This window comes from Leptospira broomii serovar Hurstbridge str. 5399 (genome assembly GCF_000243715.2).
Lineage (GTDB): Bacteria > Spirochaetota > Leptospiria > Leptospirales > Leptospiraceae > Leptospira_B > Leptospira_B broomii.
In genome coordinates this window covers 978,005-1,208,690 of sequence record NZ_AHMO02000008.1, presented here as the reverse complement: position 1 = coordinate 1,208,690, position 230,686 = coordinate 978,005, and the positions used below count along the sequence as shown (strand labels likewise).

At 43.2% G+C, this 230,686-nt stretch carries 214 protein-coding genes, 2 tRNA genes, 1 rRNA gene and 1 riboswitch (1 of these 218 only partly in view); of the genes, 126 read left to right on the top strand and 91 right to left on the bottom strand.

Translation table 11 applies throughout. The features are described from left to right. The 4 genes in view from LEP1GSC050_RS11225 to LEP1GSC050_RS11210 are tightly spaced (at most 1 nt apart) and all read left to right on the top strand, a layout consistent with a single transcriptional unit that may run on beyond the window. A protein-coding gene (locus LEP1GSC050_RS11225) for an alpha-2-macroglobulin family protein (protein ID WP_010571308.1) crosses the window boundary here: on the top strand, positions 1–4,228 show its 3' portion. Its footprint begins 380 nt before the window's first position; 4,228 of the gene's 4,608 nt are visible here — the last part of the coding sequence; its start codon lies beyond the left edge, outside the window; its stop codon occupies positions 4,226–4,228. After that, positions 4,209–4,889 carry a YfaP family protein gene (locus LEP1GSC050_RS11220; protein ID WP_010571307.1) on the top strand — a complete coding sequence of 227 codons (681 nt, stop codon included), beginning with the start codon at positions 4,209–4,211 and terminating at the stop codon, positions 4,887–4,889. Before LEP1GSC050_RS11225 ends, LEP1GSC050_RS11220 begins: the two co-directional genes overlap by 20 nt. Before the next feature lies 1 nt (position 4,890). Further along, entirely contained in the window at positions 4,891–6,036 is a 1,146-nt protein-coding gene (locus tag LEP1GSC050_RS11215; RefSeq protein ID WP_010571306.1) for a penicillin-binding transpeptidase domain-containing protein, read from the top strand. Continuing rightward, complete coding sequence (locus LEP1GSC050_RS11210; protein WP_010571305.1) at positions 6,033–7,850, top strand: hypothetical protein; 1,818 nt, start codon at positions 6,033–6,035, stop codon at positions 7,848–7,850. The genes LEP1GSC050_RS11215 and LEP1GSC050_RS11210 overlap by 4 nt, the downstream gene beginning before the upstream one ends. A gap of 21 nt (positions 7,851–7,871) precedes the next feature. Here LEP1GSC050_RS11210 and LEP1GSC050_RS11205 read toward each other — a convergent pair whose 3' ends face one another. From LEP1GSC050_RS11205 to murA, 4 genes are read right to left on the bottom strand one after another with little or no spacing between them, the layout of a single operon-like run. Beyond that, positions 7,872–8,618 carry a hypothetical protein gene (locus tag LEP1GSC050_RS11205; RefSeq protein WP_010571304.1) on the bottom strand — a complete coding sequence of 249 codons (747 nt, stop codon included), beginning with the start codon at positions 8,616–8,618 and terminating at the stop codon, positions 7,872–7,874. Further along, positions 8,615–9,787, bottom strand: a complete 1,173-nt coding sequence (locus LEP1GSC050_RS11200; protein WP_010571303.1) for a SpoIID/LytB domain-containing protein — start codon at positions 9,785–9,787, stop codon at positions 8,615–8,617. The genes LEP1GSC050_RS11205 and LEP1GSC050_RS11200 overlap by 4 nt, the downstream gene beginning before the upstream one ends. Positions 9,788–9,793: 6 nt before the next feature. Then, a complete protein-coding gene (locus tag LEP1GSC050_RS11195) occupies positions 9,794–10,483 on the bottom strand; it encodes a 4Fe-4S dicluster domain-containing protein (RefSeq protein WP_020987472.1) in 690 nt (229 codons plus the stop codon). Further along, a complete protein-coding gene (gene murA / locus LEP1GSC050_RS11190; protein ID WP_010571301.1) occupies positions 10,480–11,778 on the bottom strand; it encodes a UDP-N-acetylglucosamine 1-carboxyvinyltransferase in 1,299 nt (432 codons plus the stop codon). The genes LEP1GSC050_RS11195 and murA overlap by 4 nt, the downstream gene beginning before the upstream one ends. Positions 11,779–11,958: 180 nt before the next feature. Between murA and LEP1GSC050_RS11180 the strand changes: the two genes are divergently transcribed. After that, complete coding sequence (locus LEP1GSC050_RS11180) at positions 11,959–13,731, top strand: apolipoprotein N-acyltransferase (RefSeq protein ID WP_010571299.1); 1,773 nt, start codon at positions 11,959–11,961, stop codon at positions 13,729–13,731. An 85-nt stretch (positions 13,732–13,816) separates the two neighbouring features. On the opposite strand, the gene LEP1GSC050_RS11175 is transcribed toward LEP1GSC050_RS11180, so the two are convergent. Further along, on the bottom strand, positions 13,817–14,941 hold the full coding sequence (locus tag LEP1GSC050_RS11175; protein ID WP_010571298.1) for a hypothetical protein: 1,125 nt from the start codon (positions 14,939–14,941) through the stop codon (positions 13,817–13,819). A gap of 102 nt (positions 14,942–15,043) precedes the next feature. Further along, positions 15,044–15,478: an LIC_13246 family protein gene (locus tag LEP1GSC050_RS11170; protein WP_010571297.1), complete on the bottom strand. Its 435-nt coding sequence runs from the start codon at positions 15,476–15,478 to the stop codon at positions 15,044–15,046. Positions 15,479–15,820: 342 nt separating this feature from the next. On the opposite strand from LEP1GSC050_RS11170, the gene LEP1GSC050_RS11160 reads away from it, so the two are divergent. The 6 genes from LEP1GSC050_RS11160 (at position 15,821) to LEP1GSC050_RS11135 (ending at position 19,650) form a co-directional block, all read left to right on the top strand. After that, positions 15,821–16,372 carry an RNA polymerase sigma factor gene (locus LEP1GSC050_RS11160; RefSeq protein WP_010571295.1) on the top strand — a complete coding sequence of 184 codons (552 nt, stop codon included), beginning with the start codon at positions 15,821–15,823 and terminating at the stop codon, positions 16,370–16,372. 13 nt (positions 16,373–16,385) lie between these two features. Further along, complete coding sequence (locus tag LEP1GSC050_RS11155; RefSeq protein WP_010571294.1) at positions 16,386–16,694, top strand: hypothetical protein; 309 nt, start codon at positions 16,386–16,388, stop codon at positions 16,692–16,694. Between the two features lie 102 nt (positions 16,695–16,796). Then, positions 16,797–17,114 (top strand): 4Fe-4S dicluster domain-containing protein, encoded by a 318-nt coding sequence (locus tag LEP1GSC050_RS11150; protein WP_010571293.1) that lies wholly within the window; start codon positions 16,797–16,799, stop codon positions 17,112–17,114. Positions 17,115–17,158: 44 nt separating this feature from the next. Continuing rightward, positions 17,159–17,734 carry a hypothetical protein gene (locus tag LEP1GSC050_RS11145; protein WP_010571292.1) on the top strand — a complete coding sequence of 192 codons (576 nt, stop codon included), beginning with the start codon at positions 17,159–17,161 and terminating at the stop codon, positions 17,732–17,734. A gap of 63 nt (positions 17,735–17,797) precedes the next feature. After that, the gene (locus LEP1GSC050_RS11140) at positions 17,798–18,994 is read left to right on the top strand and encodes an NADP-dependent isocitrate dehydrogenase (protein ID WP_010571291.1); all 1,197 of its coding nucleotides are present in this window, start codon (positions 17,798–17,800) and stop codon (positions 18,992–18,994) included. A gap of 23 nt (positions 18,995–19,017) precedes the next feature. Next, complete coding sequence (locus tag LEP1GSC050_RS11135) at positions 19,018–19,650, top strand: hypothetical protein (RefSeq protein ID WP_010571290.1); 633 nt, start codon at positions 19,018–19,020, stop codon at positions 19,648–19,650. Here LEP1GSC050_RS11135 and LEP1GSC050_RS11130 read toward each other — a convergent pair. Both LEP1GSC050_RS11130 and mazG read right to left on the bottom strand, forming a co-directional pair. Beyond that, on the bottom strand, positions 19,647–20,456 hold the full coding sequence (locus LEP1GSC050_RS11130; RefSeq protein WP_040911301.1) for a response regulator: 810 nt from the start codon (positions 20,454–20,456) through the stop codon (positions 19,647–19,649). The two genes, LEP1GSC050_RS11135 and LEP1GSC050_RS11130, sit on opposite strands and share 4 nt — an antisense overlap. Before the next feature lie 129 nt (positions 20,457–20,585). Next, positions 20,586–21,794, bottom strand: a complete 1,209-nt coding sequence (mazG, locus tag LEP1GSC050_RS11125) for a nucleoside triphosphate pyrophosphohydrolase (protein ID WP_010571288.1) — start codon at positions 21,792–21,794, stop codon at positions 20,586–20,588. Positions 21,795–21,916: 122 nt separating this feature from the next. Between mazG and LEP1GSC050_RS11120 the strand changes: the two genes are divergently transcribed. After that, positions 21,917–22,435 (top strand): DUF6580 family putative transport protein, encoded by a 519-nt coding sequence (locus LEP1GSC050_RS11120; protein WP_010571287.1) that lies wholly within the window; start codon positions 21,917–21,919, stop codon positions 22,433–22,435. Positions 22,436–22,495: 60 nt separating this feature from the next. Here the strand turns inward: LEP1GSC050_RS11120 and LEP1GSC050_RS11115 are convergent, their stop codons facing one another. After that, positions 22,496–23,764, bottom strand: a complete 1,269-nt coding sequence (locus LEP1GSC050_RS11115; protein WP_010571286.1) for an LA_2444/LA_4059 family outer membrane protein — start codon at positions 23,762–23,764, stop codon at positions 22,496–22,498. Between the two features lie 133 nt (positions 23,765–23,897). Here LEP1GSC050_RS11115 and LEP1GSC050_RS11110 point away from each other — a divergent pair, with 133 nt between their 5' ends. Beyond that, positions 23,898–24,827 carry a cation diffusion facilitator family transporter gene (locus LEP1GSC050_RS11110; RefSeq protein ID WP_010571285.1) on the top strand — a complete coding sequence of 310 codons (930 nt, stop codon included), beginning with the start codon at positions 23,898–23,900 and terminating at the stop codon, positions 24,825–24,827. Positions 24,828–24,869: 42 nt separating this feature from the next. Next, positions 24,870–25,424, top strand: coding sequence for an LOG family protein (locus tag LEP1GSC050_RS11105; protein WP_010571284.1), 555 nt, complete (start codon positions 24,870–24,872; stop codon positions 25,422–25,424). On the opposite strand, the gene LEP1GSC050_RS11100 is transcribed toward LEP1GSC050_RS11105, so the two are convergent. The 5 genes from LEP1GSC050_RS11100 to LEP1GSC050_RS11080 form a co-directional block, all read right to left on the bottom strand. Then, the gene (locus LEP1GSC050_RS11100; protein ID WP_020987391.1) at positions 25,421–26,521 is read right to left on the bottom strand and encodes an ankyrin repeat domain-containing protein; all 1,101 of its coding nucleotides are present in this window, start codon (positions 26,519–26,521) and stop codon (positions 25,421–25,423) included. The genes LEP1GSC050_RS11105 and LEP1GSC050_RS11100 overlap by 4 nt on opposite strands. Then, entirely contained in the window at positions 26,491–27,504 is a 1,014-nt protein-coding gene (locus tag LEP1GSC050_RS11095) for an AEC family transporter (RefSeq protein ID WP_010571283.1), read from the bottom strand. The genes LEP1GSC050_RS11100 and LEP1GSC050_RS11095 overlap by 31 nt, the downstream gene beginning before the upstream one ends. Before the next feature lie 35 nt (positions 27,505–27,539). Further along, complete coding sequence (locus LEP1GSC050_RS11090) at positions 27,540–28,727, bottom strand: M23 family metallopeptidase (RefSeq protein WP_010571282.1); 1,188 nt, start codon at positions 28,725–28,727, stop codon at positions 27,540–27,542. Positions 28,728–28,970: 243 nt separating this feature from the next. Beyond that, a tRNA-Thr gene (locus tag LEP1GSC050_RS11085) sits at positions 28,971–29,042 on the bottom strand. A gap of 63 nt (positions 29,043–29,105) precedes the next feature. Further along, positions 29,106–29,747 carry a DUF2889 domain-containing protein gene (locus tag LEP1GSC050_RS11080; protein ID WP_040911634.1) on the bottom strand — a complete coding sequence of 214 codons (642 nt, stop codon included), beginning with the start codon at positions 29,745–29,747 and terminating at the stop codon, positions 29,106–29,108. A gap of 121 nt (positions 29,748–29,868) precedes the next feature. Here LEP1GSC050_RS11080 and LEP1GSC050_RS11075 point away from each other — a divergent pair, with 121 nt between their 5' ends. Beyond that, the gene (locus tag LEP1GSC050_RS11075) at positions 29,869–30,666 is read left to right on the top strand and encodes an SDR family oxidoreductase (protein WP_040911299.1); all 798 of its coding nucleotides are present in this window, start codon (positions 29,869–29,871) and stop codon (positions 30,664–30,666) included. A gap of 48 nt (positions 30,667–30,714) precedes the next feature. Here the strand turns inward: LEP1GSC050_RS11075 and LEP1GSC050_RS11070 are convergent, their stop codons facing one another. After that, a complete protein-coding gene (locus tag LEP1GSC050_RS11070; protein WP_010571279.1) occupies positions 30,715–32,067 on the bottom strand; it encodes a formylglycine-generating enzyme family protein in 1,353 nt (450 codons plus the stop codon). A 68-nt stretch (positions 32,068–32,135) separates the two neighbouring features. After that, positions 32,136–34,655, bottom strand: coding sequence for a hybrid sensor histidine kinase/response regulator (locus LEP1GSC050_RS11065; RefSeq protein WP_232225701.1), 2,520 nt, complete (start codon positions 34,653–34,655; stop codon positions 32,136–32,138). A gap of 278 nt (positions 34,656–34,933) precedes the next feature. Between LEP1GSC050_RS11065 and LEP1GSC050_RS11060 the strand changes: the two genes are divergently transcribed. The 5 genes from LEP1GSC050_RS11060 (at position 34,934) to LEP1GSC050_RS11040 (ending at position 42,868) form a co-directional block, all read left to right on the top strand. Next, positions 34,934–35,638: a 7-carboxy-7-deazaguanine synthase QueE gene (locus tag LEP1GSC050_RS11060; protein ID WP_010571277.1), complete on the top strand. Its 705-nt coding sequence runs from the start codon at positions 34,934–34,936 to the stop codon at positions 35,636–35,638. A 2-nt stretch (positions 35,639–35,640) separates the two neighbouring features. Beyond that, the gene (locus LEP1GSC050_RS11055; protein ID WP_040911631.1) at positions 35,641–38,478 is read left to right on the top strand and encodes a DEAD/DEAH box helicase; all 2,838 of its coding nucleotides are present in this window, start codon (positions 35,641–35,643) and stop codon (positions 38,476–38,478) included. Between the two features lie 125 nt (positions 38,479–38,603). Then, positions 38,604–41,009, top strand: coding sequence for a phenylalanine--tRNA ligase subunit beta (gene pheT, locus LEP1GSC050_RS11050; protein ID WP_010571275.1), 2,406 nt, complete (start codon positions 38,604–38,606; stop codon positions 41,007–41,009). 7 nt (positions 41,010–41,016) lie between these two features. Beyond that, entirely contained in the window at positions 41,017–41,574 is a 558-nt protein-coding gene (locus tag LEP1GSC050_RS11045) for a gamma carbonic anhydrase family protein (protein ID WP_010571274.1), read from the top strand. A 166-nt stretch (positions 41,575–41,740) separates the two neighbouring features. Next, positions 41,741–42,868 carry a bacteriohemerythrin gene (locus LEP1GSC050_RS11040; protein WP_010571273.1) on the top strand — a complete coding sequence of 376 codons (1,128 nt, stop codon included), beginning with the start codon at positions 41,741–41,743 and terminating at the stop codon, positions 42,866–42,868. On the opposite strand, the gene LEP1GSC050_RS11035 is transcribed toward LEP1GSC050_RS11040, so the two are convergent. The 5 genes from LEP1GSC050_RS11035 to LEP1GSC050_RS11015 all read right to left on the bottom strand — a co-directional run bounded on the left by LEP1GSC050_RS11035 (position 42,865) and on the right by LEP1GSC050_RS11015 (position 46,652). After that, entirely contained in the window at positions 42,865–43,509 is a 645-nt protein-coding gene (locus tag LEP1GSC050_RS11035) for an LIC_13215 family putative lipoprotein (RefSeq protein WP_010571272.1), read from the bottom strand. The genes LEP1GSC050_RS11040 and LEP1GSC050_RS11035 overlap by 4 nt on opposite strands. A gap of 70 nt (positions 43,510–43,579) precedes the next feature. Then, complete coding sequence (locus tag LEP1GSC050_RS11030; RefSeq protein WP_010571271.1) at positions 43,580–43,978, bottom strand: hypothetical protein; 399 nt, start codon at positions 43,976–43,978, stop codon at positions 43,580–43,582. Between the two features lie 135 nt (positions 43,979–44,113). Beyond that, a complete protein-coding gene (locus LEP1GSC050_RS11025) occupies positions 44,114–44,368 on the bottom strand; it encodes a hypothetical protein (protein WP_010571270.1) in 255 nt (84 codons plus the stop codon). A 395-nt stretch (positions 44,369–44,763) separates the two neighbouring features. Then, positions 44,764–45,363 (bottom strand): cytochrome C oxidase subunit IV family protein, encoded by a 600-nt coding sequence (locus LEP1GSC050_RS11020; protein ID WP_010571269.1) that lies wholly within the window; start codon positions 45,361–45,363, stop codon positions 44,764–44,766. Between the two features lie 98 nt (positions 45,364–45,461). Further along, complete coding sequence (locus LEP1GSC050_RS11015; protein WP_020987669.1) at positions 45,462–46,652, bottom strand: hypothetical protein; 1,191 nt, start codon at positions 46,650–46,652, stop codon at positions 45,462–45,464. 86 nt (positions 46,653–46,738) lie between these two features. Between LEP1GSC050_RS11015 and LEP1GSC050_RS11010 the strand changes: the two genes are divergently transcribed. The 3 genes from LEP1GSC050_RS11010 (at position 46,739) to LEP1GSC050_RS11000 (ending at position 49,251) form a co-directional block, all read left to right on the top strand. Beyond that, a complete protein-coding gene (locus LEP1GSC050_RS11010) occupies positions 46,739–47,533 on the top strand; it encodes an LIC13212 family protein (RefSeq protein WP_010571267.1) in 795 nt (264 codons plus the stop codon). A gap of 236 nt (positions 47,534–47,769) precedes the next feature. Further along, on the top strand, positions 47,770–48,648 hold the full coding sequence (locus LEP1GSC050_RS11005; protein ID WP_010571266.1) for an ankyrin repeat domain-containing protein: 879 nt from the start codon (positions 47,770–47,772) through the stop codon (positions 48,646–48,648). 54 nt (positions 48,649–48,702) lie between these two features. Continuing rightward, positions 48,703–49,251, top strand: coding sequence for a hypothetical protein (locus LEP1GSC050_RS11000; RefSeq protein ID WP_010571265.1), 549 nt, complete (start codon positions 48,703–48,705; stop codon positions 49,249–49,251). A 91-nt stretch (positions 49,252–49,342) separates the two neighbouring features. On the opposite strand, the gene LEP1GSC050_RS10995 is transcribed toward LEP1GSC050_RS11000, so the two are convergent. Next, a complete protein-coding gene (locus LEP1GSC050_RS10995) occupies positions 49,343–49,564 on the bottom strand; it encodes a hypothetical protein (RefSeq protein WP_040911625.1) in 222 nt (73 codons plus the stop codon). An 85-nt stretch (positions 49,565–49,649) separates the two neighbouring features. Continuing rightward, on the bottom strand, positions 49,650–50,999 hold the full coding sequence (locus tag LEP1GSC050_RS10990) for an MFS transporter (RefSeq protein WP_020987231.1): 1,350 nt from the start codon (positions 50,997–50,999) through the stop codon (positions 49,650–49,652). Positions 51,000–51,160: 161 nt separating this feature from the next. Between LEP1GSC050_RS10990 and LEP1GSC050_RS10985 the strand changes: the two genes are divergently transcribed. Genes LEP1GSC050_RS10985 through LEP1GSC050_RS10975 form a run of 3 tightly spaced genes read left to right on the top strand, consistent with a single transcriptional unit; the run spans position 51,161 to position 52,694 of the window. Continuing rightward, positions 51,161–51,388: a (2Fe-2S)-binding protein gene (locus LEP1GSC050_RS10985; RefSeq protein ID WP_010571262.1), complete on the top strand. Its 228-nt coding sequence runs from the start codon at positions 51,161–51,163 to the stop codon at positions 51,386–51,388. Continuing rightward, on the top strand, positions 51,385–52,038 hold the full coding sequence (locus LEP1GSC050_RS10980; protein ID WP_010571261.1) for a RibD family protein: 654 nt from the start codon (positions 51,385–51,387) through the stop codon (positions 52,036–52,038). Before LEP1GSC050_RS10985 ends, LEP1GSC050_RS10980 begins: the two co-directional genes overlap by 4 nt. Then, on the top strand, positions 52,038–52,694 hold the full coding sequence (locus LEP1GSC050_RS10975; protein WP_010571260.1) for a biosynthetic peptidoglycan transglycosylase: 657 nt from the start codon (positions 52,038–52,040) through the stop codon (positions 52,692–52,694). Before LEP1GSC050_RS10980 ends, LEP1GSC050_RS10975 begins: the two co-directional genes overlap by 1 nt. Here the strand turns inward: LEP1GSC050_RS10975 and LEP1GSC050_RS10970 are convergent. Further along, positions 52,691–53,086 (bottom strand): c-type cytochrome, encoded by a 396-nt coding sequence (locus LEP1GSC050_RS10970; RefSeq protein WP_010571259.1) that lies wholly within the window; start codon positions 53,084–53,086, stop codon positions 52,691–52,693. The two genes, LEP1GSC050_RS10975 and LEP1GSC050_RS10970, sit on opposite strands and share 4 nt — an antisense overlap. A 126-nt stretch (positions 53,087–53,212) precedes the next feature. Here LEP1GSC050_RS10970 and rrf point away from each other — a divergent pair. Then, positions 53,213–53,329, top strand: a 5S ribosomal RNA gene (rrf, locus tag LEP1GSC050_RS10965). Positions 53,330–53,954: 625 nt separating this feature from the next. Further along, positions 53,955–54,425 carry a hypothetical protein gene (locus LEP1GSC050_RS10960; protein WP_010571258.1) on the top strand — a complete coding sequence of 157 codons (471 nt, stop codon included), beginning with the start codon at positions 53,955–53,957 and terminating at the stop codon, positions 54,423–54,425. 95 nt (positions 54,426–54,520) lie between these two features. On the opposite strand, the gene gcvP is transcribed toward LEP1GSC050_RS10960, so the two are convergent. Genes gcvP through gcvT form a run of 3 tightly spaced genes read right to left on the bottom strand, consistent with a single transcriptional unit; the run spans position 54,521 to position 58,944 of the window. Beyond that, the gene (gene gcvP, locus LEP1GSC050_RS10955) at positions 54,521–57,412 is read right to left on the bottom strand and encodes an aminomethyl-transferring glycine dehydrogenase (RefSeq protein ID WP_010571257.1); all 2,892 of its coding nucleotides are present in this window, start codon (positions 57,410–57,412) and stop codon (positions 54,521–54,523) included. A gap of 8 nt (positions 57,413–57,420) precedes the next feature. Next, on the bottom strand, positions 57,421–57,813 hold the full coding sequence (gene gcvH / locus LEP1GSC050_RS10950) for a glycine cleavage system protein GcvH (protein WP_010571256.1): 393 nt from the start codon (positions 57,811–57,813) through the stop codon (positions 57,421–57,423). 15 nt (positions 57,814–57,828) lie between these two features. Beyond that, complete coding sequence (gcvT, locus tag LEP1GSC050_RS10945; protein ID WP_040911296.1) at positions 57,829–58,944, bottom strand: glycine cleavage system aminomethyltransferase GcvT; 1,116 nt, start codon at positions 58,942–58,944, stop codon at positions 57,829–57,831. 657 nt (positions 58,945–59,601) lie between these two features. On the opposite strand from gcvT, the gene LEP1GSC050_RS10940 reads away from it, so the two are divergent. The 17 genes from LEP1GSC050_RS10940 (at position 59,602) to LEP1GSC050_RS10860 (ending at position 74,834) form a co-directional block, all read left to right on the top strand. Beyond that, positions 59,602–60,159, top strand: a complete 558-nt coding sequence (locus LEP1GSC050_RS10940) for a phage neck terminator protein (protein ID WP_010571254.1) — start codon at positions 59,602–59,604, stop codon at positions 60,157–60,159. Positions 60,160–60,162: 3 nt separating this feature from the next. Then, a complete protein-coding gene (locus LEP1GSC050_RS10935) occupies positions 60,163–61,191 on the top strand; it encodes a DUF3383 family protein (RefSeq protein WP_010571253.1) in 1,029 nt (342 codons plus the stop codon). 11 nt (positions 61,192–61,202) lie between these two features. Then, positions 61,203–61,625, top strand: a complete 423-nt coding sequence (locus tag LEP1GSC050_RS10930; RefSeq protein WP_010571252.1) for a phage structural protein — start codon at positions 61,203–61,205, stop codon at positions 61,623–61,625. Positions 61,626–61,639: 14 nt separating this feature from the next. Next, positions 61,640–62,050 carry a hypothetical protein gene (locus LEP1GSC050_RS10925; RefSeq protein WP_010571251.1) on the top strand — a complete coding sequence of 137 codons (411 nt, stop codon included), beginning with the start codon at positions 61,640–61,642 and terminating at the stop codon, positions 62,048–62,050. Between the two features lie 34 nt (positions 62,051–62,084). After that, positions 62,085–62,216 carry a hypothetical protein gene (locus tag LEP1GSC050_RS21215; protein WP_020987458.1) on the top strand — a complete coding sequence of 44 codons (132 nt, stop codon included), beginning with the start codon at positions 62,085–62,087 and terminating at the stop codon, positions 62,214–62,216. 4 nt (positions 62,217–62,220) lie between these two features. Then, complete coding sequence (locus LEP1GSC050_RS10920) at positions 62,221–63,969, top strand: LIC12611 family phage tail protein (protein WP_020987326.1); 1,749 nt, start codon at positions 62,221–62,223, stop codon at positions 63,967–63,969. A gap of 1 nt (position 63,970) precedes the next feature. Continuing rightward, a complete protein-coding gene (locus LEP1GSC050_RS10915) occupies positions 63,971–64,543 on the top strand; it encodes a phage baseplate protein (protein ID WP_010571248.1) in 573 nt (190 codons plus the stop codon). Between the two features lie 6 nt (positions 64,544–64,549). Then, the gene (locus LEP1GSC050_RS10910; RefSeq protein WP_010571247.1) at positions 64,550–64,891 is read left to right on the top strand and encodes a phage baseplate plug family protein; all 342 of its coding nucleotides are present in this window, start codon (positions 64,550–64,552) and stop codon (positions 64,889–64,891) included. Continuing rightward, entirely contained in the window at positions 64,888–65,682 is a 795-nt protein-coding gene (locus LEP1GSC050_RS10905) for a phage protein (RefSeq protein WP_010571246.1), read from the top strand. The genes LEP1GSC050_RS10910 and LEP1GSC050_RS10905 overlap by 4 nt, the downstream gene beginning before the upstream one ends. Next, entirely contained in the window at positions 65,679–66,305 is a 627-nt protein-coding gene (locus LEP1GSC050_RS10900; RefSeq protein ID WP_010571245.1) for a Gp138 family membrane-puncturing spike protein, read from the top strand. The genes LEP1GSC050_RS10905 and LEP1GSC050_RS10900 overlap by 4 nt, the downstream gene beginning before the upstream one ends. After that, positions 66,302–66,661, top strand: a complete 360-nt coding sequence (locus tag LEP1GSC050_RS10895; RefSeq protein ID WP_010571244.1) for a hypothetical protein — start codon at positions 66,302–66,304, stop codon at positions 66,659–66,661. The genes LEP1GSC050_RS10900 and LEP1GSC050_RS10895 overlap by 4 nt, the downstream gene beginning before the upstream one ends. After that, positions 66,658–67,857, top strand: coding sequence for a baseplate J/gp47 family protein (locus LEP1GSC050_RS10890; RefSeq protein ID WP_010571243.1), 1,200 nt, complete (start codon positions 66,658–66,660; stop codon positions 67,855–67,857). Before LEP1GSC050_RS10895 ends, LEP1GSC050_RS10890 begins: the two co-directional genes overlap by 4 nt. Further along, entirely contained in the window at positions 67,854–68,804 is a 951-nt protein-coding gene (locus LEP1GSC050_RS10885) for a hypothetical protein (protein WP_010571242.1), read from the top strand. The genes LEP1GSC050_RS10890 and LEP1GSC050_RS10885 overlap by 4 nt, the downstream gene beginning before the upstream one ends. Further along, complete coding sequence (locus tag LEP1GSC050_RS10880) at positions 68,804–69,778, top strand: tail fiber protein (protein ID WP_010571241.1); 975 nt, start codon at positions 68,804–68,806, stop codon at positions 69,776–69,778. The genes LEP1GSC050_RS10885 and LEP1GSC050_RS10880 overlap by 1 nt, the downstream gene beginning before the upstream one ends. A gap of 173 nt (positions 69,779–69,951) precedes the next feature. Beyond that, the gene (locus tag LEP1GSC050_RS10875; RefSeq protein ID WP_010571240.1) at positions 69,952–70,827 is read left to right on the top strand and encodes a tail fiber protein; all 876 of its coding nucleotides are present in this window, start codon (positions 69,952–69,954) and stop codon (positions 70,825–70,827) included. 912 nt (positions 70,828–71,739) lie between these two features. Next, on the top strand, positions 71,740–73,773 hold the full coding sequence (locus LEP1GSC050_RS10870; protein ID WP_010571239.1) for a neutral/alkaline non-lysosomal ceramidase N-terminal domain-containing protein: 2,034 nt from the start codon (positions 71,740–71,742) through the stop codon (positions 73,771–73,773). A 626-nt stretch (positions 73,774–74,399) separates the two neighbouring features. After that, positions 74,400–74,834: a GlcG/HbpS family heme-binding protein gene (locus LEP1GSC050_RS10860; protein WP_198012846.1), complete on the top strand. Its 435-nt coding sequence runs from the start codon at positions 74,400–74,402 to the stop codon at positions 74,832–74,834. Positions 74,835–74,850: 16 nt separating this feature from the next. On the opposite strand, the gene LEP1GSC050_RS10855 is transcribed toward LEP1GSC050_RS10860, so the two are convergent. After that, positions 74,851–75,477: a TetR/AcrR family transcriptional regulator gene (locus LEP1GSC050_RS10855; RefSeq protein WP_010415757.1), complete on the bottom strand. Its 627-nt coding sequence runs from the start codon at positions 75,475–75,477 to the stop codon at positions 74,851–74,853. A gap of 157 nt (positions 75,478–75,634) precedes the next feature. Between LEP1GSC050_RS10855 and LEP1GSC050_RS10850 the strand changes: the two genes are divergently transcribed. The 6 genes from LEP1GSC050_RS10850 (at position 75,635) to LEP1GSC050_RS10825 (ending at position 82,315) form a co-directional block, all read left to right on the top strand. Further along, a complete protein-coding gene (locus tag LEP1GSC050_RS10850; RefSeq protein WP_020987211.1) occupies positions 75,635–76,876 on the top strand; it encodes an NADH:flavin oxidoreductase/NADH oxidase family protein in 1,242 nt (413 codons plus the stop codon). A 283-nt stretch (positions 76,877–77,159) separates the two neighbouring features. After that, the gene (locus LEP1GSC050_RS10845) at positions 77,160–78,386 is read left to right on the top strand and encodes a hypothetical protein (RefSeq protein ID WP_010571235.1); all 1,227 of its coding nucleotides are present in this window, start codon (positions 77,160–77,162) and stop codon (positions 78,384–78,386) included. A 145-nt stretch (positions 78,387–78,531) separates the two neighbouring features. Then, positions 78,532–79,320 (top strand): dienelactone hydrolase family protein, encoded by a 789-nt coding sequence (locus LEP1GSC050_RS10840; protein WP_010571234.1) that lies wholly within the window; start codon positions 78,532–78,534, stop codon positions 79,318–79,320. A 224-nt stretch (positions 79,321–79,544) separates the two neighbouring features. Further along, the gene (locus LEP1GSC050_RS10835; RefSeq protein WP_010571233.1) at positions 79,545–80,573 is read left to right on the top strand and encodes a synaptic vesicle VAT-1 family membrane protein; all 1,029 of its coding nucleotides are present in this window, start codon (positions 79,545–79,547) and stop codon (positions 80,571–80,573) included. A 7-nt stretch (positions 80,574–80,580) separates the two neighbouring features. Next, on the top strand, positions 80,581–81,531 hold the full coding sequence (locus LEP1GSC050_RS10830) for a polyprenyl synthetase family protein (protein ID WP_010571232.1): 951 nt from the start codon (positions 80,581–80,583) through the stop codon (positions 81,529–81,531). After that, positions 81,512–82,315 (top strand): TlyA family RNA methyltransferase, encoded by an 804-nt coding sequence (locus LEP1GSC050_RS10825; RefSeq protein ID WP_040911292.1) that lies wholly within the window; start codon positions 81,512–81,514, stop codon positions 82,313–82,315. The genes LEP1GSC050_RS10830 and LEP1GSC050_RS10825 overlap by 20 nt, the downstream gene beginning before the upstream one ends. Here LEP1GSC050_RS10825 and LEP1GSC050_RS10820 read toward each other — a convergent pair. From LEP1GSC050_RS10820 to fcpA, 3 genes are all read right to left on the bottom strand, one after another. Then, positions 82,312–83,889, bottom strand: a complete 1,578-nt coding sequence (locus tag LEP1GSC050_RS10820) for a flavin-containing monooxygenase (protein ID WP_010571230.1) — start codon at positions 83,887–83,889, stop codon at positions 82,312–82,314. The two genes, LEP1GSC050_RS10825 and LEP1GSC050_RS10820, sit on opposite strands and share 4 nt — an antisense overlap. 742 nt (positions 83,890–84,631) lie before the next feature. Further along, positions 84,632–84,766, bottom strand: coding sequence for a hypothetical protein (locus tag LEP1GSC050_RS21210; RefSeq protein ID WP_020987577.1), 135 nt, complete (start codon positions 84,764–84,766; stop codon positions 84,632–84,634). Between the two features lie 137 nt (positions 84,767–84,903). Then, positions 84,904–85,827 (bottom strand): flagellar coiling protein FcpA, encoded by a 924-nt coding sequence (fcpA, locus tag LEP1GSC050_RS10815; protein WP_020987698.1) that lies wholly within the window; start codon positions 85,825–85,827, stop codon positions 84,904–84,906. 368 nt (positions 85,828–86,195) lie between these two features. Between fcpA and zapE the strand changes: the two genes are divergently transcribed. The 4 genes from zapE (at position 86,196) to LEP1GSC050_RS10790 (ending at position 89,540) form a co-directional block, all read left to right on the top strand. After that, a complete protein-coding gene (gene zapE, locus LEP1GSC050_RS10805; RefSeq protein WP_040911288.1) occupies positions 86,196–87,050 on the top strand; it encodes an AFG1/ZapE family ATPase in 855 nt (284 codons plus the stop codon). After that, complete coding sequence (folK, locus tag LEP1GSC050_RS10800) at positions 87,050–87,499, top strand: 2-amino-4-hydroxy-6-hydroxymethyldihydropteridine diphosphokinase (RefSeq protein ID WP_010571226.1); 450 nt, start codon at positions 87,050–87,052, stop codon at positions 87,497–87,499. Before zapE ends, folK begins: the two co-directional genes overlap by 1 nt. Next, positions 87,496–88,296 carry a 3-methyl-2-oxobutanoate hydroxymethyltransferase gene (panB, locus tag LEP1GSC050_RS10795; protein ID WP_010571225.1) on the top strand — a complete coding sequence of 267 codons (801 nt, stop codon included), beginning with the start codon at positions 87,496–87,498 and terminating at the stop codon, positions 88,294–88,296. The genes folK and panB overlap by 4 nt, the downstream gene beginning before the upstream one ends. A gap of 101 nt (positions 88,297–88,397) precedes the next feature. Further along, positions 88,398–89,540, top strand: coding sequence for an N-acetylneuraminate synthase family protein (locus LEP1GSC050_RS10790; RefSeq protein ID WP_010415725.1), 1,143 nt, complete (start codon positions 88,398–88,400; stop codon positions 89,538–89,540). Positions 89,541–89,729: 189 nt separating this feature from the next. Here the strand turns inward: LEP1GSC050_RS10790 and LEP1GSC050_RS10785 are convergent, their stop codons facing one another. Next, positions 89,730–90,077: an Hpt domain-containing protein gene (locus tag LEP1GSC050_RS10785; RefSeq protein WP_010571224.1), complete on the bottom strand. Its 348-nt coding sequence runs from the start codon at positions 90,075–90,077 to the stop codon at positions 89,730–89,732. Between the two features lie 168 nt (positions 90,078–90,245). Between LEP1GSC050_RS10785 and lpxA the strand changes: the two genes are divergently transcribed. Next, a complete protein-coding gene (gene lpxA, locus LEP1GSC050_RS10780) occupies positions 90,246–91,025 on the top strand; it encodes an acyl-ACP--UDP-N-acetylglucosamine O-acyltransferase (protein ID WP_010571223.1) in 780 nt (259 codons plus the stop codon). Continuing rightward, the gene (gene galE / locus LEP1GSC050_RS10775; protein WP_010571222.1) at positions 91,022–92,005 is read left to right on the top strand and encodes a UDP-glucose 4-epimerase GalE; all 984 of its coding nucleotides are present in this window, start codon (positions 91,022–91,024) and stop codon (positions 92,003–92,005) included. The genes lpxA and galE overlap by 4 nt, the downstream gene beginning before the upstream one ends. On the opposite strand, the gene LEP1GSC050_RS10770 is transcribed toward galE, so the two are convergent. The 3 genes from LEP1GSC050_RS10770 to LEP1GSC050_RS10760 all read right to left on the bottom strand — a co-directional run bounded on the left by LEP1GSC050_RS10770 (position 91,989) and on the right by LEP1GSC050_RS10760 (position 95,982). After that, positions 91,989–93,572: an aldehyde dehydrogenase family protein gene (locus tag LEP1GSC050_RS10770; protein WP_010571221.1), complete on the bottom strand. Its 1,584-nt coding sequence runs from the start codon at positions 93,570–93,572 to the stop codon at positions 91,989–91,991. The genes galE and LEP1GSC050_RS10770 overlap by 17 nt on opposite strands. After that, entirely contained in the window at positions 93,569–94,948 is a 1,380-nt protein-coding gene (locus LEP1GSC050_RS10765; RefSeq protein WP_010571220.1) for a proline dehydrogenase family protein, read from the bottom strand. The genes LEP1GSC050_RS10770 and LEP1GSC050_RS10765 overlap by 4 nt, the downstream gene beginning before the upstream one ends. Before the next feature lie 242 nt (positions 94,949–95,190). Then, on the bottom strand, positions 95,191–95,982 hold the full coding sequence (locus LEP1GSC050_RS10760) for a M15 family metallopeptidase (RefSeq protein WP_010571219.1): 792 nt from the start codon (positions 95,980–95,982) through the stop codon (positions 95,191–95,193). A gap of 168 nt (positions 95,983–96,150) precedes the next feature. On the opposite strand from LEP1GSC050_RS10760, the gene LEP1GSC050_RS10755 reads away from it, so the two are divergent. Next, a complete protein-coding gene (locus tag LEP1GSC050_RS10755; RefSeq protein WP_010571218.1) occupies positions 96,151–96,495 on the top strand; it encodes a TIGR04452 family lipoprotein in 345 nt (114 codons plus the stop codon). Positions 96,496–96,552: 57 nt separating this feature from the next. Here LEP1GSC050_RS10755 and recG read toward each other — a convergent pair whose 3' ends face one another. The 5 genes from recG to LEP1GSC050_RS10730 form a co-directional block, all read right to left on the bottom strand. After that, the gene (gene recG / locus LEP1GSC050_RS10750; protein WP_010571217.1) at positions 96,553–98,673 is read right to left on the bottom strand and encodes an ATP-dependent DNA helicase RecG; all 2,121 of its coding nucleotides are present in this window, start codon (positions 98,671–98,673) and stop codon (positions 96,553–96,555) included. Further along, positions 98,654–99,055 carry a hypothetical protein gene (locus LEP1GSC050_RS10745; RefSeq protein WP_010571216.1) on the bottom strand — a complete coding sequence of 134 codons (402 nt, stop codon included), beginning with the start codon at positions 99,053–99,055 and terminating at the stop codon, positions 98,654–98,656. The genes recG and LEP1GSC050_RS10745 overlap by 20 nt, the downstream gene beginning before the upstream one ends. Next, positions 99,052–99,729, bottom strand: a complete 678-nt coding sequence (locus LEP1GSC050_RS10740) for a hypothetical protein (RefSeq protein WP_010571215.1) — start codon at positions 99,727–99,729, stop codon at positions 99,052–99,054. Before LEP1GSC050_RS10740 ends, LEP1GSC050_RS10745 begins: the two co-directional genes overlap by 4 nt. A 4-nt stretch (positions 99,730–99,733) precedes the next feature. Continuing rightward, positions 99,734–100,732, bottom strand: coding sequence for a metallophosphoesterase family protein (locus LEP1GSC050_RS10735; protein ID WP_010571214.1), 999 nt, complete (start codon positions 100,730–100,732; stop codon positions 99,734–99,736). Positions 100,733–100,908: 176 nt separating this feature from the next. Then, on the bottom strand, positions 100,909–101,601 hold the full coding sequence (locus LEP1GSC050_RS10730) for a hypothetical protein (protein WP_010415703.1): 693 nt from the start codon (positions 101,599–101,601) through the stop codon (positions 100,909–100,911). 175 nt (positions 101,602–101,776) lie between these two features. Between LEP1GSC050_RS10730 and LEP1GSC050_RS10725 the strand changes: the two genes are divergently transcribed. The 5 genes from LEP1GSC050_RS10725 (at position 101,777) to LEP1GSC050_RS10705 (ending at position 108,259) form a co-directional block, all read left to right on the top strand. Continuing rightward, on the top strand, positions 101,777–102,778 hold the full coding sequence (locus LEP1GSC050_RS10725) for an NAD(P)H-dependent glycerol-3-phosphate dehydrogenase (protein ID WP_020987514.1): 1,002 nt from the start codon (positions 101,777–101,779) through the stop codon (positions 102,776–102,778). Between the two features lie 251 nt (positions 102,779–103,029). Then, positions 103,030–105,447: a tetratricopeptide repeat protein gene (locus tag LEP1GSC050_RS10720; RefSeq protein ID WP_232225697.1), complete on the top strand. Its 2,418-nt coding sequence runs from the start codon at positions 103,030–103,032 to the stop codon at positions 105,445–105,447. Positions 105,448–105,671: 224 nt separating this feature from the next. Then, entirely contained in the window at positions 105,672–107,000 is a 1,329-nt protein-coding gene (locus LEP1GSC050_RS10715) for a hemolysin family protein (RefSeq protein ID WP_010571212.1), read from the top strand. Positions 107,001–107,036: 36 nt separating this feature from the next. Next, positions 107,037–107,573 (top strand): phosphopantothenoylcysteine decarboxylase, encoded by a 537-nt coding sequence (locus tag LEP1GSC050_RS10710; RefSeq protein ID WP_010571211.1) that lies wholly within the window; start codon positions 107,037–107,039, stop codon positions 107,571–107,573. Positions 107,574–107,596: 23 nt separating this feature from the next. Then, complete coding sequence (locus tag LEP1GSC050_RS10705) at positions 107,597–108,259, top strand: phosphopantothenoylcysteine decarboxylase domain-containing protein (protein ID WP_010571210.1); 663 nt, start codon at positions 107,597–107,599, stop codon at positions 108,257–108,259. Here the strand turns inward: LEP1GSC050_RS10705 and LEP1GSC050_RS21205 are convergent. Then, positions 108,256–108,381 (bottom strand): hypothetical protein, encoded by a 126-nt coding sequence (locus tag LEP1GSC050_RS21205; RefSeq protein WP_016550745.1) that lies wholly within the window; start codon positions 108,379–108,381, stop codon positions 108,256–108,258. The genes LEP1GSC050_RS10705 and LEP1GSC050_RS21205 overlap by 4 nt on opposite strands. A 110-nt stretch (positions 108,382–108,491) precedes the next feature. Between LEP1GSC050_RS21205 and murB the strand changes: the two genes are divergently transcribed. From murB to LEP1GSC050_RS10675, 5 genes are all read left to right on the top strand, one after another. Further along, positions 108,492–109,442, top strand: a complete 951-nt coding sequence (murB, locus tag LEP1GSC050_RS10700) for a UDP-N-acetylmuramate dehydrogenase (protein ID WP_010571209.1) — start codon at positions 108,492–108,494, stop codon at positions 109,440–109,442. A gap of 19 nt (positions 109,443–109,461) precedes the next feature. After that, on the top strand, positions 109,462–110,040 hold the full coding sequence (locus tag LEP1GSC050_RS10695; protein WP_010571208.1) for a TetR/AcrR family transcriptional regulator: 579 nt from the start codon (positions 109,462–109,464) through the stop codon (positions 110,038–110,040). 42 nt (positions 110,041–110,082) lie between these two features. After that, the gene (locus tag LEP1GSC050_RS10690; RefSeq protein WP_020987219.1) at positions 110,083–110,823 is read left to right on the top strand and encodes a GNAT family N-acetyltransferase; all 741 of its coding nucleotides are present in this window, start codon (positions 110,083–110,085) and stop codon (positions 110,821–110,823) included. Positions 110,824–111,095: 272 nt separating this feature from the next. Next, a complete protein-coding gene (locus LEP1GSC050_RS10685) occupies positions 111,096–111,893 on the top strand; it encodes an SDR family NAD(P)-dependent oxidoreductase (RefSeq protein WP_010571206.1) in 798 nt (265 codons plus the stop codon). A 468-nt stretch (positions 111,894–112,361) separates the two neighbouring features. After that, positions 112,362–113,084 (top strand): TetR/AcrR family transcriptional regulator, encoded by a 723-nt coding sequence (locus LEP1GSC050_RS10675; protein WP_010571204.1) that lies wholly within the window; start codon positions 112,362–112,364, stop codon positions 113,082–113,084. Positions 113,085–113,094: 10 nt separating this feature from the next. Here LEP1GSC050_RS10675 and LEP1GSC050_RS10670 read toward each other — a convergent pair whose 3' ends face one another. From LEP1GSC050_RS10670 to gpmI, 5 genes are all read right to left on the bottom strand, one after another. Next, positions 113,095–113,997: a haloalkane dehalogenase gene (locus LEP1GSC050_RS10670; protein WP_010571203.1), complete on the bottom strand. Its 903-nt coding sequence runs from the start codon at positions 113,995–113,997 to the stop codon at positions 113,095–113,097. Between the two features lie 141 nt (positions 113,998–114,138). Further along, positions 114,139–114,489 carry a DUF3147 family protein gene (locus LEP1GSC050_RS10665; protein ID WP_040911282.1) on the bottom strand — a complete coding sequence of 117 codons (351 nt, stop codon included), beginning with the start codon at positions 114,487–114,489 and terminating at the stop codon, positions 114,139–114,141. A 111-nt stretch (positions 114,490–114,600) separates the two neighbouring features. Then, positions 114,601–115,479 carry a sterol desaturase family protein gene (locus LEP1GSC050_RS10660; RefSeq protein ID WP_010571201.1) on the bottom strand — a complete coding sequence of 293 codons (879 nt, stop codon included), beginning with the start codon at positions 115,477–115,479 and terminating at the stop codon, positions 114,601–114,603. 68 nt (positions 115,480–115,547) lie between these two features. Then, a complete protein-coding gene (locus LEP1GSC050_RS10655; protein ID WP_010571200.1) occupies positions 115,548–116,072 on the bottom strand; it encodes a PadR family transcriptional regulator in 525 nt (174 codons plus the stop codon). A gap of 83 nt (positions 116,073–116,155) precedes the next feature. Continuing rightward, positions 116,156–117,796 (bottom strand): 2,3-bisphosphoglycerate-independent phosphoglycerate mutase, encoded by a 1,641-nt coding sequence (gene gpmI / locus LEP1GSC050_RS10650; protein ID WP_010571199.1) that lies wholly within the window; start codon positions 117,794–117,796, stop codon positions 116,156–116,158. A 243-nt stretch (positions 117,797–118,039) separates the two neighbouring features. Here gpmI and LEP1GSC050_RS10645 point away from each other — a divergent pair, with 243 nt between their 5' ends. Next, positions 118,040–120,076 carry a hypothetical protein gene (locus LEP1GSC050_RS10645; RefSeq protein ID WP_010571198.1) on the top strand — a complete coding sequence of 679 codons (2,037 nt, stop codon included), beginning with the start codon at positions 118,040–118,042 and terminating at the stop codon, positions 120,074–120,076. A gap of 889 nt (positions 120,077–120,965) precedes the next feature. Next, on the top strand, positions 120,966–121,994 hold the full coding sequence (locus LEP1GSC050_RS10635; RefSeq protein ID WP_040911615.1) for a DUF1554 domain-containing protein: 1,029 nt from the start codon (positions 120,966–120,968) through the stop codon (positions 121,992–121,994). 19 nt (positions 121,995–122,013) lie between these two features. Here the strand turns inward: LEP1GSC050_RS10635 and LEP1GSC050_RS10630 are convergent, their stop codons facing one another. Together LEP1GSC050_RS10630 and LEP1GSC050_RS10625 are read right to left on the bottom strand one after the other, a co-directional pair. Continuing rightward, a complete protein-coding gene (locus LEP1GSC050_RS10630) occupies positions 122,014–122,475 on the bottom strand; it encodes an AgmX/PglI C-terminal domain-containing protein (protein ID WP_010571195.1) in 462 nt (153 codons plus the stop codon). Positions 122,476–122,477: 2 nt separating this feature from the next. Beyond that, on the bottom strand, positions 122,478–124,124 hold the full coding sequence (locus tag LEP1GSC050_RS10625; protein ID WP_020987466.1) for an FG-GAP repeat protein: 1,647 nt from the start codon (positions 124,122–124,124) through the stop codon (positions 122,478–122,480). 248 nt (positions 124,125–124,372) lie between these two features. Between LEP1GSC050_RS10625 and chrA the strand changes: the two genes are divergently transcribed. Beyond that, positions 124,373–125,575, top strand: coding sequence for a chromate efflux transporter (gene chrA / locus LEP1GSC050_RS10620; RefSeq protein ID WP_010571193.1), 1,203 nt, complete (start codon positions 124,373–124,375; stop codon positions 125,573–125,575). Between the two features lie 78 nt (positions 125,576–125,653). Here chrA and LEP1GSC050_RS10615 read toward each other — a convergent pair whose 3' ends face one another. From LEP1GSC050_RS10615 to LEP1GSC050_RS10600, 4 genes are all read right to left on the bottom strand, one after another. Beyond that, positions 125,654–126,355, bottom strand: coding sequence for a universal stress protein (locus LEP1GSC050_RS10615; RefSeq protein ID WP_010571192.1), 702 nt, complete (start codon positions 126,353–126,355; stop codon positions 125,654–125,656). Positions 126,356–126,365: 10 nt separating this feature from the next. Beyond that, complete coding sequence (locus LEP1GSC050_RS10610; RefSeq protein ID WP_010571191.1) at positions 126,366–128,531, bottom strand: cation:proton antiporter; 2,166 nt, start codon at positions 128,529–128,531, stop codon at positions 126,366–126,368. Between the two features lie 125 nt (positions 128,532–128,656). Then, positions 128,657–128,786: riboswitch (cyclic di-AMP (ydaO/yuaA leader) on the bottom strand. 109 nt (positions 128,787–128,895) lie between these two features. Next, positions 128,896–129,207 (bottom strand): pyrimidine/purine nucleoside phosphorylase, encoded by a 312-nt coding sequence (gene ppnP, locus LEP1GSC050_RS10605; protein ID WP_010571190.1) that lies wholly within the window; start codon positions 129,205–129,207, stop codon positions 128,896–128,898. Positions 129,208–129,278: 71 nt separating this feature from the next. Beyond that, entirely contained in the window at positions 129,279–130,982 is a 1,704-nt protein-coding gene (locus LEP1GSC050_RS10600) for a methyl-accepting chemotaxis protein (RefSeq protein ID WP_010571189.1), read from the bottom strand. A gap of 422 nt (positions 130,983–131,404) precedes the next feature. Here LEP1GSC050_RS10600 and hrcA point away from each other — a divergent pair, with 422 nt between their 5' ends. The 6 genes from hrcA (at position 131,405) to LEP1GSC050_RS10570 (ending at position 137,768) form a co-directional block, all read left to right on the top strand. Further along, complete coding sequence (gene hrcA / locus LEP1GSC050_RS10595) at positions 131,405–132,433, top strand: heat-inducible transcriptional repressor HrcA (RefSeq protein WP_010571188.1); 1,029 nt, start codon at positions 131,405–131,407, stop codon at positions 132,431–132,433. Between the two features lie 127 nt (positions 132,434–132,560). Continuing rightward, positions 132,561–133,127 (top strand): nucleotide exchange factor GrpE, encoded by a 567-nt coding sequence (gene grpE, locus LEP1GSC050_RS10590; RefSeq protein WP_010571187.1) that lies wholly within the window; start codon positions 132,561–132,563, stop codon positions 133,125–133,127. A 35-nt stretch (positions 133,128–133,162) separates the two neighbouring features. Further along, positions 133,163–135,091, top strand: a complete 1,929-nt coding sequence (gene dnaK / locus LEP1GSC050_RS10585; RefSeq protein WP_010571186.1) for a molecular chaperone DnaK — start codon at positions 133,163–133,165, stop codon at positions 135,089–135,091. 7 nt (positions 135,092–135,098) lie between these two features. Next, entirely contained in the window at positions 135,099–136,217 is a 1,119-nt protein-coding gene (gene dnaJ / locus LEP1GSC050_RS10580) for a molecular chaperone DnaJ (RefSeq protein ID WP_010571185.1), read from the top strand. A 27-nt stretch (positions 136,218–136,244) separates the two neighbouring features. After that, a complete protein-coding gene (locus LEP1GSC050_RS10575) occupies positions 136,245–137,204 on the top strand; it encodes a Gfo/Idh/MocA family protein (RefSeq protein ID WP_010571184.1) in 960 nt (319 codons plus the stop codon). A 9-nt stretch (positions 137,205–137,213) separates the two neighbouring features. Further along, entirely contained in the window at positions 137,214–137,768 is a 555-nt protein-coding gene (locus LEP1GSC050_RS10570; protein WP_010415632.1) for a YqgE/AlgH family protein, read from the top strand. On the opposite strand, the gene LEP1GSC050_RS10565 is transcribed toward LEP1GSC050_RS10570, so the two are convergent. Next, positions 137,760–138,158, bottom strand: coding sequence for a GNAT family N-acetyltransferase (locus LEP1GSC050_RS10565; protein ID WP_010571183.1), 399 nt, complete (start codon positions 138,156–138,158; stop codon positions 137,760–137,762). The genes LEP1GSC050_RS10570 and LEP1GSC050_RS10565 overlap by 9 nt on opposite strands. A gap of 128 nt (positions 138,159–138,286) precedes the next feature. Between LEP1GSC050_RS10565 and LEP1GSC050_RS10560 the strand changes: the two genes are divergently transcribed. Together LEP1GSC050_RS10560 and LEP1GSC050_RS20975 are read left to right on the top strand one after the other, a co-directional pair. Then, on the top strand, positions 138,287–138,781 hold the full coding sequence (locus tag LEP1GSC050_RS10560; RefSeq protein ID WP_010571182.1) for a DUF2721 domain-containing protein: 495 nt from the start codon (positions 138,287–138,289) through the stop codon (positions 138,779–138,781). A gap of 99 nt (positions 138,782–138,880) precedes the next feature. Continuing rightward, positions 138,881–139,150, top strand: coding sequence for a hypothetical protein (locus LEP1GSC050_RS20975; protein ID WP_408605403.1), 270 nt, complete (start codon positions 138,881–138,883; stop codon positions 139,148–139,150). 359 nt (positions 139,151–139,509) lie between these two features. On the opposite strand, the gene LEP1GSC050_RS10550 is transcribed toward LEP1GSC050_RS20975, so the two are convergent. Next, the gene (locus LEP1GSC050_RS10550) at positions 139,510–142,050 is read right to left on the bottom strand and encodes an ABC transporter permease (protein ID WP_010571181.1); all 2,541 of its coding nucleotides are present in this window, start codon (positions 142,048–142,050) and stop codon (positions 139,510–139,512) included. Next, the gene (locus LEP1GSC050_RS10545) at positions 142,047–142,784 is read right to left on the bottom strand and encodes an ABC transporter ATP-binding protein (protein WP_010571180.1); all 738 of its coding nucleotides are present in this window, start codon (positions 142,782–142,784) and stop codon (positions 142,047–142,049) included. Before LEP1GSC050_RS10545 ends, LEP1GSC050_RS10550 begins: the two co-directional genes overlap by 4 nt. A gap of 302 nt (positions 142,785–143,086) precedes the next feature. Here LEP1GSC050_RS10545 and LEP1GSC050_RS20635 point away from each other — a divergent pair, with 302 nt between their 5' ends. The 3 genes from LEP1GSC050_RS20635 to LEP1GSC050_RS20405 all read left to right on the top strand — a co-directional run bounded on the left by LEP1GSC050_RS20635 (position 143,087) and on the right by LEP1GSC050_RS20405 (position 147,532). Next, positions 143,087–143,275: a hypothetical protein gene (locus tag LEP1GSC050_RS20635; protein ID WP_016550503.1), complete on the top strand. Its 189-nt coding sequence runs from the start codon at positions 143,087–143,089 to the stop codon at positions 143,273–143,275. Positions 143,276–143,515: 240 nt separating this feature from the next. Beyond that, positions 143,516–146,167 (top strand): leucine--tRNA ligase, encoded by a 2,652-nt coding sequence (gene leuS, locus LEP1GSC050_RS10540; protein ID WP_010571179.1) that lies wholly within the window; start codon positions 143,516–143,518, stop codon positions 146,165–146,167. A gap of 57 nt (positions 146,168–146,224) precedes the next feature. Next, positions 146,225–147,532: an adenylate/guanylate cyclase domain-containing protein gene (locus LEP1GSC050_RS20405; protein ID WP_010571178.1), complete on the top strand. Its 1,308-nt coding sequence runs from the start codon at positions 146,225–146,227 to the stop codon at positions 147,530–147,532. 57 nt (positions 147,533–147,589) lie between these two features. On the opposite strand, the gene LEP1GSC050_RS10530 is transcribed toward LEP1GSC050_RS20405, so the two are convergent. From LEP1GSC050_RS10530 to LEP1GSC050_RS10505, 6 genes are all read right to left on the bottom strand, one after another. Then, positions 147,590–147,769 (bottom strand): YegP family protein, encoded by a 180-nt coding sequence (locus LEP1GSC050_RS10530; protein WP_010415616.1) that lies wholly within the window; start codon positions 147,767–147,769, stop codon positions 147,590–147,592. 232 nt (positions 147,770–148,001) lie between these two features. Continuing rightward, positions 148,002–149,087, bottom strand: a complete 1,086-nt coding sequence (locus LEP1GSC050_RS10525) for an LIC10486 family protein (protein ID WP_010571177.1) — start codon at positions 149,085–149,087, stop codon at positions 148,002–148,004. 21 nt (positions 149,088–149,108) lie between these two features. Next, a complete protein-coding gene (locus LEP1GSC050_RS10520) occupies positions 149,109–149,858 on the bottom strand; it encodes a hypothetical protein (RefSeq protein WP_010571176.1) in 750 nt (249 codons plus the stop codon). Positions 149,859–149,957: 99 nt separating this feature from the next. Next, positions 149,958–151,310 carry a threonine synthase gene (gene thrC / locus LEP1GSC050_RS10515; RefSeq protein WP_010571175.1) on the bottom strand — a complete coding sequence of 451 codons (1,353 nt, stop codon included), beginning with the start codon at positions 151,308–151,310 and terminating at the stop codon, positions 149,958–149,960. A 3-nt stretch (positions 151,311–151,313) separates the two neighbouring features. Beyond that, positions 151,314–152,318, bottom strand: coding sequence for an SPFH domain-containing protein (locus LEP1GSC050_RS10510; protein ID WP_020987468.1), 1,005 nt, complete (start codon positions 152,316–152,318; stop codon positions 151,314–151,316). Between the two features lie 63 nt (positions 152,319–152,381). After that, positions 152,382–152,921, bottom strand: a complete 540-nt coding sequence (locus tag LEP1GSC050_RS10505) for an LIMLP_15305 family protein (protein WP_010571173.1) — start codon at positions 152,919–152,921, stop codon at positions 152,382–152,384. A 260-nt stretch (positions 152,922–153,181) separates the two neighbouring features. Between LEP1GSC050_RS10505 and lepB the strand changes: the two genes are divergently transcribed. The 3 genes from lepB to LEP1GSC050_RS10490 all read left to right on the top strand — a co-directional run bounded on the left by lepB (position 153,182) and on the right by LEP1GSC050_RS10490 (position 158,046). Then, on the top strand, positions 153,182–153,778 hold the full coding sequence (gene lepB / locus LEP1GSC050_RS10500) for a signal peptidase I (protein WP_010571172.1): 597 nt from the start codon (positions 153,182–153,184) through the stop codon (positions 153,776–153,778). Positions 153,779–154,360: 582 nt separating this feature from the next. After that, on the top strand, positions 154,361–156,166 hold the full coding sequence (locus LEP1GSC050_RS10495; protein WP_010571171.1) for a penicillin-binding protein: 1,806 nt from the start codon (positions 154,361–154,363) through the stop codon (positions 156,164–156,166). After that, complete coding sequence (locus LEP1GSC050_RS10490; RefSeq protein ID WP_010571170.1) at positions 156,163–158,046, top strand: motility associated factor glycosyltransferase family protein; 1,884 nt, start codon at positions 156,163–156,165, stop codon at positions 158,044–158,046. Before LEP1GSC050_RS10495 ends, LEP1GSC050_RS10490 begins: the two co-directional genes overlap by 4 nt. Here LEP1GSC050_RS10490 and LEP1GSC050_RS20630 read toward each other — a convergent pair. Further along, complete coding sequence (locus LEP1GSC050_RS20630; RefSeq protein ID WP_020987587.1) at positions 158,018–158,209, bottom strand: YgaP family membrane protein; 192 nt, start codon at positions 158,207–158,209, stop codon at positions 158,018–158,020. The genes LEP1GSC050_RS10490 and LEP1GSC050_RS20630 overlap by 29 nt on opposite strands. A 264-nt stretch (positions 158,210–158,473) precedes the next feature. Here LEP1GSC050_RS20630 and LEP1GSC050_RS10485 point away from each other — a divergent pair, with 264 nt between their 5' ends. Next, the gene (locus LEP1GSC050_RS10485) at positions 158,474–158,851 is read left to right on the top strand and encodes a phasin-related domain-containing protein (RefSeq protein ID WP_010571168.1); all 378 of its coding nucleotides are present in this window, start codon (positions 158,474–158,476) and stop codon (positions 158,849–158,851) included. Between the two features lie 87 nt (positions 158,852–158,938). Here LEP1GSC050_RS10485 and LEP1GSC050_RS10480 read toward each other — a convergent pair whose 3' ends face one another. Next, positions 158,939–160,162, bottom strand: coding sequence for an aminotransferase-like domain-containing protein (locus LEP1GSC050_RS10480; protein ID WP_010571167.1), 1,224 nt, complete (start codon positions 160,160–160,162; stop codon positions 158,939–158,941). 60 nt (positions 160,163–160,222) lie between these two features. Here LEP1GSC050_RS10480 and LEP1GSC050_RS10475 point away from each other — a divergent pair, with 60 nt between their 5' ends. The 6 genes from LEP1GSC050_RS10475 (at position 160,223) to LEP1GSC050_RS10450 (ending at position 165,799) form a co-directional block, all read left to right on the top strand. Beyond that, positions 160,223–161,647, top strand: coding sequence for an aminotransferase-like domain-containing protein (locus LEP1GSC050_RS10475; protein WP_010571166.1), 1,425 nt, complete (start codon positions 160,223–160,225; stop codon positions 161,645–161,647). 84 nt (positions 161,648–161,731) lie between these two features. Next, the gene (locus tag LEP1GSC050_RS10470) at positions 161,732–162,751 is read left to right on the top strand and encodes a DUF2804 domain-containing protein (RefSeq protein ID WP_010571165.1); all 1,020 of its coding nucleotides are present in this window, start codon (positions 161,732–161,734) and stop codon (positions 162,749–162,751) included. A 63-nt stretch (positions 162,752–162,814) separates the two neighbouring features. Next, positions 162,815–163,561 (top strand): PPK2 family polyphosphate kinase, encoded by a 747-nt coding sequence (locus LEP1GSC050_RS10465; RefSeq protein ID WP_010571164.1) that lies wholly within the window; start codon positions 162,815–162,817, stop codon positions 163,559–163,561. Between the two features lie 142 nt (positions 163,562–163,703). After that, on the top strand, positions 163,704–164,087 hold the full coding sequence (locus LEP1GSC050_RS10460) for a phasin-related domain-containing protein (RefSeq protein ID WP_010571163.1): 384 nt from the start codon (positions 163,704–163,706) through the stop codon (positions 164,085–164,087). A 103-nt stretch (positions 164,088–164,190) separates the two neighbouring features. Continuing rightward, positions 164,191–165,030, top strand: coding sequence for a hypothetical protein (locus tag LEP1GSC050_RS10455; RefSeq protein ID WP_010571162.1), 840 nt, complete (start codon positions 164,191–164,193; stop codon positions 165,028–165,030). Between the two features lie 4 nt (positions 165,031–165,034). Next, positions 165,035–165,799: a glycerophosphodiester phosphodiesterase family protein gene (locus tag LEP1GSC050_RS10450; protein WP_010571161.1), complete on the top strand. Its 765-nt coding sequence runs from the start codon at positions 165,035–165,037 to the stop codon at positions 165,797–165,799. On the opposite strand, the gene LEP1GSC050_RS10445 is transcribed toward LEP1GSC050_RS10450, so the two are convergent. Further along, positions 165,792–166,418 (bottom strand): hypothetical protein, encoded by a 627-nt coding sequence (locus LEP1GSC050_RS10445; protein WP_010571160.1) that lies wholly within the window; start codon positions 166,416–166,418, stop codon positions 165,792–165,794. The two genes, LEP1GSC050_RS10450 and LEP1GSC050_RS10445, sit on opposite strands and share 8 nt — an antisense overlap. Positions 166,419–167,124: 706 nt before the next feature. Here LEP1GSC050_RS10445 and LEP1GSC050_RS10440 point away from each other — a divergent pair. The 4 genes from LEP1GSC050_RS10440 to LEP1GSC050_RS10425 all read left to right on the top strand — a co-directional run bounded on the left by LEP1GSC050_RS10440 (position 167,125) and on the right by LEP1GSC050_RS10425 (position 169,980). Next, entirely contained in the window at positions 167,125–167,409 is a 285-nt protein-coding gene (locus LEP1GSC050_RS10440; protein ID WP_010415576.1) for an LIC10235 family protein, read from the top strand. Between the two features lie 64 nt (positions 167,410–167,473). Next, positions 167,474–168,022, top strand: coding sequence for a tetratricopeptide repeat protein (locus LEP1GSC050_RS10435; RefSeq protein WP_010571159.1), 549 nt, complete (start codon positions 167,474–167,476; stop codon positions 168,020–168,022). A gap of 97 nt (positions 168,023–168,119) precedes the next feature. Further along, positions 168,120–169,340, top strand: a complete 1,221-nt coding sequence (locus LEP1GSC050_RS10430; protein ID WP_010571158.1) for a Crp/Fnr family transcriptional regulator — start codon at positions 168,120–168,122, stop codon at positions 169,338–169,340. Positions 169,341–169,353: 13 nt separating this feature from the next. Beyond that, the gene (locus LEP1GSC050_RS10425) at positions 169,354–169,980 is read left to right on the top strand and encodes a DNA-3-methyladenine glycosylase family protein (protein WP_010571157.1); all 627 of its coding nucleotides are present in this window, start codon (positions 169,354–169,356) and stop codon (positions 169,978–169,980) included. 21 nt (positions 169,981–170,001) lie between these two features. Here the strand turns inward: LEP1GSC050_RS10425 and gmd are convergent, their stop codons facing one another. Both gmd and LEP1GSC050_RS10415 read right to left on the bottom strand, forming a co-directional pair. After that, a complete protein-coding gene (gene gmd, locus LEP1GSC050_RS10420) occupies positions 170,002–171,024 on the bottom strand; it encodes a GDP-mannose 4,6-dehydratase (RefSeq protein WP_010571156.1) in 1,023 nt (340 codons plus the stop codon). A gap of 43 nt (positions 171,025–171,067) precedes the next feature. After that, complete coding sequence (locus LEP1GSC050_RS10415) at positions 171,068–172,432, bottom strand: MATE family efflux transporter (protein ID WP_010571155.1); 1,365 nt, start codon at positions 172,430–172,432, stop codon at positions 171,068–171,070. Positions 172,433–172,531: 99 nt separating this feature from the next. Between LEP1GSC050_RS10415 and LEP1GSC050_RS10410 the strand changes: the two genes are divergently transcribed. From LEP1GSC050_RS10410 to LEP1GSC050_RS10395, 3 genes are all read left to right on the top strand, one after another. Beyond that, positions 172,532–173,860, top strand: coding sequence for an amidohydrolase family protein (locus LEP1GSC050_RS10410; RefSeq protein WP_010571154.1), 1,329 nt, complete (start codon positions 172,532–172,534; stop codon positions 173,858–173,860). 15 nt (positions 173,861–173,875) lie between these two features. Next, on the top strand, positions 173,876–174,676 hold the full coding sequence (locus LEP1GSC050_RS10405) for a hypothetical protein (RefSeq protein WP_010571153.1): 801 nt from the start codon (positions 173,876–173,878) through the stop codon (positions 174,674–174,676). A gap of 657 nt (positions 174,677–175,333) precedes the next feature. Then, a complete protein-coding gene (locus LEP1GSC050_RS10395) occupies positions 175,334–176,065 on the top strand; it encodes a DUF4136 domain-containing protein (protein WP_010571151.1) in 732 nt (243 codons plus the stop codon). On the opposite strand, the gene LEP1GSC050_RS10390 is transcribed toward LEP1GSC050_RS10395, so the two are convergent. Further along, positions 176,062–177,051, bottom strand: coding sequence for an aldo/keto reductase (locus LEP1GSC050_RS10390; RefSeq protein WP_232225780.1), 990 nt, complete (start codon positions 177,049–177,051; stop codon positions 176,062–176,064). The genes LEP1GSC050_RS10395 and LEP1GSC050_RS10390 overlap by 4 nt on opposite strands. A 305-nt stretch (positions 177,052–177,356) precedes the next feature. On the opposite strand from LEP1GSC050_RS10390, the gene LEP1GSC050_RS10385 reads away from it, so the two are divergent. After that, complete coding sequence (locus LEP1GSC050_RS10385; RefSeq protein WP_010571149.1) at positions 177,357–178,220, top strand: prohibitin family protein; 864 nt, start codon at positions 177,357–177,359, stop codon at positions 178,218–178,220. Positions 178,221–178,248: 28 nt separating this feature from the next. Then, a complete protein-coding gene (locus tag LEP1GSC050_RS10380) occupies positions 178,249–180,519 on the top strand; it encodes a caspase family protein (RefSeq protein WP_010571148.1) in 2,271 nt (756 codons plus the stop codon). A 10-nt stretch (positions 180,520–180,529) separates the two neighbouring features. Here the strand turns inward: LEP1GSC050_RS10380 and LEP1GSC050_RS10375 are convergent, their stop codons facing one another. After that, on the bottom strand, positions 180,530–182,458 hold the full coding sequence (locus tag LEP1GSC050_RS10375; RefSeq protein ID WP_010571147.1) for a gamma-glutamyltransferase family protein: 1,929 nt from the start codon (positions 182,456–182,458) through the stop codon (positions 180,530–180,532). 333 nt (positions 182,459–182,791) lie between these two features. Here LEP1GSC050_RS10375 and LEP1GSC050_RS10370 point away from each other — a divergent pair, with 333 nt between their 5' ends. Further along, positions 182,792–184,312, top strand: a complete 1,521-nt coding sequence (locus LEP1GSC050_RS10370; RefSeq protein ID WP_010571146.1) for a hypothetical protein — start codon at positions 182,792–182,794, stop codon at positions 184,310–184,312. A gap of 22 nt (positions 184,313–184,334) precedes the next feature. Here LEP1GSC050_RS10370 and LEP1GSC050_RS10365 read toward each other — a convergent pair whose 3' ends face one another. From LEP1GSC050_RS10365 to LEP1GSC050_RS10350, 4 genes are all read right to left on the bottom strand, one after another. Continuing rightward, positions 184,335–185,522, bottom strand: coding sequence for a hypothetical protein (locus LEP1GSC050_RS10365; RefSeq protein ID WP_010571145.1), 1,188 nt, complete (start codon positions 185,520–185,522; stop codon positions 184,335–184,337). Beyond that, the gene (locus LEP1GSC050_RS10360; RefSeq protein WP_010571144.1) at positions 185,506–185,793 is read right to left on the bottom strand and encodes an acylphosphatase; all 288 of its coding nucleotides are present in this window, start codon (positions 185,791–185,793) and stop codon (positions 185,506–185,508) included. Before LEP1GSC050_RS10360 ends, LEP1GSC050_RS10365 begins: the two co-directional genes overlap by 17 nt. A gap of 64 nt (positions 185,794–185,857) precedes the next feature. Next, positions 185,858–186,277 (bottom strand): globin domain-containing protein, encoded by a 420-nt coding sequence (locus LEP1GSC050_RS10355; RefSeq protein WP_010571143.1) that lies wholly within the window; start codon positions 186,275–186,277, stop codon positions 185,858–185,860. Further along, the gene (locus tag LEP1GSC050_RS10350) at positions 186,274–186,759 is read right to left on the bottom strand and encodes an RNA pyrophosphohydrolase (RefSeq protein WP_040911610.1); all 486 of its coding nucleotides are present in this window, start codon (positions 186,757–186,759) and stop codon (positions 186,274–186,276) included. Before LEP1GSC050_RS10350 ends, LEP1GSC050_RS10355 begins: the two co-directional genes overlap by 4 nt. A 265-nt stretch (positions 186,760–187,024) precedes the next feature. On the opposite strand from LEP1GSC050_RS10350, the gene LEP1GSC050_RS10345 reads away from it, so the two are divergent. Further along, the gene (locus LEP1GSC050_RS10345; protein ID WP_010571141.1) at positions 187,025–187,456 is read left to right on the top strand and encodes an SET domain-containing protein-lysine N-methyltransferase; all 432 of its coding nucleotides are present in this window, start codon (positions 187,025–187,027) and stop codon (positions 187,454–187,456) included. A 66-nt stretch (positions 187,457–187,522) separates the two neighbouring features. Here the strand turns inward: LEP1GSC050_RS10345 and LEP1GSC050_RS10340 are convergent, their stop codons facing one another. Beyond that, positions 187,523–188,593: an alpha/beta hydrolase gene (locus LEP1GSC050_RS10340; RefSeq protein WP_010571140.1), complete on the bottom strand. Its 1,071-nt coding sequence runs from the start codon at positions 188,591–188,593 to the stop codon at positions 187,523–187,525. 310 nt (positions 188,594–188,903) lie between these two features. Between LEP1GSC050_RS10340 and LEP1GSC050_RS10335 the strand changes: the two genes are divergently transcribed. The 4 genes from LEP1GSC050_RS10335 to LEP1GSC050_RS10320 all read left to right on the top strand — a co-directional run bounded on the left by LEP1GSC050_RS10335 (position 188,904) and on the right by LEP1GSC050_RS10320 (position 192,164). Then, on the top strand, positions 188,904–189,503 hold the full coding sequence (locus tag LEP1GSC050_RS10335) for a tyrosine-type recombinase/integrase (RefSeq protein WP_010571139.1): 600 nt from the start codon (positions 188,904–188,906) through the stop codon (positions 189,501–189,503). A 146-nt stretch (positions 189,504–189,649) separates the two neighbouring features. Next, complete coding sequence (locus tag LEP1GSC050_RS10330; protein WP_010571138.1) at positions 189,650–189,985, top strand: STAS domain-containing protein; 336 nt, start codon at positions 189,650–189,652, stop codon at positions 189,983–189,985. A gap of 28 nt (positions 189,986–190,013) precedes the next feature. After that, positions 190,014–191,522, top strand: coding sequence for an ArnT family glycosyltransferase (locus LEP1GSC050_RS10325; protein WP_010571137.1), 1,509 nt, complete (start codon positions 190,014–190,016; stop codon positions 191,520–191,522). 3 nt (positions 191,523–191,525) lie between these two features. Continuing rightward, positions 191,526–192,164, top strand: a complete 639-nt coding sequence (locus LEP1GSC050_RS10320; RefSeq protein WP_010571136.1) for an SGNH/GDSL hydrolase family protein — start codon at positions 191,526–191,528, stop codon at positions 192,162–192,164. Positions 192,165–192,178: 14 nt separating this feature from the next. On the opposite strand, the gene LEP1GSC050_RS10315 is transcribed toward LEP1GSC050_RS10320, so the two are convergent. Together LEP1GSC050_RS10315 and LEP1GSC050_RS10310 are read right to left on the bottom strand one after the other, a co-directional pair. Further along, entirely contained in the window at positions 192,179–192,670 is a 492-nt protein-coding gene (locus LEP1GSC050_RS10315; RefSeq protein WP_040911279.1) for an acyl-CoA thioesterase, read from the bottom strand. An 82-nt stretch (positions 192,671–192,752) separates the two neighbouring features. Next, positions 192,753–193,796, bottom strand: coding sequence for an SMP-30/gluconolactonase/LRE family protein (locus LEP1GSC050_RS10310; RefSeq protein WP_040911609.1), 1,044 nt, complete (start codon positions 193,794–193,796; stop codon positions 192,753–192,755). Between the two features lie 118 nt (positions 193,797–193,914). On the opposite strand from LEP1GSC050_RS10310, the gene LEP1GSC050_RS10305 reads away from it, so the two are divergent. Then, entirely contained in the window at positions 193,915–194,172 is a 258-nt protein-coding gene (locus tag LEP1GSC050_RS10305; RefSeq protein ID WP_010415511.1) for an LIMLP_16025 family protein, read from the top strand. Between the two features lie 76 nt (positions 194,173–194,248). Then, positions 194,249–195,067 (top strand): penicillin-binding transpeptidase domain-containing protein, encoded by an 819-nt coding sequence (locus tag LEP1GSC050_RS10300; protein WP_010571133.1) that lies wholly within the window; start codon positions 194,249–194,251, stop codon positions 195,065–195,067. A 353-nt stretch (positions 195,068–195,420) separates the two neighbouring features. On the opposite strand, the gene LEP1GSC050_RS10295 is transcribed toward LEP1GSC050_RS10300, so the two are convergent. Beyond that, positions 195,421–195,492: transfer RNA gene (locus tag LEP1GSC050_RS10295), tRNA-Pro, on the bottom strand. Positions 195,493–195,564: 72 nt separating this feature from the next. After that, entirely contained in the window at positions 195,565–196,047 is a 483-nt protein-coding gene (gene sixA / locus LEP1GSC050_RS10290) for a phosphohistidine phosphatase SixA (RefSeq protein ID WP_010571132.1), read from the bottom strand. A gap of 99 nt (positions 196,048–196,146) precedes the next feature. On the opposite strand from sixA, the gene LEP1GSC050_RS10285 reads away from it, so the two are divergent. The 4 genes from LEP1GSC050_RS10285 (at position 196,147) to rsgA (ending at position 200,867) form a co-directional block, all read left to right on the top strand. Further along, positions 196,147–197,076: an ABC transporter ATP-binding protein gene (locus LEP1GSC050_RS10285; RefSeq protein ID WP_040911608.1), complete on the top strand. Its 930-nt coding sequence runs from the start codon at positions 196,147–196,149 to the stop codon at positions 197,074–197,076. Position 197,077: 1 nt separating this feature from the next. Further along, positions 197,078–197,899, top strand: a complete 822-nt coding sequence (locus LEP1GSC050_RS10280; protein ID WP_020987175.1) for an ABC-2 family transporter protein — start codon at positions 197,078–197,080, stop codon at positions 197,897–197,899. A gap of 89 nt (positions 197,900–197,988) precedes the next feature. Beyond that, a complete protein-coding gene (locus tag LEP1GSC050_RS10275) occupies positions 197,989–199,512 on the top strand; it encodes an HDOD domain-containing protein (RefSeq protein WP_010571129.1) in 1,524 nt (507 codons plus the stop codon). Between the two features lie 233 nt (positions 199,513–199,745). After that, positions 199,746–200,867, top strand: coding sequence for a ribosome small subunit-dependent GTPase A (gene rsgA, locus LEP1GSC050_RS10270; RefSeq protein ID WP_010571128.1), 1,122 nt, complete (start codon positions 199,746–199,748; stop codon positions 200,865–200,867). 11 nt (positions 200,868–200,878) lie between these two features. Here the strand turns inward: rsgA and rsmA are convergent, their stop codons facing one another. From rsmA to LEP1GSC050_RS10230, 8 genes are all read right to left on the bottom strand, one after another. Then, positions 200,879–201,760 (bottom strand): 16S rRNA (adenine(1518)-N(6)/adenine(1519)-N(6))-dimethyltransferase RsmA, encoded by an 882-nt coding sequence (rsmA, locus tag LEP1GSC050_RS10265; RefSeq protein WP_010571127.1) that lies wholly within the window; start codon positions 201,758–201,760, stop codon positions 200,879–200,881. Continuing rightward, positions 201,732–203,642 carry a ComEC/Rec2 family competence protein gene (locus LEP1GSC050_RS10260; RefSeq protein ID WP_010571126.1) on the bottom strand — a complete coding sequence of 637 codons (1,911 nt, stop codon included), beginning with the start codon at positions 203,640–203,642 and terminating at the stop codon, positions 201,732–201,734. The genes rsmA and LEP1GSC050_RS10260 overlap by 29 nt, the downstream gene beginning before the upstream one ends. 81 nt (positions 203,643–203,723) lie before the next feature. Beyond that, complete coding sequence (gene trpS / locus LEP1GSC050_RS10255) at positions 203,724–204,710, bottom strand: tryptophan--tRNA ligase (protein WP_010571125.1); 987 nt, start codon at positions 204,708–204,710, stop codon at positions 203,724–203,726. Next, positions 204,707–206,554 carry a hypothetical protein gene (locus LEP1GSC050_RS10250; protein WP_020987573.1) on the bottom strand — a complete coding sequence of 616 codons (1,848 nt, stop codon included), beginning with the start codon at positions 206,552–206,554 and terminating at the stop codon, positions 204,707–204,709. Before LEP1GSC050_RS10250 ends, trpS begins: the two co-directional genes overlap by 4 nt. Before the next feature lie 3 nt (positions 206,555–206,557). Next, positions 206,558–207,148, bottom strand: coding sequence for a LolA family protein (locus LEP1GSC050_RS10245; protein WP_010571122.1), 591 nt, complete (start codon positions 207,146–207,148; stop codon positions 206,558–206,560). Between the two features lie 32 nt (positions 207,149–207,180). Next, positions 207,181–208,140, bottom strand: coding sequence for an electron transfer flavoprotein subunit alpha/FixB family protein (locus LEP1GSC050_RS10240; RefSeq protein ID WP_010571121.1), 960 nt, complete (start codon positions 208,138–208,140; stop codon positions 207,181–207,183). Between the two features lie 11 nt (positions 208,141–208,151). Next, entirely contained in the window at positions 208,152–208,913 is a 762-nt protein-coding gene (locus LEP1GSC050_RS10235; RefSeq protein WP_010571120.1) for an electron transfer flavoprotein subunit beta/FixA family protein, read from the bottom strand. Between the two features lie 97 nt (positions 208,914–209,010). Then, entirely contained in the window at positions 209,011–209,307 is a 297-nt protein-coding gene (locus LEP1GSC050_RS10230; protein WP_010571119.1) for an LIC10362 family protein, read from the bottom strand. Positions 209,308–209,550: 243 nt separating this feature from the next. On the opposite strand from LEP1GSC050_RS10230, the gene LEP1GSC050_RS10220 reads away from it, so the two are divergent. The 9 genes from LEP1GSC050_RS10220 (at position 209,551) to LEP1GSC050_RS10180 (ending at position 218,866) form a co-directional block, all read left to right on the top strand. Then, positions 209,551–210,735: an acyl-CoA dehydrogenase family protein gene (locus LEP1GSC050_RS10220; protein ID WP_010571117.1), complete on the top strand. Its 1,185-nt coding sequence runs from the start codon at positions 209,551–209,553 to the stop codon at positions 210,733–210,735. A gap of 152 nt (positions 210,736–210,887) precedes the next feature. Then, entirely contained in the window at positions 210,888–211,979 is a 1,092-nt protein-coding gene (locus LEP1GSC050_RS10215) for an LIC_10091 family lipoprotein (protein ID WP_040911276.1), read from the top strand. A gap of 11 nt (positions 211,980–211,990) precedes the next feature. Further along, positions 211,991–213,133, top strand: a complete 1,143-nt coding sequence (locus LEP1GSC050_RS10210; protein WP_010571116.1) for a CapA family protein — start codon at positions 211,991–211,993, stop codon at positions 213,131–213,133. A 205-nt stretch (positions 213,134–213,338) separates the two neighbouring features. Next, positions 213,339–214,175: an aldo/keto reductase gene (locus LEP1GSC050_RS10205; protein WP_232225695.1), complete on the top strand. Its 837-nt coding sequence runs from the start codon at positions 213,339–213,341 to the stop codon at positions 214,173–214,175. 102 nt (positions 214,176–214,277) lie between these two features. After that, on the top strand, positions 214,278–215,174 hold the full coding sequence (locus tag LEP1GSC050_RS10200; RefSeq protein ID WP_040911607.1) for an alpha/beta fold hydrolase: 897 nt from the start codon (positions 214,278–214,280) through the stop codon (positions 215,172–215,174). Positions 215,175–215,364: 190 nt separating this feature from the next. Continuing rightward, on the top strand, positions 215,365–216,186 hold the full coding sequence (locus LEP1GSC050_RS10195) for a hypothetical protein (protein ID WP_010571113.1): 822 nt from the start codon (positions 215,365–215,367) through the stop codon (positions 216,184–216,186). Positions 216,187–216,304: 118 nt separating this feature from the next. Further along, entirely contained in the window at positions 216,305–216,661 is a 357-nt protein-coding gene (locus LEP1GSC050_RS10190) for a PilZ domain-containing protein (RefSeq protein ID WP_010571112.1), read from the top strand. Positions 216,662–216,758: 97 nt separating this feature from the next. After that, positions 216,759–217,538: a GNAT family N-acetyltransferase gene (locus LEP1GSC050_RS10185; protein WP_010571111.1), complete on the top strand. Its 780-nt coding sequence runs from the start codon at positions 216,759–216,761 to the stop codon at positions 217,536–217,538. 233 nt (positions 217,539–217,771) lie between these two features. Then, positions 217,772–218,866, top strand: a complete 1,095-nt coding sequence (locus tag LEP1GSC050_RS10180) for a hypothetical protein (protein WP_010571110.1) — start codon at positions 217,772–217,774, stop codon at positions 218,864–218,866. A 116-nt stretch (positions 218,867–218,982) separates the two neighbouring features. On the opposite strand, the gene LEP1GSC050_RS10175 is transcribed toward LEP1GSC050_RS10180, so the two are convergent. The 3 genes from LEP1GSC050_RS10175 to LEP1GSC050_RS20620 all read right to left on the bottom strand — a co-directional run bounded on the left by LEP1GSC050_RS10175 (position 218,983) and on the right by LEP1GSC050_RS20620 (position 223,997). Then, positions 218,983–222,330 carry an efflux RND transporter permease subunit gene (locus tag LEP1GSC050_RS10175; protein WP_010571109.1) on the bottom strand — a complete coding sequence of 1,116 codons (3,348 nt, stop codon included), beginning with the start codon at positions 222,328–222,330 and terminating at the stop codon, positions 218,983–218,985. Positions 222,331–222,503: 173 nt separating this feature from the next. Then, positions 222,504–223,604, bottom strand: coding sequence for a DegT/DnrJ/EryC1/StrS family aminotransferase (locus LEP1GSC050_RS10170; protein ID WP_010571108.1), 1,101 nt, complete (start codon positions 223,602–223,604; stop codon positions 222,504–222,506). 165 nt (positions 223,605–223,769) lie between these two features. Continuing rightward, the gene (locus LEP1GSC050_RS20620; RefSeq protein ID WP_010571107.1) at positions 223,770–223,997 is read right to left on the bottom strand and encodes a hypothetical protein; all 228 of its coding nucleotides are present in this window, start codon (positions 223,995–223,997) and stop codon (positions 223,770–223,772) included. 162 nt (positions 223,998–224,159) lie between these two features. On the opposite strand from LEP1GSC050_RS20620, the gene LEP1GSC050_RS10160 reads away from it, so the two are divergent. Continuing rightward, the gene (locus LEP1GSC050_RS10160) at positions 224,160–225,188 is read left to right on the top strand and encodes a helix-turn-helix transcriptional regulator (RefSeq protein WP_010571106.1); all 1,029 of its coding nucleotides are present in this window, start codon (positions 224,160–224,162) and stop codon (positions 225,186–225,188) included. A gap of 12 nt (positions 225,189–225,200) precedes the next feature. Here the strand turns inward: LEP1GSC050_RS10160 and LEP1GSC050_RS10155 are convergent, their stop codons facing one another. Continuing rightward, positions 225,201–225,623, bottom strand: a complete 423-nt coding sequence (locus LEP1GSC050_RS10155; RefSeq protein ID WP_010571105.1) for a VOC family protein — start codon at positions 225,621–225,623, stop codon at positions 225,201–225,203. Positions 225,624–226,129: 506 nt separating this feature from the next. Between LEP1GSC050_RS10155 and LEP1GSC050_RS10150 the strand changes: the two genes are divergently transcribed. Beyond that, positions 226,130–226,465: an LIC10421/LIC12816 family protein gene (locus tag LEP1GSC050_RS10150; RefSeq protein ID WP_010571104.1), complete on the top strand. Its 336-nt coding sequence runs from the start codon at positions 226,130–226,132 to the stop codon at positions 226,463–226,465. Between the two features lie 113 nt (positions 226,466–226,578). On the opposite strand, the gene LEP1GSC050_RS10145 is transcribed toward LEP1GSC050_RS10150, so the two are convergent. Continuing rightward, on the bottom strand, positions 226,579–226,836 hold the full coding sequence (locus LEP1GSC050_RS10145) for a hypothetical protein (RefSeq protein WP_010571103.1): 258 nt from the start codon (positions 226,834–226,836) through the stop codon (positions 226,579–226,581). A gap of 101 nt (positions 226,837–226,937) precedes the next feature. Between LEP1GSC050_RS10145 and LEP1GSC050_RS10140 the strand changes: the two genes are divergently transcribed. Next, the gene (locus tag LEP1GSC050_RS10140) at positions 226,938–228,515 is read left to right on the top strand and encodes an LA_3751/LA_3752 family putative glycosyltransferase (RefSeq protein ID WP_010571102.1); all 1,578 of its coding nucleotides are present in this window, start codon (positions 226,938–226,940) and stop codon (positions 228,513–228,515) included. A gap of 23 nt (positions 228,516–228,538) precedes the next feature. Here the strand turns inward: LEP1GSC050_RS10140 and LEP1GSC050_RS10135 are convergent, their stop codons facing one another. Further along, positions 228,539–229,450, bottom strand: coding sequence for an NAD-dependent epimerase/dehydratase family protein (locus LEP1GSC050_RS10135; protein WP_010571101.1), 912 nt, complete (start codon positions 229,448–229,450; stop codon positions 228,539–228,541). A 198-nt stretch (positions 229,451–229,648) separates the two neighbouring features. Between LEP1GSC050_RS10135 and LEP1GSC050_RS10130 the strand changes: the two genes are divergently transcribed. Continuing rightward, a complete protein-coding gene (locus LEP1GSC050_RS10130) occupies positions 229,649–230,602 on the top strand; it encodes a helix-turn-helix transcriptional regulator (protein ID WP_020987263.1) in 954 nt (317 codons plus the stop codon). The last annotated feature ends 84 nt before the right edge of the window (positions 230,603–230,686 follow it).

The window sequence follows — 230,686 nt, the reverse complement described above, 5'->3', positions numbered from 1 at the left end:
ATTCGGCGTGGACTACGAGGCTGCACACGAACAAAAACCGATCGCGATTCCCGCGATCTTAGCCGACCAGGAATTGATTTCGACATTCTCCGTTCCTACTGTTCCTTCGTCTTGGGCATATAGAAGAATTCCTGTTCCAGTTCGCGACAACGGCGTCTATCTTGTGGAAGGAGTATCCGGTTCTAATCTTGCCTACACGATTCTTATAAAGTCCGGAATTAATTTTTTGGTTAAACAATCGGATTCGGAAACCTTACTATTTGTCGGACGTAAGGATACGGGAGAACCGATTCCGAGTGCTGATCTGACTCTTTTTAGTTTGGAAACAGGAGCTCCTTATCAAACGGCTAAAACCGATTCCGACGGGATTTATTTTTATAAAGGCAAAAGTCCCGTCAAGAGTCTAGTACTTGCTTATAAGAACGGAGAATTTGCGGTTTCTGATCCTGAGTTTTATTCTAGTTCTTTTTATGGAGAAGGGGGAGCTAGAGCGTTCCTCTATACGGATAGGCCGGTATATCGGCCCGGCGATAAGGTTTCTTTTAAAGGAATCGTACGAAATTTTACTGCCGATCAATATCGGACTTTGTCCGGACCTGGAACTGTTTCGGTTAGAACGGGGCAAGGTGAAGTACCCATTCCTGTTATTCCGATTTCAGTTTCTACGGATTCCGGGACATTCTCAGGAGAATTTCAGCTTCCGGAATCGGAGAATGTTTTCTTAGGCAATTATTCTTTAATATTACGATTTAAAGATAAATCATTCCAAACGGAATTTTCCGTAGAGGCTTATAAAAAACCGACCTTCCTTGTAACTGTCTCCGTTCCAAAATCCAATTATCTTCAAAAGGAGGAGATCGTAGCAAACGTTAAGGCTCGGTATTACTACGGGCAAGCCTTAACGGGAAAAGACGTTTCGTATCGTGTATTTCGTCGTCCTAAGTTTGATTACTCTCCGGTAGGAAAATTGAATTTTGACTCGTCAGCAGACTACTTGGAGCAGGCAGGTCAAAGTGATCGTCAAGAACTGGTCGCGAATGGAAAAGGAAAACTAGATTCTCAGGGCAGCTATCAGATAACATTTAAACCTGGCAAAATCGAAAACGACTTTACATATTCGATTATCGCTTCGGTTCAATCGGAAGATATGACTTTGGACGGAGCGACGTCCTTTTCCGTCAATCGAAGCGCATTCTTTCTGCGTATAGGTAAAGATAACTCGGTGTACGAACCCGGCAAAGAGGCGAAATTACTGATCAGTTTGATTCCTTTTGATAAATCGCTCGGAGATGAGAATAAAAAATCTGTCGTAGGCGGTAAGAAAATAGAACTTACCCTTTACAATCGGGAGATTCGCTTTTCGTCAGAAGGCGGTCGTACGAAAATTTCCAAACGATCCGTAACGACGTCTCAGTTAGGAATCGCGGAAACGTCGTTTATAATTCCCCAAAGAGGGCAATATGTCATTAGTGCGGAAAGTACGGATGCCAACGGGAATATTACAAAATCGGAAACTTTCTTTTGGGCTTCCTCCGTTTCGGATTCCATAGAAATTCCTTTTAAAGATATTACCTTAAAGCCCGGAAAGGATCTTTATTCAACCGGAGAAACCGCCGAAATTCTAGTGCTGACACCGATCTCGAACGGTCATATAGTTTTAACCGTCGAAGGTAATCGGATTTTCAAAAAAGATGTGATCCGAATGAAAGGAAATGCCTTAAAATATTCGGTGAAAATAACTTCGGATATGAGTCCGAACTTTACATTGTCCGCAGTTCAATTTTCCGGGAACGACGTTTATAAAAGTCAAGTTCGGGTCGCAGCACCCCCCGAGGAAAAATTTCTGAAAGTCGACCTTTCCACGGGAAGCAAGGTTTATCGTCCTGGGGATAAGGCTGAAATTAGAATAAAAACGACCGGCTTAGGCGGCAGAGGAATTCCTGCCGAACTTTCAATCGCAGTAGTAGATGAAGCGATTTATCAGATTAAGGAAGAAAAAACGCCTAATATAGGGACGTTCTTCTATCATCCAAGAAGGAATAACGTTCAAACTTCCCTAGCTTCGGCTTATAAATTTTTCGGATACTCCGAGAGTAAGAGACTTAAATTGGCGCTCGGAAAGAAAGGGGAATCGGGATATTCGTCCATAAAAAACGAAGAACAGACGAGGGATAAATTTAAAGATACAGGTTTCTGGAATTCGAAAGTCCGAACTTCGTCCGATGGCACCGCAATCGTAACGTTTACTCTTCCGGATAATTTGACTTCATGGCGAATCACTGCGATTGCAGTCACTCCCGATACGAAAGTAGGCAGAGGTCAAACCAGCTTTGTTACCCGAAAAGACCTAATGCTTTTGAGCGGGATGCCACGCTATATTTTGAAAGGAGAAACTCAAAAAGTCTCCGCGACTGTCTCGAACCAATCCGGCCGAAAACTTCCGATTAAGGTCTCAGTTAAAACCGACGGGGCAAAAATCGTCGGATCTGCAGAAACCGATATTACTCTTGAGCCGGGCCAAAATCGATCCGTCCAATTTCAGCTCCAGGCATTACAAGATCCTAAAATTAAATCCGCAAAAATCATTCTCACTGCAGTAGGAGGCGGATTTTCGGATTCCTTACGATCCGAAATTCAACTAAAAACATGGGGTCTGCAGAGAGCCGTTTCGGACTCTCTTGGAATGTCGGAGGGAGACGGAACGGGCTTGTTGAAAGTAGAGGCTCCGAAGGAGCTGGCCGATCCGAAATTGGAAGTTCGCGTCAGCCCTGCAGTCTTACCGGCTTTACGACAGTCTTTAGAATATTTGGCCGATTATCCATACGGATGTGTAGAACAGACGATGAGCCGTTTTTACCCTCTATTATCCGTTCAAAAAGCCGGGTTTATCAATGAACGATTGCGTAGAGAATTACCTAAAATGCTGGAAGCAGGTCTGAAGAGAGTAGGCGAACTCCAGAGAACCGACGGCGGATTCGGTTGGTTTGAGGGTATGGAAGAAAGTGATATTCGAATGTCTGCATATGTTTATCGCGGCTTAGCGATTAGCCAAAAGAATGGAGCTAAAATTCAAACGAGCATTCTTTACAGGGCCAAAAAATTTCTCTATACTTCGTTGGACAGCGGCTCTTTGAATTCAAACGTAAAAGCCTATGTTATCGCCTCTCTTAGCGAAGCGGGGAATCTGGAAGATTCGATTGTAGACGGACTCTTAAAATCCGCTGCCCAACTTAATACTTATGGAAAATCGAATCTTGCATTAATCTTAGCTAATAAAGGCAGAAAGGAGGAGGCATCTAGTTGGTATAAGAAAGGAATAGAGGAAAGCGGATTTGCCAAGAAACCTTTCGTGAAATTCACTTCCTATGGACACGAGCCGAATTGGGAATCGGATAAAATCGAAACGATCGCTACTCTTTTGAGGGTCGGCCTTTTACTGGGGGAATCTTCGGAATCAACGGCAAACTTAGCTTCTTCTCTTCTATCTAATCGAGTCGATCTTGCTTGGAATAATTCTAGAGATACGTCCGCAGCCGTTTTGGCTCTTTCCGAATTTATGGCTTCTATTCGGGATTCCGAATCTCCTGCAACATTGGAAATTATTATCAATGGAGCACCTTTGAAAACTATTACCGTTTCCGCAAAGGCCGATGCGACCGAAGCATTCCGAATTTCGATAACTCCCGAGCTTGTTCGTTCCGGGGAAAACAGAATTGAAATTAAAAAGAAAGACGGGCCGGTTCTATATGCGACCGCTTCCTTGTATTTTACGGATCGATCTAAGAAGATCTCATCTTATTCGAATGGGATCAAAGTAAAACGGAATTATCTTAAAGTTACACCCGATTTCAGTGGGAAAGGGATCTCCGTTTCTGAAACGCGAAATTTTCAATCAGGTGATTTAGTTTTAGTGGAGCTAAAGGTCGAGAAGGAAGGAAACGCCGATTCATATTTTTTGGTGGAAGACGTCTTGCTACCGGGATTTTCGTTTTTGCAAAGGGATGCCGAGTATTTTTCCGGAGATAGAAAAATCGAATACCAGGGTAGACAAATTTACGACGATAGGGCCGTCTTTTTTGTGGCCGGTCCTAAGAGGGAGTTCACAGTTCGATATTTTCTTCGAGCCGAAGTTGAGGGAAAATACAAGACCATCCCTGCTAGGGCCTCTTTAATGTACTATCCTGAAGTAATGGGAGCGACTTCCGACGATGAAATTACAATTCGTTAATATAATTATCGTTCCTATTCTCTTGCTTGTCGGCGTTCATTTTCTATCCGCGCAGTCGGTAAATATAGAATCTCCGAACGGAGGTTTTACGACCGAACGAATCCAAAAAATTTCCGGAGTGGTTACAGGAACTTCTGCGGAAAGAGCAACGGTGGTATTGAACGGAATTCCTCAAACAATTCGTTTAACCGGAGGACGATTCTCCTTAAATGCCGTCGTCGCCCCGGGGAACAATTTAGTCGAAGTAAAAGTCGGTAAAGCTTCGGATAAGGTATCTTTTTTTGCCAAAGTGCCTTCCCGAGATATCAAAGTCGTTTTGACCTGGGATACTCAAACCGATGTAGATTTGTGGGTGATCGATCCGACAGGAGAGAAATGCTTTTTTTCCCATGCTTCCACAAAATCCGGGGGTAATTTAGATGTGGATGTAGTGGACGGTTTTGGTCCTGAAACTTTTACGATGTCCAAGGCATTACCCGGAAATTACTCGGTTCAAGTTCAGTATTACGCTGCCTACGACAAACCTGTTACTAGAGTCAACGTCTATGTAGTTCTCTACGAAGGAAAACCTAATGAAAAGAGAATGCAATATCAGTTTGTCATGACTCGTTCTCAGCAGGTCTATCATCTTACCAATTTTGAGATCGAGCCGGAGCCATAAATTGCCAAATTTAGTTCCTTATAACAATAAAAACATCGGGCAAATCGGAACGGTTCTTTGGATTGCACTCCTCATCTTTCCGGGGAAGGATTTTTTCGCTTCGGCAGAGTCTGCACCGCGATCCCCATTTCATTTTTTGAATGAAGATATTCGCAATTTCGAATCCTTGTACGGAACGACATCCGTTTTGATAGCCGAAATGGAAACCGGACGATTAATGTATTTCTATAGACCAGAAATCGCGATCGAGCAAAAATTTCCGCCGGGCTCTTTGATTAAAACTTTTTCCGCGCTCGTTTTATTAAAATACAAAGAACATTTTTCCTTTTTTCCTCAAAGAAAGATTTCTTGCAACGGTCGTTTTTATCCTATAGGAATTTTTGCTCCGAGTAAATTCGATCTTAGAACATTAAATTTACCTAAAGATGATTCCGGAAAGGAATACGTAAGATGTTCGATCGCTAACGGTCATGGAGAAGTCGATCTTGAAACAGGATTAGTGCAATCCTGTAACGTCTATTTCCTCACGAATGCGGCTAAGGATCCCGATTTTCTATATTCTAAGCTTCAAGAAGACTGGGGTTTGGGTGAATCCGCGAAAGCAAGGTTGGAACCGTACTTAGAGTCGTCGGGTAAGCTAGAATCGAATCAGAGTCCGTTACGAAAAATTCTGACCTCGATTGGCGAAGGTGGAATTGCAATCTCTCCTCTTAAAGTTACCCAATTATATTCGGCAGTATGGTCCAAAGGTCCTATCCTATCCCCGTCTTGGAGAAAAGAACAGCCGATCGTAAAAGTTATGGATAATCGATTCGCTTCAAAAGATTTACGTTTAATCGGAACCCTACTTTCGAATGCTTCCGAATCGGGAACGCTGAAAGGCATGCAAGTGGATGGGAAATCCGGTTTGGAAATTATAGGAGCGAAGACGGGCTCGGGAACGAAGTACGCTCATAAATTCGAGACCCACGGGTGGATTACTCTGGCATTTCGATGGAAAGGAAAAGCGTATGTTCTCACTGCCTTTGTGGAAAAAGGTTCGGGTGGAAAGCAGGCTAAGATTCTAGTGCAAGACCTGTTAAATAAAATCGGAAGAAAAGAAATAAGTTCGACTGAACGAAATAAAATCTTTCGGAGGAAAATATGAAGGGTTTTCTAAGTAAATGCGCGTCGATTATTCGAGATTTATTTCAAAAATTTTCTTCCAAGGAAGGGTCGCCCGTGTCTTGGAAGCGAAAAATTTTCAGCGATCCTTTTGTAGGAATTCCTAGCGCGATCGGTGTTTGCTTACTGATATTGGGCACGTATCTGACGATCAAGGGTAGGCATTCTATCGATTCCTCGATCAATGATCCTGCATTCTTGATCTCGAAGGACGCCGATTTGATCCTGGAAATTTTTCGACCGGAAACGTTTATAGAGGAGATTGCCCGAACAAGTTTAGGAAAGCAATTGTCCGAAGATGGAACGTTTCAAAAAATACTAACACTCCCCGAACTCAGAAAAGTAAGTTCCGTGCTTTATCTCCTAGAGGCGAAAACAGGAGTTTTAACCGAGCCTTCGCGGCTGGCCGCTCTTTTTGACGGCCCTTTGGCGGTTGCGCTTTTTCCAAAATCAAATTGGTTACTAGTGGGAAAGGCTAGCTTAAAATCCAAATTGGGAGTCAGTCTACTCACTGCATTTAAAGGTGAGACGATCGTTTCCTCCGAGAAACCTGCTAAGGAAGAAGTAAAAACGAACGAAATACAAGGAGAGGAATCCTCTTACGGTTACGCTGGCGGAGGTCAAGTCACACATTCCGCTGATGATTTTGTCGATCAGTTTGCAGCCGGTTCGGAAACATTCGGAAATATTGAAGCGTTCCGATATGAGTTCGGAAAGGAGAAAGTATATGCCGTGATTTTGGGCGACTTTATTATTCTTACAAATTCGGACGACGTGCTTGATGAATCATTGAGTCTGGCTGGTTCCGCAAAAAACTCTTCGATCGTTAACGCCAGAGGCTTTCTCGCTTTGCGAGAAGAGTCCGGGAAGGCGGACAACAAAATTTTACTTTACCTCGGTCCGAATTCTTTATTCGCACCTTTGACTCGCCCTTTCTTTGAAGATTGCGGCGCGGGTTTATTACTGGGATGGAAAGAGGGACAAAATTTAGCGGGAACCTTGTATCGTATCGGCGGTAATCAATCGGTTTCCAAAGATCGAAAAATCACAAATCTCCGTTTGGGAAAAATTCTTCCAAAAGATGCAAATTTCGTAATATATTCCGATGAACTAAAATCTTCGGATCTATGGTCCTCTCTATTATCGCTCGATGGTGAATGGGAGGACTTCAGTCAGGCTTGGGGATTATTTGCGAAGAAGGCCGATATTCAAGCTTCCGCTTTTTTCGGCGAGTCGCCGGGTGTCGCGATAAGCTTTAACGGCTTTGAGAATCATGAAGGAATGATTTATCCTAGATTCGGAATCGGGCTGCCTGGGACGATTAAAGACGATCGCCTTTTACGGGCTTTCTTTAAGGTTGGAACTCTTTCGAAATCGAATTTTCAAGAAATACCTTTGGAATCGTACTCTATTAAGAACGGCGGATTTTATAATCCGACGACCGCTAAACTAGGAAATTGGACTTTCTTCGCTTCCGATCGAAGAAGTGCAGAAGAGGTAATTTCCTCGTCAAAGGGCAATCGGCCTAACCAAACGGACTTACTTTCCGTTACTGAAACCGAAGAATTGAAGGAATATCCTCACCATCTAACGATCAACGTCCCGGCTATTCTTACTGATTTACGCACCTTCTACGTGTACGGCTCGAAAGACGCTTCGGAATATTCGATTAAAACCGTCGACAAGGATATTCAACCGTTTCTGGACAAGTTTTCCGTATTTGATCGGGTGATTCTCTCTTTCGGGCATGGACCGGAGGAAGGTTCTTGGGGAAAAATGAAAGTGTTAAATCGATAGATTGAGGTCGCTAAGCGAATTCTACGGAGAATAATCTTTCTTATTCATTAGGAATATTGCATATAATTTTTTCCATTTTTCATCGGGGACTTCGATTTCCAACAGTTCTCGGAAGCCTTTTTCGGTTTTCTTTTTTAATAGCCACGCGCCCCATCGATGCGCTTTCTGATAAGCGACTCTTCTTTCCTTTCTAGAGCCCTTTGTTAAGGATCTATTCAGTTCATTTCGAAACGCTATCCATCTTTCCGGAAAAACTATCTTCGATGAATCCGATTGCTCGGCATTTGTAGGGTAAATAGATTCACAATAAGATTCTTCCAACCAATTAGAATCGGTATTCTCACGGCCGTGTAATAAAAAATGGCAGATCTCATGTTTAATCGTCTTTTCTAAAATTCCTCGGCGATCTAATAGATCGGGTTTCTGAAAATAAAGTGTACGACGATCCTGCGAACAATAGCCGGCAGAATACCTTGGTTGTCCCGAATAAGCCTGAAAAATTGCGGGATTATCAGCGATAAAAATAGAAGCTTCTTTAGACCTTCTAATATTTAAACGATCCACTTCCTTACGAAGATTTTCTGTGAATAGTTCCGAAAATTTCAACAACACATTTCTTGCTACGGTAGTATCGATCGAATCGCCGTCGGGTAAGTAGATGTAAGTAAACTCTTCGCTTCTTATTCGGATCGGCTCGGTCAAAATCGGGTAGGAACAAACTAACAAAGTCGATAACAGGATCGCTGATCGAAATCCGCTGTAACTCAAGGAAGGATCTCCATTATTGCCCCTGGATAATAAAAGTTAAGTATTTCGCGAGATGAGGCTCCTTTCATGGCCATTTCTCTCGCTCCGTATTGGCAGAGCCCGAGACCGTGGCCCAATCCTTTCCCATGAAATAAAAATCCGTTCAGGCCCGATTCGATATTAAACGAATTACTCTTAATACGATTCCATCCGAAACGTTTTCCAGCACTGGACAAAAATTCGAACATTTCGATTTTATGATTTCCTAGCTCGTCTTTATAAGCTAGTTCGGAAACTCTACTTTCCATAGAGATTGTTTCCAGCGATCGTAAACCCTTGCTATTCAGTAATTTCTCTAAGTCCGACCGTCGTAAAACGGTTTCCCAACGATAATGTGGAGAGTCCCTACATAGATCATCCGATCCTTTCCAACTATCTCGGCCGGACCTATAATGGCTATTCTTCTTAGAAAAATCTTTCCATAGGACTGCAGGATGCGAGAGGTTACCGCCGCAGGTTGAATGGAAAAAAGCTTCCAGAGGCTTAGCCTCTACGGTCTTCAAAAGAAATTTCTCTTTAGAAGGATTCAAATTAGACGGGAGGCGGGATCCGGAAAAATGTAAACAATGAGTAAGGTCGCAAAGATCGAACGCTTCTCGCCTATGTCTTCCTAAATTTGCGGCAGCGTATGAGCGAATTACGGTTTCGGCAACTAGTTTATATTTAGCTTTCCAGTCCGGATTAATCGAACGGTTTTGTTTTAGATGAATTAATTCTCCGAATTCGGATTCCAACACCGTTTCAATATATGTTTCCATCGGAAGAGTAAGAATAAAATTTAAAATACCGGCATTTGCGAAGATTTCAAAATCGCCTTCGTATTTTCTTTTATTTGAATCGTTCGAGAGAAAGACCTCGTATTTTCCCCCTGATATTCCTAGAAAATCAGTCTTATATCTGTCCTTACCGATGAAGACTATCAATTTTTCGGATTCTGCTTTTATTAACAAATCGGCATTTATGAGCCCTAATTTTTTTTGGCCTATCTCTATTCTGGCGTTTTTTAATGAGATACGCGCGCTCGCCGGGGAACTTTTACCGAGAATTCCAATTCGAAGTCTAGACGGCTGATCTACCGCAAATATCGAACTGAAGCATAAAATCGAGATCGTAAAAGCGATACGAGACATTTCATTTCACTTAATGATGATTGCTTTAGGAAATGTTGGGCAAGCTGATACGCATTGTCCGCAGCCTACGCAATCCGAGGAGAAGGTAGGCTTATTCGACTTAAACTTAACGACGTTGGGAATCGGGCACGATAATGCGCAGGCGTCGCAAGTTTTTTCCTCGGTCCTAGCATTAATGCAATGTTTAAACCAACCGTGGGCTTTTCCGAACTTAGGAGCTTCTTTTTTTTTGTAGGGTAGTAACGCGCCGGTTTCGCAAGCCGCAATGCAAGGGTAATCTTTGCAGAGCATGCATGCATTTAAATTCACATCCATTCTAGGAAGATGCTTTCCTCTTTCGTCATCCATCACAGGAAATAAAACGGAATATGGACAGGCGTAGATGCAATCTCCGCAACCTGTACATTTAGAAAGGAAGCGTTTTGCAGTCTTATCTACGCCCGGAGGATATTGTAAATTTCGAAAGGCTTTAAATCTCTTTTGTTTAGGAGGTCTAGTTTGAGGAAGGGCTTTTTTTTCTTGTTTAGGCGTTAAACCCTTTTTGTTAACCGAAGGAGCGAAATCGAAGGGAGGATCGTCGTTCTTTTTTTGCTCTTGGATAACGTGTTTCCAGGTGTCCGCAATTTCGTCGGCGCTTTCTTCCACCACTGCAATCGCCTTGGAGAGGCTTTTACGGAAGAAGTCCCGGCGATTCATTCTTCCCGAATCCTTTCGATATGAGCCCCCAAAGAACGAAGCCTCGTATCGATTTCTTGAAAGCCTCGATCAACCTGCACAATATTGTGAATATAACTGGTTCCTTCGGCGCATAATGCGGCGATAATCATCGCCATTCCGGCGCGGATGTCAGGACTCGCAACTTTCTGACCGTACAATCTAGAATGTCCTATTACGATCGCCCGGTGTGGATCGCAGAGTATAATTTGTGCTCCCATTGAAATGATATTATCCACGAAGAATAACCTGGATTCGAACATCTTTTCATGAATTAGAACCGTTCCTTTGCATTGGGTAGCCGTAACGAGAGCAACGGAAGTCATATCCGCCGGAAATCCCGGCCATGGAGAATCGTCTATCTTAGGAGTGGCGCCATGATAATCCGGGATAATTTCCATTTGCTGATCCGAAGGAACTAGTATCCCTCCGTCTTGGGGACGAACTTCAATTCCTAACCGAGAATACACCATTCGAATCATTCGAATATCCTCGAGATCTACGTCAGGAATAAAGATTTCTCCTCCGGTAACGGCCGCTAAGCTGATAAAACTACCTACTTCCAAATAGTCGGAGCCGATTCGATGCGGTTCCGTCGGTGCAGTGAGAGAAGTCACTCCTTCGATCGTTAGAATATTTGAACCGATTCCGGAAATCTTCGCACCTGAGGCGTTTAGGAATTTGCATAACTGCTGCACATGAGGTTCGCTGGCGGCATGGCGTATAATAGTCGTTCCGTCTGCCAGTGCAGCCGCCATAACCGCATTCTCGGTAGCCGTGACAGATGCCTCGTCTAAAAGAATATCCGTCCCACGCAATCGATCGGCTTTAATTTCATATCCGTCCGGAAAAACTTCGATAGAAGCGCCTAATGCCTGGAGCGCAAGAAGATGGGTATCCATTCTCCTGCGACCGATTTTATCCCCGCCAGGGCGAGGTAAAAAAACCCGCCCAGTGCTCGCAAGGATCGGTCCCGCGAGAGTAACGGCGCCTCTTAATTTGGAACAAAGTTCGTAAGGAAGATCGGACTTGATATTTCCTTTATTTCGAAATAAGAAAGTTCCTTCTCCTTGATCTTCTATTTCGAGTCCGAGATGTCTAAGGACTTCTAAAAGCATGAGAACGTCGGTTATCAGGGGAATATTCCGGATAGTGACTTCACCCGGGGTCATGCATATTGCACCTAAAATGGGAAGAGCCTCGTTCTTATTCCCTTGCGGGGAGACCGTTCCATGGAGCGGATTTTTACCTATAATTTTAAAATAAGAGGAACTCATTCGACTACCGACTTTTCAGATAGACTGCCGACCTGCCTCGTTCCGGCAAGCATTTACGAAAAAGGTAAGAAGACGAGTAAAAGAAATCGCTTCGTAATGATAGATCGGAACCAAGAATCGATCCGTACGGTCGAAATCGGTTGACGTCAGTCTATTTTTTTCCGAAGAACGTTGGTATCCATGAATTCGTTTTTAAACAACTTTCGAAATTTTCAAAAGACCCGCTGGTTCGATCTTTTTTGTTATCTTTGGACCTCCGTCTTTGCCTTTTTAGCATTTGCCCCTTTCTATCTGAGTCATTTTGTGTGGATCGCTCCTTTCGGGCTTTTTTGGATAGCGCATAAATATGCGGGACGATATAAGCAATTGCTTTTGCACGGAATTCTCTTTGGAGTTTTCTTCTATGTCGTGGCGTTCCATTGGATTTTCCATATGGCACAAGTCTTCGGGAATTTTCCGGCTCCATTAGCCGCTTTAATTTTGATTCTTGCTGGAGTTCTATTCGGTGCGAAATTTCCGATATTCCTGCTGTCGTACGCGTTCTTAACGAAGAAAATCGGAAGGCATAGCGTATGGGTCGTAGGATTTTGCGGATTGGCCGCCGATATGCTCGGACCTCAATTGTTTCCTTGGTATTGGGGAAACCTAGCTGCCGGAAATATTCTTCTCGCGCAAACGGTCGAGATAGGGAGCGTTTACGGATTAAGTTTTCTTGTTTTCGTAATTTCTTACACTCTCTTTGAAACGAATTTATTTCATTTACCTGAAATAATAAGATCCAAGGAAAAAACTTTGCACTTCGCGAAGTTTTGGGCCATTCCACTCGGTCTATTTCTCTTATTTTGGATCGTCGGAACCTCCCTATATTTCAAATGGAAGGATGTGAAACCTAGCAAGACACTCGAAGTATTGGTCGTTCAACCGGATGCACCGATGAGCATTCGAGACGATCGAGGTCGTTCCCCATTGGAAGTTATCGAAGAATTAATGGAACGGATGGATAAACTTGTGGATGATGCGGTTCGCAAGGCCGGAAAAAAACCGGATCTAATCGTTTTACCGGAAGCAGGAATTCCATATTTTTCCGCGAATAAAACTCCGATCACCGAATTGAACAGGATGTATTGGTATAGATTCGAAGCATTGATGATCGCTTTTGCAAACCGATACAAAGCTAACGTATTTTTTAACGAAATAGACGCGAAATATAAAACGGTAAGTTCCGGAAAAGAATACTTACGATATTATAATAATAATGTAATATATGATCCGAACGGAAATCGAAGAGAGGCCTATCAAAAGCAATACCTGGTGCTCTTCGGGGAAACTATGCCTTTCGAGTTTATGTACGAACTCAGTCCTCAAACGGGGAAGTTCGAACCGGGAGAATCATTCAAATTATTGCCTTACTATTCCGGTATCGGAACGCCTCCTGCTCAGCCTGCGCCGATTCACTGGAAAGATACCGAGGAGTTGAATGCAGAGGCTACGAGGCGGTATTACGAATCCACTCGGATGGAATTAAAGGAGACCGGCTTGATTCTTCCTTTGATCTGCTATGAGGTGATCGTTCCTGAATTCGTTCGGAAATTTAGATATTCAGGAAATCCCGAATTTATCGCGAATCTTACGAATGACAAATGGTATGGGACGACGACGGAAAGTGACCAGCATTTCGAATTGGGAAGATTGAGATCGATAGAATGGAGAAGATGGCTAGTCCGATCCACCAATTCAGGCATTTCGGGATTTGTTGATCATATGGGTCGGTTTCTTCCGGGAAAATCGACCGGCTTAATGAAAGCGGAAACTACCTGGGAGCAAGTATCGGTTTTCGATTCTCAACCCGGCTTTTATGTTACGTACGGGAACTTGATTCCTTGGTTGATGCTAATTCTTACGGCAATCTATTACGGAACCTTATTAGTTTCCGCTAGAAAGAAGAATCAGTAAACATCTTTTAAAAAGCTAGGGCGGACCGAGGTTGTCCTAGCCTTTGATTTAATGACCTTCGGGATTTCCTAGAGTCTAAGGAATTTTACGGATTAATTAAGTAATAGGAAAAAATACCATGAAAGCGCTGGTCTTTCGGTAAATGTCCGAAGCCATCCGGTGGAACAGGACAATCAAGTTTAGCTTCCGCCAAATAATAAAGTTGATACGGTTTTGCAAAAAATAGACGTACAAAGAATCTTAATACTGAGGAGATGTTAGATAATACGTTTATTTTCCCCACGGTTTCCTTTCTCCGAACTAAAAGGGAGCAAGAGCCGCTTTCATTCATATAAAATTTTTCCTGTATAGGAAGCAGGTAGTTCGAAAACGGTTCGGTTTCAGATTCCAAGATTTCGGATTTATGCACCTTGGCCGAAAAAAGTAACTTTCCATCGGCATCGACAGAACTTATAGTTCGAATTTCCTTATCCGGAAAAGTTTCATTTCCGATAAAACCGCCGGTGTATAATTTTTCATCCTCACTATTCTGAGCCCGAAATAATTCCCATCTCCGACTGTATTTATATACTTCGTAGTTAGTGAGAAGATGCTCCATCCCGCCTCTTCCGTCTAAAGATATCTTTTCACCGTTCAGGATGATGTATCCCCATGCCGGGACGAAGGAGAAGGCCATATCGGCTTGGACAAATCGATTTTTTTCAGGCAAATTTATTTTCCCCCCGGATAAGGAGACGGCCTTCCACCAACTTGTCTTGTAAGAAAGGAAGAGTTTAGTGTCTCCAGATTGCATACGAATTTCCGGTCCTTCTGCCCCTTTCGTTACCGAGTTATCGCTGATTTCCAGTTCGATGACTCCGGGCTCCGCTTTCAGATCGTCTTTCGAAAACTCTTTTGTGAAAAACCTGGTTCCGTTCTCTTTATCATATACCACCAAACTAATTCCGCTGTTTCGAGTTCCCGGGCCTAGATTACTAACTAAGAATGTAGCAAAAATATAAAGGTGATCGTTCGTAAAAGAGTAATTCCAAGCTTGAAAATACCCCTCCTGGGGATACGGATGATATGCCATTTCTCCCTTGCTAGTCTTTCTAGCTCGTAAAGCTTTATCTTCGCTCTTGATTTCACCGGAAATGAGAAGTCCTAGCATAAGTAAAATAACAGACGTTCTTATATATTTTGGAAAGAAAATTCCGCCGGAGAAAAACATGGGTTCCAATTCCTAATCCTTTTTTCTCCGTAGGCAAGTACTTCTTTCCTGAATCAAGAAAGAAAATTCATGAAAAAGTAAGCGAGATACTTTATAAATAAATCACGCCTGCGACAATTCGATTTCCTCTAATTCCGATTCCGAGATTTGAATGCAGGAATCTTCGTAAATATCGCTGAGACAGCGAATCGAAAATACCGGATGATCCGTGACATTCTGTCCCGATAGTTCTTCTCGTTCTTGCCGAATTCCGTCTATATGAATCCAGGAGTCGAATTCGCTTTTACCTTCGGAAGATATTCGAGCGAAGACTAAGAATTCATATTTACCGAATTTTTTAAAAAAGATTTCCGCGGTATCAGGATCCGATTCCACCAATCGTTTTCTAAACGAAGTCGGGTCGATTTTTTCGGGTCCCTTAATCGAATCATAATAGCGATTTAGGGTTTTTACGATTTTAAGAAAAGCTTCCTTCTCTTTTTCAAGTTTCATCCATTTGATTTCTTGATCGATCGATTCAATTCTTTTGAGTCTCATCAGTTACCTCGTATATCCCGGGTAAAGAGGCCTCGGAGTTGCGCAAAAAAACTTAGAAGAAAAAAGGACCCGATCGGATCTTTCCCGTTCTTAAAGATGTGCGTTGTAAATCGGGATTTTCAAAAAAAAATCGATTCTCGGATTTTCTTATGGAAAAAGAGGCAAGAAAATCCCGCCTAAAACGACTTAAAGCGAGGATCCTTTTGGGAGGGGTTACTATGAATTCTTTAGATAACAGCACATTTGATTTTGGATTTTTTCCATTTTGGATCATTTTCTTACCTTTTTTCGCGAAATAATTAAAAAAAACCAAGGAATTTCCTGAAGAGACAACTATTGTTTATGAGGAAAAAAATCATCTTGGTGTCCGTGGATAAAATTTATCGAAGGGAACGAAATAAGATCCTTGCATGGGTAAGATCGAAAGTTTCCGACCCCGAAGAAGCGGAAGATCTTTTACAAGAATCCTTCCTAATCGCGGTGGCGGAGCTAGATTCGAACGGGTCCATCGAATACCTTCTGGCGTACATATACGCGGTTCTTCGAAATAAAGTCGGAGACTGGTATCGTAAAAAGAAAACCAGAAAGTATCTCGGCCCTCAGCTCGAAAGCGAATTCGATATTGAAAATGCGATCCCCGAGCGAGGGATAGGACCTGAACGGGAATTTTATCAAAAACTGGTTTTAGAAGAATTGTCTCTTGCCATTGAAGACCTTCCCGCCGAGCAAAAATCGGTTTTTATCGCAAATGTTTTAGAAGGAAAAACATTTCGAAAAATCTCCGAAGAAACAGGCATTCCGGAAGGAACGCTTTCCTCCAGAAAAGCGTACGCAAAAGAATTTCTATCCAAACGGTTGAAAGCGCTAAAGTCTCTTTTCCTCGAAGAATTTTAATAAGGAAAAAATTATGAACCATTCATGTTCACAAAGATCTAGGACAGGAAGAATTTTTGCGTGGATACTTTTTATCCCGCTGTTCTTTTTAGCCGCTGCAGCTGTCGTTTGGCAATTATGGAATTGGCTTTTGCCGGATCTATTTGCCTGGAAACAGATTACCTATTGGCAAGCTTTAGGAATATTCGTTTTATCTCATTTACTTTTTAAGGGCGGGCATGGCCTTGGAGGCGGTCGTCACAAAAGGTATTGGAAACATCGGATGAAACGTAGAATGCAACAGACTATGGATAATCAACCTAGAACTCCGAGAGTGGAATAAGATGAAAGAGTCGCACGTCGATTTCTTCGAAATTCCTTACGCAGTTCCCGGCCGACATTTGAGGTAAAATCTTCGTTCAATTTTGCGGAGTCTAAAACAAATATGAAACAGCGGGCGGATAAAGAAAATCACCTCGTCGATAAACGTAAAACCGAGGTTGGAGTTATCCGCCCGGAAGTAAATCTCTCAAAATGCGAAGGGAAACGCGATTGCGCAATTGTGTGTCCTTTTGCAGTGTTCGAGATCCGGCCGATTGATCGACCCGAAAAAGAACGACTCTCTTTTGCAGGGCGAATGAAGACATTTTTTCACGGTCCGAATAAAGCTTACGTCGTTCGTCCGGAAGATTGCCATGCTTGCGGTCTTTGTGTGGCAGCATGTCCGGAAAAGGCGGTTCGTCTCATCCCGCTTCGCGGATAGAGATTGCCAAAAAAGGGAAACTCAAAAAATGTACCCATACCGCCATGGACACGGAATTATTGAGCCTGTTCTGGATCGAAAAGATCAAGCTCAGCCAATATACAATCCAAACTGTCAAGAATCTGACTGACGTTCAGCTTGACCACCCTGACACATTGGGTGAAACCGTCCGTCGCTACCTCAATTCGATGGTAGCGTCCGATTTTCTCTTCAGACTATCCCTTCCAGTTTCTATCGGAATTAGTTCGATTCTTCCTATTCCCCGCCAGCAAGAATCCGAAATCGAAAAGGATTTGGTGCGAGTCAGGGATTTATTCGGTTCTCCGCCTTTGCCACCCGGACTGAAAGATATTATTGTCACTTCTGCGGAAGGTCTATATTTCGATGAATGCAATCCAAGTCTTAAATCCGTTTTTGAACGTTGGAAACGGATTCTTTTAAGGCTGGAAAAAACCATTCATAACGTGTCTCAAAAAGATTCTTTGAAATATCGATATTTCTCCGTCCTTGGAATCGTTTCGTTGCCTGTCGCTATTAATTATTTCGGGACACAGAACCTATACTATCTGCGAAACGGAATCTTAAAAATTAAAGAGAATCCTTCTTTCCCCAAGTCCTAAGGACGGAGAGAATGGACACCAAGCCTAGACTGTAATTTATCTACACAATACAAGGAGAACCCAATGGCTAAGATCAAGGTGAAAACTCCCTTAGTGGAGCTGGACGGGGACGAAATGACCCGCATCATCTGGAAAGAGATCAAGGATCGTTTCATTCATCCCTATCTCGACATCGAACTGGACTATTACGACTTAGGGGTCGAATACAGGGACAAAACGGAAGATAAGGTAACCGTTGATTCAGCCAACGCCATTCTCAAATACGGAGTCGGCGTAAAGTGTGCGACCATCACGCCAAACCAAGATCGTGTAAAAGAATACAATTTAAAGAAAGAATGGAAATCTCCGAACGGAACGATTCGTTCCATTTTAGACGGAACCGTTTTTCGGAAACCGATCATCGTCAATAATATACCCTCCGCAATCAGATCTTGGAAGAAACCGATCGTAGTCGGTAGGCATGCATTCGGAGACTTGTACAAAGATACCGAACTTTATATTCCTGAGGCGGGAAAAGTAGAGATCGTCTTTACCACAAAAGACGGCAAGGAAAAAGAAAGAGTTCTTATCAACGATTTCGACGGTCCCGGCGTCATTATGGGCCAATTTAATTTGGATAAGTCGATCGAAAGCTTTGCTCAGGCTTGTTTCAATTACGCGATTTCCGAAAAAATCAATATATGGTTCGCGACCAAGGATACAATTTCCAAGAAATACCATGCCAGATTTAGAACGATCTTCGATCAAGTATCTCACAAGAGAGCGGACGAACTCAAAAAAGCAGGTATCGAGTATTCTTATTTCTTAATCGACGATGCGGTTGCTCAAATCGTTAAAAACGAAGGCGGGATGCTCTGGGCGCTAATGAACTATGACGGCGACGTAATGTCCGATATGGTTGCGTCCGGTTTCGGATCTTTAGGATTGATGACTTCCGTTCTTGTTTCTCCGGACGGAAAATTCGAGTATGAAGCAGCCCACGGAACCGTTACTCGTCACTACCGTAAATACCAAAAAGGCGAGAGCACTTCCACGAACTCGGTCGCATCCATTTTTGCTTGGACCGGCGCCCTTGAAAAAAGGGGAGAATTAGACGGCACTGCCGACGTAGTCAATTTTGCTAGAAAATTGGAGAAGGCCGTGATAGACACTATCGAAGGCGGAGAAATGACGAAAGATCTTACTCTTCTTGCGACGAGCCCGAATCCGAAAGAATTGGATACTTTCAAGTTTATGGAGGCGATCCAAAAACGCCTTTAGGAATTTTTGGGATCGTTTTTCCCGTGAAACTTAAAAGAAATATCAGAAGGAGTCTGTACGGACTCCTTCTTTTTTTGATCCTAGTTGCATCCTTACCTGCCCAAAAAATTCCGCTTCCAAAAGAACCCACATTACCTACCGAACCCGGTCTCGATGTTCGGGGAGAATCAAAAGGAAATCTTGCGACTTCGAATTCAACCGAAGGGCCCAAGGTGAAGGGTTTCTTTTGCGATGGTAGATCGATCGTGGGAACTTGGAAGTCTGCGCCGAAGGAATTTTCGTTTAAGCACAAAAGGGAAAACGTAGTATATTCAAAAACTTTGAAATACGAAGATGTTTCCCGAATTCTTATCAAAAGCTGGAAACTTTTACCCGGAAAGCCGAACGCTCAAGGCACTCCATTTAGGGTCGAACCTTGGGAAGTTCAATATAGAACAAAGAGCAACGAAACCTTCGAACGCACCGGAGACTTAAAAAAGGAATTCTCCGAAATCAAAATCGAAAACGAATTGGGGGAAGCCACTCTGTACTTCTATTGGATGGATTTGCAATACGAAGATAAAAACTGGTATTCGAAACTTCCCAAGCTCGAAGGAGATATTCGTAAGGAATGTTTTCCGGATGTGTTGGTGGGTTTAGAGTTCCTCTCCTCCTAATTAGGGTTTATAAACTTCATTATTTGATCCGGGTCGTAAGGTTTCGTAAGAATTTTTACGCCCGGAGGTATTTTAGTTCTAGCAAGTTCCGCTTCGTTAGAAGCTGTTACGATTCCCAGGCGTAACTCTGAAAGTCCCGGAATCCCCTGTATCTTTTTACATAGTTGGTCCCCATCCATGTTCGGCATATACATATCCGTTAAAAGAACTCCGTATTGATTCGGATTTTCGGACAGTAAACGAAGGGCATGTTCTCCCGAAATCGCTGTCTGTACTTTGATACCGCGGGATTCCAATAATCTTCTAAAAAGAACTAAATTTAATTCCGAATCATCGACTAATAACGAGATTTTCGGATCAGAGTCTTTCGAAAATTTGAATCGTTCGACCGCATTTTGCCGTTCGGACTTTAAATCTTTTAAAATGATTGCGAGAGTTTCTCTAAAGGAAATTAAATTCGAGTTTTTTTCTAAAAATCCGTTAGCACCTGCATCATGCGCCTTGATTCGATTTGCATCGTTATATTCGGAGGTTACGAAAATAATTCTAGTATCAAAAGATGCAAACGGTTCATCGTTTATTTTTTCCGTACGAATTCTTTTACAGAGGTCGAAGCCGGTCCCGTCTTGAAAATATATACCGAGAGTAATAAGGTCGAATTTTTCGGACCATGCGAACATTGCCGATTCGTTTAAACTTGCCGTTTCAACGACTTGAAATTCCGGATCCGCAAATTCGGATACGATCACTTTGCGTGTAATTCTCCCGGAATCGACGATCAAGATTTTAAATTTGGGCGTTTCCACATTAAAAGGGAAGAAATTTACTCCCGTATATATGATGGACGATCGAAATTCGGATTCTTCAATAAAAAAGATCTAAGTGAATACGAAAAGTTAGCTACGAATGAGGCGAAACGGTTTTAAAAATACCTTTTACTTTAGAATTTCCTTATAAGATTGGATTGCCTTAAGTATGCCTTCGTATATCGATTCAACCTTGGTGTACGAAACTCCTTCTAAATCCTGCCAAATTGGTCGTTCGAAAATTTCTTCTCCCAAATTTAGGTAGAAAATCGGCTGTCCTTTTCTTCCCCAGGGGTCCTGCAATGGGAGCAGAGTTAAGGAACCGAATCCGGAAAAAATAAGTCGATATTCGTCGGATTGATAAGAGAACAGATACGATTTAGGCCAATCGTTTTCGGAAGTTTCCTTCCAAATAAGATACGAGGAAAGTTCCCGAATGGTTAAGAGTGTGGAATTTTTTCTGGATTCAATAGGATCGTCGGATTCGATTTTCAATTCGATTTTAGCTCGATTCCAAATTTCGTCCAACAGCTCGAGAGGCGTTTCGGAAAATTTTTTTCCCTGCTTGGCAAGCTCTTCTTCGATGAAGTTGATCCTACTCTTAAATTTCAAATTCGTTCGGGTTAAAGCCGACTCCGAAGATATGCCAAGTTTTCTCGCGAGATTTACGATGCTAAAAAAGAAGTCGCCCAACTCGTCTTCTATCCGAACTTGATTAGCGGAAATTTCCGGTGCCGCTTTGATTTCCGCAAGAAACTCGTCGAGCTCCTCGCGAAGTTTTTCTTCGACTCCTTTTAGATCGGGCCAATCAAATCCGGCCTTTGCCGCCTTCTTTTGGAGTTTTTCAGCTTTCAGCAAAGATGGAAACGTTTCCGGTACTCCATTAAGAACGGATGATTTCTTATCGACTCTATTATTGCCGTTCTTCCCTCTCGATTGCTTTTCTTTTTCCTTTAGCCTATCCCAATTTGCGACGACTTCATCCGCCGACTCGAATCTAGAATTTTCAGGATCAAAGACATGCGGATGTCTTAAAACGAGTTTTTCGGAAACATCGTTCGCAATGTCCTCGAAAGTAAAGGCTCCTCGCTCCGAAGCGATTTGAGCATGGAGAACGATTTGGAAAAGTAGGTCTCCCAACTCTTCTCTTATGTGTTCATCGTTCTCATTTAGAAGCGCATCTACTACCTCGTGAGATTCCTCTAAAATGTAGGGCACTAAAGTGAGATGAGTTTGCGCTCGATCCCATGGACATCCGTCCGGACTTCTAAGCTTTGCCGTTATGTCGCGGAGATACTCTACAGCATTCGGAAAATCGTTAGGATTCGGGGCTTTCATACTAGTCCAGGCTTTGATAGTTTATTGGAATTCCTACCCTTTTTCCCCATAGAAAAACATTCTTGAATTGGTTGACGGGGCAGTTTCAGGGTTCACTCTATCCTAAAAGCCCGGAAACTATCATGACTCAATCCAGAAATATCGTTGCTGTTGTTCTTCTTGCTTTAGCGGTACTGAGCCGCTTTCTTCCCCATTTACCGAATTTTACTCCTGTTCTGGCCATCTCATTATTTGGTGGAGTATATTTCACGAATCGTTGGGTGGCTCTTCTCTTACCCTTAGGAATTATGATGATTAGCGACGCGGTGATCGGCTTTCACTCATTAGTGCCTGTTGTTTACGGAATGTTTATCCTGTTCGCTATCGCAGGACGTCAGTTACGCGAAAATCTAACGGTGGGAAGATTGGCGATCACCGGTTTGGGTGGATCCGTTTTATTCTTTTTAGTTACCAATTTTTTTGTATGGTTAACGTCGGGAATGTATTCGTTGGATCTTGGCGGACTCGTAACATGTTATATTGCGGCGATTCCTTTTTTCCAAAACTCGCTATTGGGTGATTTGGTTTATATTCCCTTACTCTTCGGCTCGTTTTATTTAATGGAACGTTCCGGGGTTGTTCCTTCCGAGCAAGCAGCTTAAATTTAAAGTCCAATCCGCTTAAAATAAAAAGCCTCCGGAAAACGAAGGCTTTTTATTTTTTTAAAGGAGCAAAGAAGCTCCGAAATAAAATCCATAGAATTTATCGTGCACATCCTTTTGTAGGGCTTGAATCGAGGACGCCTGATCCAATGTTTTGGAAACCTGATTTAGAAACAATCCGTCACCGGGAGCGCCTGGAAAGACCGATGCATTATAATTATAACCGCTGACTCTAGATGTCATTTCGGTATATTGAAACCCGACGGTAAACTTTAGCCATCTCGTTCTCAACAAGGAAATGCCGGCATCGATTTCGTATCCGGTCCTTGAAAGTAGATTATCTTTTACGTTTCCCGTAGGTCCGGTCGTGAGAAGATAGGGATTCCCTCCGATTCCGATGATCGTTCCTTGGCTATTTCGATCATAATGACCTAGCGTTCTAAAATAATCGAATCGAGCGTGAATCATCACGTTCGTTAATAGATTTTTAAAAATTCTGAAACCTGCTTGAGGTCCAAGACCGGTCGATTTTTCCGACATGGAGCCGAATCCGTAATTTCCCGGTATGTTTCCATATTCCTTAGAATAGATGTCAACGTTCCGAACTCCGATCGAAGGACCGATTCTCGCCCCGGTTCCGGTTGGAAAATACCAAGCGAGGTTTAAAGAATAATCCTGACGTTTATATTCGGCAGAGTGAAATTGAATCGCAGGTAAATTGGATGTTGAATGTACTCCGTCAAAAGTAGTATAAGAAGGTTTCATTCTTACGTCTAAATAGTTCACTTCAATTCCGAAGTTTCGGTTTTTATTTAGATAAGAAAGTCGAATCGGGTATGCAGTTCTCGTATTACCTTGCGGGCTCGAGTAAAGAGTCATATTGTTATTTAATAGATTCGGATTCGCTCCTAACCCGTTAGCTGCATTCAAAGCAGTTTGGTATATTCCGGAATAATTGAGTAGCGCACTTGTAGTATTCGAGCCTATATTCTTATTTCGGGCGAGACTTTCCGATTCCCAAGTTGATTGCATCGCGACGGACTGCAATTCAAATGTCGCAGCATCGAACGGTTTGGTTAATTCCCGATCCTGGATGGCATTTCTTGCATCCACAGCTTGTCTACGTTTGTCCACGGCTAACTGCGCCAGTTTTCTTCTTTCTACAGGGTTTTGCGAACGACCAGCTTGGTACTCCAGGTCATCCGCTTCCCGCTCTAATGCATCCGGATCCGGTATTTTATCGTTAGCGCCTTGAGCGTAAATGGGAGCGATTATAAATACCTGAAGTACCATCAGGAAAACGAGAATAGTTCTTAGGATTGGTTTCAAGAATATACCTCTTAGGTTTCGTAATCGGGAAGCGTAAGTTTCCTAGTCGAGGAACTCCAATCCTTTTTTGGGTTTGGAAATTAAAAAAAGAAGGATATATCTTCGTAAAGGAAAAGTGTTGGGAGAGAGCGGTATGAACTTTTCCTCGAATCGAATCAAAATTTTTGCGGGCTTATTATCCCTTTTTACGGCCGGATTTTTAGGCGCGATGAAATTTTGGGTGGGTTATGCACAGGACTCGCTGGCAGTACTTGCATCCGCATTGGATTCGGGACTGGACTTTCTCACATCTTCCGTAAATCTTTATGCCTTGTATCAGGCCGCTAAGCCCGCAGATTCCGATCATCGCTACGGTTATGGAAAGGCGGAGGCGATTGCGGGCCTATTTCAAAGCCTTCTAGTCGCCGCCTCCGGCGGTTGGATTCTCTTCCATGCAGGAGAACATTTTCTGAATTCGAATTCGAAGTCGGAGATTCCGGAAATTTCTTCTTTCTACGTAATGTTTGTTTCTCTCGCGTTAACCGGTGCATTGATTCTCTTTCAAAGATCCGTAGTTCGTAAGACTGGATCGCTTTTAGTCGCAGCGGATAGTCTACATTATGTTTCGGACTTATTGGGAAACCTACTGGTATTGTTCTCCGTTGCGGTAGCGATGAATACCGGCTGGGGCTGGGTAGACCCTTTGGCAGGCGCGCTAGTTTCTTTGTATTTACTCAAGGGGGCCTGGAGTATTTTCCGAAATAGTACGGATATTCTAATGGATCGCGATCTTTCTCACGAATATCGGGATTCGATTTTACGAGTCGTGGAGAGTAGGGCACCACAAGTACTTGGATATCATGATTTGAGAACTCGCTCGGCGGGGGAGCGTCGATTCTTGGAATTCCATTTGGAAATGCCTAAGAATCTAACCCTAGAAGATAGTCATAAAATTTTGGACTCGATTTTAGACGAGTTGAAGGAAGAATTCCCTTATACGGAAGTTCTTATTCATCCTGATCCTGTCGAAGTGAATCAAAGCGGTCGAACCCTATTGGATAAGGAAGCGCCTCGCTTTTATTAATCCGGTTGCCATCTTTTGCAGAATATAAATTCTGTCAGGGTAATGAAGCCTGCCATTTGTGTTTTTTGCGGATCTCGACCCGGTACGGATCCGAAATATCTGCAAGCTGCGGAGTTTGTCGGTCACCTACTCGTTTCGGAAGGTCTTGATTTGGTTTATGGCGGCGCGACCTCGGGCTTAATGGGAACTGTGGCCGATTCGGTTCTAGAAAAAGGCGGAAAAGTTATCGGAGTTCTTCCCGAATTTCTTTCCGGTAAAGAAATCGCTCATAAGAAAATTACGGAATTGATTTTAGTACCGACAATGCATGAGCGCAAATTGCTAATGTACGAGAAATCTGTCGCTTTTATTGCATTACCCGGCGGCATCGGCACGTTAGAAGAACTTGTGGAAGTAACATCTTGGAATCAGCTAGGCGTTCTTTCCAAACCTCTAGGGCTTCTGGACGTGAACGGTTTTTTTCAACCTTTATTGAAACAGCTGGATCATATGGTTCTAGAGGGATTTCTAGATCCTGAAACAAGAGACAGTATCGAGATCCATTCCGACCCCGACGTATTATTAGAAAGAATTTTGAAAAGAATACGTCTTCTTTAAGGTTCACCTTCTTGAGGTTCCAGGAATTGTTTGAACACTTGATGAAGCATCGGGCTTTCGGATTTTTCTACGATAGCTATTGGAGAATTTCCTTCTTTATCTTTGGAATAGGGGGAAGCTCCGTTTTTTACGAGCAGGTCCGCTAAGTCCGCTTTTTCGGCTTGGACAGCTAATAGTAAAGGCGTTCTTCCTTGTGCGTCCCGAATTTCAGCTTCGTATCCATTGCTTAAAATGCGTTCGACGATATCCGTTCTTCCTTCTGCCGCGGCCTTAAAGAATAAATTAACGGTCGCAGTATCGATCGTTTTAAGCGTATGATGAAATTTCATTCGATCGGCTTCCTCTCTGGCCGATTTTCCGCTTAAATTTCTAGCAAGAGGGTCCGCACCCCAACGTATAAGCCTGTCCAAACATTCTACGCTATCGTACAAAGCGGAAAGTAATAGAGGAGTATTTCCGTCTTGGTCCCTGTTTTCGAGCAAGGTATGGACTTCCTGGTTTTCTGAAAATAAGTCCAGTATCTCAAAATCATTATGCAAGGCGGTTAAGTGAAGAATTGTTCGACCTTCGGAATTTTTTTTCTTTGGGTCCGCATTTTTCTTTAAAAGATATTCCGCGATTTCGTAATTTCCTAGATCTACCGCTAATAGAAGCGGCGAGTAACCCTCGCCATTTCTTCCTTCGATATCCGGCATGGAGTCGGGAATTTCAAAAAGCAATTCGACTAATTCCAGTTTACCTGAGCTTACCGCCTTGCTGAGCGGAGTATTACCGTCCATATCTCTGAGTTCGGGATCCGCACCGTACTCCAATACCAGTCTAGCTAAATCCAGTTGTTCGGATTCCAATGCCAACAAAAGAGCCGTTTCCCCGCGGGAACTGGTTTCGTTCGGATCGGATCCATACTCCAATAAAAGTTTGGTTGCTTCTTGATTATCTTCCTTAATAGCCCAGTATAAGAGACCGCATCCATAGGAATCCCTTAGTTCGGGGAACTCCTCGGCATAGCCGTCCCTCGTGGTGGCCTCCTCTAAGAGTGCGCGGAGGGTTCCATTATTGCCCGTTTTCACGGCCCGAAAAAGATCGTTCCAATCCACGCCCATTTCTCCAGGAGGTAATACAATCCCATCGTCGTAACAAAAGAAAGCGGTATTCCGATTCCGACTAAGGAAACAGCTAATCTTGGTTTAAGTCCCCATTCCGCAGCGAGAAGACTTCCGGTTATCATCGGTGCCATGCCTGCTTCCATCACTAGGATTTTGAAATCCCGCAAATAAGTAGGCTGCGCTTGACGGAAGGTAGGATCCGTGAAAAAATAATAGCTACCAAAGCAAAACCATACCATAAACGGACCCAATAAGAGTTTGTATACTAGACCCCAAACTAGAGGAGCCGATGACGCTCCCGAAGGATTTTCGGCATCTGCGAGGTTATAATTAACGTTCCCAACCCGCGGAAGCTGATAACCGACCGAAAAAAGGGCCAAAGGAGTGAGCGTATCTCCAATTCGCGAGATTGCCTGTTCTAACGGTAACGGAAATACCAGGGGGCGACTAGCCAACACGATCAGTAATCCCCAAAACGGCGGGAAGGAAAACAGTCTTTTTATTAGATTTACCGATTCCGATTCTTTCTTCAGGCGTAACATAGCCTTGGTTCCGAAGTAAGTTCCCGGAAGAGAAAGCGCGAGAAATGTTCCCAATTGATTGATCACAACCGCTGTAGGAATTCCGTCTTTTCCGTAATACGCCTCGACTAGCGGTATTCCTAAGAAAGAGGTATTTCCTAACCCCGCAGAAAGATAGAGGCAAGTTTTTGTAGACTCATCCCATTCGAATTTTTTTCCCAGGATGGAAAAGAAGAGTATGGACACTCCGAACAGAAACCAAGGCATTACGGAAAAAATTAGAAAGTTTCCATCTAAAACCGCGTGACGCAATGGGACAAACTCTAAGCAAGGAAGCGAAATCGAAATAATAAAGGCGTTTAGAGATCTGTGGGAGTCGGGTGGAAATCTTCCCCAATGACGCGCTACAAAACCGGCTAAAAAACACGCTCCTATAATTATGAAATTGGACATCGAGCGTTCCTTGTAACAGACTTGAGCCTATAAGGTCAAGGAAGGATTTGAAAGATTCGAGTTCCGATATCAATTTCGTTCATTCGAATTCGAATCGAATATTTTCCTTTTACTGTCTGAGGAGGAAATTCCCAAGAAACTGAAGTTACTCCGGCGGGTATTTTATCGCTGAACGTCAGTGTGGGCTTTTTTTGTCCTGATACGAAAAGCTCCGCTTCGAATACATAGGGTCCGGTTTTATAAATCGGCATCGTTACGTAGAATTTTTTCTTAAGGGAAACTTGATCTAAACAGGATGAATTTGTTTCGGCTACGGGAGCAATTTCACTGAAGCATAACTTATCCAAATCGGTGATCGGAAAACCCGGAAACTTCGGTTCAGTCATTTGCCAGTATGCGTTTTCTTCGGTAAGAAATTCGGCGTCTCCCGATTCGGTTTTAAATAATGTTGGAAACGTTTTTTTTCGTCGATTTTCTTCCGGACGATACACTTCGAAATGTAAGTGAGGCCCGCTAGAATATCCTGTATTTCCTGAAAAGCCGATTTTTGAACCTGCGACGACCCTGTCTCCCGGCTTCACAAGCACACCATCTTTCTTTAAGTGTCCATAGATGGCAACAGTTCCATCCGAGTGCGCGATGATAACCCGGTTAGCTTTGTCTATTAGAGTCGGATCAATTTTACCGACTGAAAATCGGTCCTCCGTCTCTACAACAGTTCCGTCCCTTGCCGCTAAAATTGCAGTTCCTTCCGGCATATAAAAGTCCAGAGAATACATTGCATCTCCACGATGCTCATTGCCGGAATTATAACCCACGGATATCCAGGATTTTCCTTCATAAGGTAAGTGATATACGTAGGAATCGTCATGAATCGCATTCAATTTTCCGAAATAAGAAACGAATTCGACTCTCGGGGTTATCGACAAAGCAGGATCGATTTTGATAAGATCGATCGCTTTTTTCCGTTCTGACCCGTGGAGAACGATCGAAATCGGAGTTTTTGGATCCGTGGAGACGTTCGATCCTGATACTACTAAATAAATCGTAAAAAACGCATCCGACGGAAATCCCTTTGCCTGAAGAAAAATAGAACCGTCAAAAAGACCTGGTTCGACCGTGTAGCACACGTTTTTAGAATCGCAATATTCGATCGTCTCGGCAATTAATGGAGACCACAAGAATAGAGAAAATAATAGGAATGCCAGAATTCCGTTTCGCATAAGAGTCCGAAGAAGTTAGACTAACGAGCTTGGTAGAATTATACTGCGATCGGAGTCAAAACCTTAATTTCCTTCGTTTTGTATCTTTCTTTCGAGTTAGGTGATAATTAACCGAAAATATTTGGGTAATTTATAGAGGTTATGTTTCACTTTCAGTTGTAAACTAATGCGGAGCGGGAATCAAATGAGGGTATATGCGATTGATTTGAAGTTCTTTTTCGATCCGTCTGAAAAAAAGAGGGAAGCCCGCTGCCGGAATTGAACCGGCGACCTTTTCATTACGAGGGAAATGCTCTACCCCTGAGCTAAGCGGGCATAATAGGCGCGAAAAAACAGTCGAATTTTCCGATGGATCGATTTGGTCCAAGAATATCGGTTTTACCCCGATTCTCGATCATTTCGAGAGCCACGGAATTCCTTTACCATCATAGCTGTAATGCTGTCAAGAGGTTTCACCTGCTCTTTGAGTTCCGCAGTCTCATGCTCAGCGGAAAAACTAAAACAGGAATTTCGAACTCCTCTATCTTTCATCCACCAATGTCTTCCGATTTCACGTCTGCTTCTTGCATCAAGAGTGCCGGCATACATACGGTACTCGTCCAGTTCCGGCGGGAAGTTCCGTTCTTTTAAGAAGAACGCATAGGCCGACGAAAAACTTTGTGCTGCGTTCTGCAGTAATTCGTTTATGTGCAGGCATCCGGCGGTTTTATCCACCGGGAATTTGCGCATAATTTTACTGTAAGATATTTCTTCGCCGATAAGATACGAATATGTTTTGATTGCTTGAGGACAAGTTTCGTAGGGAACCCGATCTTCTTCCACATCGAGATCGATAATTTTCATATTCGTTAAATTAATCAACATATACAAAGTCATGTCGTGATAGGAATCTCGCTGGCTGGCTTCGATGAGGCAGGAGGGCGGACTTTCTTCTGGAAACCAGTAGTATCTACTTTCATACCTTCTCTGGAAGCCGCAATCTTTGAATCTGATTTTTTGTTTGAGTTGCGAAAGCGCCATTCTTCCCCCTAATTCAGTTTTTTTAAGATATGCAAACCCAGAAAGGATTTTACTTCGTTTTGATTTGCTTTTTTCGGAATCTTTCCTATTATTTTCCGCATCGCCGAACGGCGTTTCGAATATGAGTTTGTACTTCAAGGATAAGGTTTTTCTCGTTACCGGCGCGAGTTCCGGCATAGGCAGATCGTTAGCTAAAGAACTTTCTAAGGCCGGCGCAGTCGTCGGTGTTGTTGCTCGAAGAAAAGACGCGCTTAAGGAATTGAAAGCTTCGGTTCCGAATTCGGATCAAATGATTATTCTTCCTGCAGACGTAACTTCCGAGACGGAACTTAAAAGAGTCGTCGAGGAATTTCGTAAAAGAGTAAAACGGGTAGACGGGTTCATTCATAACGCAGGAGTTTCAATGCGAGCCTTAGCATCCGAAGCTGATTTCAAAGTCTTTCGAAATCTTATCGAAACGAATTATTATCCGCTCGTATTACTTTATAAACTTCTCGAAAGCGATCTTCGACAAACCGACGGCCATGTTGTAGCGGTCTCTTCCATTCAAGGTAAATTCGCAACGCAATATCGTTCCGGTTATGCGGCAAGTAAGCATGCAGTCCAAGCATTTATGGATAGCATTCGTCTGGAAAATGCGGAATCTGGAGTTCATGTATTAACTGTCTCACCCGGATTCGTTAAGACCGATATTTCCGTAAAGGCGTTATCTGCCGACGGCTCTCCGCACGGTATAATGGACGAAGGGCAAAAAAAGGGGATGGAACCGGATACAGTGGCAAAAATCGTTTTAAAGGGAATCGAAGCAAGAAAAAGGGATTTATATCCTGCCGGCTTTAAGGAAAAATTCGGTTTATTTTTAAGCCGGTTCGCTCCCAAAACGTTGGATAAACTACTCTTAAAAAGTAGAGTGACTTGAACTCTTATTTCCGTTAAGAGACTTGCTTTTATCTATATTAGAATAATCTTATTTCTTTAATTCCATAATCAAGCGAATTCCCGCTTTTCGATCCGTGGAAAGATTCGGAAGCCCGCCAAAATCCCTCGAATAGGATTTTGCTTCTTCCTTATCCGAGCTGAATGAACCGCCTCGAATCACCCGCAAATGTTTGCCGAATTTTACGGATGAAAGTCTGTGTCCTTTATAAGGAAGGTAAGGCGAACTAGTCCATTCGGGAGCGTTACCGCACATTCCCAAGGCGCCGAACGGACTTTCTCCCTTAATAGGTAGCTCGAACACGGAAACGGTTTCTTTTTTGCCGGTTTCTTTAGTATTGCAAAGTACCGGGTCGTATTCGTTTCCGAATGGATAATCCCGCGGATTAGAGACGAATTCGTAACTCTCATCCTTGAGCAATCTCCAGGAAATTCCGGTTCCTCTGGCGGCTTTTTCCCATTGAAATTCGCTCGGGACCCGTTTACCGGCCCATTTCGCGTATAGCTCCGCTTCCCTGTAAGTAAGATTCACGACCGGGTGATAGTCCTTCCCTTTCGGGTAAAGACCGTTTTCCCAATGAGGCGGCGGCGGTGTCCCGGTTTCCTTTAGGAATTTATTATATTCTTTGTTTGTAACTTCGTGCTTATCGATATAAAAGGAGGAAAGTTCTTCTAATGTATCTCGTCTGGGCGAATCGAAAAAAGGATTATAGCTATCCTCCGAAGACTCCGAACCCTGGCCGAAAAGGAAATAACCCATTTGCTCGTAGAGAGTCTTACCGCCGGACTCGTATCCGGAACTTACCAGAACCATTTCTTTGCCGTCTTTAGGATGAAGGAGTATTTTTTTAGGTCTATTTCTTACGACATCGGTCGCATCGAAGACTCCCGGATCCTGATAAAATTTTTCCTGTCCGTAATGCCCTACTAAAATCCCGGCGGCAACGAGCCGCTCGGGGTTGCCTTGAAGTAACGAAAAGGATCCTCTCATTTCGATCGAAACCGGTTTTGTTTTGCGGCCGACTTTCTCGAATTCAATCTCGACATTCTCGATAGAGAACGAACCGATTTCCTCGAGTTTCGGTTTTCGGAGCAATGGAAATCGCTTATACATATCTAGAACTGCGCGAATTTCCTCTTCTTCTCGGTCGGCAAAGAATGAGTTTCGTTCGATTCGAATCTTAACCTTTCCCTTATTGCGATAAACTCCCAACACCTCTCCAGTCCAAAGAATCGTTTTTCGAGTATCTAGAGTTTTTACCGTTTCACCATCCTGTGAATTCCCTTGATTCGGCATGAATAAAATGCAGAAAAGTAGTAACAATAGATGACGGTTTTTGATTCTTGTAACGGAGAAATTCTGGAGTTTCGTTCCGGAAAACATTCGGATAATACCTTGCTATTAAAGATCGGCAAATTCCTACTATGGGACAAACGTATTTTAGGGTTGAATCAGGCGAAGATGGAGTTTCCCGCTTTCCGGAGGGCATGAATGAGTTCTTCGAAAACGATGGGTTTAGAAACATAATCATTCATTCCTGCCCGCAGACAGATTTCCCGGTCTCCTTGCATAGCGGCCGCCGTCATCGCGATAATGTAAGGCTGTTCATTTTGGGGCCACGTATTTCGAATTACCTGAGTGGCTTGGATGCCGTCCATCTCGGGCATATGTACGTCCATTAAAACCACGTCGAATTTTGCCTCGCGAAGGCGATTCAAAACCTGTTTCCCATTAGTTGCGACGATCGGGCTATATCCTAACTTTTGTAGGATTCGCTTAGCCAAAGAAAGATTGATTTCATTATCTTCCGCTATCAAAACTTCGAAGGGATAAGTAGATTGCAGTAAATCTTTTTGCTTTTCTAGGTAAGAGGAGGATCGATTCGCTTTTCCTTTTTCGGTTCCGGTGATCAGAATTTCCGTAACGATTTGTTCGAGTTCTTTCTTCTTAACGGGTTTACTCAATTGCCTTAGAAAAAGTTGATCCGCGATTTCCCGCTCCTTTATATCCAAGATAGAGGAAGAAAGTAAGATCAACGGAAAGAGAAAATTCCTACGTCTTAGCTCTTGCGCGATTTGAACTCCGTTATTGCCCGCAAGATTATAATCCAGTATCGCTAGTTCGGGTAGAATTCCCAAGTCCAGTAAGGATAAAGCTTCTTCCTTAGAAGAAGATGAGAAGGTCATAAGTCCCAATATTTGAAGCTGATGAGAAAGAATTCGAAGGTTTGTCGCATTATCGTCGATTATTAGAATTTTTCGATTTTCTAATCCGGGATAATTTATATTAGGTATGACTTGGTTTTTTTGTTCGACGCTTTCCGCTTGTATTTCAAAGGAAAAAGTGGTCCCTTTATTGACATCGCTCTCCAGCCAAATCCGTCCGCCCATCATTTTAATTAAACGATACGATATGGATAGACCTAATCCTGTTCCTCCATATTTTCTAGTTGAGCTAGTATCCACTTGGTAAAAGGGATTGAAAAGTTGCTTTTGCTTTTCCTTCGGAATTCCTATCCCCGTATCGCGAACGGAAAAGCGAATAGTACAGAAGGATTTGTCTTTCTTAGAAACTTCCGCAGATAAAAAAACTTCCCCTTTTTCTGTAAACTTTAAGGAATTTCCGAACAAGTTGATCAATACTTGTCGGAGTCTGAGTTTATCCCCGATGATTATATCGGGAACGTTCGGATCGATATGGCATATCAAATCGATTCCTTTTTCCGCGGCGCTGGATCTAAAAAGATCCAATGTTTCCTCGGCGGTTTCAAGGATCGAAAATTCCTTCGATTCCAGGCGCAAGGTGCCGGATTCGATCTTGGAATAGTCTAAAATATCGTTGATGATACTTAATAGACTTTCTCCGCTTTTCTGAATTATCTCGGCATATTCTCGCTTCTCCCCCGTAAGATCGGAATCCAATAGAAGTTCGGTCATTCCGATTACTCCGTTCATCGGAGTTCTAATTTCATGACTCATCATTGCTAAAAATTCCGACTTGGCCTGGTTTGCCTTTTCCGCTTCTTCTTTCGCTTTTTTTAGATCGTCTTCATAATTCTTTCTGACTGTGATATCCGTAAAGAGGGCGCAGATGGCATAGACTTCGTTTTCGACGCTTAATAGGGGCAAATTGATACAATGAAAAGTACGCATAGAATCCTGAGTAGGCAGATCTAATTCGTATTCGACCGGGACTAATCTGTTTATGGACGTTTCGAGCATTTTCGAAATATACTTCTTTTTTTCCGGTCCGAAGAGAACGTTTAAATTAAGAGAATTTTCATAGGTCGGGCTGAGGAACCTTTTGGCAAATACCTGGTTATGAAATAATATTCTTCCTTCCTTATCTAGCATTGTAAATGCCGAAGGAAGTCCGTCGAGTATCGAAAGAAGCCTAGTTTCACTTTGGATCAATCTATCGGTAATCTTCTTTTTTTCGCCGATATCCTTTCGAATCGTTTGAATGCTAAATAAGATTACCGATAAGGTGCCTAACAGCAAAATGGAAATAAGGATGAAAGTTATCCGAATCTGCGATTGTCTTTTTGCTCTCTTCTCTTCAAGAAGGCGCAATTCTTCGTTGCGCATTTGAGAAAGAATTTTTTCAACTTCTGCGATTCCCCGTTCCTGCCCGTTATAAACGGATCGGATTTGGATTTTTAAATTCTGAATTTCCGTAGAGAGAAAGACGACTTGATCGGTCTGCAGTTGGTTATCTTTGATTAGATCCCGCAAAAGCTTTTCCTCTACTTCAAGATCCGCGATGATGTTTAAAAGCTCTTTTTGATTTTTCGGGCGAAGATTGGGAGAGTTGAGACGTAAATCCCTTGAGAGATATTTAACAAAATCTATTTTACTGATAACTTCATAGGTATGATGGATCCTATTTCCGGTTATTTCCAGCTCTCTAACTGTCCAAAATGATAGTAAAAATCCGGCTAGCATGATTCCAGCTAGCAAGGTGAATGCCAAGCGGACTTTTCCCTCTAAAAGCATCTGATTTTTTTTTCTAAAAAGGAGCATCAAAATCCACGATTCGTACTCCCGTCACGTCATCACAGCGATTCAAGGGAGATTGACTTTTTTACATTATACTTAGAGGTATCTCAACCTTTTTTTGGATATGCCGATTCGTCGCGTCTTGACTTAGAATTCAAGTGAAACAGTTTGGTATTCCCGGCTAAACCTTTTTCTGATACAATCGGAAAAGGTTAGGAAAACTGTTGTACTAACGGGCCGTTCGCTATAATATGAAATCCGTAATTCACGAAATCTACTTATCCGTTTCCGGAGAGGGTATATCTACCGGATTACCTACGATATTCGTTCGATTTGCGGGGTGTTCCTTGCGCTGCGGAATGACCGGTTCTAAAAAACTCTGGTGTGATACCCCGTACGCACTTTCTCCTAATGCAGGACGGGAAATGAACATCGATGAAGTGGTTTCTGAAATCCGGAATCTTTCAGCTACTTCCACTCAAGTCCTACTGACCGGTGGAGAACCTCTTGAAAGCGGCAATAAGGAGTTTTCGAAGATTCTAGCAAATCGATTACGAGAAGAACGAAAATCTTCCGGGAATTTCCTTAAAGTAAGAGTTGAAACAAACGGAGCGGAATCAATTCAAGATCTGGCGGATATGGTTTTTACTTTAGACTATAAGTTACCCGGATCGGGAATGGAAGATCGAATGCGTGTCGAAAACTTTGAAATCCTTCGGGATAGAAATGATTCCCTGGACGAGTTGAAATTCGTGGTTCGAGATCGCGAGGATTTTGAAAGGGCGATGCACATTGTGGATCGATTTCAATTGGAAGGAAACTTACTTCTGTCTCCCGTTTTTAACGAGTTGTCGCCCGAATTATTGGTGGAATGGATAAAAGAAAGCGGTAAAAGCAATCTTCGTTTATCACTGCAAACGCATAAATATATTTGGGGGGATAAGAGAGGAGTTTGAGTCTGGAGTCCACACTACAACTAAGCCTTGATTTTGATTCGGAATCGCCTACCGGATACCGGGGTGACTCATGCTACCTTAAAAACGAGGCGGATTTGGGAATCGGAAAGATAGAATCTTCCGAAGCGGGAAAAATATCCATTTTCTTTCCGAAGACAGGAATCCGAAAATCGATTTCGGAAACTTCTTCTCAGCTACGGGTTATCGGAGCCTATCCAACGGCATTTTCTCAAGCACCGGGCACTCCCGAACTTTTGCATCTTTGTTTGACCGCCTTTGAATTAAAGCTCACTCATGCGTACGATAAGCTGTCGGCGCTTTCTAATTCAAGAACTAGATTACTTCCGCACCAAATCGAATCGACGTATGTCGTTGTGAATTCTTTGAAACCCCGTTTTATTCTGGCGGACGAAGTCGGTTTGGGTAAGACGATCGAGGCCGCTCTCGTTATGAAGGAGCTGATTTTTAGGCGCGGTTATAAACGAGTATTGATCGTTGCTCCTTCTCCGTTACTAGTTCAATGGCAGCAGGAATTGAAGAATAAATTCAATGAAGATTTTGAAATCGTTAAAAGGCGTAATTTTGTCGTAAGCGGAGAAAAGAATTGGAAGAATTTTAAGCATGTGATTACTTCCGTGGATTTCATTAAGAATCCTAAATATGCGGAAGAGATTTTAAAGACCAAATGGGACATCGTAATTTTCGACGAGGCTCATAGACTTAGACGAGATTATCATAAAGTCACCCGAGCCTACTTGTTTGCCGAGAAAATAGCTCGCAAATGCGAATGCCTTCTTCTTCTTACCGCGACTCCCTTTCGCGGAAAATTGGAGGAGTTATACTATTTGATTCACCTCGTGGATTCGAATCTTCTTGGACCGTACAATACTTTCGTTAACGATTACGTCCTGGGAAATAAGTCCGACTTGAAGGAAAAGATCTCCAAAGTCCTGCTTAGAAGGAGAAAAGTCGAAGTCGGAGGTTTCACGAAAAGATTCGCAAAGACAGTCAAGATCGAACTTTCTTCAGCAGAAAGACAATTCTACGACGAGACGACCGAATATGTACGACGGGAATATAATCTGGCGATGCGGACTCAAAACCGAGCCATCGGTTTCGTAATGATTGTTTTTCAAAAGCTGTTGGATTCCTCGGTTTTTGCGCTTCTATCGGCGCTTTCAAAACGGAAATTCATGCTCGAAAATCGGCTTCATCACCTGAGATCAATCGAGAACAAATTAGAAGAATGGGATTTTGACGAGACTGAAGGAGTGGAAGATTTCGTTTCGGATTTGGACGAATCGGCGCCGAATGATCTAGCGAATCTTCGCCGCGAATTACTTTCGTTGAACCGTTTGATCCTTTTGGGAAAAAAGATCAAAGAGGACCGAAAGACTCAAAAGCTAAAGGAAACTATCGCAAAACTTAAAAAAGAAGGGCATCCGAAGTTTATCATTTTTACTCAGTTTCGGAGCACGCAGGATTTTCTCGCAGCTAGTCTTTCCGATTATAAGGTGACTTTATTTCACGGATCGTTAAGCGCCGATGCAAAAGAGGAGGCCATTCTCGAATTCAGAAAATCCTCCGAAATTTTAATATGCACCGAAGCCGGGGGCGAAGGCCGGAATTTACAATTTGCGAATGTTTTATTCAATTACGATCTTCCGTGGAGTCCTTTAAAGATAGAGCAGAGAATCGGCCGTATTCACCGTTTCGGCCAAAAGGATAACGTATTTATTTTCAACTTCGCCTCTAAAGACACGGTGGCCGAAAGAATCTTGGAAGTACTTTCGAATAAGATCCGATTATTCGAAGAGTCGATCGGGAATTCGGACGAATTACTAGGCGCGATCGAGGATGAGCTGGACTTTCATTCCAATTTTATGCGTTTCGTGACCGGGAATAAGAAACTTAAAGAAGTCGAAGAGGAAATCGATCAAAGAATTAAGATCGCTAAGAAAGGCTTCGAAAAGCTCGGCTCGCTCGTGACCCCGAAACTGATCGATTTTAATTTGGAGGACTATTACAAGACGACTCTGCAAGAACGATCATATACTAATTCGCACTTGGAGGATTTTTTTGTTCGCTACTCTAAGACGTTTCCTGACGAAGCTTCTTGTCAAGTTCGAACGGAAGCCCCTCATTTATATAAGCTGGACGGGGAAATCTATAAGGGTAGGAAGGCTACCTTCGATTCAGAATTAGCTCTTTCGAACGATAATCTGGAATTCTTAGCATTCGGTCATCCGCTGATCGATAATGCTGTCCTTTCTTTTTTAAAGGACAGACGAGGTTGGAGAACGGGGTTTTATCAATCCAACGGAAATTCGGTGTACTTCGTATTTATCGTCGAGTTCAGATTTTCATTGGATAGAAAGGAAATTTTCACGGTAGAAGTAAACCGTAGGAGCGGGAATATAAACGTGTTAGAAAATCTTCCGGAAGCCGTTCGTGAATCTTCGATCATAGGTCCCGAAGAGTTCCTCGCTTCCGATTACGAGACAAACTTTATATCGGCCTGCGAAGCATTGGATCAAGCTATGGAAGCTCGCAAAAGAGAGCTGTATGAACAGACAAAAGATCTCTTTTTAAAAGAAGAATATAAAATTCGAAACAGCAATCAAAACACCTTACGACAGCTGGAAGAGAAATTGATGCGCCAGGAAGCCGCCTTTAAATGGGAAGGGAAACCCGAAAAGAAATCGGCGATGAATCGGACTAAAAACGAAATCCAGAAAGTAAAGGAAGACTTTGAAGTCGAACTAAGAAAGGTCCGAGTCGGGAAGGACATTCGCCATAGATTCGAATTGTTTCAAGCTTACTTTCCCTTATCGCGATAATCGAGTTCTAAGATTATTTGAAATAAGGGAAATAAACCCGTTGGTTTCCTGCTGGACAGTCTTGTCGATTCCGAGCTTTTGTTAAAGTACTTCGTCGAAATTATCGACGCTGGGAGAGCCGAGACGTGAAATTATCCCTGGATTGGATGAACGATTATGTACCTCTGAAGGAGGTGCCGTTGGAAGAAATCCTGAAAAAGATCGCCGCATCCATTTGTGAGATCGACGGCGTTGAGGATTTCTTTTCACATTTAGAAAAGATAGTTTTAGTCCGAATAGAATCGTTGGAAAAACATCCCCAGGCAGATAAACTACAAGTTGCAATCGTAACGGACGGAAAAAGCAAAATTCAAATCGTTTCCGGGGCCCCGAATTTACATCTCGGCGATTTGGTACCTCTGGCCGTTCCCGGAGCAATACTCGATGGAAAGGAAATCAAGGATTCCGAACTTAGGGGAGTCAAAAGTTCGGGGATGCTATGTTCCGAAAAAGAGCTTGGTCTTTCGGACGAAGATTCGGGAGTGATGGTCGTCGCTGATCCGATGGCTAAACCCGGCGACAATCTTCGAGACTTCCTTGGATTTCGAGATAAAATTTTCGACGTGGATAATAAATCTATCACACATCGTCCGGACCTTTGGAGCCATTTCGGTTTTGCGAGGGAATTGGCCGCCCAACTTGAATTACCCATCAAATTCAATCCTTTGGAACAAGAATGGGAATTTACGAAGGGCGTTTCTTCGCCTAAAGTTAAAGAAACAAAATATTCTAATTCTTATTTCTCCGTAGGTATTGAAGGCATTTCTATATTTCCTTCTAAAAAAATCGTTCAAGCTCGGTTGAAAAAATGCGGGATCCGCACAATCAACAACGTAGTCGATGTTTCGAATTATCTTCTTTTAGAAACGGGCCAGCCGACGCACTTTTTTGATCGGGATAAACTGCTGAGCCAAGGTGAGGTGGCTTTGGAAGTGGATTATGCAAAAGCGAAAGAATCCTTTTTACTTTTAGATGAGACTTCTCCCGAGCTCGATCCAGAAATTTTAATTATCCGTAACTCCGGAAAAGCAGTAGCGATCGCAGGCGTGATGGGAGGAGCAGAAACTGCAGTTTCCTCTACCACGAAAAACCTAATTTTAGAATCCGCAGTATTCCCCAGGGAGTTCGTTCGAAAGTCGATTCGCAAAACTGGTATCCGATCCGAGTCTTCAGTTCGTTATGAAAAAGGGTTGGAGGCGACCACCTCGCTTCCGGTAATTAAGCGGGCTCTTCAATTGTTAAAAGAAAACGGTTGCGAGGCTGTTAAAGCCAGTGTTCCAGCGGGATATATTCATACTGCGGATAAAAAAGTAACTATTACTCTTAACCTTGACTTCTTGAACAAAAAGCTCGGTACCGACATCGATCGTAATACTGCGGATGAAGTTCTGAAAAAACTTTCCTTTGCGACGGATTGGGAAGGAGAGAAGGCGATCGTTACGGTTCCTAAATATAGACAGAACTATGACATCACCCTGCCGGAAGATTTAGTTGAAGAGATCGGTAGATCCTTAGGATATGCAAGTATTCCTCGTCGCCCGCTTACTTCGGAAGTCAAACCTCCCGCAAGGAACTCGGCCAGGGAACTTGAAAGAATGTTGAAGAGACAATTTTCTCAGATTTTGGGCTATAACGAAGTCTTTAATTATTCATATGCTTCCGAAAGCGATAACTCGTTGGAAGAGGATCGCAAAAATTTTGTTCGAATCAAAAATACAATGCCTGAAGACCAAGCGTTTTTGCGTACTTCCTTGTATCCTTCTCTTCTAAAAAACGTAAGATTGAATGTGGATAGGTTCGAGAATGTTCGGGTATTCGAGTTCGGTCGAACTTATAAGAAAGCGGCGGAACCAGAAAACGAATCCAAATGGTTTGCTTGGGCTGTAAGCGAAGGACGCAAATGGAACGAAAAAGATCAGGAACAACTAGAATCCGACTTTCTACAAGTACGCTCGGGAATTGAGAAAGTCCTGCACAATTTGAACATTCGTACTTTTAGCTGGAAATCGGAAGAAAAGCGTTTTTTTCATCCTAAGGCAAGCGTGAGTCTATTGGTCGACGGGGAGAAGATCGGCGAACTCGGTTATGCGCATCCCGTTCTTTTGGATAAGATGGATTTAAAGAAAAGGACGATTCTCGGTAAATTCGATTTTGCCACACTATTAAACGTATGGGAATCTCAAAGACAGACGAACTATTTCAAAGTTCCATCTCATTTTCCTCAGACCGAAATCGATTTGTCCTTGGTGATGAACGTTTCGGAGTCCACGTCGAATTTTGCCGAGTTAGTCCGCAAGGAATCGTTTCCGGAATTAGAAGATTTACGTGTTACCGTAGTTTTCACAGGGGGCAATTTGTCCGAAGATAAAAAATCGGTCTCGTATCGCTTCCGACTATTGAGTCAGGATAAGAATCTTACTCAGGAACGAATTAAAGAGATAACTGATCGATTGATTGATATCGCTAAATCCGCCGGTTATCCGCTTCGATAAGGAATTCATGAAAATACACGAGACTGCATTTATTCATCCGGCAGCAACTTTAATCGGTATCTTGGAACTGGGGCCGTACGTATCCGTCTGGCCGGGAGCGGTGCTTCGTGCAGATATGAATTCGATTCGTTTAGGTGAAGGGGTAAATATTCAGGATAATACCACTCTCCATACGGACTCGAATACGGGAATTTTTATCGACGAGTACACCTTGGTGGGTCATAACGTAATGCTTCATGGCTGTAAAATCGGCAAAGGATGTCTGATCGGCATAGGCTCGGTAATTTTAGATGAGGCCGAGATCGGGGACGGTGCGATGATTTTTGCAGGCTGCATGATTCGAGGAGGCAAGAAAATTCCGCCTCGAGCGATGGTCGTACCCAAAAACGGGGATATAGTAATTTATCCGGGAAAAGCAAAACCGATTATGACCATTGCCGCTTGTCTCGAATATATCGAATTATCTAAGCGGTTTATAGCGAATCGATTCGGGCCTTTTTCCAAGGAAGAAGAATTGCAATTCGTTAAAGAAGCAGAGCAAATCGTCTCCCGCCTAGGAATCTAGTCTTCCAATAATCTTTATTTCTCTTCGCTTCTGGACTTGCTTTCCGAACGGATTGATATTAATCAACCGTTTAGCCGTCGCCCGACGGCAGCCTTCCGCTTCCCATTCCGTTAATTGACTTTAGCGTGGAAAAGCAGATACACCTTTTTGCTTAGAGGAGAAGACTGTGAAGGAAAGCACAATCGCAAGAATCCGAACTATTTGGCAGACCTTTGACATGGCTCTAAATATTCCTGCTATCGATAAGCAGCATATCTGGTTGATAGGAATGATCGTCGAATTAGAGGATGACTTGGAATTTGCCGACCCTGTCTCGATGGAAAATAATTTTACGAGGACTTTGACTCGCGCTTTGGATTACACCATCGAACATTTCTCTTTGGAAGAGAAAGTCCTTGAAAGCATCAATTATCAAAAACTAGGTCAGCACAGAATTCAGCACACTCGATTCATCGCGGTTTTAAGAAGAAGGGCGAGAGAAAGGGTTACGGGCGATTATAAAAAGGCCGCATTAAACCTTCTTAGAAATCTAAGAACCTGGTTGTTTCAGCATATTCTTTCCGAAGATCGAGCCTATCTTGACGTGGTGCACATGCATTACGATGAAATCAAAGATTGGATGGATTCCCAATTCGTAAATTCCCCGCATAGCGATGAAGTTGAGGACCTTTATAGGCAGGTGATGAATTCCTCTGATACGAGTAAAGAATTCGAGTTTCAAACGATCGGAGAGGATAATCTTAGAATTATATCCGAACTTTGGTTCAGATACAAATTAAAGACAGGAATTGCCATAGTCGATATGCAGCATCTTTGGCTTTTACAACTACTGGTTAGAACCGAAAAATTACATCGTCAAAGATTGAAGCAGGAGATCAAAAACGAGGTACTAACCAGTCGGATCAAGGAAGCTCTGACTGCAACGATAGATTATATTAAAGAACATTTTAGTACCGAAGAAGCGATCATGAGAAGGTTTAGCTTTCATAACACGAATTCGCATATCAAGCAGCACCGAGATTTTAACGGAATAATAAACGACTTGATTCTAAGAAGTAGAAACGACGATACGGATGCTATATCGAAATTACTGCAGGATTTAAAGGAATGGTTGATAAGTCACATAGCCGTCGAAGATAAGAAATTATTCTATTTCTTTCGATCCCGCTTGGGGGAAGTGAACGAATACGTAAGAGAATTAAACCAACAAGGAAAGATTCATATTTGGAAAGATGCGGTAAGCATATATAGGCTACTTGTCGAATATGAGGAAACGCCTACTCTTAAGGCCTAAGGTATGAGAGAATTCGCGCTTTTGCTTTCCCGTATTCCTTTCAAGGTAGAAAGAATTTTCGGTCCTTTCGTCTTAAATTCATTTTCGGGAGTCGATCCGGTAATAATGTATGCGTGGTCGTCTTTTAAAAAGATAAGTTGATAATTATGAATTTCCGCCGATTGTTCAAAATTTTCAAGTAGGAATCTGCCCTCGATTAGGGCCGCTTTGTGTTTTCCTATCGTCAGTCGTTGCGGCACTGAAAGCATTTCGTAATTCTTATATAAATTAGAATAGAGTGCGCCGATCGATGCAATATAATCATCTATAGTGGCTTTGGAGTAACGGGGTGGAATAGGTTCGGAAACGAAGTTGATACTTGTACGAATGCCTGACTTCGTATATTCGTCCGAATCAAAAAGATAAAAAAGAACCTTCAGATCCTGTTCGGAACCCCCTTTTTTCGAATTCTTCTTTATGACGGACGGTTGTGTTTCCTCGGATCCGGATTCGCCATAAATCCAACCTTCGTAGTTTAGGATTAATTCTAATTCGGGTATCTCGATAGTCTTGGTGATTTCCGGGACTTTCTCTTTGCAAGCAAAAGAGAAAATTATAATCGAAGAGCCGATAACGGTTAAATTTCGAATTTTCGATTTCATTTAGAGGCTGATGTTTTCCCGGTCGCTAAACTACATTCGATTTTTCTCGAAAGGCAAGTACTTTCCGTCTTCAGGCCCTTCGCCGACGAAACAACAACCCCGACCATATTGAATCGACTGCGCAGACTTTTACGTCGACGAGACCGGTTTTAAGACCGATACCTCGAACCTTATCCTCTTTTACATCCGTGGCCACTCCGGAACTTCCCTTCGGCCAAGAAATCCAGACCATTCCTTTGTCCGCTAGAAACGTTTCAAACTTGGGAAAGTATGTTTCGAGCTCTTTTACGGATTTTGTAAAGAGATGAATATAATCGAATTTTCCTGAAAGTTTCTTTTTAAATTCAATTCCATCAGGTAAGTCCTCCAGCAGGTCGAAAAAGTAAGTAGGCTCGCCGATTAGTATTGCTATTTGACCCGCTTTGAAACCTAATTTTTTAGTGAGAGGGGTTCCCGAATACCCGGTCATATTTTTCTCCGATAGTACAAACCGATAAATAAGAACGAAAAAAGTCGATCAAGTATTTGATTATTACTTAAATGCAATGAATAATTAATTTAAATATGAGTTGTGAAAATCGAATAAAATTCAGACAAGATTATCTTACAAATTTGGGATATAGGAGCTTATTAAATGTGCAAGCTCATTCATTCCGTTCGATTTAACATACTTAATGAATATAGGCCACGGAGGAATATTGCTCCTATACGGATTAATGCTAGATCCGGTATATAGTCGTCCATCCGGGCCGGCATAGGCACCTCCATCAATACCTGCGTAAAGACCTCCACCTGGGCCAGTATATAAGCCGCCGCCAGGACCGGTAAATTGATCGCGTGGCCAAGTTAATTGTATCATTATTTGCTTTTATTGGCTCCGATTGCCGAATCGAGAATGAAATACGAAGAGGGATATTTTGGAAAAATATTCGGGCCTTTAATTTAAGAGCAAGATCATTTCTGAAATCGATCAGTAAATTTACCGTCTTTGAAAAGCCTGAATTAATGTAAACTATGGATTCTTTGGATACTTAAGATCGATAGACTTTGCATAAATTAATCGAAGCTTATATTTTTTTAAAAGCGATCCTCCCATAAAATCTTCATTCTGAATTGAGCATCTTTCGGGAGATAGTCCTGATATAAGGCGTTCATGAATTTATGGATATCTTCGTTTTAACGAAAGCACAAAAAAGCCGACCCCTAAGGTCGGCTTTTACAATCTTTTCAGTGATTTGCGATTACTAATGGTTTTTAGTAGGGGAAACCGAGATAGATTTTGGAACGGGTAAAGATATCGGCAGCGCAGAAACCGAATAAAAGGAGCAAGAAGAGGAATCCGGATCCGAAGATGGCCCTGTTCATCAGGTTATCATATTTTAAGTGCATAAAATATGCTAATACCAAGGAAGCTTTGATTGTCGCGACTAACATTGCAATAACAGTGTTAGCAGCGCCGAAGTCGATTCCAGCTACCCATACAGTGAGGATCGTTCCAATAATCAGAGCTGCGAAAACTATGCTGTAAGTCTGAATGGAGATTAGGTGATGCTCGCCATGGCCTTCATCGGCGGCATGAGAGGTAGATGGGGCAACTGCTGCAACACTAGGTTGCAATTTCGTTTTGCCTGCGTCGACCGCCTGCTGTAAGGCTTTACCCAAACGCGTGCCTTTGTTCTTGTCCAAATAAGACTTCAGCTTGTCTTCTTCCACGATTTGAGCGGCGAAATTGACCACAAAGCCTGCTACCGTCGTACTAACGATGGCCCCGCCGCCTACAACAAGTCCTGTAAAAGGAATTAAAAATCCAATGCTAACGATAATGTAAAGAGAGTAGTTGAGAAACAGTTCCATCTAGTATCCTTATCCGACCCTAACGGATCTAAGGTCTTTTGCGGTCCCGTAGGGACTGGAGCCAGTCTCGGAGGTAGGGAAAGAATCACAAGTACATTTCAGCTGCCGAAGGTCGCTCTAGATTTTCCTGCGATTTCTTCCGCCATTAAAAACGGATCTCCGACTTCCGCCTTCGGAATTCGAAACCAAAGAAGAACTTTCGGATTCGGTTTGCCGGATTCGGAAAAAAATGCCGATAACGGAAAGATCCGCCAAGACGAATTCTTTTCCCACTCTAAAAGCTGAGAATACGGGTCTCGGTTATTGCGGTTTTTATGCGAAACGAATAGTGCCAGATCCCGATATCCGGGGAGCGGAAATTTTTTTTGAAGTTCACGAAGAACCCGACCCATAGTCCAGCGAAAATTAACTTCCGAGATCTTCCGCAAACGGAGATTTGAACCTTCCCGATAAATAAAAGAGTCGATTGATCCGAATCCGGAGTAGGCCGGGGCGAACTCCCGGAGACGTTCGAGAATACCTTCCATTTGATTTAAATATTGTTCCGTTTCAGATGCTTCGGCGATCCAAGTTCCCGAATATTTTCCCTTTGAATTCGAGAGAAGTAAGGTGCTCGCTTCCAACCTAAAATCCCCTTTCTGAGCCGAAAATAGGAGGCTGAAATCTTGAATTCTATCGACCCACGGTTCTAGAATCGATCCGGTATTTCTTGTTTTAAAAAAATCCTTTTTGGACGAAGAACCTAAATCGGCCGGCAGGACGAATTCATGTCTTCCCGAAAAACCGAAGTCCAGTTTTCGAACATATAGCGGAAAGTTAAGCGTGAGATTTATGGCGCCTTGCCAGGCTTCTTCGTTTTGAAAAGTCCAGGCTGGAAATTCTTCAATACCGCAATTTGCTTTCCAGATGGATTGTTGAATTTTGGAAGAAAGCCGAAAAGATTCTTCGTACGACGAGGGATCGCGAGTAAAATATCCGTGAGTTGAAAGCTGGGAGATTTTTCCCCATTCTCCCAAAATAATCGGCTCCGAAATAAGTTCGTATCGAATCTGCCTTTGGAAAATACGTACGGGTGATGCAATAGACCATCCTTTCTTTTTCCAATAGGAGTACCATCGTTCTTCGGGCGTGGAATGGGCTATAATTTCACCCAGACTTTTTTCAGGCCCAGTCAAAACCAAAAAGCAGGATTCGACTACCGCATTCTGCCCTTCTAAACCGATCGGAAAAATATCACCAGTGAGTAGCTCTTCTTCAAAGTAGGCATTCGGGCGAAAGATTCGTGTCATAATCCGATATGTAACGGGGAAAAATTCTTTCCCCCGATCAAGAATAGGGTGTACTCTTCTCGATATATAAAGAGTAGGCAATCTGTATGAAAACCCGATTCTTGATTCTTTTCCTTGCTTCGCTGGTTTCTTTCCAGCTTCAGGCTGCTCCTAAAATTCTTACTTTGGAAGAGAGAGAGGTAGAACGTCAAATCGAAGCAATTCGAAAGGCGGGCTTCTCCGATATCGAGATTGATAATCTACATGCCTCTATTGCAGAGAATATTTTCAAAATTAATAAAATCTTGCAACTAGATACAACTAAAAAAGCGCTTCGTTACATAGGCGACGAACCGCAAGACCTACCTCAGTTCTTAAAAACCGATCGGGATAATAAAGCTTATTTAGAAATCGACATGGGTTCCGGCGAATCTTTTTGGGATTTTCCGAAGACGTACTTATACAACGCAAGAATTTTCATTTATCCGGGAGGCACTCCGGAAAAATTAGATAAGATCATTATGCAGTTTAAGAGAACAAACTCCAATGGAGAAATTTTCGTTCGAGAAATGCGGCGAGTGATCAATTCGGATCCGAAAGGGCCTCAAGTCAGTCAAGATGGCAAACGTTCTCCCAATAACAATAAAGATATTAAACTGGAATACTATTCTAGTTATGATACCGAATTTATTTGGCCGGACACTCCGACTCAGCCGATCCAAGCCGGCGTGGAATCGAAATTGCACGATGAAGGAAATCCTATTCCTTACAATAAGCAAAAGCAGATTATCTTAACTTATAAGAAATATCTACGAAGAGTCGATAAGAACGTCCGTTATAAACTGCGTGATTTAGATCTGAACCAAAAACGTCTCATTTCTAAGATGCTGGAATTCCAATAATTTCTTTATAGAATTAATTTCCGTCCGAAAATGGAGTCAGGGTTTACCGAATCTTCAATTCTATTTTGAGACGAATTCTACTCGGGTCGATCTGATCATATCGCAGCCCTTTCGTTTAACGATCTCTTATAATTTCTAAAAATCTTTGAGGCCTCAGTTCGAATCCTAATAAAGAATCGAAGAATATCGATTGACCGACGGTGCGGAACTTAAAAAATTTTTAATCGAAATTAAAAATGAATCATCAGTTCTCGGAAAAATTTCTGCGTTTCTTTACCTTAATATCGATCGTTTTTCTAACGGACTGCGCTTCCAGATTGGCTTCCGTAATTGAAAAGGGAAATAACGAGCAAGCCGTCAAAATGCTGGAGGCAGGAAGTAATCCGAACGACTTGAGAACTTGCAATACCCCTCTTTATATGGCTGCGAAAAAAGGCGAGTTGGCATTGGTGCAACTTCTTATAAAAAAAGGAGCGGATCCGAATCTACGTTCTCGGGAATGTAATTATAAGGATATATTCGGACAATACAAAGCTAACAATCGGAGCCCGTTGGAAGCGGCAAGGACGCTGGAAATTGCGAAGATTCTTTTCGAGGCCGGTGCGGATCCTCGCTGGGGAAGCTATGAGGTTACGGATACTATAACAAATTGGACGCCACTCTATAGAGCGATACTGGCGGAACGGTACGATATCGCGAGATATTTAGTCGAAAAAGGTGCGAACGTCAATTTATACGACGATATGAACGGAAAGCATATCCTCTTGCGATTGCTTTCGGAAAGGAAAGATTCGAGAGCAAATATTTTGCGTGGCCTGATACTGGCAAAAGGCGCTAAAGAATTAAGCTTTGTGGATTCGCTTAAAAAAAATATTTCGGATAGTCCGACTAGGACTTATCGACATATTCCCACCGGAAATGTAACGATAATGACTCCTGAAATGATTTCTTACCTAAAAGAATCGCCCAACCAAGCCGTTCCGATCACTTATTCTATCGCGGACGGGGGATATTACCATTATTCCGAGTTTGAGTGGACGGATACCAAACAAAACTTGCATGAGTGGTTGATTCTGAAGCGAGCCGAGTACGAGGCTTTAAAAAAGAAGAAATAAAATAATCGTTTTTCCCGCTTGCCTTTTCTAAAGAGGGAAGGTATCACTTTCCCCATGGCTCTCCATTCCGTTTTCGGTAAACTTCAATTTAAATTAGGGGAAGGGGATGTTTGTGTCCTTTCCTCGCCTTACGAATTCGAACCTGCTCTTTCTAGTTTAGGAGGTCCTGTCGACCGGGCCTTGCGTTCCGGAAAAAAATATCGTCTTATTTTAGCCTTTGTTCAAACGGAAGTCGAGATTCGAAACATCGCGTCGATGGTTCCAACATGCCTTGCGGAAGATGGTTTATTATGGTTGGCGTATCCTAAAAAGACTTCCCGGAAGTTTAACGTCTCGATTCATAGGGATGCAGGATGGGACCCTTTAGGGAAAGTCGGATATGAGGGCGTCCGTTTGATTGCGATTGATGATGATTGGTCGGCGCTTCGATTTCGTCATTCTTCTCTGATCAAAACTCTAGATCGTGACCCGAGTTTAACTCTTAGCGAGGATGGGAAGAAAAGAGCCACTGCCCGTAAGAAGTCCCCCGCGAAAAAAGCCGCTGCTAAGAAAAAATTACCTAAAAAGAAAGTCTTAGCGAAGAAAAAAGCCAAGAAAAAATAGAGGAGAAACGGAATTAGATCATTGCATTCGAGTTAACGGATATTCTATGAAACGGGATTTAGAATTAGATTCTAACGTAATAAAGATCCGTTTATAGTCCTGAATCACGTCTGACTATCAGGTCGCTGATTACTTTTTCGTCCGTCAGGTATTTTCTATTCAGGTATGAAATCGCATAATTTAGGAACTTTGGAACTTCTTTACCTGCTTCCAATAAATCCAGCTTTGTTTGAGTGAGCTCATCCATGGTTATCAAAGCCAAACGTCTTTGGCTTTGGTGGGATTCAAATTCATCTTCCGTTTGAAATTCGATTCCTGCCATACGAAAAATATAGCACGATTCGGGATTTCTGGCAAGCGAGTACCGGTAGGATTTCTCGGCTTAAAGGATTTTCGAATTAATGATGCTTATGCCGTTTATCATATTCATCCGATTTTTTAATTCCTCTTTCTTCGTTCACAAATAGATTTACGATTAACGCGACCAGAAAGAAAACACTGACCGCCAAGAATGCGTTACGTAGGGATAGAAGTGTCTGCAAAACACTTATCGCCACCAGTCCGAATGCCGCGGCTACCTTTCCGGAGAGTCCCCATAAGCCGTAGAATTCGCCCGATTTTGATTCGGGCGAAAAAATTCCCACAATAGCCCTGCTTGCGGATTGGGTAGAACCCAAACCTGTGCCCGCTAAAATCGTAATTCCTACGAATGTCCATTGGACGGATACATGGATACCGAACGAATTAATAAAGGTTGCGACTTCTCGGACCCAATAAATTAGTAAAAGGCAAACGATCCATAATACCAAAGTAATATTAAATGTTTTTAATGCTCCTATCTTATCTTGGATAAAGCCGAATAATACCGCTCCGACCGCAGCGAACAATTGAATGAAAAGAAACATCGTAATTCTATGTTCTTTTTCCATCTGGATTTCCTGGGTCCCGTAGATGAATGCAAAGCTAATAACTACGCCTAACGCTGCCATTGCAAAAAATAGGGAAATAAGATATACGGCCATGTCTCGGAAGTGCTGAATGTCTTTAAAAGTACTTTGTACTCGATCAAATCCGATCTTTAAATAACTGACTCCTACCGGTTTTGGACTTCCTGTGGAGTATTCCTTTAGAAGTAAGAAAGTCGGAATTCCGGCGACCAAAAAGAAAAAGGCGGTGTACGGGCCTACCAACCGCATGCTATCATAATTGGATGGGACCGGCTCTCCTAAGGTATCTACAAGGGCAACGGCGGCAATTCCGCCAAAATAACCGATTCCCCACGCGTATCCCGAAATTTTTCCAAGCTCATGTTTAGGACCTAGAAAAGGAAGAAAGCTGGAAGTGAAATTTTCTCCCGAAGCAAAAAAGAAATTTGAAAGAATTATTAATAAGAAGGCTAAGCCAAATTGACCGGGCGAAACTACGAACCAAAGGGCTGCCGTCGTAATTACACAAAGAATATAGCTCCAAAATAAAAATGCTTTTTTCTTCGCGGAATAATCAGTAACCGCTCCAAAGATGGGTCCGGTAATGACTACAATCAGATAGGAAAACGCTAACGCGAGACCCCAGAGAAAATTTCCCGTTTCATAAGGATTATTCGAATTTGTTGAAGGCGGGACGATTAGTTGGCTGAAAACCACCCCGTACGTTACGCTTATGATTACCGTTGTATAACTGGAGTTGGCAAAGTCGAACATGCACCAACCCAGGATTTCTCTCATGGGGGCGCGTTTGGTAACTTGCATATACGGATTGATGTCCTTCTAAAGAAATTTCAAAGGAAAATATGTGCTAAAACATCTCTGTCAACGAGAAATATTTTGCAAAAAATTCTCTTGCATGAAGCTGTTTCATCGGTAGTCTTGAAAGAAGCCTTCCGTTTTGGAGTCCAATATTTAAACGGCTCATGAATTCCTCCGATTTTAATCAGATTGATTTAAATGCATTAATGCGACCTCGCAAAGTCTGCGTTTGCAATCAGGTGTCCGAAGAGGAAATAGTAAGTTCCATTCGTAGAGGTAACGATACGCTTGGAAAGTTGATGCAGGATACCCTTTGTTGTACCGGATGCGGTACTTGCCGAGGTAAAGTGACGAAGTTACTCGCAGAAACGCTTGCGACTCGCACCGAATGAATCTTCCTTATCTATCCGTAAATATGGCAATGACCCTGGACGGAAAAGTTTCTCGTCCGGACGGAAAGTGGTACGGTCTTTCTTCCAGGAACGATAAGAAAAGAATGGATGAAATCCGTGCCGTTTCAGACGGATTGATTTTAGGAAAAAATAGCTTAGTAAACGACGATCCGGTAACTCATTTACGTTATGTGGATCAAGTGAACGAACCGCGCCCGATTTTATTGGTTCGAAATGGAACATTGCCGGAAGACCGAAAAGTTTTTCAAAATTCCCGAAAGAAACCGCTCCTGTTCTGTACAAAACACAACGAATCTTCAATTCGCTCTAATCTTTCCGATCTTGCGGAAATCGTCGTATTAGGCTACGATGATATTGATACGATACAGGTGATGCAAAAGTTAAGCGATTTTGAATTTAAGAATATTCTTTTGGAAGGGGGACCTCGACTTAATGATTCCTTTTTTCGAAAGAATTTGATTCAAAGAATTTACCTTACGATCGTACCTTTTTTGATCGGCCAGTCGGATCTACCGTCGCTAGCCGACGGGCAATTAGCTTATCCGTCCTTCGATAACGCTCAATGGAAGCTAGTATTATGCGAACAAAAGGAAGACGAAGTCTTTTTGATCTATGATAAACGAATATGATGACTTCTACAAGTATTTCGGATTCGCATTTATATCAAAAGATGAAACAAAGTTTTGTTCGAATAATTATTCTCCTATTAACCGTAGGACTCATATACTTTGAGACTTTTCCGGAAAAACAGATTTTGTTTTCGGAGAATCGTTTGGTCTATCTGCCAGAAAATTTAGAATCGGTAATACTGGAACCCGATTGGGTGCGATTGGACGAGCTGCCATCCGGCAGTACTAACTATCTGGTCGAAGTCGAAGACGCAAGATTCCATAGACACGCCGGCTATTCCGTTTCGGACATTCAGTCTTCGGTTTTGCAGGCAGTCGTTTTCTTTAGGAAATTAAGGGGCGCCAGCACGATCGATCAACAATTGGCTAGAACATTATTTTTGTCTAGGGATAAGACCTTATCAAGAAAGTTGAGAGAAATCCGAATTGCGCAGAGCTTGGATTCCGAATTGGGCAAAAAAGGAATTTTAGAATACTATTTGAATTTGGTTTATTGGGGACGAGGTCTTAACGGAATTCATAAATCGTCCGAGTATTATTTTGGAAAGCATCCGCGAAACTTAGAGTTACGCGAATTCAAAGCGTTGGTTCAAATTTTAAAAAAACCGGATGCTTATTCGAGGGAAGAAGTTCGTAGCTTGACCGAACTTCTTTAATTCGGCAGCCGTTCGATTTTATTCGCAAGCGCCCAGATCTGCTCTTCGCTTAACTCTTTACCGAAAGAGGGCATACTTTGATTTTTTCCGTCACGTATGGTTCTGAATATTCCTGCTCTCATCTTATCCCCGCCGAAGAAAAACCCCATTTTCATTCCGAATGTTCCGAACTTTCGTGGGGTCGGCATCGGTCCCTCCGGCGGTGTCCCGGATAGTCCGTGACAGGCTGCACATTTTTGCGTCCAGTAAATGTCTGCAAAGGATAGAAGTTCTTGGCCGAATATTTGCGGCTTTTTAGAAAGCTCCGGTTTCGTTTGTGATGAACTACAGCCATATAATAAAACACTCAGAATTATCAAAGCAGTCGTGGAAATAGGCAGAAAGAATCGCATAGATAAATTTCACTCGCCCGCTAGAATGAAAGAAAACATTTTTCCTCGCGGATTATCAAAATTCGAATCCTTTTCCGCAAAAAAGATTCGACAAAACCGATCAAAATCAAATACTGGCCGTAGATTCTCGGTGATTATAGAGAGAGGGTCACACCCGTTCCCATCCCGAACACGGAAGTTAAGCCTCTCATCGCTAATGGTACTGCATGGTTCGCTGTGTGGGAGAGTAGGACGTCGCCGGGTTTTTGCAATTATCGATTTTATTAAAACCCGATCATATGGTCGGGTTTTTTATTTCTTACGCCTTTTTATGATCTTGCGTAAAAGTTTCATTTTACATTTCTAATATACTTTCAACCGGAGCTTTAAAATAGATATATAAACCTCCTCTTTTATTTGCTAACGAATCGCTTCTTGGAATTCGAGTTTTTTCTAATATTTTACCGGGGTATCGCGTTATTTCAGTTTCCGTTTTTAGAACGTACATTCAATAATAACTTATTTTTATTTTCCTTTTCACTTTGTCGACTTGACTAGTTCCGTAAGTAGAAGTAGAATTCGATCCGCTTCTTAAAACCGAACCCGAGGGAAGTGTTAGAAAAGAGATGGGATTTAGTGTCAATCAAAGCGGGTTCTCAAGACGTACTATGGCGGTTGATTCCTGACTGTGTTTGGTCGGGGGGACTTCCCCTCCCGACCCACCTTTTTGGAGAATGATATCTTCATTATTGGAAAGAAAGAATTTTCCTAATTCTCCAATTCGTAACTTTTCAGAATAAATATTTCTCAGAAAATAAATTTCCTAATCGCAAAATCCTGCTATGAGTTGATCCTGGGTCGACAGATTTTCCTGGAGGACTCAATCTAAATGAAAAATACGTCTATCTATTTGCTGAGAGTAACTCTTAGCCTGACGTTATCCGTAGCGGTTTTATTCGCGTTCGGCTCTGTGCGAGCCGAATCTCAATGTCATGGTCTATCAAAAGGGCAGTGTGAAGCCGACTCCGATTGTACATGGGTTTCGGGATACCATAAGCAAAGCGGTACAAATGTGGACGCTTACTGTAGGGCGAAGCCGGGTAAAGCGGGAGAAGGAGATCATGCGGATCATCATTCAAAAAAGAAAAAAGATGAAGACGGCGATACCGTAAAGAAGTCGGAGTCTAAAAAATCGCACGAGAGGGACGACGAGGAAAAAGATTCCAAAAAAGTTAAGAAGCCCAAGAAAGATAAAGATGAGGACGGCGACAAGGAATCCAAAAAGTCTAAAAAATCTAAGAAAGATAAGGATGGAGACGGTGATAAAAAGTCGAAGAAATCCAAGAAGAAAGGAGAGTAATATCTCTCTTCTCCCGTAAAAAAATTGATATAAATACAAAAAAGCCGGAAGAGTTCTTCCGGCTTTTATTTTTCAGGAACAGATAGGGAGATTCACTAATTTTGCAAATAGTCTTCGATCGGAAGACAAGAACAAACTAAATTGCGATCTCCATAAACGTTATCGATCCTACCGACGTAAGGCCAGAACTTATGTTCTTTCGTCCAGTTAGTTGGGTAAGCCGCTTTTTCGCGAGTGTAAGCGTGTTTCCAAGAATCGGACGTTACCATTTGCGCAGTATGAGGAGCGTTTTTGAGAGGATTATCTTTCGGGTCGGCTTTACCGCCTTCGATTTCTTTGATTTCGTCATGAATTAGGATCATTGCTTCGCAGAACCGATCCAATTCTTCCTGAGATTCGGATTCCGTAGGTTCGATCATCAACGTACCCGGAACCGGAAAAGACATCGTAGGAGCGTGGAATCCATAGTCCATTAATCGTTTGGCAACGTCTTCGACTTCGATTCCCGACGTCTTCTTAAACGGGCGAACGTCCAGAATACATTCGTGTGCGACGAAGCCATGTTTTCCCTTGTACAATACAGGGTAGTAATTTTCCAAACGCTTCGCTATATAATTGGCATTTAAAATTGCAGCCTTCGTTGCATGTTCTAAACCCTGGCTACCCAATAGAGCGATATATACCCAGGAAATAAGTACGATACTCGCGCTTCCCCACGGAGCGGCAGAAACGGCACCGTGCATATTTCCTGTTCCGTTATCGACTAATGGATGTCCGGGTAAGAAAGGAACTAAGTGTTTAGCCACGCCAATTGGGCCGACACCTGGTCCTCCGCCTCCGTGCGGAATACAGAATGTTTTGTGCAGATTTAAGTGGCAAACATCAGCTCCGATATCTGCCGGTCTTGTAATTCCGACCTGGGCGTTCATATTTGCGCCGTCCATATAGACTTGACCGCCGTGTTCATGAACGATCGAACAGATTTCCTTAATGGATTCTTCATACACCCCATGAGTAGAAGGATAGGTGATCATTAAGGCGGCTAAATCATTCGAATGTTCCCGAGCTTTTTCCTTTAAATCGGCCACATCCACGTTCCCTTCCGCATCACAGCCTACGACGACTACTTTAAATCCGGCCATTGCTGCGGAAGCTGGATTTGTTCCGTGGGCCGAAATCGGAATTAAGCAAATATTTCTATCCGCATCTCCCTTAGATAAATGGTAATTTCGGATGGCCAAAAGACCGGCATACTCCCCTTGGGAGCCCGCGTTCGGTTGCAAAGAAATTCCCGGAAATCCCGTGACTTGAGAAAGCATTGATTCGAGCTGGCGGAAGATCGTTTTATATCCTTCCGTTTGTTCGGCAGGAGCGAACGGATGCAAGGAGGAAAACTCAGGCCAAGTAACCGGAAGCATCTCGACCGTAGCATTCAATTTCATAGTGCATGATCCGAGCGGAATCATAGAAGTAGTCAGCGATAGATCCCTTGATTCTAATTTGCGAATATAGCGAAGCATTTTAGTTTCAGTATGGTAAGAATGAAAAACCGGATGCGTTAAATATTCGGAAGTTCTTTTGAATTCGCTTGGAATTGATTCTTCGGCCAACGAAAGATCGACTGAAGATCCGCCGAAGACGGAGAACAAATCTTCTATATCCTTGATTTCCACAGTTTCATCGAGCGCGATTGCGATTTTACCGTTCTGAAAATCTCGAAGATTAATTCCTTTGTCCCGAGCGCTTTTCAGAATTCCGGCGGCTTTCGATCCAAGATTGAGTGTAATCGTATCAAAATAAGATTTATTTTCTATCTCGATACCCAATTTAATCAAATTCTTGGCCAACGTTTCCGTTAATTTATGAATCCTTAATGCAATCTCTTTGAGGCCTTTCGGGCCGTGATAAACCGCATACATCGACGATAGAACCGCTAATAACACTTGAGCCGTGCATATATTCGATGTGGCTTTATCTCGGCGGATATGTTGCTCTCTTGTTTGTAGAGACAACCGTAAACCGGGTTTTCCTTGGCTGTCCTTTGATACACCAATCAAACGGCCGGGCATATTCCGTTTAAATTCGTCTTTAGTCGCAAAATATCCGGCATGAGGACCGCCGAATCCGAACGGCAGACCGAATCTTTGGTTAGTTCCGACAGCCACGTCTGCGCCGAATTCGCCGGGCGGTTTAAGAACAGTAAGCGAAATCAGATCTGCGGCACAGATTGTAAGAGCTCCTACATTATGAGCTAACTGAAAGAATCGCTCGTAATTGTGAATGCTTCCGTCAGTCCCCGGATATTGAACTACAACCGCGAAATAGTCTTCGTTGAGCTCCGCATTATTATGGTCTCCGACATTTACTTCGATTCCAAGGGGGAAAGCTCGAGTACGTATCACATCTATCGTTTGCGGATGACATAGTTCTGAAACGAAAAGAAGTTTTGCCGTTTCATTCTTCTTGACTGCAAACGCTAAAAAAACCGCCTCAGCAGCAGCGGTCGCTTCGTCCAACAGCGATGCGTTTGCGATTTCCAAACCGGTCAGATCCATGATCATCGTTTGGAAGTTTAGTAGAGCTTCCAAACGTCCTTGGGAAATTTCCGCTTGATACGGAGTGTAAGCAGTATACCAACCCGGATTTTCTAGAATATTTCTCTGGATTACATAGGGAAGGACGCTGCCTTGGTATCCGGCTCCGATATAAGAACGAAATATTTTGTTCTTGGAGGCGATTCCTTTCAGATCCTCGAGAATCTTTCTTTCGGTGGAGGGTTCCGGCAAATTCAAACTTTGTAATAGACGAATCCCTTCCGGGACGGATTTGGCAACCAATTCATCCAGAGTCGGTAAACCGAGTAGGGAGAGCATATTCTTAGTCTGCTCTAAGTCCGGGCCCACATGTCGCCGAAGGAATGTATCCAAAGGCGATAATTGACCTTCTAGTTTTGTATTTCCGGTTGGGTTCCAGGTAGCTGCGTTCATTTTATTACCTAATCAAGTTTGTTGACGAATTCTCTATAAGCTTCGGGATCTAAAAGTTTTTCCACTTCACCGATACTGATCCCTTTTACACGAATCATCCATGCTCCGAACGGATTAGAATTTACCGCCGCAGGATTGGTTCCCAGTGTCGAATTTATTTCGCTAACTTCTCCTGTGATCGGAGAATAAAGATCTTCCGCAGCCTTAACCGATTCGATCGTGCCGAAACTATCAAATTGTTTAACGGATTTGCCGACTTTCGGCAGATCCACATAAACGATATCTCCTAACGCTGCTTGAGCATAGTCGGTAATTCCGACCAGAGCTGTTTCGCCTTCTACCTTGACCCATTCGTGTTTTTCCGTAAATCGGTATCCTGGTGGTGGGTTGGTTGCTGCCATTGAACTTTCCTTTAATTAGTTTTTTCTTATGCTTCCCGGGATGAAAGGTTGCGTATATACGATTGCTTCTTTTGCCTGACCGCGAATTTCAATGCGGATTTTTTGGCCGTGTTTTATCTTATTTGCGTCGATCCAGGCAAGTCCCAGTCCTTTTTTTAAGGACGGAGAAAAAGTTCCCGAAGTAGTGATCCCGATTTCGGTTCCATTTTCATCCAGGACTTTCATATTCTCCCTAGGAACTCCCGCTTCCTGTAATTCAAATGCGGTGACTTTCCGGTCGACGCCGTTCTTCTTTTCGCCGGTAATGCGATCGTATTGGGGAAATTTTATTTCCTTTTCTTTAACGATCCAGCCGATTCCTGATTGAACCGGTGTGCGAGTTTCGTTTAATTCATGACCGTACAAAGGATATTTAGCTTCGATTCGAAGGGTATCCCTGGCTCCCAAGCCCGCAGGAAGCAATCCTTGGGGTTTGCCATATTCGATTAAGTCTTTCCAAAGCTGAATGCCGGTTGGGATGGAGCTATAGATTTCGAATCCATCCTCTCCGGTGTAACCTGTACGGGAAAGAATCAGCTCTTCTCCTCGAAACGGGAATAGAATAAATTTATAATAACCGATTCCCGAAAGGTCGGCTTTTAAATAGGAAGAGAGAATCGAATCTGCCTTCGGGCCTTGGATTGCAATTTGATGCCATCTAACGCTTTGATTATCGATCGTAATTCCGGATTTTGGGAGTTTCGAAAGCATAAACTCATAGACCGCATCGACATTCGATGCGTTGGCACATATCATATATTTATGATCATTGAACTTATAAAGAGTTATATCGTCTACTAATCCGCCCTGTTCGTTTAATATCGCATTGTATTGAACTTGGCCGTCTTGCATCTGAGCGACGGCATTACAGGTAAGCGATTCCAAATACTCGAGGATTTCGGAGGGAGCTCCCTCGATAAAGATTTCTCCCATGTGAGAAACGTCAAAAAGGCCGGCAGCTTCTCGAGTAGCAATGTGCTCCGCGATAATTCCCGAATACTGGACAGGCATATCCCAGCCTCCGAAGGGAATCATTTTAGCGCCTAAAGTTCGGTGCTCCTCATGTAAGGGGGTTGTTTTCCATTGGGACATAAGCGTATGAAGCCATCATTTCACCCAGGTCTGTTCGGGAAAAACCAAATTTGAAGGGTATTTTCTGTCCCATGATCTAGTTTTTCGATTTTTAAATCGGACTTTTATTTGCAAAGCGGTTGCTGACGAAATTTGGGCGGATGCATGCGGCATAAATAACGGAAATTCGTAAAGTAAATGCATTCATTTTGTTTAATATACTAAAGGCTGCGTCACTCGGCATTGACTCGCAAAAGAAAAAACTTTCCGTGATCGACGAGGTCGAGAGTTCTATTGAAATGCTTTCGAAAAAAGGGGAAGCAATTTTTATTTTGAATCGAAGTATTTCTGCAACGAGTTCTAGTTCAGCGAAATAACTTTAATCGAAAGCTAGGGGATTATAATTTTTACGGGATATTCTTAATTAATCCGCTCAAAAAATAGGCTATTGCGTTTTTCACGCCCCAAAATGGGATAAAAAGAATATATATATGAAAAATTTTTCTTGAAGTCTCTAAAATGAATTAAATAGTCTGTAATTTCTTTCAACTGTATAAACTGCCTTATATGCGCCTTACTTTTGGCGATAATAAGGCAGTTTATGGGATATCCTGTGCAGCACAGTCTTTCTCTTGGCTGGTCGACTGCAATTGATTAGGTGCTCAGGGTTCGGTAATTTTGATTCCTTTAACGGTTTTACACACTATTTTTAATAGGATACAAGTAAGCACATCGGTAACGCTCGCCCAATTTGATCAAACAGGGCTTACGTTTCCTTATGGGACCTATCGAGTCACTTCGAGCGTATATGAATCAAGCTACCAAAATGTAGAAACTCGCGCTGCAAAAGTCGGTGATCCAACTACGGTAGTTACCACTAAATTCGAACGTTACCGAGATACTATTTCTCTCAATTTTTTTTCCAATAGCAGCGTGGATATCGCATGGCAGTCAGCAGGCAAAATCATCAGCTGGTTTTCCGTTGACGATAACCGCGACTTCTGCAAGGCGCAAGGGATCGTACCTAGATTGACGAATCCAGTCATACAAGACTTCAGTTTTGTTCATGGTCAAAATCAGGGTCAGGGCCAAGGCACGATTTGGACCTACCAAGTCGGGTTCGATCTCCGTTTCGATTATGTAAATCAATCGATAAGCGAAGTAGAAGGAATTTCTAAAATTAAAATTCAAGAACAATTCGGAAATCATAATCACACAACGACGATAGGGGTATAGAAAATGGCATTTATCAATGATATCGTGATCGATATCACAAGAGGAACGCAAGGGTTAACTCAAAAATCTTTCCGGCCTCTGATTTTAAGAGCGGCCGATACGACAGCGACCACGTTAAAGAAAGTTATTATCTCGGAAATAACCGATTTGACCGCTGCCGGTTTTACTTCGTCGGACGACGTCTATAAAATGGCGGCTGCGATGCTCGCGCAATCCCCCAGCCCGGTCGATATCATGGTCGTAGTCTCGCACGATCCGATTGCAACTACGTTAGATGCTCTTCGCGATCTTGACGATAATTTCTATGCAGTTTGTATAACGTCCCGTGCCAAAGCCGATTTAAATGCGGCCGGAACCTGGGCAAATGCGAATAAGAAATTCTTCTTCGGTTGCACGTCGGATCTCACCGCTTTAAGTTCCAGAAATGTCGATCGTGAGTCCTATTTGATACATGATAATCATCCCGAAGACTATCCTGAATGCGCGTGGGTCGGGCAGAATATTCCCAAGCAGCCGGGATCCACAACTTTTAAGTGGAAGAGATTGAACGGCCAGAACCCTTCGACCTTTTCAAAGACCGATCTAACTACGATTCGTACTAGCAAAGGACAAGCACTGCAAGCATTGTCGGGCGCCATTTATGTGAACGAAGGTGTTGCGACGTCGGGGGAGTTCATAGACGTTATTGTGGGTCAAGATTGGGTCGAGGATCAATTGAATACCGGATTGCTTTCTCTATTTTTAAACAACGATAAAGTTTCGTTGGACGATAGCGGGATTGCACAAGTGGAAGGCGTTGTACGAAACGTTTTAAAAAGAGCTGGAGACGCGGGAATCATCGCTAAAGCGGTATCTCCTGATGATCTGAAACTCTCCGATGACAAAGTTTATATGAACCAAGTCTTCGTTCCGACTCGGGCTCAACTTTCAGTGAATGATAGAGCCAATCGCCAACTTTCCGGTATTAAGTTCGTTTATTATTTAGCGGGCGCGATTCATAAAGTTAACGTGAACGGGCTCATCACTGTTTAAGGAGATAGAATATGGCAGATAAATTCTTAGGTACGTATGATCCAAGCCAGGTAACGCTTTCGATTTCAGGAAGATTGGTTTCCGGATTTTTTGATGGAACTTTTATCTCGATAAAACGAGCGGACAGCGAAAATTATAAAACGCATGTGGGAGCGAAGGGCGAAGTTTCGAGGACCAAGAATAATAATACTTCAGGATCGATTACCTTTACGTTAAAAGGAACTTCTCCGGATAACGCGTTCTTGGATTTAATCAAATACCAACCGTCTGCATTCCCGGTCCTTGTTAAAAACAACTCGGATGGAAAATTCATGGCGGTCGCCAGCCAAGCATGGATCAATACCGATCCGGACAAAGAATTCGGTTTGGAAGAAACCGGCGTGGAATGGGTCCTAATGTGCGCGGACCTAAATAAGTCGCACCTACCTAGTTAATTTAAGGAAATAGAATGTCTACATATCAGGAACGAGTTTTAGTCAACGGAAACGAATATATTCTTCAGCATCCCGGAACAAAGGAATGGATTAAACTTAAGTCCAAAATGTTTCGTATCACGGACGGTAATATGGATCTTTCCGTGGTTTTGGAATATTGTTTCGATTACGTAGTATTTCCTGATAAGGGAGCTCCGAAATTATCCATTGATGGTCCCCTCGATCCCGAGGGGCGTCCGATTATGCTCCAGCAGAAAGAATTAAAACAATGGATTCGGGAATTGGAGGAGGTTTGGGAGATCATCCTGCCTCGATTTCTTAGAGGGGAGTTGGAGCCCGGATTTTCCTGGCCAGAGTCTAGACCGGAAAACGGTACTGCAGCTGGCGCAAATCAATCGACTCGAGGAGTTTCGTCTAAAGCGTGAGCTCGACGAGGAAATCGCGATCTGGAGACCTGTCGTGAATGGAATTCTCACATATACGGAGGCTTGCGAAATGCCTCCTCGCGATTTGGCAAAGGCGAATCTTCTTGTGGACCGAATGATTAAGGAGCAGCAGCAGGCTGCAAATAAACTGCGCAATCGAAAATAATAATATGGATGATACCTGGATCATAGAGATGCAAAGACTCGCATCGCAAGCAAAAAAGCTTGCGGCGGAGTTTAACGGTCTAACTAGGCAGGCAAGAACCGTTTCTCAGAATTTTAGAGGGTTAGCAAATGCTGCTAAGCCTCTTTTATCACAGTTCAATAATATTACTAAAAGTATAAAAGCTATTCCGCAAGGTTTTAAGAAGTTAGCCGACTCTTCGGGACCTTTACTTATTCAGTTGAAAAACATATCCAAAAGTATTAAGACCACTTCGGAAAAATTCTCCTCCTTTAGTAAAACGATTGATAAAACTTCGGAAAACTTAAGGCGATCCAATTCTAAGACGCAAAAAGGCGCTAAAAAGGGGGAATCCCCGGGCAAAAGCTTCGCCGATTTCGCTAAAGATGGTTTCAATATCGTTGTGCCGTTTTTGAAAGATTCTATAAAGGTTTCTACAGAATTAGAAAAGCAGCGCATGCAGTTGAAAGAACTGGCAGGCCCCGGTTATGAACAATTGGAAAAATCGCTTCAAAAGGTCGGCGATCTGTCTAAGAATGTATTTTCCGAAAAGGAAATGATGCAAGCGAGTGCGACAGCTTTAAAGAACGGTGCATCCATTCAATTCATTAATAATTCTATGGAAACTTTTCAGAAGGTCGCGGCGGTCACGGGGAAAAGTATTTCCGATTTATATTCTCTACCGGAACAGGAGAGAAAAAAAGTTTTAGAATCTTATTCAAAAGATCAGAAGAAAGCTGCAGGCCTGCAGGAACAATATAATTACATGGTTCAATCCGGGGCATTTGCGGAACAGCAGTTTACGAATTCTATGGAAAGATTGCAAGGCGCTATCGGAAAAATACTTGGACCGTTTATTGGCCCATTAGCCGAAGGCTTTGCCTCTCTCGTGAATTATTTTACTGATGGGGAAGATGGAATAACTCGATTAAAAGCAGTTATGCTTTTATTTCTACCTCTTGCACTTGGCGGAATAGCAGCTATGCTACCAGGATTATGGGCAATGGCCGTTGCGGGCTGGGCTGTCGTTGCCCCTTGGCTCCCCTTAATTGGTGTCTTACTTGCAATAGGTGTAGCTTTTGCATTCATCTTCCTGCTATTTAAAGATATGGGTGACTGGTCGAAAGGAAAAAAAAGCTTTATTGGCGACCTTTTTGGTCCATTTAAAAATTTCGATAAAATGGTAAAAAAATCTTTTGCAGCCGGTATAAATTGGATTAAAAGCGCCTTTGATAGTTTTTTGAATTTTTTTCGAAATTATGGAAAATTAATCGTTACTCTCATATTCCCCATCGCCGGTCTTTATCTTTATTTCGATGAGATTAAAGCCGCATTCATGAAGCTAGGATCTTGGATTTCCGATATGTTTAAAAATATATGGTCTTCATTGATTCCGGATCAGAATACGATCCTAAGCGGAATTCGGGGCGTAATGGGACTACCTACCTCAGAAAAGAAAGCGTCCGGAGGACCCGTCACCGGTGGAAATTCTTATCTTGTAGGTGAACGAGGGCCGGAACTCTTTTCTCCTGGCGCTTCCGGTAGAATCATTCCGAACAGTGGGCTTGGCAGTGGCTCCGGTTCGGTGGTCGTCCAAAACGTAGTGGGGACCTTAACCATAAATGTTAGCGGACCTGCTGAAGCGGGGCGGGAAATAAAGGATGCCGTCATGAGGGCGCTGGACGAACTCTCCCAGGACGTACTCCCGGCGAAATTAGGAATGGTGATCCCGTAAAATGCTTCCCTCCGCTAGTTCAATTTATCAAAGCGCCTTAACTTCCGGAAAAACTTTCCTGAGTTCGGCAAGCAACGGGCAAGATCAGGTTATTTTCGATTCCACAATTACTGTCTCGAAAGAAGTTTCAGGAAAGGGGACAAATCATGCGATCGAAAAAGGGGCGGACATCACCGATCATATCAATTACGAACCGCTGACCATGCACCTCACTGCGATCATCACGGATTCAGATTACTTACCGTTTTTCCACCTTCGCGGGAAGGTTGCAGATAGACTGGCGATGTTAGAAACGTGGATGATGTCCAAAGAAATTTTGAATTATTCCGTCTACGATTATGGAATTATAAAAAATGTTTTTATCGAATCCTATAAAGAAGATTCGACCATCGATACCGGGGATGGTCGGCAAATTGAACTCACGCTCAAACAGATAATCATCGTAGATTCCAAATCGCAGGACATCCCTTTGCGAAACGGCGTTACAAAAAAAGGACCCTCCCAGTCGTCCACTACCTCAACCACGGGAAATGCGGGTGCAAGTAAACCAGTGTGTTCGTCAGTGGGAGGATAGGAATCGTTGGATTTACAATATCTCCCGCTTACTGTCGACGAGGTTCCGGTCGAAAAGGATTTCCTGATCGGCGAAACCTATTCCTTTCGGTTTCTTTATAACGATCGGACCGATTTTTATACCTGCACGATTTTGGATCCTGACGGGAATATTCTATTTATAACGAAAATTTTATATGCTACTCCGATGATCGACTCGGTAGTAGACGGCTTAAACATAAACCGGAAGATACTGCCCTTGAACCCTCAAGAAATCGAGCAGGCTAGCATTTTACAGGGGCAGGTTGTAAATCGAGCGTCTCTAGGCTCGACGATTTTGCTCTTGTTAGGGAATATTATTTCGTCATGACGGCGTTGTACAATAGAGTGGCGACGGTAAATATCGGGGGAAGAGAGTTTTCCTATCCTCCATTTTCCATTGAATTTGTACAGGAATTCAAATTCAAAAATCCTCAATCAACGACTCTTAAATTATACAATCCTGCGCCGGATACGATCGGGGTCTTCGAGGCTAAAAAGAAAGGTCAAGGAAAGGTATATCCGAACGTAACGGTTTCGGCCGGCTACAAAGAGGATTCCGGGACCGTGGTTTTGGGAGAGGCTTTCGCTTATACTGTAGTTCAGGAAGGCTTAGACAGAATTTTAGAAGTGAAAATCTCGGATAAGGCCACAAAATGGAGCACTGCAATTTTAAATAAAAGTTATAAGAATGTGAGTGCTGAATTTATCGTTAGGGATATTTGCAAAACTTTGAGCATTACCCCCGGAGAAATTAATTTAGGCATCGGGAAATTTTACGAGTCCATCGTTTTCGGCCGTTTCAAGGATTCGATCCAGAAATTGACGAGGGAAACCAATTCGGAATTCTTCTTTAAAAACGGACTTTTAACGATAGTTCCATCGAATCCGAAAGTTAAAACTATAGTTAGTTTGGATTCGGGTTCGGGACTATTGGAGCGACCGCAGAAGACGTCGGACGGCTATAAAATAAAAACATTATTTTTATATAATTTAAACCTGAGCGATGTGGTCCAAATTAATTCCAAAGAAGTGAATGTTAGAGCAAGCATCACGAAAGTGAATCGGACTTTTTCAACGTTCGGTGACGCTTATTGTGAATTCGAGGTCGTACCTGTATGAGTTTTTCCGAACTTTTAGAAACGTACGTGGATATGCGGGAACGTGGAATTCAGGTGGGGATGGTTTGCAAAATCGAATCCTTTAATGCATCCACTATGAGAGCTGACATTCTGCCGCTAGTAAAGGAACAGAATATTTTAGACGAAGTATCGGATTATCCCGTGATTCCGGACGTGCCCGTTCAATTCGTCCAGATCGGAGCGGGTTGTTATATCAAACCTTTTTACCAACAAGGCGATCTGGTTTGGGTCGGTTTTTCCACTTTTGATATTAGGAAAAGTTTAAACGCGCAGAAAGAGACCGTAACCTTGGAATCGAAAACCTTCGGTTTGGAAAACGCCTGCGTATTAGCGAGAATCGCGGAGCGATCTTGGACAGAACCCCAAAATTTAATCAAATTTGAAAACGGAAAATTAACTTTGAAGGTAGGCTCGACTGAAGTATCCATCGGTTCTTCCGGGGTCGAAGTGACCGGAGATTTCAAGGCCTCGGGCAATGTGGAAGGCGGGCATGTGATCGAAAACGGTCTTTCGATCGGACAAATCAAATCCGGATTTAATGCTCATCAGCACCCTTTTGTGGCAGCGACACCTCCGACCGCCGTAACTGGAACACCATTATGAGAACACTAAAAGTAGAAAATAATGATTTAGTTTATAAAAACGGCAGGCTGGTTCAACTGGAAGGGATCGATGCACTAGAGCAAATTTTGGGCAACCGTTTGAAACTCTTTCTAGGGGAATGGTTTCTTGCTCCGGCCGAGGGAGTGGATTGGATCGGTTTAGTCGATCAGGGTCCTTTTTTACAACCCGGATTCATCAATGCCATAAAGACCGCCCTGCTTAAGGAGCCTTCCGTCACTTCGATTACGAAGTTGGATGCAAACTTCGATCGAGCGGCTCGTCAAGTTACGATTACCTTCCAAGTCCAATCGAATCTAGGTGTGCTCAGTAGTACGGTTTCCGGAGGTAATTTATGACGTTCGGAGTTACCGTACAGGGTTTTAATAGAAAATTATATTCCGATATTCTGCAATCCTTGGAGGATCGGGCCCGTCTGCCGGAAAATTTCGGTCCCGACATCGATCTATCGCCCTACGGAGAGCTAGGAATGATTCTGCAGAATGTTGCGAAGGAAATCGATACCGTCTGGCAGGGTTTGGAAGATACTTACTATTCGAAATATATAAATTTGGCCGACGGAGTCCAACTGGATAGGATTGTAGCCCAAGGCGGTATTTCTCGTTTGCCTGCCAGAAAATCTGTCGTTCAGGTTACCATCCTCGGCAATATCGGTGCGACAGTTCCTTCTGGATTTCTGATTCAGACTCCCCAAGGCATTCAGTTCGAGGTGGTCACTCCTGCAGTTTTGACCAGCGCAGCGGGCGTCGAATTTACGTTTAGAAGTATCGATACCGGGTCCCAAACAAACGTTCCGGCTGGGGCGATTACGGATATAGTTACACCTGCCGCCGGAATCAATTCCATCTCGAATTCGCAACCTTCTTTGGGAGGAGGACCGGTAGAAACCGATGCCGAATTGAGGCAACGATATAAGGACCGGGAATCGTCTGGCGGTTCCTCCTTACCGGCGATTCGTGAAACGGTACTCCGCGTTCCAAACGTTACTACCGTTTTCGTTTATGAGAACGCGACAAGCGTTGTAGTGGACGGTCGACCGCCTCATTCCATCGAAATCGTGGTTTCGGGTACCGCAGCGGATTCGGATTTGGGAACGGCGATATTCAATTCTAAACCCGCTGGAATCGAAACATTCGGTACTCATTCCTTTACGGTAGCCGACGCAAACGGACAGACACACGTAATGAACTGGTCGGTTCCTACCGCCAAAGTCGTCAACGTCATCGTAAACATTACGAAAAATGCAAATTGGACCGACTCCAATATTCCCGTCGTTAAAACGAGAGTCGTGCAAGCTATCGGCGGTGCGGATACGATCGGAACACAGGTCGTCGAATATCACGGATTGAATGTCGGCCAAAGCGTGGTTGCTTGGGAGATCATCGCGAATTTGGATAAAATTCCTGGGATAGACGACGTGACGGTATGGACTGCGTTTGCTCCGGCGGTTCCGTCGTCTTCCGCCAAGCTTGTGGTGGGAGCAACCGAATTCGCTCAAACGTTTACGGCTAACATTACGGTGAATGTGGCATGACGGCTTTCGATGCCTTACAGAAATTTCCCCAGTCGATCTTAAACCGGGAGACAGGATCTTTTTTAGGAAGACTCTGGGGCTTGATTTCCGCCGAGCTGGACGAAATAGAAGTACAATTACAGGCTTTAAAGGATTTAGAATACATTTATTATGCGTCCGGGGTCAATTTGGACGCTCTCGGCAGGTTATTGAATGAAACAAGAGTCCCGGGACAAAATGACGATACGTACAGGCTATTTATTTTAATCGCGATTAGTAAGAGACTCGCGAAAGGAACACTGCCCGAAATCATCGAAATCGGCAAGACGATCGCCGGATTAGAGAACGGAACGGTATTTATTCCAAGAGAATTCTATGCGGGGTCTGAGTCATTTTATCTAGATGCAGGATCCCTGTTAAATGGAGTGAGTCCTGTAGCCCCGGATGTGAAAAGTCCTGCATCCTTTGAATTGGAAGTGGAAGGTGATGTGGATCATATTAAAATACCTACCCTCCTTGCTGAAGCATTAGATTCAATTCGTCCCGCCGGCGTATATGCTAAAACGAGGATACGATTTTTATTCCCAGAGAACATGGGAATGGTATATGCTAAACGGAACGGAACTCTAGACGGATCCGGTTTGTATGACGGATTGACTCTGCGAAGTCCGCAGGCGAATTATACGATAGACCAAGGATCAATTGGAGACGGCGGAATGGCCGAACCTACCACTTCTGACACGGGTTTATCTCATGAACTTTTGAGAAAACCTGTTCAGATCAAATCTCTACCCGATGGAACTAGGGAATATACGATCTCTCTTTCTCCCTCGGAATTGAACGGAGATAATTTAAACGAATTAGCCTTCCTCTCCAATGGTAGATTATTATTTAAAGATGTCTTTAGTCCCAAACTAAAGAACGGAACGCTTGTCTATGATTTTAAACTTAAGGAGGCGCCAATTTAATGTCGCTACCAAATCCGAATAAGTCTAGAACCTGGGATAGAAATACGTCAAATGACGGTCTTCTTCTCGATGTGGAATTTAATCGCTTATATGCAAATGACAATGCTGTTCAGGCGCAAAGAGACAGCGATATTGCGAATTTACAGGCACAGATTAATGCGTTAATGGCATCCATTGGACAACAATCGAATATTCCGTTAGGCGCGATTATCGAGTATGATTTCTCCGATATTCCCCAGGGCTTTCAGATTGCAAATGGTCAAACCGTTTCGAGAGCCGCGTATCCGGCGCTTTGGGCAAAATTACATCGGTCCGTTACGGGAATTGTTCCTACGACAAACACGATTCAATCAGCGGCTCATGGATTGAGTGCGGGGCAATTAATAAAATTCTCATTTACCGGTTATGGAATTACGTTGAACACTTTTTATTACGTTATTAATCCTACAACAAACGATTTCCAGATATCATTAACGTTAGGAGGCATGCCGGTAAGTTTTTCAACGACTCCACCTACTCAAGCTCCTGGAGTATCGATATCACCTGCCGTTTCTCTACCAGGCTTGATTATGCCAGCGCCTGGGGGAGCTATCTCTGTTTCAATCGATCTTCTTGTTCATGTGCAATACGGTTTCGGCGACGGTTCCTCCACATTTACCCTTCCGGATCGCAGAGGTGTTTTTGCCCGAGGCGCCGGGTTGCATGCCACAAGAGCGAAAGCGGCCGGCGGGAATTATAACGGGGGGGCTATTGGCTTCGAAGGACAAGATGCTATGCAGGGGCATTTTCATGCCCCACCGGACGCTCTTGGCATTGCACCGGGTTCAGTATATCCGTCAGGACCGATTTCGTTTCAATCAGCTGTGATACAAGTTGGAAGTCCAACAACAGATGGAATAAACGGGACCCCGCGAACCGGCAATGAAACGACACCGGCTTCGACGGGCGTTCAATATATCGTTAGGGTTCAGTAGTGAATATAGACGATTGATGAATTTTAATCCGGTTAAAAGGGTATTCGTTTTTTGATACCCCTTAGAATTTAAAGTGAACGTTATAGATTTTTATAAATTAACTTATACTAAAAATGTCCTAAGCAAAAATCATATCGTCGCTATACTATTATACTTGAGGAGATGCTTTCATCATGTCTATCCCCAATCCGAATAAAACGAGAGCCTGGGATCGGTCGACTCCGAATGACGGTTTGCTTTTCGATGCAGAATATACATCTCTATACGCGAATGATAATTCGTTACAAACACAGATCGCGAATTTACAATCTCAAATCGATTCTTTGACCAATACCATTTCTCAAGTTGCAGTGCCGTTAGGCGGAGTGATCGAGTTTGATTTTCCGACCATCCCGGCAAATTTTTTAGTAGCGAATGGACAAGTTGTATCAAGGACGACGTTCTCCGCTTTGTGGACTTTAATTCATCGAACGATTTCGGGTTTAACGCCTGCGACAAGTAAAGTCCAATCTACGGCACATGGACTGATCGCCGGGCAATTAGTAAAATTCTCTTTTACGGGCGGGGGAATTACGACAAATACACCGTATTACGTCGTTAATCCTACGGCCAATGACTTTCAAATCTCGTTAACTCCGGGCGGAGCAGTCTTAACTTTGACTTCCAATCAGACGGGGGACCTGATCTCTCATATCCAGTACGGTTTCGGCGATGGTTCGACCACATTTACTTTACCGGATCGTCGAGGAGTCTTTGCCCGAGGATCAGGACAACATGCGTCGAGAGCTAAGGCAGCCGGCGGGAATTATGACGGCGGGGCGATTGGTCAAGAGAACCAAGACTTATTTCAGGGGCATAATCATTATACTGAAAACGGCCGGAACCTTCCTTGGAACTCCCTAGGACCATTTTACAATACTTCAGGGGACGGCACCGCTAATACGCGAATTGGAAGCCCAACAACAGATGGAATAAATGGCACTCCAAGAACTGGAAATGAAACAGCCCCGGCTTCTACTGCCGTTCAATATATTATTCGTGTTATATGATAAATCGATGATGCATCGTTTCAAAAAATTCTAATCGACACCCATTTAAGTCATAAAAACCGTTCTTGATTTATTTTTAGTGATAGCATTCCTAATCGAGAATTAGGATTTAAGTTAAGAATTAAATACAAGGAGATAAAAGTTTTGATCCTCAAAAATGGGGGCGATCGGGTATTTCGGCTGGAAAAAGTTTAAATAAACTCGCATGTTTGAGAGAAAAAAAGTCCATTGCCGATCTTTCGATAGTAAACGTAAGCTGTCGTCGATCAATAAGAATGTACTGAGAATTTGAATAGGTATGATTTAACCGTACTGTAGAAAAAAATTTGAGGCATCAAAACGATGCCGACTTGCTTCTTGAAATTCGATAGTGTCCTGAAAGTTTCGCACAACTTAAATTTCATGGAAAACTCTCAAGACCGTCAGCCGTAAGCTTTGAAATTTTTAACTCCTAGAATTTCATCAAGTCAACATGCTCCGGCGAGATAAGTTTCCATAAGAGATTCTTTTACCTTCATAGGGAGTTCTTCTTTGTTTGGTCATAATCTTAGCCGGCTATAGGAGTCTCTCTTTGAATGATTTAATATACGAAAAATACGGGACGTTACAGAATAAAACCCGCATTCATTGATGCATTCTTTACGTAGAATAAGAAAAGCGGATACGGAAGCTTTAATTCTTTTTTGCAAAAAAAAATCGGGTTCCAGTAATTTCTTTTGCATTAATAATTTTAATGAAAACCGATTTTCCTCCCCTCAACCCGAAAATCCCTTCGTTTCGCAGGCGGATATAATTGATTTGTAAGCCGGATCGGTATTCTTCTTAAAATCGAAAGTCCTTGCCGAATCCCGGTTCTTGTGATAGTAAGGACTTCCTTTAAATCTAGTTGAAAAACCAGCTCCCGGAGGGGGAATGAACACCGTCCAAAATCAAAAAAGAAGACCGCGGTTTCTTGTAGTCGCGGTCATAATCCAAATCGCTTTGCTAGTACTTGCCTGTGGAAGTACAGCGCATTATAAAATTACCTATAAAAAACCCGAAGCGTCGTCTCGGACAAGGGGCTTAGTCGCTGGCGCTTCCAAGATCGACCTGACTCCTCCTCCAGGAATGCCGTTAGCTGGTTACTCGATGTTGGCGGAGACCGAAAAAGGATTCCGTACGCGAATCTATGCCAGGGTTTTTTATATTAAAAAGGATGCAAACGATCCTGTCGTTTTAATTCAGAGTGATCTTTTATCGGGATCGTTACTTATTCATCATTTACTTGCAGAAAGACTTGCTGCTACTACGGATATTTCCTCTGGCGGAATCGTATTTGCGGGAACGCATACTCATTCTGCACCGGCTAATTTCTATGATAATAACTTTTACAATGAATTCGCTTCCAACAAACCCGGATTCGACAAGGCTTGGACGGAATTCGTTTTAGATCGTTTAACGACGGCTGTTCAGGATGCATACAAAAATGCGCGACCTGCAAAAATCGGTTCTGGTAAAACCCTAGTTTGGGGGCTGACTCGTAATCGATCTTTAGATGCATACCGCGCGAATAAGAATTCAGGTTTTACCGAATTGAAGCCGGAGATTCAATATCAGACGATTAATCCCGAATTGGTCATGATTCGAATCGATGCTCAAGATAAGGATGGTAAGTTTAAACCTCTCGGAGCGTTTAGTACATTTTCAGTGCATGGAACTACGATACCGGATTCTACAGAAGTTGTAAATGCGGATGTTTTCGCGTATCCGGAAAGAATGTTGGAAAAGAAGATTCGAATAGAGCATAAACCTAGTTGGGATCCGATTCACGCTCTAAATAATTCAACTCACGGAGATAATTCACCTGACTATCGGGAATCGATGCAGGGTTTCATTGAATCGAAACGAATCGGAGAAGCGATCGGAAAACGTGCATTAGATCTTTTTGATTCGTTGGGTGCATCTTTGCGTTCCGATATAAGCATTTCGTTTAACTCGAAAGAAGTCGACGTATACGAAGAGCCTAAATTCGGAGAGACCGAGATTTGCGATCGACCGTACGTCGGAACTGCATTAACGGGCGGAGCAGAAGACGGTCAGACTCCGATTCTTTTTTGGACTCCTTTTTTTGCTGAAGGATGGCCTCGCTGGTTTTTCACCGGCGGATGCCAAGGACATAAACGCATAGTAGGATTTAAATATTTACAACCGATCGTTTTACCTAAATCAAAATTTCCTCATAAACTTCTATTTCAGTCGGTAAGAATAGGAGACACATTACTTTTACCTTTACCATTTGAAGTCACAAAAGAATCCGGTAGGCGATTTGTTGAAGCTACAGTTCAAGCGAACGGATCTTCGATTAAGAATGCATCGGTCATAAGCTGTGCAAACGGCTATTTCGGATACGTCACCACTCCCGAAGAATATACACGTCAGCACTATGAAGGAGGTCATACGCTTTATGGTCCGGGGACGCAGCCATTCTTGCAGGCTCATTTGGTGGATCTGACTAAGAATTTACCTTTGACAGGCGGTAAGGAATCTTTCCCTTCTGCTTGGGAATACGAACTTGACGCAAAGGATCATTATCCTTCAGCGGAATCATTTTCCGGAAACCGAGCGGTCGTCAAGATTCCGCAGCTGGTTCTCGCCGAGGAAAATTTAGAAAAACATTGGGTTTTCCGTTACAGGGACGTTGGTTCTTCGAAAATTTCACTTCATGAAACTCTTGTGTCTATTGAATATAAAGACGAAGGAAGTGATTGGAAATCGCTCTTATCCGACGGTGAAGTTGTTAACGATCGTGGCGTTGATATTGAAGTGAAAAAAATCGGAAATGCCGGCGACGGGATGGCGATTTATGAAGTTCGTTGGTACAATCCAGAGCAAATCGGAAAAAGAAAATATAGATTTTCGATTCATTCTCGGGAAAATCTAGGAGAGTTTGTTTCACCCGAGTTTTAGAAAATAGTTCGAAAAGTATGTAGGAGCTCCTACATACTTTTTTTAAAAAAAGACTTTCAGTATTTTAGAAACTATGCTAAGGACGGACTCGCGAAACCACCGACCGGCCCCCGCCCAGGAAGGGCGGGGCTAACCTAATCCAATTTCCTAAAATTAACCATGCCTACTTTCCCCGTTTACACGCCTTCTTGCATAGGCTTTTCCCCTTCGTCATATTATGAGTGCTACCCATGTCTCCGGTCTGAAGGCTCGCTCCGTCCTTGATTTCGGCTAATCGTAGTCTTCTTCATTTAACAATACTCATTCATTGAAGCATTTTTAGTTGACTTTTCGTTCTTAGCTCTTATTTTTAAAACGATTGACGGAGGCTTTCGTCGATTTCTCAATTTCGGAAATTCTCGATCTAAGCGAGAATTTCTCCTGCCAGTTTCAATTTCGGTCCTTTCCTGCAAGAGGAAACGGAACGAAACGACCAATATTAAAATTATCGAATCGGCTTTTTGTATTCGGTTGAAATACGAAAGATTCGTTCGAGGAGAATATCTATGTTTGCAAGAGTTAGTAAACTTTTCGAGAAGATAAGAATAGTTCCGCTGTTTATCGCAGTTATATTAGGAGGATCTAAAATGACATTCGCGCAATCACAGCCGGTTGTTTACGGGAATTCGATTACCTTAGAACAGGCAAAAAAAGTAATGGCGGCTGCGGAAGCGGAAGCAAAGAAAAATAATTGGCTTATGGCTATCGCAATTGTGGATGCGGGTGGAAATTTGGTTTTGTTTCAAAAGTTGGATGGAACCCAGTTGGGCTCGATCGAGGTTGCGAAATTAAAAGCGTCGACTGCTAATAATTTTAAAAGGCCGTCAAAAAGTCTGGAGGAAGCGATTGCAAACGGTGGAATCGGATTACGAATCCTTGCAATTCAGGGAATTGCACCTTTGGAAGGCGGAGAATTAATTCTCATGGATGGAAAAATTATCGGTGCAATCGGCGTTTCCGGAGCGCAATCAACTCAGGATGGTCAAGTCGCCAGAGCTGGAGTCGCCGCGCTGAAGCAATAACGTTTGCGCCTCGGTCTTAATCGCAGTCCGGTTTATGTACAAAAAGTAAATTCTTAAAGAATGAACGCAAAACATCTCGTCCCCGACTTTGTAATTCTCGGCGAGTCGGGGAGATATCGGATTGAATCTGTAATCCGTCAAAGACGGCTAATATAGTGCGAGCTAGAACCGAGGCCGAAACGGTTGCGACAAGTGTTCCTTTTTTCTGACCTTCTTCGATAGTAGCGGTAAAGATTGCTTCAAGAGAATCATAAAAAGCGATGATTTCGTCTTCCATCGTTCCGCCGTTAGCGGTAGCCTCGGCAAATAAGCGTGGCGAGCAGTTTCCATCGATGGCGAGTCGATTTGCAAGTCGCTCCAGGTATTCGCCTAGACGAAGGTGAGCCGGGAGAGCGGCAACTTCCGGTTCTCGGAACCCAAAACGATCCAGATTCAAGAATTCTCGAATCAAGGTGTCCCGGATGTCCTCCTTGCTTTCAAAGTGAAAGTAGATTCCTCCTTTGGTCAATCCTGCAGCGTCTGCAATGTCCTGAACGGATGTTTTTTCGAATCCTTTACTGAAAAAGCAACGCATTGCCCCTTCTAGTATGGATTCTCTTCGAATTCCTTCCGGGAGTTTCTTCCAACCGACATTTTTGGACATAGTTTTCTCCGTTCTTTCTAAAATTTAGGTCCACCTAGTCAAATGCGAAATATCGGATTGATAAAAATAAATACCAACTGGTAGGAATTTTAATTTGACGGATTTTTCCTGATAAATACCGATGGGTAGGAAATCTTTTTTAAGTTCGGAGTTTTCTATGGATTCTCTTTCTGCTCTGGGGCAATCGCTAACACTTCCTAACGGCTCGGTTCTTCCGAATCGACTCGCAAAAGCCGCCATGGAGGAGGGCCTTGCCGATGAAAACTTTCTTCCGGGGGAGAATATGTTTCACCTCTACGAACGGTGGGCTCGCGGAGGAGCCGGGTTATTGATTACCGGAAACATGATGATTGATCGCAGTGCGTTGACGGGTCCAGGTAACGTAATTATTCGAGAAGGAAATATTGATCCGTTTAAACGACTAGCAGAGGTTGCTCAATCTAAAGGATCTAAACTTTGGATGCAAATTAATCACCCTGGAAGACAGGTCTTCGGTTATATTGCGGAAACGCCTGTCGCGCCGTCTGCAGTGAAGGTTCAAATTCCGGGAAGATTTCTCGCAAAAATTTTCGGAACTCCAAGAGCTTTAACGTCGGACGAAATTAATCGTATCATCGAGAGATTTGTTTCCGCAGCAAAACTTGCAGAGGCTGCGGGCTTTCACGGAGTGGAAGTTCATTCGGCTCACGGTTACTTACTAAGTCAATTTTTATCGCCGTTGACGAATCTTCGGGCGGACGAATGGGGTGGAAGTCTGGAAAATAGGGCGAAAATTCTACTCGAAATAGTCAAAGGAATTCGCTCGGTCACCAAGCGAGAGTTTTGCGTCGGAGTTAAATTGAATTCCGCCGACTTTCAAAAGGGAGGGTTCGAAGAAGCGGATGCGATCAATGTAATAAAGATGTTAAACGAAACCGGAATCGATTTACTCGAAATTTCGGGCGGAAACTATGAATCTCCGGCGATGCAAGGAACGTCCCAAAAAGGTGTTAGTCCTCGGGAAGCTTATTTTTTAGAATTCGCCAAGAAGGCGAAGAAGTCTGCGAAGATGCCGCTTATGGCTACCGGAGGATTCCGTTCGCGTTCTATTATGGAAGAAGCGATTCGATCCGGAGCTGTAGATATGATAGGTATAGGAGCGCCATTCGCCTTAGACCCGGATTGCGCATCTAAATTAATTTCCGGTAAGATCGAAAGCATACGGGTAAATATTCCGGACCTTTCAAATCCTACGTTCAATTCATTGTCAAAAATGTCCGCGATAAGAATTCAATTTCGAAGAATGGCAAAGGGAAAGAATCCGAAAGTTCCGTCGTTCCTTTTAGGAAATTTAATTTTGGAGCAAATCAGAGCAAGACGGAATGCAAAGAACTATAAGAAATTTCTTCTGGCAAAATAGATTCCCATATTGCGGCAACGATACGAAGGGTGCGAAGCAGTCTCAGCGGTTTAAATATCTAAGCGACATTAATAAAGTCAATCCGCTGAGACCGAAGCGAGAGCGTAGCCCGTAGCAGCGTGACCCTGAACGAAGAGAAGGGGCCGCCCGGAATAAAAAAGAAGCGATCTTCACTCTAAATTTGTTTGAAACAAGGATTAATATCCTGCTATAACCTCTGCTTCACGGTTGGAATTTCCCTTTTTCCCTTTGCTCAGAAAGAGAGTCGGAAAAAGTAATCCGTATGGATTGGAAATTTCCCAAATGGAAACCCGGAAGACCGCAACGTTGGGAATTTCTTTTGCCTCCAGGTTGTGCAAAAGAGACCGAAGAGGTATTGGAATCGATTATAGGCGCTCCCTTTTTGCCGAGAACTCATACTCCGAGTTTCTCGGTTTTCCCGGAAAAATTTATTTTAGAAAAAGCGAATTTTCGTCAAGCCCTGGAAGTTTTAGTAAGAGTTCCGTGGGTTCGAGATATTCGCCTTAACTTAGGTAAGTTTTTTTTGTCGGAAGATTTTAGCTTTTCCGGATTGATCGAATCCTTACGCGAAGCTAAGCTTTTGCCTCAGAGCTGGGAAGTTCGTTTCCATCCGCAAATACGAGGGCGAACGGAAATCACAAGAGAAGACCTTCAATCTCTTTGGTCGGAAACATACCTGCAAGGAGAGGAAACCGAGTCGCTTAACAATACCGAATTAAATGCATTATGCATCGGGGACGACTTGATTCTTTCCTTAAGTTTTGCAGGTGAACCTCTTTTTAAACGCGGAAATTTTCGCCCTCTTTCCAAATCGGCTCCCTTGCGCGAAGACCTTGCCCTTTTTCTCCTAAGTCGCCTGGAGAAAATTCTTCCGGATCCTGATGCAGTCCTCGTGCCCTTTGCCGGATCCGGAACTTTTGTTTGGGAAGGCAGTTTTCTTCTGCTAGGCGTGGGATTTCCCCATTATGACAGAACTTTTTTATTTCAAGACCTGGAAGAATTTCCGAAATCAACATGGGAATTTCTGCGAAAAAGAATCGGCGAGAAGGGAGAAGGGACTTCGCTTCGAGTTTGGTGGAATGAGAAAGAGTCCGAAATTTTTTCCTATTTGGAGGAAAGGAGCTCCGACTTTCAGAATTTCATTCGGACCAGAAAGTCCGATTCTAAGCTTAGCATTTCCGGAGACGCAGGAGACTTCTTTTCCTTTTCTCCGGAGGAAGTATGGTCTTCCCTCGGTAAACCTTCCAAACTTTGGATGCCTATTAATCCGCCTTACGGTTTGAGAATGAAAAATCCGGGTTCCGAAAATCTATTCAGACATTTAGCGGAAGTCTTAAAAGACTGGTGGCAGCTTCCTGCAGAAATTTCAGGTTTTGTTCTTTGTCCTGATGAAGATTCTTGGTCTTTGTTTTTGCGAGGAATTGGAACTCGGTCGGAAACTATTCATGTCACTCACGGCGGAATCGATATGCGAGTCGTTTATTTTTAAGTCGAGTCACTTCCTCTAATCCTTTGGTATAATTACTTAACTCTCTTAAATATTTTCAAAAAGATTCGATTTTTCACCGACCTTCCTCCTACTATGGTCCGTCTATCAACTATCCGAAATGGGCTCCCCCAAGGAAAAACGATTCATGAAAAATATCTTAATAATATTCAGCATACTGATGCTTATCGCAAGCTCGGTATCCGCAAAAGTAAAGACCGAGACCGTTGAATATAAGCAAGGTGATACGACTTTGGAAGGTTTCTTAGCTTATCCCGAAGGAAAAGATAAAAAGGCTCCGGGAATCATTCTCGTCCACGATTGGTTCGGTTTAGGTGAAAATACGAAAGCAAGAGCAAAACAGCTTGCGGCTCTCGGTTACGTGGCTTTTGCCGCGGACATTTACGGCAAGGGAGTGCGGCCGAAGTCGATCGAAGAGGCGGCTAAATTGGCCGGCTCCTTTAGGGAGGGCGACCGAAAATTGCTTCGTGCAAGAGCCCAAGCTGCCTTAGATGCTTTAAAGAGCCAGTCTAATGTTGATGCCGATAATTTAGCGATTCTTGGTTACTGTTTCGGTGGAACCGCAGCTTTGGAACTTGCCCGTACAGGGGCGCCTCTAAAAGGTACGATCAGTTTTCATGGCGGCTTATCGACTCCGAAACCTGAAGAATCGAACGTAATCAAAGGTAAGGTCTTGGCGATGCACGGGGCTGACGATCCTTTCGTAAAAGCCGAAGAAGTGGCTGCTTTTCAAGAGGAAATGAGAAAAGCAAAGATAGACTGGCAATTTGTTTCGTACGGGGGAGCTGTTCATTCCTTCACGATTAAGGAGGCCGGAAACGATAATTCAAAAGGCGCCGCATATAACGAAAAGGCCGATCATCGCTCTTGGGTGGAATTACGGAATTTTCTAAAAGAAATTTTTCCATCCAAATAGTTTTAAGATTCGATATCCCATCAACGTACAATCGAAAAAGAGCGGTGATGGGTCGTGTTTATAGATTTGCGTCGGTTTTCTTTTTACGAGTTGATTCGGCCGTAAATAAAAAAGGTTCGGGTCCGATCCTGAATGATAACCGATTGTTCCGCAAGTTCGGAAAGAAATCCTGCTTCGCAGTTTTTTTCCTTTAAGAATATCAAAATACCCGGCAAAATGCCCTCATGATCCGCACTGTTTATAGAGTCGATACGAAAGGATCTTTGGATTATCTGGAAAGGCGGGAGGAAGAACTTTCCGACCCCGGAGACAACGAAGTCACCGTGGAGGTTCAAGCCATAGGTCTGAACTTTGCGGACATTTTTGCCATCCAAGGACTTTACAGCGCCGCTCCGAAAGGTTCGTTTATTCCCGGCTTGGAATATTCAGGAAAGGTGATAGCTGTCGGCAAGAAAGTAAAATTATTCCGAAAAAACGACAAAGTAATGGGAGTTTCTCGTTTTGGCGCTTACGCCGACCATTTAAATATAGATCAAAGATACATCTATAAGCTGCCACCGCGTTGGTCTTATGAACAGGGAGCGGGCTTTTTAGTTCAAGCTTTAACGGCATACTATGCGCTTGTTCCTTTAGGGAATCTTTGCAAAGGTCAGACAGTCTTAATACATAGCGCAGCCGGAGGCGTCGGAATTTATGCAAACAGGATTGCGAAAAAATTCGGGGCCTGGACCGTTGGGACGGTCGGTAATCCATCGAAGATTTCGCTTTTAGAAAAGGAAAGATATGATGCCTGGATTATTCGCTCCTCTAGTTTCCCTCAAGAATTAAAAACCGCTTTAGGCGGACGGGAATTGAATTTAGTTTTGGAGTGTATCGGCGGAAGAATCTTTCAGGATAGTTATCAAGCATTGGCGCCTATGGGACGAATGATAGTTTACGGATCGGCGTCCTTCATGAGCCAAGGAGATCGTGTCAATTGGCCTTCTCTCGCTTGGAAATATCTGACTCGTCCCAAAGTGGATCCGATGGAGATGGTCTCCGATAATAAGGCGATAATGGGTTTTAATTTAATTTGGTTGTACGATCGGGTAAACGAACTTTCTCAGCATATAAAGGATATGATTAAATTGAATTTGGAGCCTCCGCATATCGGCGGAGTGTATTCGTTTGTGGAACTTCCGGAAGCGGTCAAGTATTTTCAGACAGGACAAAGTACCGGAAAAATCGTCGTTACGTCCGGCGATAAAAGGTAAGTCGCGCTTGGAGGCCGGAGCGAAAGAACCCGCTTTAATTTCTATCTTAGCTTTCGCAAAGAAGGAGTTCGAGAACTATCTTGAAAGCGAAGTCTATCCTCGATTTCAGAAGGAGGCCGCTCCGGAATTGGCCGAAGCGATGGAATATAGTATCAAGGCCGGTGGGAAACGACTTCGACCCATCTTAGCAATGGCGGCCTCCGGAGCTTTAACGAAAGATTCCTTATCCGTCGCGAGTTCATTAGAATTCCTGCATACATATAGCCTTATTCACGATGATCTTCCGAGTATGGATAACGATGATTTTCGACGCGGAATACAGACTCTGCACAAACGGTATTCGGAGGCCACGGCAATATTGGCGGGAGACGCCTTGCAAGCTTATGCTTTCGAGTGGTTGACTCATGCAAAAGGCGAGGTCGCTGATCAGCATTTGTATCGAGACTTGATCCGAATTCTACACCAAGGCGGTGGTGCCCCCGGAATGGTTTCCGGTCAGGTGTTCGATTTGGCTTTGGAGAGAAATCCTTCCTCCTTAAAAGGAAATAAAGAAGAATTACTTGCGATTACTCATCGACTCAAAACGGGAGCTTTAATTCGGGCTTCGTTACTTTTAGGAAACCGTTTGCGACAAGATCACCAATCCAGAGCAGCATTGCTTTCGGATTATGGAATTAAACTAGGGCTTCTGTTTCAAATTACGGATGATATTTTAGATGTGGAAGGTACTAAGGAAGACTTAGGTAAAACGCCGGGTAAAGACGATCGATCGGGAAAAATTACTTACCCCGCGTTATACGGCTTGGACGAATGTAAGAAAATGGTTACTTCTCTTGTAACCGAATTGGAAGGATTAGGGAAGAGTTTAGATAATTCGTTTTCTACAGACGGTAAAGCTTTACAATTTCCGGATTTCTTTCAGTTACTGCCCGGAACTATTGGCTCGAGGAAAAACTAGGCTAGATCAGCTATTGCTGGATCGAGGCTTGGCGAAGGATATCACCCTTGCCCGAAGTCTCATACTTTCGGGCTCCGTCCTTGTGAACGATAGGGTCGTCGATAAAGTCGGCCTTCTAATTTCCGATACTTCGGAAATTAGAATTCGAGAAATCATTCCCAAATATGTCAGTCGAGGGGCTTTCAAACTAAAGGAAGCATTAACGAAATTTAATATTTCCGTTGATGGAAAACTATGCATCGATTGGGGTGCGTCCACCGGAGGATTTACTCAGGTTTTATTGGAAGAAGGTGCGGTCGCGATTTTTGCCTTTGATGTCGGGTACGGGCAAATGGCATCGAGAATCGCAATGGATTCCAGGGTTTCCGTTCAAGACCGGTTTCATATCCGTGATACTACCTGGAGCTTATTGATCCAACTCTGGGAAAAACATTCTCCGAATCCATTTCCGAAAGAGATTTTTTTGGTGATGGATTTAAGTTTTATTTCTCTTCGATATGTTCTTCCTACTGTAAAGCGCCTTCATGATGAAAATCCGAGAATTTCCTGGACCGGTGTAAGCCTTTTCAAACCGCAATTCGAAGTCGAGAAATCGGATTTGGAAAAAGGAGTCGTAAAAGATCCGGTCGTTAGAGCGCGAGCACTGCGATCATTTTTGCGATTCTTAAAATTGGAGATTGGAACAAATCTTCACGGGCTGGTAGAATCCCCGATTGCCGGGAGAGAGGGCAATCGGGAAATTCTAGTTTACTGGACATTAGATGCGATTAGAGATCGAGCTTAACCTATTGCCGCATTTAAGGCCATCGAAACCCGAGAACCGAGTCCGATCTTTGTCTCTTCTCCATCCGTCCGAACGAACTCATAATCGCTAGGCTTGAGAAAGAAGGTCTTAGCTTTGAATTCGAATGTGAAACCCGGCCAAAGAGTCGTGTTTCGTCCGGTACTCGTATTGTACCAGCTTACGCAACCTCCGGTTAACCAAACCGATCTACTAAGACGATCTTGGATTTCTTTGTTGTAACGGTCCTGCACTTCCTTACGAACATCGATATACTTAATGTTTTTCTTTCTTAGCGCTCGAATGCATTGCAGAGCATACTGTGCTTGAGATTCGATCATAAGAATCATGGAGCTATGTCCTAAACCGGTATTCGGCCCGACGATCATAAAGAAATTAGGGAAACCGGAAATCGAAGTGCCAAGATACGCTTCTGCTCCGTCTTCCCAAACGTCGCTTAATAATCGGCCGTTTTTCCCACGGATTTCAAACGGGGCAACCGCTTCGGCGGCTTGAAATCCGGTCGCGAATATGATAGCGTCGACTTTGTGCTCCTTTCCGCCTTTTGTCAGAATCGAATCTTTTTTAATCTCTTGGATTCCTTCGGTGACTAAATTTACGTTTTCACGATTCAACACCGGATAGTAGTCGTTGGAAAGTAAAATGCGCTTACAACCGATCGTATAGTTCGGAGTTACCTTTTCCCGCAAGGTCGGATTCGGAATGCTTTTTGCTATGAATCGTTTTGCAAAACCTTCAAATACCTTCATCAATTTAGGATTGATTGCGAATGCGATTACTCCCAATTCGTTTATCCAATAGATTGCTTTACGGAATAACCAACGTAAAGGAGGGAGATATCTAAAAACTCCTTTTACGGAATTTCCGATGGAAGAATCCGGCTTTGGAATAATCCAGGGAGGAGTTCTTTGAAAGAGTTCAAGTTTACCGACTTTCGGCGCGATGGTCGGCACTATTTGAATCGCGCTAGCTCCGGTTCCGATAACTGCAACGGTTTTGCCGGTAAGATCATAATTATGATCCCATCGAGCCGAGTGGAATTTGGCTCCTTTAAACGAATCGATTCCGGGTATTTTCGGTAAAACCGGTCGACTTAAACCTCCGGTTCCGCCGACTAATGCGCGAGCTTGGTAAGTTTCACCGCTTTCCGTTGTTACTTTCCACGTTCCAGTTTTCTCGTCAAAGAATGCATTATTAACTTCCTGGTTGATGCGAATATGTTGCCGGATACCGAATTTGTCCGTGCAATCGTTCATATAATTTAGAATTTCCTGTTGAGGTCCGAACAAGCGGGACCAATCCGACTTTGGCGCAAACGAAAAGGAATATAAATGGGATTGAACGTCGCATGCGGCGCCAGGGTAGTTATTATCTCGCCAAGTTCCGCCGATACCGTTTCCTTTTTCTAAAATGATAAAAGAATCGATCCCTGCTTGTTTAAGTCGAATTCCCATACATAGCCCCGCAAATCCGGAACCGATGATAATGGCATCGAGAACCTTTTCGGCGTTTACTATATGGGTTTGGCTCGGTCTATCTAAGGTTTGAGCTACCATCTTTAATTTCTCTCCTATGAAAGGCCTTTGCCGGCACTCTGAGCTGGCAGGCTTTCAGGTTATATAATAACCGATCAATAAAAACCAATCGTCCAATCTTAGAATTTGCGACCGGGATTCTTGCGCTAATTTCGAAATCAACAGGGTTTTTACGCGATTTAGTTCATTTTTTAACGGATTTTGCCTTTATGGTGGGTGGGGGTGGGGGGGAGCGAGTCGAAGAGGAATGCAACGCTTTGTTCAGAGGGCAGAGGACTGAAGACAGAAGCTGCTCGAAGTTAGAAATGCCACATTAGGACCGGGGGAAAAATCCACTGATAACGGAGGAATCTTCCTGTAGAACATGGAAACCACGCTCATCGATGTTCTGTCTTCGTCCTCTGCTCTGACGATCGGATTTATTTCCCTTTTTCGGACAGACTTTTAATGTCTTTCCGCTTTAACCATCCTTGCGGTATGCAGGCTCCAAGCTCGCTGTCCCCAGTCTTAAAACAGACCTTGCCGCGCACACAATTCAGGTTTTCGTTACAGGTGGTACCTAATGATTGATCCATTGGGTCCGGGTCTAAATAGTCATCGTTTGACCTTCCGGGACTATCACCTCCGAGGCAGATTCCATACTGCGATCTTTCGGATTTAATGCAAACTGCTCCTGCCGTACAATCGTAATCCTGTCTGCACGCTTGTAAATCGCTGGTGAAAATTTGTAACAGTAAGAGGGCGAATGCCGGAGCCAGATAGTTTAAGCTTCGAATAAATCTAATAGAATACATCCTTTAGGCATAAACGAAGAAAAGATTGAATGCAATATTTTTCCTGCCCAAGTTTCGAGCATCGAGGGAATTTCCGCGTCTTCGGGGACTAAGGAAAAATCCATAATACCTTCCTGAAATCCTTTCAAGAGTTGCTCGATTTATCCAAACAGCTGGAGACCATTTCCTCCGAAAAAGAAATGCAAATAAAAAAGCCCCGGTGTTTCCACCGAGGCTTGATTATCTTTTTTATGAAAGAGGGTTAGGGGCGAACCGAAATCACCTCGTCCTTGTTAATCAAGGCTACGATGTGTTTATATTCGGGCGAATCCTTCCCGTATTTTAGTTCGGTTGCGCGGAGTAAATGGATGTTTTTCTTGTGACGGAATTTAAACATCTGATCTTCGCTTGCGCCGCCATATTTCTTGATCATGTTTTCTTCAAAGGCGTAGCAGCTTGCAAGATACTTGTGAGCCGGGTATTCCTTCTCGTTTTCATCGACCTCGATATAAAGCTCAAGTATGGGAATACACTGAGGTAAATTCTGTAGGTCGTATTCGGTAATAATCCAAGAACGGTAAACATCCGAAAGGAGACGTTTAAACTCAGCACGCTCACGCAAATCTGGGTTTTTGATCTCGTCCAAATGGTTGATGGACTTGGTAAAGTAGTTAAGGGCTTGTTGTTTTGCTTCGAGTTTCAGCCTAGAAACGACGCGATCTTCACGAGCTTTGCGGTCGACTTTTTGCCAATACCACTTCTCGTCCAAACGCTTCTTCTCGGCTTCTTCCTTACGGTACTGCTCGACTGCTTCCCTCATCTTGAGGATGGTATTAACTCCGGATTGGTAGCTGGTTAGGGCCAGGCGGAACTTATTGTTCGCGAAAGCCTTAGAGAGCTGATGGAGTTCTTGGAAGTTCTTGTCATAGCCTTTGAAGTCGGGGTTTTTCCAAACAGCTTCCTGTTCTTGGATCACCTTCTTACGACGCTTCTGCTCTTCCGTAAGGTTTTTATCGTCATCCTCGGGAACAAGTTCCCCTTTAAGGAGTTCGTCGATCTTATCGGCCGCCGCTTTGGCCTCTTGCTGGTTCTGTTGTCCCCCGCCTTGCTGCTGGTTCTGTGCGAACAAGGAGAGGTTGAGTCCGACCACGGCCAGAAGAACGAAAATAGTCTTCATCACCTTCATAGTGCTCACACCTGTGCCTTCTCTTTCATAAGATAGGATTAGAGAAAAGAACAACAAAGTCCTTTTCTCCTGTTTTACTATCGGTTCCTTAGGGTTCGAGATAAACCCACTAAGGAAAATTTTTCCCTTTTTTACCGGATAAGGGACATAACCGAAAATTCTTTTCCGATTCAATACAAATACGATTAAATCATTTTTTTCGCGTTCCGATGAATCCTACCTTAGGCGGAATCGATCGACGCTTCCAAAATCCATCAAAGAACCGAGATTGCGAGCAGATTTTTAGTAACGCCGAAGAGTTTTCCGCCTTTCCTTTCGATTTTTCTTTCTTTCTCTCTCTTCTGACCCTTTCATACTGGGTCTGAAGCATGAACTTGAACGATTTAACCCCGATTCGGGCGGGATCTCCCGGCTGTAAAATTTGCGGAGGAGTGGGTTTCCTTTTGGAGGAAAACGTAAGAAACTCTTCCTCGGGAGTTTTATTACTCTGCTCTTGCATGAGCGATTCCTGTCGAACCTGTGATTCGAAAGGCAGACCTCCTTTTATGGTCTACGACGAAAGTCAAAATAAGATGATGTCCTGCGTCTGTCACGATGCCCGTATCGAATTGGATCGGATCGAAGCTTTGGTTAAAAAGGCCGGTATCCCGGCCAAGTATAAATATCGCACCCTGGATAGAATGGACACCGCCGAGATGTCTTTTTTGATCGCTCACGATTGGGCTCATGAACTGGTCATGAAATGGGAGGAACGCGGAAGATCGGCTCAGGGTTTATACCTTTGGGGAAACACGGGATCGGGAAAGACTTTGCTCGCTTGTGCAATATTAAACGAATTGATTTTACGTTATGGAATGGAATGTAAATACGCGAAAATCAATCGGGATTTTTTATCGGCCATTCGTGACACCTACCAAAAAGAGAGCGAAATCCACGGAATGGAACAGACGATCAAAAGACAATTCATGGAAGTTGAAGTTTTAGTATTGGACGATTTCGGAGCTAACAAAGAATCCGATTGGGCGAATTCTCAACTTTATGATTTAATCGATTCTAGGTATGAAGAGGAGAAAGTCACTGTACTCACTTCGAATATTTCCCTATCCGATTGGAAGGATAAGGCAGAAGGCAGAATCTTTTCTCGTTTGATGGAAATGACCAAGGAAATCCATCTGGATTGTCCGGATTACAGACTCAGTCATTCGGTTCATATGGAGGCATAATGGAACACCATGCATTTATCTGTCTCGGCGTAAATCTCGGGGATCGAGAGGCTTCCCTCAAGGAAGCGATTCGCAGGATCGAAGCCCGCTCGGATATGAAGATTCTTCGTAAAGGGACTCCGTTAAATACCGCGGCTTTGGAAGTGACAGATCAACCGGATTTTCTAAACCAACTTATCGAAGTTGTAACTTCTCTTTCGCCTCACGATCTACTCGACGTCCTTCTCGGAATCGAAACCGATATGGGTAGAATACGAACGAAAGACAAAGGGCCTCGTACGATCGACATAGATATCTTATCTTATGATCGACTCAGACTGCATGAAAAAGGATTACATTTACCTCATCATAGTCTATACACTCGTCCTTTCATTAAGGAATTATTGGAAGAATTAGGCGAAGGATCCTTACGGGATTCTTTCGGAAATCCTGAGGAGGGAATAGTATGAGAGATGTGCATAAAATATTTCCGAAAGGAAAGAAACCTCTCGAGAAAAAAATTTCGGTTCTAACCTGCTATGATTATATTTTCGCCAGGATACTAGGCGAAGCGGGTGTGGATTGCCTATTGGTAGGGGATACTCTAGGAGTAGTCGTCCAGGGTAATCGAACCACTCTTCCTGTCACTCTGGATGAAATGATTTACCATGCTCAAATGGTTAGGAGAGGAGCTCCGAATTCCTTTATCGTCGTCGATTTACCGTTTTTGTCTTATCAAGTTTCCTTAGAGGAAGGGATTCGTTCAGCCGGCCGGATCATGAAGGAAACTGATTGCGACGCCGTAAAATTCGAAGGCGGTAGTCCTGAAATTTTAGATCTTATTTATAAATTGGAAACAATCGGTATTCCCGTAATGGGACATATAGGATTGACTCCGCAATCGGTGAATGCTTTCGGCGGGCATAAAATTCAAGGTAAGGCTGAGGAAGATAAAACCCGCCTGATAAATGAAGCAAAAGGGATTTCGGAGGCCGGAGCCTTTGCGATAGTATTGGAGCTAATACCTTCGGTTTTGGCATCAGCGATCAGTTCTTCCGTTCCTGTACCGACTATCGGCATCGGAGCCGGAGCTTCCACTGACGGCCAAGTGTTGGTTCTCTACGATTTTTTAGGATTAAACAAAGACTTTCATCCTAAATTTCTAAAAACGTACATGAACGGCTATGAAGATGTATCCGAGGCCGTTAGAAATTACGTAAAAGAAGTCTCTAACGGAATTTTTCCCGGCCCAGAACATTCTCATTGAGCCTTTTCCCGCGGATTTCTTGACGTTCCGAGTATAACGTAAAGCCTGGAATGAGAATGGCTCCCGATCAGGGGGCATGCCCGTAATCGGGCGGAGGCTACGTGGACATAGTCGAACTCGAGAAAGGATATCCGGAAACCGAAGCCAAGATCAAGGCTCTTGCCGGGGAATGCGGTAACCAGACGGAGATTATCCGCGGTGCTGTCGTATCGGACACCATCCATTTCATCGGAGATACTCGTAAAATTTCCGAAAAAGAGGGCTATGTGAAGGAACTCCCAGGAGTAACTCGTATTTGGAACGTATCGCTTCCTTATAAGAATATCGCTCGAACGGCGGCCGGTAAAAACGGAGAAGTCGTTCATCGCGAAAACCGCATTGTTGAAGTGAAGGGTCAGGATGGACTCGTTCGCAAATTCGGAACCGGAAAACATATCTTCCTCGTGGGTCCGGATTCTCCTCAGACATACGATCAAACGGTTACTATCGCAAAGCAAGCGGTGGAAATCGGAAAGAAATTCGGAATCTTAGATCGAATTATTTTCCGCGGCGGTGCATTTAAACCGAGAACTAGACCTACCGATTGGAGAGGAATGGGTTGGGACGGTATCAAGCTTCTAGATCGGGTAAAAGAAGAGACAGGGCTTCCCTATGTGACCGAGGTAATGGATCATACGATGGCGGAAGAAGTCTCCAAACATGCGGACATGATCCAAATAGGAACTCGGAACGCTCAGGATTTTGAGCTCCTTGAAGCAGTGGGTCGTACCGGTAAACCCGTAATTTTAAAGAGAGGGTTTGGAAACGAAGCAATCGAATGGTTTTCAGCCGCCGAATATATTGCTAATCAAGGAAATTTGAATATTATTCTTTGTGAAAGAGGAGTCAAAACTCTTTTTATTAAAGAAGGCTATTGCAGAAATACGCCGGATTTAAACGTGATTACCCATGCAAAAAATCAAACGATTTTACCCGTAATTTTCGACCCAAGTCATGTGGCGGGAGACGATAAAATTGTGGTTTCGAATCTTTTGGCTTCCTTACCGTTTAATCCGGACGGTTCGATAACAGAAACTCTTCATGTAGAGGAATTTCGAAAGGAACAAATGTGCGACGCGGCTCAGGCGCTTTTGATGAGCTTGTACGAAAAAACCGTCGAAGCGATTCTCACTTACGAGGAAAAAATCAGACCGATAACCGATCAGGTTGATTCCTATTTTTTGGAACGAAAGGGTAAAAAATAGAATTGCCCTCTTTTCTTCATTTTAATCCGATCGGTTAAGTACGGGTTTTGGTCGACCAATATGAGTCGGCTGACTCCAGGTCTAAATTTAAAAGGGATCGCTATGGAATATTATAATTTATTTAATTAGATGATTTGTCGGTTCGCGAGGTCGTCGTAGCGATTTACTACCGTGGTATCTGCGTTCCGACTATTCAGGAAATTTCGGAGCTAGTTCCATTTTCGTTTTTTCCCAGAGTTCCGGTAATTCCGCGCATAACTTCAAGCTTCCGGTCAAATCCCCTTCTTTTAATTTTGATTCTGCATCAGTTACGGAAGTTTGTAACCCGATCAGGCCAAAATTAGCGGCGACACCTTTTGTCTGATGTAATTCGGCCTTAAGTTCGTTAGGTTTTTGTTCGGCTACGCATGATTTTATATTCTCCAAACGAGTGTTCATATTCTTACGCAGTGAGCGAACCATCTCTTCCAGCCAAAGCTTGTCCTCTTCGTCGTCTCCCTGTTTTAAAGATTCCAAACGAGACCAATCTATTAACATACTAACTCCCTCGAAAAGAAAAAGTCTTTGCCGATGATTCTATTCCATAATCATTGTCGAACGCGGTTCGGAACGACACAGCCAATCCTTCACCCCCATTTATTTATAGCTTGAATAAAAAATCCAGGTCGTTTTTCGTATTCTCGAAGATTTAAGAGGCGAAACAGAATGAAAATTCACCCTACAGCCATCGTCGATTCGAAGGCGGAATTGCACGAATCCGTCGAAGTGGGAGCATATACGATCATCGAAAAAGACGTGGTCGTCGGCGAAGGAACAATTATCGAAACCGGAGCCCGCATTTTTTCCGGAACGAAATTCGGCAAATTTAATCACGTTTATCACGGAGCAGTTATCGGAGTCGTTCCCCAGGATTTAGGGTTTGATCCGAATACCCCGACTAAAACCCTGATAGGCGACAATAACACGTTTAAGGAATATTCCAACATCCATCGCGGGACCAAAACCGACTCTCCGACTATAATCGGAAATCGGAATTATATAATGGGGAATGCACACGTAGGCCATGACTGTATCGTGGGCGATGATAATATTCTGACCCATGGACTGGTGTTGGCCGGTCACGTTACGGTCGGAAACAAAGCGTTTATTTCAGGATTGGTTGCCGTTCATCAGTTTTGTTTTGTGGGAGACTACGCTATGGTCGCAGGTTGCGCAAAGGTGGTTCAAGATGTTCCGCCGTTTACGACAGCCGACGGTAATCCCTGCACTATTATCGGACTAAATACGGTCGGTTTAAAGCGGGGAGGATTTTCTCCCGAAATTAGAGCCTCGATTAAGCAGGCTTATAAAGTCATCTATCATTCAGGAATGAATTATCGTCAGGCTATAGAGGCATTAGAGAAGCAAGGAAATCATTCTCCGGAAGTTCAAAGCATTATCGCATTTTTTAAAAACAGTGATCGCGGAGTCATGGATCACCGGTGAGGGTCCTCGTTACCGGGGGAGCCGGTTATATAGGAAGTCACGTCGTCGCGCTTCTATTAGAGAAAAATTATGAAGTTCTGATCGTGGATAACATGGAAAAGGGGAACGAGAAGAATCTTTTTCCTAAAGCCGAGTTTTTACACGGGGACATCCACGACCGAAAAATTTTAGAGAAAGCATTCTCACAAAAAATAGAGGCGGTCTTTCACTTTGCTGCTTGGAAGGCCGCCGGTGAATCGATGACCGACCCTAATAAATATGCTTTGAATAATATTGCGGGTTCTATCCAGCTTCTGACTTTCATGGAGGAAGTCGGAACGAAAAATTTCGTTTTTTCTTCATCCGCAGCGGTTTATGGGGCTCCGCAGTACCTTCCTTTGGACGAATATCATCCTTTGCAACCGGAGAATTACTATGGCTACACAAAGTTGGCTATCGAAGAAAATTTGAGATGGTATGATCGACTTAAGGGGTTTAAATACGCAGCTCTTCGATATTTCAATGCGGCCGGTTACGATCCTCAAGGTAGAATATTAGGACTCGAAAAAACTCCGGCGAATTTATTGCCGATCATAATGGAGGCGGCCGTCGGAATGAGATCCAGTATGGAGGTATTCGGAACCGATTATGATACGCCGGACGGAAGTTGTGTTCGAGATTACATTCATGTAAGCGATCTGGCTTCGGCTCACGTTTTGAGTTTGGAATATCTTCTTCGCGAGGGTAAATCCTTGACGGTTAATTTAGGAACCGGACTTGGACATTCGGTATTAGAGATTCTTAAATTAGCCGAAGAAGTAATCGGCAAGCCGATACCGTATAAGATATCGGGTCGTCGTGCGGGTGATCCTGCTAAACTATGGGCAAAGGCTGAACTTGCCGAGGAGCTTCTGGGTTGGAAATGCGTTTATAGTGATCCTAAAGTGATACTCGAAACTAGTTGGAAAGTCTATAAGGACCTTGCTATAGCTCAGGAATAAAACCGCGACGCATGGTGTTTTCGGTTATGGAAACCGGTTCTAAAAATTGCTTTAAATAATCCGGGCCTCCTGCCTTGGCACCGACCCCGGAGAGCTTGAATCCGCCGAACGGTTGTCTATCTACTATCGCTCCGGTAATCGATCGATTAATGTAAAGATTTCCAACCTCAAAAGATTGCTTAGCTAATATTATGTTATTCGGATTTCGTGAGTAGACTCCGCCGGTCAGGGCGTAATCGACTCCGTTTGCATATGCGATAGCTTCCTTAAAATTGCGAACTTTAAACATAGTCACAATCGGTGCAAAGAATTCGGATTGCCCTAACTCGGAATTAAAATCGTCGCTTTCTAACAGCAACGGATCTACGAAATGTCCCTGCGATTTTAAACCGGGAGAGATTTCTAATTTTTGGTATAGATTTGAATCGAATTTTTTCGCTAATCTTTCGATCCTTTCTTTCGATTCTACGTCGATGACAGGGCCGATTTTTGTTGAAGGATCTTCCGGAGGACCGGCTTTCAGTGACAGCAACGCTTCGGAAAACCGTTTACGGAAAATATCGTAGCAAGAATCCAATACGATTAATCTGGAAAGAGCGCTGCATTTCTGTCCTTGGAAACCGAATGCGGATTGAAGGGAACCTGCGACAGCTTCGTCCAAATCCGCATCCTCATCCACGATGATCGCGTTTTTTCCGCCCATTTCCGCAACGACGCGTTTAATAAATTTCAAATTCAATCCGGAAGTTTCGCGTATCATTTGCAATCCGACCGCCCTCGAGCCGGTAAAATTAACGGTGTGAACTTTCGGATGATTGACTAGGTAAGATCCAATCTCTTCTCCTTTGCCGGGCAAAAATTGAAGAGCTTCAACTGGAACTCCGGCTTCGATTAGGATTTTAAATAAAGTCCAAGCGATCGCAGAGGATTGTTCCGCCGGTTTCATAATAACGGTATTTCCGGTGACTAAAGGCGCGACAGTCATTCCGCAAAGAATCGCCAGCGGAAAATTCCAGGGAGCAATCACAGCAGTGACTCCTCTCGGGCGATATAAAAATGCGTTGTCTTCCCCCTCAAGATTTCTTAATCGAGGAGAGGAGAGTTTATCCGATTCTTGAGCATAAAATTCGCAGAAATCGATCGCTTCCGCAATCTCTGCATCGGTATCTTTGACGCCTTTGCCTACTTCCAGCAATATTAACGCGGTGAGTTCGTCTTTAGATTTACGTAATATTCCAGCGGCATTGCGGAGGATTGCGCTTCTTTCGAACGGGTCTCTCTCTTTCCAGGTTTCCGAAAAATCGGAGCATATGGAAACCGCTTGTTCGGCCAAATTTTTATCGGCGTATCCGATCGTTGCTACTTTCTCATTCAAATTCGCGGGATTTAAGGCCGCGTGCGTTTCCGATACTGAAATATTCTTTCCGTTAATAATCGGAAATACTCGAAGGGGAAATCCTTTCCGTATTTCATACAACCCTTTGTTTAGCTTTTCTCTTTCTTCTTGGAGGGAAAAGTCTCGAATTGGCTCGTTCTTCAAAGCTTGCGATTCGTTTCCAAAGTTCATGCGTTTGCCTTCTTATGAATGTCTAAAAGCTTGATTCTGTCGGTTTTTTTGGAGTAAATGTTCTTCAAAAAACCTTCATTAGTCGAATTTTCCAATAATCTACGAACTAAATATGCCATACCTGGAATGACTTCCCCAATCGGAGAATATTCCCGAACACCGACGCCTAATTTTCTGAGCGCCTTTTTGTAAGGATCTCCCATTCCGTAAAGCATCTGAATTTCATAATCTTCCTTCGGAATTTGTAGTTCGTCCGATAAGGTAAGAGCATAGGCGATACTTCGAATATTATGAGTTGCGAATGCAGGAAAAATATGCGGGTGAGATTTTAAAAGTAATTCCGTACATTGCTCGTAGTTGATATCCGTTTCGATTTTGGTAAGAAATACCGGAGGTTCCCATCCTTTTTGTCTGGATTGAACGATTTCGTATTCCCAATACGCGCCTTTTACTAATCTCACAGTCAGCGGATATTTTCGATTTTTAGAAATTTCTATTACCCTATTTAGATCCCGTAAAGAGCTTCGGAGATAGGCTTGTATGACTAGACCGAAATGTCGATAATCCTGAAATAACGGTTCGGAAAACAGCTCTAGTGCGGCGGTCAGTATAATTTCTTTCGTTTCATATTGTTCTAAGTCTAGATTTACGAAAATATTTTTAGACATTGCCAATTCGAAAACGGGCCGTAATCTATCCTTCAATACTGCAACCGAATTCTCGAATGCCAAGGGGTCGAGTTGCGAGTATAAAGCCGAGCATTTTACGGATACGTTCCCGTCGGCTTTTCTGTTCGGTAAAAATGAGCTTAATATTCGAAGTTTTCCATCGTCGGAAATATCCCTTATCAGAGTAAGATATTTTTGCGAATACTCGGACGCTTCGTTTTCTGAAAGAACGGCTTCTCCTAAAATATCGATCGTATTAGATATTCCGATTTTATAACGTTCATATATTGTCTTTTTGGCCTTGCCGTAATTCTTTCCAACTATAAAGAATCGTGCAAAGAAAAGGATCATTTTTCCGGTAATTCGGGAGAGTATGAAAGAGGAGAAAGGGTTCGATAAGAGCGCCATTAATCCGAATTTAAATATCCTCGGAAGTTCTGTCGGGCTTTCGATGAAGTATAAGCGAATATGATCGGAGATTTGCTTCCAGGTTTTTAAAGTAGGAAAAACGTCCGCAAAACGGAATGCTTGGACTTTCAAATTGGGTCGGTCATCCAAGATTGAAAGCGATTTGGAAAAAATGGAATAGGAACTAAAGATCGATGTCTCGAACTTATCGCTGGTTGAAAAGAGAGTAATTCCTTTCCGGATCACCTTTTCGTTTAACGAAGCGATTTCTTCGGACATGATATCGGTTTTCACATTCATGCTGCCAACAATTCTTAGACCGCCTCTATGCTTTAGAACGTTTCGGGTTTCTTTAAGCGATAAACGGAGAAGGAGGTCTTTCCCGAAAATCGAACCTTTCTAAAAACAGGCAAAGAAGAATATTTTCTTTTCGTTTTTTTTCTTCGGAATGAAGGAAAACTAGATAAAAATTAAAATGTTCGAAACAGACTTTTTACGCGCATGTGATTTAAGCGTGCTGAGTTTCGTTTTTCGGTAGTCATTTAGCGAATTGACTGACAATTAGGATTTATGCCGTGGACGTATTCGAGAGGCAATTCTCCTAGTACGTCGGAACCCAGGAATTTTCCGGAAAGATTTAAGGCGCCTTTTTTATAAGCCTCTTCCCAATCTTTTTGAAATCGGTTCGCTAATTTTGCATAAGACCAATGCCATTTTTCTTCGTTATATCCCTTATTCCCCCGTTCCGACTTCGGTGTATAAGGCTGACAGAAACCGTATTTTGCGGCATTTTTTGTCAGCCACCGGTATAGCTTTTCTCCGCGCCCTCCTTTCTCAAAATAAGAATTTTCTAAAGCGTTTAAATCTATATCGGTTCCCCAATGATGACGGGACGTTCCCGGTGCGCTCGAAAATTCCAAGATTAAGGAAACAATTTGAGTAGGCGATTTACCCTGGACGGTCTCTCTCATTTTTCGTTTTCCGACGAACTTATCTTCCCATATTCCCTTTTGATCATTGAAGGAACGTTGCGCCGATACGATAAATGGAATTTGCCTTTCTTCTGGATGATCCTTCTTGTAAGCCTCGACTAATCTCAGATAGGCGCTCAATGTTTCCTTCCGTAAAAGGAAGGCTCGGGAATCACCAGGGTTTTTATAAGATGCCAGAATTGTTTCGGAGGGGAATTGTCCGATTAAATAGGAGATCTGTGGTTGTCCCAAATACGGATCCGGATCGCTCTCTGCGAATCTATGTTGAGCAAATAAATAGATAGCCGATAATACTGTGAAGGAAACGCAAAACTTGAAGACCCGTAGGCTCATATTTTCCATTTTATCTCGGACAAAGGGAGAGAAAAGGGATTTTTGTAAACGATGAAGAACTGCTTGCTCGAGCGCTAGGCGAAAAAATCAACGAATCCGATTCGGTTTAGGAAGAAATTAGATTGAAGTTCGTTTAAAAACCGAAATTTCTTGTAAAAACTATTTTGGAGATTCCGGATGAAACGACTCGCCACTCTTTTTCTACCGCTTGCGCTATTTACGAATTGCTATGTGATAGACAAGATCGGACTTACTATCCCTGAGAAAGTAAAAGGCGACGAGGCTAAGAATAGAATCGTAACGAGCGCCGTTATCGGTGCATCCGTAAATCCGAACTCTTCTTCGATTATTGCTTTGGTTTCCTATCAACTTGCCAACGTGGACGAAAGTAAATATTATAATAAAACGGACGTCGATGATTGTGCAAATCGGGCTCTTCTGATTAACCTAAGTTCGCTCAAGATCGGCGGATTCGACTGTAATTTGGTAGCTGATAAGATAATTATTCCCTACGTTTACTGAGCTTTCTTAAAAGACTAGACGCTGCTGAAAACTTTCGAACGGAAACTTCGGAGGCTTTTAATTCGAAAATAGGAGAGCTCCTTCCGTAAACCGATTCGAGATCTCATATTTTTCGAGATCCCCGATGCTTCCGAATTTTTTGGCATCTTCTCTACTAACTTCTATCCATTCTCTATCTTCTCTCAGATCGGCGATTCTAAAGTCGGGCAGCCCGCTTTGACGGACCCCCAGGAGTTCTCCGGGACCCCTTAATTTAAGATCCGCTTCGGATAAGACGAAGCCGTCGTCCGAATCCAATAAAGCTTGAATTCGATATTTGGCTTCCTCGGTCGTTTGCGATTCCGTTAAGAGAATGCAAAAACTCTCGTGACTTCCACGACCGACTCGTCCGCGAAGCTGATGAAGCTGAGAAATCCCAAACCGATCCGCGTGCTCGATAACCATGACGGAGGCATTGGGTACGTCGACCCCGACTTCGATGACAGTGGTGCTGACTAAAATCTGTATGGAATTTTGCTGAAACGATTTCATCACTCTATCTTTCTCCGCAGCATCCAATTTACCGTGAAGTAGACCCACGGAAAACTCCGGAAATATTTCTTTCCTTAAAGTTTCATATCCCTCGATACAGGACTTAAGATCCGATTTTTCGGACTCTTCCACCAACGGATAAACGATATAAGACTGGCGACCCTGAGCGACGTATTTGCGAATGGAGTTGTATACTCCGCCTCTTCTGTCATTCGTAAACCAATGAGTTTTAATCGGCTTTCTGCCGGCAGGTCTATTTCGAAGAGTGACTAGTTCCAGATCGCCGTATAAGGTTAAGCAAAGAGTCCTAGGAATCGGAGTAGCCGTCATCGCGAGAATATCCGGATTTTTTCCCTTGGCTCGAAGCTTTTCCCTTTGTTCCACCCCGAACTTATGTTGTTCATCGATAATGACTAAACCTAGATCCTTGAATTCCACGTCGTCTTGAAATACGCTATGAGTCCCGATTATAAACGACGATTCACCCTTTTTGATTCGGTATAATTTTTCCGCGCGAGTCTTTTTGGGTTCTTTACCGACCAAAAGCTCGATTCCTAAAAAAGGCATATTCCCTAAAAAGTTCAGCACAGTTTGATAGTGTTGCCGCGCCAGAATCTCCGTCGGCGCGACCATGCATACTTGGATATTATTATCCGTATAACGAAGAGCCGTTAACAATGCGACAAGAGTCTTTCCGGAACCTACGTCTCCTTGCAGTAGGAAGGCCGCAGGTCTATCGTCCTTGGTGCCTTCCTCGATCTTAATCAGACTTTCTTTTTGATCCTGCGTAAGTCGGAAAGGCAGATTAGAAACGAGATTCTTAGCCGTCGGTGATACGGGCAAAGGCCAAAATACGCGGGGAATTTTTGCCCGTTGGGATTTTTTATACTCTATTAACAAATTAAAATAATATAATTCTTCGTATTTAAATCTTGTCCTGGCTTTCAGTAAATTCCCATCTTCCGTCGGGAAATGTATTTCTTTAAACGCTATCGCTCGCTGTAAAAGATTTCTTTTAGTAACGACTTCCTTTGGGAGAATTTCCGGTATTTTCCCTTCCAGAATCTCCAATGCATGAAATACCAGCCGTCTCAATCCTCTGGAATCCAGATGCTCTTCGCGAAGCGCTTCTGTCGTCGAATAAAGAGGTATGATTCTCCCGGTATGAATCGATTCCGGAAGGTCCTCCCCGCTTAGTTCGGCGTTGCCTCCGTAAGAAAGAACTTCGTAATCCGGGTGAATTAATTGAAAACCGCGAAAGTATTCCAGTTTGCCGGTTGCTGCGATCAGCAGACCCGACTGCAATATTCTTCGAAAATATTGAATTCCTTTAAAGAATACGAGACTGACCGACTCGTTATTTTTAGTCTTAGCGGAAACTACAAGTCTGGATTTTCTTCCGTGAGCAAGATAAGAATCTATTATCTCTAAAATAAGAGTTACCGATTCCCCCTGTTTCAAGAGAATATTTTCGGTAAGATTTCGATCCAAGTATTTGCGAGGAAACCAAAGCAGAAGATCTTGGAGCGTTTTTATTCCTACTGTTTCTAGGACCTCCTGCTTCTTAGGTCCTACACCCTTTAAAATTGCAACCGGACTGGATAATCCGACAGTGACAGTTTTTTTTTCAGAGGCCGAGTTCTTCATCCTGGATAGGTCGTGGTGGAGGAGAGTCTTTTCCGATTTCCTCTTTTACGGGACTCGAATCATCCAATCCGAGGTAACAATAACGGCAACCATAAATCCGAGCTTGTCGTTTGATGCCGGGGCTTGCCGGTTCGAAAAGTACTGCATAAAGGTATTCGTGCTTTTCCAATAATCTCCCGCATACGGGACAAATCCTAGGCCTTGGAAGATTCGGGTCCCAATTTCCGCCATAGACTTTTTTGGGATCCCCGTATTCCCCATTTCGATCTTTTTTTCGGAGTGCATCTTTCTTATCCATACGCTTGGTATCGACCGAATATAGCGCATGAAAAAACAAGGCCGCCGCGCCCAGAGCCGCAACCAACGTAAGAAAGGTAATCATTGCTTTAGATAATCCTTAATTTTGACGGCCATCGAACCGGGTAATTTTATTCCCATTTCCTCCAATCTTCCGGCATATTTGTGAAACGAATACGTGTGTTGAGAAGAGGTTATTATCCCATCAAAGCATTCTTCCACTGATTTCGAAATGCTCGCCCAAAGGGGAAGACGTTCTGAAATCATGTTTTCGTATCTATGCAAAAGTTTTCGGTTTACTCCTCTGCAAATCGATCGATAAAAACAGAATCGGATGATCAATGCGGAGGATTCGTTTCCATCCGCGATATCCTTTTCTAATTGATTGAGGTTTATGCAATCTACGATTTCCAATTTGTAAGCATTGGAATTATGTTCGAACGTGACCAAATTCAAAAACATATGCTTAAATAAGGAGATCTTATAGCAATTTTCCAAGCCACACTCGCCCATTTTGGTGTCTTCGCAACGGGTATACATCACGATATCCGTGTCAGAATCGACGGTCGCCTGCCCGAAGTTAAGCGATCCAAGAATATCAAACGCAACTTCGTCTCCTCCGTAATTAATCAGTTTGGAGAATTTCTTGAAATCTTCGATTCGTTCCCTGGATATTATAGTTTCATGCGACCTAAAGAATTTTTTTAAGCCGATGAACTTTCTTATCGTTTCGCTATCTTTAAAACCGGGAAGTGTCATTTTGCTAACGGATAAAATCTTCTGCCGATACTTCCGATTCAGGATTTGCCCGGATAAGCGAGAGCTTATCACTGGTACAATCGATATCGAGAAGCCAGCGGATAGAGTGATCCGATAGTCTATTTAATTTTACATTTTTTACAAGATCGTTTTCTAATTCCAGCTCGGTAAAGAATCCGCCAGGCTGAAAACCGAAAACGGAATCCACGGGACCAAAATTGGAGGGATTTAAAAAAATCGTTTTTCCTTTTTTTATGATCCCTTGATCTTCATGAACGTGGCCGGAAACAACCAAAGAGGGGCTATTATCGTCCAAATACCTACGAATTCCTTGCGATCCTATATGCCCAAAACTCGGAATTTTATCCAAATACCCGAAAGCCGGGTTATGTATCACAACAACGTCCGGTTTTTCTTCATTGAAGAAATCCTCCGGTTCGCTGTAACTTTTTCCGTTTCTATTATACTCGTGAAATTTAACGGCTAATTTTTCCGGAATTCCGGAAGTGATGATAGGAGCGCCGCCGTACCCCGCGAATTTTAGTCCGCTCATTTCGAACGTTTTTCTATGCAGATCTCTTTCGTACAGGGCGGTATATTGAAGATCGATATCGTAGTTGCCCGGTAATAGATGAACAGGGGCTTTCGCATATTTTTGTATGATAATTTCGATGAGCTCGTACTTTTCCTTCATCGTTTTTGAAGCTTGGTTAAAGAGTCTTCGGTATTCGTGCGACTTTTCTATGACTGCGGCGGGGTATTTTTCCGGAAAGCGAACTGCTCGTGTCGCATAATCGTAAGGATTAATTTCTTCTTTTTGATCCTCCGTGATCAAATACATCTCTTCTTGGAGGGTTACGAATTCTATAATGCGCTCCGGATTGAAGAAGGCCTTGTATATGATGTCTCCGGAAAAAAGGTACAAATCACACTCGGTTCCGAGTAAGACTTCTTTTAGGCCTCGGAGGCCGTCATGAATGTCCGTGAGGTAAATTATCTTCATTAAGATCCTTTCCTAGTGCACGGTAAACCGACTGAACGCCGTTCAAGCGGTAATCAAACTAATTCTCCAAAGGCACCAAAGAATGTCCAATCAGAAACCTTATTTTGCGACTCAAACTTTTTAAGAATTCCAAGAAGAGTTATTTGAAATCTAGAAAAAATCTCGTCTAAAGATCTTTAGTCTCTCCAGAGCATCAAAAGGCTGTCTTCGTTTTCGGATATCGGTTCTATTCGTAAATAATCCGGCCCGAAAAAGTCTAAAAGCGGTTTTAGGATCGTGTTGGATCTTACGAACAGGAAAACGTTTCCCTTTTCCGGTATTACTTTTTGGATTGAAACCTTACCTGCAACTTCCGGAATTTCCGCTAGAAAATAATTTAAATCTATCCGAACCTCGTTGCCTACTTCGGTAAGGGATAATATTTCGGGAACTTCCTCTACGATCTGCTCCAAAATTAATCTTCGATGAAACTTAAAGACCTTGGAAAAAAATCGGATCGGATCAAAAGATCGGGGATTATGATCGTATAAGCGAAAAGATTCGATTCGGAAAATCACTCTATTCCCTTCAACACGCACCGGACGAAGCGAGAGTTTGAATTTAACGTAATCCGTTCTAAGAAGTCTGGACCAGGTTAGTCCTTTGATGCAATAATGTCCTGAAAGTAATAGAATTCCGCTACCGGCATCCAAAACTAAAGACTCTAGATCTTCAGTACCTTCGACGACTTTTTTCCGGAGGACTTTATTCAAGGAATGTAAAAGAATCGCGATGCGATAATTACTCTTAGTAGAGCTTTCAATGCGGGAAGAATTCCCTGATAATAGATCCAAAAGATTGAATCCCGGAAGTTTCCGCAAGTCCAGCATGGGAAGGACAACGGTAGCGTTTCTATTTATGACGGTAAACTCATTTCCAGGTTTTCTAGAATTTCAGTAAGAAAGAACGGGTAAGAGTTCCGGATTTTTTTCTTGCCGCCGATCGGTTTGCCGAACAGGATCATCGTTTCCTTAGAATCGAACAATATTTAGAAGGGGTTTTGGGATGCAGATCGGAGTTATCGGGTCGGGAAGTTTTGGAACCTCCCTCGGAGCCTTATTGGCGGATAAAGGTTACGAAGTGACCCTTTGGGCGAGAAGTAAGGATTTAGTAAGAGAAATCAACGAGCATCACCAAAATGAAAAATACCTTCCGGGGATTCGCCTTCCGGATAATCTAAATGCCAGTCCGAATCTGGAAGATGCGGTAAAAAATAAGGATATGATCGTGTCTGCTCCTCCTTCTCACGTAATTACCGATATTTTACGAGAAATCAAGGCATACTTACCCGAAAAAGCCCCGATCGTATCTGCGAGTAAGGGAATTGAGAACGGGAGTTTGAGATTGGTTTCGGAGATTTTCGAGGCTGAATTGCCGGGTAAATTTCATAGTCATCTATCGTATCTTTCCGGACCTAGCTTTGCAAAAGAGATCGTAAGAAGAGTTCCCACGATCGTAAGTATCGCTTCAAAAAACGAAGCTACCGCGAGAAAGGTTCAGGAAATTTTCAGTTTTACCTATTTTAGAACCTATTGGACTCCGGATGTAATCGGAGTCGAAGTCGGGGGTTCATTAAAGAATGTGATTGCGATCGCGGCGGGAGTCAGTGACGGGCTTGGGTTCGGGCAAAATACCAGGGCAGCCTTAATTACGAGAGGGCTGACTGAAATTTCGAGATTAGGGGTCAAGCTTGGAGCGGATCCGTTAACCTTTTTGGGTCCATCCGGCATGGGCGATCTAATTTTGACATGTTGCGGGGACGCATCTCGGAACCGGACGGTCGGTTTTCGGTTAGGAAAAGGAGAAAGTCTAGAATCCATTCTGGGTGGAATGACCGAAGTGGCGGAAGGCGTTAAAACTTCCAAAAGCGGATACGAGTTATCAAAGAAGCTAGGGATTGAAATGGCGATTACGACCGAAGTATATAAAATGCTTTACGAGCATAAGAATCCGAAGGATGTTGTTAGGGACCTCATGAGCCGAGATCTCAAGAGAGAAGGACTCTGAAAGCCGAACGGCCCAAGAAACGAACTTCTTTGTACCGGCACACTTTCCATAATTCCTTAAGTAATTTTACGTTTTTCTTCGAACGAAGTCTCGTCATCTATTCATTACTTTTCTGTACAGCATGTTCATCCTTATCCGCACAAACAAAAAACGATTCCGGCTGGGTAGGATCTCCGGGAAATTTTTCGCTTAATATCGAGGGAAAGTCGGTATTCAACAAGGATTCCGATGTTTCGAAGTTCCCGGAGGGCTTGAATTTACCTCAAAAATCGGAATACGTACTTCTAGTGGGGGAGTATCTATTAGTAAATAAGGATTCCGTTAAGTTCTCCACTTTGATGAATTTAATTCGTCAGGAAAAAGATCTGGGCCTTGCGGAAGTTCTCCTGTCTTATTTTCAAGATATCTATTTTTCTCGTAAAGGAACCGGGGAAAAAATCCTAAAATTTTGGAATCCGCCTAATAATAACGCCTATTCAAGGCAACTAACGGATTCCGTACGGAACGTTCTTCTGCATAAGAAATCTCCGGAAAAAATAAAATGTTCCGTCAAGAATGAATACTATTCGCTATGTAGAACGCTAAGACTCGGAGCATATTTCTCCGATTTCAAGCAGGGGGAAAGCGACTACGGAAGAGAATATACGAACCTACATCGGGTAATCGCTCCCTTTACGGAAGAATCGGAACTGAGACATATTCCGTTTCTTGGTCATTATCTACCGGGGGTTTCCGATTATTTAGCGGAGCTAGGTTTGTCCAAAGACGCGGTTCATTTTAGCAAAATCGGAATCGTAACCGAAAATTTGGGCGGTCGAATGGTTTCACATTCTTATGAAAAACTCGCCTATTATTACCTAATCGACGGTGATTTTGCCTCCGCTGAGAAAGTTTTGAAATACATTTTGGACCGACAAGGTGAATTGGCTCCAGCGTATAAAAATTCAATTTATTTAAAGTTGGGCGCTCTTTCCTACTTATCCGGCGATAATGCAAAAGCTCTCGATTATTACCTGAACCTAGACTTCTTGGACTGGTCTACTCGGATTTCGCATCCGTTTCTGGGCGAGCCGATTTCGATTAATAGCGCCCGTGATTTGGTTTCGGTGGCAGTATGGAAATCCAAAAATTCCTTTAAAGCGGTGGACGCTCTCAATTCCGTAAGCACTCCCAAGAATTTAACCGAGGACGATCTATTTACCCGCCTTCGGATCATTCAAATACTGTTTGAAGACGAGCCGGATGTGGCCTCGAAAATGGCGATGGATCTAAGCTTTCTCGCACAGAGCAAAGGCTGGAGAAGAGTGGAATATTCGGCCACTCTCTTACACGGATTTCTTCAATTAAAAACCAATAATCTACGAAAAGCGATCATTGAATTTACGAAGGCCTACGGCATTCTGAAAGATACGGACCCGTCTTATCGCGAGGAATGGATTCGCTTAAACGGTCTTTTTCTATCTCACCGTGAATCCGCAAATACACGCGGGGTCAAAGGATTTTTAGATCAGGCGATGAAAATCGCGGCGGCGGGGTATGCCGACGATAAGATTTATGAAATTAAGAATTATCTTCCGCTTGCCTATGGAACGAAAAACCTGGAAACGACGGCGATAGATTTTTATACGAGACATGGATATTTTAATGATTTATTGTCGCTAATGATCCATTCCGAAACCAATTCCGATCTGGCGGAAGAAGGATCTCCTTCCGAACTTTCTTTAATACGAACACATAATAGAATTTTAAAGTACAAAGGGTTTTATCCGCCTGGACGAGAGCCGTGGAAATCCAGTTGGTCCGAAATTCGTTCCAAGGAAACGGTACGAGCTCGGGAGGATTTCGATCCGTTTAAGAACGCGAATTTAAAAAAAGTCGCCCATCCGGTTTTGGCTTTATTTCAAAAAGAGAAGAAATTGTACCTCTTTTCTAAAGACACCGACCATTCGTCCGAAATCGAAGTGAAAGAGTTGAATACGGACAACGTTTCAAGTTATTCGGCTCAGTCTGCACTCCGAACGGCAATCGAGACATTTTCGAAAAAAGACAAAGTACAAGTGTATCTGAATCTTGTCGGAGTGGAGGCCGTGGAGTACTTAAAGCGGGAATATCCTAACATCGACATTCAATTATTTCGCAGATTCGATAAACGGGACGAGGGTGATGTTGCGAAAAAAATACTCGGCCCTTCCTGCGGGGAGCCGTTTCCGAAAGCCTCCGTGGAGGGCGACGGTCATCTTCAATGGCATTCCTTTACACCTCAATATTTCGACGGGGTCCGATTGCTTCCCGGAAAATCAGCGATGCTAGTTTGGAATTTGGGGACCTATGGAAAGTCGCCAGGCGGTTTAAAGGATTACGAATGGTCTTGCGGCAAGAGCTCTGTTTCCTTTCGAAAGTTAAAGAGAAGAATCGATTTTCGAAATTTACCGGATCGGATTTTATTTACTAAGGACTCGTTAAGCGGTAGCGGCTGGATCGATAAATCCGAGGATTTCCTAGATTGGACTCGGTTTTGGCTTTCTGCAGGAACTCATAGAATGTATTATATTCCGAATTGGGATCCGAGTTCGGAATCCGACATAAGTTTGGCGGAAAAATTCGCGCACGAAACGGGAGATTCTGTCCTAGGCCCAAAAGTTTTGAAACTCGTTCGACATTTGGAATAAAGGAGATTTGTGTCGTTTTGCATTCTATTCGACGAATTTTTCATTTTTTTCATCCCAAAACACTCGACACGGGATGGTTTTTAAGGGACAGTATCCTCAAGAAAGATGGACCCCGATAGTAGTAGCCGGAAAATTCCGGACCGACAAGGTCGTTACGAGACCAAAATTATTCCTTACCGCCTTACAAACTTAATTCAAAAATTTTTCGGAAATTCGAACCGTTGATGGACGCGATCGGCTTTTTCGTAATTCTCATTCTTATTTTTGCAAACGGCTTTTTTGTGTCCGCTGAATTCGCGCTAGTATCGATTCGGCCTTCCCGTTTGGAAGAGATGATTCGAGACAATCGTCCGCTCGCACTGCTTACAAAAAAAGCGGCATCGATGTTAAACGACATGCTTTCCGTATGCCAAGTCGGCATTACGATCGCAAGCCTTCTATTGGGCTGGGTTGGGGAAGGGTATTTGTCCGGATGGATCGAACTGATTTTTCGATTCATAGGATATCCGGCTTCGGAATTGACTGTTCATGGTCTCGCAGTTGCGCTCTCGTTCGCGTTAATTACGTTTTTGCATATTCTTTTGGGTGAACTGCTCCCGAAAACGATTGCAATCCAGAAAACGGAACAGATCGCATTGCTAACAAGCGTTCCTATTTTCTTTTTCTATTACCTTTTTTATCCGATTACGTTTTTCTTAAATGGAATGACGTCTCTGATTTTAAAATCGATCGGATTTAAGGAAGATGCTCATCGAATCATTCATTCTCCCGAAGAATTGATGATTTTAATTCAGGAGCAAAATCGTCAAGGGACGATCGATAAGGAAGAATTCCAGATCATCCAAAATACTTTCCAGTTTTCGGAACATCTATCTAAGGACGTTATGACTCACAGATTGAGTATTGTGGGTGTTCCCGCAGATATGTCCATGGAAGCAGTCTTATCGGTCATTGCGGAACATCACTTCTCTAGATACCCTGTTTACGAAGGAACGACGGACAAGATCATCGGAATCATTCATGTCCAAGCATTTCTCGCATGGCTTTCTTCCCCTAAAAGAAATAAGAAAGCGAAAGTTACGAATATCATGCAACCCCCCATATTCGTGCCCGAGAATATGTCGATCGAGAAGGTACTGCAGAAATTAAGAAGCGCGAATCAACATATGGCAATCGTTATCGACGAGTACGGCGGAGTGTCGGGATTGCTAACTCTCGAAGATATCATAGAGGAAGTTTTCGGCCAGATTAGGGACGAAACCGACGATCATGAAACGGATCCGGTGCCTAGCGATATTCCCGATGCGTTTGATATCGACGGCGAGACCGAATTGGACGAGCTGAAAGAGATCCTAACCGGTATTGAAGAAGAAACGCTGAACGACATAAGAACCATCGCGGGTTTTATCTTGGATAAATTGGAAGATATGCCTAAGGAAGGGACGGAAGTTCTGATTCCCGAAGGGAAATTGAGAGTGGAGAAGATGGACGGGAATAAGATTATGACCGTTCGCTTCACTCGACAATCGCAACCTTCCTCTTTCGCGATTTAGGTTGTAACTCGCCGGTAAATAGGAAATTCTATTAACATGAACAAGAAGGATATCTTGATTGCAGTTTCGGGAAGTATCGCTGCATTCAGAACTTGCGAATTAGTTCGAAATCTAACCAAAGAAGGGTATCCTGTTTCGGTCATTATGACCGAGCACGCGACCAAATTCATCGGTCCTATTACCTTTGAGGCACTAACGGGAAAGAAAGTTAGAGTCGACGAATATGAGCAAGGAATGGCCCATATAGACGCACGTAATTCCGCCGCGGTATTTGCGGTAGTACCTGCGACTGCGAACATTATCGCAAAAATGGCAAACGGAATCGCCGATGATCTTGTAACCTCCACGTATCTTGCGGCGAATTGTCCGGTGTTGATCGCTCCAGCTATGAATCCGAATATGTTTCTGCATCCGAGTACCCAAAGAAATTTGAAATTACTACAGGCAGACGGCGTAAAAATCCTGGACCCTCAAGAAGGTGTAGTCGTTTGCGGTGACGAAGGATATGGAAAGTTGGCCGACATAGCCCTGATTCAGGCAAAAATTCTAGAAGCTTATCTTAAATTCGTATAATCGATTCTAAAGATTTATATAAAATGAATATTCAGAAAATTGTAATCAGTTCCGGGCCGACTCGGGAATGGATCGATCCAGTCCGATTTATCTCCAACGCTTCGTCGGGTAAGATGGGTTTTTGCATTGCGGAATCGGCGTTGGATTGGTCGGATAATATCGTTTATATTCGAGGCTTGACTCAACCGGAATATTCAAATCCTAAAGGGGCACGCGTAATATCCGTCGAAACCACTTCCGAGATGCAACAAGCGATACTTACCGAAATGGCCTCTAATACCGTTTTAATTATGGCCGCAGCGCCTGCGGATTTTCGTCCGCTCTTGAGTAGCGAGGCTAAAATCAAGAAAGAAGACGGGACTGAAATTATCTCATTGGAACTAACTAAGAACCCGGATATTTTGGTTTCGGTCAGCGCCAAAGTGACTGCGGAGAAGTATGCGAATACTCGCTTAGTCGGCTTCTCCGCTGAGACCCATAAGCTTGAAGAACATGCAATCGGAAAATTGCAGCGTAAAAACTTGGACTATATCGTCGGAAATTACGTAAGCAAAGAGGATACGGGTTTTGGCGATCGTGATACGAGCGTTACTGTTTTCGGAAAAGATGGATCGAAAAAAGAAATCGGTCCCGCTTCAAAGCAAGACATAGCTAAACAACTTATAGATTATCTAAGAAGTCGTTAAACTAGCCCGGCAAGCTTTTCTTGATCAAGCGCTAGGTTGATGACGGAATCAAAATAAGTATCCCAGTCGGATCTCCCGGAAGCATAATCCTGATATACCGATTGCAATAGTAGGTAGAACATATGCCGTCTCCTAAAAGAAAGTTCGGACCCTTGCCTACGAAGCATGAGCGGTTTTTTTCCTTCCCGACTTTTTTCTTGCCTGTATATTATCTAAGGGAAACCTGAAAAAAGTGCCCATTCTGGCTTTAGCTCAAATTCGGGAGTTAAAAGAGTCCTTCTCCCAAAAGCGAATTCCATTTAGGGAAAGCGTAGACCTCTCCGTACATTGCTCGTTTAAGATCGGTGGAGTATGTCCTGTCGTCGTCGAACCCGAATCTGCCGAGCAGATTCAAGAAATACTCCGGATTTTTTCCCGTTTGGAAATGCCATGGAAAATTTTAGGAGGAGGAACGAACGTACTGATTTCCGATCATCCTAACGATTTAACCGTATTACGATTAAACGGGGTATTTAAGGAATATGACGATCTGGGCGACGGCTTATTTCGAGTCGGCGCTGCGACAAACACGACCCCGATCTTCCGACAAATTTCGCAGAAAGGATATACGGGCGCCGAATTTTTGAGCACGATTCCCGGTTGGACGGGTGGAGCAGTGATTCAGAATGCGGGGTGTTACGGAGGGGAATTCTTCGACTTAATTCGAGAGGTAGAATTCATACGTAACGATGAAATTATTAAACGAACCCCGAAGGAAATTCTTCACGGATACAGATTCACGGAATTTCTGGAAAAGAAAGATTCGGTCATCTTATCCGCACTAATTCAACTGAAACGGGGAGATCTAGAAGAGATCGAAGCTTCTTTGAAGGAAAAGCGAGATAGACGAAATTCTTCCCAGCCCCAGAATAAAAAGAGCGCGGGTTCAATGTTCAAAAATCCAAAAAAGTTCGAAAACGGAGTGGAAATAAAGGCCTGGCAATATATAGATCGAGTAGGATTGAGAGGTAAACTTGTAGGTGGGGCGCAAATTTCTCCGGAGCACTGCAATTTTATCGTAAATGTCGGAAGCGCCAAGGCAAGCGACGTTGATACTCTTGTGAAAACGGTTCAGGAAAAAGTGGAACGAGAATGCGGAGTACTTTTGAATAGGGAAGTCGAATATTTTGGATCAGTACCATAAACCAAGGATGGAAAGATAAATGGCGGTTAGAGATCCGGAGGATAAAAAAGAAAGAATTCTCAGTTCTGCTCTGCGCCTCTTTACGGAGAGAGGTTTTGCGGCAACACCGATGCCCGAGCTCGCTAAGGAAGCGGGAATTGGAGCGGGAACAATATATCGTTATTATAAAAGCAAAGAAGAACTCGTAAACGAGTTGTATCGTTTTTGGAAATTAAAATTTCATGATGCGTTGCAGAAGGGTTTTCCCAAGAATGCATCGGCAAAAGAACGTTTTTTTCATTTATGGAAGGCATTGGGAAATTTTTATCAGGAGTATCCGGAATCGTTCGAATTTTTAGAATTGCATTCGCATTCTCCCTATTTGGATGAAGAAAGCAGAAAAGTTACTTCGGAAACGATGCAGCACTTAGCCGCATTCCTTGAGGATGCGAAATCTCGCGGAGAAGTTCGAACCGAACTAGGTTCGATGGAATTGGTATCTCTATGTTACGGCGCGTTTGTCGGTATGGTAAAGCTTGCAAAGGGAGGATTCGTCAAACTAGATAAAAAAGCTTTACTTCGCGCCGGAGAAATCCTTTGGAGAGGGATCGCGTCCTAGTTCGATTAAGTTCGGAAATTTAGCGAGATTTTTTCTTTGGATATGCATCGTCGCGAAATCGTTTTTAACAACTACTTCCAATTGCATAAGCGATTCTCCGAGTTATCGCAAAGCGATCCGATTAGGGGGCAAACGTATTCTTTTTTTCCGAATCGATACTCGGACTGGCTTCGAAGAATTATTTTAAAAACCGGTCAACTTCCGCAAAACAGATTATTAATCGAGTTACCCGAGCTTATTCACTCGGTAGGAAATCAACTAGTTCTTAGTTGGGAGGAAGATAAAGAAATAACCGAAGCTTTATTGAGTTTGAATTATAATATATACGAATCTCAAGCTGGGATGTTCCTTCCCGATTCGAATCGGTTTGTGCTTCAAGAAAAGCCATCGGATCCAAGCATTACATTTAAAAGATTAACCGACGGCGGTGAAATACAAGTTTGGTTATCTTTGGTCAACGACGCTTTTGGATCTATGGATGAGAGCGATTTATACCGTATTGCGTTGTCCGACGAAGCTTTTCATTTCTACGCCGCCTTCCTCCAAGATGAAATGGTTGCCACTGCCTTTACATTTCAAAATCAAGAGTCCATCGGATTGTATTCCGTCACCACTTCTCCATCTTATCGCAATCGAGGAATAGCCTCTAGATTAGTAGTGGAGATAATAGCAGAGAATGAGTCTCCACTCCCGTTTACTCTTCAAGCGACTAAAATGGGAAAGGGCATCTACGACAAATTAGGATTTCTTGAAATAGGTACGTTTCGTCACTGGCAAAAATAATCGGCGCTTTTTGCCTTTAATGCTTATCGGGGTCGAATTGGAATCCTCAGGCGGAACCGTTTCAATATTCCGGAACTAGCTATTCAGAGTATCGTCGAACTTAGATATTTTTTTAGGTTCCCGTATTTTCGAAATCGTAACGAATTTTCTCATCGATAGAATTACAAATTTATGATCAAAAGATTCGATCGGTTATCGGAAAAAACTTGTTTTTTGTACGGAATGAATATTCATTCATTAATGATCGACTTTGAAGTAGGAAGGAAAGTCCAATGAATAAACAAAATTGGAAGGATCGTTTTGGCGGGGCTGCCTTAATTACCGGAGCTTCCGGTGGTTTAGGAGAAACTTTTGCGAGGAGAATTGCTGCAAAAGGATTGGATTTAGTGCTGGTTGCTCGCAGGAAAGAAGAACTGGAAAGAGTGGCGAAGGAACTTAGGTCAAACTATGGAATTAGGGTTGAAACCATTGCACAGGATTTGAGCGCCGAGGATGCAGCGGAAAAAGTATCGATGCTGACGGATCAACTTCGGATTCCGATCGGATTATTAATTAATAATGCGGGATTCGGAACATATGGATATTTTGAGGAACTAGATTCCAATTACGAGACCAAAATGGTGAATTTAAACTGTAGAACTCCGGTGGCATTTACCGGAAAATTTCTCCCAGCTATGAAAAAACGCGGCAAGGGCGGTTTAGTCTTTCTCGCTAGTATTGCGGCTTATCAGCCGACACCCTTCTTTGCTACATACGGAGCGACAAAAGCATTTAATTTACTTTTCGGGGAAGCTCTTTGGGCAGAACTAAGGGGAACCGGAGTTCAAGTAATATCATTATCTCCCGGATATACGAAGACAAAATTTCAAGAGAATGCAGGTTATAATGGAACCGGGCCTTTCGGAATCTGGTCAACTCCTGAGGAGGTTGTGGATCGTTGTCTCTCCAAATTGGGAGATGGTCCATCTACGATTCCGGGGTTTTTGAATCGGTTGCTCGTACAATCCATCCGCTTTACTCCAAGAAACGTCGCCGCATTAGCGAGTTACGCAATCAGCAAACCTCGTTGAGGTTTATTTTTTACATTCGGTACCATGTATAGCAAATTTGGGGACTCCATATCGGAGTCCCTTTTTTTATTTTCCGCATAGATTCCAATCTTATATGTCTGCACTCCTGATATATAAGATTGGAATTCTTGATTCAAAAAACATAAACGATTTAAAGAGTTACCTATTAATCTTGCGTATCGCATCATAATTTCGTTCGGTAGATGTAATAAAAAAATAGAATCTTCTTCGATTCTGTTGATAAGAATCAAGCGAGGAATAAATCGACTTTGAATGGAAAGTTTTTCTTCGTGCCAGTACGGTAATATTCTGTTCTGGAATGAAGATTGTTTATTTACGTAAAAAATCTTTCATTCTTGACAGAGAGAGTAGAGTTTTTAGTTTTTTACAAACTTCTTTATCAATAAAGAAAGATAACGTTAGTAAAAGATATAAACAACTACAAAGCGATGCTCTACCGGTGCAACGATGAAAGACAAAAACATAGCGGAAGTCTACCACTACTATTTAGATAATGGTTCCGCTGAAAAAGAAACTTCTTCCTCGGTTCGAGGAAGAGAAAATTTAATAGGCAGGGACTTCCCTCTGCGAAAGTCGAAAGAACGAATTATTGCGGCAGCGCTTCAATTATTTTCGGAAAAGGGATTTTTTGAAACTCATATTCCGGATATTGCTTTGCGTGCAAAGATCGGGGTAGGGACAATTTATCGAAACTTTCGGAATAAAGACCATCTCTTTAACGAGTCGTTTCGAAAGTGTCTTTCCGATTTTTTGTCTTTCTTAGAAAGGGAAATCGGAGACCACTCGGATAGAAGAGAGAAATTTTTCTTACTTTGGACAGGGATCAGCTCCTTTTCTAAAGAGAGGCCCAGCGAATTCTTTTTTCTAAATCGATTTTTTAGTTCCGCGCATTTGGATACGGAAAGCTTGGCGGATTTTCTCAGACTTAAATTCAAGCTTGCAGTTTATTTTCGATCGGATTATGCGGATGATTTTTCCGATACCTGTGCATCGCTAGTTATCGGCTCATTTCTTGGTTTGGTACGATTGCAGTCGGATGAATCAGGCTTTCCGGATCAAAGGATAATTCGTCGTGCCGCCGAAATACTTTGGAGTGGATTATCTCAAATGAATAGCCTGGACGAATCTCAAATTACGAGATCTGAGGGAGTTGATCAAAATATAGACTAAATCATAGGCGTCATCGCGGATTACTTTCAACAAACTCGATTAGAATAGCGGCCAATTCTTCTCCTTTGTCTTCTTGAAGAAAATGTCCCGCATTTGCGATCGTAGTATGTTTTTGACCCTTTGCTCCCGGAACAGCCCTTCTAAAGAAAATATCCCCGCCTTTGGTGATTGGATCGGAGTCGCTAAAAGCGGTAAGAAAGGGCTTCTTCCATTGTCTGAGAACATCCCAAGCGTTTCGGTTATCGATAGATGCATCGTTGTTAGGTGTTATGGGCACTAAAGTCGGAAAGATTCGAGCCCCTGTTTTGTAAGTCTCGTCCGGGTAAGGCGCTTCGTATCCATTAATTATATCTTTCGAAAGTTTGGAAATGCATCCGTTTTGTATAATTCTTCCGATTGGAAGAGATTTTACTTTTTGAGAGAAGTCTCTCCATTTTAAGAATTCTTCCTTCGGCGGGATATCTCCTGTGGGTAAAAATGTATTACCCGCGCAGACTCTAAGAAAACGATCCGGAAGTTCCGCGACTGCTCGTAGCCCGAGCAGACCTCCCCAGTCTTGACAAAAAAGAGTAAGATTGTCCAAGTTTGTCTGATTCAAAAAGGATTTTAGCCATTCTACATGCCGTTTATACGTGAAAATTGACGGATCAGTCGGTTTATCCGATTTTCCGAATCCGATTAAATCGGGCGCCACGACCCTATAGCCTGCGTTCACTAAAGGCGGAATCATTTTGCGATACAAAAAAGACCAAGAAGGCTCGCCGTGCAAAAGTAAAAATGTTTCCTTTGAATTCGAATTTCCCTCATCCAGGTAATGCATCCTGAATTCATCTAGCTGAACGTAGTTCGACCGGAATGGATAGTTTGGAAGATCAACAAAATTTTCTTCGGGAGTTCTCAGGAAGTTTTTCATCTTAAGTGTTCCGCCATTTTTTATCCCTAAATTGTCAGCGGATTCTAAATCACTCGTTTACGAGTTTCAAGTTTTTTTCTTTTTCGTTTCAACTCCTAGGCTTCTAAAAAACAGGATTTAGAAAAAAATGCCCCTGACAAATTAAAGAAGTTTAATGCCGAATTTACCGGAAAGATATCCGAAAAGAAAAAAAAGTAAGATTGTACCAGTTATGCAGATAGTTAATGCCGGCCAGAAATCGAATTTTTGATTTAATTTCGGAAAAATTAAAAACATAGGAAGCGTTGGAAGGACATACCAAAACGTATAGTATGCGTGGTTTGAAATTTTTTCGGACGAAGCCTTATCGATCTTAAGCCAAATTAACGTTAAAATCGTTATGATCGGGAGGGCAGCTAAAAAGCCGCCCAATCTTTCATTTCTTCTCGCAGCTTCCGATATTAATACGATTAGAAGCGACGTTAGGAAATATTTAAAAAGTAAATATGACATCTCGATTCGTTCGTCTCTAAGGGCTAAATTTTACCTGCTGCCGAAAGGAGTCACGGATATTTATTCCGGAAATACGAATCAATAGAGATTTTTACGATAACCGTTTTCGTTTTATAGCTCGGGACTATTCCGTAATTTTGTAAACGGAAGCGACATTACGGCTATCAGCCGGCTACTATCCGGATAGTTTGCAGGCTCAGGCACACCGAGCTTTTCCGGAACCCGTTTCGGCTGATAAACGAAAGTTCCAAATACAATATCCCAAAGACTCAGAAACGTCCCGTAATTTTTAGCTTCATTCAAATCTGCGCTATGATGAAACCTGTGAAGTTCGGTTCCGATAAAAATATAATTTAGAGGCCCGGCTTTTATATTCACATTGAAGTGCGAAAATAATTCGTGTAATCCAAGCAGGACATTAAATACGAAGATAGATTCCGGACGACAACCTATTAGAAGGAAGGTTCCTTGGATGATAGCTTGTATTATTATAGTATTGATCGGATGGAGGACCGGATGCATCAGAAGATAAACTCGATCGGGTAAATGATGAGCGGCATGAACATTCCAAAGCCATCTACCGATCCAACCTTCTCCTTCGTGGCTTATTCTGTGATACCAATATTGCCCGAATTCGAAAACTACCGCGATTACAATCGCTTCAATAATGAAGGGTGAATCGTGAAATAAACCTTTATTTTCTCGGCTTAGTGAAATCGCTATAAATGCAAAAAAGAATTTCACGGAATTTATCGAGAGAATTGTTACGGACATCCATTTTAAGTCTCGCACGAAGGATTTTTTGGTCATCCTCCATTCTTCCTTAAGCGGAAACGCGAATTCAACGATCAATAAAGCGATCGCGTTGAACGCGCTAATCCATACGAAGGCATACTTTAATTCCCAACCAAATGCAATGACGGCTGTTATAAATCCAATATTTAAGGATAGCAGCGCCGGGTACAAGAAATATGTAACGAATTTGCTCATAAAGTTTTTACCCCTGTATAGTGATATTTTATATAGTACTATACAGTATAGCAATAGGCCAAAAAAAGCTACTCTTTTTTGAATTCACGAATCGTTTGTTCTATCCAGTCGAATAATGCGCTAAATGTCATTCTATACTGTTTAATGATGCTTTTTACCGGAAACGGTGCGGATTTCATATCCTTTTCATGTTCAAGAATCCATTTTTTCCAGGCGAAAATCTGTTTTTTTAAGGTGAGAAGAGTCGCCAAACCCTCCTCTCGATCGAGTCGATCTAAATTTAGAATAACCGCGTTAAAATCGATATAGAACGGTTGCACTTTCGATGAAAAATTCCGAATCAGTTCGTAGAAATATTTTTTGCCAGCCGCATTGATCGAGTAGATTACTTTTTCGGGATTTTCCCCTTCTTTTTCGGTTTTTCCGATCAAGTAACCGGCTTGGAAAAGTCTCTTGCAACTTTTGTAAATCGCCGGGACACTTATTTTGATCATCCTATCGACTTGATCGTTCTCTACATACTGCACGATCTCATAGGCGTTCATCGGTCGCTTAATAAGAATGCCTAATATGATTAAGTCTATCGTTGACATTTTGTTCCATAGAGTCAAATAACTGAGAACTACGAGGTTATATTGACTTCAATTCTTTTCCTTTTCTATTTTCAAGAGACCGGTCATTTTGCTAGTAAGCTTTCGTGATATCCTTCAGGAGTTTGATAGCCCATGATATCCAATAAAGTCGCGGCTACGTTTGCCAATCCCGCATTCGGAACATTCTGCTTGAGTGAAAGCTTTCCGCTAGGATCTAAAACGCTAAAAGGAACTGGATTTAGAGTATGGGATGTTTTCGGAACAGGACGTCCGGTTGCGTCCTTTTGAACGTTTCCTTTTTTGTCCAACTGATACATTTCGTCCGCATTGCCGTGATCTGCGGTGACTACGAGAACGATTCCCTGTTTTGCACACACTAAGGAAAGTCGTTTCATGCATTCGTCAAGAAATTCCATAGCCTGAACAGTAGCCGCAAAATTTCCCGTATGGCCTACCATGTCTCCGTTCGGGTAATTGACCCTGTAGAAGTCGTGCTTATTTTCCGAAAGCACTTTCTCCAATTCCTGGGTAATTGCTTCCGCCTTCATGTCAGGAGTTTGATCGAAAGGAATAACGTCCGACGGGATCTCCTTATAATCTTCCTTCGAAACGTCGAAATGCCCGGATCGATTTCCGTTCCAAAAAAATGTGACATGGCCGTATTTTTGCGTTTCGGATAACGCATACTGTAAAATGCCGGAGTTTGCCATATACTCTCCTAATGTCCTACCTATTGCGGGCGGAGTGACTAAAAATCGTTCCGGCAATTTTAGATCTCCGTCATATTGAGTCATACCAGCATAGCAAACATCCGGTAGAGGTCCTCGATCGAACTTATCGAAATTCTTTTGTGTGAAGGCTTGAGAGATTTCGATGGCCCTATCTCCGCGAAAATTCGTAAATACAACCGAATCACCGTCGATGATCGGACCTACAGGGTTTCCATTTTCCGCTATCACGAAAGCGGGAAGATATTGATCGATGACGAGCGGGTCTTCGTTTCTGAAAGTCTGGATGGCGGCTTCGGCTCCGGGAAATTGCCTTCCTTCGCCTTTGACATGAACTTTCCATCCGCGCTCTACCATGGACCAGTCCGCTTCGTAACGATCCATAGTGATCGTCATTCTTCCGCCACCCGACGCTATTTTTATATCCTTCCCGCTATTTCTTAATTCGTTTAGCCATTTTTCGAATGGGACTAAATAATCCAGTGCGGATTTTTCAGGTACGTCCCTTCCATCCAGCAGAATATGGAGCCGAATTTTCGGTACTCCGACTTTAATCGCGTTTTCTATAAGAGCTTTCGTGTGATCGATATGAGCGTGGACGTTCCCGTCCGAAAAGAGCCCGATCAAATGCAACGTGGAGCTTTTTGATTTGGAATTCCCTACGATTTCTTTCCAGGCTTCACCCTCGAATAACGAGGAGTTAGCGATCGAGTTATTCACCAACTTCGCTCCCTGGTCGAAGATTCTTCCGCAGCCAAGTACATTATGACCGACTTCCGAATTTCCCATATCCTCATCCGACGGCATTCCTACCGCAGTTCCGTGAGCTTTTAAATGAATGGTCGGAGCATCGTTCCACAGTTTGTTTAAGAACGGAAGTTTTGCCGCTGCAATTGCATTTCCGAATTCTCGCCCCCTGGGAGAGTAACCGACACCGTCCAAAATAACTAATAATACTTTTCTGGGAATAAAGGGAGATTGTTTACTAAGTTGCATTCCAGCTTCCAGGAAAGGTTCTCAATCGACCCCGTCAAGAGGATTAGTCGGCATCTAGTGGCATAGATACTTCTATCTAGCGGCTAGTTAATGAAAATCAGGGCAAAAATAAGTTTTTGGTGGAAGCGGCCACAGGTAGGGATATGATGACGGCAGATTCTGTAGCGAATGCTTATTAGTGAACCTATTCAAGTTCTTACGGATTGTAAAATCTGAAAGAACGAACAGGATCGGACTTTCATTATGACTGTAAAAGATTCGAGACCGTTAGATCCTAGTACGGGTAATCCTCTTCTCCAGGGCTTTTTACGGGTTAAAAAGCTGAATGAAGTCGTAAGCTATTACATGAACGACAAGGTAACTCATTCCTTGTATAAGGCGATAGCCGCCGCCACATCTTATAAAAACGCAAAGTCACGCCATCTATTCGAGCCTCATCACCGGGTGCAGGAAGTCGGTGAATTGACTCAGAAAGAAATGGACCTACATCTAAAGCGACTTCTCGAGGATGGAACGGTTTCGCAATTAGCATATTTTATGGGTGATGAACTGGAGCAGCAACCTACACCCAGACCTTGTTTTGCGGCGTTTCCCGAAGGGGAATCACTGGATCTAAGTCGAATTTATTTAGAGCTGTTGGATGTATCCGTTATTTCTTTGATAGGATATCTCGATCGCAAGCCGGAATTAACAAAGCCCGTCGTGTGGGAAAATCTCGAGGCAGATTGGGAAACTAAATCGAGGAAAGAAAAACCATTTCCCCAGCTCTTTCTTTATCTGCGAGAAGCTTTTCACGACGAGACATTCTCCATTCTTCCCAGTCCTGAATTCGTAAAAGATTTTCTTTTTGAATTAGAGGACGACCTTACAAAGAAAGGAAGGGTTGTCGACATTCCCGGTTACGGTCTTTTCAGTTTAAAAAACACTAAAGAAGCCATTCAAATCATCGAATATATCGACGACTTTATTCAGACTAAAGGAATGAAAGCTCTTCGTCATATACTGTCAGAAGCGTTTCAAAGAATAGCAATGGAGGAAAAATTTTATTATTCCGATCCTTCGCATCCTGAGACCACAAAGTTTCGCGTAGCAAGAGCCGAGGCATTTTCACAAGCGTTGCAGTCGGGCAATCCCGGACTCGGAAGTTCGGGAATGTTAGGAGTCGTTTTAATACGGACTTTGGCGGAAATTGCGGAAAAGGAAATGCAGAGACAGCATTCCGAAAAAGAACGAAATCAATTTCAGGAGATTAAACGCGGCTTATTAGCGGAAGCGGTTCGTTGGGATCGGAAAGTTTTATTTATCCCCGATAAGGAATTCCGGTATTTCCCGGACGATCTAAAACGAATGTTATTGGACGACCTCGAAATTGCCTATGCGACTTGGGAAGCAAAAGGCGGAACGATCCATGCGTTCTTACATAAAAATCCCGAAAGCGTAAGACAGATTGTTTTGAGTCTAAGCGGCGCTCATGTCGTCGAAGCATGGAAAATTTTATGCATTCGACAGCTAATCGAAGCACATGAACCCCAAATAAAATCCGTCTTTAAGGAATCCGAATTCGTGAAAGCATACGGAAAAGTATTACGAAAAGGATATATGGAATACTTTCCGTGGTTCTATCCGATTCTGGATTTGATAGGTATCGGTAGAATTTTTCAAGATTTCTTTTTTTCGCAGGCAAAAGATAAAATTCGCATTCAGCAGAATTTCTTAAAAGGTAAGAATCTCGAAATTGCCAAAAAAGACGAGCAGGCAAGAGTTCAAGAAAGACTGAAAGAAGAAGAGAAAATTCGTCATGCCGATCAACGATCCAAGTTATCATCTTTGCTGGACGAATATTATTTTAAGAAGAAGCATCCGCCGTTAGCTGCGGATATTCAAGCATTGGTATCGGAATTTTCCGCGGACACTTTTTATCAAATACTCGAACGGGAAAAATTCGTATTGCTTACTTGGGAAGGTAGCAAAGAAAAATACGACCAAATTCTTTGCTATTCGAGCGATGAATCCTTTCGAACGAAGGCCAGAGAAATTCATAAAGTTTTTTCCGAACGCTTGGGGTCTTTGCAAAATAAGATCCGAACTGCGGAAGAAGAAGAGTCTAGAGTTCGTATTACGAGGGTCATAAAATATATCGACACTTGGTTTTCTTCCAATAAGGGACATGAAAAATCTACGTCCATTTCCGCGCAAAACGGTAAAGAAGAGGACGGCGATCCGTACGAATCGTTTCGACGGGAAATTCAAAAACTGCGGCAAAAAGCTCCGGCAGCCTGATCCGATTTTTCCTCAAAATTTTTTTTAACGATTTGTAAAGAATCGGTACCCTGTTTTGCTCTAAGAAAATTCAAAAAAGATAGTTTTATGATAAAATAGAATATCTTAATTTTGAATAATTTGTTATACCCCGTTTGGGATAATATAAAAAAATATTTCTAATAGAAGTTCGAATTTCGTTTCAGTCTACTCTTTCGGATTTTAGCCGACATCGGACTGGAGTAAACGCGGACTGGACTTTAAATATCTCATCGGGCATTCCTCAGGATAATTGTAAGGATTGGACTTCAAACAATTCGAGCGAGACCGGTAAAGCGGGTTTGGCATCTTCGACAAACGGTAAAACGGCGAATAATGGGATTTCATCTTGCAGTAACTATTACAATTTACTTTGCGTTAGATCTCCTTAACGCTGGGGATACGGGATAAATTGGGTTCGAATTTTGTATTTTTATTTTCCGATCAGGTAGCGCGAATAACAAGAATCATATAATTTAGAACTAGTTCTAAATTAAAAATACCCGCATTATTAAAAATAGGTCAAAATTTTATTCCTTGGGTTGTATTGTTTATTCTAGGGGATTCCCTAAAAGCGAAAACAATCGGAGGAAGGTTATGAAAATTACCGGCAAACGGGCTTTTCTCGCAACTATTCTCAAATCTTTTCTATCGCATCTGAATTGCATAAATCCTCAAGGGTTTTGGCTGAACTTAGGAAGGCCGTATTCAAACTCGCGGGGGCTGATTTTCTTCTTCAGATCCGTAATTTCCTTACTATCATTTAATACAAATTTTTATTTCTTACGTAAGGGAAACCGATTTCAAAATCGAGTTCTTTGGGTGATTGGAAGATTCGAGCTATAGCATGAATTTTCAGGGAGAAGCTAAAATGAAACTGTATAATTTTAAAACTTTGGGCCTTCTTATTTTATACGTCGCCCTTGCGATTCATTGCAACCAGGCAAAACCGATGCAACTGGATTCCAGTAAAAGTCCTTTGGGAGCCTTTTTACCTAATATTATTGCCGCAATAAGCGTAACTCCGATTCGGTTTCAATCTAATGCGACTGTTACTGAAAACAGCTCTTTGGTGGTTTCAATCGTTTCGACCACTACGTTGGATTCTCCAGTTACCTATAACTTGAGTTTTAGCAGTCCGATTATGACTGTTTCTCCTACTAGCATTACTCTCTCGTCTTCGAGTCCGAGCGCGACGGTTACGATCGCACACGCAATCGATAACGATTGCCTAGATCAAAATTATCCCTTAGTCGCAACTCAAACGGATAAAGGATTAAGTCAGACTCTTCAAGTAGCAACGGTCGATATCGATAAATGTACCTTTGTAGCAACTAACCAAGCTCAAGGTGGAATCGGATATTTTGGAACCTTCGGTGGAGTTCCGGGGGCCGACGCAATTTGTGCTTCGGAAAAACCTGCTTCATTACCCGGTAGTTATAAGGCTTTGATTATCGTTCAAACAGGTACGGTTCTTAGAGCGATTACGTCGACTGCGAATTGCGGTCTTCCATCCACGCCCAATTGCAATAATAATCATAATTGGGTGTTACTGGCAAACACTCGCTATTATGGCAGCGACGCTTTAACACTTCTGTTTAAAACGCATGCTCAAGTCCCTATCTTCTATTTTACTTCGGGGAATTTAACGAATCCTTTGGGAATGGGAGCGAGTGGAGGAATTTGGACCGGCTTAAAGTCGGATTGGACGGAAACAGCGTCTTTTCAATGTATGACGGTCGGCACGTACGAGGAATGGTTTCCGAATCCGTACCCGAGCTATATTAATAATGCACATTACGGAAGCCTTTCGGCGGTGGACTCCACTTCTTTGGATACGGGAACTGCAGCCACGGACTGTACGACCGTAAGAAAGAATTTGTTCTGCATTAGACAATAAAAGAATGCGCTAGAAACGATTATCTCTTTGCGAAGGAAAATCTATGGGAAACATATTTTTCGAACGGCGGAGGGGGAAAGGTCCATAAAGAGATTTTATCCGTCAGACATTTTTGAAATTTTTCTTCCGTAAAATTAGACCGTACAATTTCAGGAATAAGTACGTTTCCATAGATGTCGATTCTCCAGTCGACCTGAGTTATTCCACTCGTTGTCTTCGGTCTTGTCTCTAGATACACGTTGTAACAAGCCTGGATTTTTCCGGCATTCTTTAGGATTGTATTTTTTACTTCGTTTTTAATATAAGGATCGTTTCCGTCGAAGGATTTGCCTAAATTTAGCTGTAGTTTATGTAATTCTTCTAATAAAGCTGCATGAGATTTTTTGAACTGATATACTTGAAAGCCGAAAAGAATAAAAAGAAAGAGCCCGATTATAAGACTTCCTTTGAGTAAAGCGGTTCGATTGATCATTTCCTTCATATTTATAAGCCGAACACGTACGCGGCTCCGTTATTGGCTCCGTTTTTATTCGCGGAACTTAAATCGGAACCGTTAATTATCCAGTTACTGTTGCTGCTTTCGGCTAACGCTCCCGCTACGATCGTATTTCCGGAAATTGCCGTAGCGCCACCGAAGAAAATTCCATTGGTATTATTGGATGGCTTTAGATAATCTCGGTGGGACCATTGAGCTCCAGATCTTTCGAATACATAGACCGCCCCGTTAAAGAACCCCTCTCGATTCGTGGGATTTAAATCGCTTCCATGAATGATGGAGTTAGTCGTGCTCGTTTCTCCCGGGGCTCCGGCGACGATACGATTTCCGAAAATACCAACCGAAGCTCCAAAGGTTTGTTGATTCGATGAATTCGGCGCTTTCAAATATGCATCCTGATTCCAAATCGTTCCGACTCTCTCGAATACATAAACCGCACCGTTATTCGAACCTGCGTTGTTTGTGGCGCTGAGATTAGGTCCGTGAACGATCGAGTTTGTATCGCTAGATTCGAATGGCGAACCTACTACGATAGTATTTCCTTTGATTGCGACTGAGTTTCCAAATAAATCCGAGTTTGACGCGTTAGATGCTTTTAGATAAGCTTGGTGAGTCCAAGTCGTTCCCGATCTGAAGTATACATAAACGGCTCCGTTTCCGCTTCCATTTCGGTTGGTTGCCGATAAATCGGTTCCCTGAATGATTGAAGTTGTCGTACTGCTTTCCATTTTTGCGCCGATTGCAATTGTGTTTCCGTCAATCGTAACGGAGTTCCCGAATGAATCCAAGTTAAACCCATTGGGCGCCTTTAGATAGGCTTGATGAGTCCAGTTCGATCCGCTCCTTATGAAGACATACGCAGCTCCTACATTATTTCCGCTATCGTTTGCAGAGCTTAGATTGGATCCGTTAATGATCGTTGTAGTATTACTATCTTCTCCGCTCGACCCTACGACGACGGTATTTCCGCTAATTGATAAGGAAGATCCGAACTGATCAACGTCGGATGCATTGGGTGCTTTTAGATAAGCTTGGTGTGTCCAGGTTGTTCCGTTTCTTATGAAAATATATACTGCTCCTACATTATTACCGCTGTCATTTGTAGAGCTTAGATTGGGTCCGTTAATGATCGTTGTAGTATTACTATCTTCTCCACTCGATCCTACTGCAATGGTATCTCCGTCGATCGCAACGGAAGTTCCAAAATTATCCGTGTTGGATGCATTGGGCGCTTTTAAATAGGCCTGATGAGTCCATTTGGGACCGGATCGAGCAAATACATAAACCGCTCCCGTATCATTTCCGTTATCATTGGTGGAGCTTAGATTAGAATCTTGAATGATCGAAGTCGTATTGCTATCCTCGAAAGGAGCTCCGGCTACGATCGTATCCCCGTCGATTGAGACCGAGTATCCGAATTGATCGTTATTCGATGTATTAGGAGCTTTCAAATACGCCATTTGAGAGAGTCCTAATGCATCCTGAATAGGTAATGAAGAAGACGATAATAGGCCTAAGAATAACCATGCTTGACTATTATGCTTTTTACAGCCTGCAATACATAGGAGAATGAAAAGTAATGGAGTTAAAATTCCAAAACATAGGTTTCTTTTTAGCGATGGGTCCGGGTTCATTGATTTACAAATATCCTAAAAAAGGATATTTGTAAATCTTAGTTTCCTTTTTGGGCAAGAATTTTTTAAAAAATAATCAGTACTTTCATTTTTTTCTTTGGGAACAGTCTATTAATGCTTTGAAATCTCTTTTTTGAGGCCCCATTCGCTTTCTGTTTTCGAGTCAGAATGGAGGAAATTTGATAAATTGTAAAAAATGGAATCGGAAAAGGGTAGTCATTTAGTTTTGATCCTGAATTTAAGAAAGCATGTCGGCTAATAATAAGGACGGCGATCTGGGTAAAATTTTTGATATTTTCCTCGTTTCCCTGAAATTGGGACTAACCTCCTTTGGAGGGCCGATAGCTCATATCGGGTATTTCCATCGTGAATATGTCGTCGTAAAAAAATGGTTGGATGAGAAGTCGTATACGGATCTTGTCGCGCTCTGCCAATTTCTTCCCGGTCCGGCGAGTAGCCAATTAGGTATTGCAATAGGAACGATTCGCGCCGGTATCGGAGGCGGGATCGCCGCTTGGTTAGGTTTTACGGCGCCTTCAGCAATTGCGCTTACTTGTTTTGCCTTTCTTTTGCTGCGTTATGATTTCGGAAATGCAATTTGGATTCACGGTTTGAAGGTCGTTGCCGTGGCGGTGGTGGCCCAAGCGATTTTCTTGATGTGGAAAAAACTGATCACGACTTGGAATCATACTTTGATTGCTTTGTCTGCTGCCGTCGTCTTATCCTTTTGGCAGACTGCCGTTAGCCAAATCGCTCTTATTGTCGCAGCAGGATTCCTAGGGCGATTTCTTTTTACCGAATCTAAAGTAGAAGATGTCCCGACGGTCCAAGTGAATGTGAAGAGATCGACTGCAATTCTATGTCTAGTCAGTTTTGTTTGCTTATTGCTACTGTTTCCATTACTTCGCCAACTGACGACAAGTCCTTGGGCTTCTTTGATGGATAGCTTTTATCGATCCGGTTCCTTAGTCTTTGGGGGAGGTCACGTAGTTCTTCCTCTTTTGGAGAAGGAATTAGTTCCGAGCGGCCTTATTTCCGAACAGACTTTTCTTGCCGGTTACGGTGCTGCTCAAGCGGTTCCCGGACCATTATTTACGTTTGCCAGCTATTTGGGTGCCACCATCGACGGAGTTAGGGGCTCGCTCATTGCAACGACGGCTATTTTTCTTCCGGCGTTTTTGTTGATTCTGGGTTTTTTACCTTTTTGGAATTCGATTCGCAAAAATATGAAAATGCAAGGAATATTGGCCGGGATTAATTCCGCAGTCGTCGGGATTCTTCTTGCCGCTTTATACAATCCTCTCTCGACTTCCGCGATTCTTTCAGCATTGGATTTTGCAATCATGCTCTCGCTTTTTGCACTGCTCGTTTTTTGGAATATGCCGTCCTGGGTGATCGTCATTTTAGGCATTGCCGCGAGTTATACTTCGAAATTATATTTCCTATTTTAGAATTTCAAGCGAGTCGCCTTTGCGATCTGTCTTTTTTATCTTTTGCAACGTTGCGGATTCGGTTTGTGTTCGATTCTATCAGAAGCTTCTTCGTAAAATCAAATAGGAGAGATCCTTTTTAGCCAACAAAATCGAATGAAAGGATTTGTACGTTTCATAATCCAGGATCGCGAGATTCTTTTTGGTGTCCGGTGCTAGTGAAAAAGGTAACCAAGGGCGAAACGAATGAGAGCCATGAAGGCCAAAGTCCTCCTGCCTTGAGCCGGAAAAAACCGGGATCGAATTTTTCAAAAAGGAGGGAAGGCCTCTTAATAAAGGAAATATTGCGGCCGATTCTAATCCGGGAGCTAAGATGACCGGTTCGATCGGCGAGTGCAGTCCGTTATCGGCTAACACTGCTACATCGATCGACGAGAGTTTTCGCAAAACATCGCCGACTCTTCCCCCCAATAGACCTTCCGAAAACAAAGAACGAGCTGCACCTAATAAAAGTAAGTCGATTTCCTTACTTTTTGCAATTTCAACAATTCCAGGTACGACCCAATCCGATGGAAAGCCGACGGTTTCAAATTGAAAATCGCAACCTGCAGCTTCTTCTCTTACGGCTTTGAAAATCTCGTCTTCCTCTAATCTAGGAAATCCTTCGGTTTCGGATTCCACCGAAACCACATGAAGAGCTATTATGGAAAGCGAATCGCCGGCTTGGGAAAAGAGAGCTCTTGCAAGCCCGAATAACTTTGCGCCCATTTTCGGGTTTGCGAACGATACCAAAACTTTCATCTTCCCTCCTCTAACTAGTGAGAATCAAGATACTCGGAAGCTGAGATGCCAATTCCGTAGATTCTATTTCTCTATAATAATCCCAACTTGCTATGATCAAATCGTAATGAGTCCAATCTTCCTGCGTAAGTTCGGACTCCGGTTTTTGAAGTAATTTCACCCGATATCGCGAACTTTTCTTAGGTAAGCTAGTCGCCCATTTTGGAGCTAAGCCGTCGGTCCATAGGATTGTGCTCTCTTTTCCGGAAAGATTCGAGAAAAACTCGAAATATTCCCGTAAAAAAGCGTCGCGATTTCCCGAAAAAAGAAAGAGGAGCCTGCGCGCATCCTTAAATCCGCGATCGATCAGTATACCTACGGGAAACGGCGAATTTTCGACGATGAACCGAACTCGGCCTACGGTATCTTTTTTGGAGAATATGGAATGGGCTCTCCCTATCAAAAGTAGATTCGGTCGAACTTGCCTTGTTTGATTCAGGATTTCTTTCGCTACCAGCGACGTATTCTTATAGATTCTTTTGAAACCCCATCCAAGTTCGCGACCTTTTTCCTCTAGAGAAGAGAAAACTTCCTTTTCTATCGTTTCGGCTTCTGTCGGCGTCAAATCTCCGCTGGACGTGACGTGCAACGCGGTAATCTCAGTATCCGGATTTTTCTTCTTAGTTTCCGGAAATAAATAAGATACCAATTCCAGCAATCGAACTCCCGAACTCGGAGCGGCAAACGAAAGCAAAATTTTTCTCTTAGCGGTCGGCGATTCGGCGATCCTGGAAAAGAATCTAAGATCAAGTATATCTAATATAGGGCCGGTCATAAAGGTCGTGACTAACGCCATCAGAACCATCATCGCGAAGATTTCCTTGGATAAAATTCCTAGGTCGTATCCGATATTCAATACGACCAATTCCATCAATCCTCTAGTATTCATTAGAGCGCCGATAGCCAAACTATCTTTCCAGCTTTGTCCGACTAACTTGGCCGCAACGGCGCTGCCTAGAAACTTGCCGACAATTGCGATGCCGATAACTCCAAAGCAGATCCACCAAAGATTCCCGCTACTTAACAATCCTATTTGCGTTTTTAGTCCGGTAGAAACGAAGAATAAAGGAAGCAATAAAAGTAAACTTACGTCTTCGATCTTTTCGGAAAGCATTCGCCTGAATTCTAGCTGCGGAGGCATAATTACTCCAGCAAAAAATGCGCCGAATAAGGCGTGAATCCCGATAGCCTCCGTTGCGTATGCCGAAAGAAGCCAAATCATAAATACGAATGCGGTGACAGGACGTCGTAATGCTTCCTTACTCGGATAGATCGAGGAAATTTTTCTCATTAAAGGACGGACGGCCAAGATCATTATGATAACGTAAATTACCGCTAATCCCAACGTAGCGATGCTTCCTGCGAACGTTCCGGCCTGGGCGATCGCAACTACTCCCGCTAAAATGCACCAAGCCGTAATGTCGTCCGCCGCGGCGCACGTAATAACTAAGGTTCCTAGAGGAGTTTTTGTTAGACCCCTCTCTTGCACGATCCTCGCCAAGACCGGAAAGGCGGTAATGCTCATGGCGATTCCCATAAACAATCCGAAGACCAAAAAGGAAATTCCCTTAGGAGCTAAATCCCCGTACAATGTCAACGAGTAGGCGGTTCCAAGGAAAAACGGGAATAGAATACTCGCATGACTGACGACTACGGCGTCGTGAGCTTTCTTTCCCAATACGCTTAAATTCAATTCCATCCCTATCAAGAAAAGAAAAAGAAGAAGTCCCACATTGCTCAAAGCTTGTATAATCTTCAGGGATTCTTTCGGAAATAGAAAATCGCTAGCTTCCGGCCAGAACATTCCTAGAAACGACGGTCCTAAAAGAATTCCTGCGATGATTTCGCCGATAACGGAAGGTTGTCCTAAAAACGCTAATAAAGATCCTAAAACTCTTGCCGTTCCTAAAATGACAAGCAACTGCAAAATCAGCATCGCCACCGGCTGTTTTAGGTTCTTTCCCAATTCGGATAGAATTTCAAGGGGCGGGACTAATCTTTCGCTCCCTCCGTTTACCGAAGGAAGGAGATTCGTTTCCAACGATTTTCCGAGATCGAGAGAAACAAAAATCCCTAATCCAAAGATGATTAGAAAGAAAGCATATACTAGTATGCTTCGAACCAGTTTCTGATTCATCCGGCGATCCTCCGTTATTTAAATTTTCTTCGGGATCAAATCATATTTGAAGCTTAAAGCCTCAGACTCATGATTCGGCCAAAGATAGTTTGAGCAGGAAGAAGTCCGGAGGAGAACCCTCCTGATCGTCTTCTCTCCATGCCTGCGAAGTTAGCTGACGGGCTGGGATTGAGAGATATCCCCCGTGCAATGACGGTTAGCCCCGGATTTTGGTTCCTCCGCTCCGAATGAATTCGGATTAGGCAGACTCGGCACTATCTGTACGACGGAGCCGTTTTTTTGTCAACACGATCCTACATGAGAATTTTCAATTCGCTTAACTTACTACGTGCTAACCGAATTGAAAATTATAGGCGACTTTATTCTATAAATAGGAGCAGCAGTAATCGCTGACCATTTTTACTTTTAATTTGAATTTAGATTTGGCCGGGACTTGAAAGGACTGTCCGCTTTTGATTTCTTGCCAATTTTCATTTCCTGGAAGTAACACCAGCAAATCGCCTTCGGTTATTTCCATGATTTCACCGACGTCGGTTCCGAACTCGTATTCGCCGGGCATGAGTATTCCAAGAGTCTTTTTTTCCCCATTTGCAAAAAGGAGAGTACGGCTGGTAACCTGTCCGTTAAAATATACGTTTGCTTTCTTGAGAACCGTTACATTTTCAAACTGTTCCATTTATCCTAATCTCGTTTATCATTATGTATTAGTTATCATTCAAAGAATTAAAAGGGGGCAAAACGATCGATCTAATTTTTTAGAAGCCACTCGATCCCTTCTTCCCGGCTTCCGGCATTGTACATTTGGATGCTTCCGGATTTCATCGATTTATTATCTATGGACATGGCTGCAAGGGCCGATTCGGGAATAACGAGCGCTATTTTACGTAAAGTAGATTGGTTCGCTTCAGGAAACCAAATTTCGTTTACCCATTGTTGTCCTTCCGCAGATACGATTCCAATACGTCTCGTATCCGCCATCCATCTGGAAATACGATGCTTTCTGACCACATCTAAAGCGGCGGACAATATCTCTTTATACTTTTCGTCGCTATATTGGGGAGTCCACACAATATCCAATAATCCCAGTTTCTTGGCGTAATAGACGCTTCCAATCTCGGACTTGAATTGCAGTTCATGTTTGCGATCGTCCATCCGAGTATCCGAATTCTGATCTAGCTCCTGAAATTCGGGGGTTTTAAATAATTCTACCATAGCGCTCAATCGATGTGCAGTATTCGCGATATCGGTGATTCTCTGCGCAAGTACATCGCTGCTTTCCGAGTTGTTTGCTGCGAGATTTCCGATAGAAGAGATCGAAGTTACGACCTCGCTCGTGGCTTCATTATGCTCCAAAACGGCGTTCCGAATTTCTTCCGAACTACCCCTGACGAAATCGGCTTCCTTTAAAACCGCGTTCCTAAGTTGTTGTTGCGCAGCCACAGCGTGGAACATTTCCCCCATTTGCTTCGAGATCCGATCGATCGTTCCGACGATCTCCTGAATTTCCCGAGTCGTCTCTCCGATTCTTTCCATTCCCTGCTGCATATCATTTCGATTTTTCTTAACCAGCTCGCTGATTCCCCGAATACTCCTGGCGGTTCTATCGGCTAACTTGGAAACTTCTTCAGCGACTACGGCAAACCCTCTTCCCGCATCCCCGGCTCTTGCCGCTTCGATAGCTGCGTTTAGCGAGAGCATATTAATTTGCTCGCTTATATCGGCGATGGTACTGACAGTTTTAGAAATTTCCTTCGAACTAGTCGCTAAATTATCCATTGCCCCGTTCATATATTGAAGGGAATTCCTTCCCGACTCGGCTCGACGGGAAATTTCTTTAAACGAAGTTAGGATACCTTCCACATCCCCTCTCGTTTTCTCTATCGCTCTCGAAAGCTTTTCGACTTCGGCAACTAAACTTCCCATACTTTTGGAATTTTCACCCGTGATACCGGATATCGACGATGCAACGCCGGAAATTTCCTCAATGGAAGCGGAAACTTGCTCCGTCGCCGCCGATTGAGATTGAATATTCGATCCGAAATTAATTATTACCGTTTTCATTTCCTTAGAACCGGAAGCTAATTCTAAAGCCGCGGTCCGAATCCGATGTATGAGTTCCGCTTGTCCGTTCAGCATTTTGTGGAAGCTTTCAAAAAGTTCAAAAAGTAGGTCTTTAGAATTCGTGGAGATTCTTACGCTTAAGTTGCCTTTGCTCACCTCCTTGAACGCGTTTTGGAGTTCGAAGAAAGTGCCGGCCAACCAAGTGCCGGAGAAGATTCCCATTGCGACCGAGAGGGCTAGTAGCGATACGCCAGAAAGTATGATCGAAGTCATAACATTTTCTTTTGCCAAAGCCCCTAACGCGTATAAGCCGGAAAGAACAATCGCGAGCAGAATCGAACTGAAAATAGAATATGAAATGAAATAGTAGAATCTGAGTTTCGAGAGCATGTGCTTCCCCTTATTGCCGTCTTTCTTTTATTTAAGATGATATTCCATTCTTCCCAAGTGTTTCTGACGAGAAGATAAAATATAAACGTCGACGAGCGACGGTTAATGCATGGTTTTGCGAAGTTAGTTTGAATCGAAGTAATCGACTTTAACCGGTAGGTCTTGATGTACTTCGACCTTTAATAGAATATCGGCATTTGACTTACTAGATTCTCTCGAAGTTCGGTTTCTTGGAGATTATGTCGTTTTTTCAATTTGAATCGGAGCTTTTTCCGTTTATTTTCAGGTAAAAAGTTCTCCTGCTCATTGATTCAATCTAGGGGGCCTCTTAAATCCAAAAATCTTGACTTTTTTTGACGTTTCTTGGAAACTTGAATCAAGGTTTAGCACTCTAATGAACAGAGTGCTAAAGAGAACAAGACATGGAACTCTCGCAGCGACATAGGATGATTCTTAAAGCTACTGTGGACGAGTTTATCGTGGAAAACCGCCCGGTCGGTTCCAAAACATTGTTCGACAAGCACGATATAGGCTTATCGCCGGCTTCAATCCGATCGGTTTTGAAAGAACTCGAAGATATGGGCTATTTAGCATCAAGACATACTTCCGGCGGAAGAATTCCAACCGAAAGAGGATATCGGTTTTACGTGGATTCTTTGGTCGTTTTGTACGAGCTAACGATTAAAGAGAAGCAACGAATTCAGGAGGAATACCTGAAAATGCAGTTCAAACTGGACCAAATACTTAGGGCTACTGCAAGTGTTTTGGCCAGTCTATCCAATTCGGCGGGGATTGTGTTAGGGCCGGCTAAGAGTTTGGATACTCTTAAACATGTGGAATTAATCCATGTTCATGGCGATGAAGTATTAATGATCATGGTTATGCGTTCCGGGGCCGTAGTAAATCGGAACGTTTTCTTGGATAGGAATTATAGTCAGGAAGAATTGTATCAGATCTCGAAATATCTGAATGATAATGCGAAAGGCTACGATATGTTCGAGATTCAAGAATCGGTTATACCGAATCTTTTGAAACGGAAAGACGGGCCGGAGGATTTTTCAAGAGTTTCAGGAGTCCTTTCCGCTGCGATGACCCCGGATAATTCGGAAGTGAGCGTTTACATAGACGGTTTAAAAAATCTTTATGGAAGGTTCAGGGACGAAGAGGAGAAACTCAACCAAGTTCTTTCTCTTTTGGATGATAAACGATTCTTACGGGAAATGTTCGGTGAATACGCCGACCATGACGGAGTCTACACCGTCATCGGTAAGGATGGAGACGGTCTGATGGGTGGAGTAAGCATTATTACTTCGAGTTATCGGATGGGAGAAAAAAGGATCGGTTCTATGGGAATTATAGGACCGCAGAGAATGGATTATAATCGGGCTCTTCCGCTCGTGGACTTCACGTCCAAACTAGTCTCTGAAATGGTAACGCGAATTAGTAAATAATTAGGAGTGCCGACGTGGAAACTAAAGAACGAGAAATTCCAACTGATGGATCCCACGCCGCCCCGGGAGCGCTGAGTCGGGGTCCGAAAAAGCGCGAAACGAAACTGTATAAGGATATGGGAAGTAAATGAATCAGGAAGAAACCCTGGCGGGTTCGGTGGAAAACTCCGCTAATCAGGAAGAAACTGTGAAAGCGGAGGTTGAAACTACCCAAGATTCTTTTCAAAAAGAATTGGAAGCCGCCAAAAAAGAAATAGAATCTCTAAAAGATTCTTGGGCTCGAGAGAGAGCGGAATTTCAGAATTATAAGAGAAGGACTGCGCAAGAATTTTCTAATATTAAACGGGAAGCAGTCCGATCGATGGTCGCGGGTTTTTTGAATCCGATCGACAATTTGGATCGAGTAGGCTCAACGACCACCGTTACCGACGAGTTAAAACCGTTCGTGGACGGGGTCGGAATGATATTGAAGGAATTTTATTCAGTATTAGAAAAATCAAATGTGTATCGCTTTTTTCCTCAAGGCGAAGCCTTCGATCCCACAATGATGGAAGCATTGTCTTCCGAAGAAGGGGATCAGTATAAGGAAGAAACGGTGATCGAAGTTTACCAAGCCGGCTTCTTTCTGAAAGAAAATGAGGAAAAGTTTTCACTCAGGCCTGCAAGGGTCCGGATCGGAAAACCGAGAGCTTAAACGAAATTTATAGGGACAAGTAAGGAGATACCATCATGTCAAAGGAAAAGATAATCGGAATCGATTTAGGGACCACAAACTCATGCGTAGCCGTCATGGAAGGTGGAGATCCGGTAGTTATACAAAATTCGGAAGGAGCGAGAACTACTCCGTCCATCGTTGCTTTTACTGCCAAGGGGGAAACTCTTGTCGGCCAGTTTGCGAAGAACCAAGCTATCACGAACGCGGTAAACACGGTTCGCTCGGCAAAGCGCTTCATAGGACGCAGATTTAACGAAGCGGAGCAGGAAATGAAGCACGTTTCCTACAAAGTCATTCGCAGCGGAAACGACGGTGTCAAATTCGAAACCGCGACGGGCGAATTTACTCCTCAGGAAATCTCCGCTCGCGTTTTGCAAAAAATGAAGCAAACTGCAGAGGACTATCTTGGGCATAAAGTAACGAAAGCCGTTATCACCGTACCCGCTTATTTTAACGACGAGCAACGTCAGGCAACTAAAGACGCAGGAAGAATCGCCGGGTTGGAAGTGGAACGTATCATTAACGAGCCTACTGCCGCGGCATTAGCTTACGGATTTGATAAGAAGAAAAGTAACGCTAAGATCGCAGTCTACGATCTCGGAGGAGGAACGTTTGACGTTTCCATTCTGGAATTGGGCGACGGCGTATTCGAAGTTAAATCCACCAACGGGGACACTCACTTAGGCGGAGACGATTTCGACATGATTATCATGGAATGGATGATCGATGAGTTTAAGAAACAATATGGAATCGATATCTCTCAAGACAAGAATACAGTTCAACGTCTAAAAGAAGCCGCAGAGAAGGCTAAGATCGAATTATCGGGAACGATGTCGACTCAGATCAATTTGCCGTTCATTACTGCCGATGCGACCGGTCCTAAGCACTTGGACATGAATTTGACTCGCGCTAAATTCGATCAGTTGACTCGATCGCTAGTGGATAGGACCAAGATTCCTTGCGAGAATGCTCTTCGTGACGCCGGTTTAAAGGCGAGCGAAGTCGACGAAGTGATTTTGGTCGGAGGATCTACTCGGATTCCCGCAGTTCAAGAACTGGTGAAGACGATCTTCGGAAAAGAACCGAATCGTTCCGTTAACCCGGACGAAGTCGTAGCGATCGGTGCCGCTATCCAAGGCGGTGTTTTAGCTGGAGAAGTCTCCGACGTTCTTCTGTTGGATGTTACTCCTCTTTCTCTTGGAATTGAAACCTTAGGCGGAGTTATGACCAAGCTTATTGAGCGGAATACGACGATTCCTACTAAGAAATCGCAAGTATTCTCGACGGCTGCGGATAACCAAAATGCGGTCTCGATTCACGTCTTACAAGGCGAAAGAGAGATGGCAAAAGATAATCGTACATTGGGAAGATTCGATCTAATCGGGATCGCACCGGCGCCGCGCGGAGTTCCTCAAATCGAAGTCACGTTCGATATCGACGCGAACGGTATCGTGCACGTATCGGCCAAAGATCTTGGAACCGGAAAAGAACAGAAGATTCGCATCGAATCTTCTACGGGCTTATCCGAAGATGAGATTTCTAAAATGGTGAAAGATGCCGAAGCACATGCTGCTGCGGATAAGGCCGCTCGCGAATTGGTCGAAGCTAAGAACGAGCTTGATACGCTTGCATACTCGCTCGAAAAAGCGGTCGCAGATGCCGGCGATAAATTAGGAGCTAGCGAAAAGCAATTGGCTACCGACGAAGTAAAACGAGCAAGAGAAGCAATTGAATCCGGCGACATAGCTAGAATCAATGCTGCCAAGGATTCCGTATCCAAAATTGCTTCGGAAGTCGGTTCCAAAATTTATGCTCAAGGTGGACCTGCAGAAGGTGCCGAACCGAACGCACAAAACGGTTCGCAAGCTGGCGAGAAAACTCAAGAGAACGGGGAAAAGGTCGTGGACGCGGACTATACCGTGGTAGACGATGAGAAAAAGTAAATAGCCGATGAGTGAAAGAAGTTACTATGAGATACTAGGCGTATCCCAGGGCGCGACCGATGACGAGATTAAAGCTGCCTATCGGAAGTTAGCCATTAAATATCACCCTGATAAAAACAAGGGTGATAAGGCCTCCGAGGAAAAGTTCAAGGAAGCCACTGAAGCATACGAAGTTCTTCGGGACCCGAAAAAACGCCAGGCCTACGATCAGTATGGCAAGGCGGGTGTGGGTGCCGGAGGACCGGGTTTCGGGGCAGGGGCTTATACGGACTTTTCCGATATCTTCGGAGATTTTGGGGATATCTTTGGCGACTTCTTTGGCGGTGGTCGACCGGGCGGCGGCGGTTCTAGACGAGGGGGCCCTCAACGAGGGTCCGACCTTCGATATAATCTAGAGGTTTCTCTAGAAGACGCTGCATTGGGTCGCGAATACAAGATCGAAATTCCTCGTTTGGAAACATGCACCGATTGCGGCGGTTCCGGCGCAAATAAAGGAAGCACCCCTTCCACTTGTCCGGACTGCGGCGGATCGGGACAGATTCGAAGATCCCAGGGTTTCTTTTCCGTTGCAACTACCTGCGGTACTTGTCGCGGTAAAGGCACGATCATTTCCAATCCATGTAAGACCTGTCACGGACAAGGTCTGGTGGAAAAGCGACGCACAATCAATATCAAAATTCCACCCGGTATCGAATCGGGAAGCCGCTTGAAGGTATCGGGAGAAGGCGAGGCTGGTCCTGGTGGAGGACCGCACGGCGATTTGTATGTAGTTACGCATATTAAGAAACACGAATTGTTCGAACGCCAAGCCAACGATTTAATCTTAAATAAAAAAATCAGTCTTACTCAGGCTATTTTAGGCGGAGATATCGAAGTTCCTACCATTGACGGAAAGAAAGTTAAAATGAAGATTCCCGAAGGAACCGAATCCGGCCAAGTATTTAGATTGAAGGGGCATGGAATTCCTTATTTAGGCGGCTATGGTAAAGGCGATCAGCATGTCATCGTTAGAATTGAAATCCCCAAAAAGCTAACAAGACGTCAACGGGAACTCATCGAAGAATTTGCGCGAGAATCAGGTGAAGGACTTCCGGGATCGAAAGGCAAGATCTTCTCCAATAAATAAATAGAACACCTAGGAAAAGGAAAATTCATGACTGATAGAGTCAAAATCGGTGTCATCGGCACCGGTCATATGGGCCAGTACCATGTTAATGTGGCTAAGACCTTGAACGACGCCGCACTAGTAGGAATCTACGATGCAGATACCGAACGAGCTAAGCAAATGGCCGAAAAACATAAAACCTCGGCCTTTTCGTCGTTAGATGATCTAATTAAGAATGTGGAATCCGTCATTGTGGCGGTTCCAACCTTCCTTCATCACGAGATTGCAAAGAAAGCTTTACTAGCGGGAAAGCATGTTCTTGTCGAAAAGCCGATCGCCGAAACGTTGGAACAAGCCAAAGAACTCGTCGAATTATCCACAAAGAACGAACTCGTGCTTTTAGTAGGTCACGTCGAACGATTTAACGGGGCGGTATTGGAACTCGGCAAAATCGCGACGAATCCTCTTTTGATCGAGTCGAGAAGGTTAGCGCCTTTTAATCCTCGTATTAAGGATGTGGGGGTAGTATTAGATATGATGATACACGATATCGACATCGTTTTGAATCTAGTCAAATCGCCCGTAAAACATCTCAGCGCCGTCGGATCGAAGGTGGTTTCCGAGCACGAAGACATTGCTGCCGTGATCCTACATTTTGAAAACGGAACGATCGCGAATATTTCCGCAAGTCGTTGCACGCAATCCAAGATTCGGACGCTAAACGTTACTCAGCAGGATGTATATATTACTCTGGATTTCTCCGACCAGGAAATAGAGCTTCATCGCCAAGCTACGTCGGATATTCTATTAAGAACCGGCGAGATAAAATATCGTCAGGAATCCATCGTCGAAAAGATATTCGTTCACAAAGACAATCCGCTCAAACAAGAGCAGGAACATTTTGTGAAATGTATCCGAAAAGAAACCGAGCCTATCGTATATGGTCAATCCGACATACAAACTTTAGAAATCGCCTACCGAATCTTGAAAGAAATTCATAATAATTAAAAATAGATTATGGAAAATAATTTAGGCGGCAAAGTCCTTATCTCGAATTCATCCATCGTAACGGATTATTTTAACCGTACCGTTATTTTGATGGTGGAACAGGATCAAGCCGGTGCGTTCGGTTTGGTTCTGAATAAAAAGATGGAAGTATCACTAAACGATGTAATTCAGGGGATACCGGAAAGCGTCGACGGAACGCTTCCGCTCTATTCAGGCGGTCCGGTAGATCCGACTTTCGTTTCCATTTTGCACGACAATCCGAAATTGAAGCAACCTGGGGTGGAAGTCATTCCCGGAGTTTATTTAGCTAGAAGTTTTGAAGCTTTGGTCGAACTCCTTGAATCTCCCACGAAGACTCGCTTTAACGTTTACCAAGGTTATTCAGGTTGGGGTGCCGGCCAGTTAGAAGGGGAAATGGAGCGAAAATCCTGGGTGGTTCATGAACCTAAGCCAGAATGGATTTTCACTGCCGATCCGGAGACTACCTGGCAGGAAGCTTTACGAAGCAAAGGCGGTTTGTATAAATATTTCGTGGAACACACTAAGGATCCTTTGCTAAACTAAAATCCACCCCTCCGGATGCCGTTTGAATCCGAGATGCGGATAATAACCGATTGCGGAGGGAGCGGCCATTAGGACTATTTTGGCCTTTTCGTGAATTGAAGATTTCGTTTTCCTAATAAGCTCCTTGCCTATCCCTTTTCTCTGATGCGTTTCCCGAACGGCTAGATCCGCCAAATATAAGACGTAAGTAAAATCGGTTAGACTGCGCGAGATTCCGACGAGCAGATTTTCATCCCAGGCAGTCCAAATTAGATCGGCATTTTCCAACATCCCGCGAAATCTTGCTTCGTCTTCTATCGGTCGGCGCTTTCCCAAAGAGCAGGATTCGTATAAGTCTCGAAATTGTTCGAAGGTAAAATCCTTCCCTTGCAAGTATCGAATCGTTCCCATAAGCGAATTCTATTTTCTTTTATGAATTTGCTATCCGATTTTGAGTCGGGTCCTTTTCGGATATTTAGGCGGAATTTAAGGTCAGGAATAAGGTGGACAAACCAATCCATTATCGTGAATTCATAGGCATGTTTCCATCTTTACCCGGTTCGGAGATCCTCGCCGGAATGATTACGCCGGCCGTTTTAATTTCCGCAAGCGCTAGTTTAATTTTTTCGACGGCAAATCGTCTAGGAAGAATTTTCGATCGAGTCAATCTGTTAAAATCAGAAATTGAATCGCTCGTTGAAGGAAAATCATCGTACCCAACGGAACGATTGGAATATTTGAAATCGCAACTAAAAATCCAAAGAAAAAGAGCGGGATTAATTCAGCGTTCGATGGCCTCGTTGTATATGGCTACTTCGCTTTTCGTCACTTCAAGTCTAAGCCTTGGAATCATTATGGCGATTCGTTCCGAATTAGTATGGATCGCAACCGTAGTCGCACTTTTAGGCGGAGTATTTTTATTCATAGCGAGTGCGCTCCTTTTATATGAAAGTCGGTATAACTTACGATTTATCAGCGGGCAAATAGATTTTGCCGAGTTTTTGGAGGATAAAATTGCGGAAAAGAAGAGGTGATTCGAAAAAGGACAAGGCCAAAACTTGACAAATCTTTTCGATTCAATATCTTAATCCGATTAATCAAATAGGAAATCCGATTTGAAAGTTAAGTTTTTTATACCTTTATTCTTCTCTCTGTTTTCAAACATATTCTTTGTTTTGCCGATTTCTGCGGATGGCTGTTACTTGTGTGCGGCCGGGAGTTCCGACTCTTGCAGGGACTATTGTAGATTCTCCGGATCGGAATCCTTTGACACGCGTAAGAAATGCGAAAACAAAGGATGTAAGGTAACCGGAACCGCTTCCTGTCCGACCGCTTCTAACTCGAAAGTTTGTTCTGCGATTCGTTTGGATAGTACGGTGGGTCAGATATTCGCTGTGCGGTAATTTTTTAGAGTGGTCCCCACCCTTCTGGGCGGGGGCCGGTGCGGTGGAAGTACCGAGGCGAATCAAGCTTTGCGAGATATCATATATATCTCTTTCTTGCAATACGTTTTTTAAATTTAGCATGTTGGAACTCCCACAAGGAACGAAAGTTTGTTCTGCGATTCGTTTGGATAGTACGGTGGGCCAGATATTCGCTGTGCGGTAATTTTTTAGAGTGGTCCCCACCCTTCTGGGCGGGGGCCGGTGAGGTGGAAGTACCGAGGCGAATCAAGCTTTGCGAGATATCATATATATCTCTTTCTTGCAATACGTTTTTTAAATTTAGCATGTTGGAACTCCCACAAGGAACGGAGTCCTTTCTAGACTTCTTTGAGATACAGAGTCGGACTACGATCCCATTCCCCACGAAGGGTAGTAAAATACATAGCTACTACGGAAAGATTGGTAGCGAAATAAGTTATCGCGACTTCCAACCAGGGAACCGTACTCTCTATTTCGAAAATAAAATTGGAGAGTAAAGAAGAAGCTATCCAAACCAATCCGAATGCCAATAAAAACGCCGCGTGGGAAAGTACGAGAGCTTCCCCTAAAAAATATTTTCCTAAAAACGCTTTCGTTCCGCCAAGAATCCTTAAGAGAGAAGTTTCTTCCAGGCGTTCTTTCCTGCTTAGCTCCAAAGAAGCTAAAATCAATAGTAACGAAGAAACAACGATCAATCCTGTCATCCATCGAATCGCAAACGATATTTTTTCAAGAATACCAAGGAAAGATTGAACCGCTTTTTCAGTATCGATAACCGTAAGATTCGGGAATTCACTTAATAATTCCTTTTGAAGGCTATATCTTTCTTCGGGAGATTCGATTCTAAACGAACTCAGAAAAAACTTAGGGGCCTTTTCCAAAATTCCTCTTGAAAAAATAACGACGAAGTTAGGTCGCATATCCGACCAATTGACGGTCCTAAAATTACGTATGATTCCGGTGACTTCTACACCACCGATGGAAAAAGTTAGTTTGTCTCCTAACTCGACTTTTAGATTTTTGGAAAATTCTTTTTCCACCGAGATTTGATCTTCTTCTCCCTTCCTCCAAAAATCACCGTCCGAAACTTTCTCGGTCGGATACGGAGTTTCGCGATAAGATAAAAAGTATTCCCTAGTCCTTGCAGTCGATCTCCAATCCCTTCTAAGCGCAGATTCTTCTAACTCCTCCTTTTTGATCGCTTCTCCGTTGATTCGAGCGAGTCGGGCTCCGATAATCGGGGAGGTAATTAACTTATCTGCTTGATGATTCGAAGCAGATTGTAAAAAGAAATCGAGCTGCTCAGGCCGAATATCCAAAACGAACATATTAGGTCTTCTTTCTTTATCTTTTGCGCCGCTATATTCAAGAAGACTATCGCTTACAAACAAACTGAGTAACAGAACGAATAAAGACGAACCTAACCCGACTGAAACCCAAGATAATCCTGTTCGAGGTCGATCTAATTTTCGTAATGCCATACGAATGCTCGGACTGAATTCGAACCTATTTAATGCAAAGGATAATACTTTTCGGATAAATAAAGTTCCAACATAAATTAGTAATGGTAGAAACAATAGTAAGCTACATAGAAGAATTCCTTTGATCCAATCTCCCGTTTCCCACCAGGCTAAGCCGAAAAAAACAAGATATACGGTTATGAAAGAAATCATTTGTCGTATTTCGAATTTCGGAATTGAGTCCAGTTCATCGGCAAAATCGGTGCGAAGCGCATACAAAGGACTTAGTGTTCTCGTTTTTGCCAAGGAATCCCAAGCAGAAGCTAACGGAACAACCCAAGCTAAAACGAATCCCCAGAGCAGAGTTTTGGCGCTCGGAATCATTTCGGGTTGGAAGAGAAATTCTTTGGAGGCAAGATTCGGAATTTGATATTGCACAAATATTCCCAATACAAATCCTAAAATTGCACCGATCGTCGCTAATAGTAATAGCTCTCCGAGAACTAGCGTGACGACTAAATTCGGACTCGCTCCCAGGCACTTGTAAATCGCTAAGGCATTCGCTTTCGTTCGGATTCCCGCACGACTAGAGAGTAAAATCGAAATTCCACCCAGAAAAAAAGCACAAAGGGCAAGTAATGAAAAGAAATCCAATGTATTCGCTAAAAATTTTTGCGAGCCTGAATTTGCCTCGGTGCTTTCGTAGAGAATTAGATCGTTTTTGGCAAATTCCTTAAAATTAGATTTTTTGAATACGGATGCATCCGATAGAGTCGGAAGCAATATCGGATTCTGATAGCTGATGCGAGATCCTCTCTGCTCAAGACCGGTCGCTTCCAAAGAATTCTTATGAAGAATGCTACTTGGTGCCATCGACATAAAACTTCCCGCGAGTCCGGGTTCCTTTATAATCTGCCCTTTGAGTCGGAGTACTGATTCTCCTAATTGTACCGAATCCCCGACCTTCAATTTAAGATTTTTGATTAAACTTTCTTCCAATAACACTTCGCCAGGTTTTAATTTCCTATATAAGCCGGGAGGAGACGTTACGATATCGCCAAAATACGGATATTCTCCTTTGATAGCTTTGACTAGAGATAGGGCTGAATCCTGGGTTTCAGGATTTCGTAGCATGGACGGGAATTGAACTAGTTCTGAAGATTTTGTCCCATTAGGCAGTATTCTGCCTAAAAACGCCTTCTGATCGTCAGTAAGGGGTGAGCTAGAGGTTGCTATTAGATCCGCGCCTAGGATATTTTTAGCCTCGTTTAAAATAGCTTTGGAAAGCTGTTCCCGGTAGGAGTGGACGGCGAGAACCGCGCCGGTACCTAGAGCCACCGCTAAGATTACCTGAAGGGAAGAGGTTTTTCGGGATCCGATCTCCCGAAGCATTGCGCGAATAAAGAAGTTACGATTCATTTATTTTTCCTGGATGTAGTCTTCTTTTTGGCCGTACGTAGGGTTTTCTTGGAACCTAGTTTTGGATTTATTATCACGGACCCGTCCCGCATTTCTAAAATTCTATCCGCTAATGCAGCCACCTGCGGGTCATGAGTGACGACTAATAACGTCGATTTCCGGGTTTTATTCAGTTCTTTTAATAAAGACATGATTCTGTCCCCGTTTTTTCTGTCCAGGTTTGCCGTGGGTTCGTCGGCAAATAATAGTTTCGGTTCGTGTATGAATGAGCGAGCGATAGCGACTCTCTGCTCTTCTCCTCCGGATAGTTGGCTCGGAAAATTATAAGCTCTTTGTTCCATTCCCACCTTCGATAACCAAAATTTTGCCCGCTCCTGAATTTCCTTTTCGGAGAGGTTTGTTGTCAAAGCAAGTGGAAGAGATACATTTTCCAAAGCGTTTAACGTTTTGATCAATTGAAAGTTTTGGAATACGAATCCGATTTTCTCGCCTCTGATCTTTGCGAGTTCATCTTCCTTCTTATCCATAAGCGATACTCCGTCTAAAATCACGTTCCCGCTATCGGCTTTATCTAATCCCGCCGAGATCGCTAACAAAGTCGATTTACCCGAACCGGAAGGACCGACGATCGCGACGAATTCTCCTTCTTTCACCTCGAATTCTATATCCGCTAGTACGCGGAATTTTTCTCCCGCGACCGTGTAGGATTTGTTTAACTTGGATATTGATAACAATGTGATACCTTCCTCAAACTTTGACTGACCTAAACTCGGCACTTGATGGAAATTTATTTCATCATCAAAAAACTTACACTTGAAAAACTATTCCAGTCCAGAGCTAGCTTGGAATTTTTTTTCGAAAAATTTACTGGCATTTTCGCGATCGCTCTTCTTAATTTTTTTTGACTCTAGAATCGCTCGATTTTATAAAGTAACTCTCGACCTTCGGAGAGTCGGTGCTGAAACAGGAAACTGATCTCAGACTTATTGACACTCCGTAAATAAAAAGAACCTCGATGGAATTTTCTGGGAGCAAAATGCAATTATTAACAGTGACGGATTTGAACGAACAGGATGCGGAAATTAATCGAGCTCATGAAAAGAAGCTGTCTTGTAAGGGATGTGGTAAGTTAACTCCTCATCTCTTTCAATACGATCTATGTCGTGACTGTCTCAATCAAGCTTTCCGTAGATTAATTAAAGTAATCGATTCCGTTCGTAAGTAAAAGCACTACAAAACAAGTACCTGTATTACCGTCTAAGCCTCCTTGGCGAAGAAGAACGACTATAAAGCCGGTTTTCGACCGGCTTTCTTCGTTTCAGACCGATAAAGTTAACTCTGGTTCCTCTTTTCCTGATGGAAAGTTCTAAAGAAATATTCATTAAGGTTCAATGAGAAGATCATCTTAGACTGGATATTCTCAAAAAAGAATTGGATTCTGGACCGTAGTAAAAAACCTCTCGGTATGGACTATCCGTTCAGGGAAATTGAACCAAAGTGGCAATCCTTCTGGGAGAAGAATTCTTCTTTCAAAACAGACCTTCGTTCCTCTAAGCCGAAATTCTATTGCTTGGATATGTTTCCTTATCCCTCAGGCGCGGGATTGCATGTTGGGCATCCGGAAGGATATACTGCTACCGATATTGTTTCCCGTTTTAAGAGGATGAAGGGTTTTGAGGTCCTTCATCCAATGGGCTGGGACGCCTTTGGATTACCTGCGGAACGTTACGCAATGCAAACCGGGATTCATCCGGCACAGACGACGAAGCAAAATATCGACAATTTTCGCCGCCAAATCAAATTAATCGGGCTTTCTTACGATTGGGATCGGGAAATATCCACGACCGATCCTAAATACTATAAGTTTACCCAATGGATCTTTCTAAAACTCTATGATACGTGGTATGATTTTTCCGCCAAAAAAGGAAGACCGATCGACGAGTTAGTGGAACGGTTTGCGACGGATGGATCTTCGGGATTCGACGATTTAGAAGCGTTTACCGCTTCGGATTGGCGACGATTTAGCGAGTCGGAACGCGAAACGATTCTCTCGAAGTTTCGTCTTGTTTATCAGGCCGAGATCCCCGTGAATTGGTGTCCCGGTTTGGGAACCGTTCTCGCCAACGAGGAAGTAGAGGAATGGGTCGGAAAGGGCTATGAAGTAGTTCGAAAACCGATGCGCCAATATATGATGCGAATTACGGCCTATGCCGAGCGTTTATTGGAGGATTTAGGTCTGGTCTCATGGCCTCAATCGACTCTGGAAATGCAAAAAAATTGGATCGGTAAAAGCGAAGGGCTGGAGCTTACGTTTCCATTCGATCCAAGCACAAGATCGAGATTCGAAACCGCCAAATCAAAGTTGGAAAAAAAGCTTTCGGTTCAAAAAGATTTTGGTTACGGCGGAGTTCGAGTCTATACCACCCGACCTGACACCATTTTCGGAGTCTCGTACATGGCTTTGGCTCCGGAACATCCACTTGTAGATTTGATTTCAACCGAGGATCAATGGGCGGAAGTTCAAGAGTATAAAAAATCCACCTCTCTTAAGAGCGATCTAGATAGAACCGAACTTTCGAAGGAAAAATCCGGCGTGTTTACCGGCGCCTATGTTCTAAACCCTGCCGATCCTTCCAAAAAAATTCCGATTTGGATCGGAGACTATGTTTTGTACGGATATGGAACTGGTGCGATTATGGCCGTTCCTGCTCACGATCAGCGGGATTACGAATTTGCAAAAGCATTTGGGCTGGAGGTTCTTCCAGTTATCGAAGGGGAGATTTCCCAAGGAGCCTTTGATTCAAAGGAATCCAAGTGTATTAACTCTTCTTCAAGCGAATTGAATCTTGATCAATCCGGATATAAAGAAGCATTTACCAAAGCTTCCGAATGGGCGGAAAAGAATCGAATCGGTAAGCGCAAAACGCAATTCAAGTTGAGAGATTGGTTGTTTGCCAGACAGAGATATTGGGGAGAACCGATTCCACTCGTACATTATCCTTCCGGAGTCACCCGCGCGATCGATGAGTCCGAACTTCCATTAGAACTTCCGAATTTAGAGGAATTTAAACCTTCCGGTACGGGCGAATCTCCGTTGGCTTTAGCCGGTGACTGGCTTAAATACAAGGATCCTAAAACGGGCGAAATCGGTGTTCGGGAAACGAATACTATGCCGCAATGGGCCGGATCTTGCTGGTACTATTTAAGGTACATCGATCCGAGTAATCCGAAAGGATTCGTGGATTCCGAATTGGAAAAAGAATGGATGCCGGTGGATCTTTATGTTGGCGGTGCGGAGCACGCGGTTCTGCATCTACTCTATTCCAGGTTTTGGCATAAGGTTCTCTTCGATCTAGGATACGTAAGCACGGCGGAGCCTTTCAAAAAATTGGTTCATCAAGGTCTGATCTTGGGAGAAGACAAGCGCAAGATGTCCAAATCGCTCGGAAACGTCATCAATCCCGACGAGGTTGTCCAAAATTACGGCGCCGACAGTTTGCGACTGTTCGAAATGTTTATGGGTCCCTTTGAAATGGTCAAACCGTGGAGCACACGGGGTGTCGACGGCGTCTTTAGGTTTCTCAATCGGGTTTGGAGATTGTATCACGCAGGTCCGAATGAATCATTTCGCTTAGACGACGTTGATCCGAACGAAGACGAGCTTCGTATATTGAATAGAACGATCAAGAAGATCGACGATGATATTCTTAATTTTTCCTTTAATACTGCGATTTCACAATTAATGATCTTCGTGAATGAATTCACCCCAAGCGAACGACGTCCTCGTAAAATCTTAGAAATTTTCCTGCTATTAGTCGCCCCGTTTGCTCCGCATATTGCAGAAGAGCTATGGTCGCTTAGCGGAAACAAAGACAGCCTGACCTACGAAACGTTTCCTGTTGCCGATCCGAAATATCTAGTCGATGATGAAGTTCTGATAGTCGTTCAAGTCAACGGAAAGCTTAGAGGCGAGTTTAAAGTCCCGAAAGAAATCAGCCAAGAAGAAGCGTTGAAACTAGCTAAGTCTTTGGAGAAAATACGTCCTTTCCTAGACGGAAAACAAATCCGTAAGGAAATATACGTTCCGGGAAAATTAGTAAATTTAGTCGTCGGTTAATTCCCCGGACTGAAAAATGCTTTCCTGGAGGAGGTTGTCGGGGATAGTCCTTGTCGCATGGGACCCTCCGATTCAAAGACGCCCTCCTCATTTCCGGAGATTCTCAATCGGGAAATTAACCTAACTCTCGAAAGATGCAGTTTGTATTCCGCGATCTTGGGCGGAGGCTCTTCCGTCTTGCTTATCTGCTTACAATATATAGATGTGGTTCGGGAAATGCAAGTACCAATCGCCTGGACATCGTTAGGCGGATTGACTTCTTTCGTTTTTTACCTGATTGCTCGTACTAGAAAAGTAAAACGATCCGGTGCCTATGCGATGATTTTGGGATATTCCTCCCTCCCCGGTGTTTTATTTTTATCGGCGGAAATAATGCTGCCAAACGGAGCTGCAACCTACATTACGGGTCCGGCCTCTTATTTATATTATTTTATGGTTGTTCTTAGCGGCTTTGCTTTCGATGAACGATTATCACTCCTTGCCGGAATTTTTTGCGGAGCGCAATACATAACATTCTTTCTAATCTCGAAGAACGGATTAAACGCCTTATCCTCCACTGATATCTTGATGTTAAACGATATTACAGATCCTGCAATATACTTTTTTAAGTCCTTAATGATGATATTTTGCGGAATCTTAGTCGGAATTCTGGTTAAGAATGCAAAACGTTTCTTGAACGAGATCTTGGAGAAAGAACAGGAGAAATCCCGGATTTCGAGACTTTTCGGTCAATTTGTATCCGAGGAAGTTAAGGAAAAACTAATGGGATTAGATTCTCCTTTTAAAACCGAAAGAAAAAAAGCGGCTATTCTTTTCTCGGATATAAGATCCTTTACCTCCCTATCCGAAACGGCCGATCCGGAAGAACTACTAATGCATTTGAACGAGTATTTTGAAAGAATGGTAGGCGCAATCGTTCGAAACGGAGGTACTATCGATAAGTTTATCGGCGATGCCGTCATGGCCGTATTCGGGGGCATAATAGAACTCCCGAACCCGAGCGAGGCCGCCACTGCCGCAGCGCTTGAAATGCGGAGAGAATTGGGTGAGCTTAAAAAGCAATGGCAACTGTCCGGCGTTACGCCCATGGAGAACGGAATCGGAATCCATTACGGAGAGGTCGTGCAAGGGTCAGTCGGTAGTAAGGATCGGATGGACTTTACCGTAATCGGCGATGCAGTTAATACGGCGTCTCGTTTGGAGGGACTGTGCGGTTCTTTAGGATTTCCGATCATAATGTCCGAGGAAGTTTTTTTGCAATTGTCCCCGGTTCTTAAAGATCGGTTTCAAGAGGGGGAACAGGTTTCCGTAAAAGGAAAATCAAAGCCGATTCAGATATATTTATCAAAAGATTTAACGAAATAATTTCGATAGATATATTTTACTTTAAATCGGCCTTGATGGAGGTTTCGAAAGGGAATGCTATTCGACTTCCACAACTTGAGCGGAAGCAGCGTTGTTTTTTACGGACTCGATTCCGTGTAGACAGGCTTGCTTCGATTCGTATGCTTCGCTGGCTGCAATAATTTCGCCGTTTCCAGCCTTAAGGCGAAAACGATATTTTCCTCCTTTGTCGGTGTACACTTCAAATTTAGCTGCCATAAGAACCTCAATAATTTATTTAATTTTTTATAAGATTCATTGAGGGACTGTCAAGGTAAAATGTAAATCCAAATCTATCGTTAAGAGTAAAAGAAAAACATAATTAACGAAAGTTACTTTCGAATTTTTTAAAGGCGAACGTATCAAGGGGATTAAGCTATGAAAGAATCTAACGAAGATAATAGTTAATAGTTCGCAATTTCGTTAAGATAGGATATTCGATAGGTGAAGGTTATCTCAGAAGAATGAACGCTAAGAGTCCTGCTAGAAGCACCACGCCTACGAGAACAAAGTAGTTGAGTGCGTTTCCGGAATCGGACGATTTACCGCCGCTCATACCCGGAGGTCTCGGGGTTGCGGCGCTCTTAGGACGTGCTAAGCGAACGGGACTTTCTTCAAATGCTTGCAGTAGAACTCCGGCCGGACCCTTTGCAAAAATATGATATTCGTTTTTACCAGAGGCGATCGATATAAAGGAACCGACTACGGGTTTTGCGTTTCCGTTTTGATCTATCGCACCGAGAGTTTTTGCCAAAGCTTTCTCTTCGGGAGCGTTATTCGGAAGTTGGAATAATATCTTATCGCCTTCTATTAGATCATCAAAATCGATCCCGTTTACCGGGGAAAGAATGGTCTTTGCAGTTACAACTCGACCGAATCCTTTCCGAATCGCTTCGATCTGACGTTGAACCGCTGCCTTTTCAGGATCTATAGCCCCCGCGGATAGAGTGCTATCTTCTCCTTCTTCAGGCGGTTTGAGAATCGGAGCAAGAACTCCTGCAAAAATGTTTTTTCCGCGATTTCTGATACTAGATACGAATTCGACGTCGGCTTGTACACGTACCATGTTGATCTTCATGCCTAGCTTGATCTGATTCTCTAAAAGATTAACGAGCGCAGCGGTATCGTTTCGTTCCCAAAGAGGATAATAATTTTCTAAAATTTGTTTGTTTAATTTTGTGTGCAGAATTCGACCGATCTGCTCGGACAAACCCGGATCCGCGGCCTCTTCCCTGGCGGCTTCCGCCATGTCATGGGTTATCTGTCCAAAATCTTCGAATGTTCTGATTTTACGAATTAAAGAGGAATTCGAGAATAAAGAATATAATTCGATGAATTCGTGTTTAAATCTGGATATAAGTCCTACGACAATGCCCGCTCTATTTTCAACGTCGATTCGAAGTTTTAAAAGATATGCATCCTTTAATTTTCCCTGGATCAGTTCGATGGCCTGTTCCTCCGTGAGAACGGATTCGAAAGCCAGGTTCATTAAATTTGCCTGTTCCTGGAGTTTACTGGTTTGCGATTTTTGTTCCATACTTCCTGAGTCCAAGCGATACTAAGAGTCTTCCCCATCTAGAGTACTTTGGGTCTTCTCTAGTAACCATTTTTGATATCGATGTCTTCTTGGCACGTAATTCTCGTTCAAAGGAATCTCAACTCGAGCAACTGTGCGGTTCTCAGACTTGCGACTGTAAATGGTAAACAAATGCCGGTCATAGCCGCTTTGGGCTACTAGAATCTCGACCATCGTGATACCCATTCCGGCGCCTTCGGTCGTATCTCCGTACTTCATATAGTACTCGAAGAGATTGTCAAATTCTTTAGAGTGTACGAACTTCTCTCGGATCCTTTTTTCTTCTCTTATTGCGAGAGTGAAATTGTTCTGAACAAGAAGAATGATTCGATCTTTGTTAAAACTTAATGTCACTTTAACGAAGAGGCCATTTTCCTTCATTTTACGACGATAGTACGGAAACTTACGGCTAACTAGGTTTTCTTTAAAGGAGGTCATTCCTTGGTCGTAGAGCTCCGGGTCGTCGATATTTAAGCCCAATTCACGGAATAAGACCCGCTTAATTGCCGCTTTAGTGGCATTAACGATCAATTCCTTTGCGGAGGTAAAAAGAAGTTCGATCAGATCTTCTCTTCCGTACTTAGATAAAACGCTGTGGATTAGGTGTTTGAGCTTGGCTTCGCCATTATTGCTCAAGACATAGGTGATTATCGAGACGGGCTCTTCTTTCTTTACGGCCGTTTCAATTTCGAACAGGAATTCCTGGGAAAACTCCTCAATTCCTTCATTCATTCGGATTATCGATTATATTTATCGGGCCAAGCTTTCGAGAAAAAAACGATAGTCTCCGAGGAAAAAGTAGCACTAAAAAAGGTGGAACTCTGAGAAATTTCAGCCTTTTGGTTGTAGGAATTTACCAATCTCATCCATCACTTTCCCGACTTCCGGCTTACAAACCCGAATTTGGTTCCCTAAACTTGGAGTTGTGCCGGAGATTTTTCCTTCGTGGAATTTAAGCTTAAATTCGGTAAATTTTAGGCCATGAGCCGTAGAAATCACCACTACTTTCTCCCCTTTTCGTATGACACCTTTGGATAGTAATTTGTATAAAGCTGCGATTGCGACTCCAGTATGCGGATCATTATAGAGACCGTATAGGTCCGTTCGAGCTGCTGCATCGGAAAGTTCGGCTTCGCTTGCCTGCTCAACGATTCCATTAAACGTTTTTAAGGTCTTAATTGCCTTTTGCACGGAGACCGGATTACCGATTTGGATCGCGGATGCCAGTGTGGGTTTGGCCTCCACGGGATTAAATTCCTGAAAGTTCGTTAAATAGGAGAGATAGAGAGGATTTGCATGTTCGGCCTGGGCTAGAACGATTCGAGGGAATTTATTTATCAAGTCTAGATTCTTTGCCATCTCAAAGCCGGCACCGAGAGCGGAAACGTTTCCTAAATTTCCACCAGGAATGATGACCCAATCCGGAACTTCCCATTCCAATTGTTGAACAATTTCCGGAGCGATTGTTTTTTGCCCTTCAATGCGTAAACTATTCATAGAGTTCGCGAGATAAATTCCTGCCTGCTTAGTTACCTCTTTCACGATCTTCATACAACCGTCAAAGTCCGTTTCCAATGCGATCACTTTTGCTCCGTTAGAAACGGGCTGGATTAATTGCGCTTGCGATACTTTTCCCGCAGGCAGGAAGATAATTGCGGGAATGCCGGCCTTAGCCGCATAGGAGGCAAGGGCAGCAGAAGTGTCTCCCGAGCTTGCACAAGCAACGGCGCGAATATTCACTCCGTTACTCAGCATATGCTTAACCTGACTCAAGAGCGCGGTCATTCCTAGATCCTTGAATGAGCCCGTGTGGGAGATCCCACATTGTTTGATCCAAAGTCCTCCGAGATCTAAATCCTTAGTTAGCCTTTCGGAAGAGAATAGATGAGAAAGACCTTCGCCGGAGCTGACAATATCCTTATCTTCCACATGCGGAAGCACCCATTCCCGCTTATTCCAAATCCCGGAACTATTGGGAAACTTTACCGAGCGAAATCTAGAATCAAATAAATCCTTCCATTCCTTTCCGGACTTTTCCCTTAAGGCGTCTATATCGTGCGAAACCTGCAAAAGACTGCCGCATTTACGACATTCATAGATGATGTCATTCAAATCATAAGTGGTTCCACATGAATCGTTAATGCAACGGAATTCCGCCTTATAACGGGTAAGGGTTGAGCTCATACTTTAGATAGAGTTCAAGATGTCCTTTTTTTTGGAATCAAATTCTTCCTGAGTTATCAACCCTTGATCGAGCATTGTTTTGAGTTTGGCAAGCCTTGCCGTTGCATCGGTTTGCCCGTTGGCGGCGGCATTATTGTTATTATTCTGATTTTGACCCATCATATTCGCCATCATGTTTGCCATATTCATTCCCATTCCGAGCCCCATTCCCGCTGACATACCTTCTCCAGCATTACCGCCGGGATTGCCTGCCGCAGTCTCTCCGATATCAAGCATTCTCTTTTGCTGATACATTCCGCCCAGTGTTTCGATTTCGAATTTATCCGTGAGAACCTTCTGGATTTTTTGGAAATTCGGATCGTTTTGATCGAAGTTAATTGATTGAACTAGGAAATCTACGACTTCGATTCCATACTTTGCGAAGTCTGGTTGAACCTTCGTTTTTCCGGCAGAAGAAGCCTCATCTAAATGTTGGCTTAATCGAGTAATAGGCTCTCCGCTTTTGAGAACTACTTCTGCTAAAAAATCGCTAAGTCGAGTAATTACCATCGGTTTTAGAAGATTATCGACTTGATCGGTACTATAAGCGCCTTTTGCTCCCACGACCGTCGTCGCGAAAGATTTGGAATCAATCACTTTAATATTATAAGTTCCGAATGCTCTTACGCCCAAAGTGATCATGTACTTCGGATCTTCAACTTGGATAGGGGTTGGCGTGCCCCATTTTAACTGAACTAAAGCCTTATTTACGTAAACGACTTCTGCGGTAAAAGGAGTCTGTCCTCCAAACGGAAGATTCACTATCTTTTCTAAGATCGGAACGTTTCCGGTTTTAAGTGTGTGGGTTCCCGGTCCGAATACGTCTAAGGCTTTACCTTCTTTGAAAAAGATAACCTCTTGGCTTTCGTTTACAATCAACTGACCAAACGTACTAATATCATTTCTAGGGAATTTCCAGACAAGTTCGCCCGGATCTCCTTCATACTTGATAACGTCTATTAATGCCATATTCACTCCTTGGAAAGATATTATCTCTGATTAGATTTCAGGGAAACTAAAAAATCGACGGAATTATTTCTTAAGAAATACATCTCTTCTTTTTTTAAGAGCTTCGTCAAATTGGTCGAGTTCCGATCGAAACTTACTCACCCAATCTCTGACCGTCTCCGCTGAGTCTGTCGCATTTAGACCGTTTGAACTAGCCTTTGCATATAATTCTTCCGTATGTTGCAAAAGGGAATAATCCCATTCGGCAAGGGCTTCTAACTCAGCTTCGCTCGCTTTAAAACCGCTACCCAGCCCGTTCAGCCCGTAACTGGAACCCGATATCTCATTCTTTAATCTTTCTATCAATGATAGTAAGATCTCGGTTGAGCCGATTAGTTCCATTCTTCTATCGCGTACGAAGCCTTCTTCGACTCTGCGAAGCGGTTCTTTGAGGGAATCGATTCTTTTAGAAAGCTCGTTTCTTGCTAATCGATCGGCATCGTAATATTGGTGGTTTTTCAGAACATCGCCATAGAAAGGGAATTTGGAAAGAAACGCTTTTACCTTTCCCCTCTCCGCTTGATAACGTGCGATATATCCTTGTACTGCGCTATTTTCGGGCATAGCTAAGTTTGACTCTAAAAATAAGCCGAGGCAAGAAGATTTCTTTCATGAATATTGTTAAACTGTTAAAAGAAATGAGTCAATCCGGTCATCAAATTCGATTTTGTATATTTTGTTTCGATTTGAGAGTGCATAAGATATCTGTTAAAACGGAAAATAACCGAATTTCGATATTAATATCGTGATCATTTTCACGTTGTAGGGAAATTGAAGATCCGTCTAATGGATAGAAGCCCATCTTTAGAGTGTCAGGGCAATGCATGTTATTTTTAACGAAAGCGAGCATATCGACTAAATTTCCAATGCTCCTCTGGATTAAAAAAGCATTGCCGGTGTTTCTCGCTATTATCTCGGTACTTTACCTGAGAATCTTCATTATTCAATTTTACTTCATCAATGGAAATTCCATGATGCCGAGTTTCAAAGACGGGGATTTAATTCTCGTAAAGAAATGGGGATTTCCCGCACGGGTCGGCCCCTGGACTTGGTCTTTGATAGAGTCCAAAATCGATCGATTCGACGTTCTTGTTTTAGATGGGGTTGGAACGGAATTAAGTTTAAAGAGAGTTGTCGGACTCCCGGGAGATTTTTTTCGATTCTCGGAAGGACGAATTCACATCAACGATTCTTCATTGGAAGAACCTTTTGTAAAGCCGGGTTTTAAGACGCAAGCTCCCTCACTTTCGATTGTTCCGGTAGTGAGTGTTTCCGGAAACATCGGTATAGGTGATTCTGGCAGAATTCCGCCGGGATACTTTTTGGTGTTAGGGGATAACCGTGAATTCTCTACTGATTCTCGAAATTACGGACTAATTCCTTTTCAAAAATTACGCGGAAAAGTTTTACTCGGCTTCTAGTTATCTGATTTTTTAAAACGGCAGCGCGAAACTAACGAGTCGACTACCCGGTATATGCTATATTTTATCTTCAAGTATTTTTTTGGGCGAAGTTTGTATGAGCTCCCACAGCAATTCCCCACTTCTTGCGAATTGACATTTTAAGTTTCTCATGATAAAAATTTTCAAGTCATGTAATCCACCCCCGGCCCCCGCCCAGGAAGGGCGGGCTCTCCCGAATTTTTACCTCAAAAGGACCGGGACCTTTTTTGCAGAGGCTCTCGAAAAGACTTCAAGTATTTTTTTGGGCGAAGTTTGTATGAGCTCCCACAGCAATTCCCCACTTCTTGCGAATTGACATTATTAGTTTCTCATGATAAAAATTTTCAAGTCATGTAATCCACCCCCGGCCCCCGCCCAGGAAGGGGGGGCTCTCCCGAATTTTTACCTCAAAACGACCAGGAACGGTTTCTGCAATGGTTCGAAAGGGCTTCGGGAATTGCAGAAATTTGCCGATTGTACTAATGAAATTAGACTGATCTCATACCCCTACAGTAGCTACCCGTTAAAACGGCCCGACGGAGTTAAATTTGTAATAAAAATATGCATCCTAATCGCAAAAGATTTTCGTTTCTCTTCTATTTTCTCTGCGTCTTATTCGCAGTTCTAACAATTAGAGTTAGCTATTTAATTTTCTTTAATGATAAGGAAATCGCCTTTAAGAACGGTGAACGAATTTTAAGGGGCGCGATCTATGATCGCCGCGGGATCGAGTTGGCGCTTTCGATCGATTCTTCGACGATCGGGATTTATCCGGCAAATATCTATGATCCGAATTTTACCGCGATTCAACTTTCCCCCTATCTTGATATTTTGCCGGAAAGAATCGAAGGGTTGATTCGGGAGAAAAGCAGATATTTTCTTTTGAAACGCGAGATAGACGATGCCACTGCAACCCGAATTATGGAGATGGCTCTTCCAGGGGTTAGGAGAGAAAGGGAATTTAAACGAGTTTATCCGCATGGAAGCCTGGCAGCAAGCCTCGTCGGGTTTACCGGGATGGACGATGATAAGGCATTGTCGGGTTTGGAATATTATTATAACCGAGAATTAATGACTCCGACCGACTCGGATCCGAATCGAGGTGCCAACGTTCATTTGACTTTGGACGGTCTCATTCAGTTTAAATTGGAAAAAGCTTTGGGAAAACGATTCGAAGAAACCGGGGCAAAGAGAGCCGTCGGCCTTTTGATGGAGATTCATACGGGAAAAATTCTAGCTATGGCGAGTTTTCCTTCATTTGATCCGAATCGTTATGCGACATTCGAGGAAATTTCTCATACGAACTGGGCGATTCGGCATGTTTACGAACCCGGATCTACGATGAAAATATTTTTGGCAAGTATATTGCTTAATGAAAATTTAATTCGTCCTAACGAAAAATTCGATTGTCCGGGATATGTGGAATACGGGAAAACCCGGATCAAATGCACTCAGGTTCACGGGAAGGTGAATTTGGAGGAAATATTACAATACTCATGCAATGCTGGAATTATCAAGGCATCATCCCGAATCCCGAACGAAGTACTTTATGAATATATGAAGCGATTTCGCTTTGGAGATAAGACCGGACTTCTGCCTAACGAATCGGTAGGTTACGTTCCGACGCTCAATAAGTGGACACCGACGACTCCTATGTTCATGGCGATCGGTCAAGGAATTTCCGTGACTCCCGTGCAGCTTGTCGCTTCTGCTGCGTCCGTCGTAAACGGAGGCCGTTTTTTAACTCCGAGAGTCGTTTCCCATATTACGGATTCTTACGGCGAAGTTTTGCATGAATTCAAGGCGGAAGAGGCGCCGGTAGGAATTCGTGAGTATTCTACCGAAAGATTGTTGAAAGCCATGACGAAAGTAGTTAGAGATGGAACTGGAAAAAATGCATATATACAGGAATACTCAATCGCGGGAAAAACCGGGACAGGACAGAAATCGGTTTCCGGGAGAGGCTATCAAGACGGTCTCTGGTCAGCATCCTTTCTGGGTTTCTTTCCCGCGGAAAAACCTAAGATCGTAGGTTTGATTCTTTTCGATGAACCTAGGGGTTCGAGCCATACGGGAGGAGGACTCGCCGCACCGGTATTCAAGGAAGTCGTAGAGAATATAATTCCGATTATCGAGCAGGGCGAACGAACGGTCGACGTAAGGCTGCCGAAATTGGATCGGAAAAATCAATATATCAAATCCGATCATGTTCCCGATTTAGCCGGAAAAAGTAAGAGGGAAGTAGTGGAATTACTTTCTCCCTTAGGAGTTCCGTTTAAGCTACATGGAAGCGGATTTTGCTATGAACAGGATCCCTCGTCCGGAAGTTCTTTAAACGGAAAAAGGATCGATGTATTCTTCCAATGAAAGAGCTTCGCTCGGATCTTCTTGATAAAAATTTAAAGTCTTTGGGAAAAATTTCTCCCGAAATAGCCCAAGAAATCCGCTCTTCCTATATCGAAGCCGAACTTGTCCAAACTCCATCCGGACAACCTAGCTTGAAAATCGGCTCCACTTTGTTGCATAGCTCAAGAGAACCGGTTACGGAAGTTATGAGACAACTGGATTCCCTTAAAAAAGGGGACGAAGACCGAGTTTTTCTTTTTTTCGGTTCCGGCCTCGGTTATTCTGTCCAGTATGCTCTAGGATTTGATAAAGTAGTTTGTGTTTGGATGGAACCGTTTCCGGGTATGATCAAATTAGCGTTTTCTCTTCATGATTATTCAGGCGAGTTGGAAAACGACAGACTCCGAATCGTATTGTCTCCCTTTGACGAAGCTTCTTTATATGCGGGTTTGAAAGGTGTTTCGGGTTTGCCGGTTAGTTTTATTCCTCATAGAGGAAGTCTACAATGGAATGCGGTAGCTTACCAGGAGCCTCGCTTTTTAGCGGAAACATATTTTCATAAGAAGGATGTGAACACCGCGACTCTGACCAGATTTGAAAAAGTGTGGACCGGAAATTTTTTACGAAATCTTCCCGAACTTTTGCATTTACATCCGATTCGATCCTTATTCGAGCTTTGCCAATCCAAAATTGATATAATAGTTTGTGGCGCAGGACCTTCTCTTTCTCATTCGTTATCCGACCTAAAACGTTTCCGAGAGAGCTTCATTTTGATTGCTGTTGATACCGCATTGTTGATTTTACAAAAGGCAGGCATCGATCCAGATTTGGTTTTTAGCGTCGATCCACAATCCCTTAATTCTAAATATCTGGAAGGGTATACGGGCGATTCCGCGTTCGTTTTCGATCCGACTACTTCTTATCATTCGCTACGTTTACCTTCGGTTGCTAAGGGAGGATTCTTCACCTCCTCTCCTTTTCCATGGATCAAATTGATTGAATTAAATCTAGACGGAGGGATCGGTAGCTTGGATTTTGGCGGATCCGTCTCGACAAACGCGACGAGTCTTGCGGAGAAAATGGGAGCAAGGTCGCTCCTTTTATTGGGACAAGACCTTTCATTTCCCGGGACGCTTGCCCATTGCAAGGGTGCCATTTTAGAAGAAAGATTGAATTTTTTGGAACGACGAAAGTTCAGAAGGGAATTTCACAACCATAAACAAATGACAGCGTTACCTGCAAAATGGGTAGAATCTGAAACGGGGAAAAGTCTTAGGACAAATGAGAAACTTCTCATATTTAAGAAATGGTTTGAAGAAAGAAAGAAGGAGATCCCTTGGAGAAATTTAAGTAGCGAGGGGGCTCGACTTGAAAGCATACCTTTTATAGGAATCTCCGATTGGTTTAATCAAAATCCCGTGGATTTGAAGTTTGTTCAGGATATTCGAAATTCAATTAAAAGGATCAGAAATTCTAAACCATTACTGAGATCGATGGACCTATTAGAGGATTTAAAGCGAATCTCCATCGAACTACGAGAATTCCTGAAAGAAGTTCAGAGAGGCGAGGATCTATCTCGAAAAATTTATACTCTGATTGGAGACGGCGGCCGGGAAAGGGACTCGATCCAATCTTCTCTTCGAGAGATCGCTCGAGTCGACGAATTAGTTGCATCGAAGAAAGGACTCACGGAATTTCTGGGGACAAGTCTTCAGAGAGTGATTCTTTCGATCACCGAAGGTTATGAAACGGACTTGACTTTGGAGGAAAAGAAAAACGAACAATTGGCGATTGCAAAGAAAAGCGTTCTGCTATACGAAGGGCTTCGTTCTGCAACTCAATTGAATATTCGTTTATTAGGAAAATCGATTTTTAGGATTCAGGCGACTCGCAAGTACTGAACCCAAAAAGCGCATACGCAGGACACCAGCCTACGACTCCCGTAGTCAAAGGAATAATTCCGAAAGCACCCAGCCAGCTCTGAGAATACAACCCCCAACCGATAATTAGCACTCCTACGAAAGATCTAAGAAAACGATCTAGCTTATTTTCATTTATATCCATAAACGACTCCTTCTGTCTCAATTATCATAGCACGAGCTTTCGCTTTAAAATATTTGATAATTCTCAGAACGGAAAAAAGAAAGAAGCCTCCCTAGGCGACTCTCGGATAAAACGATAGGAAAAAACTGCCATAACGACGTCGCATAATGAAAACTTGACGAATATTGCGGTCAAAATTTTTTCTTTTTTTCTGTTGACTCGGATTGTGCGGTGCATTAAACCTGGGTTGTGCGTTGCACAACAGTGTGACCAGGAGAGAGTAAAATGGAAAAACAAATTCTAGATGTTCTTAACGCAGGACTCGGTATTGTAAAAACCGGGCAAGAAGGACTGGAAAAAGCTAAAGCAGAATTCACCAAGAGTTTCCAAGAATTGGCAGCAAAAGGTGCAGCAGATAATTCAGAGTCTTCCGTTCGCGTTCGCGAGTTCGTCGATAAACTCCTTAACGAAGCTAAGGAACTTACGACAGCAGCTGGAAAAGGCTACGAAGATACCCGTGTTAAGGTCCTCGAGAAATACAACCAACTTGTAGAAGAGGCCAAAAAACTCGTTCCTCAAGAACAAGTCGACGCTATTAAAGCAAAACTTAGCGAAGTTACGGAAACCGTAAAAAACGGTATTCCGACTAAGAAAACCGCATAAGACATATAGCCGTTTGTACCTCCCCGATCGGCGGGAACTTTTTCCCGCCGTGAATTTTTTTCATTCTTCTCCTCTCGTTAGCTCTTTTTATTTTCGGATGGAATGTAAACGCTTCCAGGCTTCGAATAATCTCTTTACTCCGGTTTCCATTTCATCGGCATTCGCCCGGGAAAAATTCCATCTTAGTAGCTTACCGGAAGACTCGGCGGTAAAAAAAGTATCTCCGGGAACGATGGCAACTCCTTCTTCGAGAGCTGTTTTAAAGAGTAAATTCGTATCCGTCTCATCCAGAAATTCTATCCACAAAAATAACCCTCCTATAGGTTGCTGAAAGCGAATTGAGTCACCAAAAATTTTCCGAAACAGACCGGTCGCTATTTTTGCTTTTCTTGAATAGTTCTCCTTAAGATCGATCAGGTGATTTTTGAAATTGCCGGATATTAAAAATTTATAAACTACCTCTTGATTAATCAAGGGAGAATGCAAATCCATTGCCTGCTTTTGTACGACCAATTCTCGCATCCGCTCTTCAGGAGCCCTGATCCATCCAACTCGCAAGCCCGGGGCAAGTATTTTGGAGAATGTACCTATCGAGAAGGTGTTCTCGGGACAAAGCGTATTTAAAGAAATCGGAATTTCATTTTCGTAATTTAACTCGCGATAGGCGACGTCTTCTAGGATGGGGATCTTCGCCTCTACGCAAATTTGAGCGATTGCTCTCCTATTTCGTAATGAATAAGAGAATCCAGTCGGGTTTTGAAAATCCGGAATGCAGTAGAAGAACTTTGGCAGGCTACGGTTTCGGGAAATCTGCGCCTTTAATTCCGATGGATCAGGTCCTTCATTTCTATAATCGAGACCGATAAAGCGAGGGCCATAGGAGGAAAAGGTTTGTATCGCGCCTAGATAACTAGGTCTTTCGATTAGAACAGAATCACCCTCGTCTAGAAAATATCTCCCAAGCAAGTCCAAGGCCTGTTGGGAACCGTTTGTCAGCAATATTTCTTCGGGGCTAGACTGCGGATAATAGGATTCCGCGATCCAAGCCCTAAGTTTAGGATGACCTTGCGTTTCCGTATATTGAAAAAGTTTAGCGCCGCTTTCTCGGATTGCAAGAGCGAAACCTTCCGAAAAATCTTTGATCGGAAAAAGAGAATCGTCGGGCAATCCTCCTGCGAAAGAAAGCATATCGGAATCGTTAATTACTTTTAGAATATCCCTTATCACTGATTCGGGTGTTCTCGAGACTCGGTTCGAAGGTCGAATTGATCCTTCGGAGTTTATTAGAGATTTCGAAAATAACTTGCGCATACGATTGAATTATTTTATATACTAGATACGAGAAACCATACAGATACAGAATATTATTTTATGACCAATACAGATGAACCCGGAACGAAATACTCGAAAATTGCAATGTCTTTGATCAGTCGGATCGAAGCCGGGGAATTTTTACCCGGAACTAAGCTGCCTTCCTTGAGGAGAATTTGCCGATACGAGAGATGCAATTTGTCTACCGCTGTCGAGGCGTTTGGAATCCTACAAGAACGAGGATATATTCGAGGAAGGGAGAGGTCGGGATATTTCATTCTTCCTAGGTCGGAATCCGTTTCCATTTATAAGGTGGATAGGCCGGTCAGAATCTCAAATCCTACGGTTCCGGAGGAAGTCGGTTCCCTTCTCGCGGAATTAGCGGACCCGAGATTCGTATCTCTCGGAGCGGCAGTACCGGATTCCCAATTTCTTCCTTTCGCCTCCTTGGAACGTTCATATCGTAAGGCTATGCGAAATTCCTTTCTCCATAATTATTCCGACGTTCAAGGGGATTTGGAATTAAGAAGAAAAATCGCAACTAGATCTTCCACAAAAGAACGACGTATTTCTCCGGAGGAAGTGTTTATTACGATCGGTTGTTCGGAAGCGGCCTTTATCGCACTTTCTTTATTAACAAAACCGGGGGATCAGGTGGCGGTAGAGTCTCCTTTGCACTTCGTACTATATCAAATTTTAAGCATATTAAAATTGAAGGCTATTGAAATTCCAACCGATCCGGTCTACGGTATGGATTTGGATTCCTACGAATCCGTACTTAAAACATCTCAACCAAAGATACTGGTTACTGTGCCGACGTTTTCAAATCCGACAGGTAGCCTTTTGCCTCTGAATTCCAAAAAGGAAGTTCTCCGGCTTTCCGCTAAATACGGGATTAAAATTGTAGAGGATGATATTTACGGGGAGCTTTTGCATTCTCCAGGACTCCGACCTCCATCACTTTTATCGTTGGATGAGGAAGGATTTGTCATACAAGTTTCTTCTTTATCCAAGACCGTGAGCCCGGGTTTAAGGACGGGCTGGTTGATCGCTAATCGAGAAATAATAGGAAGAGCGGTTCAAAGAAGAATGGTCGAGTCGATTGCCTTACCTAGTCTTCCTCAACTAGCCGCAGCGGATTTTTTGGGTTCTCTCGGTTACGAAAGACATCTTAGAAATTTTAGGCGTAGTATCGGAAACTCAATCCTTTCTTATGCGGATGCATTTTTGGAATATTTTCCGAAAGGTACGCGTTTAACGATTCCGAAAGGAGGTTTTTTACTTTGGATTGAGCTTCCAAACGGAAAAGATTCTAGAGAGTTGCGTTTTCGCGCGGCTAAAAAAAGGATCAGCCTTGTTCCCGGAAATTTATTTTCGCTCTCCGGAAAATACGTAAGTAATTTCAGAATCAATGCGGGGATTTCCTTCGGTCCCAAAGTAGCGTCTGCAATCAGAACTTTGGGAAGAATCGCAGGGGAGATTTAGCGCAGGCATCGAATCGGTTTTTTCTAGAACTCTTAAAAAGAATTGAGGGCATTCCCCTTCATAAAATATTGTCTGGGCGAAAGCATGAATCTCGAAACTGAAATTCACCAACAATCGGTCCTCTGTAATTCAGGTGGAAAACTCAACTTGAACGCAGTCGGATGGTCAAAGATCCCCTTGCATCGATGTAATGTCGCCGGCCATTGGCTACGAAAGAAAAAATGGAATTATTGGTGTTTTTACGATAAAGATTTTCTGGCATCCTTTACCGTTTCCGATATCGACTATGCCGGTGTGATTTTTTGTTATTGGTTAGATCGAAAAACGGGCGAGTTTGAGGAAAGTACGATCTTGACTCCGTTCGGTCAAGGCTGCTCTCTCGGACAGACCGTTGCGAACACCGCATTGTACGAAGGTAAGCCTGGCACAGTTTCATTCAAAGTGGATGAATACGGAAGTTACCGCATCTTCGTGGACTTTAGTAGATCGAATCGCAAACATATTCGCGCCGATTTACGCGTGGACGTCCCTCAGGGTTGGGAAACCTTGAACGTGGTCGTTCCTTGGAGTCGAAATCGTTTCCAATTTACTCATAAACTCTTCGGTTTGGGTGCGGAGGGTTCCGTGGATATTGGAGGAAGATCTCACGAATTCAAAAGCGAAGATTCGTTTGCAGTTCTGGATTTTGGAAGAGGGGTATGGCCTTACTCGACGAAATGGAATTGGGCGTCGATGTCGTATCGACCTTCTAAAAAGGAAGTTTACGGTATTAATCTTGGCGGGGGATGGACGGACGGAACGGGTACGACGGAAAATGCCCTTTTAATTAACGGAAGAATTTACAAATTACCTTCGGACGTAAATTTCGAATTCGATCGAAAAGATCCTGACAAGCCGTGGATCATCTATACGAAAGATAGTAAAGCGGTCGAATTAACTCTAACCCCGACGTTTCAACGAAAAGCAACTTCGAACGTCGGAATCATCTCGTCTGCCGTCCATCAAATGATCGGAAATTTTGACGGAATCCTTCGAGTGGGAAAAAACGAATTTAGGATCAAAGGCGGGCAAGGATGGGCGGAGGATCATATTGCCCGCTGGTAAAATACTTTTATCCGGTCGTAACTTAGATTTGACACCGCTATACAAATACATACGTTACTTCGAATGATTGATCTAAAGCAGATTTCCACTGAACCGCCTAACGATATAAAAAAGGAAAAAGCGGAAGAAGATCGAATCGGACATTTAAATAGAATCGGAGAATTACAAACTAGACTCTTTGCTTCCAAAGAGAAAGCGATTCTTATCGTTCTTCAGGGGATGGATACATCGGGCAAGGACGGAACGGTTAAAAAGTTATTTACTGTATTGAATCCTCTCGGCTGTACCTGTGTCGGTTGGAAAATTCCGAACCAGGAAGAACAAAGCCATGATTTTTTATGGAGGATTCATAAATCAGCACCCGCTAAGGGTATGATTCAAGTTTTCAATCGTTCTCATTATGAAGACGTTATAGTTCCACTCGTAAAAAAGGATATTAATGCAGATCGAATTCAAAATAGGTTAGAATACATAGCCGAATTCGAGAGACTTTTAACCGCGGAGAATAATACTCTCATCCTCAAGTTCTTCCTTCATATATCCAAGCAAGAACAATCGTTTCGAATTGAAAAACGGCTAGAGGATCCTCAAAAAAAATGGAAATTCGATCCAAGCGATTTGGTCGCCCATACCCTGTACGACGAGCATTTGAAGGCCTACGGAGAAGTTCTCAGCTTTTGTGAAGATTCCTACCCGTGGAAAATTATTCCCGCAGATAAGAAATGGTATCGGGATTATCTAATTGCTAAGTTAATTCGGGAGGAAATGGACAAAATGGACCTCCATTACCCGGAACTGGAATCCCCTTAAAATCGATCTTAAATATCTCCATCTAACTAAAAAAATCGAAACCCGACGGAAAATTTCGATTTCCCGATTGACCGAATTTGTGCGGCGCATTACAAGTGGTTTGTGCGATGCACTAAATAGTTTCCCTTAAGGAGAAAGGATCATGGAAAAACAATTGTTGGATATCCTCAACGCCGGAATCGGACTGCTGAAATCAGGACAAGAAGGTGTCGAAAAGGCAAAAGTAGAGTTAGAAAAGACCTATGGCGAATTAGTTGCAAAAGGCGCTGCTGACAACTCTGAAGGTTCCGTAAAAATTCGCGAATCCGTCGACAAGCTTTTGAACGAGATTAAAGAAGTTTCAACCGTCGCAGGTAAGAACTACGATGAAACTCGTGCAAAGATCGTTGAGAAATATAACCAAATCTCTGAAGAAATTAAAAAACGTGTTCCCGAAGGTCAATTGGAAGCAGTGAAAGCAAAACTTGCCGAAGTTGCTGATACAATTAAAAGTACCGCAAAAACTAAAGGAACTCCTGCAGTTTAATTACTCCAGTCGCAGGCCGGGTTTATTAACCTAGTCTGCGAATTCCTTTTTTTTGTTCCTGTGCCTGCTTGACATTTCTTTGATTTAGGTGTCTCTCAACGGGATGCCCGAATTTCGAAGAAAAAGTTCCCAATATAGATATGTCATTCTTCTTATTTGCCTAGGGCTTCCTTTCTTTTCCCTATCGGCGGAAGATGCAATCATTTCCCCGGAAACTCTCCCTCCTCCTTCAAACTCCGAAACGAAAGAGTCACCCGCTAAGCCCAATCCCGCAAATGCCTCTCCGCCTGCGGAAAAATCTAGGGGTCCTGAACAAGTTGAGATTCGCGAAAAATTTAAGAATCAAGTCGGTGGATTCGGATTTGATAGATTTTTTTCGTTTCAATACACTCGTCTGTTGAATCCTCAATGGGCAGTTGGGGTGATGGGTTATACGAATACCAGCGTCAACCGATTCGATAATGATATCATTGCTTCACTATACTTTCTACCCACCGCTTTTTTCGGAAGATTGAGTGATACCGAGACTAAATACTGGGGCGGCTCGGTCTTTGTTCAGCGATACTTGCTGGATTCCCCTTTCTTTGCGGCTCTTCATTTAGGGCGGGAACATAGAAAAAAACAGGAATCTGTTCTTTATTGGGAAACTCTCGGCGGTACCTACCGTTACGAAAAAGACACATATAATTGGGGACCGCAAAGCTACGCCGGTCTGGGACTAGGATTTCGATATCAAGCGTTGAACGGAATCTTTTTCGGGTGGGAAGGAATTTGGAGCTGGTATTTGCCGTACAAGAACTCTTATCAAGTATCCGATTTATTTTATTCGGATCATCAGGCGACTATCGGAGATTTATTATATAGAACTTATGCACTTCAAAATCGCTACCCTCATCCTGGCGCTAATTTTGCCTTAAATTTAGTAATCGGTTTTGCATTCTAATTTTATGGGAAAGCCTTTCGAAATACCGCGCCCATGGGTAATCGCGCATCGAGGTTTCAGCGGCGAATATCCCGAAAATACGATGTTAGCTTTCCGCAAAGCTGTCGAAGTCGGGGCCGATTGGATCGAATTAGACGTCACTCTTTCTGCAGATCGCGAGGTCGTAGTCATACACGATGATACTTTAGATCGAACTACAAATATGAAAGGTTCGGTGCGAGATGCTTCTTTCGAGCTGATTCGTAAGGCCGATGCAGGTCGATGGAAAGATGTTCGATTTCTCGGCGAGCCGATTCCAAAAATTTGGGACGTCTGGAATTTCGTACTGGGTACGAAATTGGGTTTGAATATCGAAATTAAAACAAGCGCTTATGAACCTGAACCTAAAGAAATTCCTATCGAAGATAGTCTGATTCGATTCGCTCTGAATAAAAAAGCTTTGGATAAAACTTTATTCTCCTCTTTTTGCTGGGACTCCTTGGTAAGAATACGGGAACTATCCACGGACGCAAAACTCGGTATTTTAATCGGGGACGAAACTCCTCATTGGGAAGAGGCATTGGATTTGGCGTTTCGATTGAATGCGCTTAGTTTGAATTTATCATCTCATACTGCCCAAAAAGAGATCGTATCGAAAATTCAGGAGCAGGGATTCAAAGTGTTAGTTTATACTCTGAATACCGAAGAAGAATTAAAGAAAGGCCTGGACACGGGAGTGGATGGAATTTTTACCAATTACCCTGCGAGAATGAGGTCACTCGTCAATTAACTTCCACTCGAGCGAATTGGTCCAATTCAATATGCCATTTCTCAACAATTTTGAAAAGTATGGTAATAACTTGAGGACTCGGCGCATCGTAACGATCCGCTGCGAATGAATCCGTTTCCTTAAAGCCCGGAATTTTGCGTAAATCGTCTCCGTCAGCGCGAAAACGAAAAATTTCGAATTCCTCCGTACCGCGTTCTTCTCCATTCTTAATGAAGAACGGTTTTATCAAACTCATTCGAAATTTTCCGAAAGAGATACCTTCCAGACATTGAAGGAATCTGTAGCTTTGTAAGGCTAATTCCAATTTCATTCTCGCCGCGTATTGTTCGGACTCAAGGAAAGTCAGAGCGGAAGTTCCACCGAATCCGAGATATACTTCGTATTTAGCGGGAATCGAATCCTGAACCGGAACGATTTCCACTTCCTTTAAACGGTCGCCGAACAAAGCCCAGGCAACGCCTCTGATTTTTTCGACTTCCTGTAAATTGTTTTCGGCTAACACCTTTTGAACTTTCTCTTTCGGAGACGGTTTGCAGTTGAACACGACCGTTAAGGCGAATGTAAATATAAGAATAAGGGAATGAAGTTTTTTGGAATTGAAGGAGCGGAATCCACTCATAAACGAAAGCCTCCGACTAGGAGAATGCTCCCCATTAATATGACTCATTTTCCTTGAAAAATCTACTCGAAAGATCTTTTTTTCCGATTTTATTCGGTTCGGTATATTCTTTTAAAATAAATTTTTTTAATCCATTAGACATTGAAAGTATACCGCTTTGATATTTTCCCTGAAAGCAATTGTCTTAAATCCTCCTAATTTTAACAAAGACCAGTTTTATTAACAACGATAAAAAACGAGCTTAAAACAGAGGAATACGAATGATGAACTAAATTTAGCATAAAAATGTTAAATATTCGGTTGAAGATACACGCGTAAGTCTCGGATTGAGTTTAGATTTATTCTTAAAAGAGAGTAAGTATCAATACGTATGAAAATCATGGCGAGATTGATATTTATCGGACTTATACGTTAGCATGTTGCACAAGTCCTCCGTTATATGAACGTATATAGGAAATAAATTTCCATAAATGACGAGGAATTATAGGAAATAGTCTTAACGTTGCCTTTTTTCAATTTTAAGGGTATTCCATTAACCGACATTCGTTAGTCGACATTGCCGCTGTTCGGCGACGTAGAGAGAGCTTTTAACATTTCTATCATTGGAAAATTATTTCGTAAAAAAATAACTTCGCGTTATGCGAAAAATTAAAAACACTTTACTACTTTTGTAAGAATGTAACTGTTGTTACGTCAGTTAACGTTTATGAAGCCAAAGAAAGTTACCAACGATGATCTTGAAAAGATCGTCGCAGGGGTAAAGACCCAAGCAGTCGAAGCAATCGGGAATTACCTATATAAAGGATTCCGGATTCAAGTTAGTAAGTATAACTTATCGGGGGCGGAGCGGGTCCAACTCCTCTACCAAAGACGGAGGAAAGAAGGGCTTTGCATCGTTTGCGGAACAAAGGTCGCAAAGAAAAACCCTTCTACTGGGCGACTATATCGCCTCTGTGAATTCCACCGAAAAAAAATAGATAAAAAAAAGTAATTCATAAAATCCGGAAAACGACTGATAATCATAATGAAGACCTTCGAGTCTCGGATGGGTACCTTTGTTTTCCGGATTTTATTTCAAAGATCGTTTTAAACGATTCGTATTCGCAGTTCTCTTATTATTATTAATTCCCGGATCCGCCTTTTCTCAAGGTGGAAATCCTGCGAAAGATTCGGTTCCACCTGATTCGGATTTATTGCTCAGGATCGCCGAAGAATCATTCAAAGACCGAAAATTTTACCAATCCATCGAAAGTTTAAGAAGTTTTCTAGTGCTCTATCCTGGAAACTCGAAAAGGACCAGGGCCCTACTTTTGCTGCGAGATTGCTTTCTTAAGCTGGATCGCCCCGAAAAAGCTCTGGAAGTTAGCCTAAACCTCTATAAAATGGAGCCCACCGGCGAGTTCGGATTGGAATCCTACTTGGAAGCCGGACGGCTTCTCGCGAAGATGGGAGAAATTGACCAGGCCAAGGAAGTGTTTTCATCCATTTGCAGGCAGTCATATTCTCGGGTAATGGCCGAAAAGGCGGCTTTGGAATTTTCCGGTTTGGAAGTTCTTTCCGACGTCAGCCCTTCATCCGAGGCGGATTCTTGTCGGGAAAAATAGGAGAACTCGAGGATTTCGTTCCTAAATCTCCGGTTAAAAGCCGATACTAGTTTATAGTTGAACTCCGGCGGCGGAATTTTTTAATCACTGGTAAAGTATGTCCAACGGCTTCTTTCAAATCGTGAATTTCCCGAAAGGGTCCTATGTCATTGTCGAAGGTAAGAAAGAAGCTCATAACTTCTTCATTATCCGGCAGGGAAAGGTACGCGTCGCCCGCGAGAACCAGGTGGTAGGCGAGGACCCGAATCAGCTGCTCGGTCCGGGGGATTTCTTCGGCGTTGTTGCCGCCATGAGTCAACATGCCCAGATAGAGTCGGCAATCGCGTTAACCGACGTCTCCTTAATTCAAGTCAGCTACGATCAATTCGGGACACTGATCCAAAAAAACACCCCAGTTGCGATGAAAATTATCCGGTATTTCTCGATGAAACTCCGGCAATTCGATTCGACCATTACTCGCCTTTCGTTTCGTTCGGCGGTTGAGGAAGATCCGAATCAATTATTTGCAATCGGAGAGTATTATTTTAATCAAAAGAATACGCTTCACGCCGCTTATGCATTTCAAAAGTATCTGCAATATTTACCCAACGGACAATTTGCGACTCAGGCGAAACTGAAGCTACAGACCATGAATCAGCCGGTCGCATCCGCGCCCATCGATTATACGAAATTCAACCGTTCCTATTCGGATAACGAAATGATTTTTTGTGAGCATGAACCGGGAAGAGAGTTGTACATCATTCAACACGGTAGGGTGAAGATTACGAAGATCGTGGATTCAAACGAAGTTCTACTCGCGGTTTTGCAAAGCGGGGATATTTTCGGAGAGATGGCTTTATTGGATAATAAACCTCGATCCGCTTCCGCGATTGCGTGGGGAGAAGAAATCCAATTACTTGCAATCAATAAAGCTAACTTCGAGGGAATGGTAAAAGCTCAACCTCAGCTTGCGACTCGATTGATTACATTATTATCCGAGAGAATTTGGACGGCTTACAAACAACTCGCGAACTTACTTATTACCGACCCGCAGGGTAGGATAGCCGACACACTTCTCACTCTCGCAGAAAAAAATAGAGTGAAAGTCGTTCCTAAGGCAAATTACAATTTCGAAATCGGAACGAAAGATTTACTTAAAATGATAGGCTTGGCCTATCCGAAAGACGAGAATCTTGTTCTTGATCTAATATCGAAAAATAAATTCATAAAACTTGATCAAGGAAAGCTTTCCTGTACCGATCTTGTGGAGCTGGAAAAATTAGTTCAGATCTTCCGTAAAAAATCCCAAATGGATATGAAGCTCAAAAAAAGAGCCTAACGATCGAAATTAAATGGAACGAGAAGTAAGACTCCGCAAGGCGGAAAGCTGGCTTCGAAGAAAGGATCCTGTCCTGCGTAAGCTGATAAATCGAATCGGTCCTTGCACATTGAAAATGGTCGGTTCGCCGTATCACGTTCTGCTTAAGTCGGTGATCAGCCAGCAATTATCGGTAAAAGCGGCTTCGACGATGGAGAATCGAGTGATCGAAAGATTCGGAAGCCGCAAGCGATTTCCCGAACCGAATCTTTTGCTCGGATTAAGCGCCGAGCAATTGCGATCTGCAGGGCTATCCTTTGCGAAGGCGGACACCGTTAAACGAATCGCTTCGGCTTACGAGTCCGGTGAGATTACCGATCGGAAACTTAGGAAGCTTGAAGACGAGAAGGTTCTAGAATTTCTTTGTTCCATTAAAGGCGTCGGTCCTTGGACGGCGGAAATGGTCCTAATGTTTGCGCTGGATCGTTGGGATCATTTTTCTTTGAATGATCTCATTCTTCGTAAATCGATTGAACGACATTTCGGGATCCATAGAGATTCCAAAAAGGAGATACTTGCTCTTGCCGGGCGGTTTTCTCCGTACCGTACGATTTTTTCCTGGTATCTATGGAGAGACTCCGACGGCGGAGAAGGTTGGTGAAATCGCCCAAACTTCTCCTCCTTAAATCTGAATACCGAAGGCCTTGCAGTCGGACTTGATCATGATTTCGACTAACTCTTTGAATTTTACTTTCGGTTCCCAGCCGAGTTTCTTTCGGGCTTTTTCAGGATTGCCTATTAGCAGCTCGACTTCCGCAGGGCGATAGAAGTTCGGATCGACTTGAACGAGAAGCTTTCCGTCTTTCTTATCATATCCCTTTTCCTGATCTCCGGATCCTTTCCATTCGACTTGTATATTTAAGTGTCTGAACGACTCTTCTACGAATTCGCGAACGGTATGCATTTCGTTGGTTGCAACCACGTAATCGTCTGGCTCGGGCTGTTGAAGCATCATCCACATCATTTCCACGTAATCTTTCGCAAATCCCCAGTCGCGCTTGGCGTCTAGGTTTCCAAGTCGGATCGGGCCACTCTTACCGGAAAGCAATCCTGCCACTCCTAAGGTGATTTTACGAGTAACGAAACCTTCTCCCCTGCGAGGTGATTCGTGATTAAATAAAATTCCGTTCGAAGCGTGCAATCCGAACGCTTCTCTATAGTTTACCACCGCCCAATACGCGTACAGTTTCGCTACCGCATACGGTGATCGAGGATAGAAAGGAGTTTTTTCGTCCTGAGGGATGGCCTGAACTTTTCCATAAAGCTCCGAGGTGGAAGCTTGGTAAAAACGGGATTTAACTCCCGTTTGCTTGATAGCATCCAAGATTCTTAAAGTTCCGACCGCATCCACTTCCGCAGTGTATTCGGGAACTTCGAACGAAACGCCTACATGGGATTGGGCGGCTAAATTATAAATTTCCTCGGGTTGAACCTTCTCTAAAACCCGATTTAAATTACTGGAATCCGTCAAATCCCCGTAATGCAAAAACAATCGAGGATTTCCGCGCAGATGCTCGATGCGGTCCCGGTTCAATGAGCTGGATCGGCGCACGATCCCATGGACTTCATAGTCTTTGCTCAAGAGAAGTTCTGTTAAGTAGGATCCGTCTTGGCCGGTAATGCCGGTGATTAGCGCCTTTTTCATTCTGGAACCAAAAAAACCGGTTTTGTTTTCCAGGCAAGAACGTTTAGACCGTCCCCTTCACCCATTTTTTCCTTCTAAATTCGAGTACGAAGGTTCCGGAGAGCGTCGCAATCCAGATAAATATGGCGGCCCAAATTCCTAAGGTTCCCCCTTTGAAATAAATCCCGAATAAGTAAGCGCAGGGAAGCATAATTAGGTATGTAACCAGCATGTAAATACGGAAGACATGGGCCTGCAATCCGGCGCCTCGAAGTGCCGCGCCGATAACCATATGGTACGCGTCTCCGATTTGAATTACGCCTAAAAGGACTAAAGCCGGATAACATTCTTCGATTAACTCCATGTCTTGAGTATAGACGTTTAGGATGTTTCTCCCAAAAATGATGAATGCCAAACCGACTAATCCCATTACATGTGCCGAAAAGAAAGCGGATCTGAAAGCGGCGTGGTAGGCCAATTTATACTTTCTCGCCCCCATTGCCTGACCCAATAAAGTTGTGGCTGCGACTCCGAAGGCATAACCGGGAAGAAAAGCCATGCTCAAAGTTGAAAAGAGAATATTGGACGCGGCTACCGACACAATGGAAATCATTCCTTGGAATTTAACGAAGATCATGAATGCGACATTAACGAATCCTTCCTCTAATCCAGGTGGGACTCCGACTCGAATGATTTCAAGTAGATGAGTCCAAGTCGGAATCGGGCGAATACCTAGAAAATATCGATTCGCTTTATACTTAAACAGAAAGAACGGAAATACGAGCAACCCGACAAGACCTGCCAGAGAGGAGGCTAGTCCGGCTCCGGCGATTCCCATTGCGGGAACTCCGCAATTTCCGTATATGAAAATCCAGTTCAAAAGAATATTAGAAAGTGTTGTTACTGCCATCGACACGAATCCGGCTTTCGTAAATCCTAAGCCGTCCATGAATCCCCTAAAACAAAAACCGATGAAGTAAAAACCGCTCCCTAAGAATCTATACGTTAAGTAACTTTCTCCTAAAAGACTTACCGCTTTATCGGCCCCGATCAAAGCCATGAGAGGGGACGAGATGAACGGTCCTAACACAGTGATGATCACGCCTAAAAATAGGGAAAGGTAAAGTGTCGTAATTCCGATCTTTCCGATTTCATTCGAGCGACCTTCTCCGAATCTTCTCGCTACTATAATCTGAATTCCCATGGAAAACCCGATAAGAAATGCAACGAGAGTGTAATAACTGATTCCACCCATTCCGATCGCGGCCAAGGCTTCTTTACCTAAATAACCTACCATGATCGAATCGGTGGACCAAACTACGGTTTGACTGATCATCGCCAAAACGACGGGAACGGCTAAAAATAGAATGGAAGTGTTGAGTCGACTGAATCTATAAGTTCTACGTATCTTTTTTAACAAGGTATCCAATCAATTTCCAGCTTCATTATAGGAGGTCCCATAACCAGCATTTTTTCTTCGAAAAACGGTTTCTTCTTCGTGCAGAGCTCTTACAGTGGTATTACGTTTATGCAGACCTTGGGAACCGGGATAAAGGCTGAATTCGCAGACCTCCATAATCATCTCTATGGAAGTATTCGTCCGGAACTATTATGGGAAATGGGGAAGAATAATCCGAATCCACGATGGGAAATATTTCTTCGTCCGTTCGAGGAATTGTACGGAAAGAAAATTCGACCGTCGACTTTCTTCGAGGACTATAGGGATCCTGATTTGTTTCGAAAGCTTTATCTTTTCAATCACAAAGGTCCTTTCCCCGAATTCCAAGCTAAGTTCAACCTAATTATCGCTCTCTCGAAATTCGATCCTATCGAAATCCGATTCATAGCAAAACAGATCACTTTAGCACAGTTCCAAGAAGGCGTCACATTCGGAGAATATAGGATTATGTATGCTCCGAATGAAACCGATGAGAACGTATTCGCTAAGACCGCAGCCGCTTGCGAAGGATTTGCCGAAGCCGAATCGGAATTAGGCGGGCTCGCACGATCTAGATTGGTCATTTCCCTGCATCGAGACGGAGATTTTTTTAAGGAATATGAAATTATAAAGGGCCTTATGGAAAAGGATTCCCTGATTCGAAAATACGTAGTCGGTTTAGATTTTTGTTATATAGAAGAGGGATTTCCGCCGAAAGATAAAAAGGATTTCTTTCTGCAAGTCGATAAGGATAATAAGTCCGAACCTTCTACGGCATTATCAATTCTTTATCATGTAGGAGAATCTTTTCAGGATAAGAGTTTAATCTCGGCAGCTAGATGGGTGCTTCAATCCGCCGAATGGGGGGCTCATCGTTTAGGTCATGCGATCGCATTAGGTGTGAATCCGGACGCTTATCGTGGAGAAAATTTTGTCGAAACGGCAGCCGAGAGAAGAGACAGTCTGGAATTTTTATACGAAAGATGGGAGGAGATTTCAAAGTTTGGAGAACTTCCCGACAGGAGCAGAATAGGCGCCGAATTAGATTCGATTCGACATAAGGAAAAGGTAGAAATTCCGGCTACTGAAACGTCCTTGTCTGAAACGAGGGCTTTTCAAAACTATTGTATGGACAGGATTTCCGTAACCGACGCCGTGATCGAATCCTGTCCAAGTTCTAACGAGTATATCGGAATGGTTCGAGATATTAGGCATCATCCTTTTTTACGTTTTGTAAATACCGGACTCAGGGTTACGATATCGACCGACGATCCGGGTATTTTCGGTACGGAAATTCAGAAAGAGTATAGCAAGGCGGAACAAATGGGACTTAGCAAGGAATTGCTCGAACGGATTCGTCAGGATTCTTTTTCGTATACGTCAGAAATTTTATCGGGAAGGCAGGAACTTTCTAAGTAAAGATTTAGAGATTGCATGAAAGTTTACGGAATTTCTTTTCATTTAACGACTACGATTTCAATCCGACTTTTGTCTTCTTGTATTATCGTACTTTTTTCCAGTTATTCCATTTTCGGCCAAGTCCAAAGCGATTTTTCCGATCCGTACGATTATAATTTAAGAAATTATCAAGACGAAAAATCTCCGGATGGATTTCAAGAATATGCTATTCCGCCGAAATTCGATAAACCGATCCTCGTAAACCCGAAGAACGCGCAAGTTCCTTTTCAGAACGCACTTCCGACTTCGACGGGAGCTCAAGGAACTCGTAGAACCACAAACCCGACTCAGACTAGGCAAGATGACGGATTATTTAATCCGATAACCGGAGAAGTGAATATCGAAGCCTTGGAACGGCAGCAAACGCAAGAACGGGATAGAAAAAAGAAATTAACGGATTTCGGGAAAGAAAGAGAACCTTACACTGAAACTAGACTTCGAAGATTCTCCATTATATTTTTTATGACCTTGCCGCTTGCAGGCGGTTTATCCTACGGTGCATTAAGTTTTTTTAAACCTGGATATGAAAAGACGTTACCGGGAGGATGGATTGTTTTCGGCGTCGGGGCAAGTTTGGCCTTTGCAAATGCGTGGTCGGATTTAAACGAATATGATCGTATGAAACTAGAAAACCAACCCGAAAGCCCCACTCCGAACCCGACCGTGCCCGATAGACTTTCGGAAACGATTCATCCGACGACACTTCCGGGATTGGGTCCGTTTACTCGTAATTCTGAAAATAGGTTCGAGATGGATTTACTTAGAGCAAATTTCTAGGTGAAATAACTTGAATCTTTTCCCTCCATTCATGCCTTCAAAGGAAAAATGGTTTTCGTTTTGGGGGGCTCGGATTTCCGACAGTGAGCCAATTAATCCAGAAAATGTGGTTTTTAAAGAGACTCAATCCGATTTAAACAAGAGAGTTTTACAAATGCTAGGTATAACGAATCTTTAATCCCGAATCGGGGGCTGCTCATTCGATGCTTCAGCAATTGATTTATCGAGGAGTAAAGGGAGTGACTTCGCTTGGAAACGAATATCGTATATTAGAGAAGGTTTTACCGAAGCATATGTTAGGAAAAACCTTATCAGAGTGTAGAATACGAGAAGACTGGAATCTTAACTTGGTTACGGTCAAACGTCCGAAAAAAATCGTAAGGATCAAGGCTCCGAGGAAATTCTCGGAATTCTCCAGCCGAATATGATTCTCAAGGAAAACGATATTCTGGTCCTAAACGAAGATTTGGACAAGCTACTTCATAAGCGATCGGTATTAATAATCCGTGTTAAAAGTAATTTCAGATTTTCCGTTCGTCTCATCGAAATGAAAAATCGGTGCTCTAAAGACTTTTTCTAACGATTTGTTATAAAAAAAAGTTTGAGCCGATTTTGTTTCTACAATGGTCTCATTCGTCTAAGAAGGAAGGCTAGAACATGAGGATTCGATTTCTCCTTCTGTTTGTTTATTTGATTTCCTGTGCACCGTTAGTCGTGAAATCCGGCGTTGAGGTTAGTCAATCGCGTCAGATTACCCTATACGCAAAAACTTTCGCTTTTCTTCCTTTCGTCGGAGAGGCAAGTCGTATCCAAATCGCGGAACATGAAGATCTAATCAGATTGAAATTCATCGAAAAAGGTTTCCGAGAAGTCGAGGCGAATCGAGCCGATCTTTTAATCGCTTACGATATTTTGACCTACCCAAGAGGGACAGTAATTCCGAATTCGATCCCCCTGGGGGCCAGCGGAGGTTGGTTAACTCGTAGAGGATTGCGCTATCATTCGGACGGAGACACCGTTAGAGGTTCTTTCGGCATTCCTTTTTTAGGCGGTTTAGCGGGAGGATACGGAAGTAACGGCGGTTATTCCGGATTCGGCGGTTATTATTTGGGCGGCGGGTACGGCGCTTACCAACGTTCTTACACTCGAAATTATTACGATACGAGCTATTACGATATTATTTTCAAAATGCTTATTTACGACGGGCGAGTCTACAGAGGAAAGCCGTTTAGCGTACTATTGGAAGCTAACATAGAAGGTGAAGGGCGCTCCGGATATTTATTCGACGTGGTGCCTTATCTAATCGCAAGTTTCTTTAAATCATTTCCTAACTTTAATGGACAAAAAACGGAGACAATTTCCGAATACGAAGTAGGTTTCGAGGATTAACCCATAGGATAAGGAATTTTCCTCGAAACCTCATCAATTTTTTTTAATATGTCATCCGATAAAAGTAAATCGACTGCTTTTAAGTTTTCTTCCAGTTGCTCGACAGTATTCGCTCCTATGATCGTCGAGGCAACGTAATCGTGCTGTTTGGACCAAGCCACCGAAAGTACCGCTACGCTGATTCCTGCTTCTCCGGCGATTTTACTCAACTCTGAGACCGAGGAAAGAGTTCCTTCGTTTAAGAATCGATTTGCCATGCGTCGCTGTCTTTCGGTGGGCAGCTTCGCATAACGACTAAATCGTGCGTTCTCAGGCGGTGACGGTTGGTTGTATTTTCCGGTTAACACTCCGCCTGCCAAAGGAGAATAGGGCAATAGGCTGATAGTTTCTCTACGGCAAATATCGGATAACGCGTCTTCGAAGCGTCGATTTAGAATGCTGAAATTATTTTGAATCGATTCGTATCTCGCCAAAGAATTCTTTTCGGAAACCGAGAGGCTCTTCATCGTTCCCCAAGCAGTTTCGTTGCTACTGCCGATATATCGAACTTTTCCCTCGTCTATTAATTCGGTTAAAGCTTCCAAGGTCTCTTCGTATCCGAAATCGTGATCCGGCCAATGAGTTTGGTATAAATCGATATAATCGGTTCCTAATCTTCTGAGGCTACCTTCAATTGCGATTTTAATATTCCGTTTATCCAAGGTCGTTTTGCCGGAGCGTACAGGAGGTGAAAACCAGCCGTGGCCGGGACCGCAGACTTTAGTCGCTATGAGAATTGATTCCCTTTTTTTCGTTTTTAGCCATTTTCCAAAAATTCGTTCCGTTTCATGTACGTATCGTTCCTCTGGTGGAACCGGATAGACTTCCGCAGTGTCATAAAAATCGATATCCGCGTCATAGGCTCTGTCTAAAATGCGATGCGCTTCCCGTTCTTCGCAACTTGATCCGAATGTCATAGTGCCCATGCAAATTTCGGAAACTACCATGCCGCTTTTACCGAGTCTTCTTTTTTTCAACGGGATCTCCTACGATTGATTCTGTCGGAAATTACAGGGAATCTTCTCAAGAATGATGATACCGAGGAGCCGTATCCTTCGCAAGAATTTTTGGAATCGCGTAAAGTATGAATTGTTACGGAACCGTTCCGATAGTTCAAAGGGGTCGAATTGGAAAATGGATTGTAACTAGCGAATAAACGAACTATAGTCGAGTTCGGTTAAAACGGCAAATTCGGAGAAGTTCCCGAAGACCCGAGTAAGTTGACAGTTAATTTTATCGGAGAGTTATGAGGATGAAGAAAAGAAATCGGTGGGGTATGTTTTTGATTTTTTCGTTAATGGGCTGTTACGCGACCGTTCCGCCGGGGCATGTCGGACTAAGGTTCGATCCTTGGAATCGAACCTTAGAAAAAAAATCCCTTCCACCGGGAAATTATCCGATCGGATTTTTTGAACAAGTAATACAGTATCCTGTCCAACTTCAATCTCACACTGAAAAAGTAGAAGTTATTACTCGCGATGATTTGAGAATCGAAGTTATTGCCACGATCATTATTAAGCCGATCGTGGAGGAGGTCTTTGAATTACAGACCAAAATCGGCCGGGATTTTTATAATATGGTCGTGCAACCCGAATTTCGCACATGCATTCGGAACGTGATGACGAGTTATCCAATGATACAAATTTCCAAAAAGACGCCCGACATCGAGAAGGAGATCAAAACGGAAGTGACGAGGCGTATTCAAGGTAAGCATGTAGAAGTCGACGATGTGGTATTAAGCGATATAAATTATAGTCAGAAAATTTTCCAGGCCATCGAAGAGAAGTTAACGAAAGAACAACAGTTGGAAGCGATGAAGTTTCAAATCCGAATCACTCAAAAGGATAATGAAATGGAACGCATGAAAGCAAAGCGAGAAGCTGAAATTCGCATTATCGAAGCGGAAGCGGAAGCTAAGTCCAGTGTAATCAAAGCTAGGGCAACTGCGGAAGCACAAGAGATGATCAATAGTAAGTTGACGACGAAATATATTCAATATAAGGCGTTAGAAAATCCGAACAATAAAATCATCTATTATCCGCTGGGAAAGGATTCATTACCTGTAATCATAAACCCGCAGTTGGGCGGAAAATCGGAACCCAACCGATCAGAATAATTTCGATGGGCCAAAGAGGGTATTCGTTGTGAAAAGCTGGTATTCAAAGGCGGTAGTCGCTGCGGTTCTTTTATTATTAGAAGGATCGACTCCCGTCCGTCCAGAAATTGAATCCGATATAGTCGAGGAGACTTTTATACCGAGAATCGCCCGTTCTTCCGGAGTATTAAGTATTTCTGTTTCCTCCGACGGTAATACGTTCGTTTCAGGATGCGAGGATAAAACCGCTAGAATTTGGAGTCTTAACAATCGAAATTTCTTAACCCTATCCGAAAATACTAGTCCGGTGACATCCGTTTCCTTTTCGCCTCTTGGAGATAAGATTCTTACGAAAGGCGACGGGGATACGGCTACGCTTTGGGCTAGCGACGGCAGGAAGCTATTATCGACTCATAGTAGCGAAGGATGGATCCAGGCGGTTTTGTTCGCGCCGGACGGAAAAAGTTTTTTTACGGCGTCCGACGACGGAAAAATTTATCAATGGGATCTTACCGGTAAATTAGTTTATCGTTATGTTTTTCATACCGACGCCATAACTTCGATCGATGCTTCGAGAGACGGAAAGTTTCTCGTAGCCGGTTCCGACGACGGAAAAATTTCGATCTGGCAGGTCAAAGGTAAGTTGTTAAAAGAAATGGAGGGACACGGAGCGTCCGTTTCGACGGTAGCAATTTCGCCCGATAATTCCGTCTTTGCGTCCGGCGGTCTTGATAACAAAGCAATTCTTTGGAATTTTAAAGGAGAGAAGATTCGGGAATTTTTGGGACATTCTTCTTCGCTTTCCGGAATTGCTTTTTCTCCCAACGGAAAATTAATAGCGACTGCAAGTCAGGACAGAACTGCAAGGATTTGGAATTTATCCGGCGAAAAAGTAGCCGAATTAGAGGGCCATACCGAGGATTTGACCGATATAAAATTCCTGCATAAGGGAGAAATCTTGATTACCTCAAGTACGGACGGTTCTCACATATTTTGGAATTTAAAAGGAAAACGTTTAGGAAACGTTATATTAACGGAACGTGGAAAGGTCGTTTTTACCGAAGACGGGCGATTCGAATACGATGATTCTCATTCAGCTGACTCCATCGAATTCGAAGACAAAATATCCGGCCAAGTGGTAAATATAGATCAATTTTTCGACAGGTTATATACGCCTAACCTTTATTCTGAACTATTAAGCGAAGTCAACGGGGCTAAGCCTCAAAAAAATATCGCCGAGTTATATAAGGAATCACCGGCGCCGTCCATCTTGTTAACGATTGCGACTACGCCTCGGCCTAAGGAACAAAAAATAGATTTGGAAATCAAATCCTGCGATACCGGAGGCGGTGTAAAGGAACTGCTTCTATATCATAACGGCTCGTTAATCGATTTGGAAAAAATTCGTGGAATTAAAATTCAAAACGAAGGAAAGTGCACCACTCAGAAAATTTCAGCGTCTCTGATTTCCGGTGCAAACACGTTTCAAGCAGTAGCTAAAAGTCAGCTAGGCATTGCCGCCTATTCTAAAAATCTAAATATCGATTCGAATCAAGTTTCGGGTCCCGTTCCGAAGCCGGCTTTACACATAGTCGTTATAGGAATCGATCAATACAAGAATACCGATTTGAATCTAAAATATGCGGTCGCGGATGCGAAAGCGATTCGCGATTCGATTCGGGAAAAGGCTGCGGATCTTTTTTCCGCTACTTACGTGTATGAGGCATTCGATAAAGATGCTACCAAGAGAGGAATCGAGCAGGTATTTGCCTTGGTTGCCGAGAAGGCTCGACCTGAAGACGTGGCGGTGATCTATATCGCAGGTCACGGACTTTCCGAGGAACGCACATACTATTTTTTGTCCCAAGAAAACCCGGGCAATAACATCCAAGCAATCCAGTCCGGTCTTTCTCAACAGGAGTTAATCAAACTCATTTCAAGAATAGATGCCACTAAGAAATTCGTAATGATCGACACTTGTCAATCCGGCGGCGATTGGCTTGTAACGATGCGAGGCGGATCGGAAGATCAGGCAGCCTTAGGAATATTGGCCAAAACTGCGGGCGTATGGGTGGTAGCAGCTTCGCTGAAGAAACAATACGCATGGGAATCCATCATAACCGGTCATGGACTATTAACCACTAGCATATTGGAAGCTTTAGAAGGGAAAGCAGGAAAAACGAAGACGATGTCCGTAGGAGAATTAATACCTTACATTAACCGACGAGTCCCCGAGATAGCAAAAGAGTATTTTAAAAAAGAGCAATATCCTTACACCGCTCAACATGGACAAGACTTTCCAATTGCTAAGGTAAAGTGAAACGACGATTTTATTGTCCTTCCGCCCAAGATTCTTTTCTAGGGTCTGCACCCCCAAAAAGTTTACCGGTCTTAGGATCGCGTAAGGAAACGCACGGGGCTCCAAAATCATATTCCCATTTCTCGCGCCCCTGTACGTCGTAACCTATCGCTTTGAGAGCGTCAGCATGCCTATCGTAGATATCTTTTTCCAACTCGATTCGTCCGGGATAATAAGTGTGAGGGGAAAAGGAATCCGGCCAGTTTAAAGAGCGAAAGCGGGGTGCGTTAACGGCCTCTTGAGGATTCATTCCGAAAACGACTATATTCAAAAAAGTTTGAATAATACCTTGCGTTTGCATATCTCCGCCTGGTGTGCCTAAGCTCATGAAAAATTTTCCCTCTTTGAATACCATAGAGGCATTCGGAGTGATCGTAGGCCTTTTTCCCGGAACTAAAGAGGAAGGATGAAGCGGATCCAAGCGAAATTGTGTCATTCGAATTCCTAAGGTTAAATCTCCGTCGATCATAGGCGACTGAGGAAAATCGCTAGGGGTAAGGGACAGTGAATTTCCTTTCGAATCAATTATACTTAGATACGTCGTATCTCTTCCGATTTTACCGCTTCCGGTCTTTTCCCAAAAGCTAGGCGCTATTTTCCAGTCTCCCATTTCGGCGACGTACCCTTCACGGGGATTTTCTTTCGGTTCGGCGTCTAAGGTTCGACTCGAAAGTCTTGTAGATTCAAATTCGAAAGGATTGCCGTGAGGCGGCGTCTTACCGAACGCAGCTTTTTGGAGAAGTCTTTTTCTGCTTTCTGCATATTCTTTATTAAGCAATCCTCCGATCGGGACGTACGTAAATTCCGGATCTCCGAAAAATTTTTCCCGATCCGCCATAGCTAGCTCGATCGCTTGTATCACGGTATGAACGTATAAAGAGGAATTATGGCCCATGGATTTTAAATCTATGCCGTCCAATATCTGAAGAACGATAGGTACGACTGCGCCTTGATTCCACGTTCGGTTGGAATAAATTTTATAAGATCCGAATGTGCCTGTTAAAGGTTCCTCCCAACTTCCTGTGTAACGCGTGAAATCCTCTAAAATCATAGTTCCGTCATACTTTTGATGGGCCTCTACTATTCTTTTCGCGATAGGTCCTTTGTAAAAATGGTCTCGAACCGCTTCCAAAGAGGATTCCCGATTCTTACCAGCTTTCTTTGCCGAAACCTCTACAGCCGCAAGTTCTCGAAACGTTTTCGCCAAATCAGGACGAGTAAATCTCTCGCTTAGATGTAAGGGTCGCCACCATCTGCCGCGTAGGTAAACCTCGGCATTGTAGGGGAGTAATATCGAAAAACCTAACCTCTTGAAGAAATTCATATTAATATTTCGTAATAAAATTTTATGAACCGGGAATCCTTCTTCTGCGATTCTGATCGCGGGAGCACTCACCTCGGAAAATGACATAGTGCCGTATTTTTTTAAAAGGGAAATAATTACGTCGGGGGAGGCGGGTATGAGTTGCGAAGAATATTGCAATATGGGAACGGTTTTATAGCCCCTGGATTTGAAATACTCGATTGTGGCTTTCTTCGGGGCCTTGCCTGCGCCGATGTAACTTTCGACCTTTCCGGCTTGAGCATTAAAATATAATAAGGGGGCGACTCCCGGAAACGATGCCTCCTCTCCTTGCGTAACGTTTAAAACTAACAGAGCAGCTACACCTGCGTCCGCTGCAGTTCCGCCATTCTTCAGTATATCAAGTGCGACTCGGGTTGCAAACGGATGACCGCTCGCGACCATTATACTCGATCCTTCCGCGACAGGGCGATCCTTGTGATAAGGGTCCTGCCATTCCATTATTTTGTTTGGATGATAGGTTACGATATAGAGGAGCGAAAATGCGATCAAGAAAATAGAAATCGCATATATTATTAATCGGAGTAAATTCTTCATATTGACGCTGCCATAGTGATTGTTCGAAGTACATGAGGCTTTTTTATCGAACGAATTCAAGCGAATTCTTTGCAAAGAAAAAGCATCGACCGGGATTTATGAGTACAAAGAAGTTGATTAATATTATCGTGTTCTACGAAAAGAGGGATATACTAAGTAATGAATATATGTCTCTTTCCAAAAAATAAGTAGTTTAAAATATTATAATCTAATCCTTTAGCATTACGAAAAAAGTTCGAATGTTTAAAAAAAGAGATAAACGAGTGAAATTTTAAGAGCAACTAAGGCAAAATTGGTGTTAAATGGAGAGAAGGAATCAGGGGACCTTCGCTAATGAAAGTCGAAATGCTCGAATCTTCTGCGACGGAAAACGTCGCTAGAGTGAATCATCCGAGTCTGCGAATCGAATTGAAAATCCATTCTGGACCCCGCCCTTACTTCGACACGGAAACGGAAAGTCTTTTGACTTTATCCAGAATCAACTCCCGTCCGGAAGGGCTGTCGGATGGGAAACTTCCGACGTTGAACGCGGAGATTGATTGGGATCGTAAAACGTACTCGCGAGTGGAGTCACTTTTAAAGGAGGGACTTGTCGTTTTGGTTCCACGAATAAAATATCGTAAAGAAAAACGGGAAGGGGAAATAGTATTACATCTCGTTTCGGCAAAAGGAGATAGCGTTCGCGATCGTGAGGCCTTTAAAAATTTAGTCCTGGAAATTCATCGTCGATCGGCTTGGGCGGTCAGAAATTACACGATAGAAAATCAAACAAATCGAAGCCGCAAACTGGACCTTTTTTTAGAAGAGATTCTTTCCGGGAAATGGATCGGACCGCGTCGTTCTTCCAACGAAGTTTTAATAGGCTACTTGGAAAGAATTCGTATGCCTGAACTTCTTCGCGATGATTCTATTGCCGAAGCTGTGGAACAGATCGACGCTTTTATGCGGGAAGAGGGTTTCGTAATTCCGACTAAAAATTTCGGCTACATTTACGTTCCGGAGGCGGAAGCGGATTCCCTTTTTAAAAAGGCGAAAAATCTTTATCGATATCAATTATTACCGAAATTAACTGACGCGATTCCTAACCTTGAAAATGAAATTCGAACCTATCGAGAATCCTTCTTGGATGTTTCTTACGACGACTTAGTAGAAACTCCGAGATTCGCGAGAGATAAGATGTTCGTGGGCGAATGGCAAAAATTTTCCCAAAGAATCGTTTCTTCTTTCGAATCCGATATCTTGGCGATCTTATCGTCGATTGGTACGAAAGCGATCGCTTCGGACGAGTATAAGAAAGAGTTGGAGGATCGTAAAATCGAAAGAGGTTTACGCCAGGCGCTCCCGGGAGCGGACCCGCCGATGGCTAGATTCCTGAGGTTGGAAGGCCCCGATTTTTCCGGGACGAAACTTCCAAAAAGTTTGGAGGATGATCCCGAATTTCTGAGTATCGTATACTTCGGTATAAAGGGACCTTGTTTATGCGTTTGTCCTAATTCGGAAGGAACGGTCTTGGCGATTTTCGGCGAATTAGAGGATAAATACTCCTTCGAGTCAGAAACCGCATTATCATTTCTATTAATGATTTATGCTAGGCGAAATCGAATAGGAGCTTGGTTCAATAAAGAGGTGTTTCGCGAAGCTTTTTGCGGAGCCGCTTTGGCTTGTTTGGGAAAAAAAGTTCCATGGCTGTATCGAATGGCTTTTTTTGTCGGCTTTAGGGATTCTCTTTTATCCGAAGTGTTTCACGTTCTTTCCGTGCTCGACTACGATCAACTAGATAGAAAGTTGGAAGGAGAAAATCAATCTCGCAGAAAGTACGATACACTTAGACAGGAATTTTTGAAAGTAATTTGATTTATAACCGAGTTTGACCGCTCTACTCCAATAATTCGGCTTTTCCGTAAAGCGGTGCGATCACGCGAATTTGATCCTTCTTGTAATCTAATGCATACAAAGTAAAGCTAGTGTACGGTTTATATTCGCCATCCTTACTACCGTTTACAATATTCGGATCTCCTAAAAAATATGCATAGCCGTTCTTAACAACCGGGAAGGAACCTAGGTAAGAGGATTCGAATCTACGTTTAGCGATCAAATCGACGACAACTATATAACTGGATTTTCCTTCCGAACGTTCCGTAAAAGCAACCGTTCTGCCGTCCGTTCCGACGCTAAGACTAAATTGTTCCTTCGAATTCCCCTCCGTTTTCGGGGGATAAAAGGGTCTGTCCAACTTAACTAACTCGCCTTGCGAGGCCCCCAAAATATACAGTTTATTTTCCTTTTCGGTGGCGGCACGAACGACTACAAGGTCTTCTATTAAGGAATATACATCTAGAATTTGTAATTTTTCTTTTCCTGTTTCGATCCATGCTAACGTAGCTATTATGCCGGTTTCAGTTGAAAATTTATGAATCGGAACTCGAGTCGAGTCTTCGCCGTGCTCAGAATATTTAACCTCGTTCCCCACCAAAAAAACGTAATTTTGATCTGCCGATATAAACGGCTGGAGTCCGGGTGCGACGCTCACTTCCTTTTCTTTCTCATAATCAAAGACGACCGTTTCCCATCGCTCGCTAGTTTTTCGTGAGAACAAAAGCCAAGGCTTTCCCCGAAAAAAACCGGAATTTCCCGGAAACGCATCCTTAGAACCCGGAACGGCTTTACCTTTCCCTGATGTTAGGTTTAGTAGAAAGAGTTCCTTACGAGTCTTAAATAATATATAATTCTGCTTACGAAATATCGGGAGCCCTTTCTCCAACGCTCCCGTATAGATTAATTTGGTTTTTCCGTTCGTTGGGGATACGGAAACTAAACGGAGGATTCCCTTATCTTCTTGAACAATATAAATAGGAGAGAGCGGTTCGGTGCCGGATTGAACTAGATTAACTCCGACTATGCCGGAATTTTGAAAGAATAATAAGAAAAATAACAGAGCTTGGAAGAAAAGATTAACGTTATCTTTTCGGAGAAACGCCTGTTTCACCTTCTTCATATAGGCCATTTTTGCCCCAAAGAATCGATTCGTCAGTAATTTAATCCGTTGTTTAACGCTTGATTTCAAAGGTTCTAAAATTCCCTTTGGCCTCTTCCCATTGGATCGTTGCTTCGACGACTCTAGCTTTAGACGGACCTCGTTGGACTGCCTTGTATAGATCTTCTATAAAGACTTTGTCTCCTTCAACGACTACTTCGACTTCGCCGGAAGGAAGATTCATTGTGTAGCCGGTGAGTCTGCATTCCTGTGCCCGTTGTAAAACGAAGTAGCGAAATCCCACTCCTTGAACGGCTCCTCGCACTCTAATTTTAGCTCTAGTTTGGTTCTTACTTGCCATTCACCCTCCTAAAAAAGAATATTCTATTAATCAGCGTCGAATTTGAAACAAGAAATCCTTTGTTTCATGCCTTGTTTACCATCCAAGCCGAGAACCCTTGAAGAAATTCCCAAACGATATCTTTCGATTCTTGATCTACTTCCCAGTTTTGAATCGCTTCACGGTAACAAGAAAGCCAAGCTCTTCGAGATTTTTCATCTATAGGGAAGGCAAGATGCCTTGCTCTCATTCTAGGCGGCCCGTATCTCTCTACATAATAAGGCGGCCCACCCACTACTTGAATTAAAAAATCGGCGGACTTTTGTATGCTAGACTCTAAATTTTCTGGAAACATCCAAGCTATGGGACTCGCGGGTATTTTTCCGTAAAAATCGTCGACTAAACTCCGTAATTTTTCCTCACCTAATTTTAAAAAAAGTGTGCGAAGTCTTGGATCCGGAATGGGAGGACCGGACTCCGGTGTATATATGGAATGTTCGGTCAAAGTAAGGGGCCTCTTGATAAATAAGATCTAATTTTAGGTTCAAATTCCATAACAAGTTTTTCGTAGACATCGCGTTTAAATGGAACGACGGTCGTGAGACAATCGCGAATAGGAATGAAACGAACCCTTTCGAATTCGCGTTCATGCACGTCCAATCGGCAATCTTCCGCGACTCCATTCCAATAAAATAGGAACCATTTTTGCGATTGTCCTCTGAACTTCTTTAAGTGCTTATTCAGGCTAAGGCTTTCAGGGAAGTCGTATTGGATCCACTCGGGGAATTCGTAGATTATAATACCGTTTTGAATACCGACTTCCTCATAAAGTTCGCGTTGTGCGGCTTCTTCGGAACTTTCTTCGTCGTCTATTCCCCCTTGCGGGAATTGCCAGGATCCCTGGAAGTTAGTTCGTTCCCCTACCAGTACGTCTCCTTTTGAATTAAAGACGACCATTCCGACGTTCTTTCTATACGGTTTTTCCATTCTATAGGAAGAAAACATCGCAGATGTTTATGAGACAAGCCGTTTCCCTTTTAAATTGTTTTCCATATCGAACGAATAAACCTATTGGTATCCGAGGCTTACCTATTGTCGATGCCTTACTTAAGTAATTCGAATCGAATATACGTCTATATCTCTTATAGCAAAACATAGATATATCGATAAATGAATAGAGGATAGACAAAGTGGAGCCGTCCTATTCATTGGGACAAAAGCCATTATCTTTTAGGAGAGTAGTATTTCGAAGATGCAAGTGCAACGTAAACGTAGTCGCCGTCGAATATTTATTGAAGCAGACTTCGAGATTCGGGAATCTCATATTCCCGGCATAGGAATGGGTCTTTTTCCAAAGGAAGACGTTCAAAAAGGAGATACGGTCGGCTTCTATACCGGTCGAGTTTTGGATGATAAATCGGCAAACTCGTCCAAATATTGTGAATCGAAATACTTACTTTGGATCTGTAAGGATCATTGGATTTACGGGGAAGGTAAAAAGTCCAACTATACCCGTTACATTAACCATAGCACAAAACCGAATATTAAATTAGTCGTATCTACTCGATGGAAGACGGCGCGCTTCGAAGCTCTTCGAAAAATTCGAGCCGGGGAAGAGCTTTTCTTCGATTACGGAGACGAATATTGGATCAACGTCGATATTTCTCCAGTAGAACGAAACTAGGGCGGATTCGAATTTTCCGTCCTCAGCGCAGCGGACGGGACGATATGCGAATTTACCCCCTGTTCGTTATGCGGCGACCGTCTCTCGGTCCGCCTTTTTTTCGTGCGAAGTTCCGGATTGACCGATATGTTTGAAAAAGAACGCAAATCCATTAATTAAATCGAATATAGCAGGAATAGTCTTTAAGGAAATTCCGACATCTCCATGAGAAATTAGCGGAGTTAATACGAGCTTTACTTTTTTACTTGATAACGCCTCAGCCATAATTACTGCTTCCGCCGGCGGGACCACCTTATCCCCGAGCCCATGGACGATTGAAATCGGACAGGAGATAGAATCTAGCTTATCTTTTACCTGTAAATCCTTTAGGAAAGACGCTTTTTTTCCCGCATTGTCAAGGATCTTACGCCAAATCTTTTGTCTGTAAGTCGGATCGTCTCTTAATTCCTCGAAAATTTTTCGATTCATGGATTTTATAGATTCGAGTATCCCGGGTAATTCCAACATCTCTCTTCCATAGCTTCCGTCTAAAACGCAGGCCTTAATCGCTTTCTCAACTTCCTTATTCTCGCCGATTCCATATTTTATAAAATTATAAAGTAAAATCATCCGACCGTACTCGTCTCCGTCCGGCGAGGTCATTAAATAATCCAATGTAGATGCGACGTCGCAATAAGCGCCGATCGTTAAAATGGATTCGATACGATCCGAAATTTCAGGGTTAGAGGCGGCAATCAATCCCATACTTCCGGAAAATGAAGGAGCAATATAGGAGAGTTTTCCTTGGGGACAATAAACCGGATCGGAAGACACGCTTATGATCATATCTTCTATTGTGCGAATCGTCTCTTTTTCGATTCGAAACTCGGTCACCTCTTTCAGCAGAGGAGAGATCACGGTATAACCGACTGCACAAGCGGCTTGGCAAACCGCGGCAAATCTCGGGTCTTTATTTCCTAAATAGGCGAGACCGTTGACGGCTAAGATTGTTCCTTTCGAGTCATTTTTAGGCGTGTAAAGGATTGCTGGGATCTCTTTGTCGGGTAATGAAAGTAGAATTTCTGTTTCTTGAACCCGTGGAGGTTCGGAGCTTTGGCAATGGAGAGCAAATAGAGCGGCTTCCAGGAAATTTTTCATAACTTGTATCGGACTAAGCTTTGGTTAAAAGACGATAACATTTTTATGACGTTTTTCGAATTTACCCAAGGTTTCGGGAAAAAATGGGATATTCAGTTACAACTCTGATTTCTAGCAATAGTGATGAAATAAACTGCAAGTAAAATTCAAGATTTGTCCCGGAATAGTTATTCTATCGCAAGGCAATTCCGTTGGTCGGTAATGGCTTTTCCGCGTGACTTCGGCAATTTCCCTTAAATTTTACTTTTCTTGACCTTCCATTTTTAGATATTCCATCAAAAAGCAAAAAACTAATATATAGGAAATTGAAATGGTTTCATCAGAATTTTTCCAAAAACCGGATCGATCTGAACTTGAAGATAAAAATTACCCGGGTTTTTTAACTAAACCTGAGCTGCGACGACTTTTTGATGCAGCCAAAAGTAATGAAAATCATTATCTTTGGCTTCGAATGATTTATTCTTTCGGATTACTTATAACTGAATTAGTTTTTCTCGAGGTTCGGGATTTAGATTGGGCGAAAAATCAAATCACAATTAGGCATTCGCAAAAATTAAGGAGCAGAACGCTCCAGATCCCCATTCCGCTGCAAAGGGATTTATGGTTTGCTACTAGGGGAAAATCAGAAGACGCATTCTTATTTTCGGGTAGGAGTGGACGGGTTCATCCGCGAACCATTCAAAAAATGTTTTCAAAGTTAGAAGAGGTGTGCGGGCTTTCCGTGAGCGTAATTCGATTACGGAGATCACTGGCGGTCCATTTGATCGAAGCAGGTTGGGGGGTGGAAAGAACCCGAGAGTATATGGGGTTTTCTTCAAAGAGATCGGTTCAAGAATTGCTGGGTCCTGCAAGAAATCCCCCGGTCGGAAAAATGTTTCCATTAGAGGAAATTCTGGGTGTCGCCGCGTAAGTCGGAATAACCGGAAACCCTAAAAATTTGTTGTAAAACCCCATTTCCTCCCTATTTTAGTCTCGGACGAGCGTTTCTAATCCCTTTTTTTAAAGAGGAAAAGATTGATTAGGGCACGCTTTTCCAGACGTTAGCGGGAGCCTCACTTGGAAATTAAGACCAAAAAAATCGGGAAACATACCCTCGTTCAATTGGACGGCCGGTTAGATATTACCCATTCCGACGAGGTTGAAGCGAAACTCTTAGACGACGTTCAAGCGGGTTTAGGAGACATCATAATTAATTTGCAAAATATCTCGTACATTTCTTCCTCCGGGATCAGGATCTTCGTCGGAATGGTACGCGAATTGGAAAAGCAAAGTCGTAAGCTTAAGCTTTGTTGCATTACGCCGAATGTAAAAAAAGTGTTCGATGTAGTGGAATTACTCGATTTGTTCGAAGTTTTCGAAACCGAGCAAGAAGCAGTCGCGACGCTTAAATAAATTTATAGGGGGACCGTAACTGGAACCGATGAAGTCCCCCGAATTCCAACCTAAATCCGACCGAATCTCAGGAATAGTTTCTCTCTTCGGATTAGTCATCTTATCAATTCTTTATTTATTCGCATTCGGACTTTCTGGTAAAGAATTTCCGCCCACCTGGCCGGACGAAGTTCTTTTTTATTCTCCATCCATGGATTTTGCGACTCATGGGACTTTTCGCACTCTCGTTCTCGAAGGCTTGATTCGGGGAATGGAGTATAAAACGCTATGGGTGCCTCCTTTATTCTTTATTTTAAACGGTGCAGTCCTTTCCTTTTTCGGGGGAGGACTGGAAGTTATTCGCCAGTTTTCCGCTCTTGTGTCTCTCGGCTCCGTATGGCTGTTCTGGTTTTTGTTAAAAGAAATCGGCTTTTCACCACGAGCAAGATTAGGCGCTTGCCTGTTGCTCATTACGGATCTTCTTTTTCTTAGAGTTGGTTGGACGGCGCGGATGGAAGCGCTCTGTCTGTTTTGGGCTTTGGCATCCATTTTTGTTTTGGCAAGAAAAGTCAGCTGGAACGGAGAAGCGAAGAATGAACTTACTTTTTTGGAAGGGTTCGGATCGGGATTCTTTTTAGGCCTTTCTTTTCTGTCTCATCCGTTCGGCGCGGTTTTCGGAATTCCGGTGCTCTTTCTAATTCACCGCGCTAAGGCTTGGAATATTTGGACGTTTTGGGTGGGAGGAAGTCTTCCATTAATCGCATGGGCAATCTGGATTTACCCGGATTGGGAATTGTTTATCATTCAATTCGGAGCGCAATTCGGGAGAAAGCGTGAATTGTTGCAAACGTTTTCTCCATTAACAAAAGTGAAAGTTTTGCTAGGAGGATACGAGAGTCCAGGTTCCCGACTTTGGTTTTATCTGGCTCTTCTATTAGGAGTTTGGGTCGTTCGAAAAGAATTGTTAGAAAGAAAGAATCTAACGTTCTTCCTTTTACTCTGGTTATCGACCGTTCTTGCTTTCTTATTTCTTTCCACGGAATATTATTATGTAATGTATTTGTGTCTTCCGCTTTCCGCTTTAGGCGGCTTTTTCTTTGACAGGATCAGAAGCAGGAGAATCCAATATGTCGCCGGGTTATTGGTTTTTTGCAATTTGTTTATCTTGTTTTATGCATATAGAAAAATCGGCTTTGCAAACCCGGAATTCGATTTGAATGCGAAATTCTCGAAGGCGTTATTGGCGGAATTAGAGGGCTCCAAGCGAGTGTATCTTCAGGCGATTCCGGATCCGTATTTCCATCTTGTCGAAGGTCTACCTGATTCTAAGATACTTGAGTTTATTCCGGGCGAATTGCCGATTCCGTCGAATGAGTTTCTTCCGACTTTGCAGACGATCGACGCCTTTGTCTTTTCCGAAGGTCAAAAACGAAACGAACATATTCAACGGTTTCTCGAAGAAAATTCGAATAAGTTTAAAATAAGAAGCGTCTCTGTCGAACCGTCGACTCCAAGAAAGCTCGTAAAAGCGGAAGCGGTAATTTATCTCCGACGATAAACGATGAAACGATCCGAATTTATTCTAGCCTTGATGTCGTTTCTTTTGTGCATTGATTGCTATTCCGAAAAACATACACCGGATTTAACCACCTTACTTCCCCAGGGTGGCAGCATTCCCGTTTCCGTAATCGGCGATTCTTTGTGCGAACGATCTCAAGCCTTTGATTTGTCCGACGGCTTAGGTTCCCATTTTCAGGTTCTAAACGTTTGCGTGACAGGCAGCACCGTACCCGACTGGCTGCAAAATATCGATCGTGCCCTTACGAATTCTCCGAAAATTATAATCATTGAACTGGGAACCAATGACGTTTCCTCGTATCCGACAAGTCAATTTCCCGCGAATTACGATCGACTTTTATCGAATCTTTCCGTTCGAACCGACGCGATTTTTCTTATTACCGTACTACCGCCGCCTTTAGATACCGGTTTCAGGGCCGGAGTTTTGCAGATCAATACGTATTTGAAGAAGCTTGCAACTGTGCATCCGATTGCGGATATGGAAACCCCCTTTTTACAAAACGAGAACACCATTCCTTTATATCCTCAAACTGATCCGATACACCCGGATCCGGCAGGAATCGCTATTATGAAAACCGTATATATACAACAAATAGGGAAGATCAGCGGACTCTCACTTTGATGCACGATAGGATTTCAGGAACTTCCTTTTTCTTTAATCTTGCGGAGAAGTTCGCGGTTCGATTCCTGCCTTAAAATTGCATTCTCATATCTACGGATTTCCAAATTGGTTTCGGGTTGGAGTCTCGGAATTGGACAGGGTTTTTTGTTTTCATCCAGGGCGACAAAAGTAAGATAAGCGGTCGTAGCTCTCACCACGACGCCGGTGTAGGGATTTTCTTTAGACACTTGGACGCCTATTTCCATAGACGATCTTCCTGTAAAGTTTACGGACGCTTTTAGAATGACATGATCACCGACCGAGATCGGCTCTAAAAAATTCAGTTTGTCGACGCTGGCCGTCACTGCTTCTCTTCCACAATGCCGTTGCGCGACCATGACTGCGATTAAATCTATCCACGACATCAGGACTCCTCCGAAGAGGGTCCCATAGTGGTTGGCATGATCAGGCATAACGATATGCCTAGTTTCGACGGCGGAATCACGAGGAGTCTTAACTATTTCCATAAATACTAATATTGTTAACGGTTTGACCCCTCCCCATTTAGGACAAGAAAAGAGTCGAACGGATTCCAATCGAGATTCTTAACTATTGAAAGGAGCAGTCCAATATATAGTCGTTAAAAACCTGCGAAATATATAATTTATCCTTGTATGAAATTGCAGTGCTTCCTGCGGAAATCTCCTCTCCAGGATTCGCGTATATTTCTTTGAAAGTGTCGTCGGGATTAATAACGAAAACTTGAGTTGGAGCAGGATAATCTTTATTACGAAGATGTCTTAAAAATTTCCATGTGGATTGGTGACCGACTACGAATATTCTCCCTTTTTCATCGGCTTCTAGGTTATCCGTACCGGTATCGACAAAGATTGTCTTAGGTTCGCCTAAAACAATCTTTCCCGAACTACGATCGACAGGGAATTTAAAGACGGCACGGTCCATAAAGCCGGAACGGTATAGAAATTCTTTGCCGTCGGCTCTTTTTATAAATAAAATTCCATTTCCATAATATAGAGGATTTCCTAAAGACGACCAGGATTTTCCGTCATAGACGGAGATTTCCGATCTTGCACTCCGGAAGAGATCGTCAAGGAAATAGCGAAATTTTCCTCCCTGTCCGTGGTCGTTAGAAACATAAATTTCGTTTTCCGATTCGACGAATAAATCGTTAGGACTGGTAAGCAAGGGATCTTTCAAAGTTTGGATATGCTTCCAGGTCCCTGTCGGAGATTTTTGATCCGGCCGAGAAGTTCTTTCAAAGACTTCGATGCTATGTTCTTGAAAAGGTACTACATGGGAAATTACGTAAAGTCTATAAGTATTTCCCTTCATTAAAAGACTGATTCCGTGAGGATGAAAGGGTTTAGGATAGTCGACTACTAATGGAATAGGTTTGGGCGAAGGGTCTACGGTATTCAGAACATACAGTTTTCCTTCTTGGTCGCTGATCCTCCGTTCATGCGAAGATACATAAAGCAGACCTTCCTTTCGATCGATCGCAATATCTTCCGGTCCGGGCATTCCGGCAATTTTGCTGCAAGCCGGTAGGGGAATCGTTTTTAGCTCGGCAGAGCAAGAAATGGAAAGAAAGCAGAGTAGAATAGATATTTTGGATATTAGGCTATTTTGCATGGGAATTAGGATTTCGACCAAAAACCTCCGTGGCAATCCGGATTCGGGAAAAACACGATAATTTTCTGCTTGCATTTATTGTGCGCTGCATAAAAATATAAAAAAAGGAACGTGCTGGATGGATAACCAAAAACTTAACGATCTTATCAACGCGGGAATCGGCGCTGTTCAAACATCGAAGGAGATCTTCGATAAACTCCTGGAAGACCTAAATGAAGGAAAGGAGAAGGTGGAGCAGCGTTTCGACGAATTACGTGCACAAGGGGAAAAAGACCTTAGCGACAGTGCATTGAAATTTAAAGTCCCTCTTGCGTGGGGAATCGTGAAATTCGAAGAAATTCGGGAAAACCTTCTCAAACAATTCTTAAATAAATAAATTCGAACTTTCGTTTCCGCCGAATTCGAATCCTTCCATCGGATAGTTTTTTATCCTAAATAAACGGTTTATATACGTGTCCATATTCAGGTTCTTGTTAACTTGCGTTTTCGTATTTGCCGTAAGCCAACCGATTTTTTCGGAGACGATTCTTGCAAATCAGCGGGAGCTTTTGTTAGTTTCCAATTTTCTTATAAATCAAAACACGATCCCGGAAATAAAAACTTATGGAGAAGAAGCGTTTACAAAAGCTCGGTTTTCTCCCGCGTCCACTTTTAAGACATATTTAGCCCTATCTTTATTAGAAAATCGAATTGCGGATTCGGAAGTAAAAATTCAGTGTTCGGATTCTCATATTCCCGGGGCTCCTAGAAGTCTGAATTTACGTGAAGCTCTATTTTACTCCTCCAATGATTATTTCTCGATATTGTTTCCGAAACTGGGTCGCAAGAAATTAGAAAAGACTTTAAGAAGAATCGGATATGGGCCAGTGACAGGTAAGCCCGATCCGTCCAAAAAAGGAAAACTTCCGGATGCTTGGTGGACGGACGAGGTAGGCTTAAAACATGGAGGCGCTCTTCGACTTCTTCCGGAAGAAATTCATGGTTTTTGGGTTTCAGTTTTTTGGAAAAGAAATCTTGGTATTTCCGAATCCGTTTATCGATCCTGGATATCCAGTTTGTTTTGGTCCGATTGCCCCGAACGGGGTGGTACTATTTTCGGAAAGACCGGTTCTTGGGAAGGCAATTATTGGTTTCAGGGAATCTTAGTATCGAAGGATGGACCCGATTCTGTCGCCGTTACAATATTAAGCAAATTTAAAGATGCAAATAGAACAGAAACGATAAAGCGATTTTATGAGATTGTAGGATGTAAAATGCCGTCGCTAGAATAAGCGGACTTTTGGCGCGTGAGTTAATTTGATCGAGGAGGCCCCCACCCTTCCTGGGCGGGGGCCGGAGCGGAGCGGCGGAGTTGCCTTTATTTCACAAAAACGGAAATTCGACAACTTTTTTTCTAAATCGATCTGTAGGAGTTCCGGCAGATCGATTTAGAAATTTCGGATCAAGAAGGCTTAGATGGATTAGCATCGGTTTCTTATATGGAAGATACTTTAGAAAATTGTTATAAATCGATGGGAGAAATCGAACTTTCTATCGAATGGAACGATTGAATTCGTTTCCTAAGAATCGCTTGCGTTGAAAGCTTTGGAATCGGCGGGAAAATCTTGAACTCAGAAAGAAATCTTCGGAGTGACTGGATTCGAACCAGCGACCCCTTCCCCCCCAGAGAAGTGCGCTACCACTGCGCTACACCCCGATTCTCTTTCTTCTTTGGATGATTTTTCGAATTTAGGTGGAGTGTAAACCTAATTTTAGGTCCTACTAAAACTCAGCATAGAAAGTCCGGAGAGACGAACCAAATAATCTGCCCGCCTAAGAATTTCTCCCTTGGAACATTTACTGCCAACGCCGATCCGGGCGTAAACAGGAAGGATTTTCCCACTCCGGATATTCCCAGCAATTTCTCCGAGAAAACACTTACATCCGGGCTATGTCCGACGATCAAGATTGCATCCGAATTGGAGTAATCTTTTAGTAATGCGCAGGTTTGAGCATATTCTTCGCCCGGTTGAAGATATTCCAAGGATTCCGACTCTTCCTCTGGTCGTAAAATATCCGCGTAGATTTTGGCGGTTTCCATGGTTCTAACGAAGGGGCTATGGTAGATTTTTTTTATTTTGAAGCCGGTTAAGAAAAACCGCGCCATCTTTTCGACATCGGCTTTTCCTTTTGCAGTGAGAATTCGCGAGGAATCTTTTCCGTCGGAGGAAACCGGTTCTGCCTCTCCATGTCGTGCAATAATAATCTTCATGGAATAAAAACCGGATTCAACCTTATGTTTTCCGGAAAAAGATTGCCGGGGTTTCGACTGGAACCTATCGTTCTCGGCACTTGGTCTAAGGATTTTCTGATGTCCCAATTTGCAATTGAAATCGAAAGCCTACGTAAAAATTATCCCGGCGTGCAGGCTCTTCGAAGCATTCATTTAAGCGTTCCTCGAGGAGGAGTTTTCGGCCTTTTAGGACCGAACGGTGCCGGAAAGACGACGTTAGTAAGAATCTTACTCGGTTTTTCCCGACCGACTAGCGGTGAATGTAAAGTTCTCGGCGAATCTCCCTCCCCGGCAGTTCGTGCACGCGTAGGATATCTTCCGGAACGCATGGCGGTTTCCCCCTATTTAACGGGTCGAGAATTTTTGGAGGCAAGTCTTCGACTGGCCTTTTTTAAGGCGAAGGCAGCAAAAATTAAGAGTAATGAATTATTGAGCGAATTGGGTTTAGCCGAAGCTGCTGACAGAAAAGTTTCAACTTATTCTAAAGGAATGTTACAAAGATTGGGTTTGGCCCACGCATTGGGTGCCGAGCCGGAACTCCTATTGTTGGACGAGCCCGGCACGGGACTTGATCCTGCCGGTTATAAGGAATTTAGGGATCGAATTTTAACGGAGAACGTTAAGAGAGGAGTTACCATCCTGATTAACTCCCATCGTTTGCCCGAGGTGGAGCAAATTTGCACGGAAGTGGGAATATTACATAAAGGTCAAATTAAAGCTCAAGGGCGACTCGACGAACTAAGGCAAGGTAAAGATAGAATTCGAATCCGCCTCGAGGCGGATGCGGGCTTGGAATCGTATTTGGAAGGAATTTCTTTGGATTTTAAAAAAGACGGTAAAGAATGGGAGATTCGACCCAAGCCGGAGATCGACGTGCGTAGACTTCCCGCGGAACTTGTAGAGAGAGGAGCGGACCTTTTCCTCTTTGAAAGGAAAACCGAATCCTTGGAGGAAGTTTTCCTTCGTTTAACGGGAAGCCTCGATACCAAGGAAGAGATGGGTCATTAAAATGAATTTAAAATCGAAACAATCGCTTTCATTTTTTTTCTTCTCTATGTTTTTGCAGCTTCCTGTTCTTATAAAGCTTACGTTTTTGCAGGTGCAACGTAGGAAAGCGTTATTCTTCCTATTTTCACTCCTTGCATTTTATCTCTTAGGGGAATGGTTTTGTACCAGCACCTTCGGTGAGACTGTTACGAAAGGAGTATCGGTCGGGACGTATTTTACTCTCTCTTCCCTTTGGGTGACGGTTTTTCTGGTGATGATGACTTCCGATTTATTACGTCAGGATCTCGATTCCCAGGTTCATACTCTTTGGCTGAGCAGACCTCTCGATCCTTTGGTATATTTGGCCGGGAAAGGGATTACGTTATTAATCTTGGTCGTACTTTTTTTGGTCGGAGCGTTTGCCATCCACTCCTCCTTTGCGATCGAAATTCCCTGGGATTTTTTACTCTATCAAGGAGTGATGTTTCTATCCTACGGTTTTTTAGTGGTCTTTGCGTTATTAATCACTTTAACCGCCAATCAGACGATTTCCGTTTTACTGTCCTTCGGATTACTTCTCGGAACGGCCATTTTGGATTTTATCGTATATAACGGCGTGGTCGACGGGTCCGCTGAATTGGCCGAGAATCAAAAGCTTTTTGTCAAAATCGCGTATTGGATTCTGCCGCAACTCGGAACCGTATATTACCACGCAGGAAGACTTTTAGAGGGAAAAGTGGAAGACCCATATTCATACGGGCCTTATTCTTTTTTACAAGTCGGCGCCTGGATTTTACTTTTGAAGGCGACATTGATCGGAGCAATCCGTCGTAAGGAAATTTAAGAAAATCGGTGGTTTTAGCATTAAAGTAATCTGGAGTTGACAAAACGTTCCGAAAAATATGATATAGGGAACTGCCTTCCGTAGCGAAAATGAACATAAACTGGTACCACTTCGAAAAAGAAGGATACTATCTCAGCGTACGTAACGTAAACGAGCGTATCGAAAGGCTAAACCCTCTTTATATTCGAATTACGACATTAAATCGAAACGTAGACAAACTTCTGAACGTTTTGCTCGATCGTTATTTGGTCTATCTGGACGCGATATCTCTTAAGGAATCGGTTTTTTCCATCCTGAGAGAGAGTGTAATGAACGCCGTTAAGGCTAACTCAAAGCGGATATTTTTCTCCGAAAATAACCTGAATATTTCCAATCCCGATGATTACAGCAAGGGAATGGCGAATTTTAAAAAGGAGATGATTCGGGATAAAGAACGATATGCCGAGCTTCTTGAAAAAGTCAAATTTCATTGCTTGATTACTATGGCTTTTAATCGAACTAGCTTCCTAATGAGAGTTTCCAATAACGCTCCGATCATTGCGGAGGAGTTGAGGAGGGTGGAAAACAGGATCGGCAAAAGTCGGGAATATAATGATCTAGGAGAGGTCTTTGCCGATCACGCAGACGATTCGGAAGGAGCAGGGCTCGGACTTGCGATGTCGCTTCTCATGTTGAAAAACGAAGGCATCGAAGGCGATTGTTATAAACTCAAAGCGGAAGGCGCGATCACTTCCGCTTATATAAAAATTCCCCTGGATTTCAAGCACCGGAATGTTTCGTATCAACGTACCGTCGAAATTATCGCTGAAATCGATAAGCTTCCTACGTTTCCGGAAAATTTAAATCAGATCATGAGTCTGATCAGTAAACCCGATTCCTCCATAACGCAGATTACCGAGTCCGTTTCAAGAGACGTTTCTCTTTCGACAAATATTCTAAAGCTTGCCAATTCCGCTTCTTTTGCTCAAGGACGAAAAGTAGAAACCCTCGATGAGGCGATTAAGCGAATCGGACTTTCGGAGTTAAACAATATTCTTTTAAGTCTCGGCACGAAGAAAATACTCGAAGAAAGATATAATGAGTTCGAGCAAATTTGGGAGCGATCCAGCTTATCAGCGTATATCTGCCGGAGACTGGGAGAGCGAATGGGTTGGAAAAAAACGTTCCTAACCAATTTGGTCTGTGCCGCTCTACTTCATGATATCGGTTTGGTTCTAATGTTGTCGTTGGAGCCCGAAATCGTGGCCAAATTGACGGAACTAACCGGAAAAAATCTACTAGCATCCACGCTCGGCTTGGAAGAAGCGGCATTAGGAATTACTCATACTTCGCTCGGCAGCATGATCTGCGAAAAATGGAATTTTTCGGATACGATCCGAGTCGCAGCCGAATACCATCACAGGCCCTTAATGGCTAAAAAGGAATCGAGAGACGTGGTCTTTGCTGTGTATCTTTCCGATTGGATTATCGATTGTTACGAGGGAAAGGCGGATCCTGCCGCGATCCATTGGGAGGTCCTTCAACATTTCGGTTTTAAAAAAGACGAGGAATGGAAAGAGTTCGGCGATAAAATTATAAACGAATATAAGGCTTTTCAACGCCAGTCTAGATAGACTTGATTCATAAGGTTTCCTTTAAATGAAAGGGAATCTTTCCGAATTTCCCAGAAACATTCCGGCTAAAATCGCTTTACAAGTTTCCGTACCGAACGGATTTTTGATCAAAGTCCGCATATGATTGCCTGATCGCTAACAACCTTTTTTCTGAAGGAACCTCTCTCCGAGGCGGAAGACTTTTGTCTTCTTGATACGATCCATCCCGAAAATCGGGACATTGGCAAAAACAAATGAATCACAGACCAGATCTTTCTCTATCCGCATGGGACCGCGATAGGGAAAGAGAATTTCAAATTATATCTTCGCTATTCGGACTCCGGGAATCTTTTCCCGCACGAATCATCGGAGAGCAAGGGCAAGAGTTTAAACTCCAAACGGCTTTCGAAGAAGGAATCGGTATCTTAACGGGTGCGCTTCGTTTTGGAGCGAATTCCATTTTGGATTTACCGATTGCCGGAGATTGGGTACTCGCTACAAAAATGGATTCGGAACAATTTCTGATCCATTCCGTTCTTCCTCGTCGGAGTTTGCTCGTACGTAAATCCAAAGGAAATTTGCAGAGACCGGATCCGATCTACGCAAATATGGATTATATTTTTCTTTTGCACGGTTTGGATGGCGACTTCCAACCCAGGCGATTGGAAAGAACTCTCGTGCAGCTTTGGGAGAGCGGCGCCTTGCCTGTGATCGTTTTGACGAAGAAGGATCTCTACAGCGATAACCAAAATGAGTTATTCGATAGGATCGCACAGGTGAAAGAGTCTTGCGTGGGAGTTGAGGTTCATTCTATTTCAATATTCGAGTCGATCGGTTTGGAAGAATTGGCGGACTATTGGAGTAAAGAATCCACTTCGGCCTTTATCGGATCTTCCGGAGTGGGGAAATCCTCTCTATTAAATCTTCTTTTGGGGAAAGAATTTAGGGAGGTCCAAAACGTTCGCGAATCGGATTCGAAGGGAAAACATACGACGAGCAATCGTTGGATGTTTCGTCTATCGTCGGGCGCCTGGATTTTGGATAATCCGGGAATGAGGGAGATCCAACTTTGGTCGGACGGTTCGGGGCTCGCGGAAACTTTTCCGGAAATTTTGGAAGCAGCGAAAGGCTGTAAGTTTCCTGACTGTTTCCATCATAGCGAGCCGAATTGCGGAGTAAAGACCGCTCTGGAGCAAGGGAGAATTTCGGAAGATCGCTTCAAAAGCTATCTCAAATTGCAAAGGGAATTATCTCGGAATGCGCAATTGGCTTCCCCGACTTCCGGCGAGGCCCGCGCACAAAAAGCGAAATGGAAATCGATTCATAAGGAGCAGAAAAGACTGCAGCATCAAAGGGAAAAAGAACGGTATCAATGAAGGTAAAAGATTCAAAAATGGAGAGGGAAATTCTCGACCACTTTGTAAAAATCTTCGATCTTTAATTCTTCCGGCCGTTTGTCCAAAGAAAGCCCGGCAGTCTCTACGGCTTCCCTGAGTTGGAGTCGTAGAGTCTCTTCTGACAAACGTAAGGGTAAACCCGTCGGATAAAAGGATAGAAGAGGAGCTTCCTTCAAAGAAGATCCAATCTTTTTTCTTTTTCCCCAAAACAAAACTCTGCAGAGTATTTCTAAAATTTGATAGAGTTCTCTGTTTGAAAAACGAGGTTTAGCGGTATAGGAAAGGACGCTAGAATCTACGTTCGGGCTGGGATAAAAAGATCCGGCTTTTATAGTTTTACGATTTTTAAAAGTACCGTAGGCTCCTGCGTAGACGGATAAAGAAGATACTTCTTTGGTCATTCGGTGCGCGAATTCTTTTTGGACTAAGAACACCGCACCTGTCAATCCGCTCAACCGCTCTAAGGAAAGAACGATCAACTCGGAAGTGATATAATAGGGAAGATTTCCGAATAGAAAGCAATTGTCCGAGATCGAATCCGTTAGAGTCGCTCTTGCGTCGCCCAAAACGATTTCCGCTTCCGGCAGAAATTCTTTAAGCCATTCGTAATATACGGGATCGATTTCGAATAACAGGACTCTTTTTCCCAGACCGACCAAAAGATGGGAAAGCGCGCCTAAGCCGGGCCCGATTTCCAGAATTAAATCAGATTTTTTTAATGCTTCTGGATCTGCACTTTGTAGTAATGTACGGACCGCGTTCGGGTCTATTAAAAAATTCTGTCCCCATTTTTTGAGAGGAGCGGAGGATTTTTTTGCCAGGAATTCCCGAATTACTGTGGGTTTAAAAAACGGGTATTCCGGGAAGCTCATTGCTTCCAATAAACTCCCAGCCGGGCCCGATTCCAAGCTGTTTTCGAACTTTATTCCATTCCTTCACATTATCCGATTTGCCGAAGCGCGAACTTAGTAAAATAATTCCTGTACCATGTTGCGTGATTTTTGCCAGACTAAAAACCGAATCTTTTCCGACTTCGAACCTTACGAGTTGACCAGATTCTGTTGGAAGAGAAAATCGATTTCTTTTAGGAACGATTTGCCAGTTCGTTAGATTAAGGGAAGAAGTCGTTTTTTTGCCGCCATATTGGAATAGTACGTTTGTTCGACGTCTAAAGCAGGAGAGAATCCAACGTATGCAAGATTCGTCTTCGATATAAATCCTCTCGATTTTAGTTTGGCCCGAATTTTCTCCGCAGAAGAGTTGGTGATCTTTTCCGAAAGAATTATAAAATAAATTCGAGCTGTACTTACATTTCCCTCCCAAAACTAATTCTTTTTCGTTCCGAATCACGAAGCTAAATTTGTCTCCGTAGAATATCGGCGGTAATCGTATATACCGAGACGAAGCAGCAAGAAGGTAATAGAATCCGATGCAGAAAACCAATAATGATAAACGCAGTAAAAGAATCGGATCCATATTTTTTTGAATTCTAGTATTCCCTTCCGGAGAGAAGGAAAGGTTTAGTGATTTTTTTATCGTGTCGCGAATCGGGAGGGATCGAATCAGGAATAAAAATATGATGAACAAAGACAAAACGATTAATGCGAGTTGCTTCGCCTCGCCTCGATAATATTTTGAAAAAGTAAGCTCGTTTTCACTCCAAAAGACCGTGACACTTTCTAGAATATTGATCAGCAATTTAACCGGAATCCAGAGACAATCTTTCAGATAAGGAATCGATAAGAATTCTAAAAGTAATGCGGAATATAATAAAGGGAGTAATATTCCGCATAGTGGAACCAAGAGCAGATTAATTCCGAGCGAACCGAAACTAAAGGTTCCAAAGTATGCGACTAATGTCGGAAAGGTACCTAAGCCCGCCGCGAAGGAAAGCGTTAGATTTTCTCGAAAGAAGTATCCCATTTTTTTCAATATGCCGGTTTCTTCGGCGTCTCGCGGAAAGCAAAGATCTAAACAAGGTTTCAAAAGTAAAATGGACGCAACCGCGCCGAACGAAAGAAGAAATGATACGCCGAACGATCTAACAGGATCCCAAAGATACAAAATTCCGGTTGAGGCTAAAAGCAAATCGGACGGACGTGTTTTTCGAAAGAATAGCGTCTGTAAAAGAAGAAAGGACGAAAAAACCCAAGCTCGTGCCAAAGACACCGGAAAACCAAGTAATGAGAAATAAAGAAGTCCGAGCAAAATGGGTATCACTCTCGGAAAGAAATATCCTAATACTGGGAAGAGTTTTAGAAATGCAAAGACGCAACCTAATAATATTCCTAAATGAAGTCCGGAGGCTGCGAAAAGATGAAGTATACCTCCTTCTTTAGCGTCCTGCTTAAAGTCTTTGTTTAGGTTTTTTGCATCTCCTAACACCAGTCCCAGAGAAATTTCCTTTTCTAATCCCTCTACATTTGCAGACTCCAGCAATTTCCCGACGAAGGCGCTCGACTTATCCTTCCAAACTTTCGATTCGTTTAAAAGAGGTGCAGTCCTTTTAGTAAATCCGGAAGTAAGAAGAAGAAAAAATAGCGGGATTCCCCAAGCGAAGGAGAGAAGCTTTTTACGAATCGGTTTTAGGGAGGAAATCAAAACGATCGAAATACATCCTATTCCTGTCCATATGAGTAGAATATCGGCGAGTAAGAAGCGGCAGAATTGGCTGGCTAAAATGCCTAAAACTAAATATGAAAAAGAAGAGGAAGGGATCCAGTCCCGATACCTTTCTTCTAAAAACCGTTTCATGAGAAAAACAGTTCTCGGATTAAAAAGATTGCTTACATTTTTCCCGTTAGGCCGGAGACGAATTATCGGCGGGATGAACGATTATGAGGATTTACTTCCGGTACCGATTCCTATTCCCATCTTGTTTCTCACCGTATCAAGAATTGGAATCGCGGCGTTGCGGGCTTTATCGGCGCCCTTTTTCATTATATCCCTAACGTAGGTTCGGTCGCCCGCTATTTTTTCCCTTTCTTTTCTATAAGGAGCAAAGTAATCCAGGACCTGTTCCAAAAGAGCTTTTTTCAAATCGCCGTAGCCGGTGCCGGGAGTGGCGAATTTTTCCTTTAGTCGCGCTTTATTTGCATCGTCCAAGAAAAGGGAATGAATCAAATATATTACATTTTTATTATAATCTTTCGGGTCGTCGATTCCGGCAGAATCCGTTACGATTCCCATTACCGCTTTTTTGATTTTCTTTTCATCGTCGAAGAAATTGATCGTATTTCCGTAAGACTTGGACATTTTTGCTCCGTCCGTTCCCGGTACGATCGCAGTGGATTCGTCGATTTCCGGTTCGGGCAATTTAAAGGTTTGCCCGTACTGTGCATTGAAGCGTTCCGCAATATCTCTAGTCAGCTCTAAATGCTGTTTTTGGTCCTTTCCTACCGGAACTCTGTCACTGTTGAAGGCGAGGATATCGGCCGCCATAAGAACAGGATAGAAAAACAAGCCCCCGCTAGGCGTAATTCCTTTTGCCACTTTGTCTTTGAAAGAATGAGCTAACTGAAGTTGAGGTACAGTGATAGACATTCCCAGATACCAGGCTAATTCGGTGACTTCGGGAACGGAAGATTGAATCCAAAAAGTGCATTTGTCGGGATTGATTCCAAGAGCCAGAAAATCGCACACGGCATCGTACGTATTTTCAGTATGATTTTTTGCGGAAGAGAATGTAGTTAACGCATGCAGATCCGCTACAAAGCAGTATAAATCGGAAGAATTTTGATATTCGACTAACTTCCGTATGACGGAGAAATAATTACCTAAATGTAATTTTCCGGACGGTTGAACTCCGGTTAATATCCTCATACTTCCTCCGAGGATTCGTTTTGCATCGGGCCTCCCACAAAGGGCTTGCCGGATAAACGCTCGTATTCATCACGAAGAGCTTTAAGCTCGGCGTCGATTTTACGATGGGCAGTCAATTTATTCACTGTGAATTTATCTTTATAAATAACCGCGTAATTGAATAGGAGCTGAGCCATATCCACAAAAACATATTCTAGGGTCTTATTATTTAAACGGTTTCCCGACACGATAGTCGAATCGTAGTAAGGAATAAATCTGTGAAGAACTTTGATTTCATCGATGACTTTTTCCTTCGAGGCAAGAACTCGATCGTTTAATTGGCCCTTGACCTCGTAATCTTTTGCGAGCAAATGATTTTCAACAAGAATGTTGATCTTTTCCGCGAATTTGCCCATGAATGCGGAGGCTTCACCCAGTAAGCGTAAAAGATTAAGCGTAATTTGATCTTCAACGGCGCTGCCGGAGGTATTTTGATTAAACGTAGCGAAGGTGTACTGGAAACTCGGATATTTTTTATTGAATGCGTCCAACTGGCGGAGAAGGTTATTGATTTCCTCGATTTCACCTTTGAACAAACCGGTTTGCATGATGATCACATCGCGATTATGGTTTTTCGTTCCGATTTTGACCATGCCTTCCAGAATCGGAGAATAGCAGGATTGAAAATCTCTCAGTAATATATATATAAGTTTATGAGGCATCCCTTTGAAAGAGGATTTAAAGGCAGCCGAGTTCATATTTTCCGGCATGTGATGTGCGAAATAATCGTCAACGACTCCGTTCAGAAAGTCGAAGGAGATTTTACCGTTCTCGTCTATTTTAAAATATCTTTGTCTTAGATTCTGAAGTTCCTCCTTTTTATTTCCGCGAGTGATAATATCATCGGAGAGTTTGATAAGAGTAGTATCCACTTCCTTGGTGATATCGGGCGAGCCTTGGAATTTCATTTCGTTGATCGGAGGAACGTTTAATGAATCTATAATCTCTTCCCATGTGATCACTTTTCGATTTGAAACTACGTAGAACGCACGAATCGCATCCGTTAATTTCGGTCTTCCGGTCTCCAAATTCAATCCGTAGTTCAATCCGGATAAAATAGAAGGGAGTTTAACTGAAAGTTTTTCGTCTTTTTTTACGAGTTCTGGTACGTGGGTTAAAATGATATCTTTCGCGTCGTCTCTGGACAAATGTCTGGCATAGTACATCTGCATCTTTAAGGATCGGTTCAAAAATATCTCGGGCGAGATTTCGTCGATAAAGAGGGAATCGAGGGAAATAAAGTTATTAAAGAATTTATTAAAATTTAATACTACGTTATACACTAACGGGCGCCAATGTCTCCAACCCTGACTTTCGGCCAATCGGAGTGCCTGCAAGGTTGAGATGATTTGATCTTCTTTTAGCGCTTTAAATAGACGTTCTACCGAAGGTGCAATTTTCGAATTCCGACCCAGGAATCCGACTTCGACCGTGCCTGTTTCTTTCGCGAACTTGGTGATCGCGGCATTTCCGCCGAATAAATTCGCTAAAAATCCTAGACCGACTGCGCCTGCATCGTTCGTTCTGCGAACCGGTTTAGGCGGCGTTTTGGAAGAAGAAGATGAAGATGTCGGAAGATTTGAACCTTGCTTAGCGGCCTTTTCGTCTTCTTCCGTTCTTCGGCTATCTTCTCTCTTTTTTTGTTCGAACTCTTCGTCGACTTTCTTCATCAAGTCGATTCGAATAAAGATATCGTTCGATTTTTGTATTACTTCGTCTATCTTTTGCTGATGTTCCGGAGAACGAGGTTTACGGTAAAGATCCGCGAATACTTTGTGGGCGTCGGTGCGCGATGTTGCAGACAAAGCCTATTCCCTCTCGTTGAGCGGGTTCTCCACGATTTGTGCGTTTGAAGGTGCTCCGAAATTAAAGAGTGAAGCCGATAATCCTACGTTCGTTTGAACTCCTGAAAAGGCGATGGAAGTATATTCTCCGGAACCCTTATGCTTCATTCTTAAGGATCTAGGGGTATTGTCCGGTCCCAAAGTTACGACGATTTCTTCGTACGTTCTATTGGGAGATTTTAGGCGAAGAGATCCGCCGACCGGAGTGACTTCCTCATAGCCGGATAGTAGTCCTCCGATTCCTCCACTCATTCCTTTTAAATCCTGCTTGCCCACAATTCCTCTCGAAGGGGAGTAAAACCAGAGAAAGCGGCCATTGGCAGCTATCACTCTCCCGTCAGAGAATTTGACGTGTAATTGATTCGGTTTTTTGTACGAAAGTGTTCCGGAAAGTTCGTTATTGATGGTTATGCTAGCCCTGAAACTGGAAATTTCATTCATTTTTCCAATAAGCGCGTTTAGGCGGTCCCGACCCGGATCAGGTAAAATAGAAGTGCCGCAAACCAAGATGGCCGCGGCACTTAAAAAGGATATAAACCCCTTGGATGAAACCATAATTGTTCTTACTATGGCTTCATTAGACGAAATTATCCAAGTACTTTTTTGAACTCGTCGGTAAGAGCAGGAACGACTTCGAAGAGGTCGCCTACGACTCCGTAGGTAGCCACTTTAAAGATCGGTGCATCTCCGTCCTTATTGATGGCGACGATGTACTTAGAAGAGCCCATACCGGCCAAGTGTTGAATTGCACCTGAAATCCCGCATGCAATGTAACAATTCGGAGAGACAGTCTTTCCAGTCTGTCCGACTTGATGGCTATGAGGAATCCATCCTGCATCAACAGCCGCGCGGGAAGCTCCTAGAGCCGCTCCTAAAACGTCCGCCAATCCTTGAAGAATCGGCCAGTTTTCCGGGCCTTTAATACCACGCCCACCGGATACGATGATGGAAGCTTCCGCTAACTGAACCTTGTTTCCTCCGCTTAAATCGGAAGAAACAATCTTCACTTTTGCGTCTCCTGCCGAAGGTGATGCCGCTTCGACCGCTCCCGCACCGGCTTTTTGTCCGACTTCTTGAGAGTTAGGACGAACTGTGAACATTGCGACAGGGCTGGTAACTTTAAAGTTTCCGTATGCCTTACCGGAATAAATCGGTTTCTTCGCTACGACTTTTCCTCCGTCAACGGAAAGCCCTACTACGTCGGCAATGATTCCTGCTCCGACTTTTACTGCTACGCGTGGGGAATAGTCTTTTCCTTGCGAAGTATGGGGTAATAGAACCACGGATGGGTTCTTGTCTTTGATCACACCTGCAACCAGGTTGGCCCAAGTTTCAGCGTTATACTCGCCTGCATTTACGGTTATGATCGAATCCGCACCGACTGCGGCTAATTCACCGGCAAATTTATCCACTCCGGATCCGAGTAGGACTGCGGTTACTTTTCCGCCTAGGGCATCCGCGATCTTGCGACCGGCAGAAGTAATTTCTCTGGAGATCTTTTTGAGTTCTCCGTCTTTGAGTTCGCCTACGATTAATACGTTACTCACGGGTCTTCTCCTTAGATAACCTTAGCTTCTTCGCGAAGAGCTTTTACAAGCTGCTCTGCAAATCCCTTAGCGTCCGCTGCTTCCAACTTGCGACCAGGAATACGAGGAGGAGGGGGTTCCAGACCGACGATTTCAATCTTGCTCGTTGGATTACCCAGATCGGCGGGAGATTTACTTTCAATCGGCTTCTTTTTAGCAGCCATTAAACCTTTCAAGTTCGGATAACGAGGTTCGTTAAGCCCTTTTTGAGCGGTGATTGCAACGGGAAGAGTAGTTTCGACGATTTGCGTTCCGCCTTCCACTTCTTTGGTTGATTTAACGTTTGTTCCGTTAATTTCCAAGCTTACGGCAAAGGCTATATGAGGAATTCCCAATGCTTCGGCGACTTGAACGACAACTTGAGAGCTGTCCGAGTCGATCGATTGGCGTCCTCCGATAATTATATCGGCGTTTTCCGATTTTGCAAAGTTAGCAATTAATTCCGCTGTCAAAACGGTATCGAAAGGAACGTAGTTGTCCACTTTGATCTGTACCGCGCGGTCTGCTCCCATTGCATAGGCTTGGCGGAGGGACTCTTGAACGCGATCGGGACCGAGGGAAACTGCGATGACTTCCCCTCCGTTTTTCTCGCGCAATCTGAGACCTTCCTCGATGGCGAATTCATCGTAGGGAGAGATAATCCATTTAATTCCGGCTTCGTTGATGGATTTGTCCCCGACTTTGATATTCGTTTCGGTGTCAGGCACCTGCTTCACTAAAACGATGATCTTCATGGACCTGGGTTCTCCAATAAAAATAGGGCTATAAACACGAAATTTCCAAAAAGCTCGGATGCAAACTACTTTTTTAGCTTATTTTGGGAAATCTCCCTCATCGAAACAGAATGAGCGTTCTACTCCAATAATAATCCCAAACTAATCCTCCAATGATCACCAGAACATTCATGTCGGATTTAAGTAGAAACGTTAACCCCCAAAAATAAGGAAGAAGTAAGAAAGTACCTAAGAATAAGAACCAGTAAATCGACTCCACAGAAAATGGAGAAGCGATGGATTTTAATAAAGCTTCTCTTAATCCGTTTAAAGAATACTCGTTCAATCCTTTATTTCTGGATCCTAAGAAGAAAGAGAGAATACAAATACCGGTTAATACGACAGAATATGTCATTCAGGTTCCATCCTAACCCGGAGCGAGACCGAAAAAGTACCGATCGTTCGGTTTTGTCTCGGAAGCCGGAAAAAAGAAAATGCGGTTTTCTAAACCGCTCTTACAATAGGATCCTAGGGCAGGATGTCCAGTCCCTTTTACGCCGAGGCTTTCGCGCATGCGATTTGAATTATGGTGAAAAATCAAAGAAAGAAGATCCGTTAGATTCTGCTAGAGGCAGAAAAGTAGGAAGAGAGGTTTTGTATGAAAGGTACTTTAGAGAAGAATTTTGATCTATTTAATCCCACGGAGAATCATCACTCCTTAAGGGAAAACGTTGCGGCATTCGCTAAACAAAGTTTGGACGAACAGGCAAAGGAGCATGATGACGGTGAACTATTTAACGCCCCCCTTTTCCGCAGACTTGGTACTGAACTCGGAATTTTTGGCGTAACTGTTCCGGAGGAAGACGGCGGTATGGGCTTGGATCCGGTAGCAAGCGTCATCATTCACGAGGAATTTTCCGCGTACGATCCCGGATTTACCCTTTCCTACTTGGCTCACGAGGTGCTGTTCGTAAATAATTTCTACTATAGCTCTAGTCCCCTGCAAAAACAAAAATACCTAGCGAAAGTATTATCCGGCGAATGGATCGGCGGAATGGGCATGACCGAACCTGGGGCCGGAACCGACGTACTAGGAATGAGTACGATAGCAGTTCGGCGCGGGGACAGATATATTCTGAACGGCACAAAGCAATACATCACGAACGGAAATGTGGGCCAAGTGTTTCTCATATATGCGAAAACGAGCAAGGACGCACGACGAACGACTGCCTTCATCGTGGAAAGCTCCTTCCCGGGATTTAGCGTGGGAAAAAAAGAGGAAAAGATGGGGATGCGATCTTCCCCCACGACTCAATTGATTTTTGATAATACGGAAGTTCCCGCCGAAAATTTAATCGGTGCGGAAGACGGCGCTCTGGTTCACATGATGAGAAACCTCGAAATCGAGCGAGTCACTTTGGCTGCGCAATCGTTGGGAATCGCAAAACGTTGCGTCGAGGTCATGTGCGATTACACGATTCGCCATAGAGAAGCGTTCGGTAAAAAGCTCATCGAGTTTGGACAAATCCAAAGACTCGTAGCGGAGTCATACGCTGATTATCAAGCCGCCCGCGCATTAGTCTATGACGTTGCGGCAAAAATTCATCCCGAAAACCGCAATTCACTTGGAGCCGCATCCGCAAAACTAGTCGCTACGCAAATGGCGGAGAGAGTTTCAAGAAATGCGATCCAAGTTTTGGGCGGTTACGGTTATTGTAGGGAATATCCGGTGGAAAGATTGCATAGGGACGCGATTTTGCTTTCTATCGGCGGAGGGACCAACGAAGCTATGCAGAAAAATATCGCAGCAGATTTGCGGGCAATATACAGTACATCTCGTTGAAGTATTCTGTTTCATTTCGGAGAGGGTAGCGTCTCTCCGAAATCTCCGCTGCTTCCGACTCGTAAAGTTCTTCCCCCCGGGACACCTCTTAATAAGTTCTGTTTCGGAGCCTAAGAAATCAGAGACCGGCTCCGAATCGATCGAGGGAAATCATGGCATTCAGAAAAAAAACCGCAGAGAATTTACACGCGAGTTTTTCCTCAAGAGTCTGTAAAACAATCTTTCTCATATATCTATCGTTTTCCGTGACGGCCTGCGGTACGCTTGCCGTCACAGAGCTTAAACATTCTTCCAGCCATCTAAATCGAGACGTTTTGACTTTGAATGAAACCGATCCGTTGCCGGCCGATCGGAATCTTCATGCCGACCATTATCCTGCCTCGAACGAAAGAAGATTGGATTTATTTCGTTCGAGTGTGGAAGGGTTAGGAGGCGGCTATATCGGGGTGGGAACGGACCAAAATCTGACTTTAGTCGCCTGGGCAAAAAGCGAGTATGCGTTTCTTGCCGATTTTGATCCGGTAACAGTAGCAATTAACCGAATTCATTTGTATTTTTTTGAAATTTCTCCCACGTATGCAGAATTTGAAACGTTATGGGATACAAAGAATAAAAAGGAAACTCTCGCAGTTTTGGAAAAGAGATTCTCTTCGGACCCCGAATTCAAAGTGATCAGCAAAGCTTATGAAATTGCGCTTAAGAAAGGAGGCGTTCCGCAACGCCTAGGCGATCTAAAAAAAATATCCAAAACATTCGATTTTAAATCCTTTCATAATGACCCTAACGATTACAACTATCTGAGAAATATGGTTCTGGAAGGGCGCATTCTCGCGGTTGACGGAAATTTGTTAGGCACAAAAACATTTCGGGCCGTAGGGGAAAAAGCAGCTAAGCTTCATATACCGATCCGAATTCTCTATACTTCGAACGCGGAGGAATATTTCCGTTATCCCGACGATATGAGAAAGAATTTCCTAGGCCTACCCACCGACGAAAAAAGTATCCTGATTCGTACTTTAACCAAGGGAGCTAAGGTTTTTGGATTCCCGGACGGGGAAATGTTTCCGAAGGATTATCCGTTTCATTACAATATTCAATCGATGGATAATTTTAAGATTTGGTTAAATAAGCCGGGCGCTCTATCCACTACCGCAATCTTATCCAAAAGAAAGCAGATCGTAAAAGGACTTTCCGTTATCGAAGGAACTCCGACGGACGAGTCCAAGAAGACCGCGCAAAAATAAACCCATAATCGATGATTCAGCTATTTATGACGTTCCGAAAAGTTTTCTTTTTCTCTTCCGCTTTCGGGTTACTGTTAGTCTGCTCCGCGACAGGCGGTCAAGTTAAGACTTCTTCTCCAAACGTTTTAAGAATGGTCGCCGTGGGAGATATCATGTCGCACCAGACGCAAATCGATTCGGCCTATGATAAATCCTGCGATTGCTGGGACTTTAGCGGAGTTTTCGAGGAGGTCGCTCCTATGATTTCCGAGGCTGACTTGGCCGTGGGGAATCTAGAAACTACCTTGCCGGGAGATCCGAAACAATATACAGGCTATCCTCAATTCGGCGCTCCCGATTCCCTTGCAAAAGCGATTCGAGACGCGGGGTTCGATGTCCTTTCGACAGCCAATAATCATTCTTGTGATAAAGGAAAAGAAGGCGTAGTTCGAACAGTTACCGTTTTAGAGGAGTTGGGTTTAAAACATTTAGGAACGTATAGAACTAAGGAAGAATATGAGAAGAATCGAATTCTTAAGGTGCAGGTCGGCGACTTTGATTTAGTATTCTTAGATTATACTTACGGAACGAACGGTCTCGAAGTTCCTGCCGGAACCGTCGTGAATCTGATCGACAAAACCAGAATTTCGGAAGACATCGCCCTAGCAAAAAAAAGTAAGCCGGATGGAATCGTCGTGATGTATCATTTCGGTACCGAGTATTTGCGGGAACCGGACTCGTTTCAAAAAGAGACTGTGGATTTTACTTTAGAAGCGGGCGCCGATATCGTACTAGGCGGTCATCCCCATAGTTTGCAAAGATTCGGAAAAAAAACGATTAAGGATCGTTTTGGAATCGAAAAGGAGCGATTTTTCGTCTACTCCTTGGGAAATTTTATTTCCGGGCAGGATCGCCGATACGTAGACGGCGGAATCGTTTTGAATTTCTCCCTTTCAAAAGAGACCGGAAAACTTTCGATCACCGATATTTTCTACGAACCTGTTTGGGTATATATAGACCGGACCGGATCTAAAGGGAGTAAGTTCAGGTTACTCCCCGTTCGAAAATACCTAAAAAACGACCAACCTAGAAAACTTCCCGAAGCGGCCTTCCAAAGGATGTTACAATTTTATAAAGATACTATAGAAGTATTAGGGAAGCCCGGTCCAAAATAATCGATTTTTGGATTTTAAACTTGTTTTTCTTTTCGACTTAAGCCTTTATTTTTTCTCGAGGGTGAGCCGGTAGAAATTGATGCGCTTTTCTAGAAAGAAATTCCTCGGAATAGGTGCGGGATTACTGGCAAGCCGACTTAGCAAAAAATTCGAAAATCTTTTTTCTCTCTCGGCCGAAACGAGAAAGATCGAAGGGAGATCCACTATGCTCCTACGGAAAATTCCCAGCTCGGGGGAAACGATTCCGGCCATCGGATTAGGAACCTGGCAAACTTTCGATGTTCCCTCCGACGATCGTTCCTTAGCTCCTTTAAACGAAGTTCTACAGGATTTTTTGCGAGAGGGCGGAAGCGTAATCGATTCTTCCCCGATGTATGGAAGAGCGGAAGAAACGGTTGGAATTCTTTCTCAACGGTTAAGCGAATCCGAACGTCGAAAGATATTTCTTGCGACGAAAGTTTGGACGAAGGGTGAAGTTGCAGGTCGTACCCAAATAGAAGCTTCCTTTCGAAAAATGAAGTCCGAAAAAATCGATCTTTTCCAAATTCATAATCTTTTAGATACCTCTACTCATTTAAAAACTCTAAGAGAGTTGAAAGAAAAGGGAAAGATTCGTTATATCGGCCTAACCCATTTTACTCCTTCCGCATTTGCCGAAATGGAGCGGATCGCCGGCAAGGATAAAGTGGAATTTCTTCAAATTCCCTATTCGATTTTAACGCGAGAGGCGGAAAATCGTCTCTTACCCTTTGCGGCTCAAAATGGAATAGCGGTCCTCGTCAACCGACCCTTCGAAGAAGGTGGCCTCTTTCGAAGGACTAAGGGGAAAGTTCTTCCCGAATATTTTAAGGAGCGGGGATGCGATTCATTCGCTCAGGCTTTTTTAAAATACATTATCTCCCATCCTGCGGTCACTTGTGTGATTCCGGCGACAGCTAAACTTTCCCACCTGCAGGATAATATCCGGGCCGGATTCGGAAATTTACCCGAGAGCCCTGAAAGAAAGCGTTTCTTGTCCAATTTACTCGAAGCTCTGGAATAGAAATTTCATTTCGCGCTTTCGAACGGATTGTTTCGAAAAGGAAATTTTCCTCTTTTCAAAGAAAACAAATGCCCTAGAATATTCACGCCTGGAGAAGGAACTATGTCGGAAAAATTATGGAAGACTCATGCGCTTGCGTGGAAAGCGGCGGGAATATTCTTCGAATGGAAACGGAAAAAAATCTTTTATAGAACCGGCGGAACCGGTGAGAATCTGCTTCTTTTACACGGATTCCCCACATCGTCTTGGGATTGGAAAGATCTATGGGAAAGTCTTACCTCTCGTTATCGCGTAATTGCCCTAGATTATCTCGGCTTCGGATTTTCGGATAAACCGAAAGGGGGCCATTATTCGGTGTTTCAATACGCCGACCAAGCGGAAGATTTACTTCAGGATCTGAAGATCGACGAGGTTCATCTTCTGGCCCACGATTTAGGGGATACGGTCGCCCAGGAATTATTGGCGCGATTTAGGGAAAAGTTGGCGGGACAAAGAATCGGAGGTCCCGATTTAAAATCCGCATTCTTACTCAACGGGGGAATATTTCCCGAAACACATCGACCTAGAACGATTCAAAAATTGTTGAATGGTCCGTTCGGATTTTTCTTTTCGAATTTACTGAATAAATCCTCCTTCGAGCGAAATCTGTCCGAAATTTTCGGTCCCGAAACGAAACCTAGTAAAGAAGAGCTAGACGGTTTTTGGGAATGCGTGAGTAACGGAGGAGGAAGGTCGGTTTATCATAAACTCATTCGATATATAAGAGAGCGAAAACTTTTCAGAGAAAGGTGGGTCGGTGCAATACTGGACTCTCCTGTGCCTTTTGCATTCGGCGACGGATTAATTGATCCTGTAAGCGGCATACAAGTCGTTCAAAGGTTAAAACAATTTAGACCCGAAGCAAAGATCTATGAATTTCCTAAGATAGGACATTATCCTCAAACCGAAGCACCCGAGGATGTGCTGAAAGCATATTATAACTTTCGATCGCAACTTTAGACTGTCCGGCGTTTCTTTATTTTCGATCTGGGCGAAATAGAAACGCCTGTTCATTTTATTGCGGCATTCGACATCATTGCCTTCGTTTTCCTTATTTTAGGATCCTGCGGAAAGGATATTCTATTCCTATTATTTCCTTGAAAAAAAGGAAATTCCTGCAAGAATGAAACTAAAGTGAAAGAAACTTCTGATGCCGAAAGTCGCTTACAATAATCCGCGTTTCTTCGACTTCCTATATGATGATTTTCTCTGTGCCGTTGTAGATTCGCATGTAGTAAGTTCAGGCGTACTATTTCATTCTCTCACTAAAGAAAATGTCTGGGAACTATTCGAAATCACCGGAGTGCTTTCCGAGCTAAAGAAAAAAGGATATCCTTCACCTAAGTTAGATTTATCCGGAACCGATGATTTATATCAAAGAGTGGTTCTTACCGAGGGCGGAGAAATTCTTATCCACCTCAGGTTGAGCATCCAAGAGTATCGGATTCAAATTAACGATTACTTCTTCAAAGAAAAATATCTGGTCATCAACTGGCTACAGACACGTCATCCGAAACATCCGGATCGGGAAAAATCTAGACTGTACCCCGGGCAGGATATGCCCGGTCTTGGAATATTTCCGGAGATGGCCGATTTTATAGGATTTCTAATCATTTCGCTGCGATTGAACGGAGCAGTCGTACGTCCCGAATATTTCCACGACGCGATGCTCTTCTCCAGAAAATTCCAATTTTTAGAAGTGGAATCGAAGGCTCTTTTTAAGGCTTTGAAAAATGAATTTCCGAAGCATTCAATCCGAGCCATCTCAACATTAGTACAGCAGGGCAAAGTGGTAGACCAGAAACGAGGGGTAATCGAATGGAAACCGGTAGAAATGATTTTCTTTTTAGAAAAAACTCTATCTCATTTTGTTTTTAACCGTAAGTTCGAAAAAAAAGTCTCTAAGGCTATGGAGAGCTATAAACTTACCTTAGTGGAAGGGGCGGAGGAAGAGTTAGGCCTAAAGGCTTAGGCGATTTTTCGAACATTTGTTTTGAAATTATTTTTATTTTAGATATAATTTTATTCTCCCGTCTCATTAGCTATTAGGTTAGTTTTGGCCAGGTCTCGGCTTTTCTGGAGGAATGTGGATGGAGAAGAGAAAACATATACGTGTTGTGCCATTCCACAACCAACCGGTTCAAGTTCAATTGATGGGGAATGGATTTATAGATATCCTCATCGCTCAAGACTTGAGTCAAAGCGGAATGGCAATACGTGTTCCTCATCATTTTGACGGTTGCGATATTAATTCCGCCGTGGAATTAGTCGTTTCACTCCCAGGCTATAAGCCGTTCAAAGCCATGGGACTCATTAAGCATTTAGCTCCCGCTAAAGAAGCGGACGGTTTTTTCGGGGTTCAATTCACGCAGTTAGACCCCAAGGGGAAAACGTTTTTGGGCGATTTTGTAAAAAAATTGGCCTCTCAACGCAGAATGGCAGGTTAACTGAGGGCAGTCACCGGAATTTCTTTCCCTCGTAATCCGACTGTAACGAAAAGGAAGGATAGATGGAACTATCCTACAGAAAGGAAGAAGGACAACAATGGGATCAGGATCTGTCCAAAACAGGCTAAAAACAGAACGAAAACTCGAGGTTAGAATTGCCGAGAATCAGCTCGAAATCGAGAGAACATTGGCTCTGCGCTACGATGTTTTCAATCTTGAGTTAGGAGAGGGTTTACCTCAATCTGCGGCGACTCGTAAAGACCGCGATGAGTACGATCTTTTCTGCGATCACCTAATCGTAGTCGATAAGAATCGCGACGATATGATCGTGGGAACCTACAGAATTCTAAGAAGAAGCGTAGCAAAAACGAATCTAGGTTTTTACTCGGACAACGAATTCGATATTACTAAGATTTACGAACTTGAACGCGAACCGGCGGAAATCGGTCGTAGTTGCGTTCACCCGGAATATAGAGACGGTTCGGTAATTTCTCTTCTTTGGGGCGGATTAGCTCAGTACATGAAGAAAAATAATATCGGGTATTTATTCGGGTGTGGCTCAGTACACAGTACCGATGCGCAGACTGCTAACGACGTTTACGCTTTCCTTAAAGAGAAAAAAGCTCTTGCCGGTTCGACGTTCGACGTAACTCCTCTGCCAGGTTTTGAAATGCCGGATTTCGACTCGAATTATGCGCCGGAAGATATTAAGGAAGTAACGAAAAGAATTCCTGCCTTGATTAAGGGATACATTAGAGCGGGTTCGCTCATTTGTGGAACTCCCGCACTAGATAGCGTATTCAAAACGACGGATTTCTTTATTCTCTTTGATATCAAAGATATCGAAGCTAGATATAGCAAACATTACCTCGAATAAAAATTCTAAGGTTATTTTTATCGGGAAACAATCGAGCCTAGGATTTAATGTTTCGATCCGAGTGGTCGGAAGGCAACTTAAACAAAGGAATTTCCCGATTTCTCGGGGATGATCGCCCTTGACCTGGCATCCATCCCCGATTTCCTTTACTTTACTTGGTTGAAACTATTTAGTTTCGGTCGATTTGCAAACCTAAGTAAGGTGCCCTGTCTTATACGATTCCAATATTTGAAATGAACCAAATTGATTTTCAGCATCCATCCTTTCGCGACCAAATTCGTTTTTATTCCCTCGTTTGTTTTGCTGCCATTCTAATGGTCTCCGGATATATGTACGGGTTTTCCTCTTATTACTTAGGGTGGTTTGCTTTTACAATTTCCGCTTTCTCCGTGGCAGGTAACGATGCGGTTCAGACTTTAGGAACTTTCATCGAAAGTAAAAAATCCGTTCGATGGATTTATAAAGTGGCTGCCTTAGGCGGTTTATTAACTTTAGTTTTCTGTTATGCTTGGATCGTAGGTTCGAGAGAAATACATTTTAACCGTCTGGACGAATTCAAACCCGTTTCGGACTTTAATCTCCTCCAGCTAATCGCTCCTCTCATTCTAGTTGTAATTACCAGAATGAAATCTCCGATCTCCACGACGTTTTTGATTCTGGGACTGTTCGGCGGCCAGAATATAGAAAAGATGCTCAGCAAATCGTTTCTGGGATATATGATGGCCTTTGGAACAGCTGTTGTTGTTTGGGGAATTTTGGTAAAAATCGATCCCAAAGAGTATACGGAAGATCATACTCCCGATCCTAGAACGGAACGACGATGGGCTATTCTTCAATGGTTTTCCACCCTTTTTCTCTGGGGCGCCTGGCTTGCTCAAGATGCGGCAAACATTGTGGTCTATATCCCGAGACAGTTAACTGCGCTGGAATTAGCGGCGGCAGTTTCTATCTTGATCGTCTCTCTCGGAGTCATTCTATTTATTAACGGCGGAACGATTCAAGAAATCGTAACGGAAAAATCGGACATCCAATGGTCCAAGGCAGCGACCATTATCGATTTAGTATACGCTTGCATTCTGCTCTTTTTCCAAAAGTGGAGCGATATGCCTATGTCCACAACCTGGGTATTTTTAGGAATGCTTGCAGGAAGGGAGATTATTTTGAATTTTCTGACATATAGGGACGCCCCTTATTTGGAAACGTTCCGTAAGGTCGGAAAAGACGTTTTGTTGGCGTCGCTCGGGATCGCGATCAGCATTTTCGTTTTTATTCTTGCATCCCAAATATATCCGGAAGGCAATTCCATTCTACCAAAGCTACTTCGTTGAATTTTTTTGAACCGTTTCTCAAAGATTGTTCGAAATGAAATTTCTATATTTTAAAAAATTCTAATTTTCTAACAATCTTTGAGTTTCGCCGCGGATTAAGTTCTCGGAACTTCCGGTTATTTTTTCTTCTTAGAAGTCGGTTTCTTTACGGGTTCTTCGACCGCTTTGGCCCATTCGGATAAATCGGCGGTTTCACGGTGATTATTCCCACCGGCCGTCGTCGATTCTGTATGAGAAACGGTTGCACCCATATCCGGACGGAATTTGCTTTCGATCCATTCTCTAAATCTATCAATTCCTCCGAAGATGGAAGGGACGACGATCAAGGTTACCAAGGTAGAAAGAATCAAACCTCCGATGATTGCAATTCCCATTGCAGTTCTTGATTTAGCGGCTTCTCCCAGTCCAAGCGCGATCGGTACGGTTCCCATGATCATCGCGAGAGAAGTCATTAAAATGGGTCGTAGACGAACCAAACCGGCTTCGAAAATCGCTTCGTCCCTCGTAATTCCCCGATCTCGAATCGCCTGCATTGCATAATCCACAAGTAGGATCGAGTTTTTTGCCACTAAACCCATCAGAAGAATCAATCCGATCATCGAGAATAGGTTCAACATTTCTCCGGTAATGAATAGTGCGAAGAAAGCTCCCGAGATTGCCGGAGGGATTGCAAAAAGAATCGTCACAGGCGTAATGAAGGATTCATAAAGCGAAGAAAGTACCAAGTAGATAAATACTAGAGCCAAACCGAATGCGACTAGAATGTTTACGATCAATTCCTTAAAGTCCTCGGACTGTCCTTGGAAGTTGAAACGAACTCCCGCAGGCGGAGGAAGCTCAGTCGTCATGATCTTCGTTGCCCCTTCGGTTGCGCTTTGGATGGCTCCACCCGGCGCTAGGTTCGCATTGATCACGATCGTTCTTGCTCTATCAATACGATTGATTCTGGAAGGACCGACCGTTTCCTTACCGGAACCTATGGCATTCAAAGGAATCAACTTATTAGCGATATTCGGAACCTTAGTTTGACCGTAGGCCGCTCTTAGGTTTCTTTGATCGGGGTGCAAACGCATCCGAACGTCGTACTCGATTCCTTTATCGTAAAATTTACTGACCGTATCTCCCGCGATTTGGTATCGAAGTTCGGCACCGGCAACTCCAGGCAGCACTCCGACGAGTTGCATGCGAGTATTGTCCAAGGCGATTTGGTATTCGGGTTTTCCTGCGCGAAAATCGGTATCGATGTCTGCTAGGTCGGGAATGGCTTTTAATCGATCGATTACTTTTTTAGAATATGCTTCCATCTCGGCCAGGTTATCCCCTTTAATCACAAGCTGGAAGGGATATTGCACTCCACCGCCGACGGCGGAGTAGTCCGATACTGCAGGTCGAGCAAATGCATAATTCTTTAGAATATCGCGAATCTCATCCTTGATCGCAACAGTGGTTTTTTTACGTTTTTTAGAAGAGACCAACGCGATCGCTAAGGTCGCACTATTGGGCTCGCCTCCGTCCGGTTTACCGATTGTGACGGCTATTTTATCCATCTCCGGAAATTTTTGTAGGTCTAATAGAACTTTGTCCGCTACTTCTTTCGTACCTTGCAAACTAGTGCCCGGCGGAAGATCCAACGTTACGAGAAACTCTCCCTGATCGTTCGCAGGTAAAAACGTTTTTTTCACGAAAGAGCAACTTACTAGGGAAAGTACAAAAATCAGGAAGGTAAGCAGGATGACTTTTCCGGGATGCGCCAATGCGAACTTCATCGTGATTCCGTAGATCTTTTCCAGCCAAGTTTGGAATTTATCGAAGGCTACCACGGCTTTGTTTCGTTTACTATGATCCAACTTTCCGGCAAAGTAAGCGGAAAGCATCGGAGCGACGAAGAGACCGTCGAACAACGAAATGATCATCGCAAACACGACCGTTAAACCGAATTGTTTGAAAAATTGACCGACGATTCCCGAGAGAAACCCTACGGGAAAGAACACCGCGATTACGGTCAATGATGTTCCTACGACCGCTAAGGCGACTTCCATAGTTCCTTTTTCGGAGGCTTCCAATACGTTATGGCCTTCCTCCAATTTTCGGAAAATGTTTTCTCGAACGACGATTGCGTCGTCGACTAGGAGTCCGACTGCCAGAGAGAGAGCCAATAAGGTCATAACGTTTATCGTAAATCCCATGATCCACATTAGAATAAACGCTCCTAACATCGAGTTAGGAAGTGCTAGCCCTGTAATCACCGTAGAGCGGAAGTTTCCTAAGAAGAAATAAACCGTAATTACCGCTAACAGTACTCCCAAAACAATAGCTTCGGTTACGTCTTCTACGTTGTAGCGAATCCAGCGAGACCCGTCTCTTATGAGTCGAATCCTTGGATTTCCTGCGAGAGGTTTGATATCCGCGTTGAGCTTATCGATCCGCTTGAGAACTTCGTCCGCTACCGCGACGGTATTACCGCCCGATTGTTTATAAACGTCGATGAAGAGCGCCGGCTTTATCTCTTTTTCAACGGCTTCCTTTTTTTTGGATGAGAAGAGATTTTTGATTTTTCTGAAGGTTTGGCCGGTCCAGATAAACGGGTGTGCAAACAGGGCGACGTCTTCTTCTTCCACAGCGTCGCTTTTAGATGCCCAAAGATAGCCTAAGGTTTCCTCATCTTCGGTTCCGTCCCGAACGGACCCGAGCTCTTTAATTAGGACTGAGTTTCCTACGTCGCCCCCGAAAGAGACGATCGTGTTTTCAATCTGCGAGATGGACTCGTATCGTCCTAGGGTTCTATAAGAGGTTTCTTTCGTTCCGGATTCGAATTTACCGACAGGAGTATTTAGTCCGGCAGATTTAAGGCGACCCGCGATCACTACCATCGGCATTTGGTACGAAATTAATTTGTTTCGATCCAACTCGATTTGGATTTCTCTACGCGTTCCTCCTACAAGCTTCACGGAACCTACGCCGGTAATTTGTTCCAGCTTCGATTTAACGGTCTCTTTGGCTAGATCATATAACTGCGCTTGTCCTAAATCTGCAAAAACCGCTAGTCGGACGATCGGTTGATCCGCAGGGTCAAAGCGAACGACTTTCGGCTCCTTGATCCCATCCGGAAGTTTAGGGCGAACCAGTCCTACTTTATCCCTGAATTGCTGTTCGGCATATTTGATATCCGTGGAGAGCGTAAATTCGCCGAAGACAACCGAGACTCCTTCCTGATTTCGAGAAGAGATTTTCTTTAAACCGGAAATGGAAGAAAGTTCTTCTTCCAAGGGTTTAGAAATCAGCTCTTCGATTTCTTCCGGGCCCGCTCCGGGATAAATAGTCGTAACGGACACTATCGGAATATTCACATCAGGAAATAGATCCACTCCCATACGAGACAATGATACCAGTCCCGTTAAGAGCATAAGGATAACTAAACTTGTAATAAAAATCGGGCGTTTAATGGAAAGAAGTGCGATATTCATGGGGCCCCCGAATCTGAAATCGTTTCTTAGATTAAGGAAGATTTCAAACGATTCAAGAGTCTATTTCGGGGTTTTGTCTTTTTTCGGAAAGAATTATCGGGGGAGGTTCGGAATTTTAAAACTCTTTTGAATCTCCCAAGTTATGTCCGGAGACAAAAGATTTTATTTCCGAACTAATAAATTCTGCGAATCGCCTGAGAAATTCTCTGAATATTATCTTTTGTCAGATTGGGGTAAACTGGAATGCAATGGCCTCTTTGAAACAGCCGCTCTCCGTTCGGAAAATCCGCATTCGGCAATTCTAAAATATGGTGAATCGGTTCTTCCATCGTTCTTCGAGTGCCGATTTGGAGAGACCGAAAGTACCTCTCTACTTGCTCGTAATTTCCCGGGGCAAGAATAACGAAACGATTAAAGGTTTCCGAGGCTGGATCGTTATAATGCGAGGAAACTTGAGAACCTTGAAGAGATTGTAAGTAAATTTGAGCGATTTTACGTTTCCGTTCCAGTATCACTCCCAAATTAGAAAGCTGCTCGATACCCAAGGCGGCCTGGTAATCGATCATGTCGTAATCCATACGAGGCTGGCAGTCTTTTCTCGGATAAGGGTCTTTGCCGTTTTTTCGAGCCCGAATTTTTTTAGATATCGAATCGTCGTCCGTACAAATTAAGGCTCCGTTTCCGGTTGTGATCAGATACTCGACCGAAAGTCCGCAAATGGAGATCTTTCCCTGTCTTCCAGGAGTAAACGTCTCGGTTCTCGCGCCTACAGCTTCCGAGAAATCTTCTATAACGGGGATGCCTTTAAAATCGTATTTTGAAAAGTCTAACAGAGATCCGAACGTATGATCGACCACGATCGCCTTTACCGAAGGATCTTCCAATGCCGAGGCGACTCCGGCAATGCTAATATGAAAGGAATGTCTTTCTAAATCGATAACTAAGGGTTGAGCTTGAATCAGAAAAATTGCATCGAGCGCAGCTAAGGGTGCGTACGTTGATAGAGCTACCTTATCCCCCGGTTGAATTTCCAAGGAAAGAAATGCGAGGTGGTACGCAGCTGTTAAGCTATTTGCCGAAATGACGTTCTTCGTTCGAAATGTGGAAGAGAAGGCCTTTTCAAATTTAGAAGTTACCGACCCGGTCGAGAGATGATCTTCTACTAACGCCTCGAGCACGGTTTTGAGGTCCTCTCTAGAAAGAGTGGGCTTATTATACTCAATATCCGTTTTCTTTCGGGTAGCTTTATCTAGAACTTCGGTTTCCGTGCTCATTGACCGTCTCAGGTTCCAATCTCTATATTATGTCGCATTATAGTACATGTACCTAGCTCGTAAAGATTTTTTTCAAATTCATACCGAGGGCTAGGAGTCAGGTCCTGAGACGGAAACTTTAACGAAGTGCCGAAGAAAGTCTAGACAATTTTTGCGGCAGGAAATCTAGGTCTCGGATTTCGTACCAAATAGTTTATTTCGGAGTCCTATCCAAATTTCTGGAAGGTAGGCTCCAACTATGATCATTATTAATCCGGTGTAGGTCCATTTGTTGAAGTACGATTCGCCCGAAAAACGAAGCGTAGCCACATTGATGATCGTCGTCCACCAACCCAAAACAATTAAAATCAAACCTATAATATTCGGTATGATGTATCCTATAATTTTTGCCATAGCGATTCCTATTCTATTCGCAATTTATCCCTTACGGGCATTCGGAGTTTTTCCTTTCTTTCCCGTTCTTCAAGCGGTTTTTTATGCCGGAGGGGAGTTCCTCTCGAATTGGAGATTTCTGGTTGCTAGGCCGGGACGATAGATGATTCTCTGATCGTAGGCATGAAAGAAGAAGAACTTGATAACGATCTCGAGCTTGGAATCGAACCCCGGGAAATGAATCCTACGGAGTCTCGTCTTCTGACTTTGCTTTTTAATTTCTTTCAATTTCAAGATGGGTTAACCCTTTCGTCCTTAAAAGAGATCATGGGAGAATTCTACGATAACGAAAACAAGGACTCGGACCGGAGAAAGCTTTCTCGCGATATAGAGGAGTTGGAAAATCTAGGTTTTCACATTCGTTATTACCCTCAGAAGAATACGAAAGACTTCGTTTACATTTTGGAAACGGATCCGTCGGCGAAGTCGCTTAAATTTTCACCCGACGAACTCAGGGAAATTTCCGCCATTCTGCTGGAAGCGTATTCACAATCGCCTCGTTATGAATTATATTCCGCCGCGCAGAAAATCTTTGCTGGTGAATTAGGTGCTTTTCCGGATTTAAAAGAAGATCCCAAAGATATTTCGGATGAATTAGGAGAGGTCGCATTTTCCATTCTGGAAGCGCTTAAAAACCGAAGTCCGTTAAGATTGAAATATTATAAAACCTTTCCGGAAGAATCCTATTCCTTGGAAGTGGATCCGATTCGTTTATTGAGAAAAGGAGGAGAGGACTACTATCTCCTGGCCTATGATCGATCCGAAAAGGTTAAGAAGCGTTTGATCCTTCCTAAGATTTTGGAAGCCGAGATTCTTCAGGGTGACGTACTCTTTCAAAAAAAAGGAACTCATCGCGAAACCTGGGAGGATCAGGTCGTGCATGCAGGTTTGTTTCCGGTGCATGAGCCGAAGTCGGTAATCTGGATCTGCAGATCGGATGCGCTTTTTAAGGCGAAACTTTTTCTCGCCGGAATTCCGTATAGCGAAAGCGGACAAACTTTGCGCTTTGAATCTACCAATCTAGACGGTCTACTCCCCTTCCTTTGGAAAGAAGGGAGCAGCCTTGAGGAAATTCAACCGAAGGAATTGGAGGATTTATTTCAGAAATCCGTATATCTTTTATTAGAAGAATATAGGTCCCTCGAGAAATAACGGAAACCTAGCCTACCACTCTCCGGTATTCTGCATACTCTTCCAAGGCTCCGAAGGTTCCAGAGACTTTCCTCTTTGCAATAATTCGATAGAAATCAAATCGGGAGAACGAACGAAAGCCATTCGACCGTCCCGGGGTGGACGATTGATGATGACACCTTTCGATTGCAACCGCTCGCATACTTGATATATATTTTCCACTTCGAAGGCTAAGTGGCCGAAATTCCTTCCAAAGGTATATCGCTCTTTTTGATCCCAGTTATAGGTTAGTTCGATCTCGGGTGCGTTAGGCGATCCTTCCGATAAGAATACGAGAGTGAATTTTCCTTCCGGATGCTCACTTCGCCTAGTTTCTTTCAATCCTAACTTGTCGCAGAAGAAGTCCAACGCCGCATCTAAATCCAAAACGCGAATCATCGCATGTAAATAACGCATTTGCCAAATCCTTTTAAGAGAAAATCTGCTACCAAAATATCCAAAGAGTCGCATCGGAAAAGCGATCCTTGCGCAAAATCGCATTTTTCGAAAATCCTTAAAAAAGAGGGTTTTTGCCCAATTTTTGCCTATAATGTTAGCATATTGCTTAATAAATGTGCTCAAAAAGTAAGCATTTTTGGTTTTTGTTATATACTTTTTTCTTGAAAAATCGGACTAACTAGACGATGATTGTACGAGAAGGAAGCAGGTTTGTAGCACTGCTTTTGAATTCGCCTCTTTTATTTGCTTTACGCACTATATGGGGCAGTGAAACGCAATGTTTCGTAAAATTATACAAATATAATAAACGATATTATTATGCGTTTGGGTTTGTTTAACTATTTAAATTGATTTTTTATTTTTTTTGATTTTTTAGTATCATTTGGAAAGTGGAATAGGTCTTATGGATATAAGCGATAACGAGAATTAAAAATATAAATAGTTCACCGAGAGGTTTCAAATTCATGAAAGTTAACAAAATCATTTCTCTACTTCTGGTCGCTGGATTTTTAGCTGGCTCTTCTATCTTCGCGGTTTCGCAAGACACCGAGGATCGTCTATTGGAGCAAGCCTTGGTTTCGGCTGCCGTAACTAAAGAACAAAAAATTGCTGTTGGGACATACCTGAAAGCGCTTGCTCAGCAAAAGTCTGAGCGTGCCGAAGAGTTAAGAGCTCTTGCAAAACGTTCTACCGGCGGAAAATTTCTAGCTAGCAATGCTCAATCGGCAAAATTTCTGAAACAAGCAGCAGCTTTGGAAAGAGAAGCTCAAAAGACTCAAGAATTCTTGAACAATCTTTAATCGTCTCAAATCCTAGAAATCCATTATCATTGGAGGGCGTCTTGATGACGCCTTTTTTATTTGGGACTGACTTGCCATTACTACAGTTTCCTTTCCCGATAATCCGATAAATTTTACTGTCCGGGCGTACTTTTAGGTTTCGGAAAGCAGCTCATTGCGAATCCCTCAATCATATAACAAATAGCGTCTTTGGTTTCGCAACGGAGGCCTTCGTTATAGCTGGTGCCGATGATTTCTAGATCGATCCGTGTACAGACCATTTTATCCCTGGGAGGTGTAGCCGGCGTCGGATTCGAGGTCTCCTGAGCGAGGATTCCAAAGTAACTACCGTAAAGATAAAAACTAAGAATGAAAAGGAGAGATTTCTTCATTTGCGTCCTCTTGTTTGGTAGGCAACGTATTGCTCCGATAAACCGCGTCAACCTATTTGACAAAAGAAGGCTCGGGCTAAAAAAAGATTGTCCCTGATCTTTTGAACCCTACTTTTACAACCGTGCCGTTTTTCCAATCCAATTATTTTCGAAAGACTCTGCTCGTATTCCTACTTCTGGCGCCTCTTCTTTATCCTTTCCTGCTGAAGCCCTCTCAGCAGCTTTATTCGGACCATCTTGCGAAATTTATCTTAGGAGAATCCATTTATAGAAGCGGTTTTACTTCAGGATCATTGGACTTACCTTCGGCAAAACTGGATCCGGAGTCCGAATTTTGTCCGACTGAATGCATTCGGATTCGCGAGAAAATCGTAAGTCCTTTTCCGGTCGCGCTCGGGTATTTTTATGCCGCGATTTTACCTTGGGGAGGGATCGAGGCCGTTTATATAATTACCGCACTTATTGTCGCAGTCACCCTTTTGATGCTGTCGATTTTATGGGAATGGGATCTATTATTCCTGTTCATTCTCGTTTTAGGATCTCCATTCGTTATTAATGGATATTTTTTTCCTGATGTTGCGATCGCTTCCTTTTTATTTTTTTCGGGAGCTTTTTTTATATTAAAAAACTCTTTCCGACGGTTTCCTTATTCATATTTTCTGGTGGGTTTCATCTCCGCTTCCGCCGCATGGTTTCGCGTGGAATCGATCGTCTTTATCATCTCGTTTTCGTTGTTTCTATTACTCGGACTAAGGCAGAACAAACAGACGCGAATTCCAGCCGTCTTTTACGTAATCGGTGCTGCTTGCGGATTACTGCTGCTCCTTTTCGTTCAGATGCATATGTACGGTTTACCTCTTGGGCCTCGTTTTTCTTTTAATCAGCCTACGATGTTTTTGCGACCTTGGGATAAGCTATATATTTATCGCGGATTGCTTTTCTTTAGCTATGGTCGTCCGGGGTTTTTTACCTACATGCCTTTGTTTCTGTTTTTCTTCGTATACTCCCTATACTTTATATTTTCTTCAAAAGGGGTGTTGCGAAAGCAGAGTCCGGAGAATTTCGACTTCAGCCGCAATTTATTGATTCAGTCGGGAGCTGCTGCATTTCTCGGTTCGGTATTGGTTGCGCCGAATGACGGAATCATCGACTTCGGAACCAGATACCTTCATCTCGCTATCCCGAGTTTTGTCGGTTTTGCCATTTTGGTTCTAAAGGAATCTTCGGGATATAGGCAAAAACTTATTAAGTCTTTCGTAATCGTTTTGGCCCTTTATTCGACGTTCGTTACGGTCTCTTATACGCAAATTCTTGCCAAGTACGGCAAGCAGTCGACAGGAATGCATAAACTATATGTGGAACAAAAACCCGATCTAGTTGTGGTTCAAATCAGAACGTACACTCAGATTATGGGTAAAAATTTTTTTGTAACTCCTTGTGTTACTCTTTTTGATGCGGCCGCCTTAAATAAATTTTTCTCGAAGAATGATCCGAACCAATTCGCGAAAATATTGTTTGTTCAGGCAAAAGTGCTGACCGATCGCAATGCCGATCCGAATCGACCTTTCGAGCATAATACATATTACGATTCGGTAAATAGTATTTTGGGGAAAACGTTTACACCTGTTCTTGTAGAGAATAAACCGGATATTATCGTCTTTTCCATGGAAAAACGATAATATCGGATGTTAAGCAATCCTCGTTAATTGGCGCTTAGGAAAGTTTGCTTAAGGCCTGATTTATAATCCGAGTAAGCAGGTTTCCAGCCCAGGGATTTAAGTTTTGAATTCGAGTTTCTTGCGGATCTAGTCGCCGCTCGAACCGGATCTTTCCCTTTTAATAAATTCGCGATGAATACCGGAGCGTGACCTATCTTCTTTTTACCTAAATAAGTTCCCGCTTCGTTAAAGAAATCCTGCATAGTCACGGGAGTATCATCCACGATATGATAGATCTCTCCCGGTTTGCCCGAATGTAAGACCTTTAAAAACGCGGCTGCAACGTCATCCACGTAAACTACATCCCAATAATTCAATCCGTTGCCCGGAATTCTAAAGAGTCCGATTTTTATATCCCGAATCAAATCCTGAAACCAGCCTCCAGGACCGTATATATGAGATGGACGAAGTATAATTGCGGGAAAGCCTTTCGTTTTATAAGCTTCGAGCAACATCTGCTCCGAAGCCTGTTTTGTTCTTCCATACTCGGTTTCCACATTTAGAGGTTTATCTTCCGAAAGTAATTCTCCGTTTGCTTCCCCGACTACTACGGTGCTGGCAAATATAAATCGTTTTAATCCTAGATTCGCAACGGATTCGAAAAGATTTTTCGTTCCTTCGTGATTCACCTTCCAGAGAAGTTGTTTATTTCGTTGGGTGGCGATTTCGGCGGCGAGGTGGATAACCGAGTCGAGCTTAATTCCTTCTAAAGCTTTCTTTAGGGATAGAGGATCCCCTAGATCCGCAAGAATCGGCTGGAGTCCGAGTTTACGGGAGGTAGAAGCGGACGATTCGCTTCTTACAAGCGCATACAATTCGTGCTCCCCTTCTTTTTTTAAAAGATCTACGATTCGCTTTCCCAAAAAGCCGGTCGCGCCTGTGATTAATATTTTCATGGATACACTCTTTACATCCGAGATTCGATCGGACGATCTATGATATTACACCGATCTTAGGCTGTCACGCTTGAACGAACCTGCTCCGAGTAAAAAAATTTCCGCCATTTCAAAGAGTAGGGACTTAAAGCCCTTCCGGAGAATCGTTCGATTTTTCAGATTGCATGCGATCCTTTTTTTTTGGATACTGGCTTAGATATGAATCCTACTACAAAGAAGTTACAGACTAAGCTTGCATTGATTCGGTTGCTTAAGGAAAATCGGAGGATGAGTTTAGAGGATCTTTCCAAATACTCGGGTATCAAAGAAGTTTCCGATTTAAAAAAAGAATTAGGTAAGCTTTATATGGTCGGCTCTTATCCGTACACTCCCGATCAACTCGTGGAAATCGATTACGACGGAGAGACGATCGGGATACGGTTGCCGAATAGGATGGACGAAGGCTTAACTTTGAGCGTTAGAGAATGGGCAACCTTGCGAACTTTGCTTTTGGAAGAAGAGCAAAAGGAAGTAAGTTCGGATCGGAGTCTTGTTCTCAAATCCGTTTTGGATAAGATCAATACTATTTTACCTTCTTCGGGAATTTTAGACGCGAAGGACTTAAAAAAACAAATATCGGAAGCGATAAATTTAAATAAGGCCGTCGTGATCGAATATCAAGCTCAGGGAGAAGCGACTCCGATAAAAAGAAAGGCGGATCCATGGGCTTTATTCAGCTATCGGGAAGAATATCTGATAGGATATTGCCATACGAGAAACGCGCCAAGGTCGTTTCGACTAGATTCTATTTTAACCTTTTCGGTCAGTAAGGACGAAGCCGTTCAAGTTCCGGACCAGGAAAGAAGACAAGCTATTTTGCATCTAAAGGAATTCTTAAAAAAAACGGATAATGACGGATCCGTCGCCGAAATATACCACGCTTCGGAAGTTTACTTTAATCTGCACAAAAGGCTCGGATTGGAACGGACGAAAGAATCTTTAGATCTGGGCGGGAATACATTCTATTTATCTAAAGCCAAAATTAAAAATGAAGATTGGTTTTTAAGCACGCTGAAGGGATTCGGTTCCAACGTTATTATAAAATCCCCGACAGCGTTAAGGCAAAGGATTCTTGCTTATTGGAAGGAACAAATAAGGGAGTCGAAAAATTAGATCCACGTATCGATGCGGATTGTTTTTTGCATCCATTGTCGCAGTAGAATTCCGCAAATTTGATCCGATGGTTTATAAAATTCT

Excerpts from the sequence above, each read along its gene's own strand:
- LEP1GSC050_RS10550 (WP_010571181.1), bottom strand. The coding sequence starts at position 142,050 with ATGAATCGTAACTTCTTTATTCGCGCAATGCTTCGGGAGATCGGATCC.
- LEP1GSC050_RS11025 (WP_010571270.1), bottom strand. The coding sequence starts at position 44,368 with ATGATACAATTAACTTGGCCACGCGATCAATTTACCGGTCCTGGCGGC.
- LEP1GSC050_RS10745 (WP_010571216.1), bottom strand. The coding sequence starts at position 99,055 with ATGATTACCTTTCTTACGTTGGTTGCGGCTCTGGGCGCGGCGGCCTTG.
- sixA (WP_010571132.1), bottom strand. The coding sequence starts at position 196,047 with ATGAAGATTATTATTGCACGACATGGAGAGGCAGAACCGGTTTCCTCC.
- LEP1GSC050_RS10175 (WP_010571109.1), bottom strand. The coding sequence starts at position 222,330 with ATGAATATCGCACTTCTTTCCATTAAACGCCCGATTTTTATTACAAGT.
- LEP1GSC050_RS10525 (WP_010571177.1), bottom strand. The coding sequence starts at position 149,087 with ATGGAACAAAAATCGCAAACCAGTAAACTCCAGGAACAGGCAAATTTA.
- LEP1GSC050_RS10560 (WP_010571182.1), top strand. The coding sequence starts at position 138,287 with ATGTTTCCATCTTTACCCGGTTCGGAGATCCTCGCCGGAATGATTACG.
- LEP1GSC050_RS10900 (WP_010571245.1), top strand. The coding sequence starts at position 65,679 with ATGAGTTTTTCCGAACTTTTAGAAACGTACGTGGATATGCGGGAACGT.
- LEP1GSC050_RS10725 (WP_020987514.1), top strand. The coding sequence starts at position 101,777 with ATGCAGATCGGAGTTATCGGGTCGGGAAGTTTTGGAACCTCCCTCGGA.
- LEP1GSC050_RS20405 (WP_010571178.1), top strand. The coding sequence starts at position 146,225 with ATGGGACCCTCCGATTCAAAGACGCCCTCCTCATTTCCGGAGATTCTC.
- ppnP (WP_010571190.1), bottom strand. The coding sequence starts at position 129,207 with ATGGAACAGTTTGAAAATGTAACGGTTCTCAAGAAAGCAAACGTATAT.
- LEP1GSC050_RS10630 (WP_010571195.1), bottom strand. The coding sequence starts at position 122,475 with ATGAAGGAAATGATCAATCGAACCGCTTTACTCAAAGGAAGTCTTATA.
- LEP1GSC050_RS10905 (WP_010571246.1), top strand. The coding sequence starts at position 64,888 with ATGACGGCGTTGTACAATAGAGTGGCGACGGTAAATATCGGGGGAAGA.
- LEP1GSC050_RS10920 (WP_020987326.1), top strand. The coding sequence starts at position 62,221 with ATGGATGATACCTGGATCATAGAGATGCAAAGACTCGCATCGCAAGCA.
- gcvH (WP_010571256.1), bottom strand. The coding sequence starts at position 57,813 with ATGGCAGCAACCAACCCACCACCAGGATACCGATTTACGGAAAAACAC.
- folK (WP_010571226.1), top strand. The coding sequence starts at position 87,050 with ATGGAACACCATGCATTTATCTGTCTCGGCGTAAATCTCGGGGATCGA.
- LEP1GSC050_RS10285 (WP_040911608.1), top strand. The coding sequence starts at position 196,147 with ATGTCCCAATTTGCAATTGAAATCGAAAGCCTACGTAAAAATTATCCC.
- LEP1GSC050_RS10130 (WP_020987263.1), top strand. The coding sequence starts at position 229,649 with ATGAATCCTACTACAAAGAAGTTACAGACTAAGCTTGCATTGATTCGG.
- LEP1GSC050_RS10220 (WP_010571117.1), top strand. The coding sequence starts at position 209,551 with ATGAAAGGTACTTTAGAGAAGAATTTTGATCTATTTAATCCCACGGAG.
- LEP1GSC050_RS10260 (WP_010571126.1), bottom strand. The coding sequence starts at position 203,642 with ATGAAACGGTTTTTAGAAGAAAGGTATCGGGACTGGATCCCTTCCTCT.
- LEP1GSC050_RS10875 (WP_010571240.1), top strand. The coding sequence starts at position 69,952 with ATGTCTATCCCCAATCCGAATAAAACGAGAGCCTGGGATCGGTCGACT.
- LEP1GSC050_RS10740 (WP_010571215.1), bottom strand. The coding sequence starts at position 99,729 with ATGACACTTCCCGGTTTTAAAGATAGCGAAACGATAAGAAAGTTCATC.
- LEP1GSC050_RS10185 (WP_010571111.1), top strand. The coding sequence starts at position 216,759 with ATGGGATCAGGATCTGTCCAAAACAGGCTAAAAACAGAACGAAAACTC.
- LEP1GSC050_RS11020 (WP_010571269.1), bottom strand. The coding sequence starts at position 45,363 with ATGGAACTGTTTCTCAACTACTCTCTTTACATTATCGTTAGCATTGGA.
- LEP1GSC050_RS10195 (WP_010571113.1), top strand. The coding sequence starts at position 215,365 with ATGCCGAAAGTCGCTTACAATAATCCGCGTTTCTTCGACTTCCTATAT.
- LEP1GSC050_RS10565 (WP_010571183.1), bottom strand. The coding sequence starts at position 138,158 with ATGGGAACGATTCGATACTTGCAAGGGAAGGATTTTACCTTCGAACAA.
- LEP1GSC050_RS10915 (WP_010571248.1), top strand. The coding sequence starts at position 63,971 with ATGCTTCCCTCCGCTAGTTCAATTTATCAAAGCGCCTTAACTTCCGGA.
- gcvT (WP_040911296.1), bottom strand. The coding sequence starts at position 58,944 with ATGTCCCAATGGAAAACAACCCCCTTACATGAGGAGCACCGAACTTTA.
- LEP1GSC050_RS10470 (WP_010571165.1), top strand. The coding sequence starts at position 161,732 with ATGAATCTCGAAACTGAAATTCACCAACAATCGGTCCTCTGTAATTCA.
- LEP1GSC050_RS11045 (WP_010571274.1), top strand. The coding sequence starts at position 41,017 with ATGAAAATACACGAGACTGCATTTATTCATCCGGCAGCAACTTTAATC.
- LEP1GSC050_RS10325 (WP_010571137.1), top strand. The coding sequence starts at position 190,014 with ATGAAGTCCCCCGAATTCCAACCTAAATCCGACCGAATCTCAGGAATA.
- LEP1GSC050_RS10930 (WP_010571252.1), top strand. The coding sequence starts at position 61,203 with ATGGCAGATAAATTCTTAGGTACGTATGATCCAAGCCAGGTAACGCTT.
- LEP1GSC050_RS11150 (WP_010571293.1), top strand. The coding sequence starts at position 16,797 with ATGAAACAGCGGGCGGATAAAGAAAATCACCTCGTCGATAAACGTAAA.
- LEP1GSC050_RS10405 (WP_010571153.1), top strand. The coding sequence starts at position 173,876 with ATGAAAGTTTACGGAATTTCTTTTCATTTAACGACTACGATTTCAATC.
- LEP1GSC050_RS10990 (WP_020987231.1), bottom strand. The coding sequence starts at position 50,999 with ATGCAAGTTACCAAACGCGCCCCCATGAGAGAAATCCTGGGTTGGTGC.
- LEP1GSC050_RS10135 (WP_010571101.1), bottom strand. The coding sequence starts at position 229,450 with ATGAAAATATTAATCACAGGCGCGACCGGCTTTTTGGGAAAGCGAATC.
- LEP1GSC050_RS10895 (WP_010571244.1), top strand. The coding sequence starts at position 66,302 with ATGAGAACACTAAAAGTAGAAAATAATGATTTAGTTTATAAAAACGGC.
- LEP1GSC050_RS10530 (WP_010415616.1), bottom strand. The coding sequence starts at position 147,769 with ATGGCAGCTAAATTTGAAGTGTACACCGACAAAGGAGGAAAATATCGT.
- trpS (WP_010571125.1), bottom strand. The coding sequence starts at position 204,710 with ATGAGGATATTAACCGGAGTTCAACCGTCCGGAAAATTACATTTAGGT.
- LEP1GSC050_RS10425 (WP_010571157.1), top strand. The coding sequence starts at position 169,354 with ATGGAACGAGAAGTAAGACTCCGCAAGGCGGAAAGCTGGCTTCGAAGA.
- LEP1GSC050_RS10575 (WP_010571184.1), top strand. The coding sequence starts at position 136,245 with ATGACTGATAGAGTCAAAATCGGTGTCATCGGCACCGGTCATATGGGC.
- panB (WP_010571225.1), top strand. The coding sequence starts at position 87,496 with ATGAGAGATGTGCATAAAATATTTCCGAAAGGAAAGAAACCTCTCGAG.
- LEP1GSC050_RS10210 (WP_010571116.1), top strand. The coding sequence starts at position 211,991 with ATGATTCAGCTATTTATGACGTTCCGAAAAGTTTTCTTTTTCTCTTCC.
- hrcA (WP_010571188.1), top strand. The coding sequence starts at position 131,405 with ATGGAACTCTCGCAGCGACATAGGATGATTCTTAAAGCTACTGTGGAC.
- LEP1GSC050_RS11035 (WP_010571272.1), bottom strand. The coding sequence starts at position 43,509 with ATGAAATCGAAAATTCGAAATTTAACCGTTATCGGCTCTTCGATTATA.
- LEP1GSC050_RS11090 (WP_010571282.1), bottom strand. The coding sequence starts at position 28,727 with ATGCGAAACGGAATTCTGGCATTCCTATTATTTTCTCTATTCTTGTGG.
- recG (WP_010571217.1), bottom strand. The coding sequence starts at position 98,673 with ATGAAGAACTCGGCCTCTGAAAAAAAAACTGTCACTGTCGGATTATCC.
- LEP1GSC050_RS10705 (WP_010571210.1), top strand. The coding sequence starts at position 107,597 with ATGAATATTCAGAAAATTGTAATCAGTTCCGGGCCGACTCGGGAATGG.
- LEP1GSC050_RS11175 (WP_010571298.1), bottom strand. The coding sequence starts at position 14,941 with ATGTTTTTCTCCGGCGGAATTTTCTTTCCAAAATATATAAGAACGTCT.
- dnaJ (WP_010571185.1), top strand. The coding sequence starts at position 135,099 with ATGAGTGAAAGAAGTTACTATGAGATACTAGGCGTATCCCAGGGCGCG.
- LEP1GSC050_RS11070 (WP_010571279.1), bottom strand. The coding sequence starts at position 32,067 with ATGTTTTCCGGAACGAAACTCCAGAATTTCTCCGTTACAAGAATCAAA.
- LEP1GSC050_RS10935 (WP_010571253.1), top strand. The coding sequence starts at position 60,163 with ATGGCATTTATCAATGATATCGTGATCGATATCACAAGAGGAACGCAA.
- LEP1GSC050_RS10335 (WP_010571139.1), top strand. The coding sequence starts at position 188,904 with ATGGTTTCATCAGAATTTTTCCAAAAACCGGATCGATCTGAACTTGAA.
- LEP1GSC050_RS10820 (WP_010571230.1), bottom strand. The coding sequence starts at position 83,889 with ATGGTAGCTCAAACCTTAGATAGACCGAGCCAAACCCATATAGTAAAC.
- LEP1GSC050_RS11220 (WP_010571307.1), top strand. The coding sequence starts at position 4,209 with ATGAAATTACAATTCGTTAATATAATTATCGTTCCTATTCTCTTGCTT.
- LEP1GSC050_RS10410 (WP_010571154.1), top strand. The coding sequence starts at position 172,532 with ATGCAGACCTTGGGAACCGGGATAAAGGCTGAATTCGCAGACCTCCAT.
- LEP1GSC050_RS10230 (WP_010571119.1), bottom strand. The coding sequence starts at position 209,307 with ATGACATATTCTGTCGTATTAACCGGTATTTGTATTCTCTCTTTCTTC.
- LEP1GSC050_RS20630 (WP_020987587.1), bottom strand. The coding sequence starts at position 158,209 with ATGGATATAAATGAAAATAAGCTAGATCGTTTTCTTAGATCTTTCGTA.
- LEP1GSC050_RS10205 (WP_232225695.1), top strand. The coding sequence starts at position 213,339 with ATGCTCCTACGGAAAATTCCCAGCTCGGGGGAAACGATTCCGGCCATC.
- LEP1GSC050_RS10845 (WP_010571235.1), top strand. The coding sequence starts at position 77,160 with ATGGATTGGAAATTTCCCAAATGGAAACCCGGAAGACCGCAACGTTGG.
- LEP1GSC050_RS10385 (WP_010571149.1), top strand. The coding sequence starts at position 177,357 with ATGAAGAAAAGAAATCGGTGGGGTATGTTTTTGATTTTTTCGTTAATG.
- gpmI (WP_010571199.1), bottom strand. The coding sequence starts at position 117,796 with ATGCAACTTAGTAAACAATCTCCCTTTATTCCCAGAAAAGTATTATTA.
- LEP1GSC050_RS10770 (WP_010571221.1), bottom strand. The coding sequence starts at position 93,572 with ATGAACTTTGGAAACGAATCGCAAGCTTTGAAGAACGAGCCAATTCGA.
- LEP1GSC050_RS10350 (WP_040911610.1), bottom strand. The coding sequence starts at position 186,759 with ATGGAAAAACCGTATAGAAAGAACGTCGGAATGGTCGTCTTTAATTCA.
- LEP1GSC050_RS10490 (WP_010571170.1), top strand. The coding sequence starts at position 156,163 with ATGAAAGAGCTTCGCTCGGATCTTCTTGATAAAAATTTAAAGTCTTTG.
- LEP1GSC050_RS10890 (WP_010571243.1), top strand. The coding sequence starts at position 66,658 with ATGACGTTCGGAGTTACCGTACAGGGTTTTAATAGAAAATTATATTCC.
- lpxA (WP_010571223.1), top strand. The coding sequence starts at position 90,246 with ATGAAAATTCACCCTACAGCCATCGTCGATTCGAAGGCGGAATTGCAC.
- LEP1GSC050_RS10375 (WP_010571147.1), bottom strand. The coding sequence starts at position 182,458 with ATGAAGAATTTACTCCGATTAATAATATATGCGATTTCTATTTTCTTG.
- LEP1GSC050_RS11005 (WP_010571266.1), top strand. The coding sequence starts at position 47,770 with ATGAATCATCAGTTCTCGGAAAAATTTCTGCGTTTCTTTACCTTAATA.
- LEP1GSC050_RS10675 (WP_010571204.1), top strand. The coding sequence starts at position 112,362 with ATGAAAGACAAAAACATAGCGGAAGTCTACCACTACTATTTAGATAAT.
- grpE (WP_010571187.1), top strand. The coding sequence starts at position 132,561 with ATGAATCAGGAAGAAACCCTGGCGGGTTCGGTGGAAAACTCCGCTAAT.
- LEP1GSC050_RS10465 (WP_010571164.1), top strand. The coding sequence starts at position 162,815 with ATGATTGATCTAAAGCAGATTTCCACTGAACCGCCTAACGATATAAAA.
- LEP1GSC050_RS10730 (WP_010415703.1), bottom strand. The coding sequence starts at position 101,601 with ATGCTGGACTTGCGGAAACTTCCGGGATTCAATCTTTTGGATCTATTA.
- LEP1GSC050_RS10320 (WP_010571136.1), top strand. The coding sequence starts at position 191,526 with ATGAAACGATCCGAATTTATTCTAGCCTTGATGTCGTTTCTTTTGTGC.
- LEP1GSC050_RS10190 (WP_010571112.1), top strand. The coding sequence starts at position 216,305 with ATGGAGAAGAGAAAACATATACGTGTTGTGCCATTCCACAACCAACCG.
- LEP1GSC050_RS10600 (WP_010571189.1), bottom strand. The coding sequence starts at position 130,982 with ATGCTCTCGAAACTCAGATTCTACTATTTCATTTCATATTCTATTTTC.
- LEP1GSC050_RS10505 (WP_010571173.1), bottom strand. The coding sequence starts at position 152,921 with ATGCCCGAAAATAGCGCAGTACAAGGATATATCGCACGTTATCAAGCG.
- LEP1GSC050_RS11000 (WP_010571265.1), top strand. The coding sequence starts at position 48,703 with ATGGCTCTCCATTCCGTTTTCGGTAAACTTCAATTTAAATTAGGGGAA.
- LEP1GSC050_RS11075 (WP_040911299.1), top strand. The coding sequence starts at position 29,869 with ATGAGTTTGTACTTCAAGGATAAGGTTTTTCTCGTTACCGGCGCGAGT.
- LEP1GSC050_RS10475 (WP_010571166.1), top strand. The coding sequence starts at position 160,223 with ATGACCAATACAGATGAACCCGGAACGAAATACTCGAAAATTGCAATG.
- LEP1GSC050_RS10310 (WP_040911609.1), bottom strand. The coding sequence starts at position 193,796 with ATGCAAAATAGCCTAATATCCAAAATATCTATTCTACTCTGCTTTCTT.
- LEP1GSC050_RS10395 (WP_010571151.1), top strand. The coding sequence starts at position 175,334 with ATGAGGATTCGATTTCTCCTTCTGTTTGTTTATTTGATTTCCTGTGCA.
- LEP1GSC050_RS11110 (WP_010571285.1), top strand. The coding sequence starts at position 23,898 with ATGAACTTTTCCTCGAATCGAATCAAAATTTTTGCGGGCTTATTATCC.
- LEP1GSC050_RS10975 (WP_010571260.1), top strand. The coding sequence starts at position 52,038 with ATGACTTCTACAAGTATTTCGGATTCGCATTTATATCAAAAGATGAAA.
- LEP1GSC050_RS11145 (WP_010571292.1), top strand. The coding sequence starts at position 17,159 with ATGGACACGGAATTATTGAGCCTGTTCTGGATCGAAAAGATCAAGCTC.
- LEP1GSC050_RS10315 (WP_040911279.1), bottom strand. The coding sequence starts at position 192,670 with ATGGAAATAGTTAAGACTCCTCGTGATTCCGCCGTCGAAACTAGGCAT.
- LEP1GSC050_RS20620 (WP_010571107.1), bottom strand. The coding sequence starts at position 223,997 with ATGGCAAAAATTATAGGATACATCATACCGAATATTATAGGTTTGATT.
- LEP1GSC050_RS10485 (WP_010571168.1), top strand. The coding sequence starts at position 158,474 with ATGGAAAAACAAATTCTAGATGTTCTTAACGCAGGACTCGGTATTGTA.
- LEP1GSC050_RS21210 (WP_020987577.1), bottom strand. The coding sequence starts at position 84,766 with ATGGATTTTTCCTTAGTCCCCGAAGACGCGGAAATTCCCTCGATGCTC.
- LEP1GSC050_RS10660 (WP_010571201.1), bottom strand. The coding sequence starts at position 115,479 with ATGAGCAAATTCGTTACATATTTCTTGTACCCGGCGCTGCTATCCTTA.
- LEP1GSC050_RS10760 (WP_010571219.1), bottom strand. The coding sequence starts at position 95,982 with ATGGAAAATATGAGCCTACGGGTCTTCAAGTTTTGCGTTTCCTTCACA.
- LEP1GSC050_RS10785 (WP_010571224.1), bottom strand. The coding sequence starts at position 90,077 with ATGTTAATAGATTGGTCTCGTTTGGAATCTTTAAAACAGGGAGACGAC.
- fcpA (WP_020987698.1), bottom strand. The coding sequence starts at position 85,827 with ATGAAGGTGATGAAGACTATTTTCGTTCTTCTGGCCGTGGTCGGACTC.
- LEP1GSC050_RS10755 (WP_010571218.1), top strand. The coding sequence starts at position 96,151 with ATGAAACGACTCGCCACTCTTTTTCTACCGCTTGCGCTATTTACGAAT.
- LEP1GSC050_RS10970 (WP_010571259.1), bottom strand. The coding sequence starts at position 53,086 with ATGCGATTCTTTCTGCCTATTTCCACGACTGCTTTGATAATTCTGAGT.
- LEP1GSC050_RS10245 (WP_010571122.1), bottom strand. The coding sequence starts at position 207,148 with ATGGTTTCATCCAAGGGGTTTATATCCTTTTTAAGTGCCGCGGCCATC.
- LEP1GSC050_RS10145 (WP_010571103.1), bottom strand. The coding sequence starts at position 226,836 with ATGAAGAAATCTCTCCTTTTCATTCTTAGTTTTTATCTTTACGGTAGT.
- LEP1GSC050_RS10885 (WP_010571242.1), top strand. The coding sequence starts at position 67,854 with ATGACGGCTTTCGATGCCTTACAGAAATTTCCCCAGTCGATCTTAAAC.
- LEP1GSC050_RS10960 (WP_010571258.1), top strand. The coding sequence starts at position 53,955 with ATGAAAAATACGTCTATCTATTTGCTGAGAGTAACTCTTAGCCTGACG.
- LEP1GSC050_RS10155 (WP_010571105.1), bottom strand. The coding sequence starts at position 225,623 with ATGCGTTATTTACATGCGATGATTCGCGTTTTGGATTTAGATGCGGCG.
- LEP1GSC050_RS10695 (WP_010571208.1), top strand. The coding sequence starts at position 109,462 with ATGGCGGTTAGAGATCCGGAGGATAAAAAAGAAAGAATTCTCAGTTCT.
- LEP1GSC050_RS10150 (WP_010571104.1), top strand. The coding sequence starts at position 226,130 with ATGAAAGTTAACAAAATCATTTCTCTACTTCTGGTCGCTGGATTTTTA.
- LEP1GSC050_RS11195 (WP_020987472.1), bottom strand. The coding sequence starts at position 10,483 with ATGAATCGCCGGGACTTCTTCCGTAAAAGCCTCTCCAAGGCGATTGCA.
- LEP1GSC050_RS11140 (WP_010571291.1), top strand. The coding sequence starts at position 17,798 with ATGGCTAAGATCAAGGTGAAAACTCCCTTAGTGGAGCTGGACGGGGAC.
- LEP1GSC050_RS11010 (WP_010571267.1), top strand. The coding sequence starts at position 46,739 with ATGAAAACCCGATTCTTGATTCTTTTCCTTGCTTCGCTGGTTTCTTTC.
- rsmA (WP_010571127.1), bottom strand. The coding sequence starts at position 201,760 with ATGAGCTTCCCGGAATACCCGTTTTTTAAACCCACAGTAATTCGGGAA.
- LEP1GSC050_RS10670 (WP_010571203.1), bottom strand. The coding sequence starts at position 113,997 with ATGAAAAACTTCCTGAGAACTCCCGAAGAAAATTTTGTTGATCTTCCA.
- LEP1GSC050_RS10455 (WP_010571162.1), top strand. The coding sequence starts at position 164,191 with ATGCCCGAATTTCGAAGAAAAAGTTCCCAATATAGATATGTCATTCTT.
- thrC (WP_010571175.1), bottom strand. The coding sequence starts at position 151,310 with ATGAGCTCAACCCTTACCCGTTATAAGGCGGAATTCCGTTGCATTAAC.
- LEP1GSC050_RS11170 (WP_010571297.1), bottom strand. The coding sequence starts at position 15,478 with ATGAGACTCAAAAGAATTGAATCGATCGATCAAGAAATCAAATGGATG.
- LEP1GSC050_RS10710 (WP_010571211.1), top strand. The coding sequence starts at position 107,037 with ATGAACAAGAAGGATATCTTGATTGCAGTTTCGGGAAGTATCGCTGCA.
- gcvP (WP_010571257.1), bottom strand. The coding sequence starts at position 57,412 with ATGAACGCAGCTACCTGGAACCCAACCGGAAATACAAAACTAGAAGGT.
- LEP1GSC050_RS11095 (WP_010571283.1), bottom strand. The coding sequence starts at position 27,504 with ATGTCCAATTTCATAATTATAGGAGCGTGTTTTTTAGCCGGTTTTGTA.
- LEP1GSC050_RS11160 (WP_010571295.1), top strand. The coding sequence starts at position 15,821 with ATGAGGAAAAAAATCATCTTGGTGTCCGTGGATAAAATTTATCGAAGG.
- LEP1GSC050_RS11080 (WP_040911634.1), bottom strand. The coding sequence starts at position 29,747 with ATGGCGCTTTCGCAACTCAAACAAAAAATCAGATTCAAAGATTGCGGC.
- LEP1GSC050_RS20635 (WP_016550503.1), top strand. The coding sequence starts at position 143,087 with ATGCAATTATTAACAGTGACGGATTTGAACGAACAGGATGCGGAAATT.
- LEP1GSC050_RS10925 (WP_010571251.1), top strand. The coding sequence starts at position 61,640 with ATGTCTACATATCAGGAACGAGTTTTAGTCAACGGAAACGAATATATT.
- LEP1GSC050_RS10480 (WP_010571167.1), bottom strand. The coding sequence starts at position 160,162 with ATGCGCAAGTTATTTTCGAAATCTCTAATAAACTCCGAAGGATCAATT.
- LEP1GSC050_RS10765 (WP_010571220.1), bottom strand. The coding sequence starts at position 94,948 with ATGAATGTGAAAACCGATATCATGTCCGAAGAAATCGCTTCGTTAAAC.
- LEP1GSC050_RS10735 (WP_010571214.1), bottom strand. The coding sequence starts at position 100,732 with ATGAAGATAATTTACCTCACGGACATTCATGACGGCCTCCGAGGCCTA.
- LEP1GSC050_RS10160 (WP_010571106.1), top strand. The coding sequence starts at position 224,160 with ATGAAAGAAGAAGAACTTGATAACGATCTCGAGCTTGGAATCGAACCC.
- LEP1GSC050_RS11015 (WP_020987669.1), bottom strand. The coding sequence starts at position 46,652 with ATGACACGAATCTTTCGCCCGAATGCCTACTTTGAAGAAGAGCTACTC.
- LEP1GSC050_RS10345 (WP_010571141.1), top strand. The coding sequence starts at position 187,025 with ATGCAAGTGCAACGTAAACGTAGTCGCCGTCGAATATTTATTGAAGCA.
- LEP1GSC050_RS10445 (WP_010571160.1), bottom strand. The coding sequence starts at position 166,418 with ATGAGTGGATTCCGCTCCTTCAATTCCAAAAAACTTCATTCCCTTATT.
- LEP1GSC050_RS10860 (WP_198012846.1), top strand. The coding sequence starts at position 74,400 with ATGACATTCGCGCAATCACAGCCGGTTGTTTACGGGAATTCGATTACC.
- LEP1GSC050_RS10880 (WP_010571241.1), top strand. The coding sequence starts at position 68,804 with ATGTCGCTACCAAATCCGAATAAGTCTAGAACCTGGGATAGAAATACG.
- LEP1GSC050_RS10390 (WP_232225780.1), bottom strand. The coding sequence starts at position 177,051 with ATGGTAGTTTCCGAAATTTGCATGGGCACTATGACATTCGGATCAAGT.
- LEP1GSC050_RS10835 (WP_010571233.1), top strand. The coding sequence starts at position 79,545 with ATGATCCGCACTGTTTATAGAGTCGATACGAAAGGATCTTTGGATTAT.
- LEP1GSC050_RS11060 (WP_010571277.1), top strand. The coding sequence starts at position 34,934 with ATGAAATCCGTAATTCACGAAATCTACTTATCCGTTTCCGGAGAGGGT.
- LEP1GSC050_RS10985 (WP_010571262.1), top strand. The coding sequence starts at position 51,161 with ATGAATTCCTCCGATTTTAATCAGATTGATTTAAATGCATTAATGCGA.
- LEP1GSC050_RS10180 (WP_010571110.1), top strand. The coding sequence starts at position 217,772 with ATGAACCAAATTGATTTTCAGCATCCATCCTTTCGCGACCAAATTCGT.
- LEP1GSC050_RS10610 (WP_010571191.1), bottom strand. The coding sequence starts at position 128,531 with ATGAATCAGAAACTGGTTCGAAGCATACTAGTATATGCTTTCTTTCTA.
- lepB (WP_010571172.1), top strand. The coding sequence starts at position 153,182 with ATGTTATTTTTAACGAAAGCGAGCATATCGACTAAATTTCCAATGCTC.
- mazG (WP_010571288.1), bottom strand. The coding sequence starts at position 21,794 with ATGAAAGCCCCGAATCCTAACGATTTTCCGAATGCTGTAGAGTATCTC.
- LEP1GSC050_RS10715 (WP_010571212.1), top strand. The coding sequence starts at position 105,672 with ATGGACGCGATCGGCTTTTTCGTAATTCTCATTCTTATTTTTGCAAAC.
- LEP1GSC050_RS11030 (WP_010571271.1), bottom strand. The coding sequence starts at position 43,978 with ATGACCGGGTATTCGGGAACCCCTCTCACTAAAAAATTAGGTTTCAAA.
- LEP1GSC050_RS10495 (WP_010571171.1), top strand. The coding sequence starts at position 154,361 with ATGCATCCTAATCGCAAAAGATTTTCGTTTCTCTTCTATTTTCTCTGC.
- LEP1GSC050_RS10170 (WP_010571108.1), bottom strand. The coding sequence starts at position 223,604 with ATGAGCACGGAAACCGAAGTTCTAGATAAAGCTACCCGAAAGAAAACG.
- LEP1GSC050_RS10685 (WP_010571206.1), top strand. The coding sequence starts at position 111,096 with ATGAATAAACAAAATTGGAAGGATCGTTTTGGCGGGGCTGCCTTAATT.
- LEP1GSC050_RS10520 (WP_010571176.1), bottom strand. The coding sequence starts at position 149,858 with ATGAATGAAGGAATTGAGGAGTTTTCCCAGGAATTCCTGTTCGAAATT.
- LEP1GSC050_RS10215 (WP_040911276.1), top strand. The coding sequence starts at position 210,888 with ATGGCATTCAGAAAAAAAACCGCAGAGAATTTACACGCGAGTTTTTCC.
- LEP1GSC050_RS21205 (WP_016550745.1), bottom strand. The coding sequence starts at position 108,381 with ATGTTCTACCTACTATTGCAATCGGTATATCAGGATTATGCTTCCGGG.
- LEP1GSC050_RS10615 (WP_010571192.1), bottom strand. The coding sequence starts at position 126,355 with ATGAAAGTTTTGGTATCGTTCGCAAACCCGAAAATGGGCGCAAAGTTA.
- LEP1GSC050_RS10665 (WP_040911282.1), bottom strand. The coding sequence starts at position 114,489 with ATGTCATATTTACTTTTTAAATATTTCCTAACGTCGCTTCTAATCGTA.
- LEP1GSC050_RS10340 (WP_010571140.1), bottom strand. The coding sequence starts at position 188,593 with ATGAAAAATTTCCTGGAAGCCGCTCTATTTGCTCTCCATTGCCAAAGC.
- LEP1GSC050_RS11180 (WP_010571299.1), top strand. The coding sequence starts at position 11,959 with ATGAATTCGTTTTTAAACAACTTTCGAAATTTTCAAAAGACCCGCTGG.
- murA (WP_010571301.1), bottom strand. The coding sequence starts at position 11,778 with ATGAGTTCCTCTTATTTTAAAATTATAGGTAAAAATCCGCTCCATGGA.
- LEP1GSC050_RS10275 (WP_010571129.1), top strand. The coding sequence starts at position 197,989 with ATGAACATAAACTGGTACCACTTCGAAAAAGAAGGATACTATCTCAGC.
- LEP1GSC050_RS10645 (WP_010571198.1), top strand. The coding sequence starts at position 118,040 with ATGACTGTAAAAGATTCGAGACCGTTAGATCCTAGTACGGGTAATCCT.
- LEP1GSC050_RS11155 (WP_010571294.1), top strand. The coding sequence starts at position 16,386 with ATGAACCATTCATGTTCACAAAGATCTAGGACAGGAAGAATTTTTGCG.
- LEP1GSC050_RS10305 (WP_010415511.1), top strand. The coding sequence starts at position 193,915 with ATGGATAACCAAAAACTTAACGATCTTATCAACGCGGGAATCGGCGCT.
- LEP1GSC050_RS10460 (WP_010571163.1), top strand. The coding sequence starts at position 163,704 with ATGGAAAAACAATTGTTGGATATCCTCAACGCCGGAATCGGACTGCTG.
- LEP1GSC050_RS10855 (WP_010415757.1), bottom strand. The coding sequence starts at position 75,477 with ATGTCCAAAAATGTCGGTTGGAAGAAACTCCCGGAAGGAATTCGAAGA.
- LEP1GSC050_RS10655 (WP_010571200.1), bottom strand. The coding sequence starts at position 116,072 with ATGTCAACGATAGACTTAATCATATTAGGCATTCTTATTAAGCGACCG.
- LEP1GSC050_RS10635 (WP_040911615.1), top strand. The coding sequence starts at position 120,966 with ATGAAACTGTATAATTTTAAAACTTTGGGCCTTCTTATTTTATACGTC.
- gmd (WP_010571156.1), bottom strand. The coding sequence starts at position 171,024 with ATGAAAAAGGCGCTAATCACCGGCATTACCGGCCAAGACGGATCCTAC.
- LEP1GSC050_RS10850 (WP_020987211.1), top strand. The coding sequence starts at position 75,635 with ATGGATTCTCTTTCTGCTCTGGGGCAATCGCTAACACTTCCTAACGGC.
- LEP1GSC050_RS10450 (WP_010571161.1), top strand. The coding sequence starts at position 165,035 with ATGGGAAAGCCTTTCGAAATACCGCGCCCATGGGTAATCGCGCATCGA.
- LEP1GSC050_RS10440 (WP_010415576.1), top strand. The coding sequence starts at position 167,125 with ATGAAGCCAAAGAAAGTTACCAACGATGATCTTGAAAAGATCGTCGCA.
- LEP1GSC050_RS10870 (WP_010571239.1), top strand. The coding sequence starts at position 71,740 with ATGAACACCGTCCAAAATCAAAAAAGAAGACCGCGGTTTCTTGTAGTC.
- LEP1GSC050_RS10625 (WP_020987466.1), bottom strand. The coding sequence starts at position 124,124 with ATGAACCCGGACCCATCGCTAAAAAGAAACCTATGTTTTGGAATTTTA.
- zapE (WP_040911288.1), top strand. The coding sequence starts at position 86,196 with ATGAACTTGAACGATTTAACCCCGATTCGGGCGGGATCTCCCGGCTGT.
- LEP1GSC050_RS11120 (WP_010571287.1), top strand. The coding sequence starts at position 21,917 with ATGACTCAATCCAGAAATATCGTTGCTGTTGTTCTTCTTGCTTTAGCG.
- LEP1GSC050_RS10200 (WP_040911607.1), top strand. The coding sequence starts at position 214,278 with ATGTCGGAAAAATTATGGAAGACTCATGCGCTTGCGTGGAAAGCGGCG.
- LEP1GSC050_RS10570 (WP_010415632.1), top strand. The coding sequence starts at position 137,214 with ATGGAAAATAATTTAGGCGGCAAAGTCCTTATCTCGAATTCATCCATC.
- LEP1GSC050_RS10510 (WP_020987468.1), bottom strand. The coding sequence starts at position 152,318 with ATGGCATTAATAGACGTTATCAAGTATGAAGGAGATCCGGGCGAACTT.
- LEP1GSC050_RS11200 (WP_010571303.1), bottom strand. The coding sequence starts at position 9,787 with ATGTCTCGTATCGCTTTTACGATCTCGATTTTATGCTTCAGTTCGATA.
- LEP1GSC050_RS10840 (WP_010571234.1), top strand. The coding sequence starts at position 78,532 with ATGAAAAATATCTTAATAATATTCAGCATACTGATGCTTATCGCAAGC.
- LEP1GSC050_RS10690 (WP_020987219.1), top strand. The coding sequence starts at position 110,083 with ATGCATCGTCGCGAAATCGTTTTTAACAACTACTTCCAATTGCATAAG.
- LEP1GSC050_RS10430 (WP_010571158.1), top strand. The coding sequence starts at position 168,120 with ATGTCCAACGGCTTCTTTCAAATCGTGAATTTCCCGAAAGGGTCCTAT.
- LEP1GSC050_RS11105 (WP_010571284.1), top strand. The coding sequence starts at position 24,870 with ATGAAGCCTGCCATTTGTGTTTTTTGCGGATCTCGACCCGGTACGGAT.
- dnaK (WP_010571186.1), top strand. The coding sequence starts at position 133,163 with ATGTCAAAGGAAAAGATAATCGGAATCGATTTAGGGACCACAAACTCA.
- LEP1GSC050_RS10980 (WP_010571261.1), top strand. The coding sequence starts at position 51,385 with ATGAATCTTCCTTATCTATCCGTAAATATGGCAATGACCCTGGACGGA.
- rsgA (WP_010571128.1), top strand. The coding sequence starts at position 199,746 with ATGAATCACAGACCAGATCTTTCTCTATCCGCATGGGACCGCGATAGG.
- LEP1GSC050_RS10360 (WP_010571144.1), bottom strand. The coding sequence starts at position 185,793 with ATGGCAAGTAAGAACCAAACTAGAGCTAAAATTAGAGTGCGAGGAGCC.
- LEP1GSC050_RS10235 (WP_010571120.1), bottom strand. The coding sequence starts at position 208,913 with ATGAAGATCATCGTTTTAGTGAAGCAGGTGCCTGACACCGAAACGAAT.
- LEP1GSC050_RS10280 (WP_020987175.1), top strand. The coding sequence starts at position 197,078 with ATGAATTTAAAATCGAAACAATCGCTTTCATTTTTTTTCTTCTCTATG.
- chrA (WP_010571193.1), top strand. The coding sequence starts at position 124,373 with ATGTCGGCTAATAATAAGGACGGCGATCTGGGTAAAATTTTTGATATT.
- LEP1GSC050_RS11210 (WP_010571305.1), top strand. The coding sequence starts at position 6,033 with ATGAAGGGTTTTCTAAGTAAATGCGCGTCGATTATTCGAGATTTATTT.
- LEP1GSC050_RS10370 (WP_010571146.1), top strand. The coding sequence starts at position 182,792 with ATGAAAGTCGAAATGCTCGAATCTTCTGCGACGGAAAACGTCGCTAGA.
- leuS (WP_010571179.1), top strand. The coding sequence starts at position 143,516 with ATGGACTATCCGTTCAGGGAAATTGAACCAAAGTGGCAATCCTTCTGG.